The sequence below is a fragment of the Anaeromyxobacter sp. Red801 genome (genome assembly GCF_049201065.2).
Classification (GTDB): Bacteria; Myxococcota; Myxococcia; order Myxococcales; family Anaeromyxobacteraceae; genus Anaeromyxobacter.
Genome location: NZ_CM181236.1, coordinates 2,467,483 through 2,690,995 on the forward strand (window position 1 = coordinate 2,467,483; position 223,513 = coordinate 2,690,995).

A 223,513-nucleotide genomic window follows, 5' to 3' on the forward strand; every position below is an offset into this window, starting at 1 on the left:
GCACGCGCCCGGAGCCGAAGTGGCCGAGCACCTCGTGCGGGATGGTGGTCCCGACGAGCGGCACCCTGAACAGGTTCTTCTTGGCCTGGTCGCCGCCCTTGCGGATGGCCTCCGGGACCTCGTTCGCCTTGCCGAGGCCGACCCCGACGTGGCCCGCGCCGTCGCCGACGACGACGAGCGCCGAGAAGCTGAACCGGCGGCCGCCCTTCACGACCTTGGCGACGCGGTTGATGTGGACGACGCGATCCTGGAGCTCGAGCTCGTTCGCGTTGATGGGGGTGGTAGCCATTCGAGACCTTTCCGTCGCCTAGAACTTGAGCCCGGCCTCGCGCGCGGCGGCGGCCACCGCCTCGACGCGGCCGTGATAGTCGAAGCCGTTGCGGTCGAACACGACCTGCTCGATCCCCTTCGCCTTGGCCGCCTTGGCGAGGGCCTCGCCCACCTTCTTGGCGGCGCCGGTCTTGTCCTCGTCGCCGAGCTCGCCCTTGAGGGCCTTCGAGGTGGTCGCGACGGACACGAGCGTCTTGCCCGCGACGTCGTCGACCAGCTGGGCGTACATGTGCTTGAGGCTCTTGTAGATCGTGAGCCGCGGCCGCAGCTCGGTGCCGGAGATCTTCCGGCGGATGCGGGCCCTGCGCTTCTCGCGCGTGGTGACGTGCTTCGCCATGACGTTCCTCCTTGCGGCGGCGCCGACCCGGCCGCCGCATGAGTGGTTGTGGGGACGGGCGGGCTACGCCGCGCCGGTCTTGCCTTCCTTGCGGCGGATGGTCTCGTCCGCGTACTTGATGCCCTTGCCCTTGTACGGCTCGGGCGGGCGGAGGTCGCGAACCTTCGCGGCGGTGAGGCCGAGCAGGTGCTTGTCCACCGAGCGGATGGTGAGCTTGGTCTGCTTCGCGTCCACCTCGGCGGTGACGCCCTCGGGGAGCTTGAAGACGACCGGGTGCGAGAAGCCCAGGGTGAAGTGGATCTCCTTCCCCTTCACCTCGGCCTTGAAGCCGACCCCGTTGATCTCGAGGCCCTTCTCGTAGCCCTTCACCACGCCCTCGAGGGCATTCTTCACCAGCGTGCGCGTCAGGCCGTGCAGGCCCTTCGCCACGTGGGACTCGTCCTGGCGGGCGACCTTCACCTCGCCCTTGTCCACCTGGACGCTGACGAGGGGGTTGGTGGGGAAGTGCATCTTCCCCTTCGGCCCCTCGACCTTCACGACGTTGCCGTCCACGGAGACCTTGACCTTCTCCGGGATCTTGACGGGCATCTTGCCGACACGAGACATGGCGGTCTTCCTTACCAGACGGTGCAGATCAGCTCGCCGCCGACCTTCTGCTTGCGGGCCTCGCGATCCACCATCACGCCCTTGGACGTGGAGAGGATCGCGATCCCCATCCCGTTGAGGACGCGGGGGATGGAGTCGGTCGCGACGTAGCGGCGGAGCCCGGGCTTCGAGACGCGCTTGATGTCGCTGATGGCCGGCTCGCGGTCGGCGCTGTACTTGAGGACGATGGTGATGGCGCCCTGGACGCCGTCCTCGTGGAGGACGAAGTCCTTGATGAAGCCCTCCTCGCGGAGGACCTCGGCGATGCGGACCTTGAGCCGCGAGGCCGGCACCAGGCACTTCTCATGACGCGCGGAGGAAGCGTTGCGGATGCGCGTCAGCATGTCGCCAATGGGATCGGTGAAGCTCATCGATCGATCTCTCCTACCAGCTCGACTTGATGACGCCGGTGATCTCGCCCTGCAGCGCGCGCTTGCGGAAGCAGATGCGGCACATCTGGAACTTGCGCAGGAAGGCCCGGGGGCGGCCGCAGAGCGGGCAGCGGTTGTACTGCCGGACCGGGAACTTCAGCTTGCGCGTGGCCTGCGCCATCTTGGAAAGCTTCGCCATGGAATCTCCCTCTACTGACGGAACGGCATGCCGAGGTGGCGCAGCAGCGCTCGGCCCCTTCGTCGTTCCGGGCGGTGGTCACCACCGTGATGTTGAGGCCTTTGATCTTCTCGACCTTGTCGTAGTTGATCTCCGGGAAGATGATCTGCTCGCGCACGCCGAGCGTGTAGTTGCCCTTCCCGTCGAAGGCCTTCGGCGACACGCCCTTGAAGTCGCGGACGCGCGGCAGCGCGATCGAGACCAGGCGGTCGAAGAACTCGTACATCCGGTCGCCGCGCAGCGTGACCATGGCGCCGATGGACTGGCCCTGGCGCAGCTTGAAGTTGGCGATCGACTTGCGGGCGCGGGTCACGACCGGCTTCTGGCCGGTGATCGCGGCGAGCTGCTCGACGGACGCGTCGATGATCTTGCCGTTGTTGATCGCCTCGCCCAGGCCCATGTTCACCACGATCTTCTCGAGGCGGGGGGCCTGCATCGGGTTCGCGAACCCGAGCTCCTTCATCAGCTCGGCACGAAGCTGCTTGTCGTACCGCTCCTTCAAACGCGCTGCCATCGTGTCTCTCCTTGCCTTCGGCCGGCCTCTTCGCGTGCCGGGCGATGCGTCGTGCTGCGATCCCGCCGCGACCTACTTCGCGGCGGCCTTGCGCTTCTGCAGCCGGGCCTTCTCCTTGGCGCCCAGCTCGCGGCCGATCTGCTCGCGCCGCACCGGCTTGTCGTCCTTGCCCACCACCATCACGCTCGAGATGGCGATGGTGCCGGGCAGCTCCAGGATCCCGCCCTCCGGGTTGGCCTGGCTGCGGCCCTTCTTCTGGTGCCGCTTGACGGTCATGAGCTTCTCGACGCGCACGCGGCCCTTCTCGCGCAGCACCTCGAGCACCCTGCCCGACTTGCCCTTCTCCTTGCCGGCGATGACCTTGACGGTGTCGCCCTTCCGAATCTCCGCCATGACCTAGAGGACCTCCGGCGCGAGGCTGATGATCTTCATGAACTTGCGGGCGCGGAGCTCGCGGGCGACCGGGCCGAAGATGCGGGTGCCGATGGGCTCGAGGTCCTTGTTGATGAGGACCGCCGAGTTGCCGTCGAAGCGGATGTAGCTGCCGTCGGGGCGCTTCACCTCGCGGGCGGTGCGGACGATGACGGCGCGGGCGACCTCGCCCTTCTTCACCTTGGCCTGCGGGATCGCCTCCTTGATCGAGACGACGATCACGTCGCCGATGGAGGCGTACTTCCGCCGGGTGCCGCCGAGCACCTTGATGCACATCACCCGCTTCGCGCCGGAGTTGTCGGCGACGTCGAGCATGGTCTGCTGCTGGATCATGGCCTAGGCCTCCGCCTTCTCGATCGTCTCGGCCACGCGCCAGCGCTTGTCCTTCGAGATCGGGCGGGTCTCGACGATCCGCACGCGGTCGCCGATCTGGCACGCCTGGTTCTCGTCGTGCGCCTTGTACTTCTCGGCCTTGGTCACGATCTTGCCGTACTTGGGGTCCGCCACCCGGCGCTCGACCTTCACGACGACGGTCTTCGTCATCTTGTTCGAGACCACCACGCCGATGCGGGACTTCCGGTTGCCGCGCTCCATGTCGGTCACTCCTTCGCCTTCCCGGCCTCGGCCGAGGCGAGGGCCTTCTCGCGGGCCACGGTGAGGCAGCGCGCGATGTCGCGCTTCGTCTTGCTGAGGTCGGCGGTCGAGTCGAGCACGCCGGTGTTCGCCTTGCTCTTCAGGTCGAAGAGCGTCTGCTTGAGCTCCGCGGCGCGGGCCTCGAGCTCCTGAACCGAGAGCTCGCGCAGCTCCTTGACGGTCGCCATGGTCGTCGCTCCTTACAGCGTCTCGCCGCGCTTCACCAGCTTCGTGGCGACGGGCAGCTTGTGGGCGGCGAGGTGGAACGCCTTCTTCGCGGAGGCGTCGTCCACGCCGGCCAGCTCGTACAGCACGCGGCCCGGCTTCACGACGGCGACGTAGAACTCCACGTTGCCCTTGCCGGTGCCCATGCGCGTCTCGGCGGGCTTCTTGGTGATGGGCTTGTCCGGGAAGACGCGGATCCAGAGCTTGCCGCCGCCACGTAGCGGGTGATGGCCACGCGGGCCGCCTCGATCTGGCGGGACGTGAGCCTGCCGCACTCGGTGGCCTGGAGGCCGTACTCGCCCTGGGCGAGGTCCGAGCCGCGGTACGCCTTGCCGCGCATGCGGCCCTTCTGCATCTTCCGGTACTTCGTTCGCGCCGGCTGAAGCATGTCCTTCTCCTAGGTGTGCCTGGGGCGCGGCCTTACGGCCGGGCGCCGCCGGTGGTGCGAGGAGCGCGCGCGCCCGCGGACTGCGGGAGGACCTCGCCGCGCATGATCCAGACCTTGCACCCGATCTTGCCGTAGGTGGTCTTCGCCTCGGCGAACCCGTAGTCGATGTCCGCGCGGAGCGTGTGCAGCGGCACGCGGCCCTCGCGGTACCACTCGTACCGGGCCATCTCGGAGCCACCCAGGCGGCCCGAGCACGCCACGCGGATGCCCTTCGCGCCGAACTTCAGCGCGGTCTGCACCGACTTCTTCATGGCGCGGCGGAACGCGATGCGGCGCTCGAGCTGCGTCGCGATGTTCTCGGCGACGAGCTGCGCGTCGGTCTCGGCCTTCCGGACCTCGACGACGTTCAGGTAGACCTCGTTGGCGGTCAGGCCCTGGAGGTCCTTCTTGATGGTCTCGATCCCGGCGCCGCGCTTGCCGATGACGATGCCCGGCCGCGCGGTGTGGACGTTGATCTTGACCTTGTTGGCCGCCCGCTCGATCTCGATCCGGGAGATGCCGGCCTGGCCGAGCTTCTCCTTCACGAACTCACGGAGCTTGATGTCCTCGTGCAGCCACTTCGCGTAGTTCTTCTCTTCGTACCACTTCGAGTCCCAGGAGCGGATCACTCCGAGGCGGAACCCGATAGGATGAACTTTCTGTCCCATTGATCTCTCCTCTCGGGTTCCTAGCCGCGCGCGGCGGTACCGAGCTCCACGTACACGTGGCTGGTCTTCTTCTCGACCCGGAACGCCCGGCCCATCGCGCGCGCCATGAAGCGCCGCATCTTCGGGCCCTGGTCCACGGTCAGCGTCTTCACGAACAGCGCGTCCACGTCCACGCGGCCGCCGCCCTGCTCGGCGTTCGCGACCGCCGACCGGAGCAGCTTGGCGAGCGGCTTGGCGGCGGACTGCGGCGTGTACTTCAGCATCGCGAGCGCGTCGCCGACCTTCATCCCGCGGACCTCGTCCGCGACGATGCGCACCTTGCGCGGCGCGACGCGCAGGTAGCTGAGGGAGGCGTGCGGCCCCGGCGCCGGGGCGGCGGGGCGGTTCTTGCGGGCGCGCGCCGGCGGCGGAGCGCGGCGTTCGGCCTTCTTCTTCGGCGTCGTGGTCTGGGTCTCGGCCATGTCCAGTTCCTCGCTACTTCTTCGCCGGGGCCGGTGCCGCCGCGGCCTTCTTCTCGGCCGAGTGGCCGTGGAAGGTGCGGGTGGGCGCGAACTCGCCCAGCTTGTGCCCGACCATGTTCTCGGTCACGAACACCGGCACGAACTTCCGCCCGTTGTGGACGGCGAACGTGTGCCCGACGAAGTCCGGCAGGATGGTGCTCCGCCGCGACCAGGTCTTGATGACCGACTTCTTGTTGCCCTTGTTCGCGTCCTCGACCTTCTTGGTGAGGTGCTTGTCGGCGAACGGGCCCTTCTTGATCGAACGCGCCATGAGTGGCTATCCCTTCCCGCCTAGCGCTGCGTGTTGCGCACGCCGGGGCGGCGCCGCGTGACGATGAACTTGTCGGTGCGGCGGTTGTTGCGGGTCTTGAGGCCCTTGGTCTTCTGTCCCCACGGGCTGACCGGGTGCGGGTTGCCCTGACCGGACTTGCCCTCGCCGCCGCCGTGCGGGTGGTCGACCGGGTTCATGGCGAGGCCGCGGACGGTCGGGCGGATGCCCAGCCAGCGGCTCTTGCCGGCCTTGCCGACGCGCACCGACGAGCTCTCCACGTTGCCGAGCTGGCCGATGGTCGCCTTGCAGTCCTGCAGGACCTTGCGGACCTCGCCGGACGGCAGGCGGATCTGGGCGTAGCCGCCCTCCTTCGCCATGAGCTGCCCGAAGGAGCCCGCGGTGCGGATCATCTTCGCGCCGGAGCCCGGGGCCGTCTCCACGTTGTGGATCACGGTGCCGAGCGGGATGGTGCGGACCGGCAGCGCGTTGCCCGGGCGGATGTCCACGTCCGCGCCGGACAGCAGCGTGTCGCCGACCGCCACGCCCACGGGGGCGAGGATGTAGCGCTTCTCGCCGTCCAGGTAGTGGAGCAGCGCGATGCGCGCGGTGCGGTTCGGGTCGTACTCGATGGCCGCGACCTTGGCCGGCACGCCGTCCTTCTCGCGCCGCCAGTCGATGATGCGGTAACGGCGCTTGTGGCCGCCGCCGATGTGGCGGGTGGTGACCTTGCCGTGGGCGTTGCGGCCGCCGCTCTTGCGGACCGGCTTGGTGAGCCGCTTCTCGGGCTTCGCCTTGGTGATCTCGGCGAAGTCCGACACGGTCATGTGGCGCCGGGCCGGGCTGGTGGGCTTGTATTCCTTGAGGGCCATGTGCGTCTCCCGTCCGGCTTATGTCCCCTCGAAGAGGGCGATGGTGTCGCCTTCCTTGAGGGTCACGTAGGCCTTCTTCCAGTTGGGCCGGCGGCCGACGTTGCGGCCGACGCGCTTGTTCTTCCCGCGCGCGATGGCGGTCCGCACGTCGAGCACGTGCACGTTGAAGAGCTTCTCCACCGCCTGCTTCACCTGGATCTTGGTGGCGTCGCGGTGGACCTCGAAGGCGTACTGACGGCTCGCCTCGCGTGCCCGCTCCGCCTTCTCGGTGATGAGCGGGCGCTTCACCACGTCCTGGACAGCGAGGTTCATGACAGGCTGGCCTCCAGCTTCTTGGCGGTGTCCGCGGTCAGCACCAGGGCGTCGTGCCGCAGGATGTCGTACACGTTGAGCCCCTCCACCGCGAGGAAGTCGGAGCCGGAGAGGTTCCGGACGCTCTTCGCGAGGGCGAGGTTCGCGGCGTCGTCCACCACCAGGGCCTTCTTCGCGCCGAGCGCGGCGAGGACCTTGGCGGCGGCGGCGGTCTTCGGCCCCTCGGGCTTCCACTCCTGCACGATGACCAGCTTCTGGTCCTTCGAGCGGAGCGCGAGGGCCGAGCGCAGCGCGGCCTTCCGCACCTTCTTCGGCACGTCGTAGGAGTAGTCGCGCGGCTTCGGCCCCATGGCCTTGCCGCCGCCCACCCACTGGGACGCGCGCGTCGAGCCCTGGCGGGCCCGACCGGTGTGCTTCTGCTTCCAGGGCTTCTTGCCGCCGCCGGAGACGAGGGACCGGTTCTTCACCGCGTGGGTGCCCGAGCGATCGGAGGCGAGCTTCGCCTTCACCACCTCGTAGAAGAGGTGCTCGTTCACCTCGCCGGCGAAGACGGCGTCGGCGAGGTCGAGCTCGCCCACCTTCTTCTTCGACAGGTCGTAGACGTCGAACTTGGCCATGATGTCCTCGACTACTTGATCTCCACGTCCACGCCGGCCGAGAGGTCGAGCTTCATGAGCGCGTCGAGCGTCTGCGGGGTCGGCTCGAGGATGTCGAGGAGCCGCTTGTGCGTGCGGATCTCGAACTGCTCGCGCGACTTCTTGTCGACGTGCGGGCTGCGGAGGACGGTGAACTTGTTGATCCGGGTGGGGAGCGGGATCGGGCCGGCGACCTTGGCGCCGGTCCGCTTCGCGGTCTCCACGATCTCGCCGGCCGACTGATCGAGCAGCTTGTAGTCGTAGGCCTTGAGCCGGATCCGAATCTTCTGAGTCGCCATTGAAAAGCCTTTTGTCTGCGTGTCCGGCGCAGCGCGGTGAGGGGCCCGTCCACCAGGGCGGGCCACCCGCCGCCGTTCGCTCGGCGTGCTTCGCTACTGGATGACCTCGGCCACCACGCCCGCGCCGACCGTGCGGCCGCCCTCGCGGATGGCGAAGCGGAGCTCCTTCTCCATCGCGATGGGGGTGATCAGCTCCACCTCCATCCCGATGTTGTCGCCCGGCATCACCATCTCGACTCCCTGCGGCAGCTGCACCGACCCCGTCACGTCCGTCGTCCGGAAGTAGAACTGCGGCCGGTAGCCGTTGAAGAACGGGGTGTGACGGCCACCCTCCTCCTTCGTCAGCACGTACACCTCGGCCTTGAACTTCGTGTGCGGCGTGATCGACCCCGGCTTCGCCAGCACCTGCCCGCGCTCGACCTCCTCGCGCTTCAGGCCGCGCAGCAGCGCCCCGATGTTGTCGCCCGCCCGCCCCTCGTCCAGCAGCTTGCGGAACATCTCGACGCCGGTCACCACCGTCTTCGCCGTCGCCTTCAGCCCGACGACCTCGACCTCCTCGCCGACCTTGATGATCCCGCGCTCCACGCGCCCCGTCGCCACCGTCCCGCGGCCCGAGATCGAGAACACGTCCTCGACCGGCATCAGGAACGGCTTGTCCGTCGCGCGCTGCGGCGTCGGGATGTAGGCGTCCACCGCCTCCATCAGCTTGAAGATCGCCTGCTCCCCCAGCTCGCCCTTGTCGCCCTCGAGCGCCTTCAGCGCAGACCCCTTCACGATCGGGATCTCGTTGCCCGGGAAGTCGTACTCGCTCAGCAGCTCACGGACCTCCAGCTCCACCAGGTCCAGCAGCTCCTTGTCGTCCACCATGTCCACCTTGTTCAGGAAGACCACGATGTACGGCACGCCCACCTGGCGGGCCAGCAGGATGTGCTCGCGCGTCTGCGGCATCGGACCGTCCGCCGCCGACACCACCAGGATCGCGCCGTCCATCTGCGCCGCCCCGGTGATCATGTTCTTCACGTAGTCCGCGTGGCCCGGGCAGTCGACGTGCGCGTAGTGCCGCTTCTCCGTCTGGTACTCCACGTGCGCCGTCGCGATCGTGATCCCGCGCTCCCGCTCCTCCGGCGCCTTGTCGATCTGGTCGTACGCCAGGAACTGCGCCCCGCCCTTCTGCGCCAGCACCTTCGTGATCGCCGCCGTCAGCGTCGTCTTGCCGTGGTCCACGTGCCCGATCGTCCCGACGTTCACGTGCGGCTTGCTGCGCTCGAACTTCTCCTTGGCCATGGCTTCCTCTCTTCCGTTGACGTACGCGGCGCTACTTCGCGCCGGCGGCGACGCCCTTCGCCTTGGTGACGATGGTCTCCGCGATGCTCGCGGGGACCTGCGCGTAGTGCGCGAACTGCATGCTGTAGGTGGCGCGGCCCTGGGTCTTCGACCGAAGGTCCGTCGCGTAGCCGAACATCTCCGCCAGCGGGACGTGCGCCTCGATGATCTGGACGCCCGCGCGGGGGTTCATCGCATGAATCTTGCCGCGACGCGAGTTCAGGTCGCCGATGACGTCGCCCATGTAGTCGTCGGGCGTGGTGACCTCGACCGCCATGATCGGCTCGAGCAGGACGGGCGAGGCCCTGGCGGCGCCCTCCTTGAAGCCCATCGAGCCGGCGATCTTGAACGCCATCTCGGAGGAGTCGACGTCGTGGTAGCTGCCGTCGAACACCTCGACCTTGAGGTCGACCATGGGGTAGCCGGCGAGCACGCCGGAGGTCATGGCCTCCTCGATGCCCTTCTGGATCGGCGAGATGAACTCCTTCGGGATCACGCCGCCCACGATCGCGTTGTCGAACTCGAAGCCCTTGCCCGGCTCCTGCGGGTGGAGGCGCAGCCAGCAGTGGCCGTACTGGCCGCGGCCGCCGGTCTGCCGGATGTAGCGGCCCTCGGCCTCGACCGTCTTGGTGATGGTCTCGCGGTAGGCCACCTGCGGCTTGCCGACGTTCGCCTCGACCTTGAACTCGCGGAACATGCGGTCCACCAGGATCTCGAGGTGGAGCTCGCCCATGCCGCCGATGATGGTCTGGCCGGTCTCCTCGTCGGTGTGGACGCGGAAGGACGGGTCCTCCATCTGGAGCCGCTGCAGGGCGACGCCCATCTTGTCCTGGTCGCCCTTGGTCTTCGGCTCGATGGCGATGTGGATCACCGGCTCCGGGAACTCCATCCGCTCCAGGATCACCGGGGCGTCCTCGGCGCAGAGCGTGTCGCCGGTGGTGCTGGCGCGCAGGCCCACGGCGGCGGCGATGTCGCCGGCGTAGACCTCCTTGATCTCCTCGCGCTTGTTCGCGTGCATCTGCAGGAGCCGGCCGATGCGCTCCTTCTTGTCCTTCGTCGAGTTGTAGACGTAGGACCCGGCCTCGAGCTTGCCCGAGTACACGCGGAAGAACGTGAGGTTCCCGACGAACGGGTCGTTCATGATCTTGAACGCCAGCGCCGAGAACGGCTCCGCGTCGGAGGTCTTGCGGACGACGTCGTTGCCCTTGGCGTCCACGCCCTTCATGGCGGGGATGTCCAGCGGGCTCGGCAGGAAGTCCACCACCGCGTCGAGGATCTGCTGGACGCCCTTGTTCTTGAACGCCGTCCCGCAGAGCACCGGGAAGAACTTCATCTCCAGGGTGCCCCGGCGGATGCCGCGCATCAGCTCGTCGTTCGAGAGCGCCTTGCCGTCCAGGTACTTCGCCATCAGGTCGTCGTCGATCTCGGCGACGGTCTCCTCGAGCTTGGCGCGGTACTCCTTGGCCTGCTCGAGGAGGTCGGCCGGGATCTCGACCTCCTGGTACTTCGCGCCCATGGTCTCGTCGTCGAAGGTGATCCCCTTCATCTTGAGGAGATCGACCATGCCGCGGAACTTGTCCTCGGCGCCGATGGGCACGTGCAGCGGGAGCGGGCGCGCGCCCAGCTTCTCGCGGATGGTGTCGACGGCGTGGAAGAAGTCCGCGCCGACGCGGTCCATCTTGTTGATGAAGCAGATGCGGGGGACCTCGTACTTGTCCGCCTGCCGCCAGACCGTCTCGGACTGCGGCTGGACGCCCTGGACCGCGTCGAACACCGCGCACGCGCCGTCGAGCACGCGCAGCGAGCGCTCCACCTCGATGGTGAAGTCGACGTGGCCGGGGGTGTCGATGATGTTCAGGCGGTGGTCGCGCCAGAACGCGGTGGTCGCGGCGGACGTGATGGTGATGCCGCGCTCGCGCTCCTGCTCCATCCAGTCCATGACGGTGGTGCCCTCATGGACCTCCCCGATCTTGTGGGTGACGCCGGTGTAGAAGAGGATCCGCTCGGTCGTGGTCGTCTTGCCGGCATCGATGTGCGCCATGATGCCGAAGTTGCGGTAGCGCTCGAGTGGTGTGATGCGGGCCATCTGGACCTTCCTGAACCGTCGTGCGAACGCAGAACCGGGCCGCCCTGGGCGGCGCCGTGACCAACGACCGAGCTGTCAAAGAGCGAAGCGGGTTCCCTGAACCCTGCCGGCCGAGCCGGCCCCCTGCTCTCTCCTCGATTCCTCCGGGTCTCTCCTTACCAGCGGTAGTGCGCGAAGGCCTTGTTGGCCTCGGCCATCTTGTGCGTGTCCTCGCGCTTCTTCACCGCGTTGCCGCGGTTCGAGGCCGCATCCATGATCTCGCCCGCGAGCTTCTCCACCATGGTCTTCTCGCCACGGCCGCGGGAGTACTCGATGAGCCAGCGCATCGCGAGCGCGGTGCGGCGGTCCTGGCGGACCTCGACCGGCACCTGGTACGTCGCGCCGCCGACGCGGCGGCTCTTCACCTCGACGACCGGCTTCACGTTGTCGAGCGCCTTCTTGAACACCTTGAGCGGATCGTCCTTCAGCTTCGCCTCGACCTGATCGAAGGCGCCGTAGATGATGCGCTCGCCGGTGGACTTCTTGCCCTTGCGCATCAGGTTGTTGACGAACTTCGCCACGATCCGGTCCTGGAACTTGGGATCGGGGAGGATCTTCCGCTTCTCGACTTCACGACGACGAGGCATCGAACCGTTTCCTTGTCCGCGAGGCTAGCTCGCGCGCTTGGCGCCGTACTTCGAGCGGCCCTGCTTGCGGCCCTGCACGCCCACGGCGTCGAGGGTCCCGCGGATGATGTGGTAGCGAACGCCCGGGAGGTCCTTCACGCGGCCCCCGCGGATGAGCACCACCGAGTGCTCCTGCAGGTTGTGGCCGACGCCGGGGATGTAGCTCGTCACCTCGAAGCCGTTGGTGAGGCGCACGCGGGCGACCTTGCGGAGCGCGGAGTTCGGCTTCTTGGGCGTCGTCGTGTAGACGCGCGTGCAGACGCCGCGCTTCTGCGGCGACTCCTTGAGGGCCGGGGCCTTCTTCTTCACCTGGAGCCTCTCGCGGCCCCTGCGCACCAGCTGGCTGATCGTCGGCATCGTGTGCGAGCTCTTTTTCTCAACAGAAACGCCCCGGCGTTCGGCACGGGGGCGTCGGAGGACAAATCCCGTCGTAAGGGCGGCGAATTATACGGAGGAGCCCACACGTGTCAAGCGGTTCCCGAACTCGGGCCTCGACGCGCGCTGCAGCCTCCCGGATGCCGCCCGGAAGGCCGCGCTTCTACACGAAATCGCTCGGAGGTGCGAGCGAATTCGCGCGGGCCCGCGCCCGCCCCGGCGCGCGGGCTCCCCCGGACGGTGGCGCGGCCTGCCCGAGCGCGTCCCGGACCGTCGCGGCGAGCGCGCGCATGGCCGCCGGGAGCCCGGCATCCTCGAGCGCGTCCACGGGGACCCAGCGGACCCCCTCGTCGGGCGATGTCCGTGCGAGGGAGCAGCGGAGCGCGCGGAGCTCGAGCAGGCGGTGGGTGAGCACCCGCTCCACCCGCGCCAGCTCCTCGCCCGCGCGCAGCCGGAGCCCGTGGCGAGCCCGGGCCTCGCGCTGCAGCGCCGCGCCCGCCGCCGTCCCCGGCGCCACCTCGGCCGCGGGGAACGCCGCCAGGCCGGCGAACAGCCCCGCCGCCGGGCGCCGCACCAGCGCCACCCTGCCCTCGCGCACCACCACCGCGCAGGCGAGCACCTGGCGCACCTTCTCCGGGCGCCGCCGTGGCGGCGGGAGCTCCGCGGCGCGCCCGGCGGCCCGCGCCGCGCACCGCGCCGCCACCGGGCAGCGCGCGCAGTCCGGCCTGGGCCGGCAGACGGTCGCGCCCAGCTCCATGAGCGCCTGGTTCAGGTCCCCGGGCCGCTCGCGGTCCACCAGCGCGGCGGCGAGCGCGGCCACGCGCGCGCGGGCGGCGCGCGCGGCGGGATCGCCCTCCACCAGGAACAGCCGCGACAGCACGCGCGTGACGTTGCCGTCCACCGCCGGCACCGGCGCCGCGAACGCGATCGAGGCGACCGCGCCGGCGGTGTACGGCCCGAACCCCGGCAGCGCGCGCAGCGCGTCGTGGGAGGGCGGCAGGCCGCCGTGGCGGCGCAGCGCCTCGCGCGCGGCCGCGAGCAGGTTGCGGCAGCGCGCGTAGTAGCCGAGCCCGCTCCAGGCCGCGAGCACGTCCTCGTCGCGCGCGGCGGCGAGCGCCTCGAGCGTGGGCCAGCGCTCCACGAAGCGCAGCCAGTAGGGCGTGGCGGTGGCGACCTGCGTCTGCTGCAGCATCACCTCGGCCAGCCAGACGCGGTACGGGTCGGCGCCGCGCTGCGGCTGGCGCCACGGCAGCGGCCGGTGGCCGGCGTCCCACCACTCGAGCAGGCGGCGGCGGAGCGCGGCGAGGCGGGCGGGCGCGTCGGGGGCGGGCACGGGCGGAGCGTAGGCGAGCGCGCGCGGCGAGGTCAAACGCGGGTCCCGGACGCACGACGGCCCGGACCGCTCGCGCGATCCGGGCCGCGGGGACGTCCGGCGACCGCTACGCGATCCGCTTCTCGACCGCCTCCCAGTTCACGTTCTTGAAGAACGCGTCCACGTACTTCGCGCGCTCGGTGGCGAGGTAGTCGCGCATGAACGCGTGCTCCCAGCCGTCCAGCGCCAGCACCGGCCGGAAGCCGACCGGCACGTTGTTCTCGTGCAGCGTGAGCCAGTGGTTCGAGAGCCAGCCGGTGTTCGGGTCCTGGAACGTCATGGCCCAGCCGATGCCCGGCATGGTGGCGATGGCGCGGAAGTCGGCGAGCCAGGTCTCGTACTTGCCGAACGACGCCTCGATCGCCTTGCGGAGCTTGCCACCGGCGGGCGGCTCGGCCTGCGCGCCCGGGCGAGGTTCGCGAAGTAGTACTCGTGGTTCACCATGCCGGAGTACTCGAAGCCGAGGCGGCGGGTGAGCTCGGCGAAGACCGGGTCGGCGCCGGAGGCCTTGCCCTCGTTGCACAGCCCCTGGAGCTTCTCGGTGAGCGCGTTGGTGCGCTTCACGTAGCCCTCGTACAGCTTGAGGTGCTCCTCGATCTGCTTGTCCGAGATCCCGGTGAGGCCGCGCACCTTGGAGAAGTCGTGCGGGGTGTAGCGCTTCACGTCTGCCATGATTGCCTCCGTCGGCCCCTGGGCCGGGCAGTGAATTCCGTTCGAGATGCGGTGGCCCGGACTTAAGAATCCGCCCCGTATGTGTCAAGGCGCCGAACGGGTTCCCGAGCGGGACGACGTTCACCATTGGATAACTCGCCGGCGCCGCCCGCGCGCCGGCGCGCGGGTGCGACCGCCGGTCCGGCCGGGCGGACCGCCGCCGCGCGCGGGCCGGGCGCCCCCTCTCGCGCCTCCCGTCCAGGTGCTAAGGTGCGCCGCATGCCAGCCGCCCGGAGCCGCCGGCGCGTCCCGCGCCCCCTCCTCTACGCCGCCGCCGCGGCCGCGATCTCGGTCGCGGGGCTCGCGCTCCTCTGGGTCGCCCTCCCCGACCCCGCCCCGCTCGCGCGCGACAACCCGCGCACCACCGCGCTCATCGAGCAGCGGCGCGCCGAGGCGAAGGAGAAGCGGCGCGCGTTCCGGCCGCGCCAGGCCTGGGTGCCGCTCGACCGCGTCTCGCGCCCGATGGTCCAGGCGGTGCTGCTCTCCGAGGACGCGAACTTCTACGGCCACGAGGGGATCGACTGGGAGGCGACCCGCGAGGCCGCCGCCCACGATCTCGAGAAGCGCAGCTTCGCCCGCGGCGCGTCCACCATCACCCAGCAGCTCGCCAAGAACCTGTGGCTCGGCACCGAGAAGAGCCTGTGGCGCAAGCTCAAGGAGGCGCTGCTGGCGGTCAAGCTGGAGCGGAAGCTCCCCAAGCGCCGCATCCTCGCGCTCTACCTGAACGTGGTCGAGCTGGGCGACGGCGTGTTCGGCGTGGAGGCCGGCGCGCGGGCGCGCTTCGGCATCAGCGCCGCGGCGCTCACGCCGGCGCAGGCGGTGGTCCTCGCCAGCATGCTCCCGGCGCCGCGCCGCGTGGACCTCTCCAGCCCGTCCACCTGGCTGAAGCGCCGCTCGCGGCGGCTGCTCGACCGGATGCGCGCGGCCGGCCGGCTCACGGCCGAGCAGCACCTGTCCGCGAGCGCCGAGCTGGAGCGGATCCTGGCGGGCCCGGTGCCCCGCGACGACCGCGAGGAGCCGCCCGACGTGGTGGACGACGTGCCGGTGGCGGCCGCGCCGCGGGCGGAGCCGGTGCCCATGGGCGTACCGGCTGCCACGGTCGAGGAGTGACCTCGCTCGTGGTGAGCCCGTCGAACCACGAGCTCGGCGAATCGGGGCTCGGCTAGCCGCGCCGGGCCCGGAATCACTCCAGCGTCCGGGAAAGCCCGTCCGCCAGCGGCACCTCGGGCCTCCAGCCGATCGCCCTGCCGGCGAGCGACGGGTCGATGCACGACCGGCGCTGCTCGCCCGGCCGCGCCGGCGCGTGCTCCGCCGGGCGGTCCACGCCGGCGGCGCGCGCCAGGTGCGCGTAGAGCGCGTTCACGTCGGTCTCGACGCCGGTGCCCACGTTGAGCGGGCCGTCGTGGCGCTGCTCCGCCGCGAGCAGGTTCGCGCGCGCCACGTCGCCCACGAACACGTAGTCGCGGGTCTGCCCGCCGTCGCCGTACACGGTGCAGGGCTGCCCCTCCAGCAGCCGCCCGGAGAAGATCGCCACCACGCCCGCCTCGCCGTGCGGGTCCTGGCGCGGCCCGTACACGTTCGCGTAGCGCAGCGCCGCCACCGGGATGCCCAGCGCCGCCCGGTAGACGCCCAGGTACAGCTCGCTCGCGGCCTTCGCCGCGCCGTAGTGCGAGACCGGCGCCTGCGGGTGGGTCTCCGGCGTGGGGATGACCTCGGTGTCGCCGTAGGTGGCGCCGCCGGAGGAGGCGAACAGGACGTGCTCCACCGAGCCCGCCGCGGCCGCCGCCTGCATGAGGTTGAGCAGGCCGCCCACGTTGACGTCGGCGTCGAAGCGCGGGTCCGCCATGGAGCGCCGCACGTCGATCTGCGCGGCGTGGTGGCAGATCACCTGCGGCCGCTCCTTGCGGACGGCCTCCGCGGCGGCCGCGCTGCGCACGTCCACCGGGTAGAAGCGCGCGCCCCGGGGCACGTTCTCGCGCTTGCCGCTGGAGAGGTCGTCGAGGACCGCGACGTCCCAGCCCGCCTCCACGAAGAGATCCGCGACGGTGGAGCCGATGAAGCCGGCCCCGCCGGTGATGAGGATGCGCTTGCCCATGCCGTTCCCCCGCCCTCAGACGTGCGCGCGGAACCAGTCGATGGTCCGGCGCATCCCTTCCTCGAACCCGATCCGCGGCGCCCAGCCCAGCCGCTCCCTCGCCCGCGCGAGATCCGGCCGCCGGACCCGCGGGTCGTCCTGCGGGAGCGGCCGGTGCTCGATGGGCACGGTGCGCCCCACCAGCCGCTGCACGGCCTGCGCGAACTCGAGCACGGTCATCTCGTGGTCGTCGCCCACGTTCACCGGCTCCTGGCAGTCGCTGTGGAGCAGCCGCCAGATGGCCTCCACGTTGTCGTCCACGTAGCAGAAGCTGCGCGTCTGCGTGCCGTCGCCGAACACGGTGATGGGCTCGCCGCGGAGCGCCTGCGCCACGAACGTCGGCACCACCCGGCCGTCGTCGAGCCGCATGCGCGGCCCGTAGGTGTTGAAGATGCGCGCGATGCGCACCGGCACCTCGCGGTAGCGGCGGTACGCGACGGTGATGGCCTCGGCGAAGCGCTTCGCCTCGTCGTACACCGCGCGCGGGCCGACCGGGTTCACGTTCCCCCAGTAGCTCTCGCGCTGCGGGTGCTCGAGCGGGTCGCCGTACACCTCCGAGGTGGACGAGAGCAGGAACGGGGCGCCGCTGCGGCGCGCCAGCTCGAGCGCGTTCTCGACCCCGACCGAGCCGACGTGGAGCGTCTCGAAGGGATGCCGGAGGTAGTCCACCGGGGACGCCGGGGACGCGAAGTCCAGCACCGCGTCCACCCGCCCCGAGATGGCGAGCGGCGCGCAGACGTCGGCCTGGATGAAGTCGAAGCGCGGCTCCCGGGCGAGGTGCTCCAGGTTGCGGAGCGTACCCGTGATGAGGTTGTCGACGCCGGTGACGCGCCAGCCTTCCGCGAGGAAACGATCGCTGAGGTGGCTGCCGATGAACCCGGCCGCGCCGAGGATGACCGCTCGCTGTTCGCTCATGCCGCTCGCAATCTATTTCTTCGCCTCGCCCACGTCCTCGAGCGTCAGCTGGCCGGGGAGGGCCCCGCGGTACTTGTCGAGCACGAGGTCGATGCCCTGCCGGATGTACTCGGCGACGGGCACCTTGGTGCGGGCGTGGAGCAGCTCAGCCGCTCGTCCTGCTCAGGGGTGATGTAGACCGTCGTGGAGATCTTCTTTCGCGCCATGGGGGCGAACCCTCGGGGACGGCTGCCAACGCCCCGCGAACGTATGTGACCGTCGATATAGTGTCAATTGGCGCCACCCGGTGCGCGCGGCGGACGCCCCGGCCGCCGCGCGGCCGCGTCCCCCGGGCGCCGGACGCGCGCGGGCCGTTCACGCAGGGTGCGGCGCCGGCACGGGGCGCGCAGGGGCGGCGGGCATGCCCACCCCTCCCCCGCCCCGCCGCGCCCGCCCTGCTCCGTCCACCCTGCTGGCCGCCGCCCTCGCGGCCGCGCTGCTCGCCCCCGCCTGCGCCGCCGTGCCGCGCCTCCACCCCCGCGCCGCCGAGGAGGTCGAGCGCGGGTACCGCCACCTCGCCGGCGGCGACCCGGAGCGCGCCGAGGTGGCGTTCGAGCACGCGCTCGCGTTCGACCCGGACTTCCCCGAGGCGGAGAACGGGCTGGCGGTGGTGGCGCGCGTCCGCGGCGACCTGCCGGCGGCGATGCGCCACCTGGAGCGGGCCCTGCGGCTGCGCTCCGACTTCCCGGAGGCCCACGCCAACCTGGGCGAGGCGCTGCTCGCCGCCGGCGACGCGCGGGGCGCCGAGGGCGCGCTGCGGGAGGCGCTGCGGCTCGATCCGGACCTCGCCGACGCGCGCCAGAACCTGGCGCGCGCGCTCCTCCGGCGGGCGCTCGCGCCCGGCGCGGATCGCGCCGCCGGGCTGGCCGCCGCGCGCCGCGAGCTGCTGCACCTGCTGGAGACCGATCCCGGGCGCGCCTCCGCCCACCACGACCTCGCGCTGGTGGACGACCTGGAGGCGCGCTGGGCGGCGGCGGAGCGCGGCTACCGGCGCGCCACCGAGCTCGCCCCGGCGTACCCCGAGGCGCTGCACGGGCTCTGCACCGCGCTGGTGCGGCTGGGCCGCTGCGGCGAGGCGGTGGCCGCCTGCGAGCGGTGCGTCGAGGCGGCGCCCCGGCTGGAGGCGTGCCGGACCAGCCTGCGCGGGGCGGCGGCCTGCGCCGGGCGCGCGGCGCGCTGAAGCAGGAGCGCGCCGGGCCCGCGAGGACCCGGCGCGCCGGTGCGGCGGTGGCGTCCGCTAGTTCTTCGGGCCGGCGAGCAGCTGCTTGCCGTACGCGAAGCCGCGGTCGAACGCCTTCATGTTGAGGTCGATGGTGGCGGGCGGGACCGAGTCCTTCACCGCCTCGCGGGCCGCCTGCTCCGAGACGAGCCCGGTGATGGCGGTGAAGAAGCCCACCATCACGATGTTCAGCACCATCTTCTTGCCCAGCTCCTCCGCGATGCGCGTGGCCGGGATGGCGTACACCTTCACCGTCGAGGGCAGCCCGGTCGGCTTCACCAGGTCCTCCTCGATGATGAGCGTCCCGTCCTTGCGCAGCTCGGGCGAGAACTTGGCGAACGCGTCCTGGGACATCGCCACCATGAGGTGCGGGTTGTGGACGTAGGGGTAGAGGATCGGCTCCGCGTCCACCACCACCTGCGCGCTGCACGCCGACCCGCGCGCCTCGGGGCCGAACGCCTGCGTCAGGCAGGAGTGCTTGTCGTCGAACAGCGCGGCGGCCTTGCCGATGATGATGCCGCCGAGGATGACGCCCTGGCCGCCCAGCCCGCCGATCTTGATCTCCGTGGGACCCATGTCGTCTCTCCCGATCACGCCCACGCCGGCTTCTTGCCGGGGGACTCGTAGGGAACGTACTTGGCGCCGAGGACCTCGCTCATGCGGGCCTCCATCGCCTCGACGTTGGTGGGGCGCTCACGGTTCACGAAGGTCCCGACCACGATCTCCTTGCGGTAGTCGAGGTCGGTCTCGGTGGTGGACGCGCCGTTCTTGATGACGCTCTTCTCCTTGTAGAACTTCATCTCGTCGAGCCCCTCGCCGAGCTTGTTGCGGCGCAGGTAGAGCGTCGGGCAAGGCGAGAGGATCTCGATGAAGCGGAAGCCCTTCTTGTTCAGGGCCTCGCCCATCGACTTGGCGAGCTGCTTCACGTGGTAGGAGGTCCAGCGCGCCACGTAGACGCCGCCGCAGGAGTCGACCAGGCGCGGCAGGTTGAACGTCTCCTCGTAGGCGCCGTACGGGGTGGTGGACGCCACCGCGGTCTGGAACGTGGTGGGCGTGACCTGGCCGCCGGTCATGCCGTACGTGAAGTTGTTCACGCACACCACCAGCATGTCCACGTTGCGCCGGGCCGCGTGGATGAGGTGGTTGCCGCCGATGGCGGACAGGTCGCCGTCGCCGGAGTAGACCACCACCTTCAGGTCCGGGTTGGCCATCTGCAGGCCGGTCGCGAACGGGATGGCGCGGCCGTGGGTGGTGTGGAACGAGTCGAGGTTCAGGTAGCCCGCCACGCGGCCGGTGCAGCCGATGCCGGAGACGATGGCGACCTTGTCGAGGTCGAAGCCGGAGCCGTCGAGCGCGCGGGTGAAGCAGTTCACCGTGGTGCCGATGCCGCAGCCGGGGCACCAGATCGACGGCAGCCGCTCGGTCCGGAGGTACTTCGAGGTCGGGTTGGGCTTGACGGGCTCGCTCATCGCACGGACTCCAGGATCTTGTTCAGGATGGTCTCGGGGTTGTGGACCGTGCCGCCGACGTGCGGCACCGGCACGACCTTGGTGCGGCCCGCCACCACCCGCTCCACCTCGAGGGCCATCTGGCCGAGGTTGAGCTCGGGCACGACGAACGCCTTCACCTTCGTGGACAGCTCCGCGATCTGCTTCTCGGGGAACGGCCAGGCGGTGATGAGCCGGAACGAGCCGACCTTGACGCCCTGCTCGCGCGCCGCCTTGATGGCGCGCTCGGCCACGCGGGAGGTGATGCCGAAGCTCACCACCACCACGTCGGCGCCGTCGAGGTCCTTCTCCTCCCAGCGCACGATGCGGTCGGCGTTCTCGACGATCTTGTCCTGCAGCCGGAGCTGCATCTTCTCGTGCGTCGGGACGTTCATGGCCGGGTAGCCGCGATCGTCGTGGGTGAGGCCGGTCACGTGGATCCGGTAGCCGTCGCCGGCCTTGACCATCTCCGGGACCATGCTGCCGTTCGCGGCCTCGAACAGCTTGAAGCCCTCGCCCGGCTTCTTCTTGGTGTAGCGGCGCTCGCTCACCTTGATCTGCTCGGCGGGCGGGATGACCACCTTCTCGGTCATGTGCCCGACCACCTCGTCGAGCATCACCAGCACCGGGACCCGGAACTCCTCGGCCAGGTTGAACGCCTCGACGGTCAGGTCGAAGCACTCCTGCGGGGAGTTCGGGCAGAGCGCGATGAGGCGGTAGTCGCCGTGCGAGCCGAAGCGCGCCTGCATCATGTCGCCCTGGGCCGGCTGCGTGGGCAGGCCGGTGGACGGGCCGGCGCGCTGCACGTTGATGTACACGCAGGGCGTCTCGGTGATGGCGGCGTAGCCGATGTGCTCCATCATCAGCGAGAAGCCGGGGCCGGAGGTGACGGTGCAGGCCTTGGCGCCGCCCCAGACCGCGCCGAGCAGCGCGATGGACGCGCCCAGCTCGTCCTCGAGCTGGATGAAGCGGCCGCCGACGCGGGGGAAGCGCGCGGAGAGGCGCTCGACCACCTCGGTCGAGGGCGTGATGGGGTAGCCGGAGGCGAAGCGGCAGCCGGCGGCGATGGCGCCCTCGCTGCAGGCGTGGTCGCCGTCCAGGTAGTGGCTGCCGGTCAGGGTGCCGGAAGGATTCGCGTTGGACATGTCTCTTCGGGCCTCCTAGGCCGCAACCTGCTCGAGCTTCTCGCGGTAGCCGTAGATCGAGAAATCGGGGCAGAAGTGCCCGCACATGTCGCAGCCGTTGCACAGCTCCGGCTTCGCCAGGAACGGCGGGTGGTAGCCCTTGGCGTTGTAGTCGCTCTCCAGCTCGAGCGCGCCCAGCGGGCAGAACTCCACGCAGAACGCGCACCCCTTGCAAGTCTCGCGGTTGATCACCACGACGCCGCGAAACTTCTTGTCCTTCTTCGCGGCAGGCGAAGTCGCACTCATGCTCCGGTCCTCGGTGCCCGGTCGGCCGGGCGTTTGAGAGAGGCCGCTCTCGTACCAGACCGGGGCGTGGCGTCATTGGACCGCGATCAATGTTTGGCAAATTCCCGACGATTTCCGCGAATGTCGGACAAAATGCACCCATTCAATCGATTTTGCGGGTGACGCACCCACCGTGAACGGCGGCGGCGCGGGCGGCGCGCTCCGCCGCCGCGGATACTGCGCTTTTCGCCGCGCGGCTTCGTGCACCGGATCGGTCCACGTCCGCCGCCGCGCGCGCGGGCCCCGGACGCACGAAGGCCGGCGCCCGGGGCGGGCGCCGGCCTCCGATGCTCACGGAGCGTGAGGGCGGACCGCTACTTGATGGTCCAGGTGTCGTTGCCGGCGAGCAGCTTGGCGAGCTGCCCCGCGCCCGGCTTCGCCTTGGCGGCGTCGATCATCTCCCAGGTCATCTCCTCGCAGGTCGGCTTCTGCACGTTGCGGAAGACGCCGATGGGCGTCGGGAAGCCGGCCTTGTCGGCCAGGCCCGCCAGCATGTACGCGATGGTCGGGTCCTCGCGGGTCGCGTCGTGGACCAGGATGTCCTTCTCGGTGATGCCGTTCTCGCCGAGCACGACCACCTCGAGCTCGCCCCGCTGGTGGTTGATGCGCAGGCCCTTCTTGTTGTCCTTGCCGAACAGCAGCGGCTTGCCCTGCTCCATGCGGACCTGGGCCTCGGCCTTGTTCGCCTTCTCGGTGAGGAACGTGTAGGCGCCGTCGTTGAACACCGGGCAGTTCTGGAACACCTCGACGAACGTGCTGCCCTTGTGGTCGGCCGCGGCCTTGAGCACGCCGCCCATGTGCACGCCCTCCACGTCGATGGCGCGCGCGACGAAGGTCGCCCCCGCGCCCAGCGCGAGCAGCGGCGGGTTGAACGGGTAGTCCGGCGAGCCGTCCGGCGTGGACTTGGTCTTCTTGTGCAACTCGGAGGTCGGCGAGACCTGGCCCTTGGTCAGGCCGTAGATGCGGTTGTTGAACATGACCAGCTTCATGTCCAGGTTGCGCCGCATCGCGTGGATGAAGTGGTTGCCGCCGATGGCGAGCGCGTCGCCGTCGCCGGTCATGATCCACACCTGCAGCTCGGGCCGGGAGACCTTCAGCCCGGAGGCGAAGGACGGCGCGCGGCCGTGCAGCGTGTGCATCCCGTAGTTGTTCATGTAGTACGGGAAGCGCGAGCTGCAGCCGATGCCGGAGACGAAGACGATGTTCTCGCGCTTCACGCCCACCGAGGGCAGCGTCTTCTGGATCTGGTTGATGATGGAGTAGTCGCCGCAGCCCGGGCACCAGCGCGGGTCGACGCCGGACTCGAAGTCCTTCTTGGTGTAGACCGGCAGCGCCGCGGTGACCGTCTGACCGTTCGTGCTCATGTGTTCCTCGTTCCTTTCCGGGCGGCCTAGAGGGCCTCGGTGACCTTGGCGACCAGGTCGTGGATCTTGATCGGCTTGCCGTTGATCCGGTTGTACTGGACCGGATCGACGCCCGGGTACATGCCGCGCAGGTAGAAGGCGAGCTGCCCGCCGTTCACCTCGGGCACGTACACCTTCTTGAAGCGCCGCAGCACCTCGCCCAGGTTCTTCGGCAGCGGGTTCAGCCAGCGCAGGTGGACGTGGGAGACCTTCTTCCCGGCCGCCTGCAGCGCCTCGGCGGCGCCGCGGACCGAGCCGAACGTGCCGCCCCAGGAGACGAGCAGCAGGTCCCCGGTCTTCTCGCCGTACACCTCGACGTCCGGCACGTCCTCGACCACGTTCCGGATCTTCTGGGCGCGGGTGAGGACCATCTTCTCGTGGTTGTTGCCGTCGTACGAGACCATGCCCGAGAGCGCGTCCTTCTCCAGGCCGCCCACGCGGTGCTCGAGGCCGGGCGTGCCCGGGATGGCCCAGGGCCGGATGAGCTTGGCGTCGCGCAGGTACGGCATGTACTGCGTGCCGTTCGCGTAGTTCTTCTCGGTCTGGTACTTCACCGTGAGCTTGGGCAGCTCGTCCGGGGACGGGACGCGGAACGGCTCGGAGCCGTTCGCGAGGTAGCCGTCGGTGAGCAGCAGCACCGGCGTCATCCACTTGGTGGCGATCTTCATCGCCTCGATGGCCGCCCAGAAGCAGTCGGCCGCGCTCTGCGCCGCGATCACCGGCATGGGCGACTCACCGTGGCGCCCGAAGAGCGCCTGGAGCAGGTCGGCCTGCTCCGTCTTGGTGGGCATGCCGGTGGAGGGGCCGCCGCGCTGCACGTCCACGATCACGAGCGGGAGCTCGGTGATCACCGCGAGGCCCATCATCTCGGACTTGAGCGCGAGGCCCGGGCCGGAGGTGCTGGTGCAGGCGAGCGCGCCGCCGAAGGCCGCGCCGATGGCCGAGCCGATGCCGGCGATCTCGTCCTCGGCCTGGTAGGTGACGACGCCGTACTCCTTGAACTTCGCCATCTCCTGGAGGATCTCGGTGGCGGGCGTGATGGGGTAGCTGCCCAGGAACACCGTGCGCCCGGTGAGCTGCGCCACGGTGGCGAAGCCGAGCGCCGTGGCGAAGTTGCCGGTCACGTTGCGGTAGGTGCCGGGCGCGAGCTTCGAGGCGGGCACCTGGTACCGCTCGTGGAAGAGCTCGGAGGTCTCGCCGAACACGTGGCCCGCCATGAAGACCTTGGCGTTCGCGTCGGCGAACTCGGGCTTCTTGGCGAACTTCCGCTTGATCGACGCGAGCTGCGGGTCGACCGGGCGGCTGTAGAGCCAGTACATGAGGCCGAGCGCGAAGAAGTTCTTGCAGCGCGCGACCTCCTTCGAGGACAGGCCCGTCCCCTCCAGCGCCGCCTCGGTGAGCTTGTTCATGTCCACGAGGACGACGCGGTAGTTCGACTGCAGCGCCGGATCCTCGAGCGGGTTCGTCTTGTAGTTCGCCTTCTCGAGGTTCGAGTCGGTGAAGGCGCCCGCGTTCACGATCAGCATGCCGCCGTGGCGCAGGTCGGCCAGGTTCGTCTTGAGCGCGGCCGGGTTCATCGCGACGAGCACGTCCGGCTGGTCGCCCGGCGTGAGGACCTCGTTCGCGCCGAACGAGAGCTGGAAGCCGGAGACGCCGAAGAGCGAGCCCGCTGGCGCGCGGATCTCGGCGGGGTAATCCGGGAAGGTGGCGAGGTCGTTGCCGGCCAGCGCGTTGGCCTTGGTGAACTCGGTGCCGGTGAGCTGCATGCCGTCGCCGGAGTCGCCGACGAAGCGGATCGTGACGGTTTCGACCTGCTCGACCTTGTGCTTGGCCGTCTGTGTGGACATGTCGCCCTTCGTCTCCCTGTGAGGTGCCTGCTGTGACTGCGCGTGCGGCTGCCGGACCCGCCGCGCCGGTGAATGTACCCTTGGCGCGCCCCGCCAATTCCTGACGGGGATCTAAAATGGGGCCACAGCTATGCCGGACCGCGGCATGGCTTGTCAAGCCGCCGTGGTGAGCCAACGCCGCGAAACGACTCGGTTTATTGTGGACCGGACCCGTCCCCAATACCCGCGCTGCGGCGATCTGGCGCAAAGAACCGAGCCACCTCAGCGACTTGCGCGGGGTCAACCCGGCCGGGCGCCCCCGCGCCCACCCTGCCCGGCCGCGCCGGACGGGCGAAGCCCGGCCCCGCGCGCGGCGAGGGCCGTGCCCCGTTCGCGTCAGCGCTCGGGGAAGATCTTGCCCGGGTTCAGGATGCCGAGCGGGTCGAACGCGGCCTTGAGCCGGCGCTCCAGCGCCACCACCTCGGCGCCCTGCTCGTACTCGAGGAAGTCGCGCTTCGCGACGCCGACCCCGTGCTCGCCGGTGATGGTGCCGCCCAGGTCCACGGCGTCGCGCAGGATGGCGGCCACCGCCTCGTCCACGCGCGGGCGCTCCTCGGGCCGGTCGAACAGGACGTTGCAGTGCAGGTTGCCGTCGCCGGCGTGGCCGTAGGTCGCGACGGTGAGCCCGAGCCGCGCCCCGACCGCCTTGGCGCGCGCGATCATCTCGGGGATCCTCGAGCGCGGGACGGCCACGTCCTCCGAGAGCTTCAGCGGGTGCAGCGCCTTCAGGTTCACCGAGAGGTAGCGGCGCGTCTCCCAGACGTCGCGCCGCTGCGCCTCGTTCTGCGCCACGATCACCTCGCCCTGGGCGTGGGCCTGGACCTTCTCGGCCAGCCGCACGATCTCGGCGAACACCTGCTCCTCGTCGTTGCCGTCGGTCTCCACCAGCAGCGCCGCGCCGGCGCCGGGCGGGAACCGGTAGGGCGAGGTCTTCGCGGCCGCGGCCAGCGAGACGTCGTCGAGCAGCTCCAGGCAGCGGGGCAGGATCCCGCCCTGCAGCACCTCGTTGACCGCCCGCGCCGCCTCCGCCACCGAGGCGAACACCACCAGCGCGGTGGCCACGTGGCGCGGCCGGGGGAGCAGCTTGAGCGTCGCCTCGGTCACGATCCCGAGCGTCCCCTCGCTGCCCACCAGCAGCGCGGTGACGTCGTAGCCCGCCACGCCCTTGATGCTGCGCTTGCCCACCCGCAGGATCTCGCCGGTGGGGAGCACCGCGGTGAGGCCCAGCACGTACTCGCGCGTCACGCCGTACTTCAGCGCGCGCGGGCCGCCGGCGTTCTCGGCCACGTTCCCGCCGATGGTGCACATCTCCAGCGAGTTCGGGTCGGGCGGGTAGAACAGCCCGTGCCGCTCCACCTCGGACTGGAGCACCCCGGTCACCACCGCCGGCTGCACCCGCGCCACCAGGTCCTCCGGCGAGATCTCCAGGATCCGGTTCATGCGCTCGAGCGAGACCGCGATGCCGCCGTGCAGCGCCAGCACGCCGCCGGACTTGCCGCTGCGCGCCGCCACCGGGATCACCGGCACGCGGTGCCGGCTCGCGACGGCGAAGATCGCGCGGATCTCCTCGGCCGACTCCACCAGCACCGCCGCGTCCGGCGGGCGCGCGCCCAGGTCGGACTCGTCCCGGCCGTACGCCCCCAGCCGCTCGGGATCGCGCACCAGCCGCTCGCGCGGGAACGCGGCCTCGAGCTCGCGCAGCGCGGCGTCGCGGGCGGCGGTCATCCGTACACCTCCAGGTTGGCGCCGGTGATGGCGTCGGGCGCGTCCAGCGCCGCGAACACCACCACCCGCGCGACCTCGTCCGCGCTCATCCGCGGCGGGAACGGCGTGCGCGCCAGCATCTCGGTGTCGGTGGAGCCCGGCGAGACGGCCACGCACTGCACGCCGTGGTCGCGCAGCTCCTCCGCCAGGCAGCGGGTGAGCCCGATGAGCCCCCACTTCGACGCGTTGTAGGCGGCGGCCTCGGCGGTGCCGACGGTGCCGGAGATGGAGGCGACGTTCACGATCCGTCCCCTCCCCCGCGCCTTCATGCCCGGGATGGCCGCGCGCGCGCACAGGAACGGCCCGACCAGGTTGACGTCCAGCACCTCGCGGAAGGTCTCCGGCGCGGTGTGCTCGGCGAGCCCGCGGGCCAGGATCCCGGCGCCGTTCACCAGCACGTCGAGCGGCCCGAGCGCGGCCTCGTGCTCCGCCACCAGCCGCTCCACCGCGGCCGCGCTGCGCACGTCCCCGGCCACGGCCCGCGCCGCCCCGCCCTCCGCCACCACCGCGCGCACCTGCGCCTCGGTCCGGGCGAACACCGTGACCCGCAGGCCGCGCGCGGTGAGCGCCCGCGCCACCGCCGCGCCGATGCCGCGGCCGCCGCCGGTGACGATGGCGGTCCGCCCGGCGGTCATCGCGCCCTCGCGCCCGCCCCGCGGGCCCGCCCGCGCCGCGCCGCGCGGCCGGCGGCGGCCGGACGCGGTCCCGCCGCCCGCGCGATGGCCTGGGCGAAGCTCCGCCGGGCCACCCCGCTCCGCGCCAGCGCCCCGGCGAACCCCTCGGCGTGGGCCCGCGCGCGGGCGCGCCGCTCGCCGCGCACCGTCAGGCACAGGTGCTCGGCGTCGAGCACGCACCCCGCGCCGCGCGCGCCGAGGTGCTCCACCAGCGCGTCCGCCACCGACTGCGCCAGGTCCTCCGCGAGCACCAGGCGGTGCGCGAGGCAGTCCACCAGCCGCACCAGCTGCCCGAACCCCACCACCCTGCCGCCGGGCAGGTACGCCACGTGCGCCACGCCGCGCGAGGGCAGCAGGTGGTGCGGGCAGACGGAGTGGAAGTCGATCCCGGTGAGCGTGACGAGCGCGCGGCTCGCGCTCGGCATGGCGTCGGCCAGCACCTCGGCCGGCTCGGCGCGGTAGCCGTCCACCAGGTCCTCGAGCCACGCCTCCGCCACCCGCCGCGGCGTCCCGGCCAGCTCGGGCGAGGCCCGCACCTCCGGCGGCAGCCCGAGCGCGTCGAGCAGGCGGGCGGTCGCCTCGGCGGCCGCCGGCGCCGAGGCGCGCGGGCGCTGCGCCCGCACGGCGCGGAGCCTAGCGGCCACCCGGCCCCCGGTACGTCACGCAGGAGTCCGGGATCTCGTAGAGCCGGATCTCGCACAGGCCGGCCAGGTGCGGCTCGAGCACCTCCCACATCCAGCGGGCGATGTTCTCGGCGGTGGGGTTGTCGAGGACGTCGTTCAGCGTGCGGTGATCCACGCGCGCGAGCACGTGCTCCTGCACGATCCGCTTCACGTCGCCGAAGTCGGCGATCATGCCCGTGGCGGGGTCCACCTCGCCCTCGAGCGCGACGAAGAAGCGGTAGTTGTGGCCGTGCATGCGGAAGCACGGGCCCTCGTAGCGCGGCAGGCGGTGCGCGGCCGCGAAGTAGAACTCGACGTCGAGCCGCATGCGCCGGCGGTCGGTGTAGTCGATGGGCGCCATCGGTGTCCTCGTTATAGCTCCACTTCGAGATCCCCGCCCTCGCCGACGTGCACGGGGAACGTGCGCACCGACGCCTCCGGGAACTCCGGGCAGGCGCCGGTGGCCAGCTGGAAGGGCCAGGCGTGGAGCGGGCAGTACACCACCTCGCCGCGCACGTCGCCGAACGCGAGCGCCGCGCCGCGGTGGGGACAGACGTTGTCGAGCGCGTGCACGCGCTCGCCGCGGCGGAACAGCGCGATCTCCTGGCCCTCGATCTCGACGAGCCAGCCGTGGCCGTCGGGCAGGTCCTGGAGGCGTCCCACGCGGTGTCTCACGGGCCGGAATCTACGGCGCGCGGGCCCGCCCCGCCGGGGAATCGCCCGTGCCTTCGCCGCGTTCCGGGCCGCGCCGGGCGCGCCGGACCTACCCGCACGCACCGCCCGGGGCTGCGCGTCCCCTCGCAGCAGGACAGGCGCGCGCGTAACGGTCCGCCGGCGTGGCCGTCTTGGTCAGCGGGGAGGGAAGCCACGTGGAACGCAACCGCACGATCGTCATCGAGGCCGACCCGGAGCGCCGCCAGCAGCTCTCGCAGCTGCTCGTCGCGTCGGGGTTCGACGTCACCGTCTCCGCCGACCTCGCCGCCGCGCTCCTCGAGGCCGCCCGCGCCACGCCGCCCTCCGACGGCCAGCCGGCGCGCCGGCCGACGCTGTCCGAGATCGAGCGCCGCTACGCGCGCGAGATCCTGCGCGCCACCGGCGGGAACAAGACCCGCGCGGCGGAGATCCTGGGCATCGACCGCAAGACGCTCTACCGGCTCATCGGCGCCGTCCCGGCGCGGCAGCCCGAGGCGGCCGCGCCGGTGAACGGCGTGGACGCCGCGGCGCCGGCGGTGGCCGCCGGCCGCGTCAACGGCATCTGAGCGGGGGGCCGGGAGCGGCGGGGGCGCTACTCGTCGCCCTCGCCCTCCTCGTCGTCGTCGTCGTCCGCGCCCTCGGTCTCGTCGGAGACGCCGCCGTTGAGCGCGTTCTTCAGCACCTGGCTCGGGCGGAACGTCAGCACGCGGCGCGCGCTGATCTCGATCTCCTCGCCGGTCTGCGGGTTGCGCCCGACGCGGGACTTCTTGTCCCGGACGATGAAGTTGCCGAAGCCGCTGATCTTGATCTTCTCGCCGCGCTCCAGCGTCTCCTTGATGGTGTCGAAGACCATCTCGACGATCTCGGCGGCCTCCTTCTTGGAGAAGCCCACCTTCTCGTAGACGCTCTCGATGATGTCGGCCTTGGTCACGGTGTCGCTCCCATCCCCGCGGGCGGCGTCGGCTAAGTCCTGAATTCACTAGCCTATTTGCCCCAGCGTGTCAAACCTTCGCTAGCGCCTCGCGGGCTTGCCGCCGGGCTCGTCCGGCGGCGCCTTCGCGCCGCCGCCGGCCGCGTCCAGCTCCTCGCGGGCGCGCTCGCGCGCCGGCCGGGTGGGCTCGCCCGCAGCGTCCAGCGCGCGCCGCACCTCGTCCGCGCCCGGGCCCGGGACCACCGGGTCGCCCGCCGGGTCGCGGCCCACGCCGGCCGTCAGCGCCAGCACCAGGCCGCTCACCGCGACGGCGAGCGCCGCCAGCACCAGCCCGGCCGAGGCGACGCGGCGCGCGCCGCCCTGGACCAGCGCGCGGAGGCAGAGCACGAGCGAGACGAGCCCGACCACCAGCCCGAACGGCGCGGCGAGCGGGTTCCAGGACGCGAACGCCGCCGCGAGCGCGAACGCCGCCGCTGCCCAGGCGCGCCGGCCCGCGGGCGTCACGCTATCCCCGGAGCTCCGCCCCGACGCGCTCGCGCAGCCGCGCCACGATGCGCCCGTGCGCGGCGTCCGCCTCGGCGTCGGTGAGCGTGCGGTCCGGCGCGCGGTAGGTGATGGCGAGCGCGAGGTTCTTGCGCCCCGGCGGCAGCGGCGCACCCTTGTACACGTCGAACAGGATCACCGCCTCGACGAGCGGCTCCTCGCGCACCAGCGCCTCCACCGCCGCGGCGGTCACCGCGTCCTCCACCACCACCGCGACGTCGCGGAGCACCGCGGGGAGCCGCGGGATGGGCCGGTACTGCGGCACCAGCCGCGCGGCCGCGAGCAGCGCGTCCAGCGAGAGCCGGAACGCGAGCACGCCGCGCGGCAGCTCGAACGCCTCGGCGACCCGCGGGTGCAGCTCGCCGAGCTCGCCCAGCGCCGCGCCGCCCGGCGCGCGGAGCGCCGCCGAGGTGCGCGGGTGCAGCCAGCCGGGGCCGGGCGCGGACCAGGACGCCTCGACGCCGAGCGCCTCGAGCAGCCCCTGCACCGCCGCCTTCGCGTCGTGGAAGTCGGCCACGTCGCCGCCCACCGCCCAGCCCACCGGGCTGCGCCGCCCGAGCAGCACGCCGGCCACCTCGGTGGCCTCGTGGCTGGGGGCGTCGCCGGCGGTCCCGGCCGCGCGCGGCCCGTAGGCGCGGGCGATCTCGTACAGGCGCACGTCCTCGACCCGCTGCCGCCGGTTGTGCGCGGCGTTGCGGAGCAGCGACGGGACCAGGCTGGTGCGCATCACCGCCAGGTCGGCGCTGATGGGGTTGCGGAGCGCGATGCCGTCGGCGGCGAGGCCGGCGGCGAGCGGCTCCAGGTCGCGCGCCGCCACGAAGCTGAAGTTCACCGCCTCGCTGAACCCGGCCGCCTCCAGCGCGGCGCGGGCGCGGGCCACCGCCTGCGCCTCGGCGGACTCCGCCGGCGTGCGCACCGCGGGCCCGGGGAGCGTCTCGGGGATGGCGTCGTAGCCGAGCGTCCGGACGATCTCCTCGACCAGGTCCTCCTCGATCGCGACGTCCACGCGCCAGCTCGGCACGCCGAAGCTCACCGCGTCGCCGTCGCTGGCCCGCTCCTCGAACCCGAGCGAGAGCAGGATGCGGCGGGCGTCCTCGCGGCTCACCGGCATGCCCAGCACCTGCGCCGGGCGATCCCAGCGCATGCGCACCTCGGGCGAGGCCACCTTGCGGGCCTGCGCGTCCACCACCCCGGCGCGCACCGTCCCGCCGGACAGCCCGGCGATGAGCGCGGCGCAGCGGTCCAGCGCCGGGATCACCATGCCCGGGTCGGCGCCGCGCTCGAAGCGGTAGGACGCCTCGCTCTTCAGGCCGTGGCGGCGCGAGGTGCGGCGCACGCCGCTCGGCGCGAACCAGGCCGACTCGAGCAGCACGCGGGTGGTGCCGGCCGAGATCTCCGAGTCGCCGCCGCCCATGACGCCGGCGAGCGCGCTGCCGCGGTCGCGGTCGGCGATGAGCAGGTCGTCCGGCTCGAGCGCCCGCTCCTTGCCATCGAGCGTGGTGATCCGCTCGCCCGGCCGCGCGGTGCGGACCACGATCTCGTGGCCGGCCACCTCGTCGAGGTCGAACGCGTGCAGCGGGTGGCCCAGCTCGAGCAGCACGTAGTTCGTCGCGTCCACCACGTTGGAGATGGAGCGGATGCCGCAGCTCTCCAGCCGCCGGGCCAGCCAGGCCGGGGACGGGCCGATCTTCACGCCCTCGACGACGCGCGCGGCGTAGCGGGCGCACTTGTCCGGCGCCTCGATGCGGACCTTCACCGCGTCGGCCGCCGCGCCGCCGCCCTCCACCAGGCCGGGCTTCGGCAGCTTGACCTTCTGGCCCAGCAGCGCGGCCACCTCGCGGGCGATGCCCACGTGCGAGAGCGCGTCCGGCCGGTTCGGCGTGACGTTCACCTCGAACAGCACGTCGTCGAGGCCGAGCGCCTCGCCGATGGGCGTGCCCGGGACCGTGCCGGGCGGGAGGATGAGCAGGCCGCTCGCGTCGGCGGAGAGCCCGAGCTCGCGCGCCGAGCAGAGCATCCCGAAGGACTCCACCCCGCGCAGCTTCGCCTTGGTGATCTTCACGCCGCCGGGCAGCTCGGCGCCCACGGTGGCGAGCGGGACCACGTCGCCGACGCGGTAGTTCTTCGCGCCGCACACGACCTGGAGCGGCTCGGCGCCGCCCGCGTCCACGCGGGTGACGGAGAGCTTCTCGGCGTTGGGGTGCGGCTCGGAGGCGGCGATGCGCGCCGTCACCACGCCCTTCAGCTCCGCGCCGGTGCGCTCCACCGCCTCGATCTCGAAGCCCACGGCGGTGAGGCGCCGCGCCAGCTCCTCGGGCGCGGGCAGGTCCACGTACTCCGACAGCCACTTGAGCGAGATGCGCACGGCGTTCTCAGAACTGTTCGAGGAAGCGGAGGTCGTTCTCGAAGTACAGGCGCAGGTCGTCGATGCCGTAGCGGAGCATCGCCATGCGCTCGACCCCCATGCCGAAGGCGAAGCCGGTGAAGCGGCGCGGATCCACGCCGCCGTTCTCGAGCACGCGCGGGTGGACCATGCCGGCGCCGAGCACCTCCAGCCAGCCGGTCTCCTTGCACGTGCCGCAGCGCTTGCCGTCCTTGCGCCCGGTGCCGCCGCAGATGGAGCAGGACACGTCCACCTCGGCGCTCGGCTCGGTGAACGGGAAGTAGCTGGGGCGGAAGCGCGTGCGGGTGCCCGGGCCGAAGTAGGCGCGGGCGAACGCCGCCAGCGTGCCCTTCAGGTCGGCGAAGGTGATGCCCTCGTCCACGCACAGCCCCTCGATCTGGTGGAACATGGGCGAGTGGGTCTGGTCGTAGTCCGACCGGTAGACGCGGCCCGGGCAGATGATGCGGATGGGCGGCCCGCCGATCCGCTTCATGGCGCGGATCTGCACCGGCGAGGTGTGCGTGCGGAGCAGCACCGCGCCAGGCTTCGCGGGCCCGCCCGGCGCCGCGCCGGTGCGCCCGCCCGGCGACAGGGTGGACTCGTCCACGTAGAACGTGTCCTGCATGTCGCGCGCGGGGTGGTCCGGCGGGATGTTGAGCGCCTCGAAGTTGTACCAGTCGAGCTCGATCTCCGGCCCGCTCGCGACCTCGTAGCCGAGGCGCGCGAAGATGGCGGAGATGTCCTCGGTGGCGCGCGTGACGGGGTGACGGTGCCCGCGCGGCAGGAGCCGGCGGCCGGGCAGCGTCACGTCGATGGGCGGGCCGGCCAGCTCGGCCTCCAGCGCGCGCGCGGCGAGCCCGCGCGCGGCGCCGGCGAGCAGCGCCTCGACCTCGTCGCGGACGCGGTTCGCGACCTCGCCGACGCGCGGGCGCTCCTCGGCGGGGAGCTGCCCCATGCCCCGGAGGACCTGGGACAGCTCGCCCTTCTTGCCGAGGAAGCGGACGCGGAGCTCCTCGAGCCCCTTCTCGTCCGCGGCGGAGGCGATGGCTTCACGGGCGCTCCGTGCGAGCGCCTCGAGCTGCGAGAGCAGGTCGGCCATCGGACCCCTCCCCTACGCCTGGGCGGTCTTGACGATGGCGGCGAAGTCGCCCGGGAGGGCGAGCGCGAGATCGGCGAGGATCTTGCGGTCGATCTCGACGCCGGCCTTGCGGAGCGCCGCGACCAGCTTCGAGTAGGTGGTGCCGTTCTGGCGGGCGGCCGCGTTGATGCGGACGATCCAGAGCGCCCGGAACTCGCGCCGCTTCAGCCGGCGGTCGCGGGTCGAGTAGTTGAGGGCGCGCTCCACCGCCTGGTTCGCGCGGCGGTAGCAGTTCTTGCGGCGGCCACGGAAGCCCTTCGCGAGCTTCAGGACGCGGTTGCGACGGCGGCGGGCCTTGAATCCCTTCTTGACGCGCATCTTCCTTCTCCTTGCCGGCGGGAGGCACGTCGGCCCGTCACGCAGTGTGACGGGCCGGGTACGCTTCGGAACCCCGCTTGGGCGTTACGGCTTCTCCGGCCCTAGCGGGCGTACGGGAAGCACTCCTTGATCTTCTTCTCGTCCATCGGCGCGAGGTGATCGGTCCCGCGCAGGTGGCGCTTCTGCTTCTTCGTCTTGCCGAACGTCGCGAGGTGCCGGACGCCGGCGCGGCGGAACTTCACCTTGCCGCTCTTCTTCGGGACGAAGCGCTTCTTGGCGCCGCTCTTGGTCTTCAGCTTGGGCATGGGTCCTGTCGCTTCCTGTTCGCTGCTGCGTCGTGCGCCGCGCCTGCGCGCGGCGGTCCTGTCTATCTCTGTGCGGCCGGGTCCGCGGCGGCCGGCGCGGGCGCCGGGGCGGCGGGGGCCGGGGCCGGCGCGGGCGCGCCGGCGGCGGGTGCGGCGGCGGCGGGCGCCGCGGCGGCCGCGGCCTTCGCCTTGTCGCGCTGCGACTGGAGCATCTTCGGGTTCGGCGCGAGGATCATGAACATCTGGCGCCCTTCCATGCGGGGCGCCGACTCGATGACCGCCACGTCGCGCAGGTCCTCGATGACCCGCTGCAGCACCTTCTGGCCCAGCTCGCGGTGCGACATCTCGCGGCCGCGGAACATCACGGTGATGCGCGCCTTGTTCGCCTCGCCGAGGAACTCGCGCACCTTCTTGATCTTGGTGTCGTAGTCGTGCTCCTCCGTGCGCGGGCGGAGCTTCACTTCCTTGAGCTGCACCACGACCTGCTTCTTCTTGGCCTCGTTCTGCTTCTTCTTCTCGAGGTACTTGAAGCGGCCGTAGTCCATGATCTTGCAGACGGGCGGCTTCGCCATCGGGCTGACCTCGACGAGGTCCATGCCCAGCTCCTGCGCGCGCGCCAGCGCCTGGTCGATCGGGAGCACGCCGAGCTGCTCGCCCTCGGCCCCGATGACACGAACCTCGCGGGCCTTGATGCGGCGGTTGGTGCGCGCATCGCGGCTGCCGCCGCCGCCCCGCGGATCTCTGTGCTGGATCGCCATGCTCCTCCGGCCCTGGGAAAAAGACGCTGTAGAATAAGGATTTCGGCCGCAATGTCAACGCGGCCGTGCGCCCGGGCGCGCGCGTCCCCTTCCCTCTCGCGGGGAAGGGGACGGCGCGGGCGGGTCTAGCGGGTGCCCGGGTCCGACGAGTCCTTCTTCGCCTCGCGGATCCAGCTCATCATGTCGCGGAGCCGCTTGCCCACCTCCTCGATGGGATGAGCGGCCTCGGCGGCGCGGTAGCGGGCCATGGTGGGACCGCCCGCCTGGTTCTCGAGGATGAACTCCTTGGCGAAGTGGCCGCCCTGGATCTCCTTGAGGATCTTGCGCATCTCGTCCTTGGACCGGCCGTCCACCACCCGCGGGCCGCGGGTGTAGTCGCCGTACTCCGCGGTGTCGGAGATGGAGTGGCGCATCCAGGCCAGGCCGCCCTCGTACATGAGGTCCACGATGAGCTTCAGCTCGTGGAGGCACTCGAAGTACGCGCTCTCCGGCTGGTAGCCGGCCTCGACCAGCACCTCGAACCCGTTCTTCACCAGCGCCGCCGCGCCGCCGCACAGCACGGCCTGCTCGCCGAACAGGTCGGTCTCGGTCTCCTCCTTGAACGTGGTCTCGAGCACGCCGGCGCGGGTGCAGCCGATGCCGCGGGCGTAGGCGAGGCCGACGGCCTTGGCCTGGCCGGTCGCGTCCTGGTGGACCGCGACGAGGCCGGGGATGCCGCGGCCGTCCTGGTACTGGCGCCGGACCATGTGGCCCGGGCCCTTCGGCGCGACCAGGAGCACGTCCACGTCGGCCGGCGGGCGGACCTGCACGAAGTGGATGTTGAAGCCGTGCGCGAAGAGCAGCGCCTTGCCCTTGGAGAGGTGGGGCGCGATCTCCTCGTCGTAGACCTTCTTCTGCGTCTGGTCCGGGATGAGGACCATGATCACGTCGGCCTCCTTCGAGGCCTCCGCGACCGAGAGGACGCGCAGCCCGGCGCCCTCGGCCTTGGCCTTGGACTTCGAGCCGGCCGCCAGGCCCACCCGCACGTCCACGCCGGAGTCGCGCAGGTTGAGCGCGTGGGCGTGGCCCTGCGAGCCGTAGCCGATGATCGCGACCTTCCGCTTCTTCAGCAGGTCGAGGTTCGCGTCCTTGTCGTAGTAGATGGTCGCCATGTTCGTTCCTCTACTTCAGTGAGGGGGGAGCCAGCGTCTTGAAGCCCCGCTCGAGGGCGATGCGCCCGGAGCGGCAGAGTTCCTGGATGCCGAAGGGGCGGAGCCGCTCCTCCAGCGCGTCGAGCTTGCCGGCGGTGCCGCTCGCCTCGACCACCAGCGCGTCGGGCGAGACGTCCACGATCACCGCCTCGTAGGTCTCGGCCAGCGCCCGGAGCTCGGCGTGGTTCCGCTCCGGCGTGCGGATCTTGGCGAGCAGCAGCTCGCGCTCGATCAGGTCCTGGGGCGAGAGCTCGCGCACCTCCACCACCGGGACCAGCTTCTGGACCTGCCGGACCACCTGGTCCACCGGGCTCGAGGAGAGCCGGACCACGATGGTCATGCGCGAGTACTCGGCCCGCTCGGTGGGGCCGACGGTGAGGCTCGCGATGTTGTAGCCGCGCCGCGAGAACAGCCCGGCGATCCGGTGCAGCACGCCCGGCTTGTTCTCGACGAGGAGGCTGATGGTGTGGGTGGAGCCGCTGGGCTGCGGGGTCTCGGTCCGTTCCATGTCACTCACCGTCGATCATGTCGTTGAGGGGGGCACCGGCCGGCACCATCGGGTACACCTTCTCCTCGCGCCGGATCCGGACGTCCACGATGGTCGGGCCGTCCTGGTTCGCCAGCGCGCGGTCGATGACCTGGTCCAGCTCCTCCGGGGTCCGGGCGCGCAGGCCGAGGCAGCCGTACGCGTCGGCGAGCTTCACTAGGTCCGGGAGATCGGCGAGCGGCGTCTCCGCGTACTTCTCCTCGTAGAACAGCTCCTGCCACTGGCGGACCATGCCCAGGAACAGGTTGTTCAGGACGAAGATCTTGATGGGCAGCTTCAGCTCGGACGCGGTGGCGAGGTCCTGCAGCGTCATCTGGAACGAGCCGTCGCCGTCGATGCCGATCACCAGCGCGTCCGGGCGGCCGAGCTGGATGCCGATGGCGGACGGGAGGCAGAAGCCCATGGTCCCGAGGCCGCCGGAGGTGACGAACGTCCGGGGCTCGGCGGTCTTCCACCACTGCGCCGCGAACATCTGGTGCTCGCCCACGCCGGTGGTGACGATGGCCTTGCCGCCGGTCTTCTTCCAGAGCGTGTCGATGACGTACTGCGGGAGCAGCGGCTGCTTGGGGTCCTGCCGGTAGCGCAGCGGGTGCTTCTCCCGCCACTCGTTCACGCGCTTCCACCAGGGCCCGAGGTCCGGGCGGCCGTGGTCGGCGAAGGCGCGCCGCGCCTCCTCGTGCAGCTGCGGGAGCAGGCGCTTCAGGTCGCCCACCAGCGGCACCGTGGCGGTCACCAGCTTCGAGATCTCCGCCGGGTCCACGTCGAGGTGGATCACCTTCGCCTCGGGGGCGAAGGTGGAGAGCTTGCCGGTGACGCGATCGTCGAAGCGGGCGCCGAGCGCGATGATCAGGTCCGACGCCTGCACGGTGTAGTTCGCGTACCGCGAGCCGTGCATGCCGAACATGCCCAGGCACAGCGGGCTCGTCTCCGGGAACGCGCCCTTGCCGTGGAGCGTCGTCACCACCGGCGCGCCGAGGAACTCGGCGAAGGCGAAGACCTCCTTGTGCGCGTCGGCGGTGCGGACGCCGCCGCCCAGGTACACGACCGGCCGGCTGGACGCGCGCATGAGCTGGGCGGCGTCCTTGAGCCGCGGCTCCTCGCGGACCGGCGGGTGGTAGCCGGGGATCTCGACCGTCTCCGGCCACTCGAAGTCCAGCTCGGCGTTGAGCACGTCCTTCGGGATGTCCACCAGCACCGGGCCGGGCCGGCCGGTGCGGGCCACGTAGAACGCCTCCTTGAGGATGCGGGGCAGCTCGCGCACGTCGGTCACCAGCCAGTTGTGCTTGGTGATCGGCATGGTGATGCCGGTGATGTCCGCCTCCTGGAACGCGTCGGTGCCGATGAGGCTCGAGGACACGTTCGCGGTGATCGCGACCATGGGCACCGAGTCCATGTACGCGTCGGCGATCGCGGTCACGAGGTTGGTCGCGCCCGGGCCGGAGGTGCCCATGCACACGCCCACCTTGCCCGTGGCGTGGGCGTAGCCCTCCGCCGCGTGCCCGCCCACCTGCTCGTGCCGGACCAGCACGTGCCTGGGCCGCTCGGCCCCGTACAGCGCGTCGTAGAGCGGGAGGATCGCGCCGCCGGGGATGCCGAAGAGGACCTCGACCCCCTCCGCCTCCAGGGCGCGCAGGACCGCCTTCGCGCCCGTCATCTTCTCCTTGGCCATGCCGTCACCTTCGATTCACGAGTGTTCGAGGGAGCTGCGCTGTCGCGAAGCGGAACGCCGACGCACGGCCCGGCGTCGCCGCCCCGTGGGCGGCGCCGGCGCGGACCGTGCGCGTCATACGGCCACGGCGCGGATGCCGCGGCCCGCGGAGCCGCGCGAGGGCGCGGACGCGGCGGCGCCGCCGGGAACGGCGAGGCGCTTGGCGCCCTCGCTCACCGGCGGCCCCCTTCGAACGCGGCGATGTCCGCGTCCTGCGCGAGCAGGAAGCCGAGCTCGTCCACGCCGTTCAGCAGGCAGTAGCGCGCGAACCCGTCGATCGGGAACTTCGCGGTCGAGCCGTCGGGCAGCGTGACGGTCTGCGCCTCGACGTCCACGCGGACGCTCGCGCCCGGGGCGGCGAGCAGCTTCGCGTGGCTGGCCGGGTCGAGCACCACCGGGACCAGCCCGTTCTTGAGCGCGTTGTTGCGGAAGATGTCGGCGATGCGGGTGGAGATCACCGCGCGGACGCCGGCGTCCACCAGCGCCCAGGGCGCGTGCTCGCGCGACGAGCCGCAGCCGAAGTTGTCGCCCGCCACCAGGATCGAGCAGCCCTGCGCCTCCGGCCGGTTCATGACGAAGTCGGGCCGGGGCGAGCCGTCGGCGGCGTAGCGCCAGTCGGAGAACAGCGCCTTCCCGAGGCCCTTCTTGTCGGTGACCTTGAGGAAGCGGGCCGGGATGATCTGGTCGGTGTCGACGTTCTCGCGGGGGAGGACGACGGTGCGGCTCTCGATGACGCGGATCGGTTCCATCACCGGCCCTCCAGCACGCGGCGGGGATCGGCGACGGCGCCCGTCACCGCGGCGGCCGCGGCGGTGAGCGGGCTGGCGAGGAGCGTCCGCCCGCCGGGGCCCTGGCGCCCCTCGAAGTTGCGGTTCGACGTGGAGACGCAGTACTGGCCGGCCTTGATGTCGTCGCCGTTCATGGCGATGCACATCGAGCAGCCGGGCTCGCGCCACTCGGCGCCGGCCTCGCGCACGATGCGGTCGATGCCCTCGGCCTCGGCGTCCTTCTTCACGCGGTGCGAGCCGGGCACCACCAGCGTGCGGGTCCGCACCTTGCGCCCCTTCAGCACCCGGGCCGCCTCGCGCATGTCCTCGATGCGGCCGTTGGTGCAGGAGCCGATGAACACCACGTCCACCTTCTGCCCGGCGATGGGCTTGCCGGGGACGAGCCCCATGTAGCGGAGCGCCGCCTCGAGGGTGGTGCGCGCGGAGGCGTCGCGCTCCGCGGCCGGGTCCGGCACCAGGCCGGTGACGGCGATGCCCTGCCCCGGGTTCGTGCCGAACGTGATCATCGGCTCGAGCGCCGCGGCGTCCAGGCGGAGCTCGCGATCGTAGGTGGCGCCCTCGTCCGAGGGCAGCGCGCGCCAGCGGGCCACCGCCTCGTCCCACGCCGCGCCCTTCGGCGCGCGGGGCCGGCCGGCCAGCCACTGGAAGGTGGTGTCGTCCGGCGCGACCAGGCCGGCGCGGGCGCCCGCCTCGATCGACATGTTGCAGAGGGTCATGCGGCCCTCCATCGAGAGCGCGCGGACCGCGGGGCCGAGGTACTCGATGACGTGGCCGGTGCCGCCGCCCACCCCGAGCCTCGCGATGATCGCGAGGATCAGGTCCTTGGCGGAGAGGCCGGGGCCGAGCTGGCCGTCCACCCGCACGGCCAGCGTGCGGGGGCGGCGCTGCAGCAGGCACTGCGAGGCGAGCACGTGGCCGACCTCGGAGGTGCCGATCCCGAACGCGAGCGCGCCGAACGCGCCGTGCGTGGCGGTGTGGCTGTCGCCGCACACCACCGTCATGCCGGGCTGGGTGGCGCCCATCTCCGGGCCGAACACGTGGACCACGCCCTGCGCCTCGTCGCCGAGCCCGTGCAGCTCGACGCCGAACTCGGCGCAGTTGCGCTCCATCTGCGAGACCTGCGCCGCCGCCTGCGCGTCCACGAACGGCCACTTGCCGTCGGCGCCGCGGGGCAGCGTCGGGATGGAGTGGTCCATGGTGGCGAGCGTGCGCTCGGGGCGGCGGAGCTTCAGGCCGCGCTCCCGCAGCACCGTGAACGCCTGCGGGCTCGTCACCTCGTGCACGAGGTGCAGGTCGACGTAGAGGATCGCGGGCGCGTCCGGGGTCTCCGCGCGGACCACGTGCGCGTCCCAGACCTTGTCGATGATGGTCCTCGGCTGGCTGCCGTCGCTGCGCTTCGACATCAGGGCGTCCCCATCTCCGCGCGGGCCTCGCTCTCGGTGGGCGGTGGCATCTTCAGGGCGATCCGGTTGACCACGTCGAGGAACGCCCGCGCGCTGCCCTCGATGATGTCGGTGGAGAGCGCGCGGCCGCGGTACACGCCGGTCGGGTGCTCGACCTCGATGGAGACCTCGCCTTGCGCGTCCTCGCCGCGGGACACGCTCGCGATCTGGTAGTCGCGGAGCTTCAGGCTGATGCCGGTGACCTTCTCGATGGCGCGGTACACCGCGTCCACCGGGCCGTCGCCGGCCGCGACCTCCTGGATCCGCTCGCCGGCGGCGGAGCGGAGCGCGACCGACGCGCAGGGCAGCGTGCCGGTGCCGGAGGTGGTGGAGAGCGCCTCCAGCTCCCAGGCCACGCTCCCCTTCCCCAGGATCTGCCCGTGGACCACGAGCGCCTCGATGTCGGCGTCGTAGATGTCCTTCTTCTTGTCGGCCAGCACCTTGAAGTCGGCGAACACCTTGTCGGTCTGCGCCTCGTCGAGCTGGTAGCCGAGCGCGAGCAGCCGGTCCTTGAGCGCGTGGCGCCCGGAGTGCTTGCCGAGCACGAGCTGGCTGCGGGCGAAGCCGACCTCCTCCGGCCGCATGATCTCGTAGGTCTCGCGGTTGGTGAGCATCCCGTGCTGGTGGATGCCGGCCTCGTGCGCGAACGCGTTCTGGCCCACGATGGCCTTGTTGCGCTGCACGTGGAGCCCGGTCACCTGCGACACCAGGCGGCTGGTGGGGAAGAGCCGCTCGGTCTGGACGCCGGTGGTGACGCCGAGGACGTCCTGGCGCGTCCTGAACGCCATGACGATCTCCTCGAGCGAGGCGTTCCCGGCGCGCTCGCCGATGCCGTTGATGGTGCACTCGACCTGGCGCGCGCCCTCGAGCACGCCGGCCAGGCTGTTCGCGACCGCCAGGCCCAGGTCGTTGTGGCAGTGCACCGAGATGATGGCCTTGTCGATGCCGCGGACGTGCTTGCGCAGGTAGCGGATGGTCTCGGCGTAGGTCGAGGGCAGCGCGTAGCCGACGGTGTCCGGGATGTTCACGGTGCCGGCGCCGGCCTCGATGACCCGCTCGACCACCTCGGCGAGGAACTCGAGCTCGGTGCGGGCGGAGTCCTCGGCGGAGAACTCGACGTCGTCGAACTTCTCGCGGGCGAGCTTCACGCCGTCCACGGAGCGCTTGATGATCTCGTCCTTCGCGAGCTTGAGCTTGAAGTCGCGGTGGATGGGCGAGGTGGCGAGGAACACGTGGCAGCGGCGCCGCGGCGCGTCGGCGAGCGCCTTCCAGGAGGCCTCGATGTCGCCCTTGTTGCAGCGGGAGAGGCTCGCGATGATCGGCCCCTCGACCTGCCGGCTGACCGCCTGGATCGCCTCCAGGTCGCCCGGGGAGGCGGCCGCGAAGCCGGCCTCGATCACGTCCACGCCCAGCTCCCGAAGGGCCCGCGCCACCTGGAGCTTCTGCCCCAGGTTCATCGACGCCCCCGGCGACTGCTCCCCGTCGCGGAGGGTGGTGTCGAAGATGGTGACCCTCTGGCCTGCGTCGCTCACGGTTTCGTCTCTCCTTCCGGGACCTTGACGCGGTCTGACCGGTTCGGCTGAAACGGGAACCGCGAAGGGTACCAGAAACGTCCGGCGATGTGTACCCATCGAACACCCATAAATGGGCGTTCTACCGCACCCTGGCGGGCGTGGAGTCCGTCCCGGCGACCTTAAAAGGGCGCCGTCGCCTCGCGGGTCATCAGGTCGGCGAAGGCCTCGAGCGGCATGGTCTTCAGGTCCTCGCCGCCGTGGCGGCGCGGCGAGACGCCCTTCGCCTCGACCTCCTTCTCGCCCACCACCAGCGTGAACGGGATCTTGGCGAGCTGCGCGTTGCGGATCTTCGCGCCGAGCTTGTCGGAGGACGCGTCCACCTCGACGCGCCAGCCGCGCGCCAGCAGCGCGGCCGCCGCCTCGTGCGCCCACGCGTCGAAGCGATCCGAGACGGTCACCACCCGCGCCTGCACCGGCGCGAGCCAGGCCGGGAACGCGCCGGCGTAGTGCTCGGTGAGGATGGCGATGAACCGCTCGAACGAGCCGTAGATGGCGCGGTGGATCACCACCGGCCGGTGCTCCTTGTTGTCCTCGCCCACGTAGGTGAGGTCGAAGCGCTCGGGGGCCGCGTAGTCGAGCTGGATGGTGCAGGTCTGCCAGCGGCGGCCGAGCGAGTCGGTCACCAGCATGTCGATCTTCGGGCCGTAGAACGCGCCGTCGCCCGGGTTGAGCGTCCACTTCAGCCCGGTGGCGTCGAGCGAGGTGCGAAGCAGCGCCTCGGCGCGGTCCCACAGCGCGTCGTCGCCGATGCGCTGCTCGGGCCGCGTCGAGAAGGTGGCCTCGAAGCCCAGGCCGAACGCGCCGTACACGACCTTCATCAGCTCGAAGATGCGCAGCACCTCGTCGGTCACCTGCTCCTCGCGCAGGTAGATGTGCGCGTCGTCCTGCTCGAACTGGCGCACGCGGGTGAGGCCGCCCAGCGAGCCGGACGCCTCGTTGCGGTGGAGCGCGTCGGTGGTGAAGTAGCGGACCGGCAGCTCGCGGTACGAGCGCTTGTCCATCTTGTAGATGAGGTGGTGCGACGGGCAGTTCATGGGCTTCAGCGAGAAGCTGCACCGGTCCTCCAGCGCCAGCGCCGGATCCGACTCGCTGTCCACCACCAGGAACATGTTCTCCCGGTACTTGCCCCAGTGCCCGGAGGTCTCCCACAGCCGCTTGTTGAAGAGCAGCGGGGTCTTCACCTCCTGGTACCCGTTCTTCAGGACCAGGCGGCGCATCGCGTCCTCGAGCACGTTGTAGAGGACGGTGCCGGCGGGCAGCCAGAACGGCGCGCCGGGCGCGTACTCGTGGAACGTGAACAGCCCGAGCTGCGGGCCGAGGCGGCGGTGGTCGCGCTTCTTCACCTCCTCGAGCTTGGCGAGGTGCGCGTCCAGCTCCTTCTTGTCGAAGAAGGCGGTGCCGTAGATGCGCTGGAGCATCGCGTTCTTCGCGTCGCCGCGCCAGTACGCGCCGGCCACGTTCAGCAGCTTCACCACCCCGATGCGCCCGGTGGACGGGCCGTGCGGCCCGAGGCAGAAGTCCACCCAGTCGCCGTGCCTGTAGAGCGTGAGGGTCTTCGCGCCCTTCGCGGCGATGTCCTTCACGATCTCGACCTTGTACCGCTCGCCCATGCCCTCGAAGAGCGCGAGCGCGGCCTCCATCGAGATCTCGGAGCGGACGAAGGGCAGGTCGGCCTTGATCGCGTCGTTGGTCGCCTTCTCGATCTTCTCGAGGTCCTCGGGCGTGAACGGGGTCTCGCGCGCGAAGTCGTAGTAGAAGCCGTCCTCGATGGCCGGGCCGATGGTGACCTGGGTGCCGGGGTAGAGCTTCTGCACCACGCTCGCCATCACGTGCGCCGCGTCGTGGCGCGCGACCTCGAGCGCCTCCGGGCTCCTCGTGGTGACGATCTCCAGCCTCGCGTCGCGGTCGAGGGCGCGGGAGAGGTCCACCGGCGCGCCGTCCAGCTTGGCGAAGTAGGCCGCCTTGGCGAGGCCCGGGCCGATCTGCCCCTTCACGAAGTCGATGACCGGGGTGCCCCGCGGCGCCTCCTTCTGGCTGCCATCCGGGAGCGTCACCTTCACGAGGTCGGACATGTCGGTATGCCTATCCGTGGTCGAAAAAAAAGGCCAGCCGTGGCGGCTGGCCCTCGGTGGCGGGGGACGCCCGCGATGTGGGCACGGCTGGGATCGAACCAGCGACCCCCTGCGTGTCAAGCAGGTGCTCTACCACTGAGCCACGCGCCCTTCGATGAGGCGCGGTTATAGCCGAACGGGAATCGGTGTCAACGGCCGGGCGCGCGCGCCGCGCGCAGGAAGAACAGGAAGTACTGCGCGAACGAGACCGTCACGCACAGCGCCGCGAGCAGGCCCAGGGCGGCCACGTACGGCTCGACCGCGTGGCGCGGGTAGCCGCCGTAGTCGCCGGCGAGCGCGGTGAGCACGGTCGCGGCGAGCGCGAAGGTGGCGTACTTGCCGATGCGGGTGGGGGCGACCGGGATGACCCGGTGGACGGTGCGCAGGAACGCCGCGCCGGCGAGCTGCGCCAGGTCGCGGGCCACCACCAGCGCCGGGAGCCAGGCCGGCAGCCGGCCGGTCGCGGCCAGCGCCACCAGCGCGCACGCGGCCAGGAACTTGTCGGCGATGGGATCGAGGAACGCGCCGAGCCGGGTGCGCTGCCGGAGCGCGCGCGCCACCAGCCCGTCCAGCACGTCGGTGGCGGCGGCCGCCGCGAAGGCGGCCAGCGCGCGGGGCCGGTCGCCGCCCACGTAGAGGACCAGGAACGCGGGCGCGAGCGCGATGCGCAGCGCGGTGAGCGCGTTGGCGAGGTTCACCGGCGAGGCCTCGTCCTCGGCCGGGCGGGGCTCGTCCTCGAGCGGGCGCGGGGGCGGGACGCTCACGACGCCTCAGGCGCGGTCGCGCAGCGCGCGGAGCGCCACGAAGCGCCGGGCCGGGCCGGCGGCCGCGGCGGCCGGATCGGCGCGCGCCACCGCGGCGGCCACGCCGGGCGCGTCGAGCCGCAGGAACGGGTTGACCGCGCGCTCGCCCGCGAGCGTGCTCGGCGCCGGCTCGCGGCCGGCGGCGTGCGCCGCCTCGACCTCCGCCAGGCGCGCGCGCGCCGCCGCGCCGCCGGGCTCGAGCGCGAGCGCGAACGCGAGGTTGGGCGCGGCGTAGTCGTGGCCGGGGTGGACCTCCAGCGCGCCGTCGAGCCGGGCGATCGGGCCGAGGAAGCTCTCCGCCAGCCGGGCGGGATCGCCGCCGTGCCGGCAGTTGCCGCACCCGGCCCAGAACAGCGTGTCGCCGGTGAGCAGCCGCCCCTCCCACTCCAGCAGCACCGAGCCCGGGGTGTGGCCCGGGACCGGGTGCACCCGCAGCGCGAGCGCCCCGAGCGCCAGCTCGGCGCGGCCGGCCAGGTCCACGTCGGGCCGGAAGCGGTCCGCGTCGCCGCCGTGGCCGAGCACCTGCGCGCTCAGCGCGCGCGCCGCCGCCGCCGTGCCGCCGGTGTGGTCGGCGTGGCCGTGCGTGTGCAGGATCCAGCGCGGGCGGACGCCGTGCGCGGCGGCGAGCGCGAGCGCGGCGTCCGGGTCGCCGGGATCGACCAGCGCGGCGTCGCCGCCGGCGGCGATCAGGTACGTGTAGTTGTCCTTCCCGTACCGGCGGCGGTCGAAGATCACGGCCGCTCCCCGCCCCCGGCGTCGTGCGGGTGGTGGCTGAGCCCGATGCGGTTCCCCTCGGGATCGAGCACGTAGATGGTCCAGCGGGTCCGGTGCACGACCTGCACGCCCGCCTCCTCCAGCCGGTCCTCCCAGGCCCGCCGCTCCCCCGGCCCGATGCGCAGCGCCACGAGGTGCAGCCCCGGCTTGCCGTCGCGCCAGGGGCGCGGGACCGGCGCCTCGTCGGCGCGCTCCAGCGCCAGGAACTGCCCCTCCCCCAGCGCGAGCCACACGCTCCGGTCGCCGGTGCCCTCCTCCCGCGGCCAGCGCCTCAGCACCTCCAGCCCCAGCACCTCCCGGTAGAACGTCTCGCACCGCGCGAGATCCGCGCACTGGATGGCGAGGTGGTGGAGGATGGGCGGCACGCGCGGAGGGTAACCCCTCGCCCTGGCCGGACGCCACCACACCCGTGGTAGCCTCGGCGGGCCGTGAGCCCCTCCCCGTTCCCCAGGCGACTGCTGGTGCTCTCCGAGGACGCCGCGCTGGCGGGCCTCGTCGCCGGCGCGGCGGTGCGGCTGGGCGCGGCCGCCGAGGCGGTGGGCAGCGGCCGGGCCGCGCTGCAGGCGCTGGCCCGCGGCGGCGCGCGCGCGGCGGTGCTCGACCTGCCCGTCGCCGACGTGGGCGCGGGCGAGCTGCTCGCGGCGTTCGGCCGCGCGGGCGTGCCGGCGCTGGTGGTCTCCGGCGTGTACCGCGGCAGGCAGGGCGAGGCGGCGCTGCGCCGGCTCGGCGCGCGCGAGGTCTTCGAGAAGCCGTTCGACGTGGACGCGCTGGCGGCCGCGGTGGCGCGCCGGCTCGGCACGCTCGGCGCGCCGCCCGCGCCGGAGGAGGCGCCCGACGAGGTCACCGGCGCCCGGCCGCTCCCGCCCGGCGAGGGCGATGCCGCGCCGCTCGCGTCGCCGCCGCCGCCCGCGCTCGACCCGGCGCCGCCGGCCCCGCGCCCCGCCCCGCCGGCGGTGCACGACGCCTTCCTCACCCCGCTCCCCGAGACGCGGCACGCCCGCGCCACCGCGCCGGAGCCGGCGCCGGCGTCGTCGGGCGAGCTCGCCGCCACGCGGGTGCCGCGCCTCCTGGTGGCGCTGCACGTCGGCCAGGCCACCGGGGCGCTCACCCTCTCGCGCGGGCCGGTGCGCCGCATCGTGGTGGTCGAGCGCGGCGCGCCGGTGTACGCGGCCTCGAACGTGGCGGCCGAGCGGTTCGGCGCGGTCGCGGTGCGCCGCGGCGCCGTCACCGCCGAGCGGCTGGAGGCGCTCCGGCGCGCGGCCGCCCCCGGCGCGCGCACCTCGGACCTGCTGGTCGAGGCGGGCGCCATCACCCCCGAGCAGCGGGTCGAGCTGCTCACCGGGCTGGTGCGCGCCGTCGCCTGGTCCACCTTCGAGTGGCGCGACGGCACGTACGCGTTCCAGCACGGCCGCCCGCCGGCCGGGCGGGTGCCGCTGCGGCTCGATCCGGCCGAGGTGATCCTGGAGGGCATCCGGCGCACCGCCACGCCGGAGCGCCTGCGCGAGGAGCTGCCCGGCGCCGCGCACCTCGCCCCGGTCCCGGATCCCGCCTTCGAGCTGTACGCGCTGCGGCTGCGGCCGGAGGAGGCGCGGCTCCTCGCGCTCGCCGACGGCACGAAGAGCGTGGACGACCTGCTGCGGCTCACCGAGCTGCCGGAGCGCGACGCGCGCGCGTTCCTGGCCGCCTGCCGCACGCTGCGCGCGCTCGACGAGGTCGAGCGGGTGCTCGCCTCCACCCGGCGGATCGGCTTCATGTAGCGGTCCCGGCGGCCCGCCGCGGCGCCCGCCGCGCTTCCCCTTGCCGGCGCCGCATCAAAGGACTATAAGTTCCGGCCCTTTGCAGGCCGGCGTCCGTTCCGGCCCATTGCAGGCCGGAGCCCCATGACCCCCCGCGAGCAGATCCGCAACGTGGCGATCGTCGCCCACGTCGACCACGGCAAGACCACCCTCGTCGACTTCATGCTGCGCCAGGCCGGCGTGTTCCGGGCCAACGAGCAAGTGGTCGAGCGGGTCATGGACTCGAACGACCTCGAGCGCGAGAAGGGCATCACCATCCTCGCGAAGAACACCGCGGTCACCTACCAGGGCGTGAAGATCAACATCGTGGACACGCCCGGCCACGCCGACTTCGGCGGCGAGGTGGAGCGCGCGCTGCGCCTGGTGGACGGGGTGCTGCTGCTGGTGGACGCGGCCGAAGGGCCGCTCCCGCAGACCCGCTTCGTGCTCTCGAAGGCGCTCTCGATGGGCCTGCCCTCGGTGCTGGTCGTCAACAAGGTGGACCGGCAGGACGCGCGCGCGAAGGAGGTCCTCGACCTCGTCTACTCGCTCTACATCGACCTCGGCGCGAACGAGCGGCAGATCGACTTCCCGGTGATCTACGCGATCGCGCGCGAGGGCAAGGCCGCCCACACCGTGCAGGGCGCGTTCGAGGCGGAGTCGCTGAAGCCGCTGTTCGACGCGATCCTCACGCACGTCCCGCCCCCGCCCGCCGGCGAGCGCGAGACGCTGCAGATGCTGGTGGACAACCTCGACTACGACGACTACGTGGGCCGCCTCGCCATCGGCCGGGTCGCCTCCGGCGTGGCGCGCGAGGGCATGGCCATCTCGGTGCTGCGCGAGGAGGGCAAGGTCGTCCCCGCCAAGATCGTGCGGCTGTACGCCTACGACGGCCTGAAGCGCGTCGAGGTGAAGGACGCCGGCCCGGGCGAGATCGTCTGCATCGCCGGCGCGGAGGAGATCGGCATCGGCGACACCATCGCCGACCCGGCCGCCCCGGAGGCGCTCCCGCGCATCAGCGTGGAGGAGCCCACCATGTCGATGGTCTTCAAGGTCAACGACGGGCCGTTCGCCGGCCGCGAGGGCAAGTACGTCACCAGCCGCAACATCCGCGAGCGGCTCTACCGCGAGGCGTACCGCAACGTGTCCATCCGCGTGGAGGACACCGACACGCCGGACGCGTTCAAGGTGGTGGGCCGCGGCGAGCTGCAGCTCGCGGTGATCGTCGAGAACATGCGGCGCGAGGGGTACGAGGTCACGGTCTCGAACCCGGAGCCGATCCTCAAGACGGTCGGGGGCGAGGTGCACGAGCCGATGGAGCTGCTCGTCTGCGACCTGCCCGACGACGGCGTGGGCGGCGTCACCCAGAGCATGGGCTCGCGCAAGGGCCGCATGGTGGACATGCAGCCGCTCGGCTCGGGCCGCACCCGGCTGCAGTTCCGCGTGCCCGCCCGCGGGCTCATCGGCTTCCGGGGCGACTTCCTCACCCTGACCCGCGGCGAGGGCATCATGTCCTCGCAGTTCGACGGCTACGAGCCGTGGCAGGGCAAGATCGAGAAGCGGAAGAGCGGCGCCATCGTGGCCGACCGGATCGGCGACGTGGTCGCCTACGCCTGCTTCTACGCGCAGGAGCGCGGGGCGCTGTTCGTGAAGCCGGGCGACAAGGTGTACCCCGGCATGATCGTGGGCGAGCACAGCCACGACAACGACCTCGACTTCAACATCTGCAAGGAGAAGAAGCTCACCAACATCCGGGCCGCCGGCCGCGACGAGAACGTCATCCTGACGCCGCCGCGCGAGCTGAGCCTGGAGGCGGCGCTGGAGTGGATCGCCGAGGACGAGCTGGTCGAGGTCACGCCGCAGTCGATCCGGCTGCGCAAGAAGTTCCTCGACCCGACCGCGCGCTACAAGATCGAGCGCGACCGCAAGCGCGGCCAGGCCGAGGCCTCGTAGCCCGGGGCCTCGCCCTCCCCGCCGCCCGCAGCACCCGACGCCGCCCGGACCCCCGGGCGGCGTTCGTCGTCGGTGGGGGCGCTCCCGGCCGCTGGCGGGGGCTCCAAGCGAAACGCGCCGCCCGGTCTCCCGGACGGCGCGTCGTGTCCTGCGGCGCTGCCTCGAAGCCGGCTACACCTTCGGCTTGGCGCGCTCGCGGACCTCCTGCTTCTGCTTGATCCGCGGCTGGCCCTTCGCCGCGGTGTTCACGAAGAGCAGGCCGTCGGCGTGGCCGGGGACGGCGCCCTTCACGAGCAGCACGTTCTGCTCCGGCTCGATGCCGACCACGGTCAGGTTCTGGATGGTGACGTTGTCCACGCCGTAGTGGCCGGGGAGGTGCTTGCCCTTCCACACCTTGCCCGGCGTCTTGCGCTGGCCGATCGCGCCGACGTGGCGGTGGTGCTCGTGCGCGGTGGAGCTGTCGCGCGCGGCGCCCTTCATGTTCCAGCGCTTCATGACGCCGGTGAAGCCGCGGCCCTTGGTGACGCCGGCCACGTCGATCCGCTGGTTCGCCTTGAAGACCTTGTCCACCGTGAGGACGTCGCCGGCCTTGAGGTCGCCGAGCAGCTTGGCGTCCTTCACCCGGATCTCCTTCACGTGGCGGAACAGGCCGGTGCCGGCCTTCTTGAACACGCCGACCTCGGGCTTGCTGAGCCGGTGGGCGTGCTTCTCGTCCACGGCGCCGAAGGCGATGACGACGGCGTCGTAGCCGTCCTTCTCCGCCGTCTTGCGCCGCACCACCGTGCACGGGCCCGCCTCGAGCACCGTGACCGGGACGCAGTCACCCTCGGGGGTGAAGATCTGCGTCATCCCAACCTTCTTCGCCAGCAGCCCAGTCGCCATGATCACCTCGCATTGGTCCGCCGCGCGTCGCAGGGCCGCGGAGGACGTGCCTTGGAAAGGGTGGGCTTTCTACCCGCCGGCGCGCGACCTGTCAAGCGAAGCCCGCGTGGCGCGGGGGTTTTTGGCGCCGGGCGCGGCTACCCGTGCATCGGCTCGCCGGCCATGTCGGTGACCTGCGCGAGCAGCGCGTCGATGTCGAAGGGCTTCGCCAGGTAGCCCTGGGCGCCCACCGAGGCCGCCTTCTGCGGGTTCCCGTCGGCCGAGATGACCACGATGGGGATGCGCGGGGCCCCGTTCCGCCGCTGCCGGAGCGCCTGCGCGAACGCGAGCCCGTCCATCACCGGCATCATCAGGTCGAGGAGGATGATCGACGGCTCCTCCTCGGCCACGCGGTCCAGCGCCTCGAGGCCGTGGCGCGCGCGCGCGACGCGATAGCCCTCGCCCTCGAGGATGTCGCAGATGGCGTCGAGGATGTCGGGATCGTCGTCGACGACGAGGACCAGCGGGCGTTCGGTCATGGCAACGGCGGCGATGCGGGGCGCGCAGTATACGCTCCGGCTCCGGGAAGGGTGAGCACGAACGCTCCGCCCTCCACCGAGAGTCCCCCACCCAGCGCCGCCGCCGCCCGTCGCGCGGCCGGAAGGGCGAGCGCCCTGCCCTTCGGGTCCCCGGCGGCTCCCTTCCGGGGATCGTCGAGCGCGCCGGGGCCGGCCTCCGCGCCGCTCACCCGCAGCACGGCCCGGCCCCCGTCCAGCCGGGCGCTCACCCGCACGGGCTCGCCCTCGCGCCCCGCGGCCGCCACCAGCGCGTCGAGCACGCGCTCGAGGAGCGCGCGATCGGCGCTGACCGCCAGGGCCGCCTCGACGCCGTCCAGGGACACCTCGCCGACGTCGCCCGGCCGGTGCCCGGCCGCGTGCTCCAGCGCGTCGCGCAGCGAGATGGGCTCCGGGCGCACCGGGAGCCCGCCGACCTCGAGCCGCTCGCACAGGAAGTGATCCTCGACGAGCTGCCGGACGCGTCCCAGCGAGCGCAGGCACATCGCGGTCAGCTTCTCGCCGCGGGCCCCGCCGCGCTCGGCGGCGCTCATGCGCGCCAGCAGCTCGGCCGACCAGAGCGCGGTCGAGAGCGGGTTGCGGACCTCGTGCGCGACGAAGCCGAGGTAGCCCGAGCGCTCCTCGGCGTCCGCCGGCGCAGCCTGGTTCGCCGTCCGTTCCGTTCCGTTCTTCGCCGACATTCTCGCGTCCGCCTGGCCGCCTGGCCGCCCCGCGGGGGATAGCCACCACAGGTTGCGGAGGGTACCGCCCATCCGCAAGTGGGTTGGTGGCGCCCTGAATCGGGCGTTTGCAATTCTTACAGCCCAAAAACCCAACAGGGCAGCCTTCTCCTGGCGACCCTGTAACGATTATAGGCTCCCGCCGGGCCGGCGACCCGCCCCCCTCCAGGCAACCGCCCAGGATCACGGCTGAACGGCGCTTGACCCCAGACGGCACATGGGTTGCTTAGGGGCCTACCTGCTGCCACCGCCACGCACCACGGAGGTCCGATGAAGCGCCAGAGCATCCCGGGTACCGCGAGCTCCCTCGAGCTCTACCTCTCCGAGATCAATCGGTTTCCGCTGCTGACGGTCGAAGAAGAGCAGCGGCTCGCGCGCGAGTACTGCGCCGACCGCGACACCCGCGCCGCCCACCGGCTGGTCACGGCCAACCTCCGCTTCGTGGTCAAGGTCGCCTACGAGTACCGCTCCTACGGCTTCCGCATGGCCGACCTCATCCAGGAGGGCAACATCGGCCTGATGAAGGCGGTCCAGAAGTTCGATCCGGACAAGGGCATCCGCCTCATCTCGTACGCGGTGTGGTGGATCCGCGCGTACATCCAGAACTACATCCTCAAGTCCTGGTCGCTGGTGAAGCTCGGGACCACGCAGGCGCAGCGCAAGCTGTTCTTCTCGCTGGCCCGCACGAAGCGCGAGCTCGACAAGCGCTCCCAGGAGCACGGCGCCGACTCCGACGGCCACGACGCGAACAAGGTGGCGAAGAAGCTCCGCGTGAAGCCCGGCGAGGTCCGCGAGATGGAGCAGCGGATGGAGGGGCGCGACCTGTCGCTCGACGCGCCCATGGGCGACGACGGCGGCTACTCCCACGTGGACTTCCTCGCGTCCGGCGGCGCGTCGCAGGACGACGAGCTGTCCGGGGTGCAGGAGCAGAAGGTCGTCTCCGGCCGGATCGGTGAGGCCCTCGGCCGCCTCGACCAGCGCGAGCGCTACATCATCGAGATGCGCGTGATGAGCGACCGCCCGCTCACGCTCAAGGAGCTGGGCGAGCACTTCGGCTTCTCGCGCGAGCGCGCCCGCCAGCTCGAGATCCGCGCCAAGGAGAAGCTGAAGGAGGAGCTGCGCGCGCTGGCGACCGAGATCGACTGGCCCACCGACGGCAAGCCGGTCGAGATCGACGACCGCGTGCTGGCCTGACCGCGGGGGCGCGTCCCCGGGCCGCGCCCGGGCCGCGCCCTACGCCATGCCGTGCTTCTTGAGCCGGTAGCGGAGCGTGTCGCGGGACACGCCCAGCAGCCGCGCCGCCTTGGACTGGTTGCCGCTGGCGCGCTCCATCGCCTCGGCGATGAGCTTGCGCTCCACGTCGTCGAGCACCAGCCCCTCCCCCGTGACCTGCGGCACCAGCTTCTCCGGGCGCTTCGCGCCGGGGGTCGCCTTGCGGAGCTCGGGCGGGAGGTGCTCGGGCCGGATCTCGTCGGCGCCGGCGTGGAGGATGAAGGCGCGCTCGATCACGTTGCGCAGCTCGCGGACGTTGCCCGGCCAGTGGTAGGCCTTGAGCAGCTCCATCGCCGCGGGCGCCACCCCCTTCACCTGCCGCTTCATCTCCTGGTTGAAGCGCGCCACGAAGTGGGCGGTGAGGGTGGGCACGTCGTCGAGGTGCTCGCGCAGCGGCGGCACCACGATCCGCACCACGTTGAGGCGGAAGAACAGGTCGGCGCGGAAGCGCCCCTCCGCCACCCGCTCCTCCAGGTTGACGTTGGTGGCCGCGATGACCCGCACGTCCGCGCGGAGCTCCTGGACCCCGCCCACCCGGCGGAACGTCTTGTTCTCGAGCATCCGGAGGAGCTTGGCCTGGCCGCCCGGCGGCAGGTCGCCGATCTCGTCCAGCATCACCGAGCCGCCCTCGGCGGTCTCGAACAGGCCGCGCTTCTGGGTGTGCGCGTCGGTGAACGCGCCGCGCTCGTGGCCGAACAGCTCCGACTCGAGCAGGTGCTCGGGGAGCGCCGCGCAGTTCACCTGGAGGATGGGCTTGTCCGCGCGGCCGCTGCGGAAGTGGATGGCGCGCGCCACCACCTCCTTGCCGGAGCCGCTCTCGCCCTCGATGAGCACGGTGGTGGTGTCGCTGCCGGCCAGGCGCGAGATCATCGAGCGCACCTGCTCCATGGCCGCCGAGGAGCCCACCACCGCCTCGACCGCGCTCGCGCCGCGCTTGTCGCTGGTGAGCGTGGCGATCTGCCGGCGCGTGCGGGCGTTCGCCAGCGCGCGCTCCACTGCCTCGTCGAGCTGCTGGAACGGGAACGGCTTCACCAGGAAGTCGATGGCGCCGTGCTTCATGGCCTCCACCGCGATGTCCACGGTGGAGTGCGCCGACATCATCAGGACCGCCACCTCCGGGTGGAGCGAGAGCGCGCGCTGCAGCGTCTGGACGCCGTCGATGCCCGGGAGGCGCACGTCGAGCAGCATCACGTCCGGCGGGGTGGCGGCGACCATCTCCAGGGCCTGCTCGCCCGACTCGGCCGAGAGGACCTCGTAGCCGCCGCGCTGCAGCCGCTCCGCCACCGACCAGCGGATGAGCTTCTCGTCGTCCACGACGAGGATGCGGGCCGGGGTGCTGTTCATGCGGCGTGCTCCGGGGCGCGCTGGGGCCGCGCCTGCTGCAGCGTCACGGTGAAGGTGGTGCCGCCCTCGGGCGGGCAGCGGTAGCCGATGTGGCCCCCGTGCTCCGCCACGATGCGCGCGGAGATGGCGAGCCCGAGCCCGTTCCCCTCGCGCTTGGTCGTGAAGAACGGCTTGAAGATCTGGGCGCGGAGGTCGGCCGGGATGCCCGGGCCGGTGTCCTCCACCTCGACGCTCACGGTGCCGTCGCCCACGCGGGAGCGGACGGTGAGGACCCCGCCGCGGCGGGTGGCGATCATCGCCTGGCAGGCGTTCAGGCAGATGTTGAGGAACACCTGCTCGAGCTGGGAGGGGTCGGCCAGCACCGCCGGGAGCCCGGGCGCGAGCTCGGGGACCAGCTCGAGGGTGCCGTCGCGCGACTGCTGGCGGATGAGGAACAGCACCTTCTCCAGCGTGGCGTTCACGTCGGTGGAGCGGAGCTTCGCCTTCGCCGGCCGGGCGAAGCTGAGCAGGCTCTCCATGGTGTGCGTGAGCCGCCGCACCTGGTGCTGCATCTCGCCGACGATCTCGGAGTGGCGCGCGTCGGCGGAGAAGTCCTCGGCCAGCAGCTCCAGCGCGCCGGACAGCCCGGCCAGCGGGTTCTTGATCTCGTGCGCCAGCCCGGTGGCGATCTCGCCCACCGCCGCGAAGCGGTCGGCCCGCACCATGCGCTCGCGGTAGAACGCCTCCAGCTCGGCCTGGCTGCGCCGCAGGGCCGCCAGCGTGGCGTCGAACCCGCGCGCGGCCACGCCCAGCTCGTCCGGGCGCCCCTCGTCGGCCCGCACCGTCAGCTCGCCCGACTCGGCGCGGCGCATCACCGCCACCAGCCGCTGCAGCGGGCTCACCGCCTCGCGGCCCAGCAGCCAGAGCAGGATGGCGAGGAGGCACACGAACGCCGCCGCCGCGGACAGCGAGAGCGTCTTCGCGAGCTGCGCCTGCGCCTCCAGCACCGGCTCGCGGGTGAAGCGCAGGTCGAGCCAGCCGTTCACGTGGCTCTGCGTGCCGTGGCAGCGGGCGCAGGACTCGGCGTTCACGATGGGCTGGAGCACCGCGTACTCGGCGTCGTTGCCGCCCGGCCCCACCACCACGGTGGTGCCCTCCACCCGGTTCACCTCGGACCAGGGCACGCGGCCGAGCAGCGCCGGGCTGGTGGAGATCGAGATGTAGCCGTTCGGCGCGATCAGGCTGGCCGAGAGGAGATCGCTGCGGTGCGCCACCAGCGCCTCGAGCAGCGTGGTCACCTCGCGCGGCTTGCCCGACAGCATCACGTTCGACACGCCGGAGGAGACCATGGTCGCGAACAGCTCGGCCCGGTCCTGGCGACCGCTCTCCATGTCCGCGCCGTAGAAGTGCACGGCGGCCGCCACCATCGCGGAGAGCGTCACCGCGAACAGCAGCGCCGTCGGCACCAGCACGCGCGCGCGCATGCTGGAGTCCAGGCTCCGGTAGCTGCGCTCGAGGAGGTTCATGCGGTCGGCCCGTCGGTCAACGCGCGCAATATCTCAGGAATTCCGGGCCTGGGGAAGGCCCGGGCCCCCGGCTACGCGGCGTCGCCCCGGGCGGCCGGCGCCGCGGACAGGTCGAAGATCTGCACCGCCGCGGCGACCAGCGGGTCGTTGGCCCCGCCGTCGCACACGGCCTGGCGGAGGCGGGTGCTGGGGGCGTGCAGGATCTTCGAGACGATCGACCCCGCCATGGCGTCGAGCCGCTTCGCGAGCTCCGGGTCCTCGCCGAGGCGGCGGAGCGTGCGCTCCACCTCCTCGCGCGCGATGGCGCTGGCGCGGCTGCGCATCTCCTGGATGAGCGGGGCGGCGCGGCGCTCGGCCTCGGCGCGCGCGAACTTCTGCACCTCCTCGTCGGCGATCCGCTCGGCGTGCTGGGCCGCCTGGGCGCGCTCGGCCATGGCGGCCTTCATCACGCGGTCGAGGTCGTCCACGTCGCACAGGTAGACGTCCGGCAGCGCCCCGGTCTCGGCGGGGATGGCGCGCGGGACGGCAAGGTCCACCATGACGATCCGCTTGCGGCGGGCGTGCAGGATGCGCTGCATGACCTCCGGGGCCAGCGCCGCCGGCGCGGCCGGCGCGGCGGACACCACCACGTCGGCGCGCAGGAGCTCCTGCTCCAGCGCGTCCAGCGGCCGGGCCTCGCCGCCCACCTCGGCGGCCAGCGCCTCGGCGTTCGCGAGCGTGCGGTTCAGCACCACCACCGAGGCGCGCTCGTCGCGCATGTGCTGGGCGGTGAGCCGGGCCATCTCGCCCGCGCCGATCACCGCCACGCGGCGGCCGGCGAGCGGGCCGAGCACCTTGCTGGCGAGCGCGGCCGCGGCGTTGCCCCAGGACACGCCGGCGCGGCCCACCGCGGTCTCGGTGCGGACGCGCTTCGCGGCGGCGAGCGCGCGGGAGAGGACGGAGGCGAGCTCCTTGCCGGCGGCGCCCGCCTCGGCGGCGCGGTGGAACGCGTCCTTCACCTGGCCGAGGATCTGCGGCTCGCCCAGGATGGCGGACTCGAGGCTGGAGGCGACGCGGACGAGGTGCCGGAACGCCTCCTCGCCCTGCAGCTCGAACAGCGGGAGCGGGCGGCCGGCGCGCGCCTCCAGCGCGTGGCGCAGCGACAGCTCCGCGGCGGCGGGGCAGCGCGCCGCGGCGAAGATCTCCACCCGGTAGCAGGTCGAGACGATCGCGACCTCGTCCACGCCGTCGAGCGCCTGGAAGGCGGTGAGCGCGTCCAGCAGCTCCTCCGACGGCAGCGCGAGGACCTCGCGGTCTGCGACCGTGGCGCCCTTCTGGTTCAGCCCGACTGCGACGAGCACGAGGCGCTCCTTTCGGGAACGGGCGGCTTGCGAGCAAGCGCCGTGCCCCGCGGGAAGGTGCGGGATTTCGGCAGGGTAGCGGCGTGGATCGCGCAAGCGTTGCGCCGGATCAGGGGCGTGGGTCCCCGCCGGCGAAAGCGCTGCGGGCCCGTCCGGAGCGCGGGGGATCCCTGGAAGCTGCGCGCAAGGTCGCAGGGTTAGCTCCTTCAGCGGCCTTCGCCGCGCGCCCCGGCCGCACCGCCTCCTCCGGTCCGCATCCTCCCGCCGGCGGACGTGCGCCCAGGCCGTGCGCGGCGCGGCCTCCGCCGCCCCGGCCCGCGCGCCCGCGCGCATCGGGAATCCACCCGACGCCGCCTCGGGTGTCCGCCCCCGCGGCGCACGGGTCCCCGCGCCCCGCCGGCCCCGGCGCCCGCGCCCTCCCGTCCCCGGCCTCGCGCCCCCGCCCGCTCCGGCGCCGCGCCGGTCGTCGCCCCGGATTCTTTCCCGCGCGGCTCGGGCATCGTCCCAATTTCTTCGCCGCTCGATTGGCGAGACATTGCCAATCGAAAGGAGCCAATCAATGGCCAACACGTTCAAGGGCGGCAGCGCGGTGCAGAGCGGTTACTACCTCAACCTCTCCCGGTGGTCGATCGAGCCGGTGGCGAAGGACGGCGAGCGCCTCCCGCAGGGCAAGGGCGAGTGGCGGCGCGTCCCGGTGGCGCTGGCGCTGGTCCTCACCCCGGTGCTCGGCGCGACGTTCCTGATGTTCATGCCGGTCATCGGCTTCGTCCTGCTGGCGCAGGCGATCGCGATGCGCGCGGTCCGCACCTTCCGCGGCCCCGCCGAGGAGCTGGCCGCCACCATGAGCCCCGGCTGGCAGCCCGGCGAGGCGCACTTCACTGGCAAGTCCACCGAGAACGGGGGCGTCGAGGAGAAGGGGCCCACGGCCCGCGACGAGAAGCTCGAGGCGCTCGAGAAGGAGATCGAGGCGAAGCGGCGCCAGAGCTGAGCGGCGCGGTCGGGCGCGGTCCCACGGTCGACGGAGCGGCACGGAAGGAGACGGTCATGGCCAAGTACACGGGCGGAGCGAACGTGAAGGGCGGCTACTACTGGAACCCGAGGGCGTGGGCGGTCGAGGTGGTCCCGTCGGAGGGCGGGCGCCTCCCCGGCGACGGCGCGCGGTTCGTGAAGGTGCCGTTCCCCCTGCTCCTGGTGGTCGTGCCGGTGCTCGGGGCGCTGTTCCTGATGTTCATGCCGGTGATCGGCTTCGCGCTCCTGGTCCACGCCGTGGTGAAGAAGGTCACCGGCGGCGTGAAGGAGGGCGCGGCCGACCTCGCCGCCACCGTCCACCCCGGGTGGCGGCCCGGCGAGGCGCACTTCACCGGCAAGCCCGGCGAGGAGGAGAAGGCGCCGGGGGCCGCGCCGACGAAGGAGCTGAAGGCGCTCGAGGACGAGATCGCCCGCAAGCGCGGCGACGAGTAGCGGCGGCGGGGAAGCGGGGACCGGGGCCGGCGGCGATTGCCGCCGGCCTCTTCCTTTGGGAGTGTGGGTCGGGTGGGGCCATTCCCCCACGCGCCCGAAGGGATGGGGCAAGGCACCCAGCACCGCGCGTGCGCGGCGGCGCAACCCCTCGATCTCACGGGCATCGACGCCGCCGCGGGGACCGCCGGCGCGGGCACGGCACGTGCTACCTCCCGGGGCTGGAGAACGGCGGCACTCTGGGAGGGGGGCTGCGGTTCTTCACCTGATGCGGGCAGCTACCGGTGGGGGCCGGCGGCTGCGCCGCATCCCTTCTTTTCGGGGCCCGGGCGCGCTACTCGTCCACCCGGATCACGCCCTTGCGGATCGCGAAGCGGACGAGCTCGGTGCGGTTGTGGACGCCGAGCTTCTCCATCACGTGCTCGCGGTGGCTCATGGCGGTCTTCACGCTGATGCCGAGCACGTCCGCCACCTCCTTGTTGCTCCGGCCCTCCGCGACCAGCTTCAGGACCTGCTTCTCGCGGTCGGTGAGCGACTCGTAGGGATCCGCCTCCCCGGGCGCCGCCGGACCGGCCTCCTCCATGGCGGTGCGGGCGACCTCCGGGTCGAGCACCAGGCCGCCCCGGTGCACCGCGCGGATCGCGTTCGCGAGCTCGGCGCCGGCGGACTTCTTGAGCACGTAGCCCGACACGCCGGCCTTGAGCAGGCGCCGGACGTACTCGCGATCCTCGTACTGCGAGAGGATCAGGATGCGCGCGCGCCGCCCCAGCTTCTTCAGCTGCAGGCTGGTCTCGATGCCGCCCAGCCCGGGCATGGCGATGTCCATCAGCACCACGTCCGGATCGAGCCGCTCCACCTGCTCCAGCGCCTGCATGCCGTCGGCGGCCTCGCCGGCCACCTCGATGTCGGGCTGGAGCTGGAGCAGCGCGCGCACGCCCTCGCGCAGGATGGCGTGGTCGTCCACGATGAGCACCCGGATCTTGTCGCTCACGTTCCCCTCCCCTTCCCGTCCGCGTCCGCGTCGGCGGGGGCGGCGGCGCCCGGCTCGGTCGTCGCGCGCGGCACCGGGATGCGCACCTCGACGCGGGTGCCCTTCCCCGGCGCCGACTCCACCGTGGCCTCGCCGCCCAGGATCTCGGCGCGCTCGCGGATGCCCATGAGGCCCCACGACCGGCGCCCCTCGCGCCGCGCGACCGCCTCCGCGTCGAAGCCCCGGCCGTCGTCCTCGATGTCGATGCGGAACACGTCGTCCTCGAGCGCCACCTCCACCAGCACCGCGGTGGCCTGGGCGTGGCGGGCGATGTTGCTCATCGCCTCCTGGCAGATCCGGAACAGCGCCGTCTCCATCTCGGGCGGCAGCCGCCGGTCCAGCTCCCCGAACTCGCAGCGCACCGAGATGCCGCGCGTGCCGAGCTGGCGCTCCGCGTACCAGCGGATCGCCGACAGCAGCCCGAGGTCGTCGAGCACCGACGGGCGGAGGTCCAGGATGATGCGGTGCACGTCCTCGAGCGTGCGCACCGCCACCGCCTTCACCTCGTCGAGGCGCGGCGCCTTGCCGCCGCGCAGCGCGTCCTGGGCCGCCTCGAGCCCCATGGCCAGCACCGCCAGGCTCTGGCTGGTCTCGTCGTGCAGCTCGCGGGCGATGCGCTTGCGCTCGTCCTCCTGCGCGGAGATGAGCTTTCGGAGGAGCTGCGCCCGGGCCTCCTCGCGCGCGGCGAGCTGGGCGTAGGCCTCGTTGAGCGCGTGGGTGCGCTCCTCCACCCGCTGCTCCAGCTCGGCGTTCACCCGGGCCACGTCGTCGAGCAGGCGCCGGAGCGCGAGGCGCATGCGGTCGAGCGAGCGTCCCAGCCGCCCGACCTCGTCCGTGCCGAGGTCCGGGATGGGCCAGTCCAGCTCGCCCCCGGCGATGCGCTCCGCCTCGCCGGTGAGCACGCCGATGGGCCGGGTCACGCTGCGGGCCGCGCCCCAGGCGAACGCCGCCGCGATGCCCATGTGCGCCGCCAGGCCCGCCGCCACCAGCCACCAGGGCACGTCGCCCTCGGTCGGCAGCGCCTCGGCGGTGCGCTGCCGCACCACCACGCCCCAGGGCGCCGCGGCGAGCGGCGCGAACACCATCAGCTCGGCCGGCGCCGCCGCCTTCACGCTCCACTCGCCGTGGCAGCCGTCGCAGCGCGCCGCCTGCGCCCGCTTGTCCTTCACCAGCTCGCCCAGGTGCGCCCGGCACTCGGTGCGCCGGCCGACGCGGGCCGGCACGGTGCTCGCGATGATGGTGCCGCCGGCGTCGATCAGCTCGGCGAAGCCGCTCTCGCCGCGGCGCAGGTGCTGGAGCACGCGGTCGAAGCCGCGCCGCGAGGGGTCGAACGTGCCGCCGGCGATCCCGATGATCTGGTTCTGCCAGCTCCGCACCGGCACGAGCTCGTGCACCACCCGCCCGCGCGCGCCCTGCTCCACGCCGGACAGGCGCGGCAGCCCGGTGCGCAGTACCTCGTCCACCACCGGCAGGTCGTCGGCGGGCGCCGCCGAGCGCGGGCCGCCCGGCGCCTCCGCGAGCACGTTGCGCTCGGCGTCCAGCAGGTAGACGCCCTCGCGGTGGCGGAACTGGTGGTACGCGTCGGCCACCACGCGCCGCTCGTCCTCGAGGTCGGCGTTGCCCATGGTCTGGGCCACGCCGGAGGCGAGCCGCTGCAGCACCTCGAGGTCCTCGGTCAGGACGCCGTCGAAGTGCGTCGCGGCCATCGCCGCGGCGGACATGCGCCCCTGCACCAGCCGGTCGTCGAGGTTGCGCGCCCAGTGGATCCCCGTGGCGCCCATGATGACGAGCGGGACGGCGATGCCGGTCGCCATCAGGAGGTACACGCGCCGGCGGATGCCGCCCGGCATGGCCGGGTGCGGCGCGGTGCCGGGCGCGGCCGCGCTCGCCGGCGGGGCGGGCTGCGGCGGGGCAGGCGGCGGCGGGGCAGGCGGCGGCGCCGCGGGGGCGCCTGCGTCGTGCGCGGGCCTCACCGGCCGCCCCCGGGGTGCGTGCTGTGGGCCATGTGGTAGAGCTCGTCGAGATCGCCGCGCGTGCGGAGCAGCACCGCCCGGCCGCGCTGCTCCCACGCCAGCTCCTGCCAGGGCTGCCCCGCCACCAGCACGGCGGAGAGCGTGGCCGGGTACGGGCCGACGGTGGTGCGCTGCACGCGCAGGACGTTGCGATCGGCGAGCAGCGGCGCGGCGATCTCGGCGCCCTCGGCGGTGGACTGCAGGATCTGGACGGCCGGCGCGCCGGTGCGGTCGACGACCGTGATGGCCGCGGAGCCGCGGCGCCCGCCCGCGAGCCGGATCTCCGAGGGCGGCCAGGCGAGGCGCTGCGGGAAGTAGCCGGGCAGCATCAGCATGGCGCCGAGCCTGCGCTCGGCCTCCTGCACGCTGGCGGCGTGGCGCACCGCGCTGCCCTCGCCGGCGATCCACCCGGGCAGCGCGCCGAGGGCGGCGATCACCAGCGCGGAGGTCGCGGCCACCCACACCAGCGCCGCGAGCATCCGCGCGAGCTCGAGCCCCGCCTCGCGCGCGCGCGTCACGCTCCCGGTCATACCACGAAGAACAGCAGGGCCGTCAGGGTGAGGGCCGCCAGCGCGACCCGCGCCGCGCCGAACGGCAGCCGCGGCGCGGGCGGCTGGAGCAGGCGCCGGCAGCGCAGCTCGATGTCGCGCGAGCGCACGCGGGCGAGCGGCTCGGAGAGCGCGGCGGCGAGCACCGTCCGGCGCACCGGCACCGGCGGCGGCCCGGCGGTGGCGCGGTGGAGCTTGAGCAGGCCGCTCGCGAGCGCGAGGCGGTCCCCGCACGCCTCGGCGGCGTGGTCGTCCGCGAGCCACTCGGCGTCGCGCGCCAGCGCGCGCGAGACCACCTGGAACGCCGGGTTGAGGCCCATGGCCACGCGCGCCAGCAGCACCACCCAGCTCGCGGCGGGGTCGCGCCGCGCCAGGTGGGCCAGCTCGTGGGCCAGCGCCGCGCGCAGCTCGGCCGCGTCGAGCAGGCGGAGCGCGCCGCGCGAGAGCACCACCGCCGGCCGCCGGATGCCGGTGCAGAACAGGATCGGCGCGCCGCGCTCCACCCAGACCAGCGCCGGCGCGCGGGTGCCGAGGCGGGCGGCCAGCTCGGCCAGCGTCGCGCCGAGGCGCGCGGCCGTCTCCGGGTCCGGCGCCGCCGGCTCGGGCGGGCGCGCGCGGCGCCGGCGCCACAGGAACGGCACCAGGTCCATGAGCAGCAGCGCCAGGCCCATCGCCGCGAGCCCGCCGACGAACCACTGGTACATCCCGGTCCCGAGCAGCCGCACGTCCGCCCAGCGCCGGCCGACGAGCAGCGCGCCGCCCTCGCGGAACGCGTCGCCGGCCCGCACCGGGAACAGCAGCACCAGCGCCGGAAACAGGACCAGCGGATAGCCCAGGGCGGTGAGCCGCAGGGCGATCCGCTGGCCGGGGTCGCGCACTCGCCAGGTCCGCACCAGGGCCTCCACGAACAGCGAGGCGACCAGGGTGTGGAAGATGGCCTGCGCGAGGACGTCAGCCCACGTGGCGCTCGTCATGCGACGAGGCGTGGCCGCCGTGCTCCGCGGGCGGCGCCCGCCCCTCGATGCGCGCCAGCTCGAGCGGGTGCTCGTGCTCGTAGCGCTCCCGGCTGACCTTGCCGGTGAACATCGACGTGTCGAACGGGAACACGTCGGGGCTCAGGTGCGCGTTGAACACGTGCCAGATGGTGATCACCAGGAACGCCATCAGGCCCTCGTTCGAGTGGGCCACCTTGGCGGCGGGGATCACCTCGCCCGGCAGCAGCGACGCGAAGGTCACCGGGAAGAACAGGATGAAGCCGGTGAGCACCATGATGACGTTGCCGAACACCAGGCCCCAGTACTCGAACTTCTCCTTGTACGTGTACCGATCGTACATCGGGTGCTTGTCGGTCACGCCCAGGTAGTACTTGAGCTGGAGGATGGCGTCCTCGAAGTCCTTCTTGGACGGCACCATGGTGAAGCCGATCTTCTTCGAGAGCATGGCGGCGATCGCGTTCGCGAAGTGGATCACCGTGGACGCCGCCAGGACCAGGCCGCACACGCGGTGGACCCAGCGCGCCACGTCGATGCCGCCGAACACGCCGACCACGGTCTGCGCCCAGCCCGCCGTGTAGAACTTCTGCGGCAGGCCGGTGAGGCACAGCAGCACGAACACCAGCATCGTGATGAAGTGCTCGATCCGCTGCTGCAGGTTGAAGCGGACGATGTAAGCGCTCATCGGTTCACCACCACGCGCCAGAGGTGCAGCGCGATCTGGAGCACGAGCCCGCCCACCATGAACGGGATCAGCATCTTGTAGAAGACCTGCACGCCCCACACGAGCGGCGCCTTCTGCGGGGTCGGCTCGTAGTGCGAGAGCCACGCCTTCGGGAAGCTCGCGCTGGCGCCCGCGTGGCACTTGGCGCAGGTCTTCTGCAGGTTGGCCGCCATCACGGCCGACGACGGGTCCTTGGAGGACTGGATGTCGTGGACGCCGTGGCAGTCGGTGCACACCGCGGCGAGGCGCGCGTCCGGCGCGTTCTTCTGCTTGCGCTGGAGCGTGGCGGCCATGCCGTGGAAGTCGGAGAGGTAGGTCGACACCACCTTGCTGGAGAGGCCGTACTTCGACATCAGCTTCTCGTCGGTGTGGCAGCGGCCGCAGATCTCCGGGGTGCGCATGGCGAGCTGGCCGTCGCGCGGGTCGGTGGTGTCGTGGGCGCGGTGGCAGTCGGTGCACACCGGCACGTCGGGGCTGCTCTCCGCCGCGCGGCCGTGCACGCTCTTCGCGTAGACGTCCGCCTCCTCCGCGTGGCAGCCCGAGCACATCTTGGAGATGCGCGTGCGCGGCTGGCCCGGCCGGGAGATGTCGTGGGCGCCGTGACAGTCCACGCAGAGCGCGGCCTTGTCGTTGCCCTTGGCCATCACCGCGTAGTGAACGCCGTCCAGCGTCTTGGTGTAGTTCGCGAAGTGGCAGCCCTTGCACTGCTCGTAGTAGGCGCGGGTCACGTCGCGGCGGGTCTTGAACTTCAGCTCGCCGGTGGCGTGGTCGCTGGTCTTGTCGGTGTGACACTCCGTGCAGCGGAGCGCCTCGCCGTGGACCGACTTCGCGAACGCGTCCTGGTCGACGTACAGCGAGAGCTTCTCGCCGCTCGGGAGGTCGAAGGTCTGGCTCGGGTCGCTGTGACAGCCGAGGCAGTCCTCCTGCTCGGCCGGGATACCCGCCCAGGCTGGGTTCGCGGCGAACGCGAGGAGGAGGGGCAACAGGCGTCGGATCATTTGCACACCCTGGAGGAGTCGGTGCGTCAATCCGTGACAGCCACGGATTGCGCCACTTCCTACCAGGGGGCGGGCGGATTGTCCAACGCCTCCGGCCGGATAAGCACGCGTGAATTCAGCACGAATTGATCTGGATTCATCCGGTCGAGATGCGGCGCAAGAATCGCGGCCTCCGCACACCTCCCCCGCGCCTCGCGCAATCGCCGACGATTCTGCGCGGGGCCGGGGGAGGCTTGACGCCCGTCAACCGGGTCCGCGGCGCCTCCCCCGGATTGCCTGCGCGCAATCGCGCACCTCCCGATGCGCCCCCTGCGCGCCCGCGCGCACATTGCACACATTCTCCCGGATTGCGCCGGGATGGGCGCGGCGACCGCCGGCGCGGCGGCGCCCGGCGCGACCGCCGGAGGCGCCGGCGCGCGCGGCGCGCGGGCGGCGCGACCCGTGCGGCCGCGCGCCGCACCGGGCCTCGGGCCCGCCCGCGCCCGCGCGCGGCCGCGAAAGTCGTGCGGGCGCGGCCGTTCGCCGCACCGCCGCGACCGCGGCCCTCACGGCCGCAGGAACGCCTTCGTCAGCGCGGCCCACCCCTCCTCGCCGACGAGCCACGGGGCCGGGGCGACCAGCGTCCCCCCGTCGGCCGCGGCGAAGCCGAGCTGGTGCTCGACGAACTGGTTCCAGCGCTGCGCCTCGCGCCGCATCCACGACTCCGCGGCGCCGGCGCGCGGCATCGACGCGTAGGCCTCGTCCGCCGGCGTGAACGCGACCAGCCACCCGCGCCCGTAGCCCTCGCGCTTCACCAGCGCGGGGTCGCGCACCACCGAGACGTTCACGCCCACCACCGTGCCGTCCACCGGCGCGGGGATCTCCAGCGCGCGCCCGCCGCCGTGCAGCGTGGCGATGGTCTCGCCGCGGGCCACGCGCGTGCCCGGCCGCGCCAGGTCCACCGCGGTGACCGCCGGCATCAGGCGCTGCGCGATGCCGTCGAGCCCGAGCTCCACGGCGCGCCCGCCCGGGCGGCGGTGCAGCCAGAGGTGACCGGGCGCGTAGAACAGGTCCGGGCGGAACGGCACGCCGTCCACGTCGCGGATCCCGAGCGCGCGCTCGCGCCGCTCGGCGCGCCCGCGGACCACCAGCGCGATGACCAGCGCCGGGACCACGATGACCGCCACCATCGCCAGGAAGAGGCCGAACCGGGCCAGGATGCCGAGGGTGAAGACGCCGATCGACTGGAGGATCTCGAGAACGCTCTGCATGGCTTCCTCCCGACTGCGAGCCCGCGCCCGTCACCGGGCGCCCTCATCCGCGCCTGCGGCCCCCGGCCCGGAGCGAGTGGGCCGGGGACCGCCGACGCGCCCCCCTCACTGCGCGTGGCACATGGTGCAGTCGTCGAACCCGAACGCCTGCTTGCCGTGGCACGCTCCGCACGACTCGCCCTTCTCCATCGCGGCGTGCGTCACCGCCTGCTTCTTCTCCTTGACCGAGCGGCCCAGGATCCCGAACCGGCGCGGGTGGCAGGACACGCAGTCCGGCCTGGCCGAGTCCACGTGGCTGTCGTGCCGGAACGTCACCTGGCCCGGGCTGTCGCCGCCCTGCGGGAGCGGGAGCTCCGGGGGCAGGTTGGGAAGGTCGCCCGCCAGCGCGCTGCCACCCAGCAGCAGCCCGGCCAGCGCACCGCACCACGAGAGCTTGAGCGTCATGGCTGTGGTCTCCGTTCTCAGGTCAGGAAGAAGGTGCGGGCCATCTCGTCCCAGTCGTCGCCGGCCAGCGCGCGGCCGATGCCGTGGATGGGCACGCCGCCGTCCTGCAGCACGCGGCCGAGCTCGGGGCTCATCCGCATGGCGAGGCGCTCGGACGCGTCCTCCAGGAACCGGTTCGCGGCGCTGTCGGCGAAGAGCTGGCGGAGGTTCGCGGCGAGGCGGGGCGCCTTCACCTTGAACAGCCACCCGGCGCCGTACGGGTCCTCGACGCCGTCGGGCCGCTCGCGCGCCGCCGCGTTCACCGCCACCACCGTCCCGTCGATGGGCGAGAGCATCGGGACGCTCTTCTCGCCGTCGCCGATCTCGAGCGCCGGCTCGCCCTGCGCCACCTTGGCGCCGACGCTGGGCAGCTCGACCCGGGCCGGCCCGACGAGCTTGTGGGCGAAGTCGTCCACGCCCACCGCCACCAGGCCGTCGGACTCCAGCCGCGCCCAGGTGTGGCCGGGGTGCAGGTGGACGCCGGCGGGCACCTGGAACCAGCCGGCCACCGCGGGCCGGACCGCCACCGGGCGCGGCGCGGGCGCCGCGGCGGGGACGCGGGCGGGGGCGCGGACCTCGGCCGCCGCCGGCTTGCCGCCCTGGACGTAGCGCCAGAACGGGATGAACATCAGCAGGTAGGCGATCCCGAGTCCGTACTCGAGGAGCTTGGCCGGGTAAACGGAGAGCAGGTCGTAGGCCATGGCTTCCTCCTTTCAGTGCTCCGCGGGGAACGCCGGGTCCCCACGCAGGATGGGCATGCGGTTGACGATCCAGCGGTAGGCCAGCACGCCGATGGTGACGAGGGTGATGGACACCCAGATCTCCATCCAGCTCGGCACGTACCGGTCCACCCGGTTCCAGTTGAAGGCGATGACCGAGATGTTGAGGCGGTTCAGCACCACGCCGAGGACGCCGACCACCGAGGCCGCGCGGATGAGCTTCACCTTGCCGTTGCGCGCGCCGTAGGCGAACACGAGCGAGGGCAGCAGCACGAAGCCGACCACCTCGACCAGCCACCAGGCGCCGTAGCCGGTGGCCAGGTAGCCCCAGGCGTGCCCGTCGACGACGCTCTGCAGCTTCAGGAAGAAGTAGGCGAACATCACCACCGCGGCCGCCTTCCCGAGGCCGATGGTCAGCTTGTCCACGTCCACGTGGTGGTCGACCCGGGTCTGGAAGATCCGGTGCGAGAGCGCGCTCTCGAAGATCACCATGTTGAGGCCGGCGATGATCGCGCTGACGAAGAAGAAGACGAAGATGTAGGGCGTGTACCAGAGCGGGTGGAGCTTGGTGGGCGCGAGCAGGAAGAGCGACCCGAGCGCCGACTGGTGCATGGTCGAGAAGATGACCGAGAGCACCGTGAGCGCGATGAGCGCCTTCTTCAGCACCGCGTGGATGCGCCGCCAGCCGAGCCACTCGAAGAACGGCACGGTGAACTCGAGCAGGAGGACGGTCGTGTAGCACATGACGCACCACGCGACCTCGAACAGCACCGAGGCGGTCCCGAAGTTGAAGAGCGCCATGACGATGTTCCAGGGGCGGCCCAGGTCGGCGAGCAGGCCGATGACCGCCATCACGTAGCCGAGGAAGGCGGTGAGGATCGCGGGGCGCTCGATGCCGTGGTAGTCCTTCAGCCCGAACAGCTGCACCGCCGAGCCGATGGTGAACCCGCCGGCGGCGAGCACGATGCCGGTCATCATGTCGAAGCCGATCCAGAGGCCCCAGGGAGCGGACTGCGACAGGTTGGTGGTGGCGCCCAGGCCCGCCGCGAAGCGGTAGACGAGCAGCGGGACGCCGATGATGAGGATGAACGTCGCGACGGCGTTCGTCGGCGTGAGCAGGGAGCGGAGGTACTCCTTCCAGCTCATGCCCAGCAGGATCTTCTCCCGGACGAACGAGTGCTGGGCGACCGCGGTGGCGTTAGCCATGGTGCTCCTCCTTCCCCTGCTCCGACTCGGCCTGCTCGAGCTTCTCGCGCCGGTTGGAGAATGCGTAGATGCCCATCAGCAGCGGCGGCCAGAGCGTCATCACGAACGGCGGCACCGAGAGCGCGCCGGAGGCGAGGTCCGGGATGGGCCGCTCGGGCACGTCGGTCCGGAACGCGAGCTGCTCCAGGTCGACGTCGGTGATGTACAGCCAGCTCGTCCCGCCGGCCTCCCGCTCGCCGTACACGTGGTGCACGTAGCGGTCGGGGTTCGTGTAGATGCGGGTCTTGGCGACCTCGAGGAGCTCGCTGCGCTTCCCGAAGGTCAGCGCGCCCGAGGGGCACACCTCGGTGCACGCCGGCTTGAGGCCCTTCGCCTGCCGCTCGGCGCAGAAGGTGCACTTGCGCACGCGCGGCGCGTTCGAGCCGTACTCGTACTTCGGCACGTCGAACGGGCAGGCGATCATGCAGTACCGGCAGCCCATGCAGCGGTTCGGGTTGTAGACCACCGGCCCCTCGGGCGACTTGGTCATCGCCTTGACCGGGCACGCCGAGGCGCAGCCCGGCGCCAGGCAGTGCATGCACTGCTTCTTCGCGAAGCGCTCGATGCCGGGCGCCTTCTCGGTGCGGTTCACCACCGTGAAGGCCTGCTCGTGCATGTCGCGCTTCTGGTCGAAGACGTTGGCGTCCTCGGGGGGCGGCGCGAGGTGGTTGGCCTCGGCGCACGCCGCCTCGCACGCGCGGCAGCCGACGCAGAGGGTCGTGTCGACGAGCACGCCTGGCCCGTCCACCGCCGCCCCGTGCGCCGCTGCGGCGGCGGTGGCCGCCGACGCGCCGGCGGCCCCCACCGTCACTGCCGCGATCTTGAAGAACCCTCTGCGTCCGATCTTCATGGTTGTCTCCGGGCGGGTGCGGTCAGCCGTGCGCCGCGACGAGGTTCATGGTCCCGAGCACCGCAACTCCGACCACCATCACGACGAATGCGAACATCATGGCGTCGCTCCTTTCGGCCCTGCGGGTGAGGGATGGGAGTCCGCGTCGGCCGATCGTTCGGCTCGCTCGAGCGCCTCGCGGAAGAGCGGGCAGGTCTTGAACGCCTCGCCTTCGCAGGTGCTCGCCGTGGTGACCCGGTCGATCGGCACGAGCTTCTTCACCGGGTAGGCCCGGCAGAACACCATCGAGACCTCTTTCAAGTACGGGCAGGTCATCTGTCGCCGTCCTCCCGCGGATCCCTATGGCAAGGGGCGCGCCAGCCGGGGCGCGGCGGCGCGCGCGAGCGAAGAGCGGCGTGTTCACGGTGGGTTACGCTCGCGGTGCGGCGTGCGCCCGCGCGCGGCGCGGGTCCCGCGGCTGTCGAGTTCCTCAGCGCCCCTTCACCGGAGCGGGGTGCGACCGCCCGTGATCACGCGGGGTTGCGGCCGCGGCGGCGCCGGTGGAGAGAAGCTCGACGGTGCGGAGGAACTCGACGTGGCAGCCGGTCGCAGGCGGCGCGCGACGGGCGTCCGGGCGCGGCAGGAGCGCGCGACCCATTCACGATCCGTCACGTCACGAGGCGTGAACGCGGCGCCGGGCCGCACGTGCGCCGGGGCGCACGCGGTCCGCCGGGACCCTCGGAGCGCGCGGCGCGCGCGGGGGCGCGGGGCCGGCGCGCGCTCAGCGCGCGCCGCCGTCGCCGTCGCGGGGCGGCTCGTCCTCGCCGTCCCGGCGCAGCCCCCACTTCCGCATCTTGTTGTAGAGGGTGACCCGGTCGATGCCGAGGATGCGCGCCGACTGGCTCACGTTGCCGCCGGTGTGCGCCAGGACCGCAGAGACGTGCCGCCGCTCCACCTCCTCCAGCGAGGCGAGCGTGCCGGGCCGCGGCGCGGCCTCCGGCTTGCCGGGGAGGCCGAGGTCGGGGAGCTGGATCACCGGACCGGTGCAGACCACCGCGCCCCGCTCCAGGATGTTCCGCAGCTCGCGCACGTTGCCGGGCCAGTCGTGCGCCATGAGCGCGCTCATCGCCTCGGAGGAGACGCCGTCGAGCCGCTTCTTCATCTCGACCGAGAGCCGCTCCACGAAGCTCTCCACCAGGAGCGGGATGTCCTCCCGGCGGTCCCGCAGCGGGGGGATGAGGATGGGGATGACGTTGAGCCGGTAGAACAGGTCCTCGCGGAACTTCCCCTCCCCCACCGCGCGCTTCAGGTCGCGGTTGGTGGCGGCGATGATCCGGACGTCCACGTCGATGTTCTCGTTGCCGCCGATCCGGTGGAAGCGCCGCTCCTCCAGCACCCGCAGCAGGTCGAGCTGGAGCTTCGACCCGATGTCGCCCACCTCGTCGAGGAACAGCGTGCCCCCGTGGGCGGCCTCGAACTTGCCCTTGCGGCGGGCGATCGCGCCGGTGAACGCGCCCTTCTCGTGCCCGAACAGCTCGGACTCGAGCAGGCTCTCGGTGAGCGCCGCGCAGGAGACCGCCACGAACGGCCCCTCCGCCCGCGGGCTCTCCTGGTGGATGGCGCGGGCCAGCACCTCCTTGCCGCTGCCGGACTCGCCCAGCACCAGGATGGTGGAGTTGGAGCGGGCCGCCGTGCGCGCCAGCTCGAACACCGCCTGCATGGCCGGGCTCTTGGAGAGCAGGTCGCGGAACCGGTACTCCCGCTTGAGCGCCTGGCGCAGGACCGCGTTCTCCCGCACCAGCGTCTGCTGGGAGACGATCTTCTGCATCATCAGCGACAGCTCCTCGGGATCGAACGGCTTCACGAGGTAGTCGTAGGCGCCCAGCTTCATGGCCGCGACCGCGGTGTCCACGGTGGCGTAGGCGGTCATGATCACGACCGCCAGCTCGGGCTGGAGCTTCTTGGCCTCCTCCAGCACCTGCAGGCCGTCCATCCCGGGCATCTTCAGGTCGACGATGAGGATCGACCAGCGCTCCGCCTTGAGCTTCTCGATCGCGGCGAACCCGTCCACCGCCACGTGGACGGAGTAGCCGTCCTTCTCGAGCCAGCCGCCCAGCGACTCGCGGACGATCTCCTCGTCGTCCACCACCAGGATGCGCGTTCTCTCGTTGGACATCACCTGGGACCTCCGGCCTGCAGCTCCTCGAGCCTGCGTCGACACTCGGAGCAGAGCTCCGGCTTCTTCTCGTCCACGTTGCGGACGCCGGACGAGCGCGCCATCACGCACACCGGCGTCGCGCAGTGCAGCAGGCCGAACGCGTGCCCGACCTCGTGCACCGCCTCCTTGGCGAGCCGCTCCAGCAGCAGCTGCGGCCCGATCAGCTCCACGTCCTCCAGCAGGCGCGCGATGGAGACCACCGCCGCGCCGCCCCCGAGCTGCCCCTCGCCGAACACGTAGGTGAGGATGGGGATGAACAGGTCGCGGTCGGTCACCCCGAGCACCTTCCCCGCGCCCGGCCCGGCCTCCAGCAGCCACTTCAGGATCGCGCCGGAGAGGTGCTGCTTGCGCTTCGGGTCGTAGGCGTGGCGCGGGCGCTCCGGCGAGGTCCACTCGCGCACCGGCCGCCCGAACGCGCGGCCCAGGTGCAGCGCGGCGTGGTCCAGCAGCGCCCGGTCGGGCGCAGCCTCGCCGATCCACCAGATGAAGATCGGGTCCATTCATTCGATGCCCTGGGGGCGCCGCCGCCGCGCCCCCCCGGAACCCGCCGCCGTCCGCCCGCCGCGCATCACTCCGCCGCCTTCCGGGGCGGCAGCCGGATGGCGACCCGCGTCCCCTTCCCGACCTCGCTGTGGATCTCGATCTTGCCGTGGTGGCGCTCGACGATGCCGTACACCACCGAGAGGCCGAGCCCGGTGCCGCGCTCCTTGGTGGTGAAGAAGGGGTCGAAGATCTTGGACAGGTGGTCGGGCGCGATGCCCGGGCCGGTGTCGGTGAACGCGACCTCGACCCAGCGGCCGCCCTCCACCAGCGCCGACTCCACCGTGAGCCTTCCGCCCCGCGCCATGGCCTCGCAGGCGTTCATGATCACGTTCACGCACGCCTGGCGGAGCTGCCCGAAGTCGCCCTCCACCGGCGGCAGCGGCGCGAGCCGCTTCTCGAGCGTCACGTTCTGGATGTTGATCTGGTTGGAGAGGAGCTGGATGCCCTCCTCGACCACCGCGTCCAGGTCCACGTCCTTGAGCGTGAGCGGCCGCTCGCGCGCGAAGTCGAGCAGGTTGCGCACGATGGCGCTGCAGCGCTCGGTCTCGCGCTGGACCAGGAGCAGGTGCTTCACCAGCGTCTTGCGCGTGGCGTCGTCGGGCACCCCCTGGTCCAGCGTGCGGACGATGAGCTTCGCGAAGGTGAGGATCCCGGCCAGCGGGTTGTTGATCTCGTGCGCGATCGACGCGGACAGCTTGCCCAGCGAGGAGAGCTTCTCCGAGCGGACCAGCTGGTCCTGCGCGGCGCGGAGCGCGGCGGTCCGCTCCAGCACCTGCTGCTCGAGGCTCGACATGAGCGCGTCGAGGTCGCGGCGCGCCGAGCGCAGCGAGCGCGTCATGTCGTTGAAGGAGGCGGCCAGCAGCCCCAGCTCGCCGCTCCAGGTGACCGGGACCTCGAGCTCCAGCTGCTCGCGCGCGACGCGGCGGGTGGCCTGCACCAGCGCCGCGATGGGCCGCATCAGGTGGTGGCGGGTGAACAGCCAGGCGAACAGGCCGAGCAGGCCCGAGGCGAGCGCGGCGGCGGCCAGGGTGCGCCACCGGAACGTGTGGGTCTGCGCGTCGAGGCGCGCGAGCGAGACGTCCAGGTCGATGACGCCCAGCACCTCCTGCGAGCCCGGGTGCGCGTGGCAGGCGCCGGTCGAGCAGGACGCCTCGTTGTAGACCGGGGTCATGATCCCCAGCACGCGGTGGTCGCCGGAGCGGAACACGCGGCTCCGCTCCTCCAGCTCCAGCTTGCGCAGCGGCTGGCCGGCCGCGTGGCAGCCGGAGCAGGCCTCCGCGTCGCGGTCCACCATCCGGCCCACCTCCTCCGGCACGGTGGAGAAGGTGACGCGCCCGTTCGCGTCCATCATGCGGACGCGCTCGATCCCGGCCTGCCGCGCCACGTCCTGCATGATGAGGTAGGCGTCGCCGCGGCGGTCCTGCAGCATGGCGCGGTGGAGCGCGTTGCGGACCGTCTGGCTGAGGAGATCCGACTCCTGCACCACCTGGCCGAGCAGGTGCCGCTGCACCGCGATCTCCGCCAGGAAGAACAGGCCCACCGTGGCGAGCGCCACCGCCCCGATCATCGCGAACAGCTTGGTGGAGAGCCGCTGCTGCCAGGGGATCTCCAGGCCGAGCGCGCCGAGCGACGCGGGCGCGATGGCGCGGGCGAGGCGCTGCAGCGCCCGGTCCTCCTCCGGCGTGCGGCCGTTGTCCTGGGTGCGCGCCGCGGGCTCCGCCGGCGGGGGCGGCTCGGGGGCCGGGGAGGTCCCGGGCGAGGTTCCTGGCGATGCGCTCACGGCGTGCTCGGCCGCCCACCCGTACCGCCGCGGCGAGGGTGGGCGCCTTGCGGTCCGTCAACGATTGTTCAATTTCTCGTCGCCCCGATGCAATCCTGGCCGGGCGGAAATTGCGCGCGAATTGACGCACCCTGCGCGGTCCTGCCGCGCCCCGCCCCCCGGCGCCCTCGCCGCCGGCCCGGCCGCCCGTCCCCCGGCGCGGGTGCGCCGCCGCGCGCAGGGGATTTGATCCCGGGCACGCCTCCGTCTACCCTCTCGGGTCCCGTGACCCAGCCCCGCGCCATCCTCCTCGTCCAGTGCCCCGACCGCCCCGGCATCGTGGCGGCGATCTCCAGCTTCCTCTACCGCCACGGCGCCAACATCCTCGACTTCGACCAGCACACGTCGGTGGACAACGGCGGCGCCTACTTCACCCGCCTCGAGTTCCAGACCGACCGGCTGGACCTGCCGGTGGAGGACCTGCAGCACGCGTTCGCGCTCGACGTCGCCCGGCCGTTCGCCATGGACTGGCGGCTCACGCTCTCCTCGCAGCGCAAGAAGGTCGCGATCCTGGTCTCGAAGCACGACCACGCGCTCCTGGAGCTGCTCTGGAACTGGGACCGCGGCGACCTGCACGCGGACGTCTCCACCGTGATCTCCAACCACCCCGACCTGCGCGAGGCGGTGGAGTCGTTCGGCGTCCCGTTCGTCCACGTGCCCAACACCCGCGACACCCGCGCGCAGGCCGAGGCCCGCATGCTGGAGCTGCTCGAGGGCAAGGCCGACCTGGTGGTGCTCGCGCGCTACATGCAGATCGTCTCGCCGGAGCTGGTGGCGCGCTGGCCGAGCCGCATCATCAACATCCACCACTCCTTCCTCCCGGCGTTCGTGGGCGCCGACCCGTACCGGCAGGCCTACGACCGCGGGGTGAAGATCGTGGGCGCCACCGCGCACTACGTCACCGCGGAGCTCGACGCCGGGCCCATCATCGACCAGGACGTGGGCCGGGTCTCGCACCGCGACGCGGTCGAGGACCTGAAGCGGCTGGGGCGCGATCTCGAGCGCCGGGTGCTGGCGCGCGCGGTGCGCTGGCACTGCGAGGACCGCGTCATCGTGAACGGGAACAAGACCGTCGTGTTCAGCTGACGGCGGCGGGGCGCCCGCCCGGCCGCCGCCGCGCGTGCCAGGGACCGCGAGCGGCCGCACCTTCCCGAGGGAGGTGCGCCATGGCGGCCCGGACGCTCACGCTCATGCTCGGCCTGTGGCTGTTCTTCTCGGCGTTCCTGTGGAAGCGGGCGCCCGCCTCCTTCGCGAACGCCTGCGCGGTGGGGCTGCTCGCGTGCGCCGCCGCGCTGTGGGCCATGTGGCGGCCCCGCGTGCGCCTGGCCGGCGTCGCCCTCTCCGCCTGGCTGCTCGCGGCGGCGCTGCTCGTCCCGCAGCCCTCGCCGTCGGCGCGGTGGAACGACGTGGCTGTGGCGCTCGCCATGTTCCTCACCGCGCTCGTGCCCGGCACCATGTACTCCTCGCGCCGCGCGACCGCGGCCGGCGGCGCCTGAGGCGGCGCGGCCGCGGCCCCGCGCGGGAGGTGCGGCGCCGGCGCGCCCGCGGCAAGGGTTCCGCCGTGCCCACGCCCGCGTCCCCCGAGCAGCTCGCCCGCCTGCGCGCGGGCATGGCCCAGACCGTCCGCGCGCTGCAGGAGGAGATCTCCGCGGCGCTGGAGCGCGCCGACGGCGCCGCCCGCTTCGCCGCGGACCGCTGGGAGCGCCCCGGCGGCGGCGGCGGCGAGAGCCGCGTGCTCCAGGACGGCGCGCTGCTCGAGAAGGCCGGCGTGAACGTGTCGGAGGTGCACGGCGAGCTGCCCGACGCGCTCGCGCGCAAGGTGCAGGGCGAGGGCGGCGCGTTCACCGCGGTCGGGCTGTCGGTGGTGGTCCACCCCGCCAGCCCGATGCTCCCGACCGCGCACATGAACGTGCGGCTGCTGAGCCGCGGCGGCAGCGCCTGGTTCGGCGGCGGCGCCGACCTCACCCCGTACTACCTGTTCGAGGAGGACTGCCGGCACTTCCACGCCGCGCTGCGCGACGCCTGCGAGCGCCACGCGCCCGGCAGCTACGCGCGCCACAAGCGCGCCGCCGACGCGTACTTCTACCTGCGCCACCGCGGCGAGCACCGCGGCGTGGGCGGGATCTTCTACGAGGACGCCGGCGACGACCTGGAGCGCGAGCTCGCGTTCGCGGGCGAGATGGGGCGGGCGTTCCTGCGGGCGTACCTGCCCATCCTGGAGCGCCGCCGCGCCGCGCCGTTCGGCGAGGAGGAGCGGCGCTGGCAGGAGATCCGGCGCGGGCGCTACGTGGAGTTCAACCTGGTCTGGGACCGCGGCACGGTGTTCGGGCTGGAGACCTCCGGCCGCACCGAGTCGATCCTGATGTCGCTGCCGCCGCGGGTGCGCTGGGTGTACGACCACCGCCCCGCGCCGGGCAGCCGCGAGGCGGCGCTCCTCGACGTGCTGCGCGCGCCGCGCGACTGGGCGTGAGCGGCGCGGGCGGGCGCGTCACCTCACCCGCTACGCCCCCGGCGACCCGGCCTCCTCGCGGCGCGTGCGCCAGAGCGAGTAGCCCATGGCGCCGCCGAGCAGCGCCACCACCACGCCGAGCGACACGAACGCGTTCACGTGCACCCAGCTCGAGACGACCATCTTCAGGCCGATGAACACGAGCACCAGGGCGAGGCCGGCCTTCAGGTACTCGAACCGCCGCAGGAGCTGCGCCACCGCGAAGTAGAGCGAGCGCAGGCCCATGATGGCGAAGATGTTCGAGGTGAAGACGATGAACGGGTCGAGCGTGATGCCGAAGATCGCCGGCACCGAGTCGAGCGCGAACACGACGTCGGACACCTCGATCATGCACAGCGCCAGGAACAGCGGCGTCGCCACCCGGCGGCCGTTCTCCACCAGGAAGAAGTGGTGCCCCTCCATGCGGCTGGTGGACGGGACCAGCCGGCGCAGCACCCGGAACGCGACGCTCTTCTCCGGGTGGTGCTCCTGCTCCTCGTGGAAGAAGATGCGGATCCCGGTCACCACCAGGAACGCGCCGAACACGTAGATGAGCCAGTGGAAGCGCGAGAGCAGCGCGGTGCCGCCCACGATCATCACCAGGCGCAGGAAGAACGCGGTGGTGATGCCCCAGAACAGCACGCGGTGCTGCAGCTTCGGCGGGATCGCGAAGGTCGCGAACACGAGCACGAAGACGAACAGGTTGTCCACCGAGAGCGACTGCTCGATGAGGTAGCCGGTGACGAACTCGATCGCCTTGCTCGCCCCGAAGCGCCACCACACGAACCCGGCGAACACCGCCGCCAGCGACGCCCACACCGCGGTCCAGCCCAGCGCCTCGCGCGCGCGGATCACCTCGTCCCGCCGGTGGAAGACGCCCAGGTCGAGCGCGAGCAGGACGAGCACGAGGACCAGGAAGCCGAGCCAGAGCCAGGGGTTCCCGACGGTCTCGAGCGCGAGGGCAGGGGGGTGCATGAGGCGGCCTTTCTAGACCTTCCGGCGGGTTCGCGCCGGGAAATTCTGGATCCGGGTTAGATTTTCTCCATGGAATGGCTCAACTACCATCACCTCTTCTACTTCTGGACGGTGGCCCGCGCGGGCAGCATCGCCCGCGCCAGCGAGGAGCTGCGGCTCGCGCAGCCCACCATCTCCAACCAGCTCAAGACGCTGGAGGCGAACCTGGGGGTGAAGCTCCTCGAGCGGCAGGGGCGGCGGCTCGTCCTCACCGACGTGGGGCGGACCGTGCTCCGCTACGCCGACGACATCTTCCGCACCGGGCGCGAGCTGCAGCGGGCGGTGAAGGGGCTCCCCACCGGCCAGCGCCTGCGCCTGGTGGTCGGCGTGGCCGACGTGATCCCGAAGCGCATGGCCGCGCTGCTCCTGCAGCCCGCGGTGGACGCCCACCCGGACCTCACGCTCGTCTGCCGCGAGGGCCCGCTGCCGCAGCTGCTCGCGGCGCTGGCGCTGCACGAGCTGGACGTCGTCATCGCCGACGTCCCCGCGCCGGAGGACGTGAAGGTGAAGGCGTTCAGCCACCGGCTGGGCGACTGCGGGACCTCGTTCCTGGCCGCGCGGCCGCTCGCGCACCTCAGGAAGGGCTTCCCGCGATCGCTGCAGGCCGCGCCCATGCTCCTGCCCTCCGAGGGCACCGCGCTCCGCCGCGGGCTCGACGCCTGGCTCGAGCGCACCGGCGTGCGCCCGGTGGTCGCCGGCGAGTTCGACGACAGCGCGCTCATGCAGGCGTTCGGGGCGCGCGGGCTGGGCGTGTTCGCCGCGCCGCGCGTGCTCGAGGAGGACATCCGCTCGCAGCTCGAGGTGGGCGTGATCGGGCGGGCCGAGGACGTGCGCGAGGCCTACCACGCCATCACGGTGGAGCGCCGCCTGCGCCACCCGGCGGTGGTCACCCTGGCCGAGGCGGCGCGGGACGCCATCTTCGGCGCGCCGCAGGCCTGACGCGGGCGCCGGCGGGCTCCCCCTGCGGCCCGTACCCTGGTTTTCTCGCAGACTCGCGGCATCATTTTCTATTTGTCTGCGTCCGGCCGGCGACTAGGTTCTCCCTGCGCGCGCACCGTCGCGCGGCGGAGGCCACACCGTGAAGAACCAGCTGAAGACCATCCTGCTCCTCGGCACGCTCTCGGCCCTGCTGGTCGCGTTCGGCGCCAGCCTCGGCCCGGGCCCGTTCTGGCTGTTCACGGCGATCGCGGTGCTGATGAACCTCGGCGCCTACTTCTTCTCGGACAAGATCGTGCTGCGCATGCACGGCGCCCGCGAGCTGCCGCCCGGGGAGGCGCCGCGGCTGCACGAGATCGTCCGCGAGCTGTCGGGCCGGGCCGGGATCCCCCCGCCGCGGCTGTTCCTCGTCGACGAGCCGCACGCGAACGCGTTCGCGACCGGGCGCAACCCGCAGCACGCGGTGGTGGCGGTGACGCGCGGGATCGTGGACCTGCTCGACGAGCGCGAGCTGCGCGGGGTGATCGCGCACGAGCTCGCGCACGTCGCGAACCGCGACATCCTGGTGGCGAGCGTGGCGGCCGGCATGGCCGCGGCCATCTCGAACCTCGCCAACATGCTGATGTTCTCGAGCCTGCTGGGCGGCGGCCGCGACGACGAGGAGGGCGGCGGCGGCGGGCTGCTCATGATGCTGGTCGCGCCCATCGCCGGCACGCTGGTGCAGCTCGGCATCTCGCGCTCCCGCGAGTACCTCGCCGACGAGACCGGCGCGCGGATCAGCGGCGACCCGCTCGCGCTGGCGAGCGCGCTCGAGAAGCTCCAGCGCGGGGCGGAGGTGCTGCCGTCCGCGGCCGGCGCGCCCGCCACCGCCAGCCTGTTCATCGTCAACCCGTTCGGCGCCGGCGCGGTGCTGGGCGGCCTGGCCCGGATGTTCTCGACGCACCCGCCCGCCGAGGAGCGCATCCGCCGCCTCCGCGCGCTGGCGCGCGTGTCCGGCGGCGCCGACGGGTACGGCCCGCGCTCGCGGATGGTGCGGGGCTGATCGCAGGGTTCCTCCATCGGAGGCCGGCGCGGAGCACGGACCGCGCCGGCAGCCGCGGGGGCGGCGCCCGGTCCTGCTGTGCGGGGGCCGGGCGCCGCGTTATCTTCGAGGAAGACATGAACGCTCCCAAGATCACCGTCTACACCAAGCAGAACTGCCCCTACTGCGTGCGCGCCAAGCGCCTCCTCGAGAAGAAGGGCGTCGCGTTCGAGGAGATCTCGGTCGAGGGCCGGGACGAGCTGCGCACCTGGCTCGCCGAGAAGACCGGCCAGCTCACCGTCCCGCAGATCTTCGCCGGGGAGCGGTCGCTGGGCGGGTTCTCCGACCTCGACGCGCTCGAGCAGCGCGGCGAGCTCGACCCGATCCTGCGCGGCGAGTGACGCGGCCGTTGACGCGCGGGCCGGCGTCCTTCAAATAGGGCAGGTCATGGCCGCCGCCCGCGCCCGCACCGCCGCCCTCCTCGCCGTGATCCTCCCGGCGGGCGGCTGCGCCACGCTGGCGCCCTCGCGCTTCGTGGACGGGCGCACCGCCCCGCCGGCGGAGGTGGCGCGCCGGGCCGCGGCCGAGCCCGCGCCGCCGCCTGCGCCCGCGGAGCCCGCCGCGCCCCCGCCCTCCCCCGCGCCCGCCGCGCCGCGCTCGATCCCCGAGCTGGTGGCCCGCGCGCTGGAGGTCGATCCCGCCACCCGCGCCGCCTGGCACGACGTGCGCGCCGCCGCGGCGGCCGCGGGCGGCGAGCGCACCGCGTACCTGCCCTCCGTCTCGGTCGGCGCCGGCGTCCAGCGCGCCGAGACCGCGCGCACGCTGACGCGCGCCGGCACCACCGCCACCACCGCCGGGCCGTCCGGCGAGCTCACCTGGATCCTGCTCGACCTCGGCGCGCGCGCGGCGCGGGTGGACCAGGCCGACCAGCTGCTGCTCGCGTCGCGCCTCGCCGAGCACGCGGCGGTCGCCGACTTGGTGCTGCGCGTCCAGGAGACCGCCTACCAGTACCTGGGCAGCCGCGCGCTGGCCGAGGCGGAGGCGGCCGCGGTGAAGCAGGCCGAGGAGAGCCTCGCCGCCGCCGAGGGGCGGCGCGGCGCCGGGGTGGCCACGGTCGCCGACGTCCTGCAGGCCCGCACCGCGCTGTCGCAGGCGCGCCTGCGGCTGCAGCAGGTCGAGGGCCAGGCGCTCACCGTCGCCGGCGCGCTCGCCACGCTGGCCGGGCTCCCGCCCACCGCGACGCTCGACCTCGGCGCGCTCCCCGCCGACGTCCGCGTCCCGGAGACCTCCCCGGCGGTCGAGGCGCTGCTCGACGAGGCGGCGCGGCGGAGCCCCGACCTGGCCCGCGCGCGGGCCCAGGCCGGCGCGGCCGCGGCCGGCGCCCGGGCCGCCGAGCGCGCGTGGCTCCCGGTCCTCTCGCTGAACGCCGCCGCCAGCCGCTCCTGGTACCTCGACCCGTCGGGCGTCCCGCCCTCGAGCGCCTGGACCGTGGGGCTCTCCCTGCGCGTCCCGCTGCTGGAGGGGCTGCTGCGGCCGGCATACGACGCGCTCGCCGCCCGCGCCGCCGCCGACGCCGCCGAGGCGCGCGCCGCCGCCACCGGGCAGGCGGTGGCGCTCCAGGTCTGGACCGGCTACCAGGCGTTCCGCTCTGCCGGCCTCCGCGTCGAGACCGCGCGCGACCTGCTCGCCTCGGCCCGGGCCTCCAGCGACGTCGCCGCCGGCCGCTACCGCGAGGGCGTCGGCTCGATCCTCGATCTCCTCACCGCGCAGGCCGCGCTGGAGGGCGCCCGGGCCGAGGAGGTGCGCGCCCGCGCCGACTACCTCGTGGCGCTCGCCCAGCTCGCCCGCGCCACCGGCCGCCTCGCGCTGCCCGCGCCGGCCGCCGCGCCCGCGCCGCCCGCTCCCGCACCGGAAGGGAACCCATGATCGCCCCCCGCGCCGCGCCGCTCGCGCTCACCCTCGCCGCGCTCGCCGCCGCCTGCGGGCGGGGCGGCGACGGCGGGCCGAAGGGGCCGCGCCCGGTGGCGGTGCGCACGGCCGTGGCGGAGCGGCGCGACGTGCCGGTGGAGGTCCGGGCCGTCGGGCGCATCGTGGCCAACCAGTCGGTGGCGGTGCGCGCGCAGGTGTCCGGCCCCATCGTCGCGGTGCGCTTCACCGAGGGCCAGGCGGTGCGCCAGGGCGAGGTGCTGCTCGAGCTCGACCCGCGCCCGTACCGCGCCGCGCTCGACGAGGCGCGCGCCCGGCTCGCCCAGGACGAGGCCCGCGCCGCGAGCGCCCGCGACGACGCACGCCGCTTCGCCGAGCTGGTGAAGAAGGAGTACGTCACCCAGCAGCAGGCCGAGCAGGCGTCGGCCGCGGCGACCGCGGCGGCGGCGGCGGTGGCGGCCGACCGCGCCCAGGTGGAGCGGGCCGCGCTCGACCTCTCCTACTGCACGGTGCGCGCGCCCGCGACGGGCCGCACCGGGCGGCTGCTCGTGCACGCCGGCAACCTCGTCACCGCGTCCGCGCAGACCCCGCTGCTCACCATCGAGCAGGTGAAGCCGGTCTACGCCGCCTTCTCCATCCCGGAGCGCCACCTGCCGGCGCTGCAGGGCTGGCGCGCCCGCCCGCCGCCGGTGCGCGTGCGCGCGGGCGACGGGCCCGAGATCGCAGGCGTGCTCGACTTCGTGGACAACGCCGTGGACGCCGGCACCGGCACCATCCTGCTCAAGGCTCGCCTCGCCAACGAGGACGAGGCGCTCTGGCCCGGGCAGGTGGTGGACGTCGCGCTCCGGATCGGCGAGCGGCGCGGCGCGGTGGTGGTGCCGGCCGCCGCGGTCGCGCAGGGCCAGCAGGGCGATTACGCCTACGTGGTCGGCGCGGACGGGAAGGCCGAGCTGCGCGGCGTGACGGTCGAGCAGGCGGGCGACGCCGAGGCGGTGCTCTCGAAGGGGATCGCGCCCGGCGAGCGGGTGGTGATCGAGGGCCAGCTGAAGCTGCGGCCGGGCGCGGCGGTGGAGGTGCAGGGGCCGCGCGAGGAGGGCCGGAAGGCGCCGGGCACATGAACCTCTCCGAGCCCTTCATCCGCCGGCCCGTCATGACGACGCTCGTCATGGCGAGCTTCATCGCGTTCGGCCTGGTCGCCTACCAGAAGCTGCCGGTCTCCGACCTCCCCAACGTCGACTTCCCCACCATCACCGTCTCCGCCTCGCTGCCCGGCGCCAGCCCGGAGACCATGGCGTCCTCGGTGGCGACGCCGCTGGAGCGGCAGTTCTCCACCATCGCCGGCCTGGCCGCGATGAACTCGTCCTCGGGCCTGGGGACGACGCAGATCACGCTGGAGTTCGACCTCGACCGCAACATCGACGCGGCCGCGCAGGACGTGCAGTCCGCCATCTCGGCGGCCGGCCGGCAGCTCCCGCAGAACATGCCCAGCCCGCCCACCCTGCGGAAGGTGAACCCGGCGGACGCACCCATCGTCTACTTCTCGCTCACCTCCCCCACCCTGCCGCTCTCCGACCTGAACCGGTTCGCGCAGGACGTGGTCGCGCAGCGGGTCGCCACCATCGCCGGCGTCGCGCAGGTGCTGGTCTACGGGCCGCAGAAGTACGCGGTCCGGATCGAGCTGGACCCGCAGGCGCTGGCGGCGCGCGGCATCGGGCTCGACGAGGCCACCGCCGCCATCGCGGCCGCGAACCCCAACCTCCCGGCCGGCCTGGTGCAGGGCGGCGCGCGCGCGTTCACCGTGGAGGCCACCGGCGGGCTGATGCGCGCCAAGGACTTCGCCGACGTGGTGCTCGCGTTCCGGAACGGCGCGCCGGTGCGCGTCGCCGACGTGGGCCGGGCCCGCGACGGCGTGGAGAACGAGCTCGCCGCCGCCTGGCTCTGGAAGGAGGGGCGGGAGCAGCGCGCCATCGTGCTGGCGGTGCAGCGCCAGCCCGGCACCAACACCGTCGCGGTGGCGGACGCCGTCCGGCAGCTCCTCCCCACCCTGCGGGCGCAGCTCCCGGGCGCCGCCCAGCTCGAGCTGCTCTACGACCGCTCGGAGACCATCGAGGAGTCGGTCACCGACGTGAAGTTCACGCTGCTGCTCACGCTCGCGCTGGTGGTCCTCGTCATCTTCGTCTTCCTGCGCAACCTGCCCGCGACCGTGATCCCCAGCCTGGCGCTGCCGGTGTCGCTCATCGGCACCTTCGCGCTCATGTTCCAGCTGGGCTACTCGCTCGACAACCTCTCGCTCATGGCGCTCACGCTGGCGGTCGGCTTCGTGGTCGACGACGCCATCGTGATGCTGGAGAACGTGGTCCGGCACATGGAGATGGGCGAGCGGCCGTTCGAGGCCGCCCTGAACGGCTCGAGGGAGATCGCGTTCACCATCGTGTCGATGACCCTCTCGCTCGCGGCGGTGTTCCTGCCGGTGCTGTTCATGGGCGGGATCGTGGGCCGGCTCTTCCACGAGTTCGCGGTCACCATCGGCGCCGCCATCCTGGTCTCCGGGTTCGTCTCGCTCACGCTCACGCCCATGCTGTGCAGCCGCTTCCTGCGGCCCGGCAAGGCGGCCCACCACGGCCGGCTCTACGCCGCGACCGAGCGCGCCTTCGACGCGAGCCTGCGGCTCTACGACCGCGGCCTGGTCTGGTCGCTGGCGCACCCGCGCACCGTGCTGGCCGGCTCGCTGGTGGTGCTCGTGGCCATGGTCCCGCTGTTCGCGGCGGTGAAGAAGGGCTTCCTGCCGAGCGAGGACACCGCCCGCCTCCAGGTCATCACCGAGGGCCCGGAGGGCGCGAGCTGGGACTACATGGTCCGGGCGCAGCGCGGCGCGGCGCAGGTGGTCGCGACGCACCCCGAGGTGGAGATGTTCATGTCCAGCGTGGGCGGGCGCGGCACCGCCGGCGTCACGCAGGGCAACATGTTCCTCCGGCTGCGCAGCCGGCACGACCGCGACGTGAGCGCGGACGAGCTGCTCGCGCGCCTGCGCGCCGAGCTGGCCCGGTACCCGGCGCTGCGCGTGTTCCTGGTGAACCCGCCGCCCATCAACATCGGCGGCCAGCAGACCCGCGCGCAGTACCAGTTCACGCTGCAGGACGCCGACACCGAGGGGCTGTACCGGCACGCGCAGGCGCTGGAGGAGCGGCTGCGCGCCATGCCCCTGCTCCAGGACGTCACCAGCGACCTGCGGCTCGCCTCGCCGCGCGTCACCGTCCGGATCGACCGCGACCGGGCCGCGGCGCTCGGGGTGACCCCGGACGCCATCGAGGACGCGCTCTACACCGCCTACGGCGACCGGCAGGTCTCGACCATCTTCGCGCCGGAGGACCAGTACCAGGTGATCCTCACGCTGGGGCCGTCGTTCCGCCTCGAGCCCGCGGCGCTCGCGCTCCTGCGGGTGCGCTCCACCTCGGGCGCGCCGGTCCCGCTCGACACGGTCGCGCGGCTGGAGCGCGGCGTGGGGCCGCTGACGGTGAACCACTCCGGCCAGCTCCCCTCGGTGACGCTGGCGTTCAACCTCCGCGAGGGCGCCTCCCTGGGCCAGGCGGTGACCGCGGTGCAGGCCGAGGCGGACCGGATGCTGCCGGCCACGGTCGCCACGCGCTTCCAGGGCACGGCGCAGGCGTTCCAGTCCTCGCTGTCCGGCCTGGGCCTGCTGCTCGTGATGGCGGTGCTCGTCATCTACGTGGTGCTCGGCATCCTGTACGAGAGCTTCGCCCACCCGTTCACCATCCTCACCGCCCTCCCCTTCGCCGGCCTGGGCGCGCTGGTGACGCTGCTCGTGTTCCGCGTGGAGCTGTCGATCTACGCGTTCGTCGGCATCGTCATGCTGGTGGGCCTGGTGAAGAAGAACGGCATCATGATGGTGGACTTCGCGGTGGAGGCGCAGCGCGGCGGGCGCACGCCGGGGGAGGCCATCCGCGAGGCGTGCCTGGTCCGCTTCCGCCCCATCATGATGACCACCATGGCGGCGCTGATGGGCACGCTGCCCATCGCGCTCGGCTTCGGGGCCGGGGCCGAGTCGCGCCGGCCGCTCGGCCTCGCGGTGGTGGGCGGCCTGGTGTTCTCGCAGCTCCTCACGCTGTTCGTGACGCCGGTGTTCTACGTGGCGATGGAGCGGTTGCGGAACCTGCGCCGCCGCGGCGGCTCGTCGGGCGCCGCCGCGCCGGAGCGCTCGGCGGCCGCGCCGCAGGGCTGACCCCCCGCCTGGCCGCGGCGCGCGGCGGTGCCCAGGCTTCCGCGGAGGGAGGCACACGTGAACCGCGACCAGATCAAGGGCAAGCTCGACGAGCTGAAGGGCAACGCGAAGAAGCGGATCGGCGGGGCGACGGAGAACCCGTCCAAGCAGGCCGAGGGGTGGGTGGAGGAGCAGGGGGGAAGATCCGCAAGGGCGTGGGCGATCTGAAGGAAGACGCCGAGCGCTCGCGGCGGAGCGACCCGGACCGCGACCTGGACCGCTGACCGGAGCAGGGACGAGCGGGAACGACGCGCCCCGGCGACCGCTCGGCCGCCGGGGCGCGTCTTCTTCCCGGGCTGCGCGCCGGAGCGGCGCGCGGGCGCCTACCAGCCGCAGGACTGGCCGGCGATCTGCTTCCGCAGCCAGGTGCGCAGCGGCGCGAAGTACTCGAGCATCGCCGACGCGTCCGCCTGGCGCGAGCCGGTCAGCGCCTCGTACGCGTCCGGCCACGGCTTCGAGGCGCCCATGGCCAGCATCGCCTCGAGCTTCTTGCCGGCCGCCTTCGAGCCGTAGATCGAGCACTCGTGCAGCGGCCCCTTCCAGCCGGCCGCCTCGCACAGCGCCTTGTGGAACTGGAACTGGTACACGTGCGCGAGGAAGTAGCGCGTGTAGGGCACGTTCGCCGGCACGTGGTACTTCGCGCCCGGGTCGAAGTCCGCCTCGCTGCGCGCCACCGGCGCGTCCACGCCCTGGTACTTGCGGCGCAGCTCCCACCAGGCGGCGTTGTAGCGCGCCGGCGGCGTCTTGCCGGAGAACACGTCCCAGCGCCACTGGTCGATGAGCTTGCCGAACGGCAGGAACGCGACCTTCTCGAGCGCCCGCTTCATCTGGACGTTCACCACGCCCTTCTCATCCTTCGGCACGGTCTGGATGAGGCCGACCTGCTTCAGGTAGCCGGGGGTGATGGAGAGCGCGATGGCGTCGCCGATGGCCTCGTGGAAGCCGTCGTTCGCGCCGTTCTGGAAGAGCACCGGCAGGTGCACGTAGGCGCGCTGGTAGAAGTTGTGCCCGAGCTCGTGGTGGATGGTGACGAGGTCCTCCTCGGTCGGCCGGATGCACATCTTGATGCGCAGGTCGGCGGAGTAGGTCACGTCCCAGGCGCTGGCGTGGCACACCACGTCGCGGTCGCGCGGCTTCGTGAACTGCGAGCGCTCCCAGAACGTCTTCGGGAGCGGCTCGAAGCCCAGCGAGGTGAAGAACGCCTCGCCCAGCTTCACCATCTTGACGGGGTCGGTCTTCTGCCGGCGCAGCGCCGCGTCCACGTCGAGCGAGGGCTGCCCGTGGTACGGCTCGACCAGCGGGTAGAGGTTGGCCCAGTCCTGCGCCCACATGTTGCCGAGCAGGTGCGCCGGGATGGGCTTGCCGTCCGGCACCCGCGCCTTGCCGTAGGCCTTCTGCAGCTTGCTGCGGACGTAGCAGTGCAGCTCCTCGTAGAACGGCTTCACCTGCGCCCAGAGCCGGTCGGTGTCGGCCTCGAACGCGTCGGGCGGCATGTCGTAGCCGCTGCGCCACAGGTCGCCGAGGTCGCGGAAGCCGATCTCGCGCGCGCCCGCGTTGGAGATGGTCACCATCCGCTCGTAGAGCGGGCGCATGTCGCGCGAGATGGTGTGCCAGCCGGTCCAGGCGTCGAGCAGCGCGTCGTAGTCGCGGCTCTTCGCCATCACCTGCTCGAGGTCCTGCAGGTCGCGGCACTTCCCGGCGCCGCGCGCCGCGCTGCCGGGCGCGCCGCACCACTTGCCCTTGCCGTACATGCCCTCGAGCTTCGCGGCGAGCTGCGCCAGCTCGGCCCGCTGGGCGGCGTCGCTCGGCGCCGGGAGCGGCGAGGCGATGCGCAGCAGCATCAGCATGCGCTCGGTGTCGGGGTCGGCGCCGACGCCCTGGAACCGGACCGCGCCGCGGATCGCGTCGGTCAGGTACGCCATCTGGTCCTCGTTGAGGGCCGCGGCGTTCCGCTCGGTGTCGTCGGTGATGTACGTGGACTTGATCCACTCCGCGGTGGACCAGCGGATCCAGAGCTTCTTCAGCTCCGCGTTGGCCTCGCCCACGAACGCCTTCGCGTCGGCGGCGGTGGGCTTCGCGGCGGCTGCGGCCTGCGGGGGCGCCGCCGGCGCGGAGGGCGCCGCGGCGAGGAGGACGGCTGCGAGCTGCAAGACCGGGAGTGTCGTCATGCGCGCGGATCCTAGGACGGGGTCGACGGGCCCGCCAGCATGGCGGGTCCGGACCGTTCCTGAGACGCGAGCGCGCCGGACGTGACCGCGGCGGACACCCCCGCCGCGGACGCGGGGGCCTCGCCCGGCGACCGCGGACTAGTGGGCCTGGCCGCCGCCGCGGCGGTCGTTCGCGAAGCTCCCCGCGAACGCGCGCGGCTCCTCCTGCACCCGGAACAGCGGGCACTTCTCGCAGGACCAGCTGTCCCAGTCGAGCTTCACCGCGACGTCGAGGCACGCGTCGTAGTGGAAGCAGTACAGGTTCCGGTGGCCGGAGACCGTGGTCTCGGAGCGGATGAGCGCGGCGAGCGGGGTCGGATTGGGCAGGGTGTGCACTCTGGAGGTCTCCCGGATGGCTGCTCGGGTCGGAAACAGGCAAGCGCCGCCGCCATTCCCACTTTCGGCGCGTTGTGTGAGCCCGAACGTGAGCCTTGACTACACGAGGGGGAAGCCCCCTCCGGGTCGCACCCGGCGCGCCTCGCCCATCGAGGTCTGCTATGACGGATGGTTGCAGCCGCCCGCCCGTCCGCCGCGCTCCGTCAGGGATTCGCTCTCGGCGCGGGCGCGGCCCCGCGCCGCACCGGAGCCCCCATGTCCACCGCCGAACCTTGCACCGCCTGTGAACTCCTCCTGGGCCGCGGCCGCGTGCCCGGCGGCCTGCTCCGCCGCGAGGGCGGCTTCGCGCTGCACGCGCTCGCCGACGCCTCGCCCATCCCCGGCTGGCTGGTGCTCACCAGCGAGCGCCACGCGCGCGCCTGGTACGACCTCGCGCCCGCCGAGCTGGCCGCGCTCGGGCCGCTCGCCGCGCGGGTGATGAACGCGCAGCGCGCCGTCCTCGGCGCGGAGCACGTCTACGCGTTCGCCATCGGCGACGCGCTCCGCCACTTCCACCTGCACCTCGTCCCCCGCACCGCCGCCACCCCGGAGCGCCTGCGCGGCCGCCGCTGCTTCGAGGGCCGGCCGGAGGACATGCTGGGCGAGGACGCGCTGGCCGCCGCGGCGCGCGCGGTGGCCGCCGCGCTGTGAGCCTCCGTCAGGTCCGCCGCACCTCGGGCACGAGCGGGAGCAGCCCCTCCCGGAAGCTCGGGTAGGCGAGCGTCACGCCGAGCGCGGCGCGCGTCCGCTCGGAGAGGACGCGCCGGTCCGGGCCCGGCGGCGCCACGGTGGCGCGGGCCGGCTCGACGCCGATCCGGTCCGCGATCCAGCGCACCACCTCGCGGCGGCGCGCCGGCGCCGCGTCGCTCCCGTGGTAGACCGCCCCCGGCGCGCCGCGGGCGATCGCGGCGAGCACGAACGACACCGCGTCGTCGAGGTGGCAGAAGTTCATCCAGGCCTGCTCCCCCGCCCCGAGCGCGAGGCGCCCGCTCCGCACCCGCTCCACGATGCCGGCCCGGCCGGGCCCGTACAGGCCGGACAGGCGCACCACGCACGCCTGGAGCCCCGCCGCGCCCGCCGCCTGGATGGCCCGCTCCGCCTCCGCCAGCACCTCGGCCGTCGGGCCGAGCGGCATGGGCGGGCTCGACTCGTCCACGTCCAGGCCGTCGCTCTGCCCGAGGACGCCGGTCGAGCCGGTGTAGACGAGCCGCGCGCCGCAGCGGCGGGCGTGGGCGAGCAGCGCCCGGTTCGCGTCCAGGTAGGCGGCGCGGTACGCCTCGGGCGTGTCGGAGGTCGCCGACTGGCACGCGACCACCGCGTCGACCGCCGGGAGCCGCTCCTCGGCGCCGGGCGCGGCGAGATCCAGCGCGAGCGGCGCGATGCCGGTCGCGGCCAGCGCCGCCGCCCGCGCCGGATCGCGGCGGACCCCGGTCACGCGCCTCCCCTCGAACAGCAACCGCCTCGCGATCGCCGAGCCGAGCCAGCCGCACCCCGCCACCAGCACGTGCATGCGTCACCTCTCCGGGGGATCATCCCACCGCCGGCCCCATTCCCGAAACGCGGCGGTGCGCGGCGCCGCGGCCTGCGTCATTATGTCGACTCGACCCTCGGTTCGCCGTTCCGCCGCGGGGGTGAGGAGACGTCATGGCCGGCGCCTGGACGATCCGATCGACCGTCGAGCTTCGCGGCGGCGTGCGCATGCCCGTCCTCGGGCTGGGGGTGTGGCAGTCGCCGCCCGGCGACGAGACGCGCAACGCGGTGCTCGCCGCGCTGCGGCTCGGGTACCGGCTGGTGGACACCGCGCGCGCCTACCGCAACGAGGAGGACGTGGGCGCGGCCATCCGCGAGAGCGGCGTCCCCCGCGACGAGGTCTTCGTCACCACCAAGCTCTGGAACTCCGACCACGGCTACGACTCGACGCTGCGCGCCTGCGACGAGAGCCTGCGCCGGCTCGGGCTCGACCGGCTCGACCTGTACCTGATCCACTGGCCGGTGCCGAAGCTGCGCGGCGAGACCTGGCGGGCCATGGAGCGGATCCTCGCCGACGGGAAGGCCCGGGCCATCGGCGTCTCGAACTACACGGTCCGTCACCTGGAGGAGCTGCTGGCGTCGGCGAACGAGCCGCCCTCGGTGAACCAGGTCGAGCTGCACCCGTTCCTGCTCCAGCGCGAGCTGGTGGACTTCTGCAAGGCCAGGGGCATCCAGGTCGAGGCGTACGGCCCGCTGGTCCGCGGCCACAAGATGGAGAACCCGGTGCTGCAGCGGGTGGCGCACCGGGTCGGGCGCACGCCGGCGCAGGTGCTCATCCGCTGGGGCATCGAGCACGGCCTGGTGACCATCCCGAAGTCGGTGCACGAGCACCGGATCCGCGAGAACGCCGACGTGTTCGGCTTCTCGCTGTCGCCGGCGGATCTCGCCGCGCTCGACGGGCTCGACGAGGGCTACCGGACGAGCTGGGACCCCACCGACGCGCCCTGACGGCCGGCTCACGCCCGCAGCGCCGCGGCCACGATCGCCCTCGCCTCCTCCAGGATGCGATCGAGGTGGGCCGCGTCGCGGAAGCTCTCCGCGTAGATCTTGTAGACGTCCTCGGTGCCGGACGGCCGCGCCGCGAACCAGCCCTGCTCCGTCGTCACCTTGAGCCCGCCGATGGCGGCGCCGTTCCCGGGGGCGCGCGTCAGCCGCGCGGTGATGGGATCGCCGGCGAGCGTGGTGGCCGCCACCGCCTCCGGCGAGAGCTTGCCCAGGATGGCCTTCTCGGCGGGCGTCGCCGGCGCGTCCACGCGCGCGTAGACCGGCGCGCCCAGGTCGGCGGCGAGCGCGCGGTACCGCTCGCCGGGATCGCGGCCGCTGCGGGCGCGGATCTCCACCGCCAGCAGGTCCATGACGATCCCGTCCTTGTCGGTGGTCCAGGGGCTCCCGTCGCGCCGCAGGAACGTCGCCCCGGCGCTCTCCTCCCCGCCGAACCCCAGGCTCCCGTCGAGCAGCCCCGGGACGAACCACTTGAAGCCGACCGGGACCTCCACCAGCCGCCGCCCGAGCCGCCGCGCCACCCGGTCGATGAGCGCCGACGAGACCAGCGTCTTGCCCACCCCCGCCGCCGCCGGCCACCCGTCGCGGTGCGCGAACAGCCAGTCGATGGCGACCGCCAGGTAGTGGTTCGGGTTCATCAGGCCGGCGGACGGGGTCACGATCCCGTGGCGGTCGGAGTCGGCGTCGTTGCCGAAGGCGAGGTCGAACCGGTCCTTCAGCGCGACCAGGTTCGCCATCGCGTACGGCGACGAGCAGTCCATGCGGATCCTCCCGTCGTGGTCGAGCGGCATGAAGCCGAACGTCGGATCCACCACCGGGTTCGTCACCTCGAGGTCGAGCCCGTAGGCCTCCGCGATGGCGCCCCAGTAGTGCGCGTTCGAGCCGCCCAGCGGATCCACGCCCACCCGGAGCGGCGCGCCGCGCGCGGCGTCCAGGTCCAGCACCGCGGCGAGGTCCTCGACGTACGGCCGCACGTAGTCGCGCTCGCGCACCGTGGCGGCCCGCCGCGCCCGCTCCCACGGGACGCGCCGCACCTCGCGGTTGCCGTCCGCGAGCAGCGCGTTCGCGCGCGCCTCGATGGCGGAGGTCACGGCGGTGTCGGCCGGTCCGCCGTCGGGCGGGTTGTACTTGATGCCGCCGTCCTCGGGCGGATTGTGCGAGGGCGTGATCACGATCCCGTCCGCCAGCCCCGCGGTCCGCCCCCGGTTCGCCGCGAGGATGGCGTGCGAGACGACCGGGGTGGGGACGGGCGCCCCGCCCTGCGAGATCACCACCTCGACGCCGTTCGCGGCGAGCACCTCCAGCGCGGTGCGCTCGGCCGGCTCGGACAGCGCGTGGGTGTCGCGCCCCAGGAACAGGGGACCGGTCACCCCGGCGCGGGCGCGGTGCTCGCAGACCGCCTGCGTCACCGCGAGGATGTGCGCCTCGTTGAAGCTCCGGCGCAGCGAGGAGCCGCGGTGGCCCGAGGTGCCGAACGCGACCCGCTGGGCGGGGACGGATGGGTCGGGCGCGTCCGCGGCGTAGCGGCGGAGCAGGTCGGGGACGTCCACCAGCGCGTCGCGCGGCGCGGGCTTTCCGGCGAGGGGATGGGCCATGGAAGGATCCTGGCACGCCCCCGGCCCTTGTCACGACCTCGTGCGGGCCCGACAATGCGCGGGATGCCCGCGCTCGCCCTCGCCGCCCTCCTCGCGCTCGCCGGCGCCGCCCCGCCCGCCGCCCCGGCCGGCTTCCAGGCGCTCGAGCCCGGCCTGGAGCTGGGCCAGTTCGACGGCCCGCCCGGCGTCGCGGGCGACGGGAAGATCGTGGTGGTGCGCATCGACCCGGCCCGCTTCGAGCTGCGGCTGCTGAACGCCTCGGCGCCCAGCCACGGCGGGCTGCTCACCGCGCGCGCCTGGGCCGAGCGCGCCGGCGCGTCGGCCGCGATCAACGCGAGCATGTACCAGGAGGACTTCCGCACCAGCGTGTCGCTCATGCGGACCCGCGAGCACGTGAACCAGCGGCGCGTCTCGCGCGACCGCACCGTGCTCGCGTTCGACCCGCTCGAGCGCGGCCTCCCCGCGGTGCGGATGATCGACCGCGACTGCGAGGACCTGGACGGCGCCCTGCGCGGCTACGGCGCGGCGGTGCAGTCCATCCGGATGGTCTCCTGCCAGCGCAAGAACGTCTGGGCCCCGTCGGCGCGCCGGACCTCCGCCGCGGCGGTGGGCGTGGACGGCAAGGGGCGCGTGCTGTTCATCCACGCGCGGAGCGCCTGGCCGGTGCACGAGCTGGTGAACGCGCTGCTGGCGCTGCCGCTCGACCTGCGGCAGGCCATGTACGTCGAGGGCGGCCCCGAGGCGCAGCTGTTCGTGCGCGGCGGCGGGCGCGAGCTGGAGCGGGTCGGCGCGTTCGAGGCGGCCCCGGCGGCCGACAACCGCGACGCCTGGCCGGTGCCGAACGTGATCGCGGCCGTGCGCCGGCGGTAGCGGCGCGGCCCCGCGACGCCCCGCCGGCGTCGCCGTCCCGGCGACGCCCCGCGACGTCCGCCCCCGACGTGGCCCCGCCCCCGGCGCGGCGCTTCCCCCGCGCGGCACGGGCCCCCACCGTGCGCCGCGATGCGGCCGACCGCGCGGAACCTCGCCCCCCTGCTCGCCGTCCTGTGCGCCCCGCCGGCCCTGCTCGCGGGGTGCGGCCACGCCGAGCCGCGCCCGCGGGCGGCCGCGCAGGACCGCGACGGGCTCTCCGCGCTGTGGAGCTACTACCGGTACACCCACGTGCAGGGCGGGCGGGTGGCGGCGCTCGACGAGGGCGGCGTCACCACCTCCGAGGGCCAGGGCTACGCCATGCTCCGCGCGGTGTGGATGGACGACCGCGCCACCCTCGACGCGGTCTGGCGCTGGACGCGCGAGAACCTGGCCGTGCGCGAGGACCGGCTGCTGGCCTGGCGCTGGCTGGGCGGCAAGGTCCAGGACCGGAACGCCGCCACCGACGCCGACCAGGACGTGGCGCTCGCGCTGGTGCTCGCGTCGCGCCGCTTCGGCGACCCGCGCTACCTCGAGGCGGCGCGCCCGCTGCTCGCCGACATCTGGGCGCGCGAGGTGATCCGCGCGGGCGGCCGCTGGCTCCCGACCGGCGGGAACTGGGCGCCCGCCGAGCGCTACCCCACCATCCACGTCGCCTACCTCGCGCCGTACGCGTATCAGGTGTTCGCCGACGTCGATCCGGAGCGGCCCTGGGCCGAGCTGGTCGAGTCGAGCTACCAGGTGCTGCGCTTCCTCGTGATCGAGAAGGGCCTGGCGCTCCCGCCCGAGCGGATCTGGGTGGACCCGCGCACCGGCGAGCTGCTGCTGGCGCGCCCCGGCGGGCAGCCGGACGCGTTCGGCTACGACGCGGTGCCGGTCTACTGGCGCGTGGCGCTCGACGCGCGCTGGTTCGGGCGCCGCGGCGAGGCGGAGCTGCGCGCCCGCCTGCTCCGGTTCCCCGCCGAGGCGTTCCGCGACGAGGGGCGGCTGCGCGAGCGGTACACGACCTCGGGCCGCCCGCTCTCCGAGCTGGACGGGCTCCCCCACCTCGCCTCGGTGCAGGCGCTCGCGCAGGTCGAGGATCCGGAGCTGGCGCGCGCCATGCGGGCGTCGCGGCTCGACGCGCTGTTCGACAGGGCGCTCTCCGGCGAGGCCACGCCCTACTACCTCCACAACTGGCTCTGGTTCGGGCGGGCCCTCGAGGCCGGGCTCCTGCGCCGCTTCGACGAGCCGCTCGCGTTCCTCTCCTCGCTGGACTGGGGCGCCTTCCGCGACCGCTTCCCGCTGCTCCCGGTCGCGCTGGCGCTCGTGCTCGCCCCGCTGGCGCGCCGCCTCTGGCCGGCGCGCGCCGCGCTGGTGGCGCTCGCGCTCGGCCTGTCGATCCGGTACCTCGCCTGGCGCGCCGGCTCGACGCTCAACTTCGTCGAGCCGCTCGGCCCCGCCCTCTCGCTGGCGCTGCTCGCCGCGGAGGCCTACGCGCTCTCCACCGTCGCGCTCCTCGTGGTCCAGGTCGGGCTCCGCCACCGCGCCCGCCCGCCCGAGCCGCCGCTCCAGGCCGGCGAGCCGCACCCGTCGGTGGACGTGCTGGTGCCCATCTACTCCGAGCCGCTCGACATCCTCGACAAGACGCTCGCCGCCTGCGCCGCCATGCGCTACCCGCGCAAGACGATCGTGGTCTGCGACGACTCGCACCGCGAGGAGGTGGCCCGGCTCGCGGCCGAGCACGGCGCCCGCTACCTGGCCGGCCCGCGCCGGCACGCCAAGGCCGGCAACCTGAACGCCGCGCTGGCCCGGACCGACGGCGAGCTGGTGGTCGTGTTCGACACCGACCACGTGCCCACGGCCGCGTTCCTGGAGCGGACCGTGCCCTGCTTCCGCGATCCACGGCTCGGCGTCGTCCAGACCCCGCACCACTTCTACAACCCCGACGTCTTCCAGCGCGCGCTCGGCGCGCCGGCGTCGGTGCCGAACGAGGCGGACCTGTTCAACCACGCCATCCAGGGCGGGCGGGACCGCTGGGGCGGCGCGTTCTTCGTGGGCAGCGGCGCGGTGTTCCGCCGCGAGGCGCTCGCCTCGGTGGGCGGCTTCCACCTGCTCTCCATCACCGAGGACATCCACACCAGCCAGAAGCTGCACGCGAGGGCCTGGCGCACGCGCTTCGTGGACGAGGACCTCGCCGCGGGGCTCTCCGCCGAGGACCTGGCGAGCTACGTGGTGCAGCGGCGGCGCTGGATGCTGGGCTGCCTGCAGATCTTCTTCCGCGACAACCCGTTGCTCCAGCGCGGGCTGCCGCTGCGCCACCGCCTCGGCTACCTCGCCTCGCTCTGGTACTTCTTCTTCCCGCTGGCCCGGCTGGTGTTCTTCGCCACGCCGCTCGCGTACCTCCTGTTCCACCTGCACCCGCTCTTCGCCGAGCTGCCGGTGCTGCTCGCCTACCTCGTCCCGCACCTGGTGGCGGCGCCCCTGGCCGCGTCGGCGCTGGTGCCGGGCTGGCCGCGGACGCTGTGGGGCAGCCTGTACGAGGGCGCGGTGGCGTTCCCGCTGGCGCGCGCCACGCTCGACCTGCTCCTGCCGAGGCGGCTCGGCTTCAAGGTGACGCCCAAGGGCGTGCGCTCGGAGCGGCGCCGCTTCGACCTGCGCACCTCGGCGTTCACGATCGCGGCGGCGGCGGTCGGGCTCCTCGCCATCGCCAAGGGCGCGGCGGAGCTGTGGGCGTTCGGCATCGAGGTCGAGGCCTACGCGTTCAACCTGGCCTGGGCGGCCGCGAACCTGGTCTCGGTGCTGCTCGCGCTGCTGGTCGCCTGGGAGCGCCCGCAGCGCCGCGCCGACGAGCGGATCCGGCGGCGGCTGGCGGTGCGCCTGGACGCGCCGGGGCTGTCCCTCGCCGCGACCACGCTCGACCTCGCCCGCGGCGGGGCCGCGGTGGCGCTGCCGCCCGGCGCCGCGCTGCCGGCCGAGGTGGAGGTGACGTTCGACGGGCCCGAGCGGCTCCGCCTCCGCGCGCGCGTCGCCTACCTCGAGGCCGTGGGCGGGGCGCCTCGCGCCGGCCTCGCGTTCCAGGGCGTCTCCGCGGCCGAGGCGCGCGCGCTGGTCCGGATCGCGTTCTCGGCCGACGGGGCGCACGCGGGCGCGCACGAGGGGCGCAGCCGCTGGCAGGTGGCGATGGCCTGGCACCTCCTCGCCGGGCTGTGGCGGGCGGTCCGGCCGCTCCGCGCGCGGCGCCGCCTCGGGGCGCGGCGGCGGACGCTGCGGCCGCTGCGGCTCTGCGGGGCGGGGCGCGCCTGCCGGGCCCTCGCGGTGGACGCTTCGCCCGGCGGGCTGGGGCTCGTCGCGGCCGGCGCGCGGGATGCGATCCCCGCGCCGGGCGCGGCGCTGGCCCTGCTCGCCCCGGAGGGGATCGGCTGGGCCCGCGTGATCCACGCCCGTCGCATCCTCCCGGGCCTGTGGCGGCTGGGGCTGGCGCTCCAGGCGGAGCCCGTCCCGGGCGCCGAGCCGCATGCCTACCTTGCTGCCTGACGACCTGACGCCCGAGGGAGTCCCGCCCGATGATCCGAACCCTTCGCGCCGCCGCCCTCGCGGCCGCGCTCGCGCTCCCCGCCGCCGCCCGGCCCGCCGGGATCTCCGAGGCCTGGTACCTCGCGCGCGGCCGCGCCAACCTGCGCATCGGCAACTGCGCCGCCGCGGTCGAGGCGTACCGCAAGGCGCTCGCCGAGAACCCGCGCAGCCGCGAGGCCTCCCGCGGCGTGGCGCTGGCGCTCCTCCAGAACGGCGACACGGACCTCGCGGTCGCGGAGCTGGACCGCCACCTGGCGCGGTTCCCCGACGACGCGGAGCTGGCGTTCCGCCAGGCCGGGCTGCTGCAGTGGTCGCGCTACGCGTACCGCTCGAAGGACGCGGTACGCTACCTGCGCATGGGCCTGGCGGTGCGGGACGACCCCGCCCGCCGGCGCGAGCTGGCGCGGCTGCTGGCGCGCGAGCGCGCCACGCTGGGCGAGGCGCTCGCCGAGTACGACCGGCTGCTCGCGGCCGCCCCGGACGACCGGGCGCTCCGCGACGAGCGGCTGCGGCTGCTGCTCTGGGACCCGGCCCGGCGCGAGGCGGCCATCGACGAGCTGCGCCGCCGCCGCCGCGAGGGCGCCGGCGACGCGGCCGCGACGCGCACGCTGGCGGGGCTGCTCGCCGCCGACGCCCGCACCGCCGGCGAGGCGGTGGGGCTGTACGACGAGCTGCTGGCGCGCCGGCCCGAAGACGCGGAGCTGGCGCTGGGGCGGGCGCGGGCGCTCGCGAAGGCCGGGCGGCGCGCCGAGGCGCGCGACGCGTACGCGCGCGCGATCGCGCTGCGCCCTTCGGCCGAGGCGCGGCTGGAGCGGGCCGAGCTGCTCGCGGCCGACCCGGCCGCCCGCGACGAGGCCCGCGCCGAGTACCAGGCGGTGCTGCGGGCCGAGCCGCGCTCGCGGCGCGCGCGGCTCGGGCTCGCGCGCGTGCTCGGCGCCCGCAAGGAGACGAGCGGCGAGGCCATCGCCGCGTACGAGACGGTGCTCGCGTCGGCGCCGCAGGACGCCGAGGCGCACCGGGGCCTGGCGCAGGCGTACGCGTGGAACGGCGACCCCGATCGCGCGCTCGCCCACGGCGACCTGGCCGGGCGCTACGGGCCGGCCCGGCCCGAGCTGGCGGCGCTCGAGCGCGACCTGCGCCGCGGGCGCGAGCCGGCCGCGGGCGGGCTGGCCCGGGCGCTGGCGCAGACGGGCGGGGAGTTCGCGATCTCCTCCGCCGGCGCGTTCGCCACCGGCCGCACCGACCCGACGCCGTTCACCACCGGCTCGGTGGAGGCCGGCGCCGCGGCGCACCGCGGCCCGGACGGCGCGCGGGCCGACGGCGCGCAGGTGCGGGTCACCGGGCGCTGGCGCCCCGACCCTGCCTGGCGCCTCGACGCGGCGGGCGGGTGGGACGGCGCGCGGCGCGCGGGCCAGGGCTTCCAGGGCGCGCTCGGCCTCGAGGCGACGCTCGGGGCGGCCACCGTGGCGGCCTCCGTCTCGCGCGCGCCGCGGCTCGACTCGTTCCGCGCCTACGCCGGCGAGCTCGTGGACGGGCGCGTCGTGGGCGCCGCCTCCGAGACCGCCGCCGCGCTGCGGGTGGCGCTCGCCGGCCAGGACCTCCGGGGCGAGCTGTCGGCGCGGGCCGGGACCGTCTCCGGCGCGGGCTTCCGCTCCACCTTCCTGGCCGGGGCCGCCGCGCGCGCCGACCGCGTGCTGGCCCGGCCCGGCGGCTTCGAGCTGGCCGCCGGCGGCGCGGTCGAGGCGGTGCACCACGCCCGCGACCTCTCCGGCGACGGCCCGGTCGCCGACCCGGCCGCGCCGCGCCTCTTCTCGCCGCCGCTGCACGCCACCGCCTCGCCGCGCCTCTCGCTGACGCGCGACGACGGCCTGGCCGGGCGCCTCGTCCTCGACGCCGGCCCCGCCGTGCAGCTCACCACCGGCCCGCACGGCGCGGTGCGCGCCGGCGGCGACGCCCGCGCCGCGGTGCTCCGCCGGATCGGGCGGCTCCAGCTCTCCGCCGAGGCCCGCTACGGCCGGCTCGCCTCGGTGCACGCGGCCTTCAGCGGCGCGGTCGGCGCGGAGCTCCTCTTTCCGTGAACACGCTCCCGCCCCTCCCCGCGCCGGCGTCCGCGCCCCGCGCCCCGCCGGCCCCCTCGCCCGCCGCGCCCGGGCGCGCGCCGCCGAGCCGCGCGACCGCGGCGCCGGCCCCGGCCGCCGGCGCGTCGGAGACGGCGGCGGGGACCGCGCCGGGCGCCGTGCCGGAGCCTGTGCGCGCTGCGGCGGAGGCCTCGCGGCCGCTGGCGGAGGTCCTGGCGGCGCGCCCGGATGGCGAGGCGAGGCTGGCGATCGCGCGCGGGCTGGTCGGCGCGGTGGCGGCGCTGCACGCCGCGGGGCGCGTGCACGGGGCGCTGCACCCGGGCACCCTCCGGATCGGCCCGGGCGGCGCGGTGGCGCTCGGGGCGCGCGGTGCGGCGCGCCCGGGGCTCGGGCCCGGCGCACCGGTCGAGCGCGCCGCCTTCGCCGCGCCGGAGGTGCTCCGCGGGGCGCCGGCCGGGCGCCGCGCCGACGTGTTCTCCACCGCCGCGCTGGTGCAGGCCATCCTGGGCGGCGCCTCGCCGTTCGACGCGCCCAGCGCGATCGAGGCCGCCCACCGCGTCCTGTACCGTCCCCCCGCGCCGCCGGGACCGGAGGTGCCCGCCGCGCTCGAGGACGCGATCGCGGCCGCGCTCGCGAAGCCGCGGTGGCGCCGGCCGGGCAGCGTCGAGGCGCTGCGCGCCGCGCTCGGGGCGCCGGCGCCCGGGACGGCGGAGGCCGCGCAGCCGGCGCCGCCGCCCGCCCGACCTGCCGGTGCGCCGGCCGCCCCCGAGCCGGCCCCGGCCCCGGCGCCGATGCCGATGCCGGCCCTGGCCCCGGCCCCGGCCACCGCGTCGGCGCCGATCGCCTGGACGGAGCTGGCCGCCCGGGCGCGCGCCCGCCTCGCGCCGTTCGCCGCGCGGGCCCGCGCCCTCGCGGTGGGCGCGGCCACCTCCGCCGCACGGCGCGCGCCCGCGCTCGCCGCCGCGCTGCGCGGCCTCGGACGCCTCCGGCCGCTCGCCCGGACCGCCCGAGCCCGCCTCCCCGCCTCGCGCCGCGGCCGGGCCGTGCTCGCGGTCGCGCTCCTCGCCCTCACCGGCCTCCTCGCCGTCCCGCGCGGCGAGGCGGACCTCGCCGCCGGCGTGGCGGCGCGGCTGGCGGCGGGCGACGCCGCCGGCGCCCGCGCCCTCCTCGACGAGGCCGATCGCGCCGGCCGCCGCGGGCCGCTCCTCGACAAGCTCCGCGGCGACGTGGCCTGCGCCCGCCGCGCCTCCGGCGAGTGCCTGCGGCGCTACCGGCTCGCGCTCGCGGCCGACCCCGCGCTGCGGACGGACGCGGTGCTCCGGGAGAACGCGCGCCGGCTGCTCGGGGCCGAGGGGTGCGGGACCCGCCGCGCCGCCGCCGAGCTGATCGGCGAGCTGCGCGACCCGGAGGCGCTGCCGGCGCTCCGCGCAGCCCGGCGCGGCGGCGGCCTGCTGGCCTACTTCTGCACCGGCGACTCCATCGACCGCGCCATCCGCGAGGTCCGCGCCGACGCGCGGCCGTGATCGCCGCGGCGCCCGGGATCAGCGCGACCGGCTCACGGCCCGTCGCTCCGGCGCGCCAGCCAGCCGTGGATGAGGATGCTCTGGAAGCAGCGGAGCGGGGCGTCGAACCCGCCCGCGGTCACGATCGCGGCGACCTCCTCCGGCGGGAGGACCGCGACGAGCTTGCCGTAGGCCTCGCGCATGCGCGCGGCCTGCTCGGCGGGCACGCCCGCATGGCGCCAGGCCTGCTCCCAGAGCTCGAGCAGCCCTCCGGAGGGCGCGGGGGCGGCGAGGTCGGCCATCATGAGCGGCGCCCCGGGGCGCAGGCGGTCGGCGATGGCGCGGAAGAAGCCGCGGCGGGCCCCGGGATCGACCAGGAACTGCGAGACGAGGAGCGCCGTCGCGCCGTCGAAGGCGCGCTCGTCCGCGGGGAGCCCGTCCACCGTGCCCTCGTGGAACCGGCAGCGCTCGCTCACCCCGGCGGCCTCGGCCCGCGCCCGGCAGCGCCGGAGCATCGGCTCCGAGGGATCCACCGCGGTGAAGCGCCACCCCGGGAACGCCGCGGCGAGGTGCAGGAGCTCCGCCCCGGTGCCCGCGCCGGCGCAGAGGACCCGGGCGTCGGCGGGCAGCTCGCCCAGGGCGATCCGGGTCACCAGGTGCAGGTCGTCGCGCATCGGGGCGAACCGGGCGAAGCGCTCGTCGTACGAGGCCGCGTGCGCTTCGTCGAACATGTCGGGGCCGCTCATGACGACGAGCCTAACGACGCCCGCCGCGCCGCGCGAGGGCGCGCCTTGGGCCCGGATCGGCGGATCTTTCGAGGCGGCGCCCGCTCCGCCGTCAGCGGCGCGCCGCGGCGCCCGGGAAGTACGCCCCCAGGATCTCCCGGTACCCCTGCCCGGCCCGCGCGCGCCGCGCGGCGCCGGTCTGGCACAGGCCCACCCCGTGACCGCGCCCGGCGCCCTCCAGCACCGGGCGGCCGCCTGCACCGGCGACCCGGAACCGCGAGCTGCGCACCACCCCGCGCCCGGCCGACGCGTCGGCGGCGCGCGCGAACGCGTCGCCCCCGAGCGCCCACCCGCCGTCCGCGCCCGCCACCTGCGTCACCCACCCGCCCGCGCCGGCCCGCGCCGCGAGGTCCGCCGCGCGGAGCCGCGCCGGGACCGCCGCCGCGCCGGCCGGATCCGAGGCCGCGAGCGCCCGCCGCACCGCCGCCGCCAGCGCGGCCGCGTCGAGCGCCGCGCGCCAGCGCTCCGGCGGGCAGCCCGGGTCCGCGACCGCGGCGGCGCCGGTGCCCTCGCCGCCGAACGCCTCGCGCGGATCGGCGGTGTGGCCGCCGCAGGCGGCGTGGAACGGCGCCGCCGCCACCGCCCCGCCCGGCAGGCGCAGCACCTCGCCCTCCGTGGCGCGCGCCGCCGCCCGCGCGGCCACCTCGTGCGCGCGGTCCGCCCCGCCCCCGCGCAGGACCTGGCAGTGGGCCAGGTCGCAGCGGGCGCCGTCCGCGTGGCGGGGCGGCGCCGCGACGGCGTAGGAGCGGACCACCACCGCCAGCGCGCGCAGCGCCTCGCGCGGCGTGCCGGGCAGCGCCTCCGACGCGACCACCCCGGCCACGTAGTCCTCGAGCGCCATCGTCGCCCGCAGCCGCAGCACCCCGCGCTCGGCGCGGATCCGGAGCGCCGCGCGGTAGGCGCGGGGCCGGGCCCCGGCGCCGCCGCCGTGCCCGGGGACGACCCGCCAGCGGCGGGCCGGCAGCGAGAGCGCCGCGCCCGCCGGCGCCCCGTCCACCACCAGGGCGTCGCCGCGGGCGGCCACCGTGTGCCGCCGGCCGCCGCCCTCCACCTCGAGCCGCCGCGGCGAGAGGCGCGCGAGCAGCTCGACGTCGATGGAGCGCGGCGCCGCCACGGCCGGACCCGCCGTCAGGAGCGCCAGCGCGGCGGCGGCGAGCCGCGCCCTCACGGCGCGCCCCGGACCGTGAACGTGCTCACCGCGGCGGGCGCGGCGCCGCCGGGGAGCCACACCTCCAGCCGGTGGCGCCCGGGCCGGGCCGAGAGCCGCGCCGCGAACGGCGGCCCGAGCGCGAGCCGTTCCTCCCCCACCCGCACCTCCGCGCGCGCGGTCCCCGGCGGCAGCGCCAGCCGGAGCGGGATGCCCTGCGCGCCCTCCGGATACCCGGCCTCGACCAGGTACTCGTCGCCGTCGGCGGGCAGGAGGACGCACGGTGCGCCTGCGCCGGCGCCGGCGTCGCCCGGGGCCCGCCCGTCCGCCACCGCCGCGATCCCCTCGGCCCGCGCCCAGGCGAGCAGCTCCGGCGCGAGCGCCACCGGCGCGCCGGGGCCGTGCGCGTGCGCGGCGCAGGGCGCCGAGGGCGCGGTGCCGGGCAGGAACACCTCGTCGAGCGCGCCCGGGCAGCCGGGCCCCGCGCGCAGGCCGGTGAGCGGGCACACGCGCGCGCGGACGAAGCGGCGGCGGTCCACCAGCGGCGCGGGCTCGAGCCCGCGCATGGCGCGCACCATCACCCGGGCGAAGACCGGTCCGGCCCCGGTGATCCCCGACACGCCCTGCATCGGCCGCCCGTCGAAGCTCCCCACCCACACCGCCACGGTCCGCTCCGCGGTGTAGCCGGCGGTCCAGTTGTCCACGTAGGCGCGCGAGGTCCCGGTCTTGGCCGCCACCGGGAACGGCAGCCGGAGCGCGTTGTGCACGCCGAAGGCGGGCGCCCGCGCCGCCTCGTCGGAGAGGATGTCGGCGAGCAGCGCCACCGCGCCCGCGGGCAGGAAGCGCCGCGGCGCGAGCTCGCGCCCCACCGGCAGCGGCCGCCCGGCCGCGTCGCGCGCGGCCCGCACCTCGCGGAGCGGCTCCAGCACGCCGCCGCGGGCGATTCCGCGGTACGCGCGCGCCAGCTCGCGCAGCGTCACGTCGCCGTTCCCCAGCACGACGCCCGCGCCGTAGCGGTCGGCGCCTTCGGCCAGCGACTCGAACCCGGCCGCCCGCAGCGTGCGCAGCACCCGCTCCGGCCCGAGCGCCTCGGCGAGCCGCACCGCGGGCACGTTGTAGCTGTTCTGCAGCGCGGCGCGGAGCGGGACCGGGCCGTGCGCCCGCCGATCGTAGTTGCGCGGGACCCAGTCGCCGGTCGGGGTGGCGAGCCGCACCTCCACGTCCGAGAGGACGGACGCCGCGGTCCAGCCGCGCGCGAGCGCCAGGCCGTAGGCGAACGGCTTCAGCGCCGAGCCCGGCTGGCGGCGCGCCCGCACGCCGTCGTTCTGGCCGAGGCCGGCGGCGTCGAGGAAGTCCGCCGAGCCCACGTACGCGAGCACCTCGCCGCTCGCGTTGTCCACCACGATCACCGCGGCGTTGCCGAGGCGCGGGTCGCCGGCCAGCTCGGCGCGGACGATCTCCTCCACGTCGCGCTGCAGGCCGCGGTCGATCGCGGTCTCGACCTCGGCGGCGCCGTCGAGGCCCAGCGCGCCCAGCCGGGCCGAGAGCGCGTCCACCAGGTGCGGCGCCTCGAAGCTCCGCGCCGGCGCGGCGAGGTCGAGCGGCGCGTCCCGCGTCAGCCGCGCCTCCTCGGCGCCGACGAGCCCGAGCGCCTCCATCCGGCCGAGCACCGCCAGCGCGCGCTCGCGCGAGGCCTCCGGGCGCCGGAGCGGGTCGAGCGCGGAGGGCGCGCGCGCCAGCCCGGCGAGCAGCGCCGCCTGCGCCGCGGAGAGCGTCCGCGCCGGCCGCCCGAAGTAGAGCCCGGCCGCCGCCTCCACGCCGAACAGGTCGCCGCCCAGCGGGACGCGGTCGAGGTAGGCGCGGAGGAGCTCGTCCTTGCCGAGGTGCGCCTCGAGGCGGAGCGCCCACAGCGCCTCGACGGCCTTGCCGGCCGCGGTGCGCGGGTGCGGGACGAGCGCGCGGGCGAGCTGCATGGTGAGGGTGGACGCGCCCGACACCACGCGCCGGTACCGGACCAGCTGCCAGCCGGCGCGGGCCACCGCCAGCGGGTCCACGCCCGGGTGACGGTCGAAGCGCGCGTCCTCGGCGGCGAGGAACGCGGCGCGGACTCGCGGCGGCACCGGCTCGCCGCGCGGCAACGGCACGCTCCGCCCGTCGGCGCGCGAGGCCACCTCGCGCAGCAGGCCGCCGTCGCGGTCGGTGAAGCGCACCGCCGCGACCGGCCGGCGCTCGAGGAGGCCGTCGGGCAGCGGCCAGGCCACGAACACCGCGGCCGCGAGCGCCGCCACCGCGGAGAGGCCGGCGAGCGCCGCCGCGAGCCGGGCCAGGGCGGGTCGCACGGCCCTCGCGGCCCGCTGGAGCGCCTCCCGCACCACGGCCCCCTAGCGGCCGCCGCCGGCCCGCACCTCGAACGTGCCCGCGTCGGAGCGCCCGAACACCTCCGGCGCGTACATCTCCTCGGCCCGGGCCGGCGCCAGCAGGAACGTGCCGGGCGTGGTGGCGCGGGCCACGAACGTCGCCACGTGGAGCCCCGGCGGCAGCGCGTCGGCGAACAGCACCAGCCGGTCGTCCCGCCGCTCCTGGTGGTTGAACGGGCTCCAGAAGCGGAAGGCCCAGCCCTCCGGCGGCCCGGCCTCCTCCTCCGACAGATCCTCCGCCGACTCCCAGGCGTAGCCCTCGGCCTCCTCGCCGTCGTCTCGGTGGCCGGGCGCCGGCGCGGCCGGCACGGCGGCGGTGGTGGCGAGCGAGGTGTCCACGATCTCCAGCCCGGCGGGCACCGGCACCGAGACCGCCACGTGGTGGCGCTCCTGCGAGGTCCCGAGCCGCACCCGGATCCGCACCAGGTCGCCGGCCGCGACCGCGCGGACCTGGCCCCCGCCGCCGTACGGCTCGATCCAGCGCTGCACGTGGATGCCGCGCTCGAGCGGCTCCCGCGGCAGCTCGGCGGGCGCCCAGCGCAGCACCGCGCCGTAGTAGAGGACGCCCGCCGCGCCGTCGCGCGCGAACTCGAGCGCCCCGCCGCCGCGCGGCAGCCGCGCCATGGGGACCTCCTTCCGCACCGCCTCGGCGCTCCGGCCGGCGAAGCGCGCCGAGGCCACCTCGGCGCCGGCGAGCGAGACGCGGGCGGTGAAGTCTGGCACGTCCTTCTCGCGGGTGCGCATCACCTCGGAGAGCGCCAGGAGCGCGAACGCCGCCTCCTGCGTGTTGCGGAAGCGCCCGTCGGCGCGCCGCACCCCGCCCAGCCAGGCCGCCAGCTTGGGGACGTACGGGTGGTCGGGCAGCGTCGAGGCGAGCGTGCCGAGCACGATGCCGGTGGTGCGCGTGTCCGACGACCAGAGCGGCGCGTAGGTACGCGGGTCGGCCTCCTCGAGGTGCGCCTCGGTGGGCGACTCCTTCACGTGGTTCAGCACCTCCTGGAGCACCCGCCGCCCCTCGTCGCGGCTGCCGGTGACGAGCAGCGCGTCGGCCAGCATGGCCTGCGAGAACAGCGGCAGCGCCGCGCGGCGCGCCACCAGCTCGGCGTGGAAGGAGGCCTTCGGGGCGCGGGTGCGCGCGAGCGCGTACAGCGCGAACACGCGGGTGGGATCGTCCGGGCTGGCGCAGGAGCTGCCGCAGCGCGTGCAGCGCCCGGCCGCCACGGTGCCGGCGAGGTACTGCTGCCCGCGCGAGAGCGCCGCGCGATCCACCGGGTAGCCCAGCTCGGCGGCCCGGCCCAGCGCCAGCACCGCGTACGACGACGCCCACGGCGCCGAGCACTCGGAGGAGGCCCAGTAGCGGTAGCCGCCGTCCGGCCCCTGCAGCCGCTCGATGGCCTTCACCGTCCGCCGGACCACCTCGTCCGGATCGTCGGTCTCCTGGATGCGGAACACCTCGTCGCCGAGCCAGGCGCGCGCCCAGGCCGGCGGCGCCGGCGCGCGCTCGCCGGGCAGGTGGCGCAGGCCGAGCCGGCCCTGCAGCTCGCGGAGCGCGATGAACGGCACCAGGCGCGAGGAGAGCTGCTCGAGGCAGCCGTAGGGGTACTCGACGAGCTGCCGCATGCCCTCGGAGAACCCGGCCAGCGCGGTGGAGGCGAGCCGCACCTCCAGGCCGCCCACGTCCGGCCGCGCCCCGGCGGGTGGCGCCAGCGCCTCGCGGCGGCGATCCCGCGTGTCGCCCGAGACGGCCACCGCCTCCTGCTCCACCGCGAGCCGCACCGGGAGCCGCTGCTCCACGCCGTCCTGCCCGGCCGCGCCGCGCGCCGCGAAGCGGAGCACCGCCTCGCCGGGCGCGTCGGCCCGGAACGCGAACCGCACCTCGCGCGGCGCCCCGTCGAGCCGCACCTGCTTCACCGCCGGCCCGTCGAGGGCGAGCCCGCTCGCCTCGGCCCGGACCTCCACCTCCTGCGCCGGCGCGCCGGGCGCGTGCACCACCACGCCGGCCTCGAACCGGTCCCCCACCCGCGCCAGCCGCGGCAGCGCCGGGAGCGCCAGGAGCGGCTTCGAGACGGTCACCTTCGACCGTCCCGCGCCCATCCGGTCGCCGCGCGACACCGCCACCGCCATGATGCGCCAGGTGGTGAGGTTGTCGGGGACCGTGAACCGCACCGTGGCCCGGCCCTCGGCGTCGGTCTGGACCTCCGGCGCGAACAGCACCGTCGTCTCGAAGCGCGTGCGGAAGCCGGCGCCCGCGCCCTCCCCGCCGCCGCCCCCGCCCGGCGACCGGCCCTTCTCGCCGTAGCGGGCCCGCTCCACCAGGTGGATGAGCGACTCGCCCAGGCGCACCGACAGGCCGCGCTCCGGGTGGACCAGCGCCACCGGGTCCGGCGGCTCGTAGCCGGTGAGCCGGAGGATGCCCTCGTCCACCGCCCAGACCGTGACCTCGGCCGGCGCGCCCTTCCCGGCGTGGTCGGTGACGTGGACCCGCACCTCCACCGGCTCGCGCGGCCGCTTCTCGGCGCGGTCCGGCTCGAGCGCCACCTCGAGCCGCTTCGCCCGCCGCTCCACCGCGAGCTTCGCGTACCCGACCCGCACCTCGGGCCGCCCCGGGTCCGCGCCGGGGCCGCCCGGCGCCCCGCCGGCGTCGGCCGCGGCCACGCGGCCGCGCACCAGCAGCACCGACACGAAGACGTTCGGGAGGTCGTCCTCGGCGATGGGCACCTCCAGCGTGGTGGCGCTGCCCTCCAGCGTCACGCGCCGCGCGGAGCGCACGCCCTCGCGCTCCACGGTGAGGATGGCCTCGGCGCGGGGGAACGGGCTCTTCACGAGCACCTTCGCCACCTCGCCCGGCTGGTAGCGCGGCCGGTCCGGCACGAGATCGATGCGGCCGGTGTCCTCGCGCTGCCAGGACACCCAGCCCGGGCCGGTTGCGTAGAACGGGAGGCGCGTGACCTGCGCGCGCCCCTGCGCGTCCTTCAGCGTGGCCTCGGCCACGTACAGCGCCGGCGCCGTCGGCGTGAACGCGCACGCCACCGGCTCCTCCCGCGTGCGCAGCGCGCAGCCGCCGGCCCGCTCCTCCACCACCTCGCTCTCGGTGACCCAGCGCCCGCCCACGCCCTTCTTGCGGATCCAGCGCCACTCGCGCTTCTTCACCACCAGGTCCACCGCGATCCCGGCGCGCACCGCGCCGTCCGGCGCCGCCGCGATCACCTCCAGCTCGCCCGGCCGGCCCGCCTCGGCGAACCCGGTGCCGCGGCGCCGCACGCCGGCGTACACCGCCGCCGGGTGGACCGTGACCGCGGCGCGCGCCGCGATCCGCTGCCGGTTCACGTCGGTGACCTCGGCCTCGAGCGTGACCGCGAACGTCCGGCCGCCGGTGGCCTCGGCCTTGCCGGCGTCGATGGCGAGGTGGCCGGTGTCGCCGGTCTCGCCCGCGCCGGAGGCGACCACGTCCGCCGTCCGCTGCGGCGTCTCGTCGTCCCACCACCAGGTCTGCGGGCCGAACGCGAACCCCGGGTGGCCGGGCGGCTGGAAGTCGATCGACTCGCGGGCGGCGGTCCAGCGCACCGCCGCCTTCGGCATGGCCCCGCCGAACAGGTAGCGCGCCAGCACCTCGGCGCGGAGCGGCTCGCCCGCCGTCACCTCGCGCGCCGGCGCGGTGACGTCCACCTGGAACTGCGGCGCCCGGTACTCCTCCACCCGGAAGCCCGCGAGGTACGGCAGCACCGCCTTGCCCGCCTCGACCCGCGCCCGCACCTCGAACGCGCCGAGCGGCGCGTCGGCGGGGATGGGCACCTCGGCCGACCAGGTCCCGAACGGCGTCAGCGCGGCCTCGCCGGACCAGATCTCCTTCCCGCGGGCGCTCAGCACGGTGACGGCCGCCTTGCCGCGCGCCGGCGTCCCGATCCGGCCCAGCGCGCGGGTGCGGACGAGGCCCTTCAGGTGCACCTTCTCGCCGGGCCGGTAGATCCCGCGGTCCGCGAACACGCCGCCGAGCGGCCGCGGCTCGGTCCCGTCCCAGTCGGTGGGGACGTCCTGCGCCGCGGGGTCGAGGCCGCCGGACCAGCTCGAGAGCGTGACGCCGAGGTCGCCGCCGGCGCGCGCCGCCACCAGCGCGAACGGCGTCGCCCACGGGTACTGGGGCTCGTGCCCGGCCGGCGGGATGACCTCCGCCAGGCCCGGCACCACGGCGAGCCCGTCGGCGTCGGCCCGCCCGCGCCAGCGCTCGACGCCGTCGCGATCGTGCAGCGCGACGTCCGCGCCGGGCACCGGCTTCCCGTCGGAGAGCCGCGTCACCCAGACCACGCCGCGCGTCGCGCCGAGCTTCGCGTGCACCGCGAGATCGGTGAGCTGGCCGACGATGCGCCGCTCGCGCCGCCACCTTTGCCAGGGCTGCTCGACGCGGATCTCCGGCGCCACCACCCGCACCGCGAACAGCGTGGTGCCGCGGCCCGCCAGCAGCTCCCGCACCGGCAGCGGCACGGTGCGGCCGGCGTTGCGCGGCCCCGAGACGTCCAGCGTGCGGGACACCGTGGGGCCGCCGCCCAGGTCGGTGCGATCCGGCTTCGCGAGCAGGCGCGCCAGCGCCGGGACGTCGAGCGGCGCGAGCGTCGTCTCCACCGTCCCGAGGTTGGTGGCGCCCACCGGCAGCGCCCCGTCCCCGCCGGCCTCGAGCAGCGCCAGCTCCTCGCCGGCGTCCAGCTCGGGCTCGAGGTCGGAGGTGTCGAAGGTGCGCTCGAGGCGCTCCGCCAGCGCCTGGCCGAACACGTCGCGGAGCGCCGGCCCGATCGCGATCCGATAGCGGGTCCCGGGCGCGAAGGCCGCCGGCAGGATCACCTCGGCCCCGCTCGCGTCCAGGCCGGTGACCTCCACCTCGTCCCAGTCGATCTTCACCGCGGGCGTGATGGTGACGGCGGCGGCGAGCGTGGCGCGGTCCACCGGGTTCGTGGTGCGGATCCGGACCGGGCCCCGCGGGCACCGCTCCCCGCCCCACCAGCAGGGCTCGACGGCTGCGACGCGGAGCGGCCCGTAGGTCCGGAGCGCGAACCGCGGCGCGCCCTCCAGCGTCAGCGGGCCCTCCGCGCCGGCGAGCTCGCCCTCGATGCGCAGCTCCACCGGCGTGTCGAGCGGGTACGGGCGCTGCGGGGTGAGCTCGTAGCGGACGCGGCGGTCGCGGCCGGTGCGGGCGGACGGGTCCGGCGGCGGGAGGCGGCGCCCGGGGGCGGCGGGCTTCTCGTCGGCGACCGGGACGGCCTTCAGCGCGTACGGCCAGCCGTCCTCGCCGCCGACCTTCAGCCTGAGATGCGCGGCGAGGTCCCGCACCGGCTGGTCGAGCACGAGCGACACGGGCTCGCGCGGCGCCAGCCAGCCGTAGCCCTCGCGCGGCAGGAGCCGCTGCACCGCCGGGCGCGGCGTCTCGAAGGTGAACGCGTACGGGGCGGCGAGCGCGGCGCCGTCCACCGCGCGCAGGCCGGCCGGGACGGTGACCGTGAAGCGGGTCGCGAGCGGGAGGAGCGCGCGCGGCACGAGCTCCACCGTGGCCGAGCCCAGCCAGCGCCACTCGCCCTCGACCGGCGGCGAGATCGTGATCCCGGCCGCGGGATCGTGGGCCGGGTCGATCGCGCCGAGCGCCACCACCGGCCGCGAGAAGGTGATGGCGGGGCGGACCTCGCCCTCGGCCGGCCCCACCGGCCGCGCCGCCACCACCGCCAGCTCGCCGGCCGCGGCCAGCGTACCCTCGGGGATGACGAGCGGGGGCGGCTCGGGCAGCGGCGAGAGCGCCACGCCCTCGGGCGTGGGCGCGGGGCCGCAGCCGCGGCCGCAGGCGGTGAGGGCGAGGGCCGCCAGCAGGGCGGCGAGCGGGGTGCGGAGCATGGGTCCTCCCGGTCCGGGCGACGGCGTTGCAGCCGGGAGGCCAGCGACCGCCCCCGCGGAGTCCGGGGGCTTTCGGGCGCCGACCGCGGGGCCGTGTCCGCCGTGCCGCAGGTGCGCGCCGAGTAGGACACACCGCAGGCTGTGGGTGCAACGCTCGCGTGCGGCGCCGGGCCGCGCCCCGCGCCGGGATCAGCCGCGCGACCGGGCGCGGACCGCCGGGCCGGCGCCCGCGCCGAGCAGCGCGTCGCGCAGCCCGCCGTCCACCGGCCGGCTCCCGAGCCAGATCGAGAAGAAGGCCCGGGCGAAGTCGGCCCCCTCCACGCGCGCCAGCGGGCGGCCGTTCAGCGACAGCTCGGTGCCGCGGCCGGGCGTGTAGGTGAGCGCGTACCGGTCGCCGGGCTTCAGCCCGACGTACGCCGCGCGCAGCCGCGCCAGCCGGTCGCCGAGCGACCGCATCACCTCCGGCCCGTGCGCGCGCGCCAGCAGCTTCTCGGTGGCGCGGGCCAGCTCCGCCGCGCTGACGTTCACCAGGCACGCGATCTCGAGCCGGCGCGCCACGTCCGCCTCGGGCGGCGCCCCGGGCGCCGAGGCGTCGAGGTAGTGGGCCGCCGCGTAGACCTTCACGAACCAGCCCCAGCGGAACAGCCCCGCCCCCTGCAGCCTCAGGTGGGCCCCGCCCGCGTCCTGCCAGGCCGGGAACGCCGCGCCCCCGACCCGCACCGGCGCGTCGCCGGAGGCGGCGACCCGGGCCGGGAGCGCGAGCAGGACGGCGACCAGCGCCGCGGTGGAGGCCAGGGAGCGCACGCGAGGGCGGCGCATCCTGGCACGCGGCGCCCGGGGGTCCAGGTCCCGGGAAGGTCGAATCGTCTCGGATCGGCTCATGGACGGGCGTGACGGAGCCGCTGCTCCTCGCGGTACGGGAAGATGTCCACGATCTCCCCCGCCCGCAGCCGCGCCTGGATGTCGCGCCACCAGCGTCCGGTGAGCAGCTCCCCGTGGGCCCGCAGGAACACCTCGCGGAGCCGCCCGTTCAGCCCGATGAACGGCAGCAGCTCCTCGGGGAACACGTCGGCGGGCCCCACGTAGAACGGCGGGTCGCCGCCGTCGTAGCCGGCGTCGGGGCCGCCGCCCCAGCCGTCGTCGCCGCCGTCGCCGGGCCCCGCGCCGGGGAGGTCGCGGAAGTTGCAGTCGGTGACCCGGGTGAGCTCGTCGTAGTCGTAGAAGATGACGCGGCCGTGGCGCGTGACGCCGAAGTTCTTGAGGAGCAGGTCGCCGGGGAACGTGTCGGTGGCGGCGAGGTCGCGCAGCGCCCAGCCGAAGTCGAGCACCGCCTGGCGCGCCGTCCACTCGTCCGCCTCGCGCACGAACAGGTTGAGCGGCGTGACCCGGCGCTCGGCGTAGAGGTGCCGGATGGCCACCTCCCCGTCCGCCACCCGCACGCCGTCGCCGCACGCGGTGCGCAGCTCCTCGAGCAGCGCGGGCGAGAACCGCGCGGCCGGGAACGCGAGGTGCTCGTACTCCTGCGCGTCCACCAGCCGCCCGGCGCGGTCGTGGCGGAACACGTGGCGGTACCGGTCCATCACCTCGCGCCGGGTGGTCTGCTTCGGCGGCGCGAAGCGGTCCCGGATGACCTTGAAGATCACGTCCAGGCCCGGGAGCGTGAACACGCACATCACCAGCCCGCGGTCGCCGCGCGCCGGCACGAAGCGGTCGTCGCCCTCGGCGAGGTGCCGCGCCACCTCGCGGTACAGCTCGGCCTTCCCGTGCTTGTGGTAGCCGAGGCCGGTGTAGAGCTCGGAGCGCCGCTTCAGCGGCAGCAGCGTGGACAGGAACGCCACCATGGCGCGGGGGCGCTCCAGCTCCACGTGGAAGTAGGAGCGCGTGAAGCCGAAGACGATCGACACGTCCTCCTCGGTGAACAGGATCGCGTCGAGCACCGCGCCGCGGTCGCCGTGCGCGAGGGCCAGCACGAGCGGCGTCAGGTGACCGCCGCGCCGGATCCGGCCGACCAGGTACGCGCCCTTCCCGCGGTAGAAGACCGGGCGCGCCACCTCGATCGCGTCGATAGGCTGGCGATCCGGGAGGCCGCGCACGTGCGCGTCCAGCTCCAGCGCGGCGAGGCGCGCGTCGCGGGCCAGGTCCTCGAACGGCGCGGAGAGCGGGGCGGCGCGCAGGATGCGCGCGAGCAGCGCCTCGGTGGTCGCCTCGCGCGGGAAGGCGCGGTGCTGCGGCGGGTCCTCGCGCGGCGGCGGCGCGTCGGCGGCCAGGAACTCGATGGCGGGATCCACGCCGACGGTGGTGAACACGCGCCGGGTGACCGAGTTGAAGAACGACCCGGCGATCTCGAAGTCCGGCCGGGCCGCCGCGAGCGCCCCGAACGCCTCCTTGGCGCGGCGCCACACCTCGCGGTCCTGGACCGCCCCGCCCAGCTCGGCGCGGACCTCGCCCACCGTCCGGTGCACCACGCCGTCGCGCAGGTCGAGCCGCTCCCGCGCGTCGCGCTGCGCGCCCGCCCAGTCGCGCGCCTCGAAGCGGCCGCGCGCCCGCGCGGTGATCCGCGCGCGCTCGGCCTGGTACGCCTCGTACCCCGCCCGGATGGCCTCCGCCGCGCCCCGCGCGAGCGCGCCCCGCTCGTCGAGCATGCCAGCGGGCTATAAGGCCGGCGCGCCACCGCCGCCGCGGGGGCGGTTCAGGCCGCCGCGGCCGCGGCCCCGTCCGCGAGCTCCTTCCAGCGCGCGTGCGCCTCCGCCGAGAGGGCGTACGGCTGCACCAGGAGCAGCGCGCGCCCGCGCTCGGTCCAGGCCAGCTTCACGGTCGCGAACCCGCGCAGCGCCGGATCGCAGGCGATCTTCATCTCCAGCAGCAGGTTCTCGGGGAGCGCGCACGGCCCGGAGACCACGCACTGCGTTCCGGCCATCGCGCAGATGTCGAAGGCGTGCACGGCGCCGCCGAGCCGCAGCGTCATGAGGTACGGCAGCGGGCTCCCGGCCGCGGCGGCCGGGGGCTGCGGCGGCGCGATCAGGCTCGCGCCCACGTCGGCCTTCCACGCCTCGGGACGCTCGAACGCCGCCACGAAGCCGGGCAGCGCCTCGATGGTGCGGGCCACCAGCGGCCGCTCCGGCCCGTCGAGCAGCTCGGCCTCGGCGAGGTCGTCCGCGGAGACCGCCGTCCGGTCGCCCAGCAGGCGCACCGCCTCGTCCACCGCCGCGACCGTCTCCACGTAGCGCGGGTCCGCGGCCGCGCCGATGCGCTCGGCGTGGTGCTGCGCGATCACGTCGGCGAGCACCGGCGGCAGCTCCCAGCGCGCCGCCATCACCACCCCGAGCTCCACGTGGTAGCGCTCGGCGATGGCGGCCCACTCCGAGGCCTGCCGCGGCACCGCGTCGTCGCGGCGCGCCAGCAGGTCCTCCAGGCAGGCGATGGCCACCACCTTGCCGAAGTCGTGCAGCAGGCCGGCCGAGAACGCGATCTCCGGGGAGAGCCCGCGCCCGCGCGCCAGCGCCTGGCAGAGCAGCGCCGAGGCGAGCGCGTCCGTCCACACGCGGCGGCGCAGCGGCGCGAGCCTTCCGCCCGCGAGGACGTGCGCGCCCAGCCCCGAGGCGAGCGCCAGCCGCGCCACGTCCCTCGCGCCGATGCGCTGCACCGCCTGCTTCACCGACGCCACCGGCGCGCCGCGCGCGTAGAGCGCGGTGTTGGCGCAGCGGAGCACGTCGGCGGCGAGCACCTGGTCCGACGCGACCAGCTTCGCGAGATCGTCGAGGCCGTAGTCCTGGCTGCGCAGCAGCGCGTCGATCTGGAACGCGACCGCGGGATACGGCGGGACCTTCACCTGCTGGCGCGCCACCAGCTCCACCATGGCGCTGTCGAGATCGAGCATGCGCTCGGAGTCTACTCCAGCGCGACGTCAGATGGGCGGGCGCGCCCGCGCGCCGTAGCCCGTCAGCTCGACGTATCCCTCGCCCGCGGCGCGGCCGTCGGGACCCGTGAGTCGCACCGGCCCCTCCCAGTAGGCGAGCCCGGGCACGCGCGAGGAGACGTTCTCGGCGGCGTCCAGCTCCGGCCGCACGGTGAGGCGGATCCCCGCCGACGGGACCGTGACGGTCCAGCCGCTCGGGTACTCGGCGCCGGTGGCCGCGCTGCGCCAGCGCCCGAGCGGCTCGGCGCGCCACGCGTCGGCCTCGAGCCAGCGCACCGCGCCGTCGGGCGTCAACAGCGTGGCGCGGCGGAAGTCCACCGTGCCGTCCGCGCGCCGGAGCGCGTAGAGCATCAGGTCGCGCCCGTCGGCGAGCCGGAGCGCGAACCAGTCCCAGCCCACCTGCGCCGGCGCGAGCTGGGACGAGCCCATCTCCCGGTCCATCCAGCTCGTCCCGCGCACCGCGCGCGCCCGGCCGTCGAGCGTCACCGCGCCGGAGGTCGCCATCCGCGTGAACGAGTAGTAGAGGCTGGCGTGCCCGGGCGCCGCCGCCTTGCGGCTGTAGCCGTTCGGCCCCTGCAGCACCACCGGGCGCTCCGGGCGTGCCACGAGCTCGAGCGCGATCCCCTGCGCGTCGTCGCGGGCCGAGACGGCGAACGCGCCGTCCGCGCCGAGCGTGAGCGCCCAGCGCCCCGCCGTGCCGGGGGGCGCGACGGCCCAGGCCAGCACCGGATCGCCCTCCGCCCCGAAGCCGCCGAGCATCGGGACGTCGCGCCAGAGCACCTCGGCGAAGCGGTGCGTCCCCGCGCCCGGGTCGGTGATCGCGAGGTGCGCCATCACCGCGCCGCCGGTGGCCCAGGCGGAGTCGAGCGCCGGCGGGTCGCGCACCAGGCCCACGCGGAAGAACGTCACCTGGTAGCCGAGCCGGCGGCCGGGCGCGGCCGCGTCCTCGAGCGTTCCGGTGAGGTACCACCACTCGTTCCGGTACTCGCGGTGCGCGTGGTGATCGCGCGGGAAGCTCCAGCGGTGCGCCGGATCGGCGGGCGCCCAGGCCCGGCCCTCGGGCCCGGCCGCGGCGGCGGCGCCGGCGGCGAGCGCGGCCGCGAGGGCCAGGGCGAGCGCGCTAGAGCGCATCGCGGGAGAGCTCCTGCGCCGGCGTGCGGCTCGCGGCGAGCGCCGGGTAGAGGCTGGCGGCGGCGGCGGCGGCGAGGATGGCGAGCGCCTCGAGCGCGAGCGCGCGGAGCGGGACCGAGATCCCCAGCGTCCAGCCGAAGAACGCCGGGTTCACCGCGCGCACCAGCACGACCGCCAGCGCCCCGCCGCCGGCGAGCCCGAGCACCAGCCCCGCCCCGCCCACCGCCAGCCCGCGGCCCAGGAACACCCGGAACAGCTGGCCGCGGCTCGCGCCCAGCGCCCGGTACAGCGCCAGCTCGGCGCGCCGGTCGCGCGCCAGCACCAGGAGCGAGAGCGTCACCCCCGCGGCGGCGATCACGAGCCCCATGGCCTCGAGGAGCCGCGTCACCGCGAACGTCTGCTCGAAGATGGCGAGCACCTCGCCGCGGAGCGTGCGGTTGGAGCGGATCTGCAGCGCGGCGCCGGGGAGCGCGGCGCGCAGCGCCGCCACCGCGCGCTCCGGGTCGTCGCCCGGGGCGAGCGTGAGCGCGGCGTTGGAGGGGGCGCCGGGGCCGAACGCGCGCGCGTACGCCTCGAGGTCCATCAGCACCGCCCCGCCCTCGGCGCCGTAGTCGCGGTAGACCCCGGCCACCGGGAAGCGCACCGGGCCCGCGCGCCCGCGCAGCGCGAGCGCGCCCCCGGGCGCCAGCCCCGCCTTGCGGGCGAGCGGCTCCGAGACGAGCACCGCCCCGCGCTCGCGGAGCGCCCGCATGGCCTCGCCGGCGTCGCCGGCCACCAGGGCCACGCGCCCGTCCGCGCCGGGGACCGCGGCGTCCACGCCGGAGACCTGCACCCGGCGGCCGTCCGCGGTGTAGCCGGTGTGCTGCCGGAGGACGTCCACCGACCGGGCGCCGGGGTACGCCCGCAAGGTCGCGAGCACCTCGGGCGCGAGCGTCGCCTCGCTGCGCGCGCGCCGCCACGACGGCGTGGTCACGTACACGTCGGCGCGCAGCGTCGCGTCGAGCCAGCGCTCCACCGTGTCGCGGAAGCTCCCCACCATCACGGTGACGCCGGCGAGCATGGCGACCGCGACCGCCAGCGCGCCCGCCGCGGGCGCCGAGGCCGAGAGCCGGCCGCCCAGGCTGCGGAGGCCGTAGGCGATGCCGAGCCGGTGCGGGAGGCCGGCGCGCCCCATCCCGCGGAGCAGCGCCGGCGTGGCGAGCGGCACCGCCACCAGGATGCCCACCGCCGGCGCGAAGCCCGCGGCGGCGAGCCGCTCGCCGGCGAGCGCGTACACCACCAGCCCGGCCGCGAGGGCGGCGAGCCCCGCCGCGAGCAGCCGGCCCGCCCGCGCGCCGGCGCCCTCCTCCACCGCGATCGAGGCGAGCAGCGCGCGCGGGTCGGCCCGGGCCGCGTCGAGCGCCGGCCAGAGCGCGCCCGCCAGCGCGCCGGCCAGCCCGGTCGCGGCGCCGAGCGCGACCAGGGCGGGCGTGAGCGCCACGCGGTCGATGCCCTCCAGCAGGTAGAGGTTGCGGACCGTGCCGGACACCGCGCCCACGTTGGCCTGCGCCGCGAGCCAGCCCAGCGGCACGCCCGCGGCCGTCCCGAGGATCCCGAGCAGCGCCGCCTCGCCCAGCACGAGCCCCAGCACCTGCGCCCGGGTCGCGCCCACCGCCCGCAGCAGCCCCAGCTCCTCGCGGCGCCGCGCCAGCGAGGCGCGCACCGACGCGTAGACCAGGAACCCGCCCACCAGCACCGAGACCAGCGAGAGCGCGGTGAGGTTCAGGCGGAAGGCCGAGAGCAGCCCCCCCGCCTCGACGGTGCGCTGCTCGGGCGTGGCCACCCGCGCGCGCTCGCCCAGCGCCGCCGAGAGCCGCTCCGCCAGCGCGCCCGGCGCGACGCCCGGCGCGGCGCGGACGTCGATCTGGTGGATGCGCCCGCGCGTCCCGAGCAGCCCCTGCGCCTGCCCGATGTCCATGAGCGCCAGCCGGCGGCTCGCGAGCGGCGCCGCCGCCTGGAAGTCCACCCGCGCCCCCACCACCAGCCGCGCGCGGCGCGAGCCGAGCGACACGTCGATCCGGTCGCCCTCGCGCCAGCCCATCTCCTCCGCCCAGGCCGGCGTCACCGCCACCCAGCCCGGCGTCCCCAGCGCGCCCTCCAGCGCCGCCGGCGGCAGCGCCGACGGCCCGCGCGCCGCTCCGAGCAGGTCGGCGCCGACGAGCTCCAGCGACGCGCCCGGGCGCCCCTCCACCACCGCGTCGGCCCGCCAGAGCGGGCGCGCGGCGGCGACCCCGGGCACCGCCAGCACCTCCGGGAACAGCGCCTCGTCGAGCGCGCCGGTCCAGCCCAGCACCGACAGGTCCGCGTCGCCGGAGACGGCCCGCACCGTGCCGGCGAACGCGCCGAGCGCGCTGCCGTTCAGGATCTGGATGGAGAGGACCGCGCCCACGCCCAGCGCCACCCCCGCCACCGAGAGCAGGAACAGCGCCTTGCCGGCCCGGAGCTCCCGCCCCACGGCGCGCGCCAGGTAGGCCCTCACGGCGCCCTCACCCGCCCTGCTCCAGCCGGCCGGCGTGCAGCGTCCAGGTCGCGTCGGCGAGCGCCGCCAGCTCGCGGCTGTGGGTCACGTACAGCACCGCGCTCCCCTCCTCGCGCGCCAGCGCCAGCAAGAGGTCCATCACCTTCTGCCCGTTCGCCTCGTCCAGGTTCCCGGTCGGCTCGTCCGCGAGCAGCAGCTTCGGGCGGCGCAGCAGCGCCCGGCACAGCGCCACGCGCTGCATCTCGCCGCCGGAGAGCTTCTGCACCGCGTCCCGCGCGCGCCCCGCCAGCCCCACGCGCTCGAGCAGGTCCCGGGCGCGCGCCGCCGCCGGGCCGGGCGGGTCGCCGGCCACCAGCGCCGGCACGAGCACGTTGTCCTCCACCGAGAGGTGCGGCAGCAGGTGGAAGAACTGGAAGACGAGGCCCACGTGGTCGCGCCGGGCGCGGGTGCGCTCCGCGTCGGGGAGCGCGCCGAGCGAGCGTCCCAGGAGCAGCACCTCCCCCGAGGTGGGCGCGTCGATGCCGGCGGCGAGGTGCAGCAGGGTGGACTTGCCCGAGCCGCTCCGCCCGGTGATCGCCACCGCGCGGCCAGCGGGCAGCTCGGCCGAGACGCCGCGCAGCACCGGCAGCGGGACGCCGCCGGCCCCGGCGAAGGTGCGGGTCACTTCACGCAGCGTGAGCACTGGCGCCATGGGCGACCCGATCCATGCCGCGGCGGGGCGGCGGGTTCAAGCGGCGCGTGGGCCGCGCGGCGGCGCGGCGGGCTACGCGCGGCGGGCGCGGGCCGTCGGCTCGGCGAACCGCGCGCGGATCTCGGCCAGGACCAGGTCGGCCGGATCCTGTCCGAGGAGGGTGCGCAGCATCGGGCGGAGCGCGTCCAGCAGCGCCGGCACGTCGGCGCGCGTGAGGTCCTCGGGCCGGCGCGCGAGGGCGCGGTCCGCGAACGTGCGCACCGCGGTGCGCGCGGTGTTCGGGCCGAGGCAGGTCGCGAGCGACGCGGCGATGATCTCGGCTGTTGAGCGCTCCTCCCCCACGATCCGGGCAGGGTAGCGTGCGTCCCTGACGGCGGGCAAGGCACGAGGAGCGCGCCTGGGCGGCGGGCGTGTACGCCTTGCCGCCCGGCCTGCGTCCGTGGACACCCGCCCCGGCCGGCGCTAGAACCCGCGGTCGTGTCCCACCCCGCCCCCCGGCCGCCGGGCCGACCGGCGTTCCTGCCGGTGGCGCTCGCGATCGCGACCGTCCTGGCGGCGGCCGGCGCGGTGGCGTGGGAGCGCACCCCGGCGCGCCGCGCCCGCGCTGCGGCGGCCCGGGCGGAGCGGGCCGGACCCAGCCCGCACGGCGGTCCCCTGCGCCCGGCACGCCTGCTCTCCCGCGGCGCCCAGGTGGCCGCGAGCCGCCCCGGCGCCGGGGTCCTGGTGGACGGCGTCTACCGCGGCGACGCCTGGGCGGGCGGCGTCCCCTCCCCGGCGGCGCCGGCCTGGGCGGCGCTCCGCATCGGCCGCGGCCCGACGCGCGTGCTCCTCTCCTGGACCTCCTCCCACAACCACGACTACCGCGAGCAGCAGTACGGCGCGCCGGTGGACTACCGCATCGAGACCTCGGCCGACTCGCGCGACGGGCGGGACGGCACCTGGCGCACCGAGGTCGAGGTCCACGGGAACCCGGTGCGCAGCCGCGCCCACGCGCTCGACTTCGCCGGCCGGCGCTGGGTGCGGCTGGTGGTCACGGGGCTCGCGCCCGGCGTGAACCGGTGGGGCCTGTTCCTCGACGAGATCGACGTCCACGATCTCTCGCTCGGCGGCGACGACGTCTGGGTGTTCCTGGGGGACAGCATCGGCGCCGGCGTGTTCGACCGCGCCCCGGCGCACCGGCCCAGCTTCGCCGACGCGATCGCGCGGGCCCACCCCGGCTACCAGCCCGCCATGATCGACGCGGGGTTCTGCCGCGCCCGGACCTGGGAGGTGGCCGAGCGGATCGACGAGGTGCTGGCGCTCAACCCGGACGCGAAGGTGTTCGCGATCGTGCTCGGCGCCAACGACGGGGACCTGGCGCGGCTCCGCGCCGGCCTCGAGCGGATCGTGGAGCGCGTCCGGGCGGCCGGGCGCATCCCGGTGGTGGCCCGCATCCCGTTCCAGACGCGCTACGGGTACGACTGGGTGGCGCAGAAGAACGCGGTGGTGGACGCGGTGGTGGCGGAGCACGGGCTGCTGCCCGGGCCGGACCTGTACGCGTGGTTCCGCGATCGCCCGGACCGGCTCGCCGACGGGCTCCACCCCGACGCCGAGGGATCGGTGGCGATGAGCCGGCTGTGGGCCGAGGCGGCCGCGCCGCTCTACCCGGCGCCGTAGGCCGCGCCCGACGCGCGGTGGCGGCGGCGGCCGGGGCGTGCTTCACTCCCGCGCGCATGAAGCCCCTGCTCGACTACGGCCTGCTCGTCTTCGTATCGATGTTCACCATGATGGGCCCGGTGGGCGTGCTCCCGCCGTTCGTGTCGATGACCTCCGGGCTGTCGGGGGACGAGGCGCGGCGGGTCGCCCGGCGCGCGACCGTGACCGCGCTCTGCGTCCTGCTCGTGTTCGCGCTGGGCGGGCAGCTCGTCTTCCGGTTCTTCAACATCTCGGTGAACAGCCTGCGGGTGGTCGGCGGGATCATCCTGCTGCTGGTCGGCTACGAGATGCTCCAGGCCCGCCCGTCGCGGACCAAGCACGACGAGCCCGACCCGGAGGGCTACGCCGAGGACATCGCCATCACGCCGCTCGGGATCCCGGTGATCGCCGGCCCCGGCGCGATCACCACCGTGATCATCCTGATGAGCGAGGCGCACGATCTCGCGCGCAAGGCCGTGCTGCTCACCGTGCTGCTCGGGCTGCACGTCCTCACCTACGCCATGCTCGTCTCGGCGAAGCCGCTGCTCGCGTTCCTCGGCCCCAGCGGGAACAAGGTGCTGGTCCGGATCATGGGGCTCATCGTGATGGTGATCGCCGTCGAGTTCTTCTTCGCCGGCCTGAAGCCCATCGTGCAGGACATGCTGCGGCACTGATCCCGAATCCCGACCCGAATCCCGACCCAGAGTCATCGTGACGCACGCCATGACGCGCCGCGGGGCGTGACGGCGCAAATTCCACCGTGAGTTCGGCTGGTTGCGCGCGTCGGTCATGACGCGCCACCGCGTCGCGCGCCCGCGACCACGAACGACTCTGGGTCGGGGCGCGCGCCGCGCGCGCCGCGCGCGCGCCGCGCGCGCCGCGCGAACGACTCTGGGTCGGGAGGCGGGGCCTAGTCGGCCATCGTCGACACGTCGCCGGGGTCCTGGCCCATCTCGACGGCCTTCAGGTAGCGCCGCATGATCTTGCCGGAGCGGGTCTTGGGCAGGGTCGCGCGGAGCTCGACGTCGGACGGGGTCGCGATGGGGCCGAGGTCCTGGCGGACGTGGTCCTTCAGCGACCCGACGACGCCGGGGCCCTCGGGGATGCCCTTGCGCAGCACCACGTACGCCTTGATCCGCTCGCCCTTCACCGGGTCGGGCAGGCCCACCACCGCGCTCTCGGCCACCGCCGGGTGGCGGAGCAGCGAGCCCTCCACGTCGGCGGTGCCGATGCGGTGCCCGGCCACGTTCAGCACGTCGTCGGCGCGGCCGAGCACGGCGAAGTAGCCGTCGCGGTCCTTCACCGCGATGTCACCCGCCGTGTACACGCCGGGGATCTGCGTCCAGTACTTCTCGTACCGCGCGTGGTCGTTCCACACGGTGCGCAGCATGTACGGGAGCGGCTTGCGGATGACGAGCAGCCCGCCCTGCCCCTCCGGCACCGGCTTCCCGCCCTGGTCCACGATGGCGACGTCGGCGCCGGGCATGGGCTTGCCCACCTTGCCGGGCCGCGCGTCGAAGGTGGGCAGCGTCCCGAGCACCGGGGCGGCGATCTCGGTCTGCCACCAGTTGTCCACCACCATGCCCTTCGACTGGCCCACCAGGTGCTGCTGCGCCCAGTGGTGCGCCTCCGGGTTGAGCGGCTCGCCGGCGCAGGCGATGAGCCGCAGCTTGCGCAGGTCGTACTTGGCCGGCGCGTCGCCGCCGTGGCTCATCCACATGCGCACCGCGGTGGGCGCGGTGAACATGACGTCCACGCCGTAGCGCTCGCACAGCTCCCAGGTCACCTCGGGCGACGGGTAGTCGGGCACGCCCTCGCGCGTGAAGATGGTCGCGCCGACGGACAGCGGCCCGTACACGATGAACGAGTGGCCGACGATCCACCCGATGTCCGAGGTGGACCAGTAGATGTCCTTGTCGCTGATCTGGTAGTAGGCGCGCGCCAGGTAGGTGGTGCCCACCAGGTAGCCGCCGGTGGTGTGGACCACGCCCTTCGGCTTCCCGGTGGTGCCCGAGGTGTAGAGGATGAACAGCGGGTCCTCCGCGTCCATCGGCTCGGGCGGGCAGTGGATGGCCGCCGCGTCCTGCACGTCGTAGAAGTCGTGCTCGCGCTCCGACTCGAACGTGAACGGCGCGTCGCCGGGCCGCGAGCCGCGGCGGTGCACCACCACGTGCTCCACCGAGTACAGGTCGCGCACCGCCTCGTCCACGGTGGGCTTCAGCGGGATCTTCTTCCCGCGCCGCAGCGTGAAGTCCGAGCAGATGACGACCTTGGCGGCGGAGTCCTCGATCCGGCTGCGCAGCGCCTGCGTGCCCATGCCCGCGAACACCACCGAGTGGATGGCGCCGATGCGCGCGCACGCGAGCATCGAGATGATGCCCTCCGGCGTGAGCGGCATGTAGATGATGACGCGGTCGCCCTTCTTGACGCCCAGCTTGCGGAGCGCGTTCCCGAAGCGGCCCACCTCGCGGTAGAGCCGGTTGTACGTGTACGTGTGCTCCTCGCCGTCCTCGCCGACCCAGATCAGCGCGGCCTTGAGGCGGCGGTCGCCGAACACGTGGCGGTCGATGCAGTTGACGGAGGCGTTGAGCTTCCCGCCCACGAACCACTCGTGGCGCGGCGGATCGAAGCGCATCACCTCCTCGAACGGCCGCATCCAGTCGACGAGCTTCGCCTTCTCGCGCCAGAACGCCTCGGGCTCCTCCTCCGCGTACGCGCGCTCGATGGCGTCGTTCGCGACGTGGGCCCGCTGCGCGAGCCACACCGGCGCCTTGATGGTGCGCTCGTCGGTGGACAGCGCCTCGATGGCGGCGCGCTGCGCCTCGGTCAGATCGGGGAACTTGGGATCAGCGGTCTCGGTAGCCATGCGTGCACCTCTGGGGTACGCGACGTGGTTTCGGTCGCCCCCACGAGAGGTGGGCGCCGCGTGGCCGTCGGGAGGGAAAGGACGTCGATGCTAGCCGAGCCGCCCCCGGGGTCCGCAAGGGGCGCAAGCGAGGAATCCGACGTCAGGACGCTGATTCCGGAGTCAGGCAAGGTTCGCGAACCCGGCCCGCGCCAGCAGCGTCCCCTCGTCGAACCAGAGCCTCCGGGCCAGCTCCTCGGTCGCCTCCCGGTCCAGGGTGACCATGGCCGAGCCGGCCCACGCCCAGATCCGGTTCTGCGCGTTCCACAGGTCGAGCCGGAGGCCCAGCCGCTCGGCCAGGCTCAGGATCCCGGCGAGCTCCGCGGCGCGCGCCGCCGGCGCCTGCCCCGCCACCAGCGCCGAGATGCGCTCGTCCACCAGCTGCTCCACGTCGCGCCGGACCGCGTCGAGGTGCAGGTGCGCGCCCAGCCGGCGGGCCAGGTCCACCGTGGCCGAGAGCTCCGCCTCGGCGGCGGCGAGGTCCACCTCCCCCGTCCGCGCCGCGCCGGTGACGCGGAGCACGCGGGCGGTGAGCGTCACGTCCGCGGTGACCCGCAGCGGCCCGGGCACCGGCGAGTCGAGCTCGCGCAGGAACTCCATCAGGCGCCGGTTCTCCTCGAAGATCTCGCGGTAGCCCTCCTCGTAGCGGCGCAGCGTCCCCTCCAGCAGCGTGCCCGCCACGCGGCGGCGCTCGTCCAGGAACAGGTCGCGCAGCCCGTAGTCGCGCCCCGGGAAGAACCGATCCACCGCCCGCAGCAGCTGCACCAGCGACTGCGCCGGCGACCGGGCCAGGAGCACCTCCTCCAGCTCGGCGAGCTGCTCCGGCCCTCGGTAGGGCGCGAGCCCGCAGCGGAAGTCGGCCGCGCCGAAGTGGAGCACGCAGGCGACCGCGTCGAGGGTCTCGCGGGTGAGCGCGCTCTCGAGCTGGAGCCGGCACAGCGCCACCGAGACCGGCCCGGCCGCCGCGGCCCGGCGCCCCTCGACCCGGTACGCGTAGCAGAACACCCAGCCCGCGTCCGGCACCGGCCGCACCGACGCGGCGATGGCGAGGTGGGCGCCCACGCCCTCCAGCGAGACCACGCTCGGCTCGACCAGCCGCCGGAACACCTCGCGACCGTTCTCCAGGGCCGGGTCGTTCGAGGGCGCGGCGGCGAGCGCGCGCTCCAGCCCCGGCTGCAGGTCCACGCCGGCCACCTCGCGGGCGAGCTGCACCGCGCGCGCGGCGTACCGGAGCACCTGCACCGTCTCGATCCCCGACAGCTCGGAGAAGAACCAGCCGCAGCTCGTGAACATGAGCTGCCCCTGCCGCTGCATCTCCAGCAGCCGCAGCGCGCGGACGACCTCCTCCGGCGAGACCGCCCGCCCCGCCTCGCGCCGCACGAAGTCCGGCGCGTCGCGGCGCTCCGGGTCCACCAGCACCTCGGCGTAGCGGTCGCGCGTCCGCCACGGCTCGGGCAGCAGCCCCGCCGCCTCGCGCTCGTAGACGGCGTCGAGCGCCCCGCGCAGCCCCTCCAGCGCGGTCCGCAGCGGCGCGCGCCAGGCCTGGCTCCAGCCCTCCGCCCCGCCCGCGCTGCACCCGCAGTCCGAGCGCCAGCGCTCCACCCCGTGCGCGCAGCTCCAGGAGGACCCCTCGGCGATCTCCGCCTCCCACTCCGCCGGGATCCGGTCCAGCGCCTGGCCCAGGTTCACCAGCTCCACGCCCGGCCGCCGCGCCAGCTCGCGCAGCGTCGCGGCCAGCACCTCGTCGCCGCCCTTCTTGTGGTGGCCGAGCGTCTCGCCGTCCACGGCGACGGTGAGCAGCTCGTCGTGATCGCGGCCCGCGTCGAACCCGCCCTCCAGCCGGTCGAGGAGCGCCGCGGCCGAGCCGAGCGCCTCGCCGAACGCGAGGTCCCGCGCGATGTGGCCGTCGTAGAAGAACACCGTCAGCTCGCGCGAGCCCGCGCGCACGCGGTACGGCCGCGTCGGGTCGAAGCGCGCGCCGGTGGCGTCCACCCACTCGCCGCCGGGCGGCCGGACCCGCACCGCCTGGTAGGGCGACAGGATCGTGAACCGCAGGCCCTCCCCCGCCAGCGCCTCCAGCGTGGCCGCGTCGGCGGCGGTCTCGGGCAGCCAGAAGCCCTCCGGCTCGCGGTGGAAGCGGCGCCGGAAGTCGACCAGGCCCCAGCGGATCTGCGTGAGCCGGTCGCGGGGCGAGGCGAGCGGCAGGATGGCGTGGTTGTAGCCCTGCGCGAGCGCGTTGCCGTGGCCGCGCAGCTCCAGGCTGCGCGCGTCGGCCTCGAGGACGCGCGCGTAGGCGTCGGGCCGGTGGCGCTCCAGCCAGGCGAGCAGCGTGGGGCCGAAGTTGAACGACAGGTGGAGGTAGCTGTCCACGATGTCCACGATGCGGCCGCGCCCGTCCTTCAGGCGCGCCGCGCCGTTCGGCGCGTAGCACTCCACCGCGATCCGCTCGTTCCAGTCGTGGAACGGGTCGGCCGAGTCCTGCACCTCGATCGCCTCGATCCAGGGGTTCTCGCGCGGCGGCTGGTAGAAGTGCCCGTGCAGGCAGAGCAGGCGGCGGGACATGGGTCCGACCATGGTAGGCGCGCCCCGGCGTGGCGCGACTGCTCGTCGGGGCCGTCCCGCTCCGCGCGCGGCCCCTCGTTCGGCCCCCTGCGCGCCCGCGCGCCGGCCGATCCTGGGCTATGGTGCGCGCACCATGAAGGTCGCCCTCACCATCGCGGGCTCGGACTCCGGCGGCGGCGCCGGCATCCAGGCCGACCTCCGCACCTTCGCCGCGCACCGGCTCCACGGCACCTCCGCCATCACCGCGGTCACCGCGCAGAACTCGGTGGCGGTGACGGCCTGGGTGGCGCTCGAGCCGGCCATGGTGGTCGCGCAGATCGAGGCGGTCGCGACCGACATGCCGGTCGCGGCCACCAAGACCGGGATGCTGGCGAACGCGGCGATCATCGGGGCGGTGGCCGACGCCGCGGCCCGGCTGCCGCTCGGGCCGCTGGTGGTCGATCCGGTGATGGTCGCGAAGAGCGGCGACCGGCTGCTCGACGCGGCCGCGGAGCGCGCCTACGTGGAGCGGCTCTTCCCGCTCGCCGCCATCGTCACCCCCAACCTGCACGAGGCCGAGGCGCTCCTGGGCCGGCCGGTGCGCGGGCTCGCGGCGATGCGCGAGGCGGCGCGCGACCTCCACCGGCTCGGCGCGCGCGCGGTGCTGGTGAAGGGCGGCGAGAGCGTGCCCGGCGCGGAGGACGTCTTCTTCGACGGCGCGCGGCTGGAGGAGATCCCGGGCCCGCGCATCGACACCGCCAACGTGCACGGCACCGGCTGCACGCTCTCCGCCGCCCTGTGCGCCCGCCTCGCGCTCGGCGACGCGCTGCTCGACGCCGTTCGCGGCGCGAAGGCCTACCTGGTCGAGGCGCTGCGCCGCTCGTACACGGTGGGCAAGGGGCGCGGGCCGGTGGACCACCTCCACCCGCTCACCCGCTAGCCGCGCGCCACCGGTCAGAGCGTGATCACCTGGTCGAGCTTCGCGCCCGAGAGCGCCTTGTACAGGTCCGGGAAGCAGCCGATGGGGATCCCCTCGATGAGCCGGTCGGCGATGGCGCGCTGGTAGCAGCACTGGTCGCAGCCCATGAGCAGCATGCCCGACTTGCGCGCCACCGCGGCGAGCCGCTCGCCGGTGGGGTTGCCCTTCACCAGCAGGTAGGTGTTGTCCACGAAGAAGAACATCCCGACCACGGTCGCGCCGTGGCGGCCCTCCTCCAGCTGCGGGACGATCATCTTCTCGAGGATGTACGACGCGTTCGGCGTCGAGAACACGTAGGCGACGTTCAAGCGCTGCTCCCTTCCGGCTCGGCCGCGGCGGCCCGTACCGCGGCCGCGACCAGGTCCGCGCGATCGAGGTGGACGGGGTGCACCCCGGTCACCTGGGCCCGAAGGAGCGCCGGCGTGAGCTCGCCGGGCGGCGTGCCCGCCTCGAGGAGCGCGCAGGCCGCCTCGGCGTAGGCGAGGAGCGACGCGCAGGTGGTGGCGCGAAAGCGCGCCCGCCGCGCGGCGCCTCGGCCGGGCCACAGCCCCACCCGCACGCGCAGGCGCTCGCCGCCCTCGGCCTGGCCCGTCCGCGCTGCGCCGTCCAGCGCGGCGGCGTGGCGCAGGTCCGAGACGAGGTCGGCGACGGAGCGTGGCACCGCGGATACTTGCCGCCGGTGCACGGTGCGTGCGGTTCCCTGACGGGTACGGGGCGCGTACACTCCGCCGCCATGCGAAAGAAGATCCTGCTCCTCGGCTCCGGCGAGCTCGGCAAGGAGTTCACCATCGCGGCGCAGCGCCTCGGCCAGGAGGTGATCGCGGTGGACGCCTACGACGGCGCGCCCGCGCAGCAGGTGGCGCACGCCCGCGAGGTCGTGAGCATGCTCGACGGCGCGGCGCTCGACGCGCTGGTCGCGAAGCACCGGCCCGACGTGATCGTCCCGGAGATCGAGGCCATCCGCACCGAGCGGCTGCAGGCCTACGAGGCGCAGGGCGTCCAGGTGGTCCCGAGCGCCCGGGCGGCCGCGTTCACCATGAACCGCCGGGCCATCCGCGACCTCGCCGCCCGCGAGCTCGGGCTCGCCACCGCGCGCTACGCCTACGCCTCCACGCCCGAGGCGTTCCGCGCCGCGGTCCGCGAGATCGGGCTGCCGTGCGTCGTCAAGCCGCTCATGTCCTCGTCGGGCAAGGGGCAGAGCGTGGTCCGCGCCGAGGGCGACCTCGAGGGCGCCTGGGCCTACGCCATGTCCGGCACCCGCGGCGACCTCCGCGAGGTGATCGTGGAGGAGTTCATCCCGTTCGAGTCGGAGATCACGCTGCTCACCGTGACCCAGCGCGGCGGCGAGACGCTCTTCTGCCCGCCCATCGGCCACCGCCAGGAGCGCGGCGACTACCAGGAGAGCTGGCAGCCGCACCCGGTCCCGGCGCCGCTCCTCGAGGAGGCGCGGCGGATGGCGGGGGCGGTGACCCGCGCACTCGGCGGGGCGGGCATCTTCGGCGTCGAGTTCTTCCTGGGCAAGGACCGGATCTGGTTCTCGGAGCTGTCGCCGCGCCCGCACGACACCGGGATGGTGACGCTCGCCGGCACGCAGCCGCTGAACGAGTTCGAGCTGCACCTGCGCGCCGTGCTCGGCCTGCCCATCCCGCCCATCGCGCTGGTCCGGCCGGGCGCGAGCGCCGTCATCCTGGCCCACGGCACCGGCGCGCCGGTGGTGCGCGGGCTGGAGGCGGCGCTCGCCGAGCCCGGCGCGGACGTCCGCATCTTCGGGAAGCCGGCGCTGCGCCCGCACCGGCGCATGGGCGTGGCGCTCGTCTCGGGCGCGCCCGGCGACGACCCGCGCGCGCTGGTGGAGCGGGCCAAGGCGGTCGCCGCCCGCGTGTCGGTCGATCCGTAGGACGCCTGTCGCCGCGGCGACGGCGCGGGCGCCGCCGAACGCGTCGCCGCGCGCCCACGCGAAGCGTGTCCCCGGCGACACGCCGCGGGAAAACGCGCGCCGCGGCGGCGCGCGCGGGCGGGCACGCGCGGTGCAGTACCGGGGATCGCCTTCGCAACCCCAACCCCGGAGTCGCACCATGTTCGAACGCGCCGCCTTCCTCGCCCTCCCCGCCGCGCTCGCGCTCCTCGCGGGCGCCTGCTCCAGCCGCTCCGACGCGGCGGTCCCGCCGGCCCCCGCGCACGCGGCCGAGGCCCTCCCGGATCCCGTCGCCGTGCCCGCCCCGGCCCCCGTGCCGGAGCAGGCCGGCTTCCGCCCCGCCGAGCCCGAGCCCCAGCCCAGCGCCGAGGAGATCGCCGCCTTCCAGGCGCCGGTCCCGAAGTAGCCTTCGCCACGCGCGCCTCCCCCGCCCGGCGCGGGGGAGGTGCGCACCGGGCCCGCCGCGTTGCGCCCTCCCCGGCCCGGGGTTAGCCTCGCGCGCGTCCATGCCCGCCGATCCCGCGCGCCTCGAGGCGCTCCGCCAGGCGATCCTCGCCGAGGCCGCCCGCCTCGCCCCCGCCAGCCTCGAGGCGCTCGCCCGGCCCGCCCCGGTGCCGGCCGCCGGACTCCTCCCCCTCGCCGGAGCGCTGCTGCCCGACCGCGAGGCGGTGCGCGGCTGGCTGGAGGCCGCGCTCGCGGCCCCGCGCCCCGGGGCCGGGTTCGCCCGGGATCCGGCCGGCGACCTCGCCGCGCGCCTCGCGGCCGCGCTCCTCGCCCGCAACCAGTTCCTGCCCATCGGCGCCCGCGAGGAGGGCCGCCTGGCCGGGCTCGTGGCCGGCGCGCTCCGGTCCGCCGCGGCCGCGCTCGCGACGGCGCGCACCGAGGCGGCGCTCGCCGAGGCCCTGGCCGCCGGCGCGGAGGCGTTCCGGGCGGATCTCGCCGCCTTCGTGGCCGCGCTCGCCGCCGGCGACGCGGCGCCCGCGCTGCGCGAGGTGGTCTCCGCCGAGTACGGCCCCGAGCTGCAGCTCCGCGTGCTCGGGCTCGATCCCGGCGCGCTGCTCCCGCCGGTGCTCGACCTCGGCTGCGGCCCCGGCGCGCGCCTGGTGGGCTGGCTCGCGGCGCGCGGCGTGGACGCGCGCGGCGTGGATCGCGTCGCGGAGCCCTCGGAGCGCGTGCAGCGCGGCGACTGGCTCACCGTCCCGCTCGCGCCCGGCAGCCTCGGCACGATCGTCTCGCACCTCGGCTTCTCGCTGCACTTCCTCCACCACCACCTGCGCCCGGGCGACGAGGCGCTCCGCTACGCGCGCCGGTACATGGAGCTGCTGCGCGCGCTGCGGCCCGGCGGCACGTTCGCGTACGCGCCGGGCCTGCCGTTCGTGGAGGCGCACCTCCCGCCGGATCGCTGGCGCGTCGAGACGACGCCGGTGCCGGCGCAGCCCCCGGCGTCGCCCGGCGCGGCGGCGCTGCCCTGGTACGCGTGCCGCGTCACGCGGACGCGGTAGCGCCTACCGGCCGAACAGGCCCTTCAGCTTCTTCCGCGCCTCCTCCTCGAGCTGCTGCTTCCGCTTCTGGGCCTCGTCGCGCGCCTTCTGCTCGGCCTGGGCCTTCTGCTTGTCGAGGTCGGCGCCGGCCGCGCCGGCCTTGTCGCCGAGGAGCTTCCCGGCGGCCGAGGTCGCCGCCTGCTTCGCGATGGCCTGCACCGCCGCGTCGAGCGCGAGCCCGTCGAGGCGCGGGCTCCAGGCCGGCCCGGACAGGTTGAACGTCACCGGGATGGGCGCGCTCATCTTCGCCCGGCCGCCGGTGATCTTCGCGATCACCTCCGGGCCGAGCTCCAGCGTCGTCGGCATCTGCAGCGTGCCGTCGAGCCGCACGCCGCCGTCGAACGAGAGCGCGTTGTCCCCGGTCTTCACCGTGATGGGCCTGGTGAGCTTCGCCACGCCGTTCGCGATCTGGAACGCGAACCCGAGCTGCTTGCCGAGGCTGGTCGATCCGCCCTCGGTGACGCGCCCGCCCGCGAACGGCAGCTTCGAGGCGATGGGCGCCGCCACCGCGGCGACGAGGTCCTTGCCGAAGAACGCGCCGTCGCGCAGGTCGCCGGTGAGCGAGCCGGTGGCGCTCTGCTTGATGGGGTCGAGCGAGGTGCCCTTCCCGGTGAGCTGCAGCGCGGCGTCCAGCTTGCCGCCGAGCACCTTGCGCTTCGAGAAGAGCGCCAGCATCTGCTCGCCCTCGACGCCCTTCATGGTCACGTCGATCTTGAACGGGTCCTCCGGGTGGGCGAGCTTCACCGCGGTGCCGGCCGCGGACACGTTGCCGCCGAACGCGACCAGCCGCGCCTCCTCCAGCGTCACCGCGTCCTCCACCACCTTCACCTTCAGCACCACGTCGCGCAGGTCCTGCTGCTTCATGCGGAGCAGCCCGAGGCGCACGCTGGCCGTCCCGGAGAGCCCGGCGAACGCCTTCGGGTCGAGCGGCTTCGAGGCCTCGGCCCCCTTCGGCGGCGCCGGCGCCGGCTCCGGCGCCGGGATGAGCAGCCGGTCGAGGTCGAGCTTCTGCCCGGACAGCTCCGCGTCGAAGCGGGTGGTGGGCCTCTCCTTCGTGCCGCCCAGGGCGACCTTGGCCTTCCCGGCCAGCGCGTCGCCCAGCAGGTCCAGATCGAGCCGCGTCAGCTCGACCTGCTGCTCGGCGCCGGCCTTCCGGTAGGTCCCGGCGGCGCGCGCCGACATGGGATCGCCCGGCTTCTTGGCGACGGAGCCGCCCGGCCGCAGGTCCACGCCGGCGAGGTCGGCGCTCGCGTCGAAGCGGACCACGCCGCCCTGCTGCGCCAGGTCGGCGCGGGCCACCAGCGCCATGGGCGCGCCGGCCGCCTTCGCGAGCTGCCGCGGGATGGCGAGGTGCACCGGGCCGAGATCCACCCGCAGCTCGAGCGACTGCGCGGCCTGCCCGCCCGAGCCCTTCAGCGACAGCCCGATGGGCCCGGCCACCACGTTGTGCCCGAGCTGCTTCCCGAGCGGCGGGTAGTAGGCCGTGAGCGCGGCGAGGTCGAGCCCGCGGGAGACGATCTCCAGCCCCTCCACGCGCGGCGCGTCGCCGCGCAGCCCGGTGGCGGCGCCGTGGCCGGTGAGGCCCACCGGCCCGGCGGTGAGCTCGAGCTTGCCGATGCGCAGGTCGCCCTTCTCGGCGTCCGCGTCCAGGTCGGCGTCGAGCGACGCGTCCAGCTTCTTGCCGCCCTCCTGCCCCGCGAACGCGAGCTGGTCGGCGCGGAAGCCGCCCTTCACCGTGGTGCGCCCGCTGCCGCCCGGCACCGCCGCCCCCAGCGCGACCGCCAGGTCGGCCTGGAAGCGGCCGCCGCGGAACCCGGCCTCGCCGGGCACGAACGGCGCCAGCGGCCCGAGGTCGATGGGCTGGACCTTCAGCGTCAGCTGCTCGGGCGTGGGCACCAGCGTGGGCGGCAGCGGCGCCGCCTTCACCCGCAGCTCCAGGTTCTGCGCCTTCGCCAGCACCGCCGCCTTCAGCACGACCTCGAGCGGCCGCCCGGCGCGCAGGTCGCGCACCTCGACGTCGAGGTCGTCCACGTACAGCTCCTCGGCGCCCTTCACGCTCCGGTCGAGGAACGCGATGCGCGCGTTCTCCACCGCGGCCCGGTCCACCCGCACCGCCGAGAGATCGGCCGGCTTCTCCTCGCCCCTGGGCGCCTGGGGCTCGGGCTCCTTCGCGGCGGTCTCCTCCAGCCGCTTCGCCACGCGCTCCAGGTTCGTGGTCCCGTCCGGGAAGCGGATCACATTCACCCGCAGTCCGTCCACCACCGCCTCGCGCACCGTCACCCGCTTCCCCGCCGAGAGCAGCGCCCCGAGCAGGTTCACCTCCACCTCGGCGCGATCCAGCGTGGCGAGCGGCCGGTCCTCGCCCTCCCCGGCCCCGACCGAGACGCCCGCGATCCGGACGCCCACCCCGCCGAGCAGGCGGGTCTTCACGCTCTCGACGGCCACCGGCCGGCCGAGCTGCTGGGACAGGCGGTCCGTCTGCTTGCGGACCTGCGAGAGGAGGATGCGGTCGAGGAGCAGCACGCCGGCGATCCCCAGGACCACGACGACGGCGACGGCGACCCCGAGGACCTTCGGCCAGCGGCGCGAGCGAGCGGGAGACATGGCCGGAGGCTACGTCGGAGCGGGCGGGTTGTCAGCACGGAGCGTCCTGGCGCCGGGCGGCGCCCGGCGCGCGTCCGCGCGCGGGCCCCCGGGCGAGGCGGCGGGCGGGGAGGTGGAAGGCACCCCTGCAAATCCGTGCCGGCCCGGCCGGAGCATGGCAGGCTGGGTGGCTTCCTCGCCGACACCTCGCCCGGAGCGCCGCCGTGCACACCCCGATCGCCCTCCTCGCCGCCCTCTCCCTCGCCTCGGCCCCCGCACAGCCGGCCACCAGCCGCGCCCAGGTCCCGGACCGCTACAAGTGGAAGCTCGCCGACCTGTTCCCGAGCGACGCCGCCTGGGCGACGGCGCGGGCCGACCTGGCGAGCCGGCTCCCCGGCTTCGACCGGCACCGCGGCCACCTCGGCGACTCGGCCAAGGCGCTCGCCGACGCGCTCTCCGAGATGGGCGCGCTGCAGAACGCGCTCGACCGCGTCTACGTGTACGCCTCGGCCCGCGCCGACGAGGACGCGCGCGAGCCCGGGCCGCGCGCGATGCGCGCGGAGGCGGAGCGGCTCGCGGTGGACGTGCAGGCGGCGCTCTCCTGGGTCCGGCCGGCGCTGCTGGACCTGCCGGCCGACACGGTGAAGCGCTTCCTGGCCGAGGACCCGCGCCTGCGCGAGTGGGCGTTCTTCCTCGACGACACGCTCCGCTGGAAGCCGCACACGCTGCCGGCCGGCGAGGAGCGGATCGTGGCGAAGACCGGCGACCTCGACGGCGCCGGGCGCGACGTGCACTCGGTCCTGCTCAACGCCGATCTGCCCTTCCCGACCGTGAAGCTCTCCACCGGCACGGTCCGGCTGGACCAGGCGGGCTACGAGCGCTCGCGCACCAGCCCGGTGGCCGCCGACCGGGAGAAGGTGTTCCATGCCTACTTCGGCGCGCTGAAGCAGTACGAGCGGACCATCGGGACGGCGCTGTACGCGCAGGTCAAGGCGCACCTGTTCGAGCGCGACGTGCGCCGGTTCGACTCGTCGCTCGCGGCCGCGCTGTTCCGCGACAACGTGCCCACCGGCGTGTACGAGCGGCTGGTGGCGGACGTGAACGCGAACCTCCCCACCCTGCACCGCTACCTGAAGCTCCGGCAGCGCATGCTGGGCCTGCCGAAGCTGCGCTACGAGGACCTGTACGTGCCGCTGGTGAAGGCGGTGGACCGCCGCTACGACGTGGACCAGGCGGTGGCGCTCACGCTCGACGCGGTGAAGCCGCTCGGCGACGCGTACGTGTCGAAGCTGCGGGCCGGGTTCCAGGGCGGCTGGACCGACTTCCTCCCGGTGACCGGCAAGCGGGCCGGCGCGTACTCCACCGGCGTGTACGGCGTGCACCCGTACCAGCTCCTCAACTTCAACGGGCAGTGGACGGACGTCTCCACGCTGGCGCACGAGGCCGGCCACTCGATGCACACGGTGCTGGCGTTCGAGAAGCAGCCGTACGCGACCTCGAGCTACGCCACGTTCGTCGCCGAGGTCGCCTCGACGCTCAACGAGAACCTGCTGTTCCGCCGCGCCATCCGCCAGGCGAAGGACGACGGCGAGCGGCTGGCGCTGCTCGGCAACCGGCTGGAGTCGCTGCGCACCACGCTCTTCCGCCAGACCATGTTCGCGGAGTTCGAGCTCGCCATCCACCAGCTCGCCGAGAAGGGCGAGGCGCTCACCGGGGAGAAGATGAGCGCGCTGTACCTGGGCCTGGTGCGCAAGTACTACGGGCACGACCTCGGGGTCTGCCAGGTGGCCGACCTCTACGGCGCCGAGTGGACGTACATCCAGCACTTCTTCCACTACGACTTCTACGTGTACCAGTACGCGACCAGCCTGGTCGCCTCCACCGCCATCGCCCGGGCCATCCGCGAGGACGAGGCGCAGGGGCGCACCGGGGCGCGCGACCGCTACCTCGCCATGCTCGCCGCCGGCGGCTCGCGCTACCCGGTGGACCTGCTGCGCGAGGCAGGCGTGGACATGACCACGCCCGCGCCGTTCGCGGCCGCCATGGAGGAGATGAACGCCACCATGGACGAGATGGAGCGGATCCTGAAGCGGAGCCCGGGCGCGGCCGGCGGGCGGGCGGCGCCCGCGAAGCCGGCCGCGAAGCCCCGCCGCTAGGTCAGCGGCCCGGCACCACCGGCGACACGGCCGGGGGCGGCGCCTCCGGCGCGTGGGGCGCGAACGGCCACACGTGGGCCCGGCGCGCGAGCCCGAGGCCCACGAGCACCGCCAGCAGGGCGAGCCAGACCAGCCGGCGGCGCGCCCGCGCCCTGCGATCCTCGTAGGGATCGTCGAGCGTGCGCCGCGCGCCGGGCGGCAGCGCCGCCGCGTGGGTCAGCGCCGCGCCGAGCGGCACGTTCACCTTCACCCGGCCGTTCACCGCCCAGCCGTTCGCGTCCAGCACCGGGCCGATGTTCCGCTGGCGGAGCTTCAGCCACGCGATGAGCATGGACGGGCCCGAGATGACGAGCAGCACCCCGAGCACCGCGACCAGCTTCGCCCACCACGGCTCGAGGCCGACGAAGCCCGACACCAGCCCGCCGAGCAGCGTGCCGATGGCGCCGGCGCCGACGCCCAGGGCGGCGATGATGCCGACCATCTTGCCCACGTCCACCGCCGCCGGGACGGGCGGCTTCCCGCCGGTGGCCGCGCCCACCCCGGCCTCCGCGCCGGAGGCGAGGCGCGCCTCGGAGGCCTTCTCCTTGGCGGCGGCGAAGCGCGCCACCTGGTCCTCGATCATCCGCAGGAACTTCTTGTACGGCGAGAAGAACGCCTGGCGGATGGAGATGGGGTTGTCCACGATCTTCACGATGGTGGCGTCCCAGTCCCGCCCCTGCCGGTCGTAGAACAGGCCGTTCCGGCCGACCATCAGGTAGTCGGAGTCACCCTGCGTGAAGCAGGCCGCGATCTTCATGGCCTCGCCGCCCGGGCGGCGGCAGTCGCAGTACGCGAGGTACATGCGCGAGTGGGCCGCCAGCACCGCGTGCGCGCCCGGGTCGTCCACCCGCACGCACAGGTCGCAGCTCCGGCCGTCGAGGTACAGCGTGCCGGCCTGGAACACCGCCGGCCGGCGCGGGTCGTAGAAGTCGGCGAACGACACGAAGTTGCGGAGCAGCAGCGCCAGGTCGCGGTGGTAGTGGACCATGCGCACCACGTCGCCGATGGCCGCCTCCTCCGCCTCGAGGGCGAGGTCCCGCGCCACGAGCGCCTCGACGGGCCCCTTGCCCATGGCGAGCAGCGCCCGCACCCGCGGCACCCCGAGCCGCTCCACCGCCTGCGCCGGCCTGGCCCCGAGCCACGCCTGGTACGGCAGGAAGCGCGCCGAGACGAGCTCCCACTCCTCGGCCGTGAGCGCGCCCTTGTCCGCGCCGAGCACCGGCGCGACCACCTTCTCGCGGAGCGCGGCGAGGGCCGCGGCCCAGGCCGGGTTCACCGGCCCGCCGAGCGCGAGCGGCCGGCCCGGCTCCACGCGCGCCAGTGGGAACGCGGCCACCTCCTCGCGCGACCGGGCCAGGTCGCGGGCGGCGAGCGCCACCAGCTCCGGCTCGGACCGGTTCATGGCCACCGCGGCGCGCGGGTCGAGCGCGGCCAGCCGGCAGCGGACGAAGTGGTCGTCCACCTTGTCCTTCACCGCGTGGAACGCCTCCCACGCCGCCGCGGTCGCCTCGCCCAGGAACGCCACGTCCGGCGCCTCGCCGGCCCGGGCCCACGCGTCGAGCTTCGCCAGGTCCTCGAAGAACGCGTCGAGCCGCTTGCGGTCGATGCCGGGCTTGCCGCTCCGGTCGCGCTCGCTGCCGGCGCAGGCGATCGCGTCGGCGATGGCCTGGCGCACCTCCGGATCGTCGGCGGTCTCGGGCGGCACCACCCCGTCGCCGTTGAAGCGGGTGCTCTCGTAGAGCTTGGTGAGGTCGGCCACGTCGGCCGGCAGCACCGCGGAGGCCTCGGGCTTCCCGAGGTGGAACAGCACCTGGCGCGCGGCGCCGAGCAGCACGTGCCCGGCCGGCTTCGCGGCGTCGATGTCGGCGAGCGGCAGCGCCTCCCCGCCCCGCAGCAGGGACTCGAGGTCCACCAGCCGCTCCTCGCACCAGCGCAGCGCCGCCAGCACCTCGGGCGCGCGCACGCGGCCGTCGTGGTCGAGGTCGAGCAGCTCCAGCGTGCGGGCGTCGAGCTCCAGGCCCCGGGTCGGGCAGGAGAGCGCCACCCAGAGCTTCTGGTCCAGCTCGGCGAGCCGGGCGAGGTCCTCGCCGGTCTCGAGGTACGGCTGCTCCAGGCCGCCGACGCGGTAGAAGCGCCACCGGTGCGGGCCGGCGCGCTGCTGCGGCGCGCGGGGCGCGGACGGAGTCGGCGGCGGGGCGGGAACCGCGGCGGCGGGCTCGGACATGGACTCCCCCGGTGCAGGCGGCCGGCGCGCGGGCGCGCGGCGGCGGAACACGCTCGGTTTTACCCCATGCCGCAGGGGGTGGGTACCGCGCGGTCGGCCGCAGGTGGGCCGGTGGGGCGAGCGCCGGCACGCCCGGCCGGTCCCTGTGTAGAATCGCGAGGATGTGGACCCCCGACCTCGCGCTGCTCGACGCGCTGCCCTCGCCGGGCGTGCTCGGGGTCCTCGAGGCGGCCTGGGTCGTCGTGGCGAGCTGCTGGATCCTGCTGGAGCGGCGCTCCCCCACCGCCACGCTGGCGTGGATCCTGGCGCTCGCCGCCATGCCGGTGGTGGGCGTGGCGGTGTACCTGGTGGTCGGGCCCCGGCGGCTCGACCGCAAGAAGCTGCGCCTGAACGTGCTGAAGCGCGCCCGCGGCGCCTACCTCGAGGCCTGGGACCGGGCCACCGCGCGCGACCTCTCCAGCATGGGCCAGCTCGCCCGGCTCGCCATCCGGCTCCAGGCGCCGCCGCCCGAGACCGCGCGATCGGTCGTCCTGTTCGCCGAGGGCGACGACTACTTCGAGGCGGTGGAGCGCGACGTCGCGGCGGCGCGGCACCACGTCCACGTCGAGATGTACATCTTCGAGCGCGACCGGACCGGCGCGCGCGTGCTCGCCGCCCTCGCCGCCGCGGCCCGGCGCGGCGTGCAGGTGCGGCTGCTGGTGGACGACGCGGGCTCGCCGCGGCTGGGCGCCGCGCTGCTCGCGCCGCTGCGCGAGGCGGGCGGCGAGGTGGAGCGCTTCAACCCCATGCTCGCGTCGCGGCTCCGCGGCGGCTCGGCCAACTTCCGCACCCACCGCAAGATCGTGGTGTGCGACGGGCGGGTGGGCTTCACCGGCGGGATGAACGTGTCGGACGACCAGAGCGTCGCGGCGACCGGCCCGGCGGCGTGGCGGGACACCACGGTCCGCGTCGAGGGGGCCGCGGTGCACGGCCTGCAGCTCACCTTCCTCGAGAACTGGGCGTTCGCCACCGGCAAGACCGGCTCGCCGCTGCCGCCCGGCGCGCTGCGGCCGTACTTCCCGGACGAGCCGCCCGGGTCGCACGAGGTGCAGATCGTGCCGTCCGGCCCGGACCAGGACACGTCCACGGTCGGCCACCTCCACGTCGCGGCCATCGGCGGCGCGCGCGAGCGCGTGTGGATCACCACCCCGTACTTCGTGCCCGACGAGGCGATGCTGGCGGCGCTGACGAGCGCCGCCCTCCGCGGGGTGGACGTGCGCCTGCTGCTCCCGCGCCGGACCGACTCGCGGGTGGTGGACGCCGCGTCGCGCACCTACCACGACGCGCTGCTCGCCGCCGGCGCGCGGATCTGGCTCTACGGGCCGCGCATGCTCCACGCCAAGACCTGCCTGGTGGACCAGGACGTCGGCATGGTCGGCACCGCGAACCTCGACAACCGGAGCCTGCGGCTCAACTTCGAGGTCACCGCGGTCCTGTACGGCGCCCCCGCGGTGCAGGCGCTCGCGGCGCTGTTCGAGCGCGACCTCGAGGTGGCGCGGCCCAAGACCACGCGGGAAGCCGACGCGCCGTTCCTCTCGCGGCTGGGCGCGAGCGCCGCCCGCCTTCTGGCTCCGCAGTTGTGACGAGGCTGCGCCCTCGCCCCGCGCCCTGAGGTCGCGGAAGGGCGTCGAGGCCGCGGCGTCAGGCGCTGCCGCCGCCCCGGTGCCTGGGGTTCCGCCGCGCCCCGCGCGCGCACTCCAGCTGCTGCGCCACCATCCGGCGGAACGCCTCGCGCATCGGCTCGAAGCGGGCCGGGTCGCGCTCCAGGGCGCCGAGCGCGAGCGCCACGGCCTCGAGCGTGGAGAGGTACTCCGGCTCGGGCTCGCGCCGCAGACCGGCGTAGCCGCCCGGCCGGTCGGGGACGACCGAGATGCGGGGGAGCGCCGCGAGCGACGGGCTCGCCTCCACCATCTTCCGCGCCTGGTGCCAGGTGCCGTCCACCGCCACCAGCAGCCGGGGCGGGTCGCCGGCGCGCGCCGCGGCGGGGATGGCGCCCTCGCCCGGGAACAGCAGCGCCGCGCCGGGGTCGGCCACCACCTCGCGCACGCGCGGGTGATCCTCGAAGCGGACGCCCCGGTGCAGCTCGCAGTCCTCCAGCGCCAGGCGCGTCAGCCAGGCGGTGCAGATGGCGAGCCGGGCCTCGCGGGGATGCTGGAGGATCACCACGCGCGTCCGCGCGCGCACGGTCGGCAGGCTCGCGCAAAGGCAGAGGGCGGCGGGGCGCAGGCAGCGGCGGCAGAGCTCTCGCACGGGACGCGGAGCCTAGTCGAAGCGCCGCGGATCCGGAACCGGGCGCGGCGCGGCCGCCGACGTATACTCAGCGGGAGCGCGCGGCCGGAGGCGGGGCGGCGGGCGGAGGGTCGGTGCATGGGGGAGCCACGCGGCGAGGGGACGGCGTCGGAGCGGCGCATGCGCGCCATCCGCAACCTCGGGATCATGGCGCACATCGACGCCGGCAAGACGACGCTCACCGAGCGCCTCCTGTTCGTCGCCGGCCGCACCCACAAGATGGGCGAGGTGCACGAGGGCGCCGCGGTGATGGACTGGATGGACCTCGAGCGCGAGCGCGGGATCACCATCACGTCCGCCGTCACCCGGCTCGAGTGGCGCGCCCACGAGCTGCACCTCATCGACACGCCCGGCCACGTGGACTTCACCATCGAGGTCGAGCGCTCGCTGCGCGTGCTCGACGGGGCGGTGGCGGTGTTCGACGCGGCGCACGGCGTCGAGCCGCAGAGCGAGACCGTCTGGCGCCAGGCCGACCGCTACCGCGTGCCGCGCATCGCGTTCGCGAACAAGATGGACCGCGTCGGCGCCGACCTCGGGCTCACGCTCGCGTCCATGCGCAAGCACTTCCCCGACCACGTGGTCGCGGCGGTGCAGCGGCCGCTCGGCGCGGAGGCGGCCTTCGCCGGCTTCGAGGACCTGGTCGCCCGGCGCACCGTCCGGTTCGGCGACCCGGAGGACCCGCGCGCGTTCACCGCCGAGCCGGGCATCTCGGCCGAGGGCGAGGCCGATCGCGCCGCGCTGGTGGCCGCCCTCGCCGACCTCGACGACGCGGCGGCCGAGGCGGTGCTGTCCGACCGCGACCTCGACGAGGACGGCCTGCGCGCCGCCATCCGGCGGGCCACGCTCTCCGGCCGGTTCGTGCCGCTGCTGTGCGGCTCCGCGCTGCGGAACAAGGGCATCCCGCAGGTGCTCGACGCGGTCTGCGACTGGCTCCCCTCCCCGCTCGACGTGTCGCCGCCGGCCGGCGTCCACCCCGACACCGGCGAGGAGGAGCGGCGCCCGCCGACCGACGCCGCCCCGCTGCTGGCGCTCGCGTTCAAGGTGTCGCTCCTCGACGAGCGGCGCCGGTACGTGTTCCTGCGCGTGTACTCCGGGCGCGTCGCCGAGGGGGACGCGGTCTGGAACGCGAGCCAGCGCAAGTTCGAGAAGGTCGGGCGCGTGCTGCTCATGCACGCGGCGCAGAAGGAGCGCGTCCCCTCCCTCGGCGCCGGCCAGCTGTTCGCCGTGGCCGGCCTGAAGGAGACCCGCACGGGCGACACGCTCACCGACAAGGCCCACCCGCTGCTGCTCGAGCGGCTCTCGTCCTACGAGCCGGTCATCTCCGAGGCCATCGAGGCCGCCTCGCAGAAGGATCGCGACCTCCTGCTGGAGGCGCTGGCGCGGATCGCCGACGAGGACCCGACCTTCCGGTGGGGCGAGGACCCCGACACGGGCCAGCTGCTCGTGTCGGGCATGGGGGAGCTGCACCTGGACATCGTGGCCGAGCGGCTGCGGCGGGAGTTCGGCCTCGCCGTCCGCACCGGCCAGCCGCAGGTGCTCCTGCGCGAGACGCTCTCGGCGGAGGCCGCCGCGGAGGCGACCTTCGAGCGCAGGCTCGAGGACGAGGAGATCTACGGGCACGTGTCGGTCGCGGTCGGGCCGCTGCCGCGCGGCGGCGGCTTCCGGTTCGACCTCTCGCCCGAGGCGGCCGCGCTCCCCTTCCTCCGTCCGGAGGTCCGCCGGATGGCCGAGGACGGCGCGCGCGAGGCGGCCGAGGCGGGGGCGCTGGAGGGTCACCCGCTGCAGGACGTCCGGGTGACGCTCACCGGCGCCACCTGGCGCGAGGGCGCCTCCAAGCCGTTCGCGTACAAGGTCGCGGCCGCCGACGCGGTGCGGATCGCCGCCGGGAAGGCCCGGCCGGTGCTGCTCGAGCCGCTCATGCGCGTCGAGATCGTGCTCCCGTCGGAGCACCTCGGCGAGGTCATCGGGAGCCTCGATCGGCGCAAGGGGACCGTGCTCGACGTGGCCGACCGGGGCGAGGCCGTCAAGGTGATCACCTGCGAGGCCCCGCTCCGGCGGATGTTCGGCTACGCCACCGAGCTGCGATCGGCGACGCAGGGGCGCGCGCTGTTCACCATGCGTTTCGACCGCTTCGACGTGGCCGGCTGACGCCGCCGCCTCGCCGCGCCGGCGGCCGGAGGCGGTGCGTCACTCGCGCGGGCCAACCCCCTGCCTGGCGCCAGGCAGGGCGTATCGCCGGGCGCCGTTGTTCCGGCGCGCGGGAGCGCGCAGGTTGATCCGGAGATGGTCCGGTCCCTGCTCGCGCTGTCGCTGCTCGCCGCCTCGCTCCCAGCCCGCGCGGGCGATGACGGCCGCCGCGCGGCCATGCCCAGGCTCGGGCTGGGGTCCGCCCGCAGCGCGCTGGTGGCGCAGGCCCCGCCGCCCGCCGCCTCCCGGCAGCCCTCCCTGGAGGAGCCCGAGGGCGAGCTGCGCCGCCAGGCCCCCGTCTGCCCGCCCGAGGTGTGCCAGTACCAGGCCTCGTCGATGCCCGACTCCGGCCCGCTGTACAAGGCCAGCCGCACCGACCTCGTGCTCGGGATCCTCTCCCGCGCGCCCATCCCCGCAATCTCCACGGTGGCCGGCTACATCGCCAACGCCAACCTGCGGGTGGACTTCCGCCCCGGCGAGCCCGGCGGCACGCCCGGGGCCCGCGGGTGGGGCAAGGTGATGGTCACGCTGCGCTGGAAGCTCGACGCCGAGAACAAGCCGCACTAGCCGACCGTCCCGGACGCCGGACCGCCCGCTCATTCCCCGCGCATCGGGCAGCCGTGCTCCACCACCTCGACGGCGGCGTCCGGGTGGCGCTCGCGGAGCATCGCCGCGTACTCCTCGGCCCGCTGGCGGTTGCGCGCGCCGCACACCGGCGGCTCGAGCCGCTCCTCCTCCGTGATCAGCGGCGAGGTGCAGGCCGGGACGCCGTTCACCTGGACGTGCCAGACGCTCATGGGGGCGCGGAGGATACCGCGATCCTGGCGGCGCCGCGCCCCCGCTGTGCGGAACGCTCGCGCACGGACGCACCCGGTGGCAGGGCCCGCGCCCGTGCACGCGTGGTAAAGAGGCCCGACGCGCGGCCTCCGCGCGCGGGAGGACGGCATGGACACCGAGCGCTTCGAGCGGATCGCCGCCCGGTTCGAGCGGCGCTCGCGGTCGTCGCCGCGCGCGTACCGGGCGCTCATCACGGCGCTCGGCGCGCTCGGGTTCGCGGTGGTCGGCGCGACGGTGCTCGGCACGGTGGGGCTGCTCGCGCTGCTCGCGGGCGGGGTGGTGCTCTCGCGCAACGTGGTGCTGCTGAAGCTCGCGCTGCCGGTGGGCCTCACCGCGGCGGCGCTGCTCCGCGCGATCTGGGTGAAGCTGGAGCGGCCCGAGGGCGAGCGGGTCCTGCCCGGGCAGGCGCCGGCGCTGTTCGTGGAGCTGGAGCGGCTCCGGCGCCTGGGGCGCATCCCGCGCATCCACGCGGTGCGGGTGGACGCCTCGCTCAACGCCGGCGTGGCGCAGACGCCGCGGCTCGGGATCCTGGGCTGGCCACACAACGACCTCGTGCTCGGCCTCCCGCTCATGCTCTCGCTCTCGCCCGAGTCGTTCCAGGCGGTGCTCGCGCACGAGCTCGGCCACCTCTCCGGCCGGCACGGGCGGGCCGGCGCGTGGATCTACCGCGTGCGCGCCACCTGGCTGCGGCTGCTCGAGGCGCTCGACGGCCGCCGGAGCGTGCTGGCCCGGCCGCTGCGCGCGTTCTTCCGCTGGTACGGCCCGTTCTTCGGCGCGGCCAGCCTGGCGCTGGCGCGCGAGCAGGAGCGCGAGGCGGACCGGTTCTCCGCGGTCGCCGCCGGGCCGCGCGCCGCCGCCGACGCCCTCGCGGCGGTCGCGGTGGCGGGCTGGGCGGTGGACCGCCGCTTCTGGCCGGCCATGAACCGGCGGACCGCGGGCGAGGCGGAGCCGCCGCCCGGCTACCTCGGCGCGCTCGAGGCCGAGGTGCACGCCGCGCTGCGCGATCCCGGGGCCGGCCGCGCGCTGGAGCGGGCGCTCCAGCGCCGCTCGCGCGGCGTGGACACCCACCCCGCCCTCGCCGAGCGCATCGCCGCGCTCGGGCAGCCGCCGCGCCTCCCGCCGGCCGTGTTCCAGACCGCGGCGGCGCGCTTCCTGGGAGGCGCGCTCCCCGCGCTCCGGGCCTCGCTCGACGCGGCGTGGAGCGGCGCCGTCCGCGAGCGCTGGGCGGCGGCGCACGCGCAGAAGGCCGAGCAGGCGGCGCGGCTCGCCGAGCTCGAGCGGGCCGCGGCCGGGGGACCGCTCCAGCCCGACGCCGCCTGGGAGCGCGCCTCGCTGACCGAGGACCTCGGCGACGTCCCCGGCGCGATCGCGCTCGCCCGCGAGGCGGTGGCGCGCCACCCGGAGCACGCGCCCGCCCGCTACGGCCTGGGCCGGCTGCTCCTCGAGCAGGACGAGGCCGAGGGCGTCCCGCTGGTGGAGGCGGCCATCGCGCTCGACGGGGACGCGGAGCTGCCGGGCGCGCAGCTCCTCGCCGCCTACCACCTGTCCACCGGCCGCCACGATCTCGCCGCGCCCTGGATCGCGCGGGCGGAGGCGCTGGAGGGGCTGCACGACGAGGCCGCCGCCGAGCGCGCCCAGGTGCTGGCCACCGACGCGCTCGAGCCGCACGGCCTGCCGCCGGACGCGGTCGAGGCGCTGGTGGCCCCGCTGCGCGGGCACCCGCGCGTGAAGCGGCTGCACCTCGCGCGGAAGCGCCTGCGCCACCTGCCGGACCGCGCCCCGGTGTTCGTGCTCGCCGTCGAGCCGCGCTGGACGTGGCGGCAGTTCGTGACGGGGAGCGCGGAGGCGTCGCTCCCGCAGGCGCTCGCGAACGCGCTCCCGGACCGGCCGCACACCTTCGTGTTCGTGCGCGGCAGGTCGAGCGGGGTGCTGTTCCGGCGCGTCCGGAAGCTCGCCGGCGCCCGGGTCGCCTAGGAGGCCGCCCGCGCCGGCCTAGGCCGGGCCGCCGCGGAACGACTCCAGCTCCTGCCAGCGCGCGTACAGCCGCTCCACCTCGGCCGCGAGCCGCTCCAGCTCCTCGCGCATCCCGGCCACGGCGCCGCCCTCGCGGCGGTACGTCTCGGGATCGGCGAGCGTCGCCTCGAGCGCGGCCTTGCGCTCCTCGGCCGCGAGGATCGCCGCCTCCATCCCCTCCAGCTCGCGCTGCTCCTTGAAGGAGAGCTTGCCGGGCTTGCGCGCCCTCGGCTCCGGCGCGCCCGCCCCCGCGGGCGCCTCCCGCGCGCGCTCGGCCGCCGGGGCCGGGGCCGGCGCCTGCGCGGCCGCCGCCTGCTCCTTCAGCGTCCGGTAGGTCTCGTAGTTCCCCGGGTACCGCACCGCGCGCCCGTCGCCCTCCAGCGCCAGGATCGAGGTCGCCACCTTGTCGAGGAAGTAGCGGTCGTGGGTGACGAGCAGCACCGTCCCGTCGAACCCGAGCAGCAGCCCCTCGAGCACGTTCAGCGTGACGAGGTCGAGGTCGTTGGTGGGCTCGTCGAGGACGAGCACGTTCGCGCCCTCCAGGAACAGCCGCGCCAGCAGCAGCCGGTTGCGCTCCCCGCCGGAGAGCGCCTTCACCTGCATGCGCTGCATGGTGGGCGGGAACAGCAGGTCGTCGAGGTAGTCGCGGAGCGCCACGCGCTTGCCGGACAGCTCCACGAAGTCCTCGCCGGTGCGCCCCGGCGGCGAGCCCCCGGCCGCCTCGTACACGGTCTGCTCCGGGTCGAGCCGGGCGCGCTGCTGGTCGTAGTAGGCGACGCGGGTGCGCCTGCCCACCACCACCTCGCCCGCGTCCGGCGCGAGCTCCCCGAGGAGCACGCGCAGGAAGGTGGTCTTGCCGGCGCCGTTCGGGCCGACGATGCCGAGCCGCTCGCCCCGCTGCAGCACCACCTCGACGTCGCGCAGGACGGTCCGCTCGCCGAAGCGCTTCTCCACCCCGTGCGCCTCCAGCACCACCTGCGACAGCCGCGGCGCCTCCGCCAGCCTCAGGTCGGCCGCGCGCGGCCGCTGGTACCCGCGCTCGGCCATGAGCCGCCGCGCCCGCTCGATGCGCGCCTTGCTCTTGGTGCGCCGCGCCTCCACGCCGCGCCGGAGCCAGGCCACCTCCTGCGCGATCCAGCGCTCGCGCTTGTGCTGCGCGGTCGAGGCGAGCGACTCCTCCTCGAGCTTCTGCGCGAGGTACGCCTCGTAGTTGCCCGGGTAGCTGGTGACGCCGGCGCCGGGCGTGATCTCGACGATCCGGTCCACCAGGTCGTCGAGGAAGTAGCGGTCGTGGGTGACGAGCAGGAGCGCGCCGTCGAGCCGGTCCAGCTCCTCCTCGAGCCAGTCCACCGTGTCCGCGTCGAGGTGGTTGGTGGGCTCGTCGAGCAGCAGCAGGTCCGGGCGGGTGAGCAGCGCGCGGGCGATCGCCACGCGCTTGCGGGCGCCGCCGGACAGCTCCGCCACCGGGCGGTCCCAGTCCGGCACGCCGAGCCGGTCCAGCAGCCGCCGCGCCTCGTGCGCCGTGTCCCAGCCGCCCAGGTGCTCGATCCGATCCGACAGCGCCGCCATCTCGGCGAGGAGCCGCTCGTGCGCCGCCGGATCGCGCTCCGTCTCCAGCCGCGCCGCGAGCGCGGCGTGCGCCTCCAGCGCGGCGCGGAGCGGGGCGCGCGCGACCTCGAGCTCCGAGGCGACGGTGGCGCCCTCCGGGAACGCCGGCTCCTGCGGCAGGTACGTGACCTGCGCGCCGCGGCGGAGCTGCACCTCGCCGCGATCCGGCTCGGCGGCGCGCGCCAGGATGCGCATGAGCGACGACTTGCCCGCGCCGTTCACGCCCACCAGGCCGACGCGCTCCCCCTCCTCGATGGTGAAGGTCAGGCCGTCGAAGAGGGTGCGGCTGCCGAAGGAGAGGCCGAGGCCGGCCGCGTGGAGGAGCGTCACCGCGCCTTCATAGCACCCGCGCGGCCGCGGCGGGCCGGCCTCGAGGTCACAAGCCGGCCGGCGCTCCCTCCCATCCCGAGCGGCCCCCGCCGCCCGAGATCGACCCGATGTTCCCGCCCGCGCCAGCCCTCGCCCTCGCCCTCCTGCACCTCGCCGCCGCCACCCCGCTGCCCGGGAAGGTCGGGCCGGATCCCCAGCTCTCCGCGCGCGTCGAGCAGGACCTGCTCGAGGGGCGCTGGGACGCGGCGCGCGCCGCGGTGGAGCGCGAGCTCGCCTGCGGCGAGGCCCCGGCGGCGGTGCGCGCGGAGCTGGCGGTGCTGCTGGCGCGCATCGCGGTGGACCGGAGCCAGTTCCACCACCACGCCCCGCGGGAGGCCGCGGCGGCCGCCGACCGGGCGCTCGCCGCCGCGCGGGAGGCGGGCGATCCGCGCGTGCTGGCCACGGCGCTGCTCGTCCAGGCGCGGCGCATCTTCTTCGAGGCGCTCGACGAGCCGTCGCGGATGCGCGCGGCCGCCGCCGCGGTGCGCGAGGCCCGTGCCGCCGCCGGACGCGCCGGCGACGCGCGCCTCGAGGCCGAGGCGATCTTCCACCAGGCCCTCACGGAGGATCAGCAGGGGCGGCCGGAGGCGGCCCGCGCGCTGCTCGAGGACGGCGCCGTCCGCGCCCGGCGGCTCGGCGACGACTTCATGCTGTCCAACATGGAGCGCCACCTCGCCGGGCTCGACCAGGACCGGGGAGAGCTGACGCGCGCCGAGCTCGGGTTCCGCCAGTCGCTCGCGCTGCGCGAGCAGGCCGGCGCGGCCGCGTTCGTGCCCTGGGCCCAGATCGCGCTCGCCGACGTGCTGGCGGAGCGCGGCACCGCCGAGGAGGAGCAGCGCGTGCTGCTCCGGAAGGCGGCGCAGCTCGGCGAGCGGAGCGGCAGCCTGCGCGCGGCCAGCGCGGCCTCCGCGACGCTGGCGCGGCGGCTGCTCGCGGCCGGGCACCGCGGCGCCGCCCGGGCGGCGGCCCAGCGCGCCGTGGCGCTGGCACGCCGGTTCGGCGCGCCCGGGGACGTCCGCGCCGCCGAGGAGGTGCCTCCCGCGCGTCGACGCCGGGCGAACCCTGAGCAGGCGCGGGCGGTTCGCCACGACCGCCGCGCGCCCTCCCGGACGGGCTGGCCACGCTGCGTCCCCGCGTGTAACGTCATGGCTTCGAAGGGGGCGGCATGCGGGCAGCGGAGGGAACGGAGCAGGTGCGCACCTCCGCCCGCGGCGAGGTGGAGTTTCCCCGCCTCGTGTTCCTGGTGAACCCGGAGGCGCAGGACGGCCACGCGGCCGCGCGCCTGCGCGGGCTCCTCTCGCGCGCGCCCGCCTGGACCCGCCGCTCGCGCCTGGCGGTCGTGACCACGCTGTCCGGCGCCGAGCGCGCCATGCGCGGCCTCGCGCCGGACGAGATCCCGGTGGCGGCCGGCGGCGACGCGACCGTGAACTTCGTGGCGCGCGCGGTGCGGGCCGCGGGACGCGCGGACCGGCCCATGGCCATCCTCCCACTCGGCGTGGGCAACGCCATCGCCCACGCGCTCGGGGTGGCGGACCTGCGCCGCGCCCTCGCCGCCATCGCCGACGGCCGCTCGGTCCAGATCGACGCGCTCGTGACCACGCACCCCGAGGCCCCGCTGGCGCTCGCCTCGGTGAGCTGCGGGTTCGAGGGGCAGATCATCTCCGGCGCGTCGCGCGGGCGCGGCCTGGCGCGCGTGGGCGGCCTGCTCGCGGCGCTCCCGGGCGCGCTCCGCAAGCGCACCGGCTTCCGCCTCGAGGCGGACGGCGTGGTGCTCGCCGATCCCTCCGAGCCGGTGTTCAACGTGGGCGTGTACAACCTCCCCTGCGTCGCCTGGGGCACGGTGGTCCACCCGGACGCCGACCCCGCCGACGGCCTCGCCGACGCGGTGGTGCACCGGCGCCGCCGCACCTTCACCTCCGCGCTCCGCCACGGCGTCGCGACGGCCGCCCCGCCCCGCGGCAGCGTGCGCACCGCGCGCGCGGCGCGGATCCGGCTCGAGTCGCGCTGGCCGATCCAGATCGACCTGGAGGGCTCGGTCTCCCCCGGCGAGCTCGAGATCCGGGTCGAGCCGGCCGCGCTGCGCGTCATCACGGGCCGCCGCCGGCGCGCGGCCGCGAACGGCGACTGAGCCGCCGCCTGCCCCGCCCCTTCCCCCGCACGCGTCACCCTCCGCGGCGCGGCCGCGCACGCACGGATGGGCTCTTGCGCCGGTGCCCCGCGAGGGGGGATACGCGAGGACGACGGCACTCGACCGCGCGAGAGGGGGCTCGCCATGGTTCGACCGCTCCGTTCCGCTGCAGCGTTCCTCGTGGCCGCGCTGCCCGCGCTGGTCCTGGCACAGGCGCCGGCGCCGCCCGGGAGGACCGACGGCCCAGAGGGCTCCGAGGTAGGCCAGGGCGGCTACCGCCGCGCGCCCGGCCCCGGCGCCTTCCAGATCACGTTCGACGCGGGCGGCGCCATCACCAGCGAGGGGCCGGGCTACCCGCTCCACGACCGGCCCTACTTCCTCGGCGCGGATCTCGCCTGGTCGCCCGACGACTGGCTGCTGCTCGAGCTGACCGGCGCCTACGACTTCGACCTCGAGCGGACGCTGGTGCTCGTGGGCCCGCGCCTGCGCACGCCGGCGTCGCCGTTCTCGCTGAGCGCCGGGCTGAAGGCCGGCGTCATGTCGTGGAACGGCCGGAGCCGCTTCGGCCTGAGCCCGCAGCTCGGCGCCGAGCTGGAGGCGAGCGACCGCTTCGTGCTCGGCCTCCACTACGCGCTCGACGTCCCGGTGGAGCAGGACACCACCGTCACCCACCGCATCTTCCTCGGCCTCGGCGTGCGCCTGTAGCGCCGCCCCGGAGGAACGCCATGCCCCGCCAGCTCCCGCTGCTCGCCGCCGCCGCGCTCGCCGCCGCCTGCGGCCCGCGGGCCTTCACCCGCGGCGCGTACGAGGACCCCAACACCATCGAGCTGCTGTCCGACCAGTTCAACGAGAACGACCTGCAGCTCATCGCCAGGAAGATGACCGGCTCCCTGCTCGGCGCGCCCGCCGTGCAGGCCCTGCCGGGCCGGCCGGTGCTGGTGGTGGGCCGCGTCCGGAACAAGACCTCCGAGCACATCGACACCGAGTCGCTCGCCGACAAGGTCCGCGTCGAGCTGCAACGGTCCGGCCGCTTCGCGTTCGCCGACGCGGCGGCGCGCGAGCAGATCGCCGCGGAGTACGACTACCAGCAGTCCGGCATGGTCGCGAAGGAGACCGCCAAGGGCCCCGGCGCCCAGGTCGGCGCCGACTACGTGCTCACCGGGCAGATCGCGTCGATCGTGCAGGAGGTCGGGGCGGACAAGGTCGTCTACTACAAGATGACCATGCAGCTCACCGACCTCCGGACCGGGCTCATCACCTGGACCGACGAGAAGGAGCTGCGGAAGAAGTTCCGGAAGCAGTCGGTGGGCTGGTAGGAGGCCGCCGTGCGCCGCGCCCGCGCGGCCGCGATGGCGCTCGGGGCCGTGCTCGTCTCCGGCTGCGCCGGGGACTACGTGTCGCGCACGCGCGCGATGCGCGAGGCGTACCAGGCCGGCGACCACGACCGCGCCGCGGCGCTCGCGGAGGAGGAGGTCCGCCGCGGGCCCGAGCGCGACCGCCTGCTCGCCCTGCTCGACCAGGGGATGATCCTGCACGCCGGGCGGCGCTGGGAGGAGAGCCTCCCGGTGCTCGCCCGCGCCGAGCGGCTCGCCGCGTCGCTGGAGGCGATCTCGGTCAGCGAGGAGGGGCGCGCGCTGCTCGAGAACGAGCGGGCCCGCGCCTACCGCGGCGAGGACTTCGAGAAGCTGATGATCAACGTCGTCCAGGCGCTCAACTACGCCGCGCTCGGCAAGGACGAGGACGCGCTGGTGGAGGTGCGGCGCGTGGACGAGCGGCTGCGGAAGATGGTCCAGGAGGAGAAGAAGCCGTACCAGCAGCTCGCGGTGGCGCGCTACCTGGGCGGCGTGCTGTGGGAGGACTCGGGCAACCCGGACTCGGCGTACATCGACTACGCCGACGCGCTGCGCCTCGCGCCCGGGCTCGGCCCGCTCGCCGAGCCCGCGCTGCGGCTGGCGCGCGCCACCGGCCGCGCCGACGAGGCCGACGCGCTCGCCGCGGCGCGCCCCGCCCTGGGCGCGGATCCGCTCGGCGCCGAGGAGGGCCAGGTCGTGCTCGTGCTCGAGGCCGGCCTGTCGCCGGAGAAGCGCTCCAGCCGGCAGGGCGCCGGGCCGGAGCTCCTGGTGGTCCCGGTGTACGTGACGCGCCCCTGGGTGCGCGACGCCGCCACCCTGGAGGCCGGCGCCCGCCGGGCCGACGCGGTCACCGTCACCTCCCTGGAGGACGTGGCGCAGGTGCACCTGTCGGAGCGCATCGGCCGCATCGCCGCCAAGGCGGTGGCGAGCACGGTGGTGAAGGGGGGGGTCGCCGCTGCGGTCGGGGAGGCCACCGACAGCGAGGTGCTCGGCTGGCTGACGTTCCTCGCCCTGACCTCGACCAGCGAGGCCGACCGGCGGAGCTGGCTCTCGCTGCCGGCCGAGCTGCAGGTCGCCCGCCTGCGCCTTCCGGCGGGCACGCACGAGGTGGAGATCCGCAGCGGGGGCAAGGTGCTCCGCCGGACCGTGGCGGTCCGGCCCGGCCGCGTGACCCTGCTGGTGGAGCGGCGGTACTGAGGCGGACGGGAGGCGGCTCCCTCCCCTGCGTCACGTCGCCCGGGCTCCCTCCCGGACCCTCCGCGCCGGCGCGGTTTCCCCGCAGGATCCGGCCAGGAGCCCCCGATGACCCGCGAGCCGATGAGCCGGGTGGACGCCGCCTGGCTGCACATGGACCGACCCGAGAACACCGCCGACATCGTGGCGCTGCTGCGCCTCGACGGCCCCCTCTCCCCGGCGCGGCTCCGCACCCTGCTGCAGGACCGCCTCGTCACGCACGACCGGTTCCGCGCGCGCGTGGTGGACACCGGCGCGCTGGGGCAGCCGGTGTGGGAGCGCGACCCGCACTTCTCGCTCGCGCGCCACCTGAGCGCGCGCACGCTGCGCGGCGAGGGACGCGAGGCGCTCGAGGAGGTGGTGTCCGAGGCCGCCACCCGGCCGCTCGCGCCGGGCCGGCCGCCGTGGCGCGCCTGCCTGATCGACGGCGGCGAGCAGAGCGCGGTGCTGGTGAAGCTCCACCACTGCATGGCGGACGGGTTCGCCCTCCTGACGGTGCTGCTCGGCCTGTCCGACGAGCGCGCCGGGCGCGCCGCGCCGCCCGAGGCCGGCCCCCCGGCGCCGCCGGACGCGGCGCCCGGCCCGCTCCCGCGCGGCGCCCGGGCGCTGCTCGGGGACCCGCTCGCCGCGGCCCGCTCGCTCTGGAAGATGGCGACGCTGCCCGAGGCGCGCGGCCGGCTCGCCCCGCCTGCGCTCACCGGCCTCCGCCGGACGTCCTGGTCCCATCCCTGGCCGCTCGCCGGCCTGCGCGACGCGGCGCACGCCGCCGGCGCCACCGTCAACGACGCGCTGCTCGCCGCGCTCTCCGGCGCGCTCTCCCGCGTGCTCCGCGATCCGGCCGCGCCCGGCGCGCCCGGGCCGCTGCCGGACGAGGTGCGCGCGCTCGTGCCGGTGAACCTGCGCCCCGGGCCGCCCGCGGCCGGCACGCCGCTCGGGAACCAGTTCGGGCTGGTGTTCCTCGACCTGCCCATCGAGCCGCTCGCCCTCGACGAGCGCCTCGAGCTGATGCGCGGCCGCACCGCCGCGATGAAGCGCAGCCCGGACGCGTGGGTGGCGCTCGGGATCCTCGGCGCGCTCGGGCTCGCCCCGGCGGCCCTGGAGCGGCTCGGCACCGCCTTCTTCTCGCGCAAGGCCTCGATGGTGGTGACGAACGTCCCCGGGCCCGCGCGGCGGCTGCACTTCGGCGGCCGGCGGGTGGACGAGCTGCTGTTCTGGGTGCCGCACCCGGCCGCGCTCGGCCTGGGCGTGAGCCTGCTCAGCTACGCCGGCCAGGTGACGGTGGGCGTGCGCGCGGACGCGGCGTTCCCGCTCGATCCACGGGCGCTCGCGCACGCGATCGACGAGGAGCTGGCGGCGCTCGTCCCTCGGCCGGCGCGGGCCGGGCGCGCCCGGGCCGCCGCCGCGGCCCCGGAACACGCCGGCCGGCAGGCGGCCTTCGCGGGCGCGCCTGCCGGCCGGAGGGTGCGGGTGATCGAGGCGGGGCCGGCTACATCCCCAGCTTCTTGAAGAAGTCGTTCCCCTTGTCGTCCACCAGGATGAACGCGGGGAAGTTCTCGACCTCGATCTTCCAGACGGCTTCCATGCCGAGCTCGGCGAAGTCGATGCACTCCACCTTCTTGATGTTCTCCTCGGCCAGCACCGCGGCCGGGCCGCCGATCGAGCCCAGGTAGAAGCCGCCGTGCTTCTTGCACGCGTCGGTCACCTGCTGGCTGCGGTTGCCCTTCGCGATCATCACCATCGACGCGCCGTGCGACTGCAGCAGGTCCACGTACGAGTCCATGCGGCCGGCGGTGGTCGGGCCGAACGAGCCGGACGGCTTCCCCGGCGGCGTCTTGGCCGGGCCGGCGTAGTACACCGGGTGGTGCTTCAGGTACTCGGGCACGCCCTTGCCCTGGTCGATGAGCTCCTTGAACTTGGCGTGCGCGATGTCGCGGGCCACCACCAGCGTGCCGGTGAGGAGCAGCGGCGTCGAGACCGGGTACTTGGTCAGCTCGGCCAGGATCTCCTTCATCGGCTTGTTCAGGTCCACCTTCACGCCGTGCTCGTGCTTGCCCTTCTTCAGCTCGAGCGGGATGAGCCGGCCCGGCGCGTGGTCGAGCTCCTCGATCCAGAGCCCTTCCCGGTTGATCTTGGCCTTCACGTTGCGGTCGGCGGAGCAGGACACGGCCATGCCGACCGGGCAGGACGCGCCGTGGCGCGGCAGCCGGACCACGCGGATGTCGTGCGCGAAGTACTTGCCGCCGAACTGCGCGCCGATGCCGAGCTTGTTGGCCGCCTCGAGCAGCCGCTGCTCCAGCTCGACGTCGCGGAACGCCTGGCCGTGCTCGTTCCCCTGGGTGGGCAGCCCGTCGTAGTACTTCGTCGAGGCGAGCTTCACCGTCTTCAGGCAGGTCTCGGCGCTCGTGCCGCCCACCACCACCGCGATGTGGTACGGCGGGCAGGCGGCGGTGCCGAGGTACTTCATCTTGTCGACCAGGAACTTCTCCAGCTTCTCCGGCGTGAGGAGCGCCTTGGTCTCCTGGAACAGCATGGTCTTGTTGGCCGACCCGCCGCCCTTCGCCACGAACAGGAACTTGTACTCGGCGCCCTCGGTGGCGAGGACGTCGATCTGCGCCGGCAGGTTCGTGCCGGTGTTCACCTCGCGGTACATGTCGAGCGCGGAGGTCTGCGAGTAGCGGAGGTTCTCGCCGGTGTACGTGAGGTACACGCCCTCCGACAGGTACTGCTCGTCCTTCACGCCGGTCCAGACCTGCTGGCCCTTCTTCGCCACGATGGTGGCGGTGCCGGTGTCCTGGCAGATGGGCAGCTCGCCGCGGGCGGCGATCTCGGCGTTCTTGAGGAACGCGATGGCCACGCCCTTGTCGTTCTGCGAGGCCTCGGGGTCGGCGAGGATCTTCGCGACCTGCTCGTTGTGCTCGGGGCGGAGGAAGAACGACACCTCGCGCATCGCCTCGCGCGCGAGCCGGGTGAGCGCCGACGGCTCGACCTTCAGGATCTCCTTGCCCTCGAACGTCCCGACCGACACACCCTCCTTGGTGAGGAGCCGGTACTTGGTCGCGTCCTTCGAGACGGGGAACGGATCCTGGTAGTGGAACGCGGGAGTCGCCATGTGTGCCTCTCCTTCGCGGGCGAACGGGGTGGGAAGTCGAACCGCGGGCCGGTGCGCTCTCGGTGCCCGGGGCCCGCAGGAAAGCACAGGACGGCGGCCGGTGTCGATGCGCGGCTGAGCCCCGATCGCGCGCGGATTCTCGCCCGGACCGGTCCGCTTTCGGCCCGGCCGCGGGCGCGCGGACGCGGCCCGCTACGCCGCGGCGCGGCGCGGCGCGAGCCGGTCCTTCAGCGCGAGGAAGCGCTGCTCCACCAGGTGGAAGCTCGCCCAGGCGAGCAGCAGCGAGGCGGCCAGCGCGGAGGCCGCGTAGGCGGCGTAGCCGGCGCGCGAGGCGAGCAGCGCCGCGCCCCACGGCCGCGCCCGCAGCGCGCCGAGCGCGCCCACGTGCACGAGGTAGTGCACGACGTAGAGGCCGTAGCTGTAGCGCCCGAGCGCCCGGAGCGGCGCGGCGGAGAGTGCGCGCCGGAGCGGGTGAGCGGTGCCCTCCGTCGCGACCGCGCCCGCGACCAGGCCGCCGAACGCGAGCGCCAGCCAGAGGTGGCTCCAGATCTCGAGCGGCCGGGCGTGCATGTCGAACCCGTGCGGCAGCCCGAGCGCGGCGAACCCGGCCGCCCCGACCGCCGCCGCCGGCAGCCAGGCGCGCCGGAGCAGGCCGGCGCCGCCCGCCGCGCGCGCCACCACCGCGACGAGCGCGCCCATGGCGAGCGCGTCCACCCGGCCCGGCGTGAGCCGGTAGGCGCTCCCCACCGGCAGCCCCGAGTCCACGATGAGCCACCGCAGCGCCGGCCCGGCGCAGACCAGCGCGACCGAGGCCGCCGCCAGCGCCCGCCCGCGCGCGAGCAGCACCACCAGCGGCCACGCCAGGTAGAACTGCTCCTCGACCGCGAGCGACCAGAAGTGCGAGAGCGCCGGGATGACCTGGCGCGCCGCGTAGGCCCAGTTGCCGAGGTAGCTCCAGTACCACCAGCCCCAGCGGCCGAACGTCCAGGGATCGACGAGGCCGAGCGCCGGCCCCGCCGCCGCGAACACGGCCAGCGCGAGGTAGTAGAGCGGGAAGATGCGGAGCGCGCGCCGGACCAGGAAGCCGCGCCACCAGCCGCGCTGGCCGAGCGTGTCCACCAGGCCGCCGGTGATGAGGAAGCCGGAGAGGACGAAGAACAGGTCCACCCCGGTCCAGCCCAGGCCGAGCGCCGCCACCGCGCGGCGCTCCCAGGGGCCGTCGCCGGGCCAGGCGTTGAGCAGGTGGCAGGCGAGGACGCCGCCGATGGCCAGCCCGCGCAGCCCGTCGAGCGACGGGAGCGGGCCGCGTGGACCGGCCGGCATGGCGGCGTGCCCGGTCGTGGCTAGCCGAGCCGCCTCAGGATCTCGTCCGCCATGGCGCGGGTGGAGAGCTTCCCGCCCAGGTCGGCGGTGCGGCAACCGTCGGTGATGGTCCGGTCCACCGCGCGCTCGATGGCGGCCGCCTCCGGCTCGAGGCCGAGCGAGTGGCGGAGCAGCAGCGCCGCGGAGAGGATCGTGCCCACCGGGTTGGCGATGCCCTTGCCCGCGATGTCCGGGGCGGAGCCGTGGATGGGCTCGTACAGGCCCGGGCCCTCCTCGCCGATGGAGGCGGACGGGAGCATGCCCATCGAGCCGGCCAGCACCGAGGCCTCGTCGGTGAGGATGTCGCCGAACATGTTCTCGGTGACGACCACGTCGAGGGTGGCGGGGCTGGTGACGAGCCGCATGGCGGCGGTGTCCACCAGCATGTGGTCGAGCGCGACGTCGGGGTTGGCCTGCCCGATGCCGGTCGCGATCTCGCGCCAGAGCCGCGAGGACTCGAGCACGTTCGCCTTGTCCACGCTGGTGACCTTCTTCTTGCGCCCCTTGGCGATCCGGAACGCCAGCTCGACCACGCGGCGCACCTCGAAGTCCTGGTACTCGAGCGTGTCCACCGCGCGCGCGTGGCCGTCCTTCACGTCGCGCCCCTTGGGCTGGCCGAAGTAGAGGCCGCCGGTCAGCTCGCGGATGACCATGATGTCCACGCCGCGGAGCTTCTCCGGGCGGAGCGGGGACGAGTCGAGCAGGCTCGGGTGCACGCGCACCGGGCGCAGGTTCGCGAAGACGCCCAGGCCCTTGCGCAGCCCGAGCAGCCCCTGCTCCGGGCGCACCTTGGCGCGCGGGTCGTCCCACTTCGGCCCGCCCACGGCGCCGAGCAGCACCGCGTCGGCCGCCTGGCAGTCGGCGAGCACCTCGGGCGTGAGCGCGGTCCCGTGCGCGTCGATGGAGCACCCGCCCATCAGCCGCTCGGTGAACGAGAGCGCGTGCCCTCCCCGGCGCGCCACCGCCTCCAGCACCCGCACCGCCTCGGCCGTCACCTCCGGCCCGATCCCGTCGCCCGGCAGCACCACGATCTTCGCGTTCACGCTGCGTGTCTCCTTCGGTTCCTGCGTGTGAGGGTCAGGCGAGGGCGAGCCCGTACTCGACCGCGTCCACCAGCGCGATCCAGCTCGCCTCGATGATGTTCTGGCTGGCGCCCACCGTGCTCCAGCGGCGCGGCCCCTTCTGCATGTCGATGAGCACCCGCGTGATCGCCGCGGTGCCGTGCTGCCCGTCGAGGATGCGGACCTTGTAGTCCGACAGGTGCAGCTCCTTCACCTGCGGGTAGTGCCCCACCAGCGCCTTCTGCAGCGCCGCGGTGAGCGCGTCCACCGGGCCGTCGCCCTCGGCGGCGGTGTGCAGCACCTCCTCGCCCACCCGCACCTTCACCATGGCCTCGGAGAAGATGCCGCGCCCGGTGCGGTGCTCCACGTTGACGAGGAAGTCCACCAGCTCGAACGGCGCGCGGTGGCCCGGCTGCTGGCGGCGCATCAGCATCGCCACCGACGCCTCGGCCGCCTCGAACGCGAACCCCTTCGCCTCGAGCGCCTTGATCTCGTTCAGCACCGCGCCCACGTCGGCGATGGAGTCCGGCGCGATGCCGTACTCCTCCGCCTTGGAGAGCAGGTTCCCGCGGCCGGACAGCTCGCTCACCACCACGCGCATGGTGTTGCCGACCTGCTCCGGGTCCACGTGCTGGTAGCTGGTCGCGCTGCGCCGCATGGCCGCGACGTGGATGCCGCCCTTGTGCGCGAACGCGGACCGGCCCACGTAGGCGAGGTGCTCGTCCGGCGCGAGGTTCGCCACCTCGGCCACGAAGTGCGAGACCTCGTACAGCTCGGAGAGCTTGCCCTCGGGGAGGCACCGCGCGTCGAGCTTCAGCTCCAGCGCCGGGATGATCGAGCAGAGGTTCGCGTTGCCGCAGCGCTCGCCGTAGCCGTTGATCGTGCCCTGCACCTGCACCGCGCCGGCGTGCACCGCGGCGAGCGAGTTCGCCACCGCGCACTCGGAGTCGTTGTGGCAGTGGACGCCGAGCGGGTGGCCGAGCGCGGCCTTCACCTTCGCGACCGTCTCGCCGATCTGCCAGGGCAGCGAGCCGCCGTTGGTGTCGCAGAGCACCAGCGTCTCGGCCCCGCCGCGCACCGCGGCCCGCAGCGTCTCGAGCGCGTAGCCCGGGTCGGCGCGCCAGCCGTCGAAGAAGTGCTCGGCGTCGTAGATCACCCGCCGCCCCTGGGCGCGCAGGTACGCGAGGCTCTTCTCGATGATGCGGAGGTTCTCGTCGAAGGTGGTGCGCAGCACCTCGGTGACGTGCAGCGTCCAGGTCTTGCCCACCACCGTGCAGGCCGGGGTGCCGGCGTCGAGGAGCGCGCGGATGTTCGCGTCGTCCTCCGGCCCGCCGCCCACGCGGCAGGTCGAGCCGAACGCGGCGATCCGGGCGTGCTTCCAGGGCAGGTCGCGGGCGCGCTCGAAGAACTCGGCGTCCTTGGGGTTCGACCCGGGCCACCCGCCCTCGATGAACGTCACCCCGAGCTCGTCGAGCCGGCGCGCGATCCGGAGCTTGTCCTCGCAGGAGAGCGAGATGCCCTCGCGCTGGGTCCCGTCCCGCAGCGTGGTGTCGTAGATCTGGATCATCCGCGTTCCTTCCGCGCGCTGCGGACGACGCGTCCCCGACCGCCGGCGTGCCTCGCGCCGCGGCCGTCCCGCCGTCCGCTGTGGTCGAGCCCCCAACGGGGCTGGACCGTGCACGATACACGACCCGGATGGTTGCGTCGATCCGCCACGTTGCGTGCGGGAGGCGGGCCGCGCCTCACCGGCGGAACGCGAACAGGAGCGCCCCCACCACGCCGGCGAGGCCGGTGGCCACGTACAGCACGCCGGCGGCGAGCGCCTTGCCGCCGGTGAGCAGGCCGCCGCTGGTGGGCATGCGGCGGCGCACGAACCCGTCCCGCACGCCGATCCAGGCGCAGACCAGGCCGGAGACCAGCAGCACCGCGGCGACGATCCAGTGGAGCGGCTTCGAGGGGTCGAGGAAGGCTTCCAAGGGGTCGGGATTCTACGGTCCCCGCCGGCGGGCGTCACCCGCGGATGCGCAGACGGCCTTGACCCCGTCGGGGTCTAGATCGGATCCGGCCCCCGGGCGTTCCTACCGCCGAACCCGCACCGGAGGTCGCACCATGTTCCGCACCCTGGCCCTCGCCGCCGCCCTCGCCCTCGCGCCCGCCGCTCCCGGCGCCCAGCCCGCCCCGGCCGCCCCGCCGCCCGCGCCCGCCCCGGCGCCGCGCGTCATCGCCGTCTCCGGCGAGGGGCGCGTCTCGGTGCGCCCCGACGTCGCGGTGCTGTTCGCCGGCGTCACCGCCACCGGCAAGGACCTCAAGCGCGTCACCGCCGACACCGACGCCCAGCTCCGCCGCATGCTCGAGGCGCTGGCCCGCGCCGGCGTCGCCGAGAAGGACGTCCAGACCGTGCGCCACGACGTCTCGGTGGACCGCGACTGGAACGTGAAGGGCGGCGGCCCCGGGCCCATCACCGGCTACACGGTGACCGACGAGCTGCGCGTGAAGGTCCGCGACCTCGCCAGCCTCGGCACCGTCATCGAGCGCGTGCTCGCGGCCGGCTCCAACACGCTCCGGTCGCTCGCGTTCGAGAAGGAGGATCCCACGCCCGAGCAGGGCCGCGCCCTCGCCGCCGCCTACGCGGTGGCGCGGTTCAAGGCGGACGCCATCGCCCGCGCCGCCGGCGTGGCGCTGGGCGAGGTGCTGACCGTCTCCGAGGGCGGCGAGGTCCGGCCGTTCCCGGTCATGCGCGACGCGCGCGTGATGGCGATGAAGGCCGAGGCCGCGCCGGTCGCCGCCGGCGAGGTCGAGGTGGCCGCCACGGTGAGCGTCACCTTCGCCATCCGCTGAGCGGCCCCCGTCGCCCGCCCGCCGCCCGGCCGCCTCTCGTGGCGCGCCGGGCGGCGCGCGGGTACCCTACGCGCCACACACGTCGAGGAGCGCACGCGAATGGCCAAGCCGAAGATCGAGGAGCTGGTGAAGGGGAAGGGCCCGGAGGCCGTCCGGGGCAAGACGGTCGAGGTCCACTACACGGGCTGGCTCCTCGACGGGAAGCAGTTCGACTCGTCGGTGGGCGGCAGCCCGTTCTCCTTCCGGCTCGGGGCCGGCGAGGTGATCGAGGGCTGGGACCGCGGGGTCGCCGGCATGAAGGTCGGCGGCAAGCGCAAGCTGACGCTGCCGCCGGACCTGGCCTACGGCGCCCGCGGCGCGCCGCCGGAGATCCCGCCCGGCGCGACGCTCGTGTTCGAGGTGGAGCTGCTCTCGGTTTACTGAAGGTACGCGTCCGGCCGCCGCCCTCCCGCGCGGGCCCCCGAGAGGAGGCCGCGGCGGCCGTCGCAACCCGCCTCGCACGCCGTTAGGTGCTCCCCGTCCGCGATCCACCGGAGACAGGAGGGGGCACGTGACCACGACCATCGACTATTCCAGCCTGAGCCTGCAGGACGCGCTCGACCTCGCCATCGGCATCGAGCGCGAGGCGCAGGAGCGGTACGAGGAGTTCACGAAGCTCGTGGGCGGCCGGTACGCCGGCGACGCGTCCGACATGTTCCGCATGATGGCGAGCTACGAGGCCCGGCACCGCGCCGAGCTGGCGGAGCGGCGCGCGAAGCTGTTCGGCGCCGCGCCGGCGCACGTCGCCCCGGACGCCACCGAGGACGTCGAGGCGCCGGACGTCACCGCGCCGCGCGTGTTCATGTCGGCGCGCCAGGCCATGGAGGTGGCGCTCGCCTCCGAGGAGAAGGCCTACGACTTCTTCACGGCCGCGCTCGCCCAGGTGCGCGATCCCGACGTGCGCAAGCTCTTCACCGAGCTGCAGGGCGAGGAGCTGAAGCACCAGCGGCTGGTGCGCGAGAAGATGGAGAAGCTGCCGCCGGGCCCGGATCTCGAGGAGGAGGACGCGGACGAGCCCGGCTCCGACGCCGGGTAGGCCGGGCCCGCCTCACCCGAGCCAGCTCGGGTTGTGCGTGGTCGCGTCGTAGCCGTCGGTGGTCTTGTAGCGCTCGTCCCCGCCGCCCTGCGCCGCCGGGGCGGTGCGGGCGAGGAGCGCGTTCACCTCGGCCTCGGCGAGCGGCCGGAACCCGCGCGCGACCCGCAGCGCCTGCTCCACCCGCTCCAGCGCGTCGCAGCCGGTGATCACGGTCGCGACCGGCAGGCTCATCGCGTAGCGCAGGCACTCCTCGGCCGAGGCGATGTTCCGCTGGACGATGCGGGCGTCGGCCATGGGCTTCATGCCGAGCGGCGCGATGCCCCGGTCGAGCAGGGCCGGCAGCACGCGCTGCTCGAAGCTGCGGAAGTGCGCGTCGAGCACGTTGAGCGGCATCTGCACGGTGTCGAAGCGGAACCCGTGGGCCTCCGCGGCCGCGAGCATGGCCAGGTGGACGTCCGGCGACTTGTGGCCGGTGAAGCCGAGGAAGCGCGCCTTCCCGGCCCGGCGCGCCTCCAGCAGCGCCTCGGCGGCGCCCCCGGGCGCGAAGGTCCGGCCCGGGTCGTCGTCGCGGATCACCTCGTGGAGCTGGAGCAGGTCCACGTGGTCGGTCTCGAGGCGGCGCAGCGACTCGTCCAGCTGCCGGGCGGCGGCCTCCTGGGTGCGCCCGTCCACCTTCGTCATCAGGAACACGCGGTCGCGGTAGCCGTCGCGGAGCGCCTTGCCCATGCGCCGCTCGCTCTCGCCGTCGTGGTAGTCCCAGCAGTTGTCGAGGAACGTGATCCCGCCGTCCACCGCGGTGCGGAGGATGCGCAGGCTCTCCTGCTCCGAGGGCGGCACCGCCAGGTGGAAGCCGCCCAGCCCGACGATCGAGACCGTCTCGCCGGTGCGGCCCAGCGCACGGCGCGGGACCTCGTCCGCGCCCCCTCCCCGTCCGTCGCCCATGCCGGCGCCTCCGCCGCAGCCGACGGCCGGGAGCACGGTCGCGGCGAGCGCGGCGCGGAGGAAGTCCCGGCGGGTCAGCGGCGGCATCTCCGCCACAGGATGCGGCCGCCGCGGGCGCGGCGGGAGGGCCCCGGCCGCGCGGGCGAGCGCGGCTAGGCGCGCGAGGAGCGGGGCGCCGGCGGGCCGCCGGCCAGGAACGCCTCCGCCCGCAGCGCCGCCACCACCTCGGCCTCGCCCGGCCCGGCCACGCCGCGGGCGGCCGCCTGCGCGAGCTGGTCCACCACCTCGTTCACGGCGTGCCCGTCGTGCCCGCGCACCCAGGTGTACGTGACGCTCAGGTCGCGGGCGCGCGCGTCGAGCGCCTCGATGAGGTCGCGGTTCAGCACCGGCTCGCCGCTGGCGGTGCGCCAGCCCTTCCTGCGCCAGCCGTGGATCCACCGGGAGAGCGCGTCCACCACGTAGCGCGAGTCGGAGATCACCTGGACCGCCTCGCCGCCCGGGAGCCCCTCCAGCGCCTCCAGCACCGCCCGCAGCTCCATGCGGTTGTTGGTGACGGCGTTCGGGCCGTCCTCGACCCAGCGCGTGCCGCCGAACCGGTAGGCCGGGCGGGCGCGGTCGAGCACCACGTAGCCGGTGCCGCCCGGGCCGCCCGGGTTCACCAGGGCGGAGCCGTCGGAGAAGGCGATGAAGCGGGCCTGGGGCATGGGGCGCGCACCCTAACCCGCCCCCCTGACGCCCCGCCATGTCCCGTCCCGCCCCGCCCCGCCCGGCGCCGCCAGGCGGCTGCCGGGCCCGCTACCCTGTTCCCCGGATGCGCCGCCTGCTCGCCACCGCCCTCACCTACGCGCTCGCCGCGGCGGTGGTGGCCGTGTCCTTCCCGCTCGCGCTCGCCCTGTTCCTGCTCACCGCGCCGTTCGACCGGCGGCGCATGGCGGTGAGCGAGCTGCTGCGCTGGCTGGGCGAGGTCCTGCTCCGGCACGCGCCGCTCTGGCCGGCGCGCATCGAGGGCTCGCTGCCGCCGCCGCCGGCCACGTTCGTGGTCGTGCCGAACCACCAGTCGCTGGTGGACGCGATCGCGGTCGCGTGCCTGCCCCGCAACATGAAGTGGCTGGGCAAGGTGGAGGCGTTCCGGCTGCCCTGGCTGGGCTGGGCGTTCCACCTCGCCGGCTACGTGCCGGTGAAGCGCGGCGACCGCGCCAGCGGCGCGGTGGCGCTCGCGGCGATGCGCCGCTGGCTGGAGGCCGGCGTGCCGGTGGGCCTGTTCGCGGAGGGGCATCGCACGCGCGACGGCCTGCTCCAGCCCTTCCACGCCGGCCCGTTCCGCCTGGCCGTGGACCTGGGCGTGCCCATCGTGCCGGTGGCGATCTCCGGCGCCTGGCGCGCCATGCCGCCCGACCGCGCGGCCATCCGGCCCGCCACGATCCAGGTGCGGATCCTGCCGCCGGTGCCGACGGCGGGCCGGACGCCGGCCGACGTGGACGCGCTGCGCGAGGAGGTGCGCGGCCGGATCGCGGCGGCGCTGGCGGAGCTGGAGGCCCCCGCCGCGCCGCCCGCTCCCGCGCCGGCTACGCCTTCTCCAGGATCGCGGTGAGCAGGCGCCAGAACGCCGCCACCGACGCGATCGAGACGCGCTCGTCGGGCGTGTGCGCGTCCCACATGCTCGGACCGATGGAGGCCATCTCCATGCCGGGGTACTTCTCGCCGATGAGGCCGCACTCCAGGCCGGCGTGGATGGCCTTCACCAGCATCGGCTTCCCGAACAGCTCCTGGTGGACGCCGTTCACCAGCGCCACCATCGCGGACCCCGGCTCCGGCTTCCAGCCGGGGTAGCCGCCGGAGTGCCGCGCCTCGAAGCCGGCCAGCGCCGCGATGGCGGCGATGCGGGCCGCGAGCGCGCGCTTCGACGCGTCGATGGCGCTGCGGGTGAGGAAGCACACCTCGGCCCGCGGCGTGGCCGCGCCGGCGTCCGCGTCCACGATGGCGAGGTTGGTGGAGGTCTGCACCAGCCCCGGGATGGCCGGGCTCATCGCCTCCACCCCGTGCGGCCCCGCTACCAGCAGCCCGATCACCGCGCGCGCGTCGGCGGCGGCGATCACCTGCGCCGCCGCGCCGGGCTCGAGGACGACGGCGAGGCCGGGGTCGAACGCGCCCAGCGCCGCCTTCCAGTCCTGCTCCAGCGCCGCCGCGTCCGCGCGGAGCGCCGCCTCGCGCGCCGGCTCGACCAGCACCACCGCCGAGGCCTCGCGCGGGATGGCGTTGCGCTTGTTGCCGCCCTTCAGCGCCGCGACCCGCAGGTCGTGCCGCGCCGCGAGCGCCTCGAGCACCTGGCCCAGGAGGCGGACCGCGTTCCCGCGGCCGGCCGCGATGTCCACGCCGGAGTGGCCGCCCTTCAGGCCCATCACCCGCAGCCGCAGCGCGGTCCGGCCGGCCGGCGCCGGCTCCACCGCGAGCGCGCGCGAGACGACCGTGTCCACGCCGCCGGCGCAGCCGATGGTCAGCTCGCCCTCCTCCTCGCTGTCGAGGTTGAGCAGGCGCGGCGCCCGGAGCCAGCCGGGCTTCAGGTTGTTCGCGCCGGTGAGGCCGGTCTCCTCGTCCACCGTGAACAGCGCCTCGATGGCCGGGTGGGCGAGGTCGCGCGAGGCCAGCACCGCCAGCGCCGCCGCCACGCCCACGCCGTTGTCGGCGCCGAGCGTGGTGCCGCGCGCGCGCAGGACCTCGCCGTCGCGCCACACCTGGATCGGATCCTTCTCGAAGTCGTGCGGCGTGCCCTCGTTCTTCTCGCAGACCATGTCGAGGTGGCCCTGCAGCGCCAGCGCCGGCCGGCCCTCGCGGCCGGGCGAGGCGCGCTTGCGGACCAGCACGTTGCCGATCGCGTCGCGCTCCACCTCGCAGCCGAGCCGCCTCGCCTCCCCCTCGACCCAGGCGGCGGCCGCCGCCTCGTTCTTCGAGCTGCGCGGGATGCGCGAGAGGTCGAGGAAGTAGCTCCAGAGGGCCCTGGGCTCGAGGGTTCCGAGATCGGCGGACATGCGTGCTCCCGTTGCGAAGGTTCGCGGATGCGGTCCCCGCACCGTGCGGGCGGGCTCCGTGCGCGCGCAGCCTAGCAGGAAGCCGGCGCGGCGGAACGCCCTCGCGCGGCGGCCGCGGGGCGCGTCACGGACGGCCGGCCCGCGTCTCCCTGCGGCGGGCGTCCGCCCGATGCGCTATACCGACGCCCCTCACCTCCCGGAGCGCTCCCCTCCATGCGGATCTGCATCTTCTGCGGCTCTTCCAGCGGCGTCCGGCCCGAGTACGCGGCGGCCGCCCGCGAGACGGGCGACCTGCTCGCCCGGCGCGGCATCGGAATGGTCTTCGGCGGCGGGCGGGTGGGCCTCATGGGCCTCGCCGCCGACGCCGCCCTCGCCGCCGGCGGCGAGGTGGTGGGCGTCATCCCGCGCACGCTGGTCGAGCGCGAGGTGGCCCACCAGCGCCTCACCGCGCAGCACGTGGTCGAGACCATGCACGAGCGCAAGGCGCTCATGGCGAAGCTGACCGACGCGTTCGTGGCGCTGCCGGGCGGCGCCGGCACGTACGAGGAGCTGTTCGAGATCTGGACCTGGGCGCAGCTCGGCATCCACCGCAAGCCGCTCGGCGTGCTGGACGTGTCCGGCTACTTCGCGCCGCTGCTCGCGATGGCCGACCACGCGGTGAAGGAGGGCTTCATGCGACCCGAGTACCGGGCCATGCTGCAGGTCGCGCGGGATCCGGCGGAGCTCCTCGACAGGCTCGCCGCCTACCGCCCGCCCGAGCACAAGTGGGCGCCGGCCCGCGACGTGAAGCCCTGAGCGCGCGGGCGGCTCGCGTGACTTCGGCCCGCTCATCCCGAGCGTAGCGCGGCCCCGGCCGCGCGGAGTCGAGGGACGGGTCGCCCGCCCCGAGCCCGTCGAGGCCTCACCCCCGGCGCCGCAGGCGCCAGGCCGCCGGGGCGCCGCCGCGCGCCCACGCGGCGCGCGAGGCGGGCAGCATCTCGTCGCCGGCGACCGCGCCCGCGGTGGCGCGCATCACCCAGCCCTCGCGCACGTCGGCGCGCAGCTGCGCGGCCATGGAGCGCGCGCTCGCCACCCGCCACCAGCCCAGCCCGGCCGCGAGCACCCACAGCGCCGCGGTGGCCGGCGCGGCCGCGTGCGCGCCCGCCCGGCCGGCCGCCGCCGCGAGCAGCCCGAGCGTCAGGATCGCGAGCGCCCAGGGGAACCGCGCCACCCGCGCCGCGAACGCCGCGATCTCGTCCTTCTCCTCCGGGGTCAGGGCGCGCTTCACCCAGCCGCCGCCCTGCAGCGCCTCCGGCACGTCCGAGACCGGCAGCGCCCAGGTGACCGGGTCCGCCGGGACCGCCGCGGCCTCGCCCACCCTCACCCGCCGCGCCCGGCCCCGCGCGCCCGGCAGCACCCGGCCGCTCCGCGGCAGCACCTCGAGCGCGCCGGCCCCCTCGCCGAAGCGCACCGCGAGCCCGTCGTCGAGATCGCGGGCCAGCGTCCGCCAGGCGCGGAGCCCGTCGCGCACCAGCAGCACGGTCGCGGGCAGGAAGAGCAGCAGCGCGAGCGCCATCCACCCGGTGCCGGCGGCGTAGGCCATGCGCTCGCCGAGCCGCATGACGTGGCGCGCGAACCACGGGGCGAGCGGCACGCTCGCGAGCGCCAGCGGGCCCACCAGCGCGGCCAGCGCGGCGCGGACGGCCAGCCGGCGCCGCAGCGCCTCCGCCCAGGCCCGCTCGCCGGGCGTGAGCGGGCGCGCGTCCGACTCCGGGCGTCCCTCGCAGTAGCGCACGCGCGGACTGTACCAGCGGCGGCGCGCGGCGGGGGCGCCGTCACGACCCGCCGCCGGAGCCCTCGTCGCGCCCGTAGGCCCGCGCGGGATCGACGTGGAGCCGGCGCAGCGTCTCCCGATCCGGCGCGCCGGTGGCCGCGAGCCCCTGCGCCTCCTGGAAGCGGCGCAGCGCGGCGCTGGTGGCGCGGTCGAGCTCGCCGCGGCGGTGTGCGCCGAGGTAGCCGCGGTCGCGCAGCGCGTCCTGGATCTCGCCCACCGCGCCGGGGGCGAGCAGCGCCTCGGGCGAGGCCGGCACGCGCGGGCGCTCGCCGCGCGGGGGGACGCCGCGCTCCTCGGGGCGGTCCGGCGCCTCGGGCGCGCCGCCGGTCGGCGGCGGGCGCACCGGCTCCCGCTTGCCGCCCGCGGCGCAGCCGAGCGCCGTCGCGAGCGCGAGCGCGCGCCAGGCCCTCATCGCCTCGCTCCCTTCTTCGGCTGCGCCCGCGGCGGCCCGTGCCCCGGCGAGAGCGCCCGTCGCGCCTGCTCCAGCGTGCCCTGCTTCTCCTTCGCCTTCGGGGGCGGCAGGCCGGAGAGGCCGCCCGCCAGCCCGCGGACGAACGCGTTCCGCAGCACGCCCAGGATGGTCGGAACCGCCTGGACCTGCGGGCCCTTCACGCGCCCCTCGATCGGAATGGTGGTCGCGACGACCTCCTTCCCGCCGCGCTCGTCCGAGAACAGGTGCAGCGACGCGTCGGCGAGCATCGCCTCGAGGCGCGTCCCCAGGTCCGGCGCGCCCGCCTTCAGCGCCGCGTCCTTCACCAGCGGGCGCACGCCGCCGGAGAGCCGCCCGTCCTCGGCGCGGAACCGCACGTACAGGTCGAGCGTCCCCCGCTCCGGCACGAGGTCGGTCTTCGCGTCGAGCAGCTCGCCCAGCTCCGCGAGCCGCAGCCCGGTGACCGCGCCCTGCCCGGCGAAGGTGAGCTGCTTCGCGAGCGGGTCCGCGGTCGCGAACACCGACACCGTGCCGGAGCGCTGCAGCGTGGCCCGGGCGGCGAGCACGGTGGGCTCCCGGCGCGCCAGCGCGGCGCGGGTGGCGAAGTTCTCGAGCGTGGCCTCGATGCCGTGGAACCAGAGCCGCGGCTTCTCGGGCTCGCGGCCGTCCACCCAGAGCAGCTCGCCGTCCTTCACCTCGGCCCGGTCGATCCGGAACGGCGCGAGCGCCTCCAGGCCGCGCCCGGCCTCCGGCGCCTCCTTCGCCGCCTGCGTCCGCTCGCGCGCCTTGCCGACGAGCAGGTTCAGCTTGGGCCGGCGCAGCTCGACGCCCGCCACCAGGTGGCCGCGCAGCAGCTCCTTCCCGTAGACGCCCAGCTCGGCGCGCTCGACCTCGAGGTACGGGAGCGCCTCGCCGCCCGCGCCCAGCTTCACGATGCGGAGGTGGTGGATGACGTACGAGAGCGCGAGCAGCCGGATCTCGACGTCGGAGAAGGTCCCGCGCATGCCCTCCAGGCCGGCCAGCACCTTGCGCGTGCGCCAGGTCGCGATGGGATCGAGCGCGAGCCGGGCCGCGATCCCGAGGACGAGCAGGATCCCGAGCGCGACGGCGAGGCGTCTGGCGGTGCGGCGCCGCATGGCCTCCCTCGAGCATGGGCCCGGGGGCGCTTCCCGGCACGGCGCCGCCAGCCGGCCGGCGCCCTACCCGGCGGCCACCGCGCGGAGCCCCTGCTCCAGGTCGGCCACCAGGTCGTCGGGATCCTCCAGCCCCGCGGACACGCGCAGGAGCGCCGGGGGCGCCTCGGGGTCCACCTTGCGCCGCCACTCGACGAGCGACTCGACGCCGCCGAGCGAGGTCGCGTCGCGGAACAGCCGCAGCTTGCCGGGGAGCGCCCGCGCCTCGGCCTCGCTGCCGAGCTCGAACGCGAGCATGGGACCGGGGCCGCGCATCTGGCGGGCGGCCAGCTCCCGGCCCGGGAAGTCCGGGCGCGAGGGGTGCCACACGCGCGCCACCCGCGGCGCCAGGAACTCGGCGAGGCGGGTCGCGGTCGCGGTCTGCGCGCGGACGCGGACGCCCAGCGTGCGGACGCCGCGCAGGACGAGCCACGTCTCGAGCGCGCCCAGCACCGCGCCGCCGACCGTGCGCGCGCGGCGCAGCGCCTCCCCCAGCGCCGGGTCGCGCGCCACCAGGACGCCGCCCAGCGCGTCGGAGTGGCCGGAGAGGAACTTGGTGAGCGAGTGCATCACCAGGTCGGCGCCGAGCGCGAGCGGCTGCTGCAGCACCGGGGTCGCGAACGTGCCGTCCACCACCAGCAGGGCGCCGGCCGCGCGGGCGCGCGCGGCGTGCGCGGCCACGTCCTGCACCTCGCAGGTCGGGTTGCGCGGGGTCTCCAGCCAGACGAGGTCGCCCTTGCCCACCGGCGCGTCGAGCGGGACCTTCTCCACCCCGAGCCGCGCCAGCGCGTCGATGGCGGCGTGCGTCCCGTGGTAGCCGCCGCGCGCGATGGCCACCCGGCGCGGCTGCAGGTGCAGCAGGGCCGCGGTGACCGCGGCGAGCCCCGAGGCGTACACCACCGCGGTGCCGCCGCCCTCGAGCGCGCCCAGCACCGCCTCCAGGCGGCGGCGCGTCGGCTGCTCGTCGCGCGAGTAGACGAGGCCCTCGGGGTTGTCCGCGTCGAAGGTCGTGGAGAGGTGGATGGGCGGGGCGACGTCGGGCGAGGGCTCGACGCCGGCGTCGGCGTGCAGGGCGAGGGTCTCGGGGCGGAGCGGAGCGGCCATGCGGCGCATCCTCGTCCCGGGCGGCCCCGGCGGCAAGCTGTCGCACGCGATCCCCCCGGGCCCCCGCCCGGCCACCCCGCGTCACGCTCCGGTTTCGAGCGCCGGCGCGCGGGCGCGGCTAGGATGCTGGCCATGACCAAGAAGCGCGTCGGCATCCTCACGGGCGGCGGCGACGTCCCCGGCCTGAACAGCGTGATCAAGAGCGTCGTCTACCGCGGCGCCGAGCACGACATCGAGGTCGTGGGCATCCGGCGCGGGTGGGAGGGGCTCACCCACCTCGACCTCACCGACTCCGCCAGCAAGGCGCGCTACGTCTGGCCGCTCGACCGCGAGAACACCCGCACCATCGACCGGACCGGGGGCACCATCCTCCACTCCTCGCGGACGACCCCGCGAAGATGAAGAAGCTGCCGCCGCACCTCCAGGGGACGTCGTTCCCGACCTCGACCAGCACCAAGGGCGGGACGGCCACCACCACCTACGACGTCTCGAAGCAGGTGCTCGCGAACCTCGAGGCGCTCGGGCTCGACTACCTGCTCGCCATCGGCGGCGACGACACGCTGTCCTACGCCGCCCGGCTCCACGAGCTCGGGTTCAAGGTCATCGCGATCCCGAAGACCATGGACAACGACGTCCGGAACACCGAGTACTGCATCGGGTTCTCGACCGCGATCACCCGCGCCATGGACGCCATCGAGCGCCAGCGCACCACGGTCGGCTCGCACGAGCGCATCGGCGTGTTCCGGGTGTTCGGCCGCGACGCGGGGTTCACCTCGCTCTACACCGCCTACGTCACCTCCATCCGCTGCCTCATCCCCGAGCACAAGCCGAAGATCGAGCACGTGGTGGACCTGCTGGTCACCGACAAGCGCGAGAACCCCTCGGGCTACGCGCTCATCGTGCTCTCCGAGGGCGCGCAGTGGGAGGGCTACGCGGTGCAGGAGTACGGCGACGCCGACGCGTTCGGCCACCGCAAGAAGGCCAGCGTGGGCGAGTCGCTCTCCGACGAGATCAAGCGGCGCACCGGCGAGGAGACGATCGTCTCCGACCTGACCTACGACCTGCGCTCGGGCGATCCCGACTTCATCGACAAGCTCATCGCGTACACGTTCGGCACCATGGCGTTCGACGCGGTGCTGGAGGGGAAGAGCGGCCTCATGTCGGCGCTGGTGGACGGGCGCTACGACCTCGTGCCCATCCCCGACCCGAAGCTCGGGCCCCGCAAGGTGGACGTGGCGAGCATGTACAACACCGACCGCCTGCGGCCGATCTACGCGAACAAGCGCGGGCTGCCGGTGTTCCTGAACAAGATCTGACCGGCCGCGGCGCCGCCCGCCCCTCGACGCGCCCGGGGCGGGCGGACCCTCCCGCGGGCTACAGCTCGTACAGCGACGTCCCGAGCCGCTTGTAGCCGCGCTCGCGGGCGAGCGCGTCGAGCTGGAGCGTGGTCCAGTCGGCGAGCAGCAGGTCCGGCGCGCCCTCCCGGGCCACCGTCTTGAGGTAGCCGTTGCAGCCCTGGCACACGTCGAGGCGCAGGCCGTCCTCGCCCTCCACCTCGAAGACGTCGATCTTCTCGGGGGCGGCGTTGCCGCAGTACGGGCAGCCGATGCGGCGGAACTTCCAGCGCGTCCCGCAGCAGCCGCAGGCGAGGCGGCGCTCGCGGCCGGCGGCCGCGGGGACGAGCTGCGCCACCACCGGGCGCGCGGCGCAGGTGGGGCAGTGCGCGTGCATCCACCCGTCCTCGTCGCGCCAGGCCTGGAACGCCGCCACCGTGGGCGCGAGCACCCGGCGGAGCGCGCTCCAGCCCAGGTAGCGCAGCAGGCCGGGCTGGGCCGGCGCCTCGGCGTGCTCGCCGTCGAGCACCCAGGCGACGGCGCCGCGCAGCTCGGCGGGGCGCCCGGCGAGGCGCTCCTTCAGCTCGCGCACGCCGGCCGCGACCGCGTCGGGCAGCGGCGCGGCGTCGAGCGCGGTGATCACCTGCTCGAGCGCGGCGGCGCCGTGCGCGGCGACGTCGGGGCGCCCCTGCTCGGCGCGCAGGAGCGCGATGCCGCGCCCGTACTCGGCGCGGTAGGCCTCCCACTGCTCCGGCGCGGGCGGGGGCGCGGCCTCGGCGCGCGCCGCGGCGTCCTCGACCCTCCCCTGGACGTCGGCAATCCGTGAGAGGTAGGGGTGGGTGCGCAGCCAGTCGTGGAGTTCCGTGTCCATGGACCTACCCTTGTAGCGAAAAGAGAAGCTCCCGGCACCGGGATCCGGTAGCCGGGAGCTTCGGGGTCGCGTACGCGCGGGCGCGTTACGCGCTGACCTGCTCGGCGTGCGGCTCGTTCGCTGCCTTGGCGGGCTCCTCCTTGGGCAGCACCGGCATGTGCCGGACGGCGAGCCCGAAGAGGAAGATGGTCGCCGCGATGAGGCCGAGCGAGACGCCCCACTCGACCGAGCTCGGCAGGTACGCCTGCGCCGAGTCCTGCGGCATGGCGCCCTTCAGGCTCATCGCGAACACCACCACGCTCATGCGGTTCAGCACGATGCCGCCGGTGGCGAGCGCCGCCGCCACGCCCAGGACCGCCGGGCGCTCACGGAGCTTCGCCGAGCCGAGGAGCACGAGCGGCAGGAGCCCGCCCAGCACCACCTCGGCGAGGAACAGCCCGGCCTTCGGACCGGTGAACGCGTGCCCGAGCTGGCCGCGGACGGCCAGGTCGCCGAGGCGGAACGCCTCGTAGACCGCGAGGGCCCAGAACGCCACCTTGCCCAGCGCGGCGAGCTGCGCGACGCGGAGCTGCCGCTTGAACGCCTTCGCGATCCACATCTCCACCAGCACCATCAGGCCCAGGCCGGCCGCGATGGAGGAGAGGAAGAAGTAGAGCGGCATCACCGGCGACCACCAGGCGTGGTCGAGCTTGTCGGGCATGAGCAGGAACAGCGAGCCCAGCGAGCTCTGGTGCATGGTGGACAGCGTCACCGCCGCGATGGCGAGGAGGATGGGCACCGGCTTCTCGCCCGGGCGCGTGCGGAACGCGTACGCCAGGACCGAGAACACCGCCGCGGCGGCGGCCGCGATCAGGACGTTGCGGGACATCAGGTAGACGAACAGCGTCACCGCGCCCACCACGTACCAGGGCGACCAGCGCTTCCAGGCGTCCATCGCCTTCTTCATGCCCCAGCGCTCGAACGGCACCGGCATGAACTCGAACGCGAGCACCGTGACGTAGAGGCCGACGCACCAGGAGACCTCGAACATGGCCGAGTGGTGCGGGGCCTCGGTGCCGAGGCGCCAGAAGTGCCACGGCAGGCCGAGGTCGGCGAGCAGCGTCACCGTGACGAACGAGTAGGACAGGAGGCCCATCAGCACGGCGGATCGTCCGATGGAGTACAGGTCCTTGCGCTGGAGCACGTAGATGAGGCCCGCGGTGGCGAACGCGCCCGCCGCGACCGCGATCCAGACCAGGTCGAAGACGATCCAGAGGCCCCAGGCGTAGGTGTCGCTGAGGTTGGTGGAGCCGCCCAGGCCGAGGGCGAACCGGGCCACGAAGGAGATCGCGCCCCAGGCCATCACCGCCGCGAGCAGCTTGTTCGCGGTGGTCCAGAACGGCTGCTTCACCGGGGCGAACTCGGGGTGGTGCTCGTGCGCCTCCCCCTCCTTCGCCTTCACCTCCTGCTTGCGCTTCGACAGCGCGTACACGCCGCCGAGCGCCGCGCCCACCCCGATGACCGCGGGCGGGACCGCGCCGAGCGCCACCGCGCTGCGGCGCGGGAGCGGGTCGGTGCCGAGGTCCATCGGGAACCCGAGCTTCTCGAACGGGACCGGCGACAGGTACAGCATGTTGGTCCCGCCCACCTCGTGCTCGCCGTAGACGTGGTCCACGTACTTGGCCGGGCTGGCCGCGATGCGCGCGTGCGCCTCCTTCAGCAGCTCGTCCCGGTCGCCGTACTTCAGCGCGCCGGCCGGGCACTGCTTGACGCACGCCGGGGTGGCGTACGCCGCCGCGAGGCGGGTGCGCTCCTCCGCGCCGAGCGCGACGCCGTTGCGCTCCTCCGGCGCGACCGCCGCCTGGCGGCCCACGCACATGTCGCACTTCATGATCTTGGGCGCGAGCGAGTCCCACTCCGCCGTGGGCACGCCGAACGGGCAGGCCCACATGCAGTAGCGGCAGCCGATGCACTTCGAGGCGTCGTAGGCGACGGCGCCCGACTCGGTCTTGTGCAGCGCCGTCACCGGGCAGGCCGCCGCGCAGGCCGGCTCCTCGCAGTGCATGCACTGGCGCTTGGTGGACACGTACCGGAGCCCGCCCGGCGCGCTCGCGTCCTCCACCTCGTCGAAGGTGACCACCGCGAACGTGCGGGAGGTCAGCGTGTTGGGGTTCTGGAGCCCCTTGTCACCGCCGAGCAGCACCGTCTGCTCGGCGGGGAGGTCGTTCCACTGCTTGCAGGTGCTCTGGCACGAGCGGCACCCGATGCAGTACGTCGTGTCGATCAACGTGGCCTTGCTCATCGTCGTGTCCTTTCAGCGCGCCGCCCCCTACCGCGAGGCGACGGCCTCCTCCACGCGAGCGACGTCGACGAGGCACGCCTTGGTCTCCTGGGTGCCGGCTCCCGGGTCCACCGCGTCGATGGTCAGGTAGTTGGTGCTCGGACCGGTGCTGAGGCCCTTGAACCCCCAGTTGTACGGCATCCACACCACCGGCACCTCCTGGCCGGCGATCTTCATGACCTGCATGCGCTTGGTGACGACGGCCTTCACCGTCACGTTCCCGCGCGCCGAGGTCACCTTCACCTTGTCGCCCGACCGCACGCTCAGCTTCGCGGCCAGCTTCTCCGGCAGCTCGATCACCGGCTCGGGGAACAGCTCGTTCAGCCACGGCACGTTGCGCGTGGTGGACCCGGCGCACCAGTGCTCCGCGATGGACGAGGTCATGAGCACGTACGGGAAGTCCTTCGACGTGCCGATGGGCTGCTTGGCCTTGACCCGCGGGTACTTGAGGCACGGGTTCGTCTGCACCTTCGGGTGCATGACGTTCGCCACCGGGCTCTCGACCGGCTCGTAGTGCTCGGGGAACGGACCGTCCTTCGGCACGTAGGAGCTGTCGACGGGCAGGTCGTCCTTCGCCTCCTTGAAGGACTTGTACGGCGCGGCCATGAGCCGCCCCAGGCCCTCGGCGTTCATGCGGAACGCGCGCTGGCCCTCGGGCGTGTCCGGGCCCTTGGTGGCGTCCGGCACGTCCGGCGTGTCCTTGCCCTTCCACTTCTTCTCGGTCTCGTCCCAGGCGATGATCGGGATGGTCCCGGGCCAGGGCTTGCCGTTCGCGTCGCAGGAGGCGCGGTTGTAGAGGATCTTCATGTTGCCCGGCCACGACCAGGCGAAGTCCTTGTAGAAGCCGATGCCGGACTTGTCCGAGCTGTCGCGGCGCTTCGACAGGTTCTTCCCGCCGCCGAAGACGCCCGCGTACAGCCAGACGCCCGACGAGGTCGAGCCGTCGGCCTGCAGCTGGCCGATGCCGCCCACCAGGTCACCCGCCTTCAGCACCTTGCCGTCCGGGAGCGTCACGTCGCGGTGCACGCGGCCGTTGATCTCCTTCAGCACGTCCTCGGCGAGGTTGCCCGCGGCGTAGCTCCAGGAGGCCTTGGCGAGCGGCGCGTCCTTGGGATCCGCCGAGCCGGCGTACAGGTCGCGCACCTTGCGGAAGACCGCGTCGATGATCTCGATGTCGGTCTTGGCCTGCCCCGGCGGCTTCACCGCCTCGTACCGCCACTGCACCATGCGGCCGGAGCCGGTGATGGTGCCCTCCTTCTCCATGAAGTAGGCGGCCGGGAGCAGCAGCACCTCGGTCTGGATCGCCTTCGGGTCGGTGCCCGGGCGCTGCCAGAACGCGGCGGTCTCGGTCTCCCAGAGCTCCTGCACCACCAGCATGTCGAGCTTCGACAGCGCGTCGTGCACGTAGGAGAGGTTCGGGTTCGTGACCATCGGGTTCTGCCCGAGGGCCCACAGCAGCTTCACCTGCCCGGCGTAGGCGGCGTCGAGGATGCCGTACACCGAGTAGTCCTTCTTGGCGCTCTTCTTCGGCAGCCAGGCCCAGCCGAACTCGTTCTCGGGGGTGGCGTTGTCGCCGAACCAGGCCTTCAGGCCGTTCGCGGTCATCTTCGCGCGGAAGGTGCCGTTGGACTTCGTCCAGTCCTTGAACGTCGTGTGGACGTGCTCGGGGTAGTTCAGGTAGCCGAACATGTAGCCGTGCAGCACGGACATGTCGCAGGCGCCCTGCACGTTCGGCTCGCCGCGCAGCGCGTTGACGCCGCCGCCCGCCACGCCGATGTTGCCGAGCAGCATCTGCAGGATGCCGTAGCAGCGGATGTTCTGGATGCCCACGGTGTGCTGGGTCATCCCGAGCGCGTACAGGATCGTGCCGGGGCGGTTGTTCGCGTACAGCTCCGCGATCTCGACCACCTGCTTGGCGGGCACGCCCGAGATCTGCTCCGCCACCTCCGGCGTGTAGCGCGCGAAGTGCTTCTTCAGCTTCGAGAACACGCAGCGCGGGTCGTCGAGGTCCTTCGCCTTCACCGGCTTGCGCGCGGCGTCGAGCTCGTAGCCCCAGGAGGCGTTGTCGTACTTGTGCTTCTCGTGCTCGTAGCCCGAGAACACGCCCTCGTCGAAGCCGAACTCGTCCTTCGAGACCAGCAGCGCGTTCGTGTGCAGCTTCACGTACGCCTCGTCGTAGAGGCGGTTCTGGAGCACGTGGTTGATGACCGCCGAGAGGAACGCGATGTCCGAGCCCGGCCGGATGCGCGCGAACACGTCGGCGATCGAGGAGGTGCGGTTGAAGCGCGGATCGACGTGGATGACCTTGGCGCCCTTCTCCTGCGCCTTGCGGATCCACTTCATCGCCATCACGTGGTTCTCGGCGGCGTTGGATCCCTCGATCAGGAAGACCTTCGCGTTCTGCAGGTCAGCCCAACCATTCGTCATCGCGCCACGGCCGAACGATGCCCCCAGACTGGGGACGGTGGGGCTGTGTCAAAGCCGGGCCTGGTGCTCGACGTAGCTCGTCCCGAGCAGCCGACCCATCTTGTTGAAGAGGTAGCACTCCTCGTTCGTGTTCTGGGCGCCGCCCAGGAGCGCGATCGCGTCGGTCCGGTTGACCGGGTACTCCTGGTCGCCGTCCTGCTCGGTGGCGGTCCAGGTCGCGTCGCGCGTCGCCTTGATCTTCCGGGCGAGCTTCTCGTAGGCCTGCTCCCAGGAGATCTCCTCCCAGCGATCGGAGCCCGGCGCGCGGTACATGGGCGCCTTCACCCGCCGCGGCGAGTCGTGGGTGGCCTTCATGGCCGCGCCCTTGGTGCAGAGCGCGCCGAAGTTGATGGCGTGGTCCGGATCGCCCTCGAGGTTGACGAGCTGCCCGTCCCTGACGTGGGCGACCATGCCGCAGCCGCACGAGCAGAAGTTGCAGGCGGTGGTGAACTCCTTGGTGCCCTTCAGCTTCAGGGCGCCGGTGGCGGCCCGCGCCTCACCCGGGCCGAAGCCCAGGTCGGCGAGCGCCAGCCCGGCCGTGCCCCCGGCTGCAATCTTCAACCAATTTCTTCTGCTCAGGGTCATTGTGGTGCTTCCCTTTCGTTGCCAAATCCGGATGGCGGCTGCTCCCGCGGGACGCGGCGTGTGCACCGCCCGGGCCACCCGACGGATTGCCTCCTCGGGCGTACGCCAGGCCACGACGCGGGCGCACTGTACCGATCGGTCCACATTGATGCAAGTGCCCGTGACCCCGAGCGAATTCTGCTTCTAGTCGAGTTCAAAGGTCCATGAAATCGGGAATACCTGTTCCGGGGGAGCGGGAAAGCCCCTGGACTTCCCGGGTCCGGTACCGGCTTGACCGGGGTCAATTGACCACGCGCATTTGGGCGCGGCCGCGGAACGGGGACGAAAATTACGCGCCGAGATTCCCCTGCGGCGGCCCCGGCGCAATCGGTGCGCGCCGGGCGGCCGCGCGCCGGCGCGCCCGCGCGATCCCCACCCTGCCCGGGCCGCACAACGGGCATACTTTGACGAGGCGGGTCCGCGGGCCCGGCCAGAGGCCATGCCCAACCGTCGCCGCCCTCCCGTCGCCGTCCTCCGCACGCACGCGGTGCCCGCGGCCGTGGCCGCCATCAGCCTCGCCGCCGCGCTCGCGTCCTGGCAGTACGTGCGGGCCGCGGTCCAGGCGCAGGAGGTGGCGCGCTTCCGCGAGCGCGCCACGGCCGGGACCGACGCGCTCCGCGACCGGATGAACGCGTACGTGGCGATGCTGCGCGCCACGCGCGGCTTCGTCGAGGGGACCGGCGGCGAGCCGGACCGCCTCGGCTTCCGCACCTACGTCCAGAGCATCGAGCTCACCCGGTACTACCGCGGGATCCAGGGCCTCGGCTGGTGCCGGGCGCTGCGGCCCGGCGAGGTCGGCGCGCACGTGACGGCGGTGCGGGCGCAGTGGAACCCGGAGTACCGCGTCTGGCCCGAAGGCGAGCGCGCGCTCTACTCCAGCATCGTCTTCCTCGAGCCGCTCGACTGGCGCAACCGCCGGGCCATCGGCTTCGACATGTTCTCCGAGCCCGTCCGGCGCGCGGCGATGGAGCGGGCGCGCGACACCGGCGACGTGGCCGCGTCCGGCCCGGTGGAGCTGGTGCAGGAGGCCGGCACCGAGCGTCAGGCCGGGTTCCTCGTCTACCTGGCGGTGTACGCGCGCGCGCCGCGCTCGCCGGAGGAGCGGCGCGACCTGCTGCGCGGCTGGGTGTACGCGCCGTTCCGCGCCACCGACCTGCTGCGCTCCACGCTCGGCGACGCGCCGGCGCGCACCATCGGGCTGGCGGTGTACGACGGCGAGGCCGAGACGCCCGACGCCCTGCTCTACGACGACGGGACCGCCGCCCGCGGGGCTGCGCTCACCACCGCGCAGCGCCTGGAGGTGGCGGGCCGCACCTGGACGGTGCGCCACACCGCCACCGCCGCCTTCGTCTCGCGCACCGACCGGGCGCTCCCGGCGCTGGTGCTGGGCGTGGGCGCGGCCCTCACCGTGCTGCTGTTCTGGATCACCCGCTCCGAGGTGCTGGCGCGCGGGCGCGCCGAGCAGGACGCGCGCCGCACCGCGTTCCTCGCCGCCGCCAGCCAGCGGCTGGCCTCGGATCTCGACTACCGGCGCACCCTCCCCGAGGTGGCCCTGCTCGCCGCCGAGCGGGTGGCGGACGTGTGCGTGGGCTGCGTGGTCGAGCCCGCCGGGCCGCTCTGGTTCGCCGGCCACCGCGACCCGGCCCGGGCCGAGGCGTGGCTGGCCGCGGCCGCCGCCACCGGGCTGGACCCGCAGGCGCGCACCGGGATGGCGGCCGCGCTCTCCACCGGCCAGCCGCACGAGGTGGACCGCGCGCCGGACCGGGTGCCGTTCTTCGCGGGATCCCCCGCGCTCGCCGCCCGGATGCGCGAGGATCGCGTGGACGCGCTCCTGAGCGTCCCGCTCATGGTCCGGGGCGAGCCGCTCGGCGCCATCACCCTGCTCTCGGCGCACGGCCCCTTCGACGCGCACGATCGGGCCCTGGCCGAGGACCTGGCCCGGCTGCTCGCGGCCGCGGTGGACACCGCGCGGCTCACCTGGCGCGCGCAGGACGCGGTGCGCGTCCGGGACGAGTTCCTCTCGATCGCCTCGCACGAGCTGAAGACGCCGCTCACCTCGCTCGCGCTCCAGTCCGACAGCCTGCGCGCCAGCGCCGGCCGCGGCGACGCGGAGGCGCTGGTGCGCAAGTCGGACGTGATCCGGCGCAGCGTGGACCGGCTCACGCGCCTGGTGGCGAGCCTGCTCGACCTCTCGCGCATCAACGCCGGGCGGCTCGAGCTGGAGCTCGAGCCGGTGGACCTCGCCGAGGTGGCGCGGGACGTGGTGGCGCGGTTCGAGGAGGAGGCGGCGCGGGCGGCGTGCCCGCTCTCGCTGGAGGCGCCAGAGCCGGTGGTGGGGCGCTGGGACCGGGTGCGGCTCGACCAGGTGCTCACCAACCTGCTCGGGAACGCGGTGAAGTACGGGCCCGGGCGGCCGGTCGAGATCCGGGTGCGGGCCGACGGCGACCGCGCGCTGCTCTCGGTCCGCGACCACGGCATCGGCATCTCCGCCGCCGACCAGCGGCGCATCTTCGAGCGCTTCGAGCGCGCGGTCTCGCGCCGCCACTACGGCGGCTTCGGCCTGGGCCTGTGGATCGTGCGCGAGATCGTCGAGGTGCTGGGCGGGACCGTCCGCGTCGAGAGCGCGCCCGGCGCCGGCTCGACCTTCACGGTGACGCTGTCGCGCGCGCCCGAGCCCGCCGCCGCGCACCGGACCGGGGCCGCCACCACCAGCCCGCCGCCCACGGCCTGATCGCGCCGCTACCCCGGCCCGGGCTGGCAGCGCGGGCACCACCAGGTCGCCTGCGCGTGCGGCCCCTGGCGCGCGAAGGCGATGGGCGCCCCGCACTTGCGGCACGGGCGTCCGCCGCGGCCGTACACCCAGGTCCGCTCCCGCGGGTTCATGCGGCGGGTGGTGCGCCGCCCGCCACGCCAGGTCTCCGCGCCGTCCGGGCCCGGCGGCGGGACGTTCTCGGCGATGAGCCGGCGCGCGGCCGCGATCACCGCCCGCAGCTCGGCGTCGGCGAGGTCCTCGACCCGCCGGAACGGGCTCACCCCGGCGACGAACAGGATCTCCGACTTCAGCTCGTTCCCGGCGCCGGCGAGCGCCGCCTGGTCCACCAGCGCGTCCGCGACGGCGAGCGCGCCGCGCGCCCGCAGCCGCCGCTCCGCCTCGGCCTCGTCGAACGCGGGCGAGAGCAGGTCGGGCCCGAGGCGCGCCAGCGCCGGGTGCCGCCCCAGGTCCGCCGCGCGGATCCACTCCGCCACCGGCACGTCGAACGCCACCGCCACCGCGTCCGGCACCTCCACCCGCACGCGCATCGCCGAGGCGGGCCGCCGCCAGGGGGCGCCGGGGCGGTACAGGTGCCAGCTCCCGTTCATGCGCAGGTGCGTCCGGAGCACCAGGCCCCCGGAGAAGTGGAGGAGCAGGTGCTTGCCGGCGGACTCGGCGCGCTCCACGGTCCGCCCGGCCACCGGCGCGTCGGCGTCCACGCGCGCCAGCCCGGGCAGCACCGTCTCGAAGCGGACCACCGGCTTGCCGGCGAGCGCGCGGTGCAGGGCGCGCGCGGCCCGGGCCAGCGTGTCGCCCTCGGGCATCAGGCCAGCCCGGCGCCGGAGGGGAGCGTGAGCGCGCCGGCGGCGCGCCGCGGGAGCTGCAGCGCGGTCCCGGCCGGCGAGAACCCGGCCTGCACCAGGAAGCCGGCCAGCGGGTGCTCCGCCGCGGCGGCGCCGTTGACCTCCTCGAGCAGCGCGCCCTCCCCGCGCGCGAGCGCGTCGCGGGCCAGCGCCGCGAGCGCGGCCGCCACCGCCTCCCCCACCCGCGAGCGGTCCGGCTCGTCCTCCGGCAGCCACGCCAGCACCTGCCGCAGCCCGCGCGCCGCCCAGGCGCCGGGCGCCCCGTCCACCAGCACCACCTCGGCGCCCACCGCGCGCGCGGGCCGCTTGCCCTCCGGCGCGCCCGGCACCGGCGGCCACTCCACCAGCGCGCCCCAGGCGTTGGCCGGGTCGGCCGCGGCCAGCGTCACCACCTCCGGCGCCTCCCCGGGCTCGCGCGAGGCGCGCAGCAGGTCGAGCGCGCCCGGCTGGGCGAACTGCATCGCGCCGACCCCGGCCACGAAGTAGCCGCGCCGGATCCGCCCCGACTCCTCCAGGTGGCGCAGCACGTCGTAGACCGCGCCGAAGCCGCCCGGCAGCGCCTCGGCGGCGGCGACGCCGCGGGTGACCACGCCGTAGCGGGCGAGGAGCTGCTGCGCGACCGCGGCGCTCCACTGGGTGGGCGTCGGCCGCGGCCGCCCGCCGGCGTCGCGGCGCGCCTCCACCAGCGTCCAGCGCCCGCCCGCGCCCGGCGGCGCGGAGAGCCGCGAGCGGTAGCCGGCCGCCGCCGCGCGCCGGGCGGTGCGCCGGGCCCGCTCGCGATCGCGCCGCGGCGCGGCCCGGGCGGCGCGGGCCCGCAGCACCTGGAACGTGTCGTTCGTCACCAGCCCCCGCCACACCAGCGCCCAGATCGCGTCCACGGTCTGCTGCGCGAAGCCGCCGCCCGCCGCCTCGTGCAGCTCCGGGAAGAAGCAGGCGCCGCGGCGCGCCAGGTGCTCGAGCACGCGCCGCTCCCGCGGGTCCTCCGGCGGCTCGGCGGGGCGCGCCGGGGGGAGCAGCGCGGGGAGCGCGTCGGCGAGGAAGAGGGCCACGCGCCCGTCGCGCTCGCCGAGCGGCTCGAGGCCGACCCAGGTGACCTCGCCGCCCGCCGCGAGCGCGTCGAGGTCGCCGGGCAGGTAGCCCTCGACCCGCGCCGGCAGGATCTCGCCCTCGAGCAGCGAGGCCGGGAGCGGCGCGCCCTGGAGCTTCTCGACCGCGTCGAGCACCGCGTCGAGGCCGGCGGCGCGGCGCGTGATCCCGTGCCAGCCGAGCAGCGTCCGCCCGAGCACGCGCGGCTCGACCGGCTCGATCTCCTCGCGGAGCTTCGCGAGCGAGCGCCGCCGCAGCGTCCGGAGCACGTCGGGGTCGCACCACTCGCGCTCCGCGCCGTGCGGCCGGAACGCGCCCTCCAGCAGCCGCCCGGCGCGCGCGAGCCGCTCCAGCGCCCGCTCCGCCGCGGCCCGGCCCAGGCCGAGGCGCGCCGCCAGCTCGCCCGCGGTGAACGGCGCGTGCCGCCGCGCGTACCGGGCCACCAGGCCGTCGAGCGCATCCGGCACCGGCGCGAGCAGCGCCTCGGGCACGCCGGGCGGGAGCGGCACCCCGAGCCCGTCGCGGTAGCGGGCCGCGTCCTCCACCGCCACGAACCGCTCCTCCCCGCCGACGCGGAGCGCCACCGCCCGCCGCTCCGCCACCAGGCGGTCGAGGCTCGCCGCGACCTCCGGGCCGGCCGCGCGGCGCTCCACCTCGGCGCGGGTGAGATCCCCGAGCCGGAGCAGCATGTCCGCGAGGCCGTCGGCGCTGCGCACCCGCAGCTCGGGCGGGAGGAGCTGGAGCCGCGCCTCCAGGTCGGCGAGCGCGTCCGCGTCGAGCAGCTCGCGCAGCTCCGCCTCGCCGAGCAGCTCGCGGAGCTGCGCCTGGTCGATGGCGAGCGCCTGCGCGCGCCGCTCCGCCAGCGGCGCGTCGCCGTCGTAGATGAAGCTCGCCACGAAGCCGAACAGGAGCGAGCCGGCGAACGGCGACGGCACCCGCGTGTCGGCCACCGCGCGGCGCACCCGCCCCGCCTTCAGGTCGCGCATCAGCTCCACCAGCGCGGGCAGGTCGAACACGTCGCGCAGGCACTCGCGGTAGGCCTCGAGGAGCAGCGGGAACTGCGCGAAGCGGGAGGCGACCGCGAGCAGGTCGGCGGCGCGCTTGCGCTGCTGCCACAGCGGGGTGCGCTGGCCGGGGCGACGGCGCGGCAGGAGCAGGGCGCGCGCGGAGGCCTCGCGGAAGCGGGCGGCGAACAGCGCGGTGGCCCCGAGCTGCTCGACCACCAGCGCCTCGACCTCCTCCGGCTCCGGGAACAGGAAGTCCACCTCGGGCGGCTGGTCGGTCTCGGGGAGCCGCAGCGCGAAGCCGTCGTTGGTCCAGAGCGTCTCCGGGTCGGCGCCGAGCCGGTCGCGGGCGCGCCGGGCCGCCGCCATGCACCACGGGACGAGCACCGCGCTCCCGAACGGCGCGAGCACGCACACCCGCCAGTCGCCCAGCTCGTCGCGGCAGCGCTCCACCAGCACGGTGCGGTCGTCCGGCACCGCCCCGGCCGCCTGCTGCTGGTCCTCGAGGTAGCGGACCAGGTTCTCCGCCGCGCGCGCGTCGAGGCCGTGGCGGGTCCGCAGCCGCTCCAGCGCGGCGGCGCGCGGCACCCCGCGCAGCTCGCGCACCAGCCGGCCGATGCGCCGCCCCAGCTCCACCGGCCGGGCGGCCGCGTCGCCGTGCCAGAACGGCATCTTCCCCGGCTCGCCCGGCGCCGGCGACACGAGCACGCGGTCGTGGGTGATCTCCTCGACGCGCCAGGTGGAGGCGCCCAGGGTGAACGTCTCGCCCACGGCGGTCTCGAAGACCATCTCCTCGTCCAGCTCGCCCACCCGCGCCTGGCCCTTGGCGCCGCCCAGCAGGTACACGCCGTACAGGCCGCGGTCGGGGATGGTCCCGCCGCTCACCACCGCCACCCGCCGCGCGCCCTCGCGCGCGCGCAGCACCCCGCGGACCCGGTCCCAGGTGACGCGCGGGCGCAGCTCGGCCAGCTCCTCCGACGGATAGCGGCCGGAGAGCAGGTCGAGCACGCCCTCCAGGATCCCGCGCGGCAGCTCGGCGAACGGCGCGGCGCCGCGCAACGCCGCGTGCAGGTCGTCCACCCGCCAGTCGTCGAGCGAGACCATCGCCACGATCTGCTGCGCCAGGACGTCGAGCGGGTTGCGCAGGTAGCGGGTCGCCTCGACGTCGCCCTCCTGCATGGCCTCGGTGAGCGCGGCGCACGCGACGAGGTCGCCGCGGTACTTCGGGAACAGCACCCCGGCGCTGGGCGCGCCCACCTGGTGGCCGGCGCGCCCGATGCGCTGCATCCCGCTCGCGACCGAGGGCGGCGCCTCGATCTGGACCACCAGGTCCACCGAGCCCATGTCGATGCCCAGCTCCAGCGAGGAGGTGGCCACCAGGCCGCGCACCCGGCCGGCCTTGAGGTTGTCCTCGATGGCGATGCGCTGCGGCCGGGCGATGGAGCCGTGGTGCGCCTGCACCAGCGTCTCGCCCGCCAGCTCGTTGAGCGCCCCGGCGAGCCGCTCGGCCACCCGCCGGCTGTTCACGAACAGCAAGGTGGTGCGGTGCGCCTTCACCAGCTCGAGCAGGCGCGGGTGGATGGCCGTCCAGATCGAGGCGCGCGGCGGCGCCTGCGAGGCGTCGCCGCCGGGCAGGTCGAGCGGCTCGCCGAGGCGGGACATGTCCTCGACCGGCACCTCCACGGTGAGCTCGAGCGGCTTGCGCGACCCGGCGTCCACCACCGCCACCGGCCGCCAGGCCGGGCGGGCGGTCCGGTCGCGCAGCTCGCCCAGCGCGCCGTCGGCGTCGCCCGCCCCCGCCGGCGCCGCGGGGCGCGCGCCGCCCAGGAACCGCGCCACCTCGTCGAGCGGGCGCTGCGTGGCCGAGAGCCCGATGCGCTGCAGCGGCCGCCCGGCGAGCTGCTCCAGCCGCTCCAGCGACAGCGCCAGGTGCGCGCCGCGCTTCGAGGGGACGAGCGCGTGGATCTCGTCCACGATCACCGTCTCGACCGTGCGCAGCCCCTCGCGCGCCGCCTGCGTCAGCAGCAGGTAGAGCGACTCCGGCGTGGTGATGAGGATGTCGGCCGGGTCGCGCGCGAAGCGCGCCCGCTCCGCGGCAGGCGTGTCGCCGGTGCGCACCGCCACGGCGGGGATCCGGTGCGCGTCGCCGCGCTCGGCGGCCACCTGCGCGATGCCGGCGAGCGGCGCGCGCAGGTTGCGCTCCACGTCCACCGCCAGCGCCTTCAGCGGCGAGACGTACACCACGCGCAGCCGCTCGCGGCGCGGCGGCTCGGGCGAGAACATGAGCCGGTCGATGCAGGACAGGAACGCGGCGAGCGTCTTGCCGCTGCCGGTCGGCGCCAGCAGGAGCGTACTCTCCCCCCGGTGGATGGGCGGCCAGCCGAGCGCCTGCGCGCGCGTGGGCGCCTGGAAGGCGCGCTCGAACCAGGCCCGCACCGCGGGGTGGAACGGCACCGCCGCCGGATCGGGGGAGCTCACCATCCCCCGAGTCTAACGGAGGCGCCGGACGGCCGCCCCCGGCGAGCCCGCCGCCAGCGCGAGCGCGCCGGCGCGCACGCGCACCGTCACCTCCACCGAGGCGACCCGCGCCCCGGCGCGCAGCCCGCCGGGCTCCGCCTCCACCCGCGCCCCGGGCTCGGCGCCGCGCCCGCCGGCGCCGCCCGCGAGGCCGCGGATCACGCGCCCCGCGATCCAGGCCGGGCCGGCGCCGCCCGGCTCGGGCGCGGCGGCCGGCTCGAGCACGGGGGCGGGCTCGGCCGCGGCCACCTCCACCAGCTCCACCGCCGCCGAGCCGCCGACCTGCTGCGCGCGGGCCACCTGATCGCGGGCGGAGACGACGTGCAGCCGGCGCGGCGCGCGGCGCGGGGCCGCCTTGCGCGGCAGCAGGCCCTTCCCGGCCCGGGCGAGGTTCACCTCGCGCAGCGTCGGCGGCGCGGGGGCCGGCGCGGCGGGCTGGGCCGCGGGAGGCCCGTCCGGCGCGGCCGCGGCGGTGGGGGACGAGGCCGCCGCGCCCGGCGCGGTCGCGGCGGCGGACGGGGTCTCGGCGCCCGGCGGCGCGGCGGCCGCCAGCGAGAGGAGGAGCGCGACGAGCGACAGGGACATCGGACCTGCCCATCCACGGCGCGGGGGGAGCGCCGCCGATCCACGGCGCCAGGGGGCGCCGTCCGCTCGACGTTGCGTCGCCGGCCGCCGGGGCGCCACGCCCCGCGCCCGGCCCGCGGCGCGCAGGCTGCGACGCGCCGCGGCGACCCCCTCCGGACGGGCGGCGCACCCGCGCACGGCGGGTTAGAAAGGGGGCGCCCCGCACCCGAGGACGCGCCCCATGAACCCAGCCTTCACCGACCACCTGCGCACCCAGCTCGACCGCCTCCAGGCAGAGGGGCTGTTCAAGCGCGAGCGCGTCATCACCAGCCGCCAGGGCCCCTGGGTCGAGGCCGACGGCAAGCGGGTGGTGAACCTGTGCGCGAACAACTACCTCGGCCTGGCCGGGCGGCAGGAGCTGGTGGACGCCGCCGTGGCGGCGCTGCCTCGCTGGGGCTTCGGGATGTCGTCGGTGCGGTTCATCTGCGGCACCCAGGACATCCACAAGGAGCTGGAGCAGCGGCTGGCGCGCTACCTCGGCTTCGAGGACGCGATCCTGTTCTCCTCCTGCTTCGACGCGAACGGCGGCGTGTTCGAGGCGCTGCTGGGCGAGGAGGACGCGGTCGTCTCCGACGCGCTCAACCACGCCTCCATCATCGACGGCATCCGGCTCTGCAAGGCGCGCCGCTACCGCTACGCGAACGGCGACATGGCCGACCTCGCCGCGCAGCTCGCCGCCGCCGACGCGGCCGGGGCGCGCTTCAAGCTCGTCGTGACCGACGGCGTCTTCTCGATGGACGGGTACCTCGCCAACCTGCCCGCCATCTGCGACCTGGCCGGCCGGCACGGCGCGATGGTGATGGTGGACGACAGCCACGCGGTCGGGTTCATCGGCGAGCACGGGCGCGGGACGCACGAGCACCACCGGGTGATGGGCCGGGTGGACCTGGTCACCGGCACGCTCGGGAAGGCGCTCGGCGGCGCGTCCGGCGGCTACGCGGCGGGCTCGCGCGAGGTGGTGGAGTGGCTCCGCCAGAAGGCGCGCCCCTACCTGTTCTCGAACACGCTCGCGCCGGTCATCGCCGCCACCAGCATCGCGGTGCTCGACCTGCTCGAGTCCGGCGACGGCCTGCGCCGGCAGCTCCGCGAGAACGCCCGCCACTTCCGCGCCGAGCTGACCCGGCTCGGCTTCGAGCTGCTGCCCGGCGAGCACCCCATCATCCCGGTGATGCTCCACGAGGCGCCGCTGGCGCAGGAGATGGCCCGCCGGCTGCTCGACGAGGGCGTCTACGTCACCGGCTTCTTCTTCCCGGTGGTGCCGAAGGGCCAGGCCCGCATCCGCACGCAGATGAGCGCGGCGCACTCGCGCGAGGACCTCGACCACGCCGTGGCGGCCTTCGAGAAGGTCGGCCGCGCGCTGGGCGTCATCTGAGCACGTTCACCCCGAGGGAAACGACGCGATGAAGGCACTCGTCAAGGCGAAGCGCGAGGAAGGCATCTGGATGCAGCACGACGTCCCGGTCCCCGAGGTCGGGGTCCACGACGTGATGATCCGGGTCACGAAGAGCGCGATCTGCGGCACCGACGTGCACATCTACAACTGGGACGAGTGGAGCCGGAAGACCGTCCCGGTGCCGATGGTGGTGGGCCACGAGTACGTGGGCCGGGTGGAGAAGGTCGGGGCCGAGGTGGAGGCGTTCCGGCCCGGCGAGCGGGTGAGCGGCGAGGGGCACGTCACCTGCGGCTTCTGCCGCAACTGCCGCGCCGGCCGGCGGCACCTCTGCCGGCACACCGTGGGCGTGGGCGTGAACCGGCCCGGCTCGTTCGCCGAGTACGTGGTCATCCCGGCCGACAACGTCTACCGCATCCCGGACGACATCCCCGACGACATCGCCGCGATCTTCGACCCGTTCGGCAACGCCACGCACACCGCGCTCTCGTTCGACCTGGTCGGCGAGGACGTGCTCGTCACCGGCGCCGGGCCCATCGGCGTCATGGCCGCCGCCATCGCGCGGCACGTGGGCGCCCGCCACGTGGTGGTGACCGACGTGAACGACTACCGGCTCGACCTGGCGCGCCGGATGGGCGCGTCGCGGGCGGTGAACGTGGCGAAGGAGGACCTGCGCGCGGTCATGTCCGAGCTGGGCATGCGCGAGGGCTTCGACGTGGGGCTGGAGATGAGCGGCAACGGCCGCGCCTTCCGCCAGCTCCTCGAGGTCATGAACCACGGCGGCAAGGTCGCCCTGCTCGGCATCATGCCCGGGCCGGAGCCCATCGACTGGAGCCAGGTGGTGTTCAAGGGCCTCCAGCTCAAGGGCGTGTACGGCCGGGAGATGTACGAGACCTGGTACAAGATGGTCGCGATGCTGCAGAGCGGGCTCGACCTCTCGGCGGTGGTCACGCACCGCTTCTCCATCGACGACTTCCAGCAGGGCTTCGACGTCATGCGCAGCGGGCGCTCGGGCAAGGTGGTGCTGGACTGGGGCGTCGCGCGCTGAAGGCTTCACCCTCCGTGGCCTGACACCGTCCGTGCGGCGCGCCCGCGCCGCGCGGCAACAAACCACGCACCGGTCGCACCCGCACGCGGGGTGCGGCGCCGCGAGGACTGCGCCCGGAACCCCACCGGACCGGTCCACTTTCCTCCTCGCCGCCCCTGCGCGAGGGCCGCCCGCGCACGCGCTGCGGGCCGCGCGGACCCGCGCCGTCCGGGCGCGACCGGCGATGCGGACCGGTGAGATCCACATCCGTCCTGCCCGCCGCGTCGCGGGGATCGCCGCGGGCGCGCCCGCCCTCCGCGGCCGGGCCGCGCAGCCCGCGCCCGCGCGCGCGGTGCGGCCGCGAAGCGCGCGCGAACGATCCGCCGGCGCGCGCGCACGAGGTGCGCTGCGCGGGGTGGCGCTCGACCCATTGCCCCTGCCGCGCCGCGGCCCGAAGGCTCGCGCCGCAACGCCGTGCCCAGACCGGTGCGCGGCTCTTCCGCCCCCCGGCGACAGGAGAAGCCAGATGAGCGACCAGCAGCAGAAGACCGGAATCGGACGTCGCGCGATCCTCAAGGCCACCGCGGTGGCGGCCGGCACGGGCCTCGCGCTCGACCTCTTCGGCGGCAAGGCCGAGGCGGCCGAGCCGCGCGCGAAGCGGCCGCTGCCGAGGAAGTGGGACGAGACCTGGGACGTGGTGGTGGTGGGCTCCGGCTTCGCCGGCCTCGCGGCCGCGGCCGAGGCCGCCAAGGCGGGCGCCAGGGTGACGGTGCTCGAGAAGATGCCGGTGTACGGCGGCAACTCGATCATCAACGGCGGCGAGTACAACGCCTGGACCGACGAGCTGCGCCTCCGCGAGAAGCTGAAGCTGCCCGACGACTCGAAGGAGCTGCACGGCAACGACACGCTGAAGGGCGGCGACTACTACGGCGATCCGAAGCTGGTCGAGATCCTCTGCCGCGAGTCGCCGAAGGCGCTCGACTGGATGATCGACGAGGGCGGGCTGCAGCTCCGCGAGATCCTGAACCGCACCGGCGGCCACACCGCCTACCGCACCCACACCTGCAAGGAGGGCGTCGGGCGCGGCTACACCGAGGCCGAGCGCAAGATCGCCGAGAAGGCCGGCGCGAAGATCCGCCTCAACCACGAGATCACCTGGATCTGGCGCGCCGACGTGGACGGGCCGGTGCTGGGCGTGGAGGTGAAGGCCCGCGGGAAGAAGCTCCAGCTCAAGGTCACCCGCGGCCTGGTGCTCGCGTCCGGCGGCTTCAGCCGCGACGTGAAGATGCGCATGGCGTTCAACCCGAGCCTGGTGGCGAGCTACAACTGCACCAACCACCCGGGCGCCACCGGCGAGACCCTCCGCTTCGCCCAGGCCATCGGCGCGGACTCGCTGCACCTCGCCTTCATCCAGCTCTACCCGTACGCCGAGCCGGAGACCGGCATCCTCGACGCGCCGGCCGTCTACCCGTTCCGCGGCCCGGGCTACGGCATCCTGTACGTGGACCGGAAGGGCAAGCGCTTCGTGAACGAGCTCGAGCGCCGCGACGTGGTCTCGCGCGCCGAGATCAACACGGGCATGAAGCCGACCTACTCCATCTTCAACGCCAAGATGGCGCCGCTCATGGGCGGCACGAAGGAGGAGATCGACGCGGGCATCTCCAAGGGCCGGTTCGTGAAGGCGGACACCATCGAGGAGCTGGCCGGGAAGCTCGGGCTGCCGGCCGACGCGCTCCGCGAGACCGTCGCCACGCACAACCGCTACATCCGGGAGAAGAAGGACCCCGACTTCGCCAAGCCCATCACCGATCGCATGCTGCCGCTCGAGGAGGGGCCGTTCTACGGCATCGCCCAGTGGCCCGCGGTGCACCACACCATGGGCGGGCTGCGCATCGACGAGCAGGCCCGCGTCATCGACATCTGGGGCAACCCGATCCCGAAGTTCTTCGCCGCCGGCGAGATCACCGGCGGCATCCACGGCGCGAACCGCCTCGGCGGCAACGCCGGCCCGGACGCGGTCGTGTTCGGGCGCATCGCCGGCCGGAGCGCGGCGGGCGTCAACCCGGCCGCCTAGGCCGGCCCGCGGACGCCCGGCGCCGGTCCCGCTCGCCGGTCCGGGCGTCCGCCCTTCCCTCGTGGAGCCACCCATGAACGCCCTCGTCGCGCTCGCCGCGCTGGCGCTCGTCGCCGCCGCGCCCCCTCGCCCCTCCGCCCCCGCGGGCAGCTGCAAGCAGTGTCACCCGTCCTGGACCGTCCTGCCCAGGGACCACCCCGCGGTGAAGGGCACCACCCTCGCCGCCTGCCTCGGCTGCCACAAGCCCGCCGCCGACGCGAAGCCGGACGCGTTCTCGGCCCGCCTGCACCGCGCCCACCGCGCCCCCGAGGCCGACTGCACCGTCTGCCACACGCTCTCGCGCGGGCGCTTCGGCCTGGCCGGCGGGAAGAAGCCGCTCGGCACGCTCGCCGAGGGCGACGCGCCGCTGCGCCGGGCGGCGACCTCGTGGGCTGGCTCGGCGCTGCTCGACGCCACCCACGCGAAGGCCGACGTCTCGTGCGCCGGCTGCCACGCGAGCGAGCTCCCGGAGACCGGCGCGTTCGTCGCGAACGAGCGCTGCCTCGCGTGCCACGGCCCGGCCGACGCGCTCGCGAAGGCCACCGAGCCCGCGGTGCACCCCGACCGCAACCCGCACCGCTCGCACCTCGGGGAGATCGACTGCACCGCCTGTCACCACGCCCACGCCGCCTCGGAGAACTACTGCCTCAACTGCCACCCCAAGTTCGAGATGAAGCAGCTGCCGGGCGCGCCGCGATGACGCCCGGTCCACGCAGCACCGGAGGAGAGACACCATGATCGACACCGTCGTACGGCTCGCGTGCGCCGCCGCGCTCGCGGCCGCCGCGCCGACCTTCGCGGCCGAGCCGGCCGCCGCGCCGGAGAAGCCCTCGATCGCGCTGCACGGGTTCGTGTCCGCGACCGTGTTCGTGCAGGACGCGACCACCGGTCCCTGGAACGGCCAGGGCTCGCTGTTCACCGTCGCCGAGCCGGGCACGGACGAGACGTTCCTCGGCGGCGACCTGCGCCAGACCCGGCTGCAGCTCGCCGCCACCGGCCCCGCCATCCTCTCCGGCCGCGCCACGCCGCGCGCGCTGGTCGAGGCCGACTTCTTCGGCGGCAACACCGGCGGCGCCTTCGGCGACGAGTCGGTGGGGCCGCGGCTGCGCCTCGCCTACGCCGAGCTGGTGCTGGGCGACACCACCTTCCAGGTGGGCCAGAACCACGGGCTCATCTTCGCGATGGCGCCGGTCAGCCTGGCGCACGTGGCGTTCCCCGCCAGCTACGCGGCGGGCGGCATCGGCTGGCGCTTCCCCGGGGTGATGGTGTTCCACCGCATCCCCCTCGCCGGCACCCACCTCCTCGAGCTCGCGGTGAGCGCCACCCGCGGCTCCTGGAGCGACGCCGACGCCGACCTGCCGCTGGGCGTCTCCTACGGTGAGGCGTCCTCGATCCCGCAGGTGGAGGCGCGCGCCATGCTGAGCGGCAAGCCCGCCGGCGGCGTCGCCTACTCCGCGTTCCTGGTCGGCCACTACGACCGCAAGGACCTGAGCGGCGTGGGCGCGACCGCCCCCGAGGACGGCGTGGACGGCTGGGCCGCCGAGCTGGGCGGGAAGGTGTCCGCGGGCCCGCTGCAGCTCGCCGCGAACGGCTGGACGGGCCGGGCGGTCGGCCAGCTGTTCGGCGCCATCGTGCAGTTCGGCGACATCCAGGGCTGGGGCGCCTGGGCGCAGGCCGGATGGTCCTTCACCGACACCGTCTCCGCGCACCTGTTCGCAGGCATGGACGACCCGGACGACGCCGACGTCCGCGAGGCCGGCGCCACGCGGCTCCGCAACGTGTCGATCGGCGCGCTGGCCAAGTACTGCGAGGGCCCCTACACCCTGGGGCTGGAGTACTACCGGTACGAGACGAAGGCCATCGGCGGAACCCGCACCGCGGACCAGGGCTCCCTGACCGCGATGTACGCCTTCTGACCACGCGTGAATCGCCGGCAGCGCCGGCCCCGGCCGTGATCCGCTCGCGGCCGGGGCCCACTCGTCCGGGCGCGTCCGCCCCCGCGAAGCAGCCACGGATCGTGAAGGTAGGCCTCGACGCGGGGGCGCGCGGTGCACAGGGTCGGAGGTATCCGCCCCCGCGGCGGGTCCCCGATGCTCCCCGCCCTGCTCGCGCTCGCCCTCGCCGCCCAGCCCGTCCCTGCCGTCCAGACGGTGCCCGCGGCCCTGCCCTCCCCCTCCACGATCGTGCCGCCGGCCGCGCCGGACCTGCCGCTCGACGCCCCCGAGGCGCGCCCGACGGGCGATAGCGTCTACCGGCTGGTGCCGTGGCTCGACGTGCCGCTCACCGCGCTCGCGACGGGCGTGGCGATCCTGCCGGGGCGCTACCCGTTCCACTTCATCACCCCGCGCTGCCCGTGCGACCCGGCGGAGGTGAACGGCTTCGACCGCTTCGCCATCGACCTGCACAGCCGCGCCGCGGGCGTCGTCAGCGACGTCACCGTGCTCGCCTCGGTGGCCGTGCCGGTGGTGGCCGACGCGTTCTGGGTGGGGAACACGCGGGCGCTGCGCGAGGATCTGATGATCCTCACCGAGACGCTGGCGCTCAACTCCGCCGCGGTGATGACGGTGAAGTTCGCGGTGCAGCGGCCGCTGCCGGTCACCTACGCCGGGCGCGACGGCCTCGTGAAGCAGGCGCAGGGCTACCGGTCGTTCTACTCCGGGCACACCTCCACCGCGGTGGCGGCGCTCACCGCCGCCTCCTGGACGTACACGCTGCGCCGGGGCCCGGCCGCCTGGCCGTGGCTGGTGACCGCGGCGGTGGGCGCGAGCGTGGGCGCGGAGCGCGTGCTGGCCGGGCGCCACTTCCCCACCGACGTGCTGGTGGGCGCGGCGGCGGGGTTCGGGTTCGGGACGCTGGTCCCGCTGCTCCACGCGCGCGGGGGGCGGCTGCCGGTGGCGGTCGCGCCCATGGGGCGCGGCGTCCAGCTCACCGGCACCTGGTAGCGCCCTCCGGCGCGGCGCGGGCTACTTGCGGACGTGCGCGGGCGCGGGCCGGAGCGCGGTGCGGGCGTCGAGCTCGCAGAGCGCGTTCCAGAGCCGGGCCAGCGTGCGGATGAAGCGGATCATGCTCGGGTTCCTCCCCTGTGTTCGTCTCGTCCGGCGTGCGCCGGCTCAGCCGTGGAGCCCGAGGCCCGCCGGCACCGCCGGCGGCTCGGGGTCGTTCGCCGGCTCCACCTCGTCCGGCACGGTGCCGGCGAGGACGGCGCGGGCGCGGGCCTGGTCCAGCTCGCCCTCCCAGCGCGAAACCGCCACCGACGCGACGCCATTCCCGATGAGGTTGGTGATGGCGCGGGCCTCGGACATGAAGCGGTCGATGCCGAGCAGCAGCGCCAGGCCGGCCACCGGGATGTTGCCGACCGCGGAGAGCGTCGCCGCCAGCGTGATGAAGCCGCCGCCGGTCACCGCCGCGGCGCCCTTCGAGGTCAGGAGCAGCACCGCCAGGATCTCCAGCTCCTGCACCAGCGTGACGTGCGTGTTGGTCGCCTGCGCGATGAACAGCGTGGCGAGCGTCAGGTAGATGGAGGTGCCGTCGAGGTTGAACGAGTAGCCCATCGGCACCACCAGCCCGACCACCGGCTTCGAGCAGCCGAGCTTCTCCATCTTCCGCATCATGAGCGGCAGCGCCGACTCCGAGGAGGACGTGCCGAGCACCACGAAGATCTCCTCCTTGATGTAGCGGAGGAAGCGGAACAGGCCGAGGCCGCACCAGCGCAGCACCAGGCCCAGCATCAGCACCACGAACAGCGCGCTCGTCGCGTAGAAGCAGGCGATGAGCTTGCCCAGGCTGAGCAGCGTGGCGATGCCGTACTTCCCCACCGTGAACGCCATGGCGCCGAACGCGCCCACCGGGGCGAGGCGCATCACGAAGCCGACGATGCGGAACAGCACGAGCGACAGCCCGTCCACCAGCTCGAGCACCGGCCGGCCCTTGTCCTTCAGGGCCGCGAGCGCGGCGCCGAACAGCACCGAGAACAGCAGCACCTGCAGGATGTCGCCGCGGGCGAACGCGTCCGCGACGTCGCGCGGGATCACGTTCATGAGGAAGTCCACGGTGCCGTGGGCCTGCGCGCCGTTCGTGTAGGAGGCGATGGCCTTGGTGTCGAGCGTGGCCGGGTCCACGTTCATCCCGGCGCCGGGGCGGGCCAGGCGCGCCACCACCAGGCCGATGGCGAGCGCGACGGTGGTCAGCACCTCGAAGTAGAGCAGCCCCTTCAGCCCCACCCGCCCGACCTTCCGCAGGTCGCCCATCTTCGCGATGCCGGTCACCACCGTGGCGAACACGATGGGCGCGATCAGCATCTTCACCAGCTTGATGAACCCGTCGCCGAGCGGCTTCAGCGACGCGCCGGTGGCCGGGAACAGGTGCCCGACCAGCGCACCGAGGACGACCGCCAGGAGCACCTGCAGGTACAGGCTGCGCGCGAGACGCTTCACGTGTCTCTCCTGCCGGGAGCCGCCGCCGCCCGGCGCGGGGTCGAGGCCCGGCGGTCGCGCCGCGGGGCCGGTGGGATGTGCGTGGAGCCCCCGGCCCAGAGCACCTTCGGTGCCGGATCGCCCGCGCGCGGAATCCGGCGTGATCACCCGCCGCTCGCGCAGCGCGTCGCGATCCGAAGCGGCATTCCCCGCGTTATCGCGGCGGCGCGCCGCACCGCGCGCGCGGGCGGGGAGCGCAGTGATCCCGCGCGCCTGCGCGCCACCATGCCGGCGGGCATGGACATTCCCGCGGGAATGCCGGTTCGGCGGCGCGGCGGGGCCGGTGCCCGATCCCCGGGCTCAGCGGCGATAGGACTTCAGGCGCTTCGAGAGCGCCGGCTGCGAGATGCCCACCAGCCGGGCGGCCAGCGTCTGGTTCCCGCCGGAGCGCCGCATCGCCTCCTGCACCAGCAGCTCCAGCGCCTCGTCGAACGTGGGCAGCCGCTCCACCGCGCCGAAGGGGTTCTGCCCCTCCTCCGCGGCGGGGTGGGCGCCGTTGCCGTGGCGGCCGATCGCCTCCAGGAACGCGTCCATGGAGAGCACGCGATCGCGGTGGCGGCTGACCGCGTCGAAGCACATGGCGCGCAGCTCGCGGACGTTGCCGGGGAAGTCGTGCGTCACGAGCAGCTGCGCGAGCTGCCTCGGCGGGGTGGGCTTCTTCTTGCCGAGCTGCCGCGCGGCCTCGCCCAGGAAGTGGTCGAGCAGGAGCGGCACGTCCTCGCGCCGCTCGCGGAGCGGCGGCACCCGCACCCGGTGCGTGCGCAGGCGGTAGTACAGGTCGCGCCGGAACATCCCGGCCCGCTCCTTGGCGGCGAGGTCCTGGTGCGTGGCGGCGATCACGCGCACCTTCACCCGCTTCGGCCGGTCGCTCCCCAGCGGGAAGTACTCGCCCTCCTGGAGGAAGCGCAGCAGCTTCACCTGCGACGGCACCGACAGGTCCCCGATCTCGTCGAGGAACAGCGTGCCGTCGGCGGCCTCCTCCACCATGCCCCGCCGCGCCTGCTCGGCGCCGGTGAAGGCGCCGCGCAGGTGGCCGAACAGCGTGTCGGCGAACACCGCGTCGTCGAGCCCGGCCACGTTCACGGCCACGAGCTTCCCGGGCAGCCCGGAGAGCCGGTGCGCCGCGCCGGCCACCAGCTCCTTCCCCACCCCGCTCTCGCCGGTGACGAGCAGCGGCTGCGGGCTCCGCGCCACCGCCTCCACGTACGAGAACAGCGTCAGCATGGTGCGGTCCTGCGTGACGATGCTCGCGAACGCCTCGGGGTTGCGCAGCTCCCCGGACATGAAGCGCGCGGTCATCTCGCCGTTCTCGCGCTGCAGCTCCTGCATGCGCACGGCGCGCAGCACGCCCGCGACCAGCCGGTCCTCCTCCTCGGTCTTCACGTGGTAGTCGAACGCGCCGAGCTTCATGCAGCGCACGGCGGTCTCGACCTGGTTCATGCCGGAGACCACGATCACCTTCACGTCGGGGTGCTCCACCGAGATGCGGCCGAGCAGGTCCTCGCCGGAGAGGTGCGGCATGGTCAGGTCGAGCAGCACCACCCCCACGTCGTTGCCGTCCAGCAGCTCCATCACCCGCCGCGCATCCTGGCAGGTGAGCAGGTGGGTGATGCCGGCGGCGCGCTCGAGGGTGAGCGCCACCGAGCGCAGCCAGGCGGCCTCGTCGTCCACCGCCAGGACCGCGAACGCGGGGTAGAAGGACTCGCTCACGCCGCCGCCTCCTCGTGGAGCGCGGGCAGCACCAGCGCCGCGGTGGTGCCCACGCCGGGCTGCGAGCCGAACTCGAGCCGGCCGCCGTGCTCCTTGACGATCCCGGCCGACACCGACAGCCCGAGGCCGGTGCCGCCGGTCTCGCGCTTGGTGGTGAAGAACGGGTCGGTGAGCCGCGCCAGGTGCTCGGGCGGGATGCCCACGCCCTCGTCGCGCACCTCCAGCACCACCTCGCCGGCCGCCGGGTCGTGGCGGATGGAGAGGCGCAGCCCGCGATCGCGGTCGGGGAGCGCCTGGCAGGCGTTCAGGAGCAGGTTCACGATCACCTGCTCGAGCCGGTGCGGGTTGCCGCGCACGCGCGGCAGGTCGGGCGCGAGCGCCAGCTCGAAGCGCGAGGTCGCGGCGCGGATGGGCGCCTCCAGCAGGCGCACCGCGGCGCGCGCCGAGGCGCCGAGGTCCATGGGCTCGAGCCGGGGCGCGTCGTCGCGGCGGGCGAAGTCCTTCAGGTCGTCCACGATGCGCTTGATGCGCCGCCCGCCCTCGGCGATCTCGTCCAGCATCTGCGGGATCTCGTCGCGCATGCGCGCGTACGGGATGCCGGCCAGCTTCAGCTCCCGCTCTCTCGCGCGCGCGTCGAGCACCTCCTGCGCGTCGGCGAACGCGGCCTTCAGCGTCGGGACGTTGAGCAGGATGTAGCCGGCGGGGTTGTTGATCTCGTGGGCCACCCCCGACACCAGCACGCCCATGGCGGCCGCCTTCTGCGCCTGCACGAGCTGGTGCTGGTGCTCGCGCAGCGCCGCCACCGCCCGCTCGCGCTCGGCCACCTCGCGCTCCAGCGAGGCGGTGCGCTGCGCGACGAGCCTCCGGAGCGAGCGGCTCCAGGCGATGCTGGCGCCGAGCAGCACGAGGATCGGCAGGGCGCCGAGCGCGGCGTAGCGCGCCACCGCCTGCCACCCGATGGGCCTGGGCTCGAGCGGCCCGAGCCAGCGCGCGTGGATCGCGTCGTAGCGCCCCGTCTGCTTCAGGATGGCGAGCCCCTCGTCGAAGCGCGCGAGCAGCTCGCGGTCCCCCTTGCGCACCGCGTAGCCGTAGCGCTCCGCGCGCACCGGCTCGCCCACCGGCTCGATGTTGGTGAGGCCGAGCTGGCGCTGCAGGTAGATGCCGGGCAGGAGCGCCAGCACCACGCAGTCGTGCTGGCCCGAGGCGAGCAGGCGCAGCGCGTCGGCGGGCGTCTGCGTCCGGATGATCCTCGCGGCCTTGCCGGCCCGGGTGATCTCCTCGTCCATGATCCCGCCGCCGAACACCACCACCTCGCGCCCCGCCAGCGCGTCGAGCGAGGCGGGCCTGGGGCCGTCCTTCCGGACGAAGATGGCGTGGTGGACGATGGCGTGCGGCGCCGCGAAGTCCAGCCGGCGGGCGCGCTCCTCCGACCAGGAGATGCCCTGGAGCACGTCGATGCTGCCGTCGGCCAGCCCCGCCCGGATCCCGGCCCAGTCGCCGAACCGGAACTCGACCGTGAGCCCCATCACCTCGCCGATGGCGCGGGTGAGGTCCACGTTGAACCCCGCCGGCTCGCCCTGCTCGTCGAGGAACTCGTACGGCGGGTAGTCGCGGTCGGCCCCGACCACCACCCGCCTCGGCTGCGGCGCGGGCGGGACCGCCCGTGCGACCGGGGCCGCTGCGAGCAGCGCGGCGACGAGCAGGCAGGCGTGGATGCGGCCCATCGGGCGCCACGCTACGACGGGGGCGCGGCGGCCACAAGCCGCCCGCCATCGGCGCGCCGGACGGGTTTCACCGCGCCTGGACCGGACCTTCACCCCTCCACGCCTCCCCTCCACGTCCGGCCGCCACGGAGGCGTGCGCTGGGAAGGCCTTCCCTCCACGCCTCCCCTCCACGTCAGGCCGCCACGGAGGCGATCCGGGCGTTCGCGCCGGAGCGCAGCGCAGCAAGCCCTCGGCACGTCCCCAGGATCCTGGACCTGCACCGCCGTGGACAGCCGCTGCGAAGGGACCGGCACAGCCGGCGCCGGCCCCGATCCCGCGGCTGGCCCGTCCGGTGCGTCGGCTTCCACGATCCCACGGCCCCCGGTTCCGGCCATCCATCCACGTCCCGGGCCTTGCGGAGCGAGCACCGCCGCGAATGCCCGGAGCGCCGACCCCGCGGCCCGTCTCCAGGACAGGGCCCGCTGGAAGCGGACAACGAGAGAACCAAAGACGACGGCCCCGCCCCAGGTCTCGGAGCGGAGCCGTCAAGGCTTCCCTGCGTGTCCGTAGGACTAGTGCCCCGGCTCCGGCGAAGGCTCCTGCTGCTTGCCCGTCGCGTGCGAGGTCTTCCAGAACTGCGCGGGAAGGAGCGTGAACGCCATGATGGCGAGCTGCGACGCGATGAAGCCCGTGAGCGCCCAGAACGCGCTGTCCATGAAGCCGTAGGAGTGGAGCCCCACGCCCAGCATGTTGACGCCGAACCAGGACAGGCTGGTGATGACGTTGCCGAAGATCGCCATCGCCATGATGCCGCGCTCGCGGACGAAGCCGCCCCAGCGCGCGTGCAGGATGATCGCGTTCCACAGCACGATGAGCAGCGCGCCGTTCTCCTTCGGATCCCAGCCCCAGAACCGGCCCCAGGACTGGTCGGCCCAGATGCCGCCCAGCACCGTGCCCAGGAAGCTGAAGAAGAGCGCGAAGCAGATGACGCCGTAGGTCATCCCCATGAGCGCCTTGGTGGTGCCCGGGTCCGGCTTGCGGACCAGGTGCTTGCGGAGCGTGTAGCCGATGGCCATCGCGCCCGCGAGGAAGGTGCCGCTGTAGCCGATGGTGATGGTGACGACGTGGGTGGCGAGCCAGAAGTTCGAGTCCAGCACCGCCCGCATCATCTCCATCGTGTCGCCGTCGCCCGAGAGGTGGTGCGCCACGATGAGCGAGGCGAACCCCGAGGCCGCCGCCACCGCCGTCGCGAACCCCTTCTTGTAGATGCGCTCCAGGATGACGCCCAGCACCACCGCGCCCCACCCCACGAACACCGCCGAGGAGTAGAGGTTCGTGACCGGCGGGCGGCCCTGCAGGAGCACGCGCGACACGAGCCCCAGCGTGTGGATGACCGCGCCCGCGACCAGCAGGCCGTACGCCGCCGGCTGCAGGATCTTCGGCTTCCAGAGCCAGGACGCGAACAGCGCCAGCATCGCCAGCACGTACACGACCATGCCCGCGTAGAACGGCTGCGCGCGGTTGAAGACGATCTCGTGGCCCGCGAGGTCGATCGAGTCCGGGCGCGCCGCGGCGTCCGCGGCGGTGACGTCGGCCACCGCCCGGCCGAAGCTGGACGGATCCTGCGCCATGTACGCGACCGAGAGGCGCGCCCAGCCCGAGAGCGCGTCGCCCGGCTGGCCCGAGGCGGCGCCGCGCAGCGCCTGGCCCATGTTGAGCCAGTTGTCGCCGGTGGTGCCCGCGGCCGGCGGGATCGGGCGGAAGTAGGCCAGCTCCTCGATGGCCTGGTGGCGCTGCTGCGCGCCCGGCGTGCCCGCCGAGGCCACCTCGGCGGCGAGGCCAGGCGAGCCCGCGAGCTGCACCGTGTTCTTCAGGCGGTAGTAGAGGTACACGCGCTCGAACAGGTTCGCGATGGCCGACTGGAAGCGCGTGCGCTGCTTCGCGTCCACCTGGTGCGCGGCCATGGCCTGCTTCTGGATCTCCTCCAGGTGCGGCACGAGCGCGCTGAACGCGAAGTAGCGGTTCGAGCTCTGGCGCATGCCCATGAGCCCGAGGACCTCCGGGTCGTTGATCACGAACACCGGGTACTGGTCCGCCAGCTCCGGGCGGAACAGGACGTCCAGGATCCACTCGTCGGACGAGATGGTCCGGCCCTTCTGCGGCCCGTCGCCGTCCGGGTCGTACCTGAAGCTCTGCTGGCCGCGGATCATCAGGAGCGCGTTCCGCGACACCGAGTCCACCGGCTTCACGCGCCCGCCCTCCAGCACCGGCAGGCGGCCGAACGCGTCGGTGTCGAACCCGCGGACCGGGCTCGGCGGGATGACGGCGATGGCGGCGCCGACGATGGCGAGGCCGCCGGCGAGCCAGGGGATCAGCTTCTCGAGCTTCATGAGTGCGCCTCCGCCGCGGCCGCACGGCGCCGCATCGACCTTCTCATCGTGATGGCGAAGTGGACGAGCAGCCCCACCGTGACCAGCACGCAGGAGATGTAAGGCAGGAGCCAGCCCGGGTTCGACACCACCTGCAGGATCGAGAGGGTGTCGCCCTTTCCGAAGCTGGCCTGGTAGAACGCCTTCCCGTCGTAGCGCAGCGGCTGGTTCATGTAGATGAGCACGTCGCGCGACTCGCCCTTGGCGGGGTTGCTGAGGTGCACCAGGCTCGAGAAGTTCTTCGGGATCTCGGTGCCCGGGTACACGTCGTGGGTGAAGTCCTTGAGCGTCAGCGAGTACGGCAGGTAGACGCGCCGCGAGCGCATCGCGAGCTGGTAGGTGCGCCCCTCGTAGACGAACTGCTGCGGGGCCGCGAGCAGCGCCGACACCAGCCAGGTGCCGTAGCTCCGGCCGCCCGCCACCGGCTCGACGAACGCGGCGGTGGCGTTGGGGCGGTCGTCGGTGGTGACCGGCGGCAGCTCGGCCACGCGGATGCTGGTGCCCACCCCGGCGGTGGCGATGGCCGGCGCGTCGTTCGGCGTGCGCATGGCCAGGTCGGCGTTCTTGAGGAAGCGCTTCACCTTGAGGGTGATGGGCGTCCCCGGCACCTGCACCTCGTCGGCGCGGGCGAGCAGCGTCTCGGGGATGCCGTACACCTCGTCCCAGGCCGGGTCGGTGACGTCGATGACCGCCAGCTCGTTCTCGCGGGGGTACTCCACGTAGTTCGCGGTGTGCCCCTCCTCGAACGCGAGCTGCATGTCCTGCTGGAACATGCCGGTCACGAACTCGCCGATGACGAGCAGGATGAGGCCGGCGTGGACGATCCAGAGCCCCGCCTTCTTCCAGGACAGCTCGAGCCGCTTCAGCTGCGCGGCGATGAGGTTCACCGCCAGCACCGCGCCCGCGAGCGCGCCGCCCGGGAACACCGGCACCGAGAGCACGGTGCCCGGCACGTCCCACCAGACCAGCCAGCTGCGCATGTACACGTTGACCGCGCCCCAGGTGCCGAGGTGGACCTGCGCCAGCGTGCAGGCCACCACCAGCACCATCAGCGCCGCCATGCAGACGATGGTGAGCTTCAGCGAGGTGAGCACGTCGAGCAGCGCGCTCAGGGGCCGGTTCTCAATTCGCGTCAAGGCGGAGGCTCTCCAGCATGGAAACGAACTCGGGCTTGCGCGCGCCGACCGCGGCCGCGTCGCCGGACATCTTCAGGAACCAGGTGTTGCCCTCGGTGAACGTGAAGCCGGCCACCACGCGGGTCTTCTGCTGGCCCTCGCCGAGGAAGTCGTAGACCGACACGTCGCCGGCGCGCGTCTTCACGTGCTTGCGCGCGGAGGCGAGCGAGGCCTCGTCGAGCGGCGGCAGGCCGATCTGCCCACGCCACCGGTTCACGTTGGCGAGCTCGCCGCCCGCCGGGCCGGGGAGGACGATCACCGTCACCTCCACCTTGCCGCCCGAGGCCGGGGGCGTGAGGGTCGCGTACCGCATCGCGCCGCCGCCGCGGACCTCGTTCCAGCCCTTCGGCAGCGTCCACGCCAGCGCCGACGAGCCGGTCGGCTGCGCCGGCGGCGGCACGTCGCCGGCCATGCCGGGCGCGCCCATCCCGCCGCCCATGCCGGCGGGCATCGCCGCCATGCCGGCCGGCTCCGGCGCCGCCTTGGGCACGCGGAAGTGGCTCACCGACTCGCGCTGGCAGCCGCTCGCGGCCAGGGCCAGCGCCCCCAGGAACACCCATGCGGGTGCGACCGACGACCACGGGCGTGCGCCGTCCCGCCTCGCGCCCGGATCAGGTGCTTCGACTCGCATCCATCCCTCGTGTGCGGGCGGCCAGCCGCCCTGGAAACCGCAGCGAAGTTGCGCATGCCGCAGCGCTGTGACCGTCCGGCGCGGGCTGCCATTCAACAGCGAGCCCCCGGAACCCTTCCGTACCAGACGGGGCAGGAACCTATCCCTTGAGATGATCGGGATCAAACGGTTCGTCACGCGCTTTCCGGGCCTTCCGTGCGGCTCTTTGTCGCAGGCAGCCGCTCGCCGCGGGCGCCGGGCACCGCCCGCCCCTTCGCGCTTGCCGCCGGCGCGGCCCGGGCGGACAACAGGCACCGTCCGTCATGACCGCCCCCGCCCGCGCACGCGCCTCCCTGACCCGCTTCGCCTGGCTCTCCATCGCCGCGGCGGTGACCACCATCGGCCTGAAGACCGGCGCGTATCTGCTGACCGGCTCGGTGGGCCTGCTCTCCGACGCGCTCGAGTCGCTGGTGAACCTCGTCGCCGCGATGCTCACGCTGGCGATGCTGGGCGTGGCGGCCCGCCCTCCCGACGAGGAGCACGCGTACGGGTACGGCAAGGCGGAGTACTTCGCGAGCGGCGCGGAGGGGGCGCTCATCCTGCTCGCGGCGGCGGGGATCGCCTGGACGGCCACCGAGCGCCTGCTCTCGCCGCGGCCGATCGAGCAGGTGGGGCTGGGCCTCGTCGTCTCCGTGGCGGCGTCCCTCGTGAACCTCGGCGTCGCGCGCGTGCTCCTGCGGGCGGGCCGGCGGCACCACTCGATCGCGCTCGAGGCCGACGCCCACCACCTCATGACCGACGTGTGGACGTCGGCCGGGGTGCTGGTGGCGGTCGGGCTGGTGGCGGTGACCGGCTGGCAGCGGCTCGATCCGCTCATCGCGCTCGCGGTCGCCGCGAACATCGTCTGGACCGGCGTGAAGATCATCCGCCGCTCGGCGCTCGGGCTGCTGGACCGCGCGCTCGCGCCGGAGGAGCAGGCCGCGCTCCGCGCCGTGCTCGACCGGCACGCGTGCCCGGAGGTGCAGTTCCACGCGCTCCGCACGCGGCAGGCGGGGTCGCGCAGGTTCGTGACGGTGCACGTGCTCGTCCCCGGCGCCTGGACGGTGGCGCGCGGGCACGGGCTGGTGGACGCCATCGAGCAGGAGGTGCGGGCGGTGCTCCCGAACGCCACCATGGAGACGCACCTCGAGGCCCTCGAGGATCCGGCCGCCTGGCAGGACCAGGAGCTCGACCGGCCGCTCCCGCCGGCCGCGCCGCGCCAGGCACCTTGACGGCGCGCGAACGCCTCGCCATCTGTTGAGGCCGCCGGATCGCCGGCGCGGAGGCGGTGCATGAGCCAGGAGACGCTGAACCCGCAGGCCCGCCAGATGGCGGACGAGTCCATGTTCCGCAACCTGGCCGCGCAGGCCTCGGCCATCTGGCCGCAGGAGGCGCCGCTCTTCCGGCGCTACGAGCTGCCGGCCGGCGCGCGCATCCTCGACGCGGGCTGCGGCACCGGCGAGATCACCGCCCGCCTCGCCGGCCTGTTCCCGAAGGCGACCGTCCTCGGCGTGGACGTGCTCGAGCCGCCGCTCCGGGTGGCCCGCGCCCGCCACGGCGCGCTCGCGCCCCGCGTCTCGTTCGCGCAGGGCAGCGTGTTCCACCTGGCGCTGCCGGATCGCGAGTTCGATCTCACGGTCTGCCGCCACGTCATCCAGGCCATCCCCCACCCCGAGCGCGCGCTGGCCGAGCTGGCCCGGGTGACGCGCCGCGGCGGGCGCATCCACCTGCTGGCCGAGGACTACGGGATGATCCACCTCCCCGCGCGCACGCTGGATCCGGCCGACTTCTGGCCGGCCGCGCCGCGCGAGTTCGGCGCCCGCACCGGCTCGGACATGCTGGTCGGCCGGCGCGCGTTCGCCATGATGCGCGCCCTCGGCCTCGCCGACCTCACGCTCGACTACGTCGCGGTGGACACGCTGCGCGTGCCGCGCGAGACGTTCGCGGCGATCTGGGAGGCCTGGCGCGACGGCTACGCCGACGCCATCGGTCAGCACACCCGCTTCACCGCCGAGGAGGCGCGGCGCCACTTCGACGACCAGATCGCGACCATCCGCGATCCGGACCAGTACGCCGCCTGGATCATCCCGATCCTCTCCGCGCGCGTGCCGTAGGCGGCCGCGCGGCCGGCGGGCCGGCGGTTTCCGGCCGGGAATCGCCCCTGCGCGGGGTGGAACGGACGCGCCGATCGGGTGTATTTTCGCTCCCCTTCCCCCGCGCCGGAGCGAGCCCGTGCAGAAGACCGAGGACCTGAACATCGCCGCGTTCGACCTCATGCCGTCTCCGGACGAGGTCAAGGCGCGCATCCCCATCACCGAGGAGGCGGTCCGCACCGTGGTGGAGGGCCGCCGCGCCATCGAGGCCATCCTCGACGGCCGCGACCCGCGCATGTTCGGCGTCATCGGCCCCTGCTCCATCCACGACGCGGCCGCCGGCCTCGACTACGCGCGCCGCCTGCGCCACCTCGCCGAGGAGGTGAAGGACACGCTGGTGCTGGTGATGCGCGTGTACTTCGAGAAGCCCCGCACCTCGGTCGGCTGGAAGGGCTTCATCAACGATCCGTACATGGACGACTCGTTCCGGATCGACGAGGGCATGGAGCGGGCGCGCCGCTTCCTGCTCCAGGTGAACGAGCTCGGCCTGCCCGCCGGCACCGAGGCGCTCGACCCGCACGCGCCGCAGTACTACGGCGACCTCGTCTCCTGGACCGCCATCGGCGCCAGGACCTCCGAGTCGCAGACCCACCGCGAGATGTCCTCGGGCCTCTCCACCCCGGTCGGCTTCAAGAACGGCACCGACGGCGACGTGGACGCGGCCGTGAACGCCATCCTCTCGGCGGCGCGGGCGCACAGCTTCCTCGGCGTGAACGGCCAGGGCCAGTCGGCCATCATCCGCACCCGCGGCAACCGCTACGGCCACCTGGTGCTGCGCGGCGGCGGCGGCCGGCCCAACTTCGACACCGTCTCCATCTCGCTCGCCGAGCAGGCCCTCACCCGCGCCAAGCTCCCGCTCAACCTGGTGGTGGACTGCTCCCACGCGAACTCGTGGAAGAAGCCGGAGCTCCAGCCGCTCGTGCTCCGCGACGTGGTGCACCAGGTCCGCGAGGGCAACCGGTCGGTGGTGGGCTTCATGGTCGAGAGCTTCATCGAGGCGGGCAGCCAGCCCATCCCCGACGACCTCTCGAAGCTCCGCTACGGCTGCTCGGTCACCGACGCCTGCGTGGGCTGGGACACCACCGTGGAGATGGTGCGCCAGGCCCGCGAGGTGCTGAAGGACGTGCTGCCGCGGCGGGACCGCGGGTAGCGGCCGGACCGCTCGCCCCTCGACAGGCTCGGGGTGAGCGGGGGCCAGGGCGGCTCACCCTCAGCGCCCCTCGACTCCGCGCGGCCTGGCGGCCGCGCTACGCTCGGGGTGAGCGGACGGAGGCGAAGGGCCGTGGTGAGCCCGCCCTTCGACGCGCTCAGGGCGAGCGGGCAGCGAAGATCCGCTCGTGGTGAGCCTGCCCTTCGACGGGCTCAGGGCGAGCGGGTCATGGGCGCGCGGCCTACAGCAGCGTCCGCGGGTCGGTGTACGGGATCCCCAGGCTCTCCGCCGCGGGCGCGCAGGTGAGCTTGCCGCGGTAGGTGTTGAGCCCGGCCAGGAAGCCGAGATCCGCGAGGAGCGCGTCCTTCACGCCGCGGCCGGCGAGCTGCATCGCGTACGGCAGCGTCGCGTTGGTGAGCGCGAGCGTGGAGGTCCGCGGGAGCGCGCCGGGCATGTTCGCGACCGCGTAGTGCAGCACGCCGTCCACGAAGTAGACCGGGTCGGCGTGGGTGGTCGGCCGGGTGGTCTCGACGCAGCCGCCCTGATCCACCGCCACGTCCACGATCACGCACCCCGGCTTCATGTGCTTCAGCATGCGCCGCTGCACCAGCCTGGGCGCGGCCGCGCCGGGGATGAGCACCGCGCCGATGACGAGGTCGGCCTGGACGAGCGCCTGCTCCACGTGCGCCTCGTTGGACCAGAGCGTCTCGATGCGGTTGCCGAAGATGTCGTCGAGGTAGCGGAGCGTGGGCAGGCTCTTGTCGAGGACCGTGACCCGCGCGCCCATGCCCGCCGCGACCTTGATGGCGTTGAGCCCCACCACCCCGCCGCCCAGCACCACCACGTGCGCGGGCGGCACGCCGGGCACCCCGCCGAGCAGCATGCCGCGCCCGCCGTTCGGCTGCTGCAGGTAGAACGCGCCCACGTGCGCGGCCATGCGGCCGGCCACCTCGGACATGGGGGTGAGCAGCGGCAGGCGGCCGGAGGTGTCGCGGATGGTCTCGTAGGCGATGGCGGTGACCTCGTGCTCGAGCAGCGCCTTCGTCTGGAGCGGGTCCGGGGCGAGGTGCAGGTACGTGAACAGGATCTGCCCGGGCCGCAGCGCGGCCAGCTCCGGCGGCTGCGGCTCCTTCACCTTCACGATCAGCTCGGCCTGTTCGAACACCTGCCGGGCGACCGGCGCGATGCGCGCGCCCACCGCCTCGTACTCGGCGTCGGTGAACCCGCTCCGCTCGCCGGCGCCGGACTCGACCAGGACGTCGTGCCCGGCCGCGACGAGCGACCGCGCCCCGCCGGGCGTCAGGCCGACGCGGTTCTCGTTGTTCTTGATCTCCTTGGGGCAGCCGACGCGCATGCGAAGCTCCGGGGTGAGGGTCGAGCGGCCCCCACCGAGTAAGACGAACGCGGGCCGCCGTCGACCCCCGCACCGGGTGTTCGCGATGGCGCGTCCCACGGTTCTGGGCTAAGGAGCGGCCATGAACGCGAAGGAGCGCGCCGCCCACCGGCTCGCCCTGGAGCGGCTGCGCGCGCAGCTCGTCCAGGCGGGCCCCGCCCGCATCGAGCCGAACCGCCGGGACCCGGCCAGCACCGGCGTCTCCGACGAGGACGCGCAGGCGCTGTCCGAGATGCTCCAGGTGCTCGCCTCGCAGCGCAACAAGGGGCAGGCGGAGCTGGTCGGCCGGATCGACCGCGCGCTGGCGAAGCTGGCCAACCGGCCGGACGACTTCGGGCTGTGCGAGTCGTGCGAGGAGGAGATCGCGCCCCGCCGGCTCGCGCTCATGCCCTACGCGGCGCTCTGCCCGGAGTGCCAGGCGCGCTCCGAGCCGCGCCGCAACGCGACGCGCAAGAACCTGACCGACTTCAGCTGACCCGCACCCCGGAGATCCCCGTGCGCATCCTCCACACCATGCTCCGCGTCGGCGACCTGGAGCGGTCGCTCGCCTTCTACACCGGCGTCCTCGGCATGACGCTGCTCCGCCGCCAGGAGTACCCCGACGGCCGCTTCACGCTCGCGTTCGTGGGCTACGGCCCGGAGTCCGAGCAGACCGCCATCGAGCTGACGCACAACTGGGACACGCCGCGCTACGAGCTCGGCACCGGCTTCGGCCACGTGGCGCTGGAGGTGCCGGACGCGTACGCCGCCTGCGCCGAGATCAAGGCGCGCGGCGGCCGCGTGGTGCGCGAGGCCGGCCCGATGAAGCACGGGACCACGGTGATCGCGTTCGTCGAGGATCCCGACGGCTACAAGATCGAGCTGATCCAGCGCGGGGGCTGAGGCGGATTCGCCTGCTCGTCCCTCGACTCCGCGCGGCCTGGCGGCCGCGCTACGCTCGGGATGAGCGGACGGAGACGCTTCGCATCCCCCGCTCACCCTGAGCGTAGGCGGGCCGCAGGCCCGCCGGAGTCGAAGGGCCGCGCTACGCTCGGGATGAGCTGACGGAGTCGCTTCGCATCCCCCGCTCACCCTGAGCGTAGGCGGGCCGCAGGCCCGCCGGAGTCGAAGGGCCGCGCTACGCTCGGGATGAGCGGACGGAGTCGCTTCGCATCCCCCGCTCACCCTGAGCGTAGGCGGGCCGCAGGCCCGCCGGAGTCGAAGGGCCACGCAACGCTCGGGAGGAGCGGACGGAGTCGTTTCGCATCCTCCGCTCGCCCTGAGCCTGTCGAAGGGCGAGCGGGCGCGGCTCAGGCCGCGCGGACGACCACGCCCGTCGCGGTCTCCGCGAACCGGTACTCGGGGTGGAGCCGCTCCGCGGTGCGGAGCGCCCACTCGCGGTCGAACAGCACCACCGCCCGGTCGCGCACGTCGAGCACCACCATGCCCTCGACCGCGTCGTGGAGCGCGTCGAGGTCGAGCGGCTTGCCGTCGGCGCGCGAGACCCAGCGCGCGAGCTGGTACGGCACCGGCTCGACCCGCACCTGCACCGAGTACTCGGACTCGAGCCGGTAGCGCACCACCTCGAACTGGAGCTGGCCGAGCGCGCCCAGCACGAGGTCGCCGGCGCGGCCCGCGGGCGGGCGGTAGAGCTGCACCGTGCCCTCCTGCGCGAGCTGCTCCAGGCCGGTCGCGAACTGCTTGCGGCGCATGGGGTCCACCAGCGCGAGGCGCCGGAAGTGCTCCGGCGCGAAGCTGGGGATGCCCTCATAGACGAAGCGCGAGCCGCCGGTGAGCGTGTCGCCGATCTCGAGGTTGCCGGGGTCGTGGATGCCGACCACGTCGCCGGCCCAGGACTCGTCCACCACGTTCCGGTCGCGGGCCAGGAACTGGGTGGGGTTCGCGAGCCGGACGTCCTTGCCGCTGCGGACGTGGTGCGCCTTCATCCCGCGGACCATCCGGCCGGAGCAGATGCGCACGAACGCGACGCGGTCGCGGTGCGCCTTGTCCATGTTCGCCTGGATCTTGAACACGAACCCGCTGAACTCGTCGCGGGTCGGCTCCACCGGGCCCTGGTCGGTGTCGCGCGGGCGCGGCGGCGGCATCAGCTCGCTGAAGGTCTCGAGGAACGCCTCCAGGCCGAAGTTGTTCACCGCGCTGCCGAAGAACATCGGCGACAGCTCGCCCGCCTCGAAGCGCTCCCGGTCGAACCCGTCGCCGGCGGCGTCGAGCAGGTCGGCCTCGGAGCGGAGGCGATCGTAGCCTGCGTCGTCGAGCGCCTCGCGGAGCATCGGGTCGTCGATGCCGGTCACCTCGACCGGCGGCCGCTCGGCGCCGGTGGTGGAGCTGGAGTTGGCGTGGTCGGCGTCGAACAGGTACACGCGCCGCGCCATGCGGTGGTAGACGCCGCGGAAGACGCCGCTGCGGAACACCGGCCAGGTGATGGGGTAGACGCCGATGCCGAGGACGCTCTCCACCTCGCCGATGAGCTCGAACGCGTCGCGGCCCGGGCGGTCCATCTTGTTCACGAACGTGAAGATGGGGATGGAGCGCTGCCGGCAGACGCGGAACAGCTTGCGGGTCTGCGACTCGACGCCCTTGGCGCAGTCGAGCAGCATCACCGCCCCGTCCACCGCGTGCAGCGTGCGGTAGGTGTCCTCGCTGAAGTCGGCGTGGCCGGGGGTGTCGAGCAGGTTCATCTGCAGCCCGCGGTAGGGGAACTGCAGGACGCTGGTGGTGATGGAGATGCCGCGCTCGCGCTCCATCTCCATCCAGTCCGAGACCGCGTTGGCCCGGCCGCGCTTCGCCTTCACCGCGCCGGCGAGCTGGATGACGCCGCCGTAGAGCAGCAGCTTCTCGGTGAGCGTGGTCTTGCCGGCGTCCGGGTGGGCGATGATGGCGAACGTGCGCCGGCGCGAGATCTCGTGGTGGCTCATGGACTGCGGGGGTCCTTCCAGAATGCGAATCGCCCCGGGCCGCGGGACCCGGGGCGAGCGAGCGTCTGTGCGTCGGGGGCGCACTCTAACCCAGCGGCGCGCGCGTTGCACCCTCCGCGCCTCGCCGCCCTCCGGCCGGCCGTCCCGGGGCCCCTCCGCTCCCGGGTGGCCGCCCGGCGGCGCGCTAGCTCACCAGCAGGAGCTTGCGCATGTGGACGTGCGGGACCCCCTGGTCCTCGAACACGTCCCCCTCGCGCCGGTAGCCGCGCGCGTGGAAGAACGGCTCCGACCCGAGCTGCGAGGCCACCACCACCTCGCGGATGCCGCGCAGGCGGGCCATGCGCTCGAGCGAGTCGAGCATGGCGGCGCCGACGCCGGTGCGGCGGGCCTCCTGCGCCACGGCCATGCGGCCGATCTGGCAGGTGCGCTGGTCGGTGCGGACCACCCGGCCGGTGCCGACGCAGTGGCCGCCGCGGTCGAACGCGACCACGTGGTCGGCGGAGAAGTCGAAGGCGTCGCGGTCGAGCGGCCGGGGGATGTGCTGCTCGAACTCGAAGACGTCGCGGCGCAGGGCGTAGGCGGCGTCGCGATCCTCGGTGGAGGAGGCGAAACGGACGAGGAAGGGCATGTGGGAAAGGTACCCGAAACGATCGTTCAGGCTCATGCCGCGGTGCGGCGAAACGGCACGGTTTCCCTCGACCGGGCGAGCCCTTCTGCGGCCGTGCCGTCCGCGGCGCCGCCGAAGGAGCATCGGACCATGCCCGCGAACGTGCCGCCCCGGTACAAGGACGCGGAGCTGCGCCTTCACCGCGCCACCACGCGCGAGGAGAAGGAGGACGCGCTCCGCGAGATGATCGCGCTCCTCCCCCATCACAAGGGGACCGACAAGCTGCTGGGGGACCTGCGCGCCCGGCTCTCGAAGCTGGAGGAGGAGGCGACCCACGCGCACCGGCCCGGGCGTCGCGCCGAGGTCGGCCAGGTGGTGCGCGAGGGGGCGGGGCAGTGGGTGATGGTCGGGCCGGCGAACGCCGGGAAGTCGTCGCTGCTCGCGGCGCTCACGCACGCGAAGCCGGAGATCGCGGAGTACCCGTTCACCACGCGTGATCCGCTGCCGGGGATGATGGAGTTCGAGGACGTGCAGGTGCAGCTCGTGGACACGCCGGCGGTGGGCGGGGCGCAGGTGCCGCCGTGGCTGCCGCAGCTCGTCCATGGGGCGGACGGGGTCCTGATCGTGCTCGACGTGGCCGCGGACGATCTGGAGGCGGGGCTTCGGGCGACGCTGGACCTGCTGGAGAGGGCGAGGGTCCGGCCTGCGGGGCGGGCGGCGGCGCCGGGGGCGTCGCCGCTGGAGCGGGCGGTGCCGGTGGTGGTGCTCGCGAACCGGTGCGACCTGGACGACGACGGGACGTTCGCGGCGCTGGCGCGGGAGGCGGTGCCGCCGGACCTGTTCATGTTCCGGGTGTCGGCCACCCGGGGAGATGGGCTGGATGGGCTGCGGGCGGTGCTGTTCAGGTCGCTGCACCGGATCCGCGTGCACACGAAGGAGCCGGGGCACGCGGCGGACGCGGGGAAGCCGTTCGTGCTGCCGGAGGGGGCGACAGTGCACGACCTCGCGGATCGGGTGCATCACGATCTCGCCGAGCGGCTGAAGTTCGCGAGGCTGTGGGGGCCGCACGCACGGTTCGAGGGGCAGCAGGTCGATCGGGGGCACGTGCTGGGGGATGGGGATGTGGTGGAGTTGCATTCGTAGCCGTCGTGGATGGGCGGCGGGGTTGCTGGTGGCTCGGTGAAGGGAGCTGGGCGGCGGGCCTTTGGAAAGGAGCTAAAGGTCGGGCAGCGGCCCTTTGGAAAGGAGCTAGAGGTCGGGCAGCGGGCTGGCGGGGCGGGGCTGTTGGCCGGGGCCGGGCTCGGCGCGATCGGCTTGCGAGAGGCCTGGAGTGGAGGCGGGGCTGGCGCTCGACTCGCGCGCGCGGCTCTGCTCGCCGCTCATGGTGAGCCCGTCGAACCATGAGCGTGGCGTAGTCCCCGTGACTCTGCTCACGTGAGCCCCTGGTCTTCCGCTGATGATGCGCCTCTGGTCCTTCGCTCATGGTGAGCCCGTCGAACCATGAGCGTGGCGTAGTCACCGTGAGTGACCGCTTGCAACCCAACGGGCACCTTCGCCGCGCTTGACGTGGTTTCACTGTTCGGCGACTCGCGCGCCGCGGGGAGTGCGGAAAGGTTGCCCTGGATGCGCCGGAGCTTGCCTGCCGATCGCGCCCGCGTTCCGAGCGCGTTCGCGATCTCGCCCTTCCCTTCTCGCGTCTGGCGGCGAATGCGTGCGTCCGGCGAGCGCCCGGAAACGCATGCGAGAGTGCCTGCATGGACACTGCGCGTGCGCTCTCGGATCACCTCTCCCCCCTCCTCCGCCGCGAGCGCTCGGCGCTCGCGGAGTTCCTCGTCGCGCTCGCGGACTTCGACGCGCGGCGCGCGTGGGCGGACCTGGGGTACGCCTCCCTGTTCCACTACCTGCACCGCGAGCTCCGGCTCTCCAAGGGCTCGGCGCAGTACCGCAAGGTCGCGGCGGAGCTCATCCAGGCGGTGCCGGCCGTCGTCGAGCCGCTGCGGGATGGGCGGCTCTGCTTCACCACCGTCATCGAGGTGGCGCGCGTCGTCACCGGCGAGAACTGGGAGACGATCCTGCCGCGGTTCTATGGGCTGTCGCGGCACGAGGCGGCTGAGGTCGTGGCGGCGCTGGCGCCGCATCCGGCGCCGCCGGAGCGGACGGTCCTCACTCCGGTGCGCGGGCCTGGGGCGACTGGTTCAACTGTTGAACCGCGCGCCCCTGTGGTGACTTCTGGTTCAACTGTTGAACTGAAGGGCCCTGCGCTGGCCGCCGGTTCAACTGTTGAACCGCCGGCTGCACCGCCTCCGTATCGCTCCTTGGCGGAGCTCACCCCACTCACCGCCTCCCTGCAGCGGCTCCACGTCACGGTAAGTGAACGTTTCGCGCGCAAGCTGGAGCGGCTGCGGGATCTTCGGCCGGACCTTTCGGATGACGCGCTACTGGAGGCGGCTGTCGATCTGCTGCTGGCGAAGGCGGAGAAGCGCCAGGGGGCGCTCACGGACCGGCCCCGGGCGTCGGCCCGGCCCTCTCGCGATCCGGATCGCATCCCTGCCCACGTCCGCCGCGAGGTCTGGCGGCGGGATGGGGGGTGCTGCCAGTGGCGGTTGGCGGATGGCGACGTCTGCGGGTCCACGCATGCGCTCCAGCTCGACCACGTCGTGCCGCTCGCGCTCGGCGGGGACTCCACCGTCGCCAACCTTCGCGTGCTCTGCGCGGCGCACAACCTCCTCGCGGCGCGGGCCGTGCTTGGGGATGCGGTGATGGATCGCTACGCGGGGACGCCACGGGGACGTGTGACGTGACGGTGATCGCGGTGCGTACGCGGAGCCGCTTGACCTTCTTCCCTCCCTCCCCCATCTTGCGCCCCCCTATGCCCATCCGACGAGGCTCCGTCACCTTCGCTCGCTTCCGCGCGGAGATTCCCGCGAAGCGTTCCTCCGACACGCGCCGCTGGCTGGCCCGCGGGCTGGCCAAGGGGGCCTTCGAGCCGCTCGACATCGAGCGCGGGGAGGACGATCGGGCGGCGGGGTTCGTCTCCGCGCAGGATCCGGGGGTCACGGACTTCACCTCGGGGGTGCTCGAGGGCGAGTGGGCGCTGTTCGCGTTCCGGGTGGACACGCTGCGCATCCCTTCCTCGGCGGTCCGGGCGGAGCTGGATCGCTGGGTCGCGCTCCACGAGAAGGAGCGGGGGCGGCCGCCGACGAAGGGCGAGAAGGCGACGCAGAAGGACCTCATCCGCCACGCGCACCGGCAGCGGGCGGTTCCGTCCACCAAGGTTCACGACGTCTCGCTGCACCTCGCCTCGGGGGAGCTGCTGGTGTGGGCGGCGTCGCGCAAGCTGGTGGACGAGATCGCGGCGGCGGTCGAGGGCGCGCTGGAGATCAAGCTGACGCCCTCCTCGGTGAGCGCGCTGGCGGTCCGGTCGGAGGTCTCCGACGCGGCGCTGGCGCCGACGGCGGCGCTGACGGGCATCTCGGGCAAGGAGGCGCTCCATGTCGAGGCGTGATCAGGCGAGGGCGGAGGCGGCGTTCCTGCGGGGCGACACGGGCGTCGATGGCGTCGCGACCGACGCGGACGGGCGGGACGAGGCGGAGGTCGAGCGCGACAAGGCGCGGGAGGCGCTGGTTCGCGGCCGCACGTGGCTGGGGCGGGAGCTGCTCACCTGGCTCTTGTGGCGCTCGGAGTCGGGCGAGCCGGTCACGGAGCTGGACGGCACGCCGGTCGTCGTCCTCTTCGTGGGGCGGGTCACGCTGCGCGGGGTGGTGGGCGACGTGACGGAGCTGGCGGCGCGGGGCACGCAGGCGCCATACGCGCGCGAGGTCCGGCGGGCGCTCGACGCGGGGCTGCTGGTGCACCAGGCGCGCGTGCGCCTGCAGCACGGCGAGCAGGCCTACGAGGTGACGCTCGACGCGGAGTTCCTCGACGTGAAGGGCGCGAAGCTGCCGCCGCCGCTGGCGGAGGCGGACGACGACAAGCTCGTCGAGCGGCTCGAGCAGGCGCAGCGGCTCTCGGCGCTGGTGGACGCGCTCGCGGCGGCGTTCCTGGAGGTCCGCGCCTCGCGGGCCTGGGCCTCGCGCACGGTGCCGGCGCTGAAGCGCTGGATGCAGGACGAGGAAGGCGGCGCGGAGCGGGAGGAAGCTCCGGCGCCCGTATCGCGGCCGGCGCGCAAGGCGCGGTAGCCGCGGCATCGCTCGCCCTTCGACGGGCTCAGGGCGAGCGGAAGGATCGGGCGGCGGCTCCGCTCCTGCCGGGCCACACTTTTCGCGTGCCCTCGCGGCGCCCCGGCGGAATACTGCGCGGCCATGCTGCGCATCGCGGCGCTGTCGGACATCCACGGGAACGTCTGGGCCCTCGAGGCGGTGCTGGAGGACGCGCACCGGCAGGGCGTGGACCTCGTCGTCAACACCGGCGACCTCCTCTCCGGGCCGCTCGAGCCGGCGGCCACCGCGGACCTGCTCATCCCGCTGGGCCTGCCGACCATCGCGGGCAACCACGAGCGGCAGCTCCTCGCCTGCGAGCACCACGCGGGCGGAGCGGCCGACCAGCACGCGTTCGAGCACACCACGTCGCGCCACCGCGAGTGGCTGCGCCACCTGCCGCCCACGCTCGACCTGGCGCGCGGCGGCGTGTTCCTCTGCCACGGCTCGCCCACCAGCGACACCCAGCACCTGCTCGAGGACGTCGAGCACGGCGGGCTGCGCCTGGCCGCGCCGGCCACGCTCGAGACCCGCGCGTTCGGCGTGGACCGGAGCCTCATCCTCTGCGGCCACTCGCACGTGCCGCACGCGATCGGGCTCAGCGGCGGCCGGCTGGTGGTGAACCCGGGCAGCGTCGGGCTCCAGGCCTACGAGGACGACCACCCTTCCCACCACAGGGTCGAGAACGGCTCGCCGCACGCCCGCTACGCCATCTGCCACCGCACCCCGCGCGGCTGGAGCGTCGCGTTCCGCTGCGTGGCCTACGACCACCCCCGCGCCGCGGAGACGGCGCGCGCGAACGGCCGCGAGGACTGGGCGCGCTGGCTGGAGACGGGGCGGGCCTGAGTCCCTCGACCCCGCGCGGCCTCCGGGGAGAAGTCCGCTCACCCTGAGCGTAGGCGGGCCGCAGGCCCGCCGGAGTCGAAGGGCGAGCGTCGCCTCACGGCGGCGCGGTGCGCCGCACCGCCACCACCGTCAGCTCCGCCTCGCCGCCGGGCCGGTTCACCTCCACCACGTCGCCGGCGCGTCGGCCGAGCAGCGCGCGCGCCACCGGCGAGCCGGCGCTGATGAGCCCGCGGCGCGCGTCGGCCTCGTCCGGCCCGACCAGGCGCCAGGTGACGCGGCGGCCGTCCTCCTCCTCGACGGTCACCCAGGTCCCGAACCCCACCTGCCCCTCCGGCGTGGCGTCGGGCCCGAGGACCGTGAGCGCGCCCAGCGTCGCGTCGAGCGCGGTGATGCGCGCGTCCAGCTCGGCGATCCGCGCCGCGCGCTCGGCGTCGGGCAGCCGGGCGGCGTCGCCGCGGTCGGCCCGGAGCCGCGCCAGCGCCTCGCGCAGCGCGGCCTGCCCCTCGGGCGTCACGTAGCGCACCTCGCCGGGCGCGAGCCGCGGCGGCGGTCGCACCACCGGGCCGAGGTCGGGCGTCTCCTCGCTGGTGAAGGCCTTGGACACGCCCCGAGGATAGCGGCCGGCCGCCGGCCGCGCCCGCGCGGACGTCCGCCCCGGGCCGGGCCCTGCGACACCTGGGCGCAGCTTGCGCCCGCGCGCCGGAGGCGCCATCACCTCCACCCATGGACACCACGCGACTGGGAAGGACCGGGCTCGAGGTGAGCCGGCTGTGCCTCGGCACCATGAACTTCGGGCCGGAGACGCCGGAGGACGAGGCGTTCCGGATCATGGACCGCGCGCTCGACGCCGGCGTGTTCTTCTTCGACACCGCCAACGTCTACGGCCAGAAGGCGAGCGAGTGGGGCCGGCTCCCGCGCGAGGGACGCACCGAGCAGATCGTGGGGCGCTGGCTGGCGCAGGGCGGAGGGCGGCGCGAGCGGATCGTGCTCGCGACCAAGGTGTACGGGCCGATGTGGGAGGGGCCGAACGGCCGCGGGCTCTCCGCGTTCCACATCCGCCGCGCCTGCGAGGACAGCCTGCGCCGGCTCGGGACCGACCACGTGGACCTGTACCAGATGCACCACGTGGACCGCGCCACGCCCTGGGACGAGCTGTGGGAGGCGATGGATCGCCTGGTGCGCGACGGCAAGGTGATCTACGTCGGCAGCAGCAACTTCGCCGGCTGGCACGTGGCGCAGGCCTGCGAGGCCGCGGCGCGGCGGAACCTCCTCGGCCTCGTCTCCGAGCAGAGCCTCTACAACCTCGCCTCGCGCACCATCGAGCTGGAGGTCATCCCGGCCTGCCGCGCCTACGGCGTCGGCATCCTGCCCTGGAGCCCGCTCGCGGGCGGCCTCCTGGGCGGCGCGCTCGCGAAGGCGACCGCGGGACGGCGCGCCGGCGAGCGGGTGCAGAAGAAGATCGAGCAGCACCGCCCGCAGCTCGAGCGCTGGGAGAAGCTCTGCGCCGAGATGGGCCAGCGGCCCGCGGACGTGGCGCTGGCGTGGGTGCTGGGGCGGCCGGGCGTCACCGCGCCGATCGTCGGGCCGCGCACCGTGGCCCAGCTCGACGAGGCCATCGCCGCGACCGAGCTGACGCTCGACCCGGCCGCGCTGCAGGAGATCGACGCGATCTGGCCCGGCCCCGGGGGCGAGGCGCCCGAGGCGTACGCCTGGTAGCCCTTCGACTCCGGCGAGCCTGACGGCTCGCCTACGCTCAGGGTGAGCGGGCGATCTGCTCACCTGGCGCGAAGTCGAGGGCCGAAAAGTCGGAGGCTCCGCCGGTTTCCCGGCGGAGCCCCCGTGGCCCCCCGGCCACTTCGAGTGGAGCGCTCACCCTTGGACGCTCCGCAGACTTGGAACGGCCGGCCCGCGGCGTGTGACGCGTCGGGCGCGGGTTCCGCGCGGCCCGGGGAAACCCCTCACCATTCCGGCGTCATAGAACGTTTACCCAGAATGGGGCGTCCGTCAGGATTCTTCGCGGCTGCCCTCGACCGCGCGGCGCCGGATGATCTCGGCCAGCCGGTCCTTGATGCGCTCGTAGCGCTTGCGGAGCGTGGCCGGGTCCACGCGCTGCCCGTCCTGCGACAGCACCTCCGCGACCTCGTCCCAGGAGAGCTCCTGGTCGAGCCGGAGCACGAGCAGCGTCTGCTCCTCGTCGTCCAGCATCGCCCGCAGCTCCTCCAGCTCCTGCCGCTGGCGCTCGAGGCGGACGGCGGTGCGGGTGCGGACGTCGGCGGCGAGCCGGGTGGCCTCGGTGGTGTCGAGCCGCTGCCCGAGCCGCCGCCAGGCGTCGTCGCGGACCTTCATGGCGGCGCTCCAGGCGGCCTTGAACGCCCAGGTGCGGGCGCTGGAGCGGCGCTGGAACCCCGGCATGCCGCGCCACACCTGCTCGGCGAACAGCGCGAACGCGTCGGCGGCGGCGGTCTCGTCGCGGAGCAGGACGTTCAGGTAGCCCAGGATCCGCGGGCCGTAGCCGCGGATGATCTCGGTCGCGGCGAGGCGGTGATCGCCCGCCTCCAGCGCCGCCGATATCCGGGCCTCGACGTCCATCCCGGGCAATGTAGACGACCCTGCACGGCGGGTCGAGGCGGCCGCGAGGTGGGTCACCGGCCCGCCAGCAGCCGGGCGAGGGCCGAGGTGATCGGCTGTCCGGTCCGCTCCTCCACGAACCCCCACTGTCCGCTCGGGTTCAGCTCGAGGAACGCCCAGGAACCGTCGTCGCGGCGCCGGAAGTCGGCCGCGGCGTACAGGAGGCCCAGGTCGGCGACCAGTCGCCGCAGCCCGGCCGCGATCGCGTCGGGCAGCTCGCAGGCCGCGACGCGGCAGAGGTGGGTCACCGGCCGGAAGTCGTCCGGTGAGACCGTGTCGCGCGCGTCGAGGTCGGCCGCGAAGAGCGCGTCGCCGACCACCGTCACCCGCACGTCCACCCCCGGCACGCGCTCCTGGAAGATGACCGGCGCGAGCGGCAGCGAGGCGAGCCGCGCCAGGTCGTCGCGGCCCACGCGGCGGGTCGGCCGCCACAGCGCCGCGCTCCCCGCGGCGAGGACCTTGTGGACGGCGCCGTCCGGACCGCACGCATCGAGGAAGGCACGCGCGGCGTCCGGGTCGCTCGTGACGAGCGTGCGCGGCACCGGCAGCCCGGCGCGCTCGGCGGCGGCGAGCTGGTGCGGCTTGTGCGCGGCGGCCGCGTCGCGCCAGGGATCGTTGACGAAGCGCGCGCCGCGCAGCGAGGCCACGAGGCCCATCACCGCCTCGCCGGTCTGCCGGGTGGCGAACGCGGCGTCCTCCGGGCGGAGGCCGGGCGCGGCGGCGTGTGGCTGGGGCCGCCTCCACCAGACCGCGGTGACCCGCGCCGCGTCGATGGGCGGGCGTCCTTCGAGCCGGAGCTCCCGCGCGCCACCGCCCGCGCCGTAACCGAGCACCACCCTTCCCCGGCGCGGCAGGTCCGAGAGGTCGAGCACGGTCGCTTCCGCGCCGAGCGCCTCGAGGGCGCGGAGCACGAGCGGCGCGTGCTCGTCGCCGGCGTGGGTGATGGCGAGGATCACGGGAAGGAGCCGGCGCGCCGGGATGGCGCGCGCCGGCGATGCGCCACTAGATGGCGGTCTTCTCCGGCACCGCCGCGGGCGCAGCCTGCGCCGCCTCGGCCTGGAGCGTCGTGTACCAGCGCTCCACCGCTTGCATGTGCTGGATGCTGCTCTCGCTCAGGAAGCTCTCGCGGTGCGCGCGCTGCAGCAGGTCGAGCAGCTTGGAGAGCGTCGCCACCAGCTCGGCGGCGGTCGCCTGGCGCTTCGCGGCGAGCTCGGGGCTGACGCTCTCGAGGCCGAACGGGCGGGAGGTCGCGAGTTCGACGGCGGTCACCGCGGGACGATCCTTCTCCTCGATTGTGACCATCAGATCCGGATTCTTGGGCATGTCGTCTCCTATTTCAGATGGAATTGCAGCGAGCCGATGCTACTTCACGGGCGGACACACGCCGTGGCGCACACTTACAGCGAAGCCCACAGCGCACGCGCGTCCCGCGCCAGCGGGACATCGGTGTCGGCGTTGGCCACGATCCCGAGCAGGCGATTCACGGTCGCGCGGGCCGCGGCACGATCGCCCATGTTCAGCTGGGCGCGCGCCATGATGTAGAGGGTGCGCGGATATGCGAACGTCCGCCAGGAGCCGCGTGGCGGCAGCCGCAAGAACCGCTGCGCGGCCGCGACCGCCTCTCGATCGTCGCCGATGGCCGCGCTCACCTCCGCAGCCAGGTAAGCGGGAGCGAGCCCCTCCACCGGCCATGCATCTCGCGCCTCCGCCGCGGCGAGCCGGGCGAGCGCTCCGACTGCGTCACCCGCCTGCCAAAGCTCGAGCGCGGTCAGCTCCTCCGCCGCCACCGATCCCGGGGGAAGCGCCCGCGCGAGCTCGCGGGCGTGCGGAAGATCACCGAGCAAAGCCAGCGGCACCGCGAGATCTGCAGCGTACGCCGGATTCACCGCAGCCGCCCGGGCCGCGTATGGCCAGACGCGCGCAGGGTTCCACCCGATCATCGCGAGGAGCGCAGCGGTGTAATGGCGCGACTGACTTCGTGCGTCGGAGCGCTGGAGATAGTTCCTCGAACTCTCCAGTAGCGCCTCCCGGACCCGCCCTTGCGTCGCAAGCGCATGCGCGCGTCTCCGACCGGCGTCTTCCACCGGTAGGCGCCGGGCGATCGAGCCCATCTCGCGAACGTCGCCGGCCCCGCTCGCCGCGTACCAGACGAGTGATGCTTGCGCGTCACCGTGGTGTTCAAGCGCGCGACGCGCTTCCGCGAGGGCAGCGTCCGGCTCACCCAACCACAGGTGGATGTCCACCAGGGACGCGCTGCGCCCCGGCGAGTCCGCCCGCGCGGAAACCCGGTCGCGCAGGGCGCGCAGCTCACTCCAGCGGCCGAGTCGCCCGAGCGCCTCGGTGAGCGTGGCCACGGGATCCGGCCGATCTGGCGCGAGCGCGACAACCTTCTCGTAGTAGGGTACGCAGTCCGCCCATTTGCCCTGGCGCCACAGTACCTCGCCCCCGCCCTCCAGCGCCTCGAGGTCGTCGGCGGCGTCCACCAGGATGGCGTCGTAGAGCTGGCGCGCATCTTCGAGCTTCCCGCCGATGCGCGCGGCCAGCGCCTGGATCAGCAGGCGCTCCCGTTCCGTGACGCGAGTGGCGCCTCGGAGCGCAGCCTCGACGTGCCGCGACCCCACCTCGCTCTTCGTGCCCAGTAGCGACCGCGCTGCCGCCAGCCGGTAGTGCGCCAGCGGGAACGCGGGATCGATCGCGAGCGCCCGCTCGAAGGCGGAGGCGCAGCCCTCTACGGCTGGCTCGGTCGACTCCGCCCTCTCCAGACAATCCACCCCCGCGTAGTACCAGCGCGCCGCCTCCGGGCTCGCGGTCACGGCCTCGGCGACCGGGCGCCGCACGCGGCGGTCGGCGCGGCGCTCCTTGGCCTCGCGCCGGATCCGCTCGGCGAGCTCGTCCACACCGTCCGACATGCCCGAGGCGCTCCACAGGTCCACGCTCGCCTCGAACAGCTCCTTGCCGGTCTCGGACTCGATCGCCCGCACCGCCAGCACCGGGCCGTGCTCGCCGCGCTCCGCCGACGGCAGGATCACCAGGCCCGCGCCGGCGATCCGCGCCAGGTTGCGGGCGCGCTCCGCGTCGAGCCGCCCAGGCTCGCCCATGCCGGCCTCGCGCGACACCGCCGCGAGGCGCGCCGGCGCGACCAGCCGCACGCGCTTCGAGGGCTCGAGCGCCGCGGCGAGCAGGCCGGGGACGGCGTCGAGCGTGGGATCCTCGGCGCGGTTCTCCATGGCGGCGAGCACCGCCTTCACCTGCTCGCCGGGCGGCGGCTCGCGGTCGAGCGCGAGCCACGCCGAGAGCACCACCGCGGTGATCGCCACCGTGCCGGTGGCGTAGAGGAGGCCGCGGCGGGCGCGGCCGGCGTGCGCCTGCTGGATGGCGAGCAGCGCGTCGCGGGCCTCGCGGGCGCTGGCCGGGCGCCTCGCGGGATCGCGATCGAGCAGCCGCCGCACCAGGGCCCGGAGCGCCCTCGGCGCGGCCCGGCGCGGCAGGGCCGGCGTCGGGCCGGGCTCCTGCGCCTCGCTCCAGTCCTTGTCCACCCGGTACGGCAGCGCGCCGGCGAGGCACTGGTGCAGGATGACGCCGAGCGCGAACAGGTCCACCCGCGCGTCGCCGCCCTCCCCCTCCCACTGCTCCGGCGCCATGTACGCGGGCGTGCCGCCGTCGCCGATGCCGCCGCGGCCGAACAGGTGCGCGAACCCGAAGTCGAGCACCTTCACCTCGCCGTCGTCGGCGAGGTGCACGTTGCCGGGCTTGAGGTCGCGGTGGACCACGCCGGCCGCGTGCGCGTGGACGAGCGCCCGGGTGATGGCGATGCCGAGGCCGACCACCTGGTCGAACGTCAGCGTCTTCTCGCGCTCCAGCCGCCGCGCCAGCGAGTCGCCGCGGAGCAGCTCGAACACCAGGTACGGGCCCTCCGGCGCCTGCCCGAAGTCGTGCAGCGTGACGATGTTCGGGTGGTTGAGCCGGGCCACCGCCTCGGCCTCGCGCTGCATCCACTCGCGGCCGCGGGTCGCGATGCGCGTGCCGGGGCGCACCACCTTCACCGCCACCGTCCGGCCCAGGTCGCCGTCCTCGGCCTCGTACACCACCCCGAAGCCGCCGCGGCCCAGCTCGCGCACCAGCCGGAAGCGCCCGATGGTCGCGCCGGGCCGGAGCACCGGGGACCAGGCGTCGCCCAGCGACACCTCGTTCACGTGCACCATCTCGGCCAGCAGCCGCGTGAGCTGGACCGAGCGGTGCGCGTCGGCCGACTCGGCGCGTGGCGAGTCCTGGCTGGGCGGCTCTGCGGACGCGGCGGGTCTGGAGGGCGGCGACACGGGAGGCCTCGGGCTCAGCCCCGGGTTCTACCAGATGCCCGGACAGGACGTCGCGTGGGGGCCCGGCCGGGAGCGGGCCCGGAGGCGGCGGTATCGCCCGGCCGCCTACTCGTAGACCTCCGCCTGCCGGAGCGCGGCGTGGCCGTCCTCGCCCCCGACCACGAGCACGCGCCCGTCGGGCAGCGGCGTGGCGGAGTGGAGGGCGCGCGCGGCGCCGAGTCGGGCCGGCCCCGGGGTGAACGCCCGGGTCGCCGGGTCCCACAGCTCCACCGTGTCGAGCCGCGTGCCGTCGGCGTCGGTGCCGCCCGCCACCAGCACCCGCCCGTCGGCGAGCAGCGTGGCGGTGTGGTCCGCCCGCGGGGTCGTAAGCGCGCCGGCCGGCGTGAACGCGCCGGTGTCCGGGTCCCACAGCTCGGCCTCGGCCACGTAGGTCCACGCCGCGTCGAGCCCGCCCACCACCAGCACGCGCCCGTCGGCGAGCCGCACCGCCGCGTGGCCGCCGCGGGGGTGCGCGAGCGACCCGGTGTACGCGAACGTCTCGGTGGCCGGGTCGAACAGCTCGGCCTCGACCGCGTCGCCGCCGGAGAAGCTGTTGAGCCCGCCGGCCACCAGCACCCGCCCGCCGGCGAGCGCGGTG

At 74.5% G+C, this 223,513-nt stretch carries 199 protein-coding genes, 1 tRNA gene and 3 pseudogenes (2 of these 203 running past the window's edge); 66 read left to right on the plus strand and 137 right to left on the minus strand.

Annotated features, from left to right (window positions below; translation table 11 throughout):
* The 25 genes and pseudogenes from rpsE to ACOQFB_RS11520 all read right to left on the minus strand — a co-directional run.
* Positions 1-289, minus strand: partial view of a 30S ribosomal protein S5 gene (gene rpsE / locus ACOQFB_RS11400; protein ID WP_011420983.1) — the 5' portion only. The gene continues 221 nt to the left of window position 1, outside the view; 289 of the gene's 510 nt are visible here — the first part of the coding sequence; the start codon lies at positions 287-289; its stop codon lies off the left edge, out of view.
* An 18-nt stretch (positions 290-307) separates the two neighbouring features.
* Positions 308-667: a 50S ribosomal protein L18 gene (gene rplR, locus ACOQFB_RS11405; protein ID WP_011420984.1), complete on the minus strand. Its 360-nt coding sequence runs from the start codon at positions 665-667 to the stop codon at positions 308-310.
* Positions 668-730: 63 nt separating this feature from the next.
* Positions 731-1,273: a 50S ribosomal protein L6 gene (gene rplF / locus ACOQFB_RS11410; protein WP_011420985.1), complete on the minus strand. Its 543-nt coding sequence runs from the start codon at positions 1,271-1,273 to the stop codon at positions 731-733.
* Between the two features lie 11 nt (positions 1,274-1,284).
* On the minus strand, positions 1,285-1,683 hold the full coding sequence (rpsH, locus tag ACOQFB_RS11415; protein ID WP_011420986.1) for a 30S ribosomal protein S8: 399 nt from the start codon (positions 1,681-1,683) through the stop codon (positions 1,285-1,287).
* Positions 1,684-1,696: 13 nt separating this feature from the next.
* The gene (locus ACOQFB_RS11420; RefSeq protein WP_011420987.1) at positions 1,697-1,882 is read right to left on the minus strand and encodes a type Z 30S ribosomal protein S14; all 186 of its coding nucleotides are present in this window, start codon (positions 1,880-1,882) and stop codon (positions 1,697-1,699) included.
* Between the two features lie 11 nt (positions 1,883-1,893).
* Positions 1,894-2,435: pseudogene (gene rplE / locus ACOQFB_RS11425) on the minus strand (50S ribosomal protein L5).
* Positions 2,436-2,507: 72 nt separating this feature from the next.
* On the minus strand, positions 2,508-2,828 hold the full coding sequence (gene rplX, locus ACOQFB_RS11430) for a 50S ribosomal protein L24 (protein ID WP_059437906.1): 321 nt from the start codon (positions 2,826-2,828) through the stop codon (positions 2,508-2,510).
* A 3-nt stretch (positions 2,829-2,831) separates the two neighbouring features.
* On the minus strand, positions 2,832-3,200 hold the full coding sequence (gene rplN / locus ACOQFB_RS11435; protein WP_011420990.1) for a 50S ribosomal protein L14: 369 nt from the start codon (positions 3,198-3,200) through the stop codon (positions 2,832-2,834).
* A 3-nt stretch (positions 3,201-3,203) separates the two neighbouring features.
* Positions 3,204-3,461: a 30S ribosomal protein S17 gene (gene rpsQ, locus ACOQFB_RS11440; protein ID WP_059437905.1), complete on the minus strand. Its 258-nt coding sequence runs from the start codon at positions 3,459-3,461 to the stop codon at positions 3,204-3,206.
* 5 nt (positions 3,462-3,466) lie between these two features.
* Positions 3,467-3,688 carry a 50S ribosomal protein L29 gene (rpmC, locus tag ACOQFB_RS11445; RefSeq protein WP_059437904.1) on the minus strand — a complete coding sequence of 74 codons (222 nt, stop codon included), beginning with the start codon at positions 3,686-3,688 and terminating at the stop codon, positions 3,467-3,469.
* 93 nt (positions 3,689-3,781) lie between these two features.
* Positions 3,782-4,113: pseudogene (gene rplP, locus ACOQFB_RS11450) on the minus strand (50S ribosomal protein L16); the annotation flags it as partial.
* 32 nt (positions 4,114-4,145) lie between these two features.
* Positions 4,146-4,820, minus strand: coding sequence for a 30S ribosomal protein S3 (rpsC, locus tag ACOQFB_RS11455; RefSeq protein WP_059437903.1), 675 nt, complete (start codon positions 4,818-4,820; stop codon positions 4,146-4,148).
* Between the two features lie 20 nt (positions 4,821-4,840).
* Complete coding sequence (gene rplV / locus ACOQFB_RS11460; RefSeq protein ID WP_011420995.1) at positions 4,841-5,281, minus strand: 50S ribosomal protein L22; 441 nt, start codon at positions 5,279-5,281, stop codon at positions 4,841-4,843.
* Positions 5,282-5,294: 13 nt separating this feature from the next.
* Positions 5,295-5,591, minus strand: coding sequence for a 30S ribosomal protein S19 (gene rpsS / locus ACOQFB_RS11465; RefSeq protein WP_012525977.1), 297 nt, complete (start codon positions 5,589-5,591; stop codon positions 5,295-5,297).
* Between the two features lie 20 nt (positions 5,592-5,611).
* Positions 5,612-6,460, minus strand: coding sequence for a 50S ribosomal protein L2 (rplB, locus tag ACOQFB_RS11470; RefSeq protein ID WP_059437902.1), 849 nt, complete (start codon positions 6,458-6,460; stop codon positions 5,612-5,614).
* An 18-nt stretch (positions 6,461-6,478) separates the two neighbouring features.
* Positions 6,479-6,772, minus strand: coding sequence for a 50S ribosomal protein L23 (locus tag ACOQFB_RS11475; RefSeq protein WP_011420998.1), 294 nt, complete (start codon positions 6,770-6,772; stop codon positions 6,479-6,481).
* Positions 6,769-7,389 (minus strand): 50S ribosomal protein L4, encoded by a 621-nt coding sequence (gene rplD / locus ACOQFB_RS11480; protein ID WP_059437901.1) that lies wholly within the window; start codon positions 7,387-7,389, stop codon positions 6,769-6,771. The genes ACOQFB_RS11475 and rplD overlap by 4 nt, the downstream gene beginning before the upstream one ends.
* Before the next feature lie 11 nt (positions 7,390-7,400).
* Positions 7,401-7,706 (minus strand): 30S ribosomal protein S10, encoded by a 306-nt coding sequence (rpsJ, locus tag ACOQFB_RS11485; protein WP_011421000.1) that lies wholly within the window; start codon positions 7,704-7,706, stop codon positions 7,401-7,403.
* 93 nt (positions 7,707-7,799) lie between these two features.
* Complete coding sequence (gene tuf / locus ACOQFB_RS11490; protein WP_494492550.1) at positions 7,800-8,990, minus strand: elongation factor Tu; 1,191 nt, start codon at positions 8,988-8,990, stop codon at positions 7,800-7,802.
* 31 nt (positions 8,991-9,021) lie between these two features.
* Positions 9,022-11,115: an elongation factor G gene (gene fusA, locus ACOQFB_RS11495; RefSeq protein WP_059438043.1), complete on the minus strand. Its 2,094-nt coding sequence runs from the start codon at positions 11,113-11,115 to the stop codon at positions 9,022-9,024.
* 155 nt (positions 11,116-11,270) lie between these two features.
* Complete coding sequence (rpsG, locus tag ACOQFB_RS11500; protein ID WP_012525971.1) at positions 11,271-11,741, minus strand: 30S ribosomal protein S7; 471 nt, start codon at positions 11,739-11,741, stop codon at positions 11,271-11,273.
* Between the two features lie 24 nt (positions 11,742-11,765).
* Positions 11,766-12,137, minus strand: coding sequence for a 30S ribosomal protein S12 (rpsL, locus tag ACOQFB_RS11505; protein WP_011421003.1), 372 nt, complete (start codon positions 12,135-12,137; stop codon positions 11,766-11,768).
* Between the two features lie 181 nt (positions 12,138-12,318).
* The gene (gene mutY, locus ACOQFB_RS11510; protein ID WP_237757947.1) at positions 12,319-13,488 is read right to left on the minus strand and encodes an A/G-specific adenine glycosylase; all 1,170 of its coding nucleotides are present in this window, start codon (positions 13,486-13,488) and stop codon (positions 12,319-12,321) included.
* Between the two features lie 106 nt (positions 13,489-13,594).
* A complete protein-coding gene (locus tag ACOQFB_RS11515) occupies positions 13,595-13,888 on the minus strand; it encodes a Fe-Mn family superoxide dismutase (RefSeq protein ID WP_494492582.1) in 294 nt (97 codons plus the stop codon).
* Positions 13,804-14,199 (minus strand): hypothetical protein, encoded by a 396-nt coding sequence (locus ACOQFB_RS11520; RefSeq protein WP_494492607.1) that lies wholly within the window; start codon positions 14,197-14,199, stop codon positions 13,804-13,806. Before ACOQFB_RS11520 ends, ACOQFB_RS11515 begins: the two co-directional genes overlap by 85 nt.
* Before the next feature lie 258 nt (positions 14,200-14,457).
* On the opposite strand from ACOQFB_RS11520, the gene ACOQFB_RS11525 reads away from it, so the two are divergent.
* Complete coding sequence (locus tag ACOQFB_RS11525) at positions 14,458-15,348, plus strand: transglycosylase domain-containing protein (protein ID WP_421610785.1); 891 nt, start codon at positions 14,458-14,460, stop codon at positions 15,346-15,348.
* A gap of 73 nt (positions 15,349-15,421) precedes the next feature.
* Here the strand turns inward: ACOQFB_RS11525 and ACOQFB_RS11530 are convergent, their stop codons facing one another.
* The 3 genes from ACOQFB_RS11530 to ACOQFB_RS11540 are packed head-to-tail and all read right to left on the minus strand — an operon-like array spanning position 15,422 to position 17,410.
* Positions 15,422-16,333, minus strand: a complete 912-nt coding sequence (locus ACOQFB_RS11530) for an NAD-dependent epimerase/dehydratase family protein (RefSeq protein ID WP_421610784.1) — start codon at positions 16,331-16,333, stop codon at positions 15,422-15,424.
* A gap of 15 nt (positions 16,334-16,348) precedes the next feature.
* The gene (locus tag ACOQFB_RS11535) at positions 16,349-17,287 is read right to left on the minus strand and encodes a UDP-glucuronic acid decarboxylase family protein (RefSeq protein ID WP_421610783.1); all 939 of its coding nucleotides are present in this window, start codon (positions 17,285-17,287) and stop codon (positions 16,349-16,351) included.
* Positions 17,288-17,299: 12 nt separating this feature from the next.
* A complete protein-coding gene (locus ACOQFB_RS11540; RefSeq protein WP_494492569.1) occupies positions 17,300-17,410 on the minus strand; it encodes a hypothetical protein in 111 nt (36 codons plus the stop codon).
* Between the two features lie 277 nt (positions 17,411-17,687).
* Between ACOQFB_RS11540 and ACOQFB_RS11545 the strand changes: the two genes are divergently transcribed.
* Positions 17,688-18,506 (plus strand): tetratricopeptide repeat protein, encoded by an 819-nt coding sequence (locus ACOQFB_RS11545; RefSeq protein ID WP_421610782.1) that lies wholly within the window; start codon positions 17,688-17,690, stop codon positions 18,504-18,506.
* A gap of 57 nt (positions 18,507-18,563) precedes the next feature.
* Here ACOQFB_RS11545 and ACOQFB_RS11550 read toward each other — a convergent pair whose 3' ends face one another.
* From ACOQFB_RS11550 to ACOQFB_RS11605, 12 genes and pseudogenes are all read right to left on the minus strand, one after another.
* A complete protein-coding gene (locus ACOQFB_RS11550) occupies positions 18,564-19,121 on the minus strand; it encodes a 2-oxoacid:acceptor oxidoreductase family protein (protein ID WP_059438045.1) in 558 nt (185 codons plus the stop codon).
* Positions 19,122-19,135: 14 nt separating this feature from the next.
* Positions 19,136-20,014 carry a 2-oxoacid:ferredoxin oxidoreductase subunit beta gene (locus ACOQFB_RS11555; RefSeq protein ID WP_011421011.1) on the minus strand — a complete coding sequence of 293 codons (879 nt, stop codon included), beginning with the start codon at positions 20,012-20,014 and terminating at the stop codon, positions 19,136-19,138.
* Complete coding sequence (locus ACOQFB_RS11560; RefSeq protein ID WP_421610781.1) at positions 20,011-21,177, minus strand: 2-oxoacid:acceptor oxidoreductase subunit alpha; 1,167 nt, start codon at positions 21,175-21,177, stop codon at positions 20,011-20,013. The genes ACOQFB_RS11555 and ACOQFB_RS11560 overlap by 4 nt, the downstream gene beginning before the upstream one ends.
* Positions 21,178-21,192: 15 nt before the next feature.
* A complete protein-coding gene (locus tag ACOQFB_RS11565; RefSeq protein WP_494492583.1) occupies positions 21,193-21,369 on the minus strand; it encodes a hypothetical protein in 177 nt (58 codons plus the stop codon).
* A 3-nt stretch (positions 21,370-21,372) separates the two neighbouring features.
* Positions 21,373-21,462, minus strand: a pseudogene (locus ACOQFB_RS11570) (4Fe-4S ferredoxin); the annotation flags it as partial.
* A 353-nt stretch (positions 21,463-21,815) separates the two neighbouring features.
* The gene (locus ACOQFB_RS11575) at positions 21,816-22,865 is read right to left on the minus strand and encodes a 2-oxoacid:ferredoxin oxidoreductase subunit beta (RefSeq protein WP_421610780.1); all 1,050 of its coding nucleotides are present in this window, start codon (positions 22,863-22,865) and stop codon (positions 21,816-21,818) included.
* 26 nt (positions 22,866-22,891) lie between these two features.
* Positions 22,892-24,751, minus strand: a complete 1,860-nt coding sequence (locus ACOQFB_RS11580; RefSeq protein WP_421610779.1) for a 2-oxoacid:acceptor oxidoreductase subunit alpha — start codon at positions 24,749-24,751, stop codon at positions 22,892-22,894.
* A 375-nt stretch (positions 24,752-25,126) separates the two neighbouring features.
* Complete coding sequence (locus ACOQFB_RS11585; protein WP_421610778.1) at positions 25,127-26,515, minus strand: FAD-binding oxidoreductase; 1,389 nt, start codon at positions 26,513-26,515, stop codon at positions 25,127-25,129.
* Positions 26,512-27,189, minus strand: a complete 678-nt coding sequence (locus ACOQFB_RS11590; protein WP_421610777.1) for an SDR family NAD(P)-dependent oxidoreductase — start codon at positions 27,187-27,189, stop codon at positions 26,512-26,514. The genes ACOQFB_RS11585 and ACOQFB_RS11590 overlap by 4 nt, the downstream gene beginning before the upstream one ends.
* Positions 27,186-27,872: a GTP cyclohydrolase I FolE gene (folE, locus tag ACOQFB_RS11595; protein WP_421610776.1), complete on the minus strand. Its 687-nt coding sequence runs from the start codon at positions 27,870-27,872 to the stop codon at positions 27,186-27,188. Before folE ends, ACOQFB_RS11590 begins: the two co-directional genes overlap by 4 nt.
* The gene (gene queD, locus ACOQFB_RS11600; RefSeq protein ID WP_059439277.1) at positions 27,862-28,251 is read right to left on the minus strand and encodes a 6-carboxytetrahydropterin synthase QueD; all 390 of its coding nucleotides are present in this window, start codon (positions 28,249-28,251) and stop codon (positions 27,862-27,864) included. The genes folE and queD overlap by 11 nt, the downstream gene beginning before the upstream one ends.
* Positions 28,252-28,262: 11 nt before the next feature.
* Positions 28,263-28,565, minus strand: coding sequence for a Rieske (2Fe-2S) protein (locus ACOQFB_RS11605; protein ID WP_012525953.1), 303 nt, complete (start codon positions 28,563-28,565; stop codon positions 28,263-28,265).
* Between the two features lie 194 nt (positions 28,566-28,759).
* Here ACOQFB_RS11605 and ACOQFB_RS11610 point away from each other — a divergent pair, with 194 nt between their 5' ends.
* Positions 28,760-29,149: a helix-turn-helix domain-containing protein gene (locus tag ACOQFB_RS11610; RefSeq protein WP_059439275.1), complete on the plus strand. Its 390-nt coding sequence runs from the start codon at positions 28,760-28,762 to the stop codon at positions 29,147-29,149.
* Between the two features lie 26 nt (positions 29,150-29,175).
* Here the strand turns inward: ACOQFB_RS11610 and ACOQFB_RS11615 are convergent, their stop codons facing one another.
* The 18 genes from ACOQFB_RS11615 to ACOQFB_RS11700 form a co-directional block, all read right to left on the minus strand.
* Entirely contained in the window at positions 29,176-29,514 is a 339-nt protein-coding gene (locus tag ACOQFB_RS11615; RefSeq protein ID WP_059439274.1) for an integration host factor subunit alpha, read from the minus strand.
* An 81-nt stretch (positions 29,515-29,595) separates the two neighbouring features.
* On the minus strand, positions 29,596-30,018 hold the full coding sequence (locus ACOQFB_RS11620; protein ID WP_421610775.1) for a hypothetical protein: 423 nt from the start codon (positions 30,016-30,018) through the stop codon (positions 29,596-29,598).
* A 1-nt stretch (position 30,019) separates the two neighbouring features.
* On the minus strand, positions 30,020-32,422 hold the full coding sequence (pheT, locus tag ACOQFB_RS11625) for a phenylalanine--tRNA ligase subunit beta (protein WP_421610774.1): 2,403 nt from the start codon (positions 32,420-32,422) through the stop codon (positions 30,020-30,022).
* Between the two features lie 7 nt (positions 32,423-32,429).
* Positions 32,430-33,539, minus strand: a complete 1,110-nt coding sequence (gene pheS, locus ACOQFB_RS11630; RefSeq protein ID WP_421610773.1) for a phenylalanine--tRNA ligase subunit alpha — start codon at positions 33,537-33,539, stop codon at positions 32,430-32,432.
* 12 nt (positions 33,540-33,551) lie between these two features.
* Positions 33,552-33,896, minus strand: coding sequence for a 50S ribosomal protein L20 (gene rplT, locus ACOQFB_RS11635; RefSeq protein WP_011421026.1), 345 nt, complete (start codon positions 33,894-33,896; stop codon positions 33,552-33,554).
* A gap of 101 nt (positions 33,897-33,997) precedes the next feature.
* Complete coding sequence (rpmI, locus tag ACOQFB_RS11640) at positions 33,998-34,201, minus strand: 50S ribosomal protein L35 (protein ID WP_011421027.1); 204 nt, start codon at positions 34,199-34,201, stop codon at positions 33,998-34,000.
* Between the two features lie 62 nt (positions 34,202-34,263).
* Positions 34,264-34,959 (minus strand): translation initiation factor IF-3, encoded by a 696-nt coding sequence (gene infC, locus ACOQFB_RS11645; protein WP_421610772.1) that lies wholly within the window; start codon positions 34,957-34,959, stop codon positions 34,264-34,266.
* A 125-nt stretch (positions 34,960-35,084) separates the two neighbouring features.
* The gene (gene ilvC / locus ACOQFB_RS11650) at positions 35,085-36,110 is read right to left on the minus strand and encodes a ketol-acid reductoisomerase (protein WP_421610771.1); all 1,026 of its coding nucleotides are present in this window, start codon (positions 36,108-36,110) and stop codon (positions 35,085-35,087) included.
* A gap of 10 nt (positions 36,111-36,120) precedes the next feature.
* Positions 36,121-36,657, minus strand: coding sequence for an acetolactate synthase small subunit (gene ilvN / locus ACOQFB_RS11655; protein WP_011421030.1), 537 nt, complete (start codon positions 36,655-36,657; stop codon positions 36,121-36,123).
* 1 nt (position 36,658) lies between these two features.
* Complete coding sequence (gene ilvB / locus ACOQFB_RS11660; RefSeq protein WP_059438760.1) at positions 36,659-38,365, minus strand: biosynthetic-type acetolactate synthase large subunit; 1,707 nt, start codon at positions 38,363-38,365, stop codon at positions 36,659-36,661.
* A gap of 212 nt (positions 38,366-38,577) precedes the next feature.
* Complete coding sequence (gene leuD / locus ACOQFB_RS11665) at positions 38,578-39,153, minus strand: 3-isopropylmalate dehydratase small subunit (protein WP_059438761.1); 576 nt, start codon at positions 39,151-39,153, stop codon at positions 38,578-38,580.
* On the minus strand, positions 39,153-40,595 hold the full coding sequence (leuC, locus tag ACOQFB_RS11670; protein ID WP_421610770.1) for a 3-isopropylmalate dehydratase large subunit: 1,443 nt from the start codon (positions 40,593-40,595) through the stop codon (positions 39,153-39,155). The genes leuD and leuC overlap by 1 nt, the downstream gene beginning before the upstream one ends.
* Entirely contained in the window at positions 40,595-42,166 is a 1,572-nt protein-coding gene (locus ACOQFB_RS11675; protein ID WP_421610769.1) for a 2-isopropylmalate synthase, read from the minus strand. Before ACOQFB_RS11675 ends, leuC begins: the two co-directional genes overlap by 1 nt.
* A gap of 161 nt (positions 42,167-42,327) precedes the next feature.
* Positions 42,328-44,280, minus strand: coding sequence for a threonine--tRNA ligase (gene thrS / locus ACOQFB_RS11680; RefSeq protein ID WP_421610768.1), 1,953 nt, complete (start codon positions 44,278-44,280; stop codon positions 42,328-42,330).
* 78 nt (positions 44,281-44,358) lie between these two features.
* Positions 44,359-44,430: transfer RNA gene (locus tag ACOQFB_RS11685), tRNA-Val, on the minus strand.
* A 38-nt stretch (positions 44,431-44,468) separates the two neighbouring features.
* Entirely contained in the window at positions 44,469-45,083 is a 615-nt protein-coding gene (locus ACOQFB_RS11690; RefSeq protein ID WP_421610767.1) for a CDP-alcohol phosphatidyltransferase family protein, read from the minus strand.
* 6 nt (positions 45,084-45,089) lie between these two features.
* Positions 45,090-45,857, minus strand: a complete 768-nt coding sequence (locus ACOQFB_RS11695; protein ID WP_421610766.1) for a hydroxyacylglutathione hydrolase C-terminal domain-containing protein — start codon at positions 45,855-45,857, stop codon at positions 45,090-45,092.
* Positions 45,854-46,261 (minus strand): VOC family protein, encoded by a 408-nt coding sequence (locus ACOQFB_RS11700; RefSeq protein ID WP_421610765.1) that lies wholly within the window; start codon positions 46,259-46,261, stop codon positions 45,854-45,856. The genes ACOQFB_RS11695 and ACOQFB_RS11700 overlap by 4 nt, the downstream gene beginning before the upstream one ends.
* Positions 46,262-46,324: 63 nt before the next feature.
* Between ACOQFB_RS11700 and ACOQFB_RS11705 the strand changes: the two genes are divergently transcribed.
* Both ACOQFB_RS11705 and typA read left to right on the plus strand, forming a co-directional pair.
* Positions 46,325-47,653: a DUF4388 domain-containing protein gene (locus tag ACOQFB_RS11705; RefSeq protein WP_421610764.1), complete on the plus strand. Its 1,329-nt coding sequence runs from the start codon at positions 46,325-46,327 to the stop codon at positions 47,651-47,653.
* 123 nt (positions 47,654-47,776) lie between these two features.
* On the plus strand, positions 47,777-49,624 hold the full coding sequence (gene typA, locus ACOQFB_RS11710) for a translational GTPase TypA (protein ID WP_059438000.1): 1,848 nt from the start codon (positions 47,777-47,779) through the stop codon (positions 49,622-49,624).
* Positions 49,625-49,795: 171 nt separating this feature from the next.
* Here typA and rplC read toward each other — a convergent pair whose 3' ends face one another.
* The 3 genes from rplC to ACOQFB_RS11725 form a co-directional block, all read right to left on the minus strand.
* On the minus strand, positions 49,796-50,506 hold the full coding sequence (gene rplC, locus ACOQFB_RS11715) for a 50S ribosomal protein L3 (RefSeq protein ID WP_421610763.1): 711 nt from the start codon (positions 50,504-50,506) through the stop codon (positions 49,796-49,798).
* A gap of 137 nt (positions 50,507-50,643) precedes the next feature.
* Positions 50,644-51,024: a response regulator gene (locus tag ACOQFB_RS11720; RefSeq protein WP_011421042.1), complete on the minus strand. Its 381-nt coding sequence runs from the start codon at positions 51,022-51,024 to the stop codon at positions 50,644-50,646.
* Positions 51,021-51,740, minus strand: coding sequence for a sensor histidine kinase (locus tag ACOQFB_RS11725; protein WP_059438001.1), 720 nt, complete (start codon positions 51,738-51,740; stop codon positions 51,021-51,023). The genes ACOQFB_RS11720 and ACOQFB_RS11725 overlap by 4 nt, the downstream gene beginning before the upstream one ends.
* Positions 51,741-52,049: 309 nt before the next feature.
* Between ACOQFB_RS11725 and rpoH the strand changes: the two genes are divergently transcribed.
* A complete protein-coding gene (rpoH, locus tag ACOQFB_RS11730) occupies positions 52,050-52,973 on the plus strand; it encodes an RNA polymerase sigma factor RpoH (protein ID WP_059438002.1) in 924 nt (307 codons plus the stop codon).
* A 39-nt stretch (positions 52,974-53,012) separates the two neighbouring features.
* Here the strand turns inward: rpoH and ACOQFB_RS11735 are convergent, their stop codons facing one another.
* The 3 genes from ACOQFB_RS11735 to hemA all read right to left on the minus strand — a co-directional run bounded on the left by ACOQFB_RS11735 (position 53,013) and on the right by hemA (position 57,240).
* On the minus strand, positions 53,013-54,395 hold the full coding sequence (locus tag ACOQFB_RS11735; protein ID WP_059438003.1) for a sigma-54-dependent transcriptional regulator: 1,383 nt from the start codon (positions 54,393-54,395) through the stop codon (positions 53,013-53,015).
* Positions 54,392-55,900, minus strand: coding sequence for a sensor histidine kinase (locus ACOQFB_RS11740; protein WP_059438004.1), 1,509 nt, complete (start codon positions 55,898-55,900; stop codon positions 54,392-54,394). The genes ACOQFB_RS11735 and ACOQFB_RS11740 overlap by 4 nt, the downstream gene beginning before the upstream one ends.
* 71 nt (positions 55,901-55,971) lie before the next feature.
* Positions 55,972-57,240 (minus strand): glutamyl-tRNA reductase, encoded by a 1,269-nt coding sequence (hemA, locus tag ACOQFB_RS11745; RefSeq protein WP_059438005.1) that lies wholly within the window; start codon positions 57,238-57,240, stop codon positions 55,972-55,974.
* A 559-nt stretch (positions 57,241-57,799) separates the two neighbouring features.
* Here hemA and ACOQFB_RS11750 point away from each other — a divergent pair.
* Both ACOQFB_RS11750 and ACOQFB_RS11755 read left to right on the plus strand, forming a co-directional pair.
* A complete protein-coding gene (locus tag ACOQFB_RS11750; RefSeq protein WP_059438006.1) occupies positions 57,800-58,228 on the plus strand; it encodes a hypothetical protein in 429 nt (142 codons plus the stop codon).
* Positions 58,229-58,284: 56 nt separating this feature from the next.
* Complete coding sequence (locus tag ACOQFB_RS11755; protein WP_421610762.1) at positions 58,285-58,701, plus strand: hypothetical protein; 417 nt, start codon at positions 58,285-58,287, stop codon at positions 58,699-58,701.
* A gap of 331 nt (positions 58,702-59,032) precedes the next feature.
* Here ACOQFB_RS11755 and ACOQFB_RS11760 read toward each other — a convergent pair whose 3' ends face one another.
* From ACOQFB_RS11760 to ACOQFB_RS11830, 15 genes are all read right to left on the minus strand, one after another.
* Positions 59,033-59,689 (minus strand): response regulator, encoded by a 657-nt coding sequence (locus ACOQFB_RS11760; RefSeq protein ID WP_011421049.1) that lies wholly within the window; start codon positions 59,687-59,689, stop codon positions 59,033-59,035.
* Complete coding sequence (locus tag ACOQFB_RS11765) at positions 59,686-61,701, minus strand: ATP-binding protein (RefSeq protein WP_494492220.1); 2,016 nt, start codon at positions 61,699-61,701, stop codon at positions 59,686-59,688. Before ACOQFB_RS11765 ends, ACOQFB_RS11760 begins: the two co-directional genes overlap by 4 nt.
* The gene (locus tag ACOQFB_RS11770) at positions 61,698-62,258 is read right to left on the minus strand and encodes a hypothetical protein (RefSeq protein WP_237757945.1); all 561 of its coding nucleotides are present in this window, start codon (positions 62,256-62,258) and stop codon (positions 61,698-61,700) included. Before ACOQFB_RS11770 ends, ACOQFB_RS11765 begins: the two co-directional genes overlap by 4 nt.
* Positions 62,259-62,266: 8 nt before the next feature.
* Positions 62,267-63,262, minus strand: a complete 996-nt coding sequence (locus tag ACOQFB_RS11775) for a M48 family metalloprotease (protein ID WP_494492221.1) — start codon at positions 63,260-63,262, stop codon at positions 62,267-62,269.
* Positions 63,240-63,965: a formate dehydrogenase subunit gamma gene (locus ACOQFB_RS11780; protein ID WP_059438011.1), complete on the minus strand. Its 726-nt coding sequence runs from the start codon at positions 63,963-63,965 to the stop codon at positions 63,240-63,242. Before ACOQFB_RS11780 ends, ACOQFB_RS11775 begins: the two co-directional genes overlap by 23 nt.
* Positions 63,962-64,987 carry a cytochrome c3 family protein gene (locus ACOQFB_RS11785; protein WP_237757946.1) on the minus strand — a complete coding sequence of 342 codons (1,026 nt, stop codon included), beginning with the start codon at positions 64,985-64,987 and terminating at the stop codon, positions 63,962-63,964. The genes ACOQFB_RS11780 and ACOQFB_RS11785 overlap by 4 nt, the downstream gene beginning before the upstream one ends.
* A gap of 560 nt (positions 64,988-65,547) precedes the next feature.
* Positions 65,548-66,252, minus strand: coding sequence for a glycine cleavage system protein H (locus ACOQFB_RS11790; protein WP_059438225.1), 705 nt, complete (start codon positions 66,250-66,252; stop codon positions 65,548-65,550).
* A gap of 105 nt (positions 66,253-66,357) precedes the next feature.
* Positions 66,358-66,696: a c(7)-type cytochrome triheme domain-containing protein gene (locus ACOQFB_RS11795; RefSeq protein WP_059438226.1), complete on the minus strand. Its 339-nt coding sequence runs from the start codon at positions 66,694-66,696 to the stop codon at positions 66,358-66,360.
* 17 nt (positions 66,697-66,713) lie between these two features.
* The gene (locus tag ACOQFB_RS11800; protein WP_059438227.1) at positions 66,714-67,436 is read right to left on the minus strand and encodes a glycine cleavage system protein H; all 723 of its coding nucleotides are present in this window, start codon (positions 67,434-67,436) and stop codon (positions 66,714-66,716) included.
* Between the two features lie 12 nt (positions 67,437-67,448).
* Positions 67,449-68,660, minus strand: coding sequence for an NrfD/PsrC family molybdoenzyme membrane anchor subunit (gene nrfD, locus ACOQFB_RS11805; RefSeq protein ID WP_059438228.1), 1,212 nt, complete (start codon positions 68,658-68,660; stop codon positions 67,449-67,451).
* The gene (locus ACOQFB_RS11810) at positions 68,653-69,549 is read right to left on the minus strand and encodes a 4Fe-4S dicluster domain-containing protein (RefSeq protein ID WP_059438229.1); all 897 of its coding nucleotides are present in this window, start codon (positions 69,547-69,549) and stop codon (positions 68,653-68,655) included. The genes nrfD and ACOQFB_RS11810 overlap by 8 nt, the downstream gene beginning before the upstream one ends.
* 96 nt (positions 69,550-69,645) lie before the next feature.
* The gene (locus ACOQFB_RS11815) at positions 69,646-69,864 is read right to left on the minus strand and encodes a hypothetical protein (RefSeq protein ID WP_011421060.1); all 219 of its coding nucleotides are present in this window, start codon (positions 69,862-69,864) and stop codon (positions 69,646-69,648) included.
* 445 nt (positions 69,865-70,309) lie between these two features.
* The gene (locus tag ACOQFB_RS11820) at positions 70,310-71,704 is read right to left on the minus strand and encodes a sigma-54-dependent transcriptional regulator (RefSeq protein WP_059438230.1); all 1,395 of its coding nucleotides are present in this window, start codon (positions 71,702-71,704) and stop codon (positions 70,310-70,312) included.
* Positions 71,704-72,246 carry an archaemetzincin family Zn-dependent metalloprotease gene (locus tag ACOQFB_RS11825; RefSeq protein WP_059438231.1) on the minus strand — a complete coding sequence of 181 codons (543 nt, stop codon included), beginning with the start codon at positions 72,244-72,246 and terminating at the stop codon, positions 71,704-71,706. The genes ACOQFB_RS11820 and ACOQFB_RS11825 overlap by 1 nt, the downstream gene beginning before the upstream one ends.
* A gap of 68 nt (positions 72,247-72,314) precedes the next feature.
* Positions 72,315-74,069: a sensor histidine kinase gene (locus tag ACOQFB_RS11830; RefSeq protein ID WP_421610851.1), complete on the minus strand. Its 1,755-nt coding sequence runs from the start codon at positions 74,067-74,069 to the stop codon at positions 72,315-72,317.
* 264 nt (positions 74,070-74,333) lie between these two features.
* Between ACOQFB_RS11830 and purU the strand changes: the two genes are divergently transcribed.
* The 3 genes from purU to hemF all read left to right on the plus strand — a co-directional run bounded on the left by purU (position 74,334) and on the right by hemF (position 76,578).
* Positions 74,334-75,194: a formyltetrahydrofolate deformylase gene (gene purU / locus ACOQFB_RS11835; RefSeq protein WP_059438233.1), complete on the plus strand. Its 861-nt coding sequence runs from the start codon at positions 74,334-74,336 to the stop codon at positions 75,192-75,194.
* 80 nt (positions 75,195-75,274) lie between these two features.
* The gene (locus ACOQFB_RS11840; RefSeq protein ID WP_059438234.1) at positions 75,275-75,604 is read left to right on the plus strand and encodes an SPW repeat domain-containing protein; all 330 of its coding nucleotides are present in this window, start codon (positions 75,275-75,277) and stop codon (positions 75,602-75,604) included.
* A 65-nt stretch (positions 75,605-75,669) separates the two neighbouring features.
* Positions 75,670-76,578 (plus strand): oxygen-dependent coproporphyrinogen oxidase, encoded by a 909-nt coding sequence (gene hemF / locus ACOQFB_RS11845; protein WP_494492222.1) that lies wholly within the window; start codon positions 75,670-75,672, stop codon positions 76,576-76,578.
* A gap of 30 nt (positions 76,579-76,608) precedes the next feature.
* On the opposite strand, the gene ACOQFB_RS11850 is transcribed toward hemF, so the two are convergent.
* Positions 76,609-77,571 carry a TerC family protein gene (locus ACOQFB_RS11850; RefSeq protein ID WP_059438235.1) on the minus strand — a complete coding sequence of 321 codons (963 nt, stop codon included), beginning with the start codon at positions 77,569-77,571 and terminating at the stop codon, positions 76,609-76,611.
* Between the two features lie 69 nt (positions 77,572-77,640).
* Here ACOQFB_RS11850 and nhaR point away from each other — a divergent pair, with 69 nt between their 5' ends.
* The 7 genes from nhaR (at position 77,641) to ACOQFB_RS11885 (ending at position 85,940) form a co-directional block, all read left to right on the plus strand.
* On the plus strand, positions 77,641-78,549 hold the full coding sequence (nhaR, locus tag ACOQFB_RS11855; protein ID WP_059438236.1) for a transcriptional activator NhaR: 909 nt from the start codon (positions 77,641-77,643) through the stop codon (positions 78,547-78,549).
* A gap of 139 nt (positions 78,550-78,688) precedes the next feature.
* Positions 78,689-79,588: a zinc metalloprotease HtpX gene (locus ACOQFB_RS11860; RefSeq protein WP_421610850.1), complete on the plus strand. Its 900-nt coding sequence runs from the start codon at positions 78,689-78,691 to the stop codon at positions 79,586-79,588.
* Positions 79,589-79,704: 116 nt separating this feature from the next.
* Positions 79,705-79,968, plus strand: a complete 264-nt coding sequence (gene grxC / locus ACOQFB_RS11865; RefSeq protein WP_059438238.1) for a glutaredoxin 3 — start codon at positions 79,705-79,707, stop codon at positions 79,966-79,968.
* Between the two features lie 46 nt (positions 79,969-80,014).
* Positions 80,015-81,493: a TolC family protein gene (locus ACOQFB_RS11870; protein WP_421610849.1), complete on the plus strand. Its 1,479-nt coding sequence runs from the start codon at positions 80,015-80,017 to the stop codon at positions 81,491-81,493.
* On the plus strand, positions 81,490-82,611 hold the full coding sequence (locus ACOQFB_RS11875; protein WP_421610848.1) for an efflux RND transporter periplasmic adaptor subunit: 1,122 nt from the start codon (positions 81,490-81,492) through the stop codon (positions 82,609-82,611). Before ACOQFB_RS11870 ends, ACOQFB_RS11875 begins: the two co-directional genes overlap by 4 nt.
* Positions 82,608-85,733, plus strand: coding sequence for an efflux RND transporter permease subunit (locus ACOQFB_RS11880; RefSeq protein ID WP_059438304.1), 3,126 nt, complete (start codon positions 82,608-82,610; stop codon positions 85,731-85,733). Before ACOQFB_RS11875 ends, ACOQFB_RS11880 begins: the two co-directional genes overlap by 4 nt.
* Positions 85,734-85,790: 57 nt before the next feature.
* Complete coding sequence (locus ACOQFB_RS11885; protein WP_494492223.1) at positions 85,791-85,940, plus strand: CsbD family protein; 150 nt, start codon at positions 85,791-85,793, stop codon at positions 85,938-85,940.
* A gap of 155 nt (positions 85,941-86,095) precedes the next feature.
* On the opposite strand, the gene ACOQFB_RS11890 is transcribed toward ACOQFB_RS11885, so the two are convergent.
* Both ACOQFB_RS11890 and ACOQFB_RS11895 read right to left on the minus strand, forming a co-directional pair.
* Positions 86,096-87,940, minus strand: a complete 1,845-nt coding sequence (locus tag ACOQFB_RS11890) for a M2 family metallopeptidase (RefSeq protein ID WP_059438303.1) — start codon at positions 87,938-87,940, stop codon at positions 86,096-86,098.
* 138 nt (positions 87,941-88,078) lie between these two features.
* Entirely contained in the window at positions 88,079-88,315 is a 237-nt protein-coding gene (locus tag ACOQFB_RS11895) for a hypothetical protein (RefSeq protein WP_059438302.1), read from the minus strand.
* Positions 88,316-88,570: 255 nt separating this feature from the next.
* On the opposite strand from ACOQFB_RS11895, the gene ACOQFB_RS11900 reads away from it, so the two are divergent.
* Complete coding sequence (locus ACOQFB_RS11900; protein ID WP_059438301.1) at positions 88,571-89,005, plus strand: HIT family protein; 435 nt, start codon at positions 88,571-88,573, stop codon at positions 89,003-89,005.
* Between the two features lie 7 nt (positions 89,006-89,012).
* Here the strand turns inward: ACOQFB_RS11900 and ACOQFB_RS11905 are convergent, their stop codons facing one another.
* Positions 89,013-89,864: an NAD-dependent epimerase/dehydratase family protein gene (locus ACOQFB_RS11905; protein ID WP_059438300.1), complete on the minus strand. Its 852-nt coding sequence runs from the start codon at positions 89,862-89,864 to the stop codon at positions 89,013-89,015.
* A 134-nt stretch (positions 89,865-89,998) separates the two neighbouring features.
* Between ACOQFB_RS11905 and ACOQFB_RS11910 the strand changes: the two genes are divergently transcribed.
* Positions 89,999-90,832: an aldo/keto reductase gene (locus tag ACOQFB_RS11910; RefSeq protein ID WP_059438299.1), complete on the plus strand. Its 834-nt coding sequence runs from the start codon at positions 89,999-90,001 to the stop codon at positions 90,830-90,832.
* 8 nt (positions 90,833-90,840) lie between these two features.
* On the opposite strand, the gene pgm is transcribed toward ACOQFB_RS11910, so the two are convergent.
* The gene (gene pgm, locus ACOQFB_RS11915) at positions 90,841-92,481 is read right to left on the minus strand and encodes a phosphoglucomutase (alpha-D-glucose-1,6-bisphosphate-dependent) (RefSeq protein ID WP_421610847.1); all 1,641 of its coding nucleotides are present in this window, start codon (positions 92,479-92,481) and stop codon (positions 90,841-90,843) included.
* A 63-nt stretch (positions 92,482-92,544) separates the two neighbouring features.
* On the opposite strand from pgm, the gene ACOQFB_RS11920 reads away from it, so the two are divergent.
* The 4 genes from ACOQFB_RS11920 (at position 92,545) to ACOQFB_RS11935 (ending at position 100,543) form a co-directional block, all read left to right on the plus strand.
* Positions 92,545-93,351 carry a phosphodiester glycosidase family protein gene (locus tag ACOQFB_RS11920; RefSeq protein WP_237757996.1) on the plus strand — a complete coding sequence of 269 codons (807 nt, stop codon included), beginning with the start codon at positions 92,545-92,547 and terminating at the stop codon, positions 93,349-93,351.
* A gap of 129 nt (positions 93,352-93,480) precedes the next feature.
* Positions 93,481-96,903: a glycosyl hydrolase family 8 gene (locus ACOQFB_RS11925; RefSeq protein ID WP_421610846.1), complete on the plus strand. Its 3,423-nt coding sequence runs from the start codon at positions 93,481-93,483 to the stop codon at positions 96,901-96,903.
* 29 nt (positions 96,904-96,932) lie between these two features.
* Positions 96,933-99,020 (plus strand): tetratricopeptide repeat protein, encoded by a 2,088-nt coding sequence (locus ACOQFB_RS11930; protein WP_421610845.1) that lies wholly within the window; start codon positions 96,933-96,935, stop codon positions 99,018-99,020.
* Positions 99,021-99,178: 158 nt separating this feature from the next.
* The gene (locus ACOQFB_RS11935) at positions 99,179-100,543 is read left to right on the plus strand and encodes a protein kinase family protein (protein WP_494492224.1); all 1,365 of its coding nucleotides are present in this window, start codon (positions 99,179-99,181) and stop codon (positions 100,541-100,543) included.
* A 32-nt stretch (positions 100,544-100,575) separates the two neighbouring features.
* Here ACOQFB_RS11935 and ACOQFB_RS11940 read toward each other — a convergent pair whose 3' ends face one another.
* From ACOQFB_RS11940 to ACOQFB_RS11990, 11 genes are all read right to left on the minus strand, one after another.
* The gene (locus tag ACOQFB_RS11940; RefSeq protein ID WP_421611029.1) at positions 100,576-101,268 is read right to left on the minus strand and encodes a class I SAM-dependent methyltransferase; all 693 of its coding nucleotides are present in this window, start codon (positions 101,266-101,268) and stop codon (positions 100,576-100,578) included.
* Positions 101,269-101,359: 91 nt separating this feature from the next.
* Positions 101,360-102,475 carry a SpoIID/LytB domain-containing protein gene (locus ACOQFB_RS11945; RefSeq protein ID WP_494492225.1) on the minus strand — a complete coding sequence of 372 codons (1,116 nt, stop codon included), beginning with the start codon at positions 102,473-102,475 and terminating at the stop codon, positions 101,360-101,362.
* Positions 102,472-104,793: a penicillin-binding protein 1C gene (gene pbpC / locus ACOQFB_RS11950; RefSeq protein WP_421609843.1), complete on the minus strand. Its 2,322-nt coding sequence runs from the start codon at positions 104,791-104,793 to the stop codon at positions 102,472-102,474. The genes ACOQFB_RS11945 and pbpC overlap by 4 nt, the downstream gene beginning before the upstream one ends.
* A gap of 42 nt (positions 104,794-104,835) precedes the next feature.
* Complete coding sequence (locus ACOQFB_RS11955; protein ID WP_421609844.1) at positions 104,836-110,742, minus strand: alpha-2-macroglobulin family protein; 5,907 nt, start codon at positions 110,740-110,742, stop codon at positions 104,836-104,838.
* A 189-nt stretch (positions 110,743-110,931) separates the two neighbouring features.
* Entirely contained in the window at positions 110,932-111,546 is a 615-nt protein-coding gene (locus ACOQFB_RS11960; RefSeq protein ID WP_237757962.1) for a chalcone isomerase family protein, read from the minus strand.
* A 74-nt stretch (positions 111,547-111,620) separates the two neighbouring features.
* Entirely contained in the window at positions 111,621-113,384 is a 1,764-nt protein-coding gene (aceK, locus tag ACOQFB_RS11965; protein ID WP_421609845.1) for a bifunctional isocitrate dehydrogenase kinase/phosphatase, read from the minus strand.
* A 47-nt stretch (positions 113,385-113,431) separates the two neighbouring features.
* Positions 113,432-114,619, minus strand: coding sequence for an HDOD domain-containing protein (locus tag ACOQFB_RS11970; RefSeq protein ID WP_059438099.1), 1,188 nt, complete (start codon positions 114,617-114,619; stop codon positions 113,432-113,434).
* Between the two features lie 27 nt (positions 114,620-114,646).
* Positions 114,647-115,789 (minus strand): lipocalin-like domain-containing protein, encoded by a 1,143-nt coding sequence (locus tag ACOQFB_RS11975; protein WP_059438100.1) that lies wholly within the window; start codon positions 115,787-115,789, stop codon positions 114,647-114,649.
* Positions 115,779-118,307 (minus strand): FtsX-like permease family protein, encoded by a 2,529-nt coding sequence (locus ACOQFB_RS11980; protein ID WP_421609846.1) that lies wholly within the window; start codon positions 118,305-118,307, stop codon positions 115,779-115,781. Before ACOQFB_RS11980 ends, ACOQFB_RS11975 begins: the two co-directional genes overlap by 11 nt.
* Positions 118,308-118,314: 7 nt before the next feature.
* The gene (locus ACOQFB_RS11985; protein WP_059438102.1) at positions 118,315-118,998 is read right to left on the minus strand and encodes an ABC transporter ATP-binding protein; all 684 of its coding nucleotides are present in this window, start codon (positions 118,996-118,998) and stop codon (positions 118,315-118,317) included.
* A 72-nt stretch (positions 118,999-119,070) separates the two neighbouring features.
* On the minus strand, positions 119,071-119,340 hold the full coding sequence (locus tag ACOQFB_RS11990) for a hypothetical protein (protein ID WP_059438103.1): 270 nt from the start codon (positions 119,338-119,340) through the stop codon (positions 119,071-119,073).
* A 135-nt stretch (positions 119,341-119,475) separates the two neighbouring features.
* Here ACOQFB_RS11990 and ACOQFB_RS11995 point away from each other — a divergent pair, with 135 nt between their 5' ends.
* Positions 119,476-120,654, plus strand: coding sequence for a GDSL-type esterase/lipase family protein (locus ACOQFB_RS11995; protein WP_421609847.1), 1,179 nt, complete (start codon positions 119,476-119,478; stop codon positions 120,652-120,654).
* 56 nt (positions 120,655-120,710) lie between these two features.
* Positions 120,711-121,346, plus strand: a complete 636-nt coding sequence (locus ACOQFB_RS12000) for a MarC family protein (protein WP_059437273.1) — start codon at positions 120,711-120,713, stop codon at positions 121,344-121,346.
* Between the two features lie 236 nt (positions 121,347-121,582).
* On the opposite strand, the gene acs is transcribed toward ACOQFB_RS12000, so the two are convergent.
* Positions 121,583-123,538 (minus strand): acetate--CoA ligase, encoded by a 1,956-nt coding sequence (acs, locus tag ACOQFB_RS12005; RefSeq protein ID WP_059437274.1) that lies wholly within the window; start codon positions 123,536-123,538, stop codon positions 121,583-121,585.
* 162 nt (positions 123,539-123,700) lie between these two features.
* On the minus strand, positions 123,701-126,139 hold the full coding sequence (locus ACOQFB_RS12010) for a DUF3536 domain-containing protein (protein WP_059437275.1): 2,439 nt from the start codon (positions 126,137-126,139) through the stop codon (positions 123,701-123,703).
* A 133-nt stretch (positions 126,140-126,272) separates the two neighbouring features.
* On the opposite strand from ACOQFB_RS12010, the gene thiD reads away from it, so the two are divergent.
* Positions 126,273-127,058 (plus strand): bifunctional hydroxymethylpyrimidine kinase/phosphomethylpyrimidine kinase, encoded by a 786-nt coding sequence (gene thiD / locus ACOQFB_RS12015; protein ID WP_059437276.1) that lies wholly within the window; start codon positions 126,273-126,275, stop codon positions 127,056-127,058.
* A gap of 14 nt (positions 127,059-127,072) precedes the next feature.
* Here thiD and ACOQFB_RS12020 read toward each other — a convergent pair whose 3' ends face one another.
* Positions 127,073-127,405, minus strand: coding sequence for a SaoD/DsrE family protein (locus tag ACOQFB_RS12020; protein WP_012525874.1), 333 nt, complete (start codon positions 127,403-127,405; stop codon positions 127,073-127,075).
* On the minus strand, positions 127,402-127,758 hold the full coding sequence (locus ACOQFB_RS12025; protein ID WP_059437277.1) for a DUF732 domain-containing protein: 357 nt from the start codon (positions 127,756-127,758) through the stop codon (positions 127,402-127,404). The genes ACOQFB_RS12020 and ACOQFB_RS12025 overlap by 4 nt, the downstream gene beginning before the upstream one ends.
* Before the next feature lie 72 nt (positions 127,759-127,830).
* Here ACOQFB_RS12025 and purT point away from each other — a divergent pair, with 72 nt between their 5' ends.
* The 3 genes from purT to ACOQFB_RS12040 all read left to right on the plus strand — a co-directional run bounded on the left by purT (position 127,831) and on the right by ACOQFB_RS12040 (position 130,514).
* Positions 127,831-128,994, plus strand: coding sequence for a formate-dependent phosphoribosylglycinamide formyltransferase (purT, locus tag ACOQFB_RS12030; RefSeq protein ID WP_059437278.1), 1,164 nt, complete (start codon positions 127,831-127,833; stop codon positions 128,992-128,994).
* 178 nt (positions 128,995-129,172) lie between these two features.
* Positions 129,173-129,418 (plus strand): hypothetical protein, encoded by a 246-nt coding sequence (locus ACOQFB_RS12035; protein WP_059437279.1) that lies wholly within the window; start codon positions 129,173-129,175, stop codon positions 129,416-129,418.
* 100 nt (positions 129,419-129,518) lie between these two features.
* Positions 129,519-130,514 (plus strand): class I SAM-dependent methyltransferase, encoded by a 996-nt coding sequence (locus tag ACOQFB_RS12040; RefSeq protein ID WP_059437280.1) that lies wholly within the window; start codon positions 129,519-129,521, stop codon positions 130,512-130,514.
* Positions 130,515-130,517: 3 nt separating this feature from the next.
* Here ACOQFB_RS12040 and ACOQFB_RS12045 read toward each other — a convergent pair whose 3' ends face one another.
* A complete protein-coding gene (locus tag ACOQFB_RS12045; protein WP_421609848.1) occupies positions 130,518-133,157 on the minus strand; it encodes a DUF748 domain-containing protein in 2,640 nt (879 codons plus the stop codon).
* 203 nt (positions 133,158-133,360) lie between these two features.
* Between ACOQFB_RS12045 and pepF the strand changes: the two genes are divergently transcribed.
* Positions 133,361-135,292, plus strand: a complete 1,932-nt coding sequence (pepF, locus tag ACOQFB_RS12050; protein WP_421609849.1) for an oligoendopeptidase F — start codon at positions 133,361-133,363, stop codon at positions 135,290-135,292.
* A 1-nt stretch (position 135,293) separates the two neighbouring features.
* Here pepF and ACOQFB_RS12055 read toward each other — a convergent pair whose 3' ends face one another.
* Complete coding sequence (locus tag ACOQFB_RS12055) at positions 135,294-137,555, minus strand: hypothetical protein (RefSeq protein ID WP_059437283.1); 2,262 nt, start codon at positions 137,553-137,555, stop codon at positions 135,294-135,296.
* Positions 137,556-137,716: 161 nt separating this feature from the next.
* Here ACOQFB_RS12055 and cls point away from each other — a divergent pair, with 161 nt between their 5' ends.
* Complete coding sequence (gene cls, locus ACOQFB_RS12060) at positions 137,717-139,177, plus strand: cardiolipin synthase (protein WP_421609850.1); 1,461 nt, start codon at positions 137,717-137,719, stop codon at positions 139,175-139,177.
* A gap of 58 nt (positions 139,178-139,235) precedes the next feature.
* Here cls and ACOQFB_RS12065 read toward each other — a convergent pair whose 3' ends face one another.
* On the minus strand, positions 139,236-139,844 hold the full coding sequence (locus ACOQFB_RS12065; RefSeq protein ID WP_421609851.1) for a tRNA-uridine aminocarboxypropyltransferase: 609 nt from the start codon (positions 139,842-139,844) through the stop codon (positions 139,236-139,238).
* Between the two features lie 117 nt (positions 139,845-139,961).
* On the opposite strand from ACOQFB_RS12065, the gene fusA (ACOQFB_RS12070) reads away from it, so the two are divergent.
* The gene (gene fusA, locus ACOQFB_RS12070) at positions 139,962-142,031 is read left to right on the plus strand and encodes an elongation factor G (protein ID WP_421609852.1); all 2,070 of its coding nucleotides are present in this window, start codon (positions 139,962-139,964) and stop codon (positions 142,029-142,031) included.
* A 135-nt stretch (positions 142,032-142,166) separates the two neighbouring features.
* Positions 142,167-142,637, plus strand: coding sequence for a hypothetical protein (locus tag ACOQFB_RS12075; protein ID WP_059437287.1), 471 nt, complete (start codon positions 142,167-142,169; stop codon positions 142,635-142,637).
* 29 nt (positions 142,638-142,666) lie between these two features.
* On the opposite strand, the gene ACOQFB_RS12080 is transcribed toward ACOQFB_RS12075, so the two are convergent.
* Positions 142,667-142,867, minus strand: a complete 201-nt coding sequence (locus ACOQFB_RS12080; RefSeq protein WP_059437288.1) for a hypothetical protein — start codon at positions 142,865-142,867, stop codon at positions 142,667-142,669.
* Between the two features lie 148 nt (positions 142,868-143,015).
* On the opposite strand from ACOQFB_RS12080, the gene ACOQFB_RS12085 reads away from it, so the two are divergent.
* Complete coding sequence (locus tag ACOQFB_RS12085) at positions 143,016-144,881, plus strand: M48 family metalloprotease (protein ID WP_421609853.1); 1,866 nt, start codon at positions 143,016-143,018, stop codon at positions 144,879-144,881.
* Positions 144,882-144,899: 18 nt separating this feature from the next.
* Here the strand turns inward: ACOQFB_RS12085 and ACOQFB_RS12090 are convergent, their stop codons facing one another.
* Positions 144,900-146,858 carry an ABC-F family ATP-binding cassette domain-containing protein gene (locus tag ACOQFB_RS12090; protein WP_421609854.1) on the minus strand — a complete coding sequence of 653 codons (1,959 nt, stop codon included), beginning with the start codon at positions 146,856-146,858 and terminating at the stop codon, positions 144,900-144,902.
* A 107-nt stretch (positions 146,859-146,965) separates the two neighbouring features.
* Between ACOQFB_RS12090 and ACOQFB_RS12095 the strand changes: the two genes are divergently transcribed.
* The 6 genes from ACOQFB_RS12095 (at position 146,966) to ACOQFB_RS12120 (ending at position 153,116) form a co-directional block, all read left to right on the plus strand.
* A complete protein-coding gene (locus ACOQFB_RS12095) occupies positions 146,966-148,144 on the plus strand; it encodes a hypothetical protein (protein ID WP_494492226.1) in 1,179 nt (392 codons plus the stop codon).
* On the plus strand, positions 148,090-149,025 hold the full coding sequence (locus tag ACOQFB_RS12100) for a diacylglycerol kinase family protein (protein WP_494492227.1): 936 nt from the start codon (positions 148,090-148,092) through the stop codon (positions 149,023-149,025). Before ACOQFB_RS12095 ends, ACOQFB_RS12100 begins: the two co-directional genes overlap by 55 nt.
* Positions 149,026-149,169: 144 nt before the next feature.
* Positions 149,170-149,730: a hypothetical protein gene (locus tag ACOQFB_RS12105; protein ID WP_059438030.1), complete on the plus strand. Its 561-nt coding sequence runs from the start codon at positions 149,170-149,172 to the stop codon at positions 149,728-149,730.
* 20 nt (positions 149,731-149,750) lie between these two features.
* Positions 149,751-150,341 carry a penicillin-binding protein activator LpoB gene (gene lpoB / locus ACOQFB_RS12110; RefSeq protein ID WP_059438029.1) on the plus strand — a complete coding sequence of 197 codons (591 nt, stop codon included), beginning with the start codon at positions 149,751-149,753 and terminating at the stop codon, positions 150,339-150,341.
* A gap of 9 nt (positions 150,342-150,350) precedes the next feature.
* On the plus strand, positions 150,351-151,574 hold the full coding sequence (locus ACOQFB_RS12115) for a COG3014 family protein (RefSeq protein WP_059438028.1): 1,224 nt from the start codon (positions 150,351-150,353) through the stop codon (positions 151,572-151,574).
* Positions 151,575-151,679: 105 nt separating this feature from the next.
* Entirely contained in the window at positions 151,680-153,116 is a 1,437-nt protein-coding gene (locus ACOQFB_RS12120; RefSeq protein ID WP_421609857.1) for a WS/DGAT domain-containing protein, read from the plus strand.
* On the opposite strand, the gene ACOQFB_RS12125 is transcribed toward ACOQFB_RS12120, so the two are convergent.
* The 5 genes from ACOQFB_RS12125 to ACOQFB_RS12145 all read right to left on the minus strand — a co-directional run bounded on the left by ACOQFB_RS12125 (position 153,097) and on the right by ACOQFB_RS12145 (position 159,118).
* Positions 153,097-154,719 (minus strand): fumarate hydratase, encoded by a 1,623-nt coding sequence (locus ACOQFB_RS12125; protein WP_059438026.1) that lies wholly within the window; start codon positions 154,717-154,719, stop codon positions 153,097-153,099. The genes ACOQFB_RS12120 and ACOQFB_RS12125 overlap by 20 nt on opposite strands.
* 192 nt (positions 154,720-154,911) lie before the next feature.
* Positions 154,912-156,042, minus strand: a complete 1,131-nt coding sequence (locus ACOQFB_RS12130) for an acyltransferase family protein (RefSeq protein WP_421609858.1) — start codon at positions 156,040-156,042, stop codon at positions 154,912-154,914.
* A gap of 20 nt (positions 156,043-156,062) precedes the next feature.
* Positions 156,063-157,124 (minus strand): 3-isopropylmalate dehydrogenase, encoded by a 1,062-nt coding sequence (gene leuB / locus ACOQFB_RS12135; RefSeq protein WP_421609859.1) that lies wholly within the window; start codon positions 157,122-157,124, stop codon positions 156,063-156,065.
* Positions 157,125-157,158: 34 nt separating this feature from the next.
* Positions 157,159-158,709, minus strand: a complete 1,551-nt coding sequence (cimA, locus tag ACOQFB_RS12140) for a citramalate synthase (protein ID WP_059438023.1) — start codon at positions 158,707-158,709, stop codon at positions 157,159-157,161.
* Positions 158,710-158,884: 175 nt separating this feature from the next.
* On the minus strand, positions 158,885-159,118 hold the full coding sequence (locus tag ACOQFB_RS12145; RefSeq protein ID WP_059438022.1) for a hypothetical protein: 234 nt from the start codon (positions 159,116-159,118) through the stop codon (positions 158,885-158,887).
* A 133-nt stretch (positions 159,119-159,251) separates the two neighbouring features.
* On the opposite strand from ACOQFB_RS12145, the gene ACOQFB_RS12150 reads away from it, so the two are divergent.
* From ACOQFB_RS12150 to ACOQFB_RS12160, 3 genes are all read left to right on the plus strand, one after another.
* On the plus strand, positions 159,252-159,980 hold the full coding sequence (locus tag ACOQFB_RS12150; protein ID WP_421609860.1) for an SIMPL domain-containing protein: 729 nt from the start codon (positions 159,252-159,254) through the stop codon (positions 159,978-159,980).
* A gap of 99 nt (positions 159,981-160,079) precedes the next feature.
* Positions 160,080-160,403 (plus strand): FKBP-type peptidyl-prolyl cis-trans isomerase, encoded by a 324-nt coding sequence (locus tag ACOQFB_RS12155; protein ID WP_059438020.1) that lies wholly within the window; start codon positions 160,080-160,082, stop codon positions 160,401-160,403.
* Positions 160,404-160,530: 127 nt separating this feature from the next.
* Complete coding sequence (locus ACOQFB_RS12160) at positions 160,531-161,055, plus strand: ferritin-like domain-containing protein (protein ID WP_059438019.1); 525 nt, start codon at positions 160,531-160,533, stop codon at positions 161,053-161,055.
* 12 nt (positions 161,056-161,067) lie between these two features.
* Here the strand turns inward: ACOQFB_RS12160 and ACOQFB_RS12165 are convergent, their stop codons facing one another.
* Together ACOQFB_RS12165 and ACOQFB_RS12170 are read right to left on the minus strand one after the other, a co-directional pair.
* A complete protein-coding gene (locus ACOQFB_RS12165) occupies positions 161,068-162,084 on the minus strand; it encodes an aldo/keto reductase (protein ID WP_059438018.1) in 1,017 nt (338 codons plus the stop codon).
* Positions 162,085-162,149: 65 nt separating this feature from the next.
* Positions 162,150-162,701 carry a ribonuclease H family protein gene (locus ACOQFB_RS12170; RefSeq protein WP_059438017.1) on the minus strand — a complete coding sequence of 184 codons (552 nt, stop codon included), beginning with the start codon at positions 162,699-162,701 and terminating at the stop codon, positions 162,150-162,152.
* 107 nt (positions 162,702-162,808) lie between these two features.
* Here ACOQFB_RS12170 and ACOQFB_RS12175 point away from each other — a divergent pair, with 107 nt between their 5' ends.
* Positions 162,809-163,588 carry a lysophospholipid acyltransferase family protein gene (locus ACOQFB_RS12175; RefSeq protein WP_421609861.1) on the plus strand — a complete coding sequence of 260 codons (780 nt, stop codon included), beginning with the start codon at positions 162,809-162,811 and terminating at the stop codon, positions 163,586-163,588.
* Here the strand turns inward: ACOQFB_RS12175 and pepD are convergent.
* A complete protein-coding gene (gene pepD / locus ACOQFB_RS12180) occupies positions 163,563-165,023 on the minus strand; it encodes a beta-Ala-His dipeptidase (RefSeq protein ID WP_421609862.1) in 1,461 nt (486 codons plus the stop codon). The genes ACOQFB_RS12175 and pepD overlap by 26 nt on opposite strands.
* Before the next feature lie 213 nt (positions 165,024-165,236).
* On the opposite strand from pepD, the gene ACOQFB_RS12185 reads away from it, so the two are divergent.
* Positions 165,237-165,818: an LOG family protein gene (locus tag ACOQFB_RS12185; RefSeq protein WP_421609863.1), complete on the plus strand. Its 582-nt coding sequence runs from the start codon at positions 165,237-165,239 to the stop codon at positions 165,816-165,818.
* A 106-nt stretch (positions 165,819-165,924) separates the two neighbouring features.
* Here ACOQFB_RS12185 and ACOQFB_RS12190 read toward each other — a convergent pair whose 3' ends face one another.
* The 4 genes from ACOQFB_RS12190 to ACOQFB_RS12205 form a co-directional block, all read right to left on the minus strand.
* Positions 165,925-166,797 (minus strand): hypothetical protein, encoded by an 873-nt coding sequence (locus ACOQFB_RS12190; RefSeq protein ID WP_421609864.1) that lies wholly within the window; start codon positions 166,795-166,797, stop codon positions 165,925-165,927.
* Positions 166,798-166,837: 40 nt separating this feature from the next.
* Entirely contained in the window at positions 166,838-167,248 is a 411-nt protein-coding gene (locus ACOQFB_RS12195; protein ID WP_059438282.1) for a peptidoglycan-binding domain-containing protein, read from the minus strand.
* Positions 167,245-168,402: a DUF748 domain-containing protein gene (locus ACOQFB_RS12200; protein ID WP_059438281.1), complete on the minus strand. Its 1,158-nt coding sequence runs from the start codon at positions 168,400-168,402 to the stop codon at positions 167,245-167,247. Before ACOQFB_RS12200 ends, ACOQFB_RS12195 begins: the two co-directional genes overlap by 4 nt.
* A 63-nt stretch (positions 168,403-168,465) precedes the next feature.
* Positions 168,466-169,542: a trans-sulfuration enzyme family protein gene (locus ACOQFB_RS12205; RefSeq protein WP_059438280.1), complete on the minus strand. Its 1,077-nt coding sequence runs from the start codon at positions 169,540-169,542 to the stop codon at positions 168,466-168,468.
* Between the two features lie 132 nt (positions 169,543-169,674).
* Between ACOQFB_RS12205 and ACOQFB_RS12210 the strand changes: the two genes are divergently transcribed.
* Both ACOQFB_RS12210 and ACOQFB_RS12215 read left to right on the plus strand, forming a co-directional pair.
* On the plus strand, positions 169,675-169,944 hold the full coding sequence (locus ACOQFB_RS12210) for a 6-phosphofructokinase (RefSeq protein WP_494492228.1): 270 nt from the start codon (positions 169,675-169,677) through the stop codon (positions 169,942-169,944).
* The gene (locus tag ACOQFB_RS12215; RefSeq protein WP_494492229.1) at positions 169,941-170,858 is read left to right on the plus strand and encodes a 6-phosphofructokinase; all 918 of its coding nucleotides are present in this window, start codon (positions 169,941-169,943) and stop codon (positions 170,856-170,858) included. The genes ACOQFB_RS12210 and ACOQFB_RS12215 overlap by 4 nt, the downstream gene beginning before the upstream one ends.
* Before the next feature lie 58 nt (positions 170,859-170,916).
* Here the strand turns inward: ACOQFB_RS12215 and ACOQFB_RS12220 are convergent, their stop codons facing one another.
* From ACOQFB_RS12220 to fdnG, 3 genes are all read right to left on the minus strand, one after another.
* Positions 170,917-171,747, minus strand: a complete 831-nt coding sequence (locus ACOQFB_RS12220; protein WP_059438278.1) for a formate dehydrogenase accessory protein FdhE — start codon at positions 171,745-171,747, stop codon at positions 170,917-170,919.
* Positions 171,748-171,832: 85 nt separating this feature from the next.
* On the minus strand, positions 171,833-174,028 hold the full coding sequence (locus ACOQFB_RS12225; protein WP_059438277.1) for a 4Fe-4S dicluster domain-containing protein: 2,196 nt from the start codon (positions 174,026-174,028) through the stop codon (positions 171,833-171,835).
* A gap of 27 nt (positions 174,029-174,055) precedes the next feature.
* Positions 174,056-177,118 carry a formate dehydrogenase-N subunit alpha gene (gene fdnG / locus ACOQFB_RS12230; RefSeq protein ID WP_421609865.1) on the minus strand — a complete coding sequence of 1,021 codons (3,063 nt, stop codon included), beginning with the start codon at positions 177,116-177,118 and terminating at the stop codon, positions 174,056-174,058.
* A 478-nt stretch (positions 177,119-177,596) separates the two neighbouring features.
* Here fdnG and ACOQFB_RS12235 point away from each other — a divergent pair, with 478 nt between their 5' ends.
* Complete coding sequence (locus ACOQFB_RS12235) at positions 177,597-179,888, plus strand: CHASE domain-containing sensor histidine kinase (protein ID WP_421609866.1); 2,292 nt, start codon at positions 177,597-177,599, stop codon at positions 179,886-179,888.
* Positions 179,889-179,896: 8 nt separating this feature from the next.
* Here ACOQFB_RS12235 and ACOQFB_RS12240 read toward each other — a convergent pair whose 3' ends face one another.
* The 3 genes from ACOQFB_RS12240 to ACOQFB_RS12250 are packed head-to-tail and all read right to left on the minus strand — an operon-like array spanning position 179,897 to position 185,964.
* Positions 179,897-180,733, minus strand: coding sequence for an Fpg/Nei family DNA glycosylase (locus ACOQFB_RS12240; RefSeq protein WP_421609867.1), 837 nt, complete (start codon positions 180,731-180,733; stop codon positions 179,897-179,899).
* Complete coding sequence (locus tag ACOQFB_RS12245) at positions 180,733-185,343, minus strand: Lhr family helicase (RefSeq protein ID WP_421609868.1); 4,611 nt, start codon at positions 185,341-185,343, stop codon at positions 180,733-180,735. The genes ACOQFB_RS12240 and ACOQFB_RS12245 overlap by 1 nt, the downstream gene beginning before the upstream one ends.
* 9 nt (positions 185,344-185,352) lie before the next feature.
* Positions 185,353-185,964, minus strand: coding sequence for a hypothetical protein (locus ACOQFB_RS12250; protein WP_421609869.1), 612 nt, complete (start codon positions 185,962-185,964; stop codon positions 185,353-185,355).
* Between the two features lie 220 nt (positions 185,965-186,184).
* Here ACOQFB_RS12250 and ACOQFB_RS12255 point away from each other — a divergent pair, with 220 nt between their 5' ends.
* The 6 genes from ACOQFB_RS12255 (at position 186,185) to ACOQFB_RS12280 (ending at position 193,475) form a co-directional block, all read left to right on the plus strand.
* On the plus strand, positions 186,185-187,375 hold the full coding sequence (locus ACOQFB_RS12255; protein WP_421609870.1) for a glycine C-acetyltransferase: 1,191 nt from the start codon (positions 186,185-186,187) through the stop codon (positions 187,373-187,375).
* A 28-nt stretch (positions 187,376-187,403) separates the two neighbouring features.
* A complete protein-coding gene (gene tdh, locus ACOQFB_RS12260) occupies positions 187,404-188,441 on the plus strand; it encodes an L-threonine 3-dehydrogenase (RefSeq protein ID WP_059436868.1) in 1,038 nt (345 codons plus the stop codon).
* A 505-nt stretch (positions 188,442-188,946) separates the two neighbouring features.
* Positions 188,947-190,494 (plus strand): FAD-dependent oxidoreductase, encoded by a 1,548-nt coding sequence (locus ACOQFB_RS12265; protein ID WP_421609871.1) that lies wholly within the window; start codon positions 188,947-188,949, stop codon positions 190,492-190,494.
* A gap of 73 nt (positions 190,495-190,567) precedes the next feature.
* Positions 190,568-191,233: a cytochrome c3 family protein gene (locus ACOQFB_RS12270; protein ID WP_421609872.1), complete on the plus strand. Its 666-nt coding sequence runs from the start codon at positions 190,568-190,570 to the stop codon at positions 191,231-191,233.
* 34 nt (positions 191,234-191,267) lie between these two features.
* A complete protein-coding gene (locus tag ACOQFB_RS12275; RefSeq protein WP_059436871.1) occupies positions 191,268-192,449 on the plus strand; it encodes a hypothetical protein in 1,182 nt (393 codons plus the stop codon).
* A gap of 174 nt (positions 192,450-192,623) precedes the next feature.
* The gene (locus tag ACOQFB_RS12280; protein ID WP_059436872.1) at positions 192,624-193,475 is read left to right on the plus strand and encodes a phosphatase PAP2 family protein; all 852 of its coding nucleotides are present in this window, start codon (positions 192,624-192,626) and stop codon (positions 193,473-193,475) included.
* A gap of 168 nt (positions 193,476-193,643) precedes the next feature.
* Here ACOQFB_RS12280 and ACOQFB_RS12285 read toward each other — a convergent pair whose 3' ends face one another.
* The 6 genes from ACOQFB_RS12285 to ACOQFB_RS12310 all read right to left on the minus strand — a co-directional run bounded on the left by ACOQFB_RS12285 (position 193,644) and on the right by ACOQFB_RS12310 (position 202,579).
* Positions 193,644-194,966, minus strand: coding sequence for a dicarboxylate/amino acid:cation symporter (locus ACOQFB_RS12285; protein WP_059436873.1), 1,323 nt, complete (start codon positions 194,964-194,966; stop codon positions 193,644-193,646).
* A gap of 339 nt (positions 194,967-195,305) precedes the next feature.
* Positions 195,306-196,715, minus strand: coding sequence for a sigma-54-dependent transcriptional regulator (locus ACOQFB_RS12290; protein WP_059436874.1), 1,410 nt, complete (start codon positions 196,713-196,715; stop codon positions 195,306-195,308).
* Positions 196,712-198,439: a transporter substrate-binding domain-containing protein gene (locus tag ACOQFB_RS12295; protein ID WP_421609873.1), complete on the minus strand. Its 1,728-nt coding sequence runs from the start codon at positions 198,437-198,439 to the stop codon at positions 196,712-196,714. Before ACOQFB_RS12295 ends, ACOQFB_RS12290 begins: the two co-directional genes overlap by 4 nt.
* A 552-nt stretch (positions 198,440-198,991) precedes the next feature.
* Positions 198,992-200,809 carry a cytochrome c biogenesis protein gene (locus ACOQFB_RS12300; protein WP_421609874.1) on the minus strand — a complete coding sequence of 606 codons (1,818 nt, stop codon included), beginning with the start codon at positions 200,807-200,809 and terminating at the stop codon, positions 198,992-198,994.
* Positions 200,806-201,984, minus strand: coding sequence for a cytochrome c biogenesis ResB family protein (locus ACOQFB_RS12305; protein ID WP_421609875.1), 1,179 nt, complete (start codon positions 201,982-201,984; stop codon positions 200,806-200,808). The genes ACOQFB_RS12300 and ACOQFB_RS12305 overlap by 4 nt, the downstream gene beginning before the upstream one ends.
* Positions 201,971-202,579, minus strand: a complete 609-nt coding sequence (locus tag ACOQFB_RS12310) for a hypothetical protein (RefSeq protein WP_237757853.1) — start codon at positions 202,577-202,579, stop codon at positions 201,971-201,973. The genes ACOQFB_RS12305 and ACOQFB_RS12310 overlap by 14 nt, the downstream gene beginning before the upstream one ends.
* Before the next feature lie 377 nt (positions 202,580-202,956).
* Here ACOQFB_RS12310 and ACOQFB_RS12315 point away from each other — a divergent pair, with 377 nt between their 5' ends.
* The 3 genes from ACOQFB_RS12315 to ACOQFB_RS12325 all read left to right on the plus strand — a co-directional run bounded on the left by ACOQFB_RS12315 (position 202,957) and on the right by ACOQFB_RS12325 (position 205,975).
* Positions 202,957-203,904 (plus strand): cation diffusion facilitator family transporter, encoded by a 948-nt coding sequence (locus ACOQFB_RS12315; RefSeq protein ID WP_059436879.1) that lies wholly within the window; start codon positions 202,957-202,959, stop codon positions 203,902-203,904.
* 60 nt (positions 203,905-203,964) lie between these two features.
* Positions 203,965-204,786, plus strand: a complete 822-nt coding sequence (locus ACOQFB_RS12320) for a class I SAM-dependent methyltransferase (RefSeq protein WP_059436880.1) — start codon at positions 203,965-203,967, stop codon at positions 204,784-204,786.
* Positions 204,787-204,904: 118 nt separating this feature from the next.
* Complete coding sequence (locus ACOQFB_RS12325; protein ID WP_082100167.1) at positions 204,905-205,975, plus strand: 3-deoxy-7-phosphoheptulonate synthase; 1,071 nt, start codon at positions 204,905-204,907, stop codon at positions 205,973-205,975.
* A gap of 241 nt (positions 205,976-206,216) precedes the next feature.
* Here the strand turns inward: ACOQFB_RS12325 and ald are convergent, their stop codons facing one another.
* Positions 206,217-207,329: an alanine dehydrogenase gene (gene ald, locus ACOQFB_RS12330; RefSeq protein WP_421609876.1), complete on the minus strand. Its 1,113-nt coding sequence runs from the start codon at positions 207,327-207,329 to the stop codon at positions 206,217-206,219.
* Positions 207,330-207,450: 121 nt separating this feature from the next.
* On the opposite strand from ald, the gene ACOQFB_RS12335 reads away from it, so the two are divergent.
* Positions 207,451-207,843, plus strand: coding sequence for a TraR/DksA family transcriptional regulator (locus ACOQFB_RS12335; protein WP_011421162.1), 393 nt, complete (start codon positions 207,451-207,453; stop codon positions 207,841-207,843).
* 20 nt (positions 207,844-207,863) lie between these two features.
* Positions 207,864-208,250 (plus strand): lactoylglutathione lyase, encoded by a 387-nt coding sequence (gene gloA, locus ACOQFB_RS12340; RefSeq protein WP_059436882.1) that lies wholly within the window; start codon positions 207,864-207,866, stop codon positions 208,248-208,250.
* 407 nt (positions 208,251-208,657) lie between these two features.
* On the opposite strand, the gene ACOQFB_RS12345 is transcribed toward gloA, so the two are convergent.
* Together ACOQFB_RS12345 and ACOQFB_RS12350 are read right to left on the minus strand one after the other, a co-directional pair.
* Positions 208,658-210,283 carry a peptide chain release factor 3 gene (locus tag ACOQFB_RS12345; protein ID WP_059436883.1) on the minus strand — a complete coding sequence of 542 codons (1,626 nt, stop codon included), beginning with the start codon at positions 210,281-210,283 and terminating at the stop codon, positions 208,658-208,660.
* A gap of 184 nt (positions 210,284-210,467) precedes the next feature.
* Positions 210,468-210,911 (minus strand): GNAT family N-acetyltransferase, encoded by a 444-nt coding sequence (locus ACOQFB_RS12350; RefSeq protein WP_059436884.1) that lies wholly within the window; start codon positions 210,909-210,911, stop codon positions 210,468-210,470.
* 129 nt (positions 210,912-211,040) lie between these two features.
* Here ACOQFB_RS12350 and ACOQFB_RS12355 point away from each other — a divergent pair, with 129 nt between their 5' ends.
* The 5 genes from ACOQFB_RS12355 to ACOQFB_RS12375 all read left to right on the plus strand — a co-directional run bounded on the left by ACOQFB_RS12355 (position 211,041) and on the right by ACOQFB_RS12375 (position 215,932).
* Complete coding sequence (locus ACOQFB_RS12355; RefSeq protein WP_059436885.1) at positions 211,041-212,033, plus strand: GTPase; 993 nt, start codon at positions 211,041-211,043, stop codon at positions 212,031-212,033.
* Between the two features lie 611 nt (positions 212,034-212,644).
* The gene (locus ACOQFB_RS12360; RefSeq protein WP_421609877.1) at positions 212,645-213,691 is read left to right on the plus strand and encodes an HNH endonuclease; all 1,047 of its coding nucleotides are present in this window, start codon (positions 212,645-212,647) and stop codon (positions 213,689-213,691) included.
* A gap of 68 nt (positions 213,692-213,759) precedes the next feature.
* Positions 213,760-214,395 (plus strand): recombination-associated protein RdgC, encoded by a 636-nt coding sequence (gene rdgC, locus ACOQFB_RS12365; protein ID WP_494492230.1) that lies wholly within the window; start codon positions 213,760-213,762, stop codon positions 214,393-214,395.
* Positions 214,382-215,068 (plus strand): hypothetical protein, encoded by a 687-nt coding sequence (locus ACOQFB_RS12370; RefSeq protein ID WP_421609879.1) that lies wholly within the window; start codon positions 214,382-214,384, stop codon positions 215,066-215,068. Before rdgC ends, ACOQFB_RS12370 begins: the two co-directional genes overlap by 14 nt.
* Before the next feature lie 123 nt (positions 215,069-215,191).
* Entirely contained in the window at positions 215,192-215,932 is a 741-nt protein-coding gene (locus ACOQFB_RS12375) for a metallophosphoesterase family protein (RefSeq protein ID WP_421609880.1), read from the plus strand.
* 94 nt (positions 215,933-216,026) lie between these two features.
* Here ACOQFB_RS12375 and ACOQFB_RS12380 read toward each other — a convergent pair whose 3' ends face one another.
* Positions 216,027-216,536 carry a GreA/GreB family elongation factor gene (locus ACOQFB_RS12380; protein WP_421609881.1) on the minus strand — a complete coding sequence of 170 codons (510 nt, stop codon included), beginning with the start codon at positions 216,534-216,536 and terminating at the stop codon, positions 216,027-216,029.
* A 119-nt stretch (positions 216,537-216,655) separates the two neighbouring features.
* Here ACOQFB_RS12380 and ACOQFB_RS12385 point away from each other — a divergent pair, with 119 nt between their 5' ends.
* Positions 216,656-217,648, plus strand: a complete 993-nt coding sequence (locus ACOQFB_RS12385) for an aldo/keto reductase (protein ID WP_059436891.1) — start codon at positions 216,656-216,658, stop codon at positions 217,646-217,648.
* A gap of 288 nt (positions 217,649-217,936) precedes the next feature.
* Here the strand turns inward: ACOQFB_RS12385 and ACOQFB_RS12390 are convergent, their stop codons facing one another.
* From ACOQFB_RS12390 to ACOQFB_RS12410, 5 genes are all read right to left on the minus strand, one after another.
* The gene (locus ACOQFB_RS12390; protein ID WP_059436892.1) at positions 217,937-218,521 is read right to left on the minus strand and encodes an RNA polymerase sigma factor; all 585 of its coding nucleotides are present in this window, start codon (positions 218,519-218,521) and stop codon (positions 217,937-217,939) included.
* Positions 218,522-218,574: 53 nt separating this feature from the next.
* Positions 218,575-219,516, minus strand: a complete 942-nt coding sequence (locus ACOQFB_RS12395; RefSeq protein ID WP_059436893.1) for an MvdC/MvdD family ATP grasp protein — start codon at positions 219,514-219,516, stop codon at positions 218,575-218,577.
* Positions 219,517-219,562: 46 nt separating this feature from the next.
* Positions 219,563-219,883, minus strand: coding sequence for a hypothetical protein (locus ACOQFB_RS12400; protein ID WP_059436894.1), 321 nt, complete (start codon positions 219,881-219,883; stop codon positions 219,563-219,565).
* 74 nt (positions 219,884-219,957) lie between these two features.
* On the minus strand, positions 219,958-222,876 hold the full coding sequence (locus ACOQFB_RS12405) for a serine/threonine-protein kinase (protein ID WP_059436895.1): 2,919 nt from the start codon (positions 222,874-222,876) through the stop codon (positions 219,958-219,960).
* 105 nt (positions 222,877-222,981) lie between these two features.
* Positions 222,982-223,513 carry the 3' end of a tRNA wybutosine-synthesizing protein 4 beta-propeller domain-containing protein gene (locus tag ACOQFB_RS12410; RefSeq protein WP_421609882.1) on the minus strand. It continues 842 nt past the right edge of the window, so the window shows 532 of its 1,374 coding nt (coding positions 843-1,374); its start codon lies off the right edge, out of view — the gene reads right to left on this strand; the stop codon is at positions 222,982-222,984.

Bases quoted from the DNA above. Each gene is read 5' to 3' on its own strand.
- rplR (WP_011420984.1), bottom strand. From the start codon at position 667: ATGGCGAAGCACGTCACCACGCGCGAGAAGCGCAGGGCCCGCATCCGC.
- rplF (WP_011420985.1), bottom strand. From the start codon at position 1,273: ATGTCTCGTGTCGGCAAGATGCCCGTCAAGATCCCGGAGAAGGTCAAG.
- rpsH (WP_011420986.1), bottom strand. From the start codon at position 1,683: ATGAGCTTCACCGATCCCATTGGCGACATGCTGACGCGCATCCGCAAC.
- ACOQFB_RS11420 (WP_011420987.1), bottom strand. From the start codon at position 1,882: ATGGCGAAGCTTTCCAAGATGGCGCAGGCCACGCGCAAGCTGAAGTTC.
- rplX (WP_059437906.1), bottom strand. From the start codon at position 2,828: ATGGCGGAGATTCGGAAGGGCGACACCGTCAAGGTCATCGCCGGCAAG.
- rplN (WP_011420990.1), bottom strand. From the start codon at position 3,200: ATGATCCAGCAGCAGACCATGCTCGACGTCGCCGACAACTCCGGCGCG.
- rpsQ (WP_059437905.1), bottom strand. From the start codon at position 3,461: ATGGAGCGCGGCAACCGGAAGTCCCGCATCGGCGTGGTGGTCTCGAAC.
- rpmC (WP_059437904.1), bottom strand. From the start codon at position 3,688: ATGGCGACCGTCAAGGAGCTGCGCGAGCTCTCGGTTCAGGAGCTCGAG.
- rpsC (WP_059437903.1), bottom strand. From the start codon at position 4,820: ATGGGACAGAAAGTTCATCCTATCGGGTTCCGCCTCGGAGTGATCCGC.
- rplV (WP_011420995.1), bottom strand. From the start codon at position 5,281: ATGGCCGAGACCCAGACCACGACGCCGAAGAAGAAGGCCGAACGCCGC.
- rpsS (WP_012525977.1), bottom strand. From the start codon at position 5,591: ATGGCGCGTTCGATCAAGAAGGGCCCGTTCGCCGACAAGCACCTCACC.
- rplB (WP_059437902.1), bottom strand. From the start codon at position 6,460: ATGGCCCTCAAGGAATACAAGCCCACCAGCCCGGCCCGGCGCCACATG.
- ACOQFB_RS11475 (WP_011420998.1), bottom strand. From the start codon at position 6,772: ATGAACCTCGCTGTCCAGGACGTGGTGAAGCGCCCGCTCATCACCGAG.
- rplD (WP_059437901.1), bottom strand. From the start codon at position 7,389: ATGGCCAAGTTCGACGTCTACGACCTGTCGAAGAAGAAGGTGGGCGAG.
- rpsJ (WP_011421000.1), bottom strand. From the start codon at position 7,706: ATGGCGACTCAGAAGATTCGGATCCGGCTCAAGGCCTACGACTACAAG.
- tuf (WP_494492550.1), bottom strand. From the start codon at position 8,990: ATGGCCAAGGAGAAGTTCGAGCGCAGCAAGCCGCACGTGAACGTCGGG.
- fusA (WP_059438043.1), bottom strand. From the start codon at position 11,115: ATGGCCCGCATCACACCACTCGAGCGCTACCGCAACTTCGGCATCATG.
- rpsG (WP_012525971.1), bottom strand. From the start codon at position 11,741: ATGCCTCGTCGTCGTGAAGTCGAGAAGCGGAAGATCCTCCCCGATCCC.
- rpsL (WP_011421003.1), bottom strand. From the start codon at position 12,137: ATGCCGACGATCAGCCAGCTGGTGCGCAGGGGCCGCGAGAGGCTCCAG.
- ACOQFB_RS11520 (WP_494492607.1), bottom strand. From the start codon at position 14,199: ATGGCAGACGTGAAGCGCTACACCCCGCACGACTTCTCCAAGGTGCGC.
- ACOQFB_RS11525 (WP_421610785.1), top strand. From the start codon at position 14,458: ATGCCAGCCGCCCGGAGCCGCCGGCGCGTCCCGCGCCCCCTCCTCTAC.
- ACOQFB_RS11530 (WP_421610784.1), bottom strand. From the start codon at position 16,333: ATGGGCAAGCGCATCCTCATCACCGGCGGGGCCGGCTTCATCGGCTCC.
- ACOQFB_RS11535 (WP_421610783.1), bottom strand. From the start codon at position 17,287: ATGAGCGAACAGCGAGCGGTCATCCTCGGCGCGGCCGGGTTCATCGGC.
- ACOQFB_RS11545 (WP_421610782.1), top strand. From the start codon at position 17,688: ATGCCCACCCCTCCCCCGCCCCGCCGCGCCCGCCCTGCTCCGTCCACC.
- ACOQFB_RS11550 (WP_059438045.1), bottom strand. From the start codon at position 19,121: ATGGGTCCCACGGAGATCAAGATCGGCGGGCTGGGCGGCCAGGGCGTC.
- ACOQFB_RS11555 (WP_011421011.1), bottom strand. From the start codon at position 20,014: ATGAGCGAGCCCGTCAAGCCCAACCCGACCTCGAAGTACCTCCGGACC.
- ACOQFB_RS11560 (WP_421610781.1), bottom strand. From the start codon at position 21,177: ATGTCCAACGCGAATCCTTCCGGCACCCTGACCGGCAGCCACTACCTG.
- ACOQFB_RS11575 (WP_421610780.1), bottom strand. From the start codon at position 22,865: ATGAGCACGAACGGTCAGACGGTCACCGCGGCGCTGCCGGTCTACACC.
- ACOQFB_RS11580 (WP_421610779.1), bottom strand. From the start codon at position 24,751: ATGTCCACACAGACGGCCAAGCACAAGGTCGAGCAGGTCGAAACCGTC.
- ACOQFB_RS11585 (WP_421610778.1), bottom strand. From the start codon at position 26,515: ATGACCGCCGCCCGCGACGCCGCGCTGCGCGAGCTCGAGGCCGCGTTC.
- ACOQFB_RS11590 (WP_421610777.1), bottom strand. From the start codon at position 27,189: ATGACCGCCGGGCGGACCGCCATCGTCACCGGCGGCGGCCGCGGCATC.
- queD (WP_059439277.1), bottom strand. From the start codon at position 28,251: ATGGCGCCCATCGACTACACCGACCGCCGGCGCATGCGGCTCGACGTC.
- pheS (WP_421610773.1), bottom strand. From the start codon at position 33,539: ATGGCCGACCTGCTCTCGCAGCTCGAGGCGCTCGCACGGAGCGCCCGT.
- rplT (WP_011421026.1), bottom strand. From the start codon at position 33,896: ATGCGCGTCAAGAAGGGATTCAAGGCCCGCCGCCGTCGCAACCGCGTC.
- rpmI (WP_011421027.1), bottom strand. From the start codon at position 34,201: ATGCCCAAGCTGAAGACCAAGAGCGGCGCCAAGAAGCGCTTCGTCCCG.
- infC (WP_421610772.1), bottom strand. From the start codon at position 34,959: ATGGCGATCCAGCACAGAGATCCGCGGGGCGGCGGCGGCAGCCGCGAT.
- ilvC (WP_421610771.1), bottom strand. From the start codon at position 36,110: ATGGCGACCATCTACTACGACAAGGACGCGAACCTCGACCTGCTGAAG.
- ilvN (WP_011421030.1), bottom strand. From the start codon at position 36,657: ATGGAACGGACCGAGACCCCGCAGCCCAGCGGCTCCACCCACACCATC.
- ilvB (WP_059438760.1), bottom strand. From the start codon at position 38,365: ATGGCCAAGGAGAAGATGACGGGCGCGAAGGCGGTCCTGCGCGCCCTG.
- leuD (WP_059438761.1), bottom strand. From the start codon at position 39,153: ATGGAACCGATCCGCGTCATCGAGAGCCGCACCGTCGTCCTCCCCCGC.
- leuC (WP_421610770.1), bottom strand. From the start codon at position 40,595: ATGTCGAAGCGCAGCGACGGCAGCCAGCCGAGGACCATCATCGACAAG.
- thrS (WP_421610768.1), bottom strand. From the start codon at position 44,280: ATGTCCGACCTCGTGAAGGTGACGCTCCCGGATGGCAGCCAGAAGGAG.
- typA (WP_059438000.1), top strand. From the start codon at position 47,777: ATGACCCCCCGCGAGCAGATCCGCAACGTGGCGATCGTCGCCCACGTC.
- rplC (WP_421610763.1), bottom strand. From the start codon at position 50,506: ATGGCGACTGGGCTGCTGGCGAAGAAGGTTGGGATGACGCAGATCTTC.
- ACOQFB_RS11720 (WP_011421042.1), bottom strand. From the start codon at position 51,024: ATGACCGAACGCCCGCTGGTCCTCGTCGTCGACGACGATCCCGACATC.
- ACOQFB_RS11725 (WP_059438001.1), bottom strand. From the start codon at position 51,740: ATGTCGGCGAAGAACGGAACGGAACGGACGGCGAACCAGGCTGCGCCG.
- rpoH (WP_059438002.1), top strand. From the start codon at position 52,050: ATGAAGCGCCAGAGCATCCCGGGTACCGCGAGCTCCCTCGAGCTCTAC.
- ACOQFB_RS11735 (WP_059438003.1), bottom strand. From the start codon at position 54,395: ATGAACAGCACCCCGGCCCGCATCCTCGTCGTGGACGACGAGAAGCTC.
- ACOQFB_RS11740 (WP_059438004.1), bottom strand. From the start codon at position 55,900: ATGAACCTCCTCGAGCGCAGCTACCGGAGCCTGGACTCCAGCATGCGC.
- ACOQFB_RS11750 (WP_059438006.1), top strand. From the start codon at position 57,800: ATGGCCAACACGTTCAAGGGCGGCAGCGCGGTGCAGAGCGGTTACTAC.
- ACOQFB_RS11755 (WP_421610762.1), top strand. From the start codon at position 58,285: ATGGCCAAGTACACGGGCGGAGCGAACGTGAAGGGCGGCTACTACTGG.
- ACOQFB_RS11775 (WP_494492221.1), bottom strand. From the start codon at position 63,262: ATGACGAGCGCCACGTGGGCTGACGTCCTCGCGCAGGCCATCTTCCAC.
- ACOQFB_RS11780 (WP_059438011.1), bottom strand. From the start codon at position 63,965: ATGAGCGCTTACATCGTCCGCTTCAACCTGCAGCAGCGGATCGAGCAC.
- ACOQFB_RS11790 (WP_059438225.1), bottom strand. From the start codon at position 66,252: ATGCAGAGCGTTCTCGAGATCCTCCAGTCGATCGGCGTCTTCACCCTC.
- ACOQFB_RS11795 (WP_059438226.1), bottom strand. From the start codon at position 66,696: ATGACGCTCAAGCTCTCGTGGTGCGGTGCGCTGGCCGGGCTGCTGCTG.
- ACOQFB_RS11800 (WP_059438227.1), bottom strand. From the start codon at position 67,436: ATGGCCTACGACCTGCTCTCCGTTTACCCGGCCAAGCTCCTCGAGTAC.
- nrfD (WP_059438228.1), bottom strand. From the start codon at position 68,660: ATGGCTAACGCCACCGCGGTCGCCCAGCACTCGTTCGTCCGGGAGAAG.
- ACOQFB_RS11810 (WP_059438229.1), bottom strand. From the start codon at position 69,549: ATGAAGATCGGACGCAGAGGGTTCTTCAAGATCGCGGCAGTGACGGTG.
- ACOQFB_RS11815 (WP_011421060.1), bottom strand. From the start codon at position 69,864: ATGACCTGCCCGTACTTGAAAGAGGTCTCGATGGTGTTCTGCCGGGCC.
- ACOQFB_RS11820 (WP_059438230.1), bottom strand. From the start codon at position 71,704: ATGTCCAACGAGAGAACGCGCATCCTGGTGGTGGACGACGAGGAGATC.
- ACOQFB_RS11825 (WP_059438231.1), bottom strand. From the start codon at position 72,246: ATGGACCCGATCTTCATCTGGTGGATCGGCGAGGCTGCGCCCGACCGG.
- ACOQFB_RS11840 (WP_059438234.1), top strand. From the start codon at position 75,275: ATGGCGGCCCGGACGCTCACGCTCATGCTCGGCCTGTGGCTGTTCTTC.
- ACOQFB_RS11850 (WP_059438235.1), bottom strand. From the start codon at position 77,571: ATGCACCCCCCTGCCCTCGCGCTCGAGACCGTCGGGAACCCCTGGCTC.
- nhaR (WP_059438236.1), top strand. From the start codon at position 77,641: ATGGAATGGCTCAACTACCATCACCTCTTCTACTTCTGGACGGTGGCC.
- grxC (WP_059438238.1), top strand. From the start codon at position 79,705: ATGAACGCTCCCAAGATCACCGTCTACACCAAGCAGAACTGCCCCTAC.
- ACOQFB_RS11870 (WP_421610849.1), top strand. From the start codon at position 80,015: ATGGCCGCCGCCCGCGCCCGCACCGCCGCCCTCCTCGCCGTGATCCTC.
- ACOQFB_RS11875 (WP_421610848.1), top strand. From the start codon at position 81,490: ATGATCGCCCCCCGCGCCGCGCCGCTCGCGCTCACCCTCGCCGCGCTC.
- ACOQFB_RS11880 (WP_059438304.1), top strand. From the start codon at position 82,608: ATGAACCTCTCCGAGCCCTTCATCCGCCGGCCCGTCATGACGACGCTC.
- ACOQFB_RS11890 (WP_059438303.1), bottom strand. From the start codon at position 87,940: ATGACGACACTCCCGGTCTTGCAGCTCGCAGCCGTCCTCCTCGCCGCG.
- ACOQFB_RS11900 (WP_059438301.1), top strand. From the start codon at position 88,571: ATGTCCACCGCCGAACCTTGCACCGCCTGTGAACTCCTCCTGGGCCGC.
- ACOQFB_RS11905 (WP_059438300.1), bottom strand. From the start codon at position 89,864: ATGCACGTGCTGGTGGCGGGGTGCGGCTGGCTCGGCTCGGCGATCGCG.
- ACOQFB_RS11910 (WP_059438299.1), top strand. From the start codon at position 89,999: ATGGCCGGCGCCTGGACGATCCGATCGACCGTCGAGCTTCGCGGCGGC.
- pgm (WP_421610847.1), bottom strand. From the start codon at position 92,481: ATGGCCCATCCCCTCGCCGGAAAGCCCGCGCCGCGCGACGCGCTGGTG.
- ACOQFB_RS11920 (WP_237757996.1), top strand. From the start codon at position 92,545: ATGCCCGCGCTCGCCCTCGCCGCCCTCCTCGCGCTCGCCGGCGCCGCC.
- ACOQFB_RS11925 (WP_421610846.1), top strand. From the start codon at position 93,481: ATGCGGCCGACCGCGCGGAACCTCGCCCCCCTGCTCGCCGTCCTGTGC.
- ACOQFB_RS11930 (WP_421610845.1), top strand. From the start codon at position 96,933: ATGATCCGAACCCTTCGCGCCGCCGCCCTCGCGGCCGCGCTCGCGCTC.
- ACOQFB_RS11940 (WP_421611029.1), bottom strand. From the start codon at position 101,268: ATGAGCGGCCCCGACATGTTCGACGAAGCGCACGCGGCCTCGTACGAC.
- ACOQFB_RS11955 (WP_421609844.1), bottom strand. From the start codon at position 110,742: ATGCTCCGCACCCCGCTCGCCGCCCTGCTGGCGGCCCTCGCCCTCACC.
- aceK (WP_421609845.1), bottom strand. From the start codon at position 113,384: ATGCTCGACGAGCGGGGCGCGCTCGCGCGGGGCGCGGCGGAGGCCATC.
- ACOQFB_RS11970 (WP_059438099.1), bottom strand. From the start codon at position 114,619: ATGCTCGATCTCGACAGCGCCATGGTGGAGCTGGTGGCGCGCCAGCAG.
- ACOQFB_RS11975 (WP_059438100.1), bottom strand. From the start codon at position 115,789: ATGCGCTCTAGCGCGCTCGCCCTGGCCCTCGCGGCCGCGCTCGCCGCC.
- ACOQFB_RS11985 (WP_059438102.1), bottom strand. From the start codon at position 118,998: ATGGCGCCAGTGCTCACGCTGCGTGAAGTGACCCGCACCTTCGCCGGG.
- ACOQFB_RS12000 (WP_059437273.1), top strand. From the start codon at position 120,711: ATGAAGCCCCTGCTCGACTACGGCCTGCTCGTCTTCGTATCGATGTTC.
- acs (WP_059437274.1), bottom strand. From the start codon at position 123,538: ATGGCTACCGAGACCGCTGATCCCAAGTTCCCCGATCTGACCGAGGCG.
- ACOQFB_RS12010 (WP_059437275.1), bottom strand. From the start codon at position 126,139: ATGTCCCGCCGCCTGCTCTGCCTGCACGGGCACTTCTACCAGCCGCCG.
- thiD (WP_059437276.1), top strand. From the start codon at position 126,273: ATGAAGGTCGCCCTCACCATCGCGGGCTCGGACTCCGGCGGCGGCGCC.
- purT (WP_059437278.1), top strand. From the start codon at position 127,831: ATGCGAAAGAAGATCCTGCTCCTCGGCTCCGGCGAGCTCGGCAAGGAG.
- ACOQFB_RS12035 (WP_059437279.1), top strand. From the start codon at position 129,173: ATGTTCGAACGCGCCGCCTTCCTCGCCCTCCCCGCCGCGCTCGCGCTC.
- ACOQFB_RS12040 (WP_059437280.1), top strand. From the start codon at position 129,519: ATGCCCGCCGATCCCGCGCGCCTCGAGGCGCTCCGCCAGGCGATCCTC.
- ACOQFB_RS12045 (WP_421609848.1), bottom strand. From the start codon at position 133,157: ATGTCTCCCGCTCGCTCGCGCCGCTGGCCGAAGGTCCTCGGGGTCGCC.
- ACOQFB_RS12055 (WP_059437283.1), bottom strand. From the start codon at position 137,555: ATGTCCGAGCCCGCCGCCGCGGTTCCCGCCCCGCCGCCGACTCCGTCC.
- cls (WP_421609850.1), top strand. From the start codon at position 137,717: ATGTGGACCCCCGACCTCGCGCTGCTCGACGCGCTGCCCTCGCCGGGC.
- fusA (WP_421609852.1), top strand. From the start codon at position 139,962: ATGGGGGAGCCACGCGGCGAGGGGACGGCGTCGGAGCGGCGCATGCGC.
- ACOQFB_RS12075 (WP_059437287.1), top strand. From the start codon at position 142,167: ATGGTCCGGTCCCTGCTCGCGCTGTCGCTGCTCGCCGCCTCGCTCCCA.
- ACOQFB_RS12080 (WP_059437288.1), bottom strand. From the start codon at position 142,867: ATGAGCGTCTGGCACGTCCAGGTGAACGGCGTCCCGGCCTGCACCTCG.
- ACOQFB_RS12085 (WP_421609853.1), top strand. From the start codon at position 143,016: ATGGACACCGAGCGCTTCGAGCGGATCGCCGCCCGGTTCGAGCGGCGC.
- ACOQFB_RS12095 (WP_494492226.1), top strand. From the start codon at position 146,966: ATGTTCCCGCCCGCGCCAGCCCTCGCCCTCGCCCTCCTGCACCTCGCC.
- ACOQFB_RS12105 (WP_059438030.1), top strand. From the start codon at position 149,170: ATGGTTCGACCGCTCCGTTCCGCTGCAGCGTTCCTCGTGGCCGCGCTG.
- lpoB (WP_059438029.1), top strand. From the start codon at position 149,751: ATGCCCCGCCAGCTCCCGCTGCTCGCCGCCGCCGCGCTCGCCGCCGCC.
- ACOQFB_RS12120 (WP_421609857.1), top strand. From the start codon at position 151,680: ATGACCCGCGAGCCGATGAGCCGGGTGGACGCCGCCTGGCTGCACATG.
- ACOQFB_RS12125 (WP_059438026.1), bottom strand. From the start codon at position 154,719: ATGGCGACTCCCGCGTTCCACTACCAGGATCCGTTCCCCGTCTCGAAG.
- ACOQFB_RS12130 (WP_421609858.1), bottom strand. From the start codon at position 156,042: ATGCCGGCCGGTCCACGCGGCCCGCTCCCGTCGCTCGACGGGCTGCGC.
- cimA (WP_059438023.1), bottom strand. From the start codon at position 158,709: ATGATCCAGATCTACGACACCACGCTGCGGGACGGGACCCAGCGCGAG.
- ACOQFB_RS12150 (WP_421609860.1), top strand. From the start codon at position 159,252: ATGTTCCGCACCCTGGCCCTCGCCGCCGCCCTCGCCCTCGCGCCCGCC.
- ACOQFB_RS12155 (WP_059438020.1), top strand. From the start codon at position 160,080: ATGGCCAAGCCGAAGATCGAGGAGCTGGTGAAGGGGAAGGGCCCGGAG.
- ACOQFB_RS12165 (WP_059438018.1), bottom strand. From the start codon at position 162,084: ATGCCGCCGCTGACCCGCCGGGACTTCCTCCGCGCCGCGCTCGCCGCG.
- ACOQFB_RS12170 (WP_059438017.1), bottom strand. From the start codon at position 162,701: ATGCCCCAGGCCCGCTTCATCGCCTTCTCCGACGGCTCCGCCCTGGTG.
- ACOQFB_RS12175 (WP_421609861.1), top strand. From the start codon at position 162,809: ATGCGCCGCCTGCTCGCCACCGCCCTCACCTACGCGCTCGCCGCGGCG.
- pepD (WP_421609862.1), bottom strand. From the start codon at position 165,023: ATGTCCGCCGATCTCGGAACCCTCGAGCCCAGGGCCCTCTGGAGCTAC.
- ACOQFB_RS12185 (WP_421609863.1), top strand. From the start codon at position 165,237: ATGCGGATCTGCATCTTCTGCGGCTCTTCCAGCGGCGTCCGGCCCGAG.
- ACOQFB_RS12195 (WP_059438282.1), bottom strand. From the start codon at position 167,248: ATGAGGGCCTGGCGCGCGCTCGCGCTCGCGACGGCGCTCGGCTGCGCC.
- ACOQFB_RS12200 (WP_059438281.1), bottom strand. From the start codon at position 168,402: ATGCGGCGCCGCACCGCCAGACGCCTCGCCGTCGCGCTCGGGATCCTG.
- ACOQFB_RS12205 (WP_059438280.1), bottom strand. From the start codon at position 169,542: ATGGCCGCTCCGCTCCGCCCCGAGACCCTCGCCCTGCACGCCGACGCC.
- ACOQFB_RS12210 (WP_494492228.1), top strand. From the start codon at position 169,675: ATGACCAAGAAGCGCGTCGGCATCCTCACGGGCGGCGGCGACGTCCCC.
- ACOQFB_RS12215 (WP_494492229.1), top strand. From the start codon at position 169,941: ATGAAGAAGCTGCCGCCGCACCTCCAGGGGACGTCGTTCCCGACCTCG.
- ACOQFB_RS12220 (WP_059438278.1), bottom strand. From the start codon at position 171,747: ATGGACACGGAACTCCACGACTGGCTGCGCACCCACCCCTACCTCTCA.
- ACOQFB_RS12225 (WP_059438277.1), bottom strand. From the start codon at position 174,028: ATGAGCAAGGCCACGTTGATCGACACGACGTACTGCATCGGGTGCCGC.
- ACOQFB_RS12235 (WP_421609866.1), top strand. From the start codon at position 177,597: ATGCCCAACCGTCGCCGCCCTCCCGTCGCCGTCCTCCGCACGCACGCG.
- ACOQFB_RS12240 (WP_421609867.1), bottom strand. From the start codon at position 180,733: ATGCCCGAGGGCGACACGCTGGCCCGGGCCGCGCGCGCCCTGCACCGC.
- ACOQFB_RS12245 (WP_421609868.1), bottom strand. From the start codon at position 185,343: ATGGTGAGCTCCCCCGATCCGGCGGCGGTGCCGTTCCACCCCGCGGTG.
- ACOQFB_RS12250 (WP_421609869.1), bottom strand. From the start codon at position 185,964: ATGTCCCTGTCGCTCGTCGCGCTCCTCCTCTCGCTGGCGGCCGCCGCG.
- ACOQFB_RS12255 (WP_421609870.1), top strand. From the start codon at position 186,185: ATGAACCCAGCCTTCACCGACCACCTGCGCACCCAGCTCGACCGCCTC.
- tdh (WP_059436868.1), top strand. From the start codon at position 187,404: ATGAAGGCACTCGTCAAGGCGAAGCGCGAGGAAGGCATCTGGATGCAG.
- ACOQFB_RS12265 (WP_421609871.1), top strand. From the start codon at position 188,947: ATGAGCGACCAGCAGCAGAAGACCGGAATCGGACGTCGCGCGATCCTC.
- ACOQFB_RS12270 (WP_421609872.1), top strand. From the start codon at position 190,568: ATGAACGCCCTCGTCGCGCTCGCCGCGCTGGCGCTCGTCGCCGCCGCG.
- ACOQFB_RS12275 (WP_059436871.1), top strand. From the start codon at position 191,268: ATGATCGACACCGTCGTACGGCTCGCGTGCGCCGCCGCGCTCGCGGCC.
- ACOQFB_RS12280 (WP_059436872.1), top strand. From the start codon at position 192,624: ATGCTCCCCGCCCTGCTCGCGCTCGCCCTCGCCGCCCAGCCCGTCCCT.
- ACOQFB_RS12295 (WP_421609873.1), bottom strand. From the start codon at position 198,439: ATGGGCCGCATCCACGCCTGCCTGCTCGTCGCCGCGCTGCTCGCAGCG.
- ACOQFB_RS12300 (WP_421609874.1), bottom strand. From the start codon at position 200,809: ATGAAGCTCGAGAAGCTGATCCCCTGGCTCGCCGGCGGCCTCGCCATC.
- ACOQFB_RS12315 (WP_059436879.1), top strand. From the start codon at position 202,957: ATGACCGCCCCCGCCCGCGCACGCGCCTCCCTGACCCGCTTCGCCTGG.
- ACOQFB_RS12320 (WP_059436880.1), top strand. From the start codon at position 203,965: ATGAGCCAGGAGACGCTGAACCCGCAGGCCCGCCAGATGGCGGACGAG.
- ald (WP_421609876.1), bottom strand. From the start codon at position 207,329: ATGCGCGTCGGCTGCCCCAAGGAGATCAAGAACAACGAGAACCGCGTC.
- ACOQFB_RS12335 (WP_011421162.1), top strand. From the start codon at position 207,451: ATGAACGCGAAGGAGCGCGCCGCCCACCGGCTCGCCCTGGAGCGGCTG.
- ACOQFB_RS12345 (WP_059436883.1), bottom strand. From the start codon at position 210,283: ATGAGCCACCACGAGATCTCGCGCCGGCGCACGTTCGCCATCATCGCC.
- ACOQFB_RS12350 (WP_059436884.1), bottom strand. From the start codon at position 210,911: ATGCCCTTCCTCGTCCGTTTCGCCTCCTCCACCGAGGATCGCGACGCC.
- ACOQFB_RS12355 (WP_059436885.1), top strand. From the start codon at position 211,041: ATGCCCGCGAACGTGCCGCCCCGGTACAAGGACGCGGAGCTGCGCCTT.
- ACOQFB_RS12360 (WP_421609877.1), top strand. From the start codon at position 212,645: ATGGACACTGCGCGTGCGCTCTCGGATCACCTCTCCCCCCTCCTCCGC.
- rdgC (WP_494492230.1), top strand. From the start codon at position 213,760: ATGCCCATCCGACGAGGCTCCGTCACCTTCGCTCGCTTCCGCGCGGAG.
- ACOQFB_RS12370 (WP_421609879.1), top strand. From the start codon at position 214,382: ATGTCGAGGCGTGATCAGGCGAGGGCGGAGGCGGCGTTCCTGCGGGGC.
- ACOQFB_RS12375 (WP_421609880.1), top strand. From the start codon at position 215,192: ATGCTGCGCATCGCGGCGCTGTCGGACATCCACGGGAACGTCTGGGCC.
- ACOQFB_RS12385 (WP_059436891.1), top strand. From the start codon at position 216,656: ATGGACACCACGCGACTGGGAAGGACCGGGCTCGAGGTGAGCCGGCTG.
- ACOQFB_RS12390 (WP_059436892.1), bottom strand. From the start codon at position 218,521: ATGGACGTCGAGGCCCGGATATCGGCGGCGCTGGAGGCGGGCGATCAC.
- ACOQFB_RS12400 (WP_059436894.1), bottom strand. From the start codon at position 219,883: ATGCCCAAGAATCCGGATCTGATGGTCACAATCGAGGAGAAGGATCGT.